Origin of the sequence: Microbacterium sp. 3J1 (genome assembly GCF_001049495.1) — a bacterium.
Lineage (GTDB): Bacteria > Actinomycetota > Actinomycetes > Actinomycetales > Microbacteriaceae > Microbacterium.
The window spans coordinates 681,412-902,540 of sequence record NZ_CDWI01000011.1 but is presented as its reverse complement, the minus strand read 5'-3'; the positions used below and the strand labels follow the sequence as shown (position 1 = coordinate 902,540).

Here is a 221,129-nt window from a genome sequence, read left to right as displayed (position 1 = left end):
TCTCCGTACGTGCGCCCGTCCTTCGCCACCATCTGGGCGACCAACCGCCAGACGACGACGAAGGCGACGGAGATGAACAGCACCACCCAGACCAGCCACTCGTCCACGAAGAACGCGAGGGAGACGAGCAGCGCCGCCGCGATCAGCTGCGGCGCGATGTCGATGCGCCGACCGGAGGTCCGGAGCGCCAGCGCGAGCTCGTAGACCCCCAGCAGGGCGGCTGCCAGAGCGAACGGCACGAAGAGGACCTTGATGAAGAGCAGAGACGCCAGGAGTGCGCCGCCGAACGCCAGGCCGATCAGGATGGCGAGGACGAGGTCGCGCCCGGTGCGCTCCTTGATCCGCTCGTTCGCCTGATCCAGCTGGTCGCGAGCGTAGGAGACGTGGCTGCCGAGCTCGTCACGGGCCGCGCGCCACTGCTCGCGGATCGCGTAGTGGTCGGCCGTGTCCATGCCGGAGCCGCTCACATCCGCGGGGTCCACAGGGAGTGGTGGTCGCGGTGGGACGCTCGAGCCGTCGAACTCGGCGAAGGCGCCGTCGACCACGGGGATGCCGCCGGCCGGGGTCGACGAGTCGCGCGCCTCTCGGCGCGTCTGCGGCTTGTCGGTGCCTGCACCGGTGGGATCGTCGGACATGCCGCCTACACCTCGAGGAGTTCGGCCTCTTTGCGCTTGAGTGCGTCGTCGATCAGGTCGACGTGCTGGCGCGTGAGGGCGTCGAGTTCCTTCTCACCCCGGGCGATCTCGTCTTCGCCGAGTTCGCTCTTCAGAGCATCGAGCTCGTCCTTGGCCTTGCGCCGGATGCCACGGACGTGCACCTTCGCGTCCTCTGCCTTCGTCTTGACGAGCTTGACGTACTCCTTGCGGCGCTCGGCCGTGAGCTCCGGCATCGTCACGCGCACGAGGTTGCCGTCGTTCGTCGGGTTCGCACCGAGGTTCGGCATGTCGCGCACGGCCTGCTCGATCGCCTTCAGCGCCGACTTGTCGTACGGCGTGATGATCAGCGTCCGTGCTTCCTGGTTGGCGAGCGAGGCGAGCTGGGCCAGGGGCGTGGGGGTGCCGTAGTAGTCGACCAGGACCTTCTGGAAGAGCTGCGGGTTGGCACGACCGGTGCGCACCGTGGAGAAGTCCTCCTTGGCAGCCTCGACCGCACGGGCCATGCGAGAGGTGGTTTCAGCGAGGACGTCCGCGATCACGGTGACTCCTATCGTCGGGGTGTGGTGAGATTCTATCGGTCCGGGCCTTGGTGCCCGGTGAGGCGCTCAGGCGGTGACGAGAGTTCCGATGGGCTCGCCCAGCAGTGCTCGGGTGACGTTTCCGACCGGCTCCATGCCGAAGACACGCATATCCATGTTGTTGTCCATGCACAGGCTGAAGGCCGTGGAGTCGACGACTTTGAGCCCGCGCTGCAGAGCGTCACGGTAGGTGACCCGATCGATGCGCTCCGCATCGGCGTGCTTGTTGGGATCGGCTGTGTAGATGGCGTCGACGCCGTTCTTGGCGACGAGCACCTCCTGCGCCCCGATCTCCAGCGCACGCTGCGCGGCCACGGTGTCGGTGGAGAAGTACGGCAGTCCCGCGCCCGCGCCGAAGATGACGACTCGGCCCTTCTCCATGTGGCGCTCAGCGCGCAGGGGGATGTACGGCTCGGCGACCTGGGTCATCGAGATCGCGGACTGGACGCGGGTGGGGGCGCCGGCCTGCTCGAGGAAGTCCTGCAGGGCGAGAGCGTTCATCACCGTGCCGAGCATGCCCATGTAGTCAGCGCGTCCACGATCCATGCCGCGCTGACTCAGCTCGGCTCCGCGGAAGAAGTTGCCACCGCCGACCACGATCGCGATCTCGACCCGGTCGACAGCCGCAGCGATGTCTCGCGCGATCTGACTGACGACATCGGGGTTGACGCCGAGCTGGCCGGCGCCGAACGCCTCACCGGAGAGCTTGAGAAGGACGCGTCGGCGTCCTGTGCGTTCGGTCATGGGTGGGTGTCCTCTCGTCCCGATTCAAGATAATGCCTCATGGGCATGAAGAAGGGGTTCGGATCACTCGGATCCGAACCCCTTCGACACTGCTACGCGCCGACCTTGAAGCGCGCGAAGTCCGTCACGGTGATACCGGCGTCCTTCGCCACCTGGGCGACCGAGAGCTTGCTGTCCTTCGCGTAATCCTGCTCGAGCAGTGCGACCTGCTTGATGAACGCGGACACGCGGCCCTCGACGATCTTGGGCAGAGCCGCTTCCGGCTTGCCCTCGTTGCGGGAGATCTCGGTGACGATCTCGCGCTCCTTCTCGACGGCGTCGGCCGGAACGTCCTCGCGGGACAGGTACGACGGGTTCGCGAACGAGATGTGCTGCGCGATGCTGCGAGCGGTCTCCGCGTCGTCACCCGTGTAGGCGACGACGACACCGATCTGCGGCGGCAGGTCCTTGCTCGTGCGGTGGAGGTAGACCTCGACCTTGTCGCCCGCGATGGTGCGCACGCGACGGAGCTCGACCTTCTCGCCGATGATCGCGGCCTCTTCCGAGATGACCTGCTCGACGCTCTTGTCGCCGGCTGCGGCGGCGAGACCGGCCTCGACCGAGTCCGCCTTGACGGCGGAGACGGCGTCGGCGACCTTGTCGGCCAGCGCGATGAAGCGCTCGTTCTTCGCGACGAAGTCGGTCTCGCAGGCGAGCTCGATGAGCGTCACGGCGCCGTCCTGCTCGCGAGCGACGACGAGGCCCTCGCTGGTCGAACGGTCAGCACGCTTCGCGTTGCCCTTCGCACCCTTGAGACGCAGGATCTCGGTGGCCTTCTCGACGTCTCCGTCAGCCTCCTCGAGCGCCTTCTTGGTGTCGACCATTCCCGTGCCGAGCTGCTCACGCAGCGCCTTGAGGTCGGCGATGGTGAAGTTGGCCATGTGTGGTGGCTCCTTGCTTCGTGATGTGTGTGGTGGTCGCGGAATTACTTGGCGTCTGCCTCAGCAGGGGCCTCGGCGGCCTCTTCTGCGGGCGCCTCGGCGGCGTCGTCGGCCGGAGCCTCGACTGCAGCGGCGTCGTCGGCCGGAGCCTCGGTCGCGTCCTCAGCCGGAGCCTCGGCAGCGTCCTCAGCCGGAGCCTCGGCAGCCGCGGCGTCGTCGGTCGGAGCCTCGAGCAGCTCGCGCTCCCAGTCGGCGAGGGGCTCTGCGTCGCCGGTCTCGGGGTTGTGCTTCTGCTGCAGACCCTCGGCCGCGGCGTCCGCGATGATGCGCGTGAGCAGCGAGACCGAGCGGATGGCGTCGTCGTTGCCGGGGATCGGGTACTGGAAGTCATCCGGGTCGGCGTTGGTGTCGAGGATGCCGATCACGGGGATGCCGAGCTTCTTGGCCTCGTCGATCGCCAGGTGCTCGCGCTTGGCGTCGACGACCCAGAGGGCGGACGGCGTCTTGGTCAGGTTGCGGATACCGCCGAGCGACTTGTGCAGCTTGTCGAGCTCGCGCTTCTTGAGCAGGAGCTCCTTCTTGGTGAAGCCCGAAGCGGCGGGGTTCTCGTAGTCGAGCTCCTCGAGCTCCTTCATGCGAGCCAGACGCTTCGCGATGGTGGAGAAGTTGGTGAGGAGTCCACCGAGCCAGCGCTGGTTCACGAAGGGCTGGCCGACACGGGTCGCCTGCTCGGCGAGGATCTCCTGGGCCTGCTTCTTGGTGCCCACGAAGAGGATGGTGCCGCCGTGCGCGACGGTCTCCTTGACGAAGTCGTAGGCCTTGTCGATGTAGCCGAGCGACTGCTGGAGGTCGATGATGTGGATGCCGCTGCGCTCGGTGAGGATGAAGCGCTTGACCTTCGGGTTCCACCGACGGGTCTGGTGTCCGAAGTGCACGCCGCTGTCGAGCAGCTGGCGGATGGTGACCACAGCCATGGTCGTCTCCTTGTTCTGGCACGAGATCGCGCCGTTGAGGTTGTCGAATCGATCGGATTGATCGAACTCCCTGGTGCCCGGCGCACACCCGCCTGCTTCGCAGCAGGACCTGTGGGTGCGGATGCCACGACCGAAGTCGCTCTGGGCACGCGTAGTCACCCCGAGATCGAGGTGCTCGTCCAGCATACAGGATCCGCAGGCACCGACCTCCCCTGCACAGTCGCGGGTAGCCACGTGTTGTTCCAGGTACTCGCGTCTACGGCTCCCCCGCGCATCTGCGAAGCGTCTCGCCGCAGAGCATTGCATGATGAGCACCCGCACCCGCCCTGCCCGCGAGTCCCCTGCGCTGACCTTCCTGTCGGTCCTCATCGTGGCGGGCTGTGTGCTCGGAGGACCGACCGCCGCGTCCGGCGGGGTTTCGAAGACGGACCCGGTGTTCTCGCGGTGGTCGTGGCCGGTGTCCGACCCGCACACGATCACGACTCCGTTTCGTGCACCGGCCCACGAATACGGCGCCGGCCATCGAGGCATCGACGTGGACGCGCCGGTCGGTGCGCTCGTCAGCGCCCCGGCCGCCGGCACCGTCGCCTACCGCGGCACTGTCGTCGACCGCCCGTTGTTGACGATCGACCACGGCGGAGGATACGTCTCGACGTTCGAACCGCTCGTCTCCGCACTCGCTCCCGGTGACACGGTCTCAGTGGGCGAGGCGATCGGAACGGTCGCATTCGGCGGCCATACTGCGCCGGGGTCGCTTCATATCGGTGTGCGCCTGGACGGGAGCTACATCAATCCCTCGCTCCTGTTCGGAGAGGTTCCGCGAGCGGTGCTCCTGCCCTGCTGCGATCCGCTCTGATCCGCAGCGGTGACAGCGGGCTCGGTCACGGATCCCACGCGATCGATTCATCTCACGCCCGTGGATGGGCGAGCCGGTAGGTGGCCGCGAGCCGCTCGGCCGATACGTGCGTGTAGATCTGGGTCGTGCCGAGGCTGGCGTGCCCGAGGATCTCCTGTACCGCTCGAAGGTCTGCACCGCCGTCGAGGAGGTGCGTGGCCGCCGTGTGCCGCAGAGCGTGCGGTCCCACCGTCTCGGTCCCGAGCACCGGAGCGAGTACATCGGCGACGAGGGCGTAGACGGCACGCGGCCCGACGCGGCCACCGCGAACCCCGAGGAACAGCGCTGCGGAGGGATCGGCGGCGCGCAGGACCAGCGCGGGGCGGCCCCGAGTGAGATACGCCCCCAGCCCGTCACCGGCAGGGCGCCCGAAGGGCACGACCCGTTCCTTTGCGCCCTTGCCCATGACACGGGCGGTGTGCCGGTCGAGATCGAGGTCGTCGACATCGAGCCCGCACAGCTCCGAGACGCGGATCCCCGCGCCGTAGAGCAGTTCGAGCATCGCGTGGTCGCGCAACGCGATCGGGTCGCCGGCCGCGGCGGCTTCTCGTTGGTGATCGAGCAGCTGGATCATCGCGTCGCGTGAGGCCACCGTCGGCAGAGAGCGCCCGCGGCGAGGGGCCACGAGCCTCAAGCTCGGGTCCTGGGGGATCAGCCCTTCCTCCACCGCCCAGGCGAAGAAGGACCGCGCGGCGGCGGCGCGGCGCGCGAGCGTCGCCCGCGCGTCTCCCCGCTGTGTCGCGCGCCAGAGCCAGTCCCGGAGCGTCTCCAGGGTGACCTGATCCAGCGCGAGGCCCGGGGCGGCGTCGGACAGGTCGCGAAGGTCGGAGCGATAGGCGCGCACCGTTGCAGGCGAGAGTCGGCGCACGCGATCCAGGTGATCGGTGAACGACTGAGCGGCTGCCGCGAGTTCCATGCGTCCAGCATGCCTCCGGGCGGACGGGCGGAGGGTCAGCCTCGCCGTTCAGCTGACCCGACCTTCCTCCACCCGCCCTCTTCGCGTCGCGCGACACCGTCGAGCTCGAGGAGCCCGAGGAGGGCGCTCACTCGATCGGGATCGAGACCGGAGCGCCTGGTCAGCTCGAGAAGCGGCATCGGGACGCGGCTGCTCATCGCGTCCAGAAGACGTCCCTGCTCCGGATCGACGGGTGCCTCGCGCCGAGGCCCCTCTGCGGCCCCGGCGTCCCACAGCTCCCGGATCTCCGCTGCCGTCGTCACGCACCGCGCATCGTACTCTCGCAGCAGTCGATGGCATCCGGCGGAAGCCGCAGAAGTGACCGGGCCGGGGACCGCTCCGAGCGGTCGACCGAGAGCCGCCGCGTGCCCGGCCGTGTTGAGCGAGCCGCTACGCCAGCCCGCTTCGACGACCACGGTCGCATGACTCGTCGCAGCGATGAGTCGATTGCGCGACAGAAAGCGCCATTTCGTCGGAGCGGTGCCGCACGGCACCTCGCTCACCACTGCGCCGGTCTCGACGATGCTGCGCAGCAACTGCTGGTGTCCTTGTGGATACGCGCGATCGACCCCGCCGGCGAGGAACGCGATGGTGGACCCGCCGACGCCCAGCGCGGCACGATGCGCAGCGCCGTCGATGCCCTAGGCGCCGCCCGACACGACCACGGCACCGCTGGCCGCGAGGTCGCCCGCGAACTCGGCGGCGAGCAGCTCTCCGTATCCGCTGGCCGCCCGGGCGCCCACCATCGCCACTCGGGGTCCTCGGCGCAGCAGCGCGACATCTCCTCTCACCCAGAGAACCAGCGGGCGGTGGGCGCCCAGGTCGTCGAGCTGCTCCGGCCAGGAGGCGTCGCCCGGCAGGATGAGCCGCGCGCCGACGTGCTGGGCCCCGGTGACCGCAGCACGGACCGCGAGTGGATCTGCTCTCGCTCTCCACCGACGCATCCCCTCCCTGAGGGCGCGCCGATCGGCGGTGAGAGCGGGCAGCGTCGAGCCTGGGCGCAACGCGAATCGCAGTGCTTCGGCAGCACCGAGCTCGGCGATCAGCACTCCGGCGACTCCGTCTCCCGGCTCGGTGATCACGGACCACGCCACCCGCGCCAGGTCCTCGTCGGTGATCTCGCTCCGGCCGACCCCCGCCAGTGCGGCTGTGAGTCCCTCGTCGCCGGAGAGTGCGCCCATCATGATGCGAACCCCTTCTTCAGGAACAGTGCGCGTCCGATCTCCTCGCGCCCCGGCCGGTCGATACCTGCGAGGTCGGCCATCGTCCATGCGAGGCGCAGAACGCGGTCGTAGCCGCGGAGGGTCAGAGCGCCTCTCTCGAGCGCTCGGTCGAGGGGCGCACGGGCGTCCGCTGCCACACGCATGTCGGTCTGTCGCAGTCGTGCGCCGGGTATCTCCCCGTTGCGCCGCCACGGACTCCCCCGCCATCGTGCCGCGGCGCGCTCTCTCGCCTCGCGCACACGTTCGCGCGCCGCGTCGCTCGTCACTCCCGAGCGCCCGCCGGACGTCGCGCGAGACGCGGAGACCCTCGAGACGTGCAGCTCGATGTCGATCCGGTCGCGAAGCGGCCCTGACAGTCGCGTCGCGTAGCGACGAATCGCGAGAGACGGGCACACGCACTCCGCGCCGCGTACTCCGTTGTTGCCACAGGGGCAGGGATTCATCGCGAGGATGAGCTGGAAACGCGCGGGGTATCTGGCGGTGAACCCGGTGCGGCTGATCTCGATCAGGCCCGATTCGAGGGGCTGCCTGAGAGCGTCGAGGGCGACCCGCGAGAACTCGGCGGACTCGTCGAGGAAGAGCACGCCGCGGTGGGCGCGCACGATCGCTCCGGGTCTCGCGACTCGCGAGCCACCGCCGACGAGCGCAGACACGGATGCGCTGTGGTGCGGGGTCTCCATCGGGGGAACGCGATCGAGCGCTCGGACGGACTCCCCCGTCAGCGAGCGGATGGACGCGACTTCGAGGGCTTCCTCGTCGGTGAGGGGCGGAAGTATGCCGGGCAGTCGGCGAGCCAGCATCGTCTTCCCTGCTCCCGGAGGCCCGCTGAGGAGCATGTGATGCCCGCCGGCCGCAGCGACGATCAGAGCTTCGACGGCTTCGTCCTGGCCCACCACGTCGGCGAGGTCGAGCTCCTCCGGCCGGTCCAGGGCGACGGCGGGCGCGGCGACAGGATCCGTGTCCACGACCTCCACGTCCGCGCCGTGCCACGCGGCCACCTGGGCCAGCGTCGTCGCGGCCCGCACGTCGACGCCCGGCACGAGCCGCGCTTCGGCCTCGTTCGCGTGCGGCACGATCACGGTGTCGAAACCGGCCCTGGCCGCTGCGAAGACCGAGGGCAGGACGCCCGCCACCGGTCTCACCCGTCCGTCGAGCCCGAGTTCCCCCACGTGCACGGTGCGCGCGATCGACCGTCGCGCCAGCGCACCACCTGCGGCCAGGGCGGACACCGCGATGCTCAGGTCGAACGCCGACCCGTGCTTGGGGAGAGCGGCCGGCGACAGATTGACGGTGAGTCGCCGCCGAGGCAGGTCCAGTCCACTGTTCTGGCAGGCGTTGTGCACGCGCTGCACCGCCTCGCCCAGCGACTTGTCGGGCAGGCCGATGATCTTGAACTCCGGGGTCTGATTCGACAGGTCTGCTTCGACCTCGACCATGTGGCCGTCGACACCCGTCAGCGCTACGGCCCAGGTGCGCGCCGTCTTCACGACAGATCCTCGAGGTGCTCGATCTCGGCGACCGCGGGGTCGGGCCCGGTGATCCCGATCGCCTCGACTCTGATGTCGCGCCCGCGCACCTCGTCGGGATGGACGGCCGCCCAGGCGAAGGCGAGCTGCCAGAGCCGGCGGAGCTTTCGGGCGTCCACTGCCTCGAACGGGTGCCCGTAGGCGGAGGAACGGCGCGTCTTGACCTCCACCACCGCCAGATGCGCACCTGTCGACGCGATGATGTCGATCTCACCCTGAGGGCATCGCCAATTTCGCTCGATGATGTCGTATCCGCGCCCCGTCAGATACTCGACCGCACGGGACTCACCTGCCCTGCCGAAGTCGTCTTTCGCTGCCATGCAGACAGACTGTCCGCCGATGGCGAGCCGCCGCTTCGCGCTGCCCTCAGAATCCCAGGAGAACGGGAAACGACCTCCACGGACGACGCCGTGGAGGGGAAGTCACTCGCCGTCGAGCGAGAGTTCCTGCGGCAGCTCGAACTCGCGCCGCTGCAGCTCTTCGATGTTCACGTCCTTGAACGTCAGGACCCGCACGGCCTTCACGAAGCGGTCTGCGCGGTAGATGTCCCACACCCAGACGTCGCTCATGGATATCTCGAAGTAGAAGTCGTGCTCGGTGTCCCGCCGCACGACGTTGACCTCATTCGCGAGATAGAACCGGCGCTCGGTCTCGACGACGTACTGGAATTGCGCGACGACGTCGCGGTACTCACGGAACAGCGCGAGCTCGAGCTCGCGGTCGTAGTCGTCGAAGGCTTCCTCATCCATGATGACTCCATCCTAGAGTCGGACGGCGGACCACCGACGCACAGACCACTCAGAACAGGGTCGGCGCATCCGAGATCGCCCACGAGGACCGGTGGTGCGAAGAGAGTCCGAGCGCGCGGATCGCATCCCGGTGCTCGACGCTGGCGTAGCCCTTGTTACGGTTCCACTGATACGCCGAGTGCCCTTCGTGGAGCTCCACCATATGGGTGTCGCGAGCCACCTTGGCGATCACCGACGCGGCGGAGACCGAGGCGCAGTCGCGGTCGGCCTTGATGACCGAGCGAACGCGCAGCGGCACGGGATGCACGACCGAGACATAATCGTGGTTGCCGTCCAGGAGGACGACGGCGTTCGCGAGATCGGCACCCTGGTCGACGACGCTCTGCACAGCGCGGGAAGCGGCGAGGCCAAGAGCGCGCATGATACCGATATCGTCGATCTCCGCTGCGCTCGCCCAGCCGACGCCCGAGGCCTGCACCCACGCGGCTGCTCGCGCTGCCACGTCCGGCCGTCGCTTCTCGGTCACCAGCTTCGAGTCGCGGAGACCCTCCGGGACACGGCGGCGCGCCCCTGCAGCGTCCATGACCGTCGCCCCGACGGCCACGGGACCCGCGAGAGCCCCTCTACCGACCTCATCGAGCGAGATGATCAGCTCGCACTCTGTGAGGAGCTTGCGCTCCAGCGTCAGTCGTGGTGCGACGACGGTCATTCCGGCTCCGGGACGCCGTTGAAGCTGTCGTGGTGACCGTCGATCGTACCCATGCGGTCGAACGGCCAGGTGGTGAAGAACGCCTTGCCCACGACGTTGTCGAGCGGCACGAAACCGCCCGTCGGCAGGTCCTGGTGCGCCCGCGAGTCGCGGGAACGGTCACGGTTGTCGCCGAGAAGCCACAGAGACCCCTCGGGGACGACGACGTCGAAGGGCTCGTTGGAGGCGGCCGTATCACCGTCGGGAAGATCGAGGTAGTCGAGCTCGTCGATCGGAGCACCGTTGATCGTGATCTGGCCGAGCGCATTGCAGCAGACGACATGGTCCCCGGGGAGGCCGATCACTCGTTTGACCAGATGGTCCTGAGAATCGGAGGCCGAGATGCCCACGAGGTTGAGCACCCAGTCGACGGCCTCGACGAGGGGCGGCTGCGCAGGCGTCTGGGGTTGTCCTTCAAGCCATCCGCCCGGGTCCTTGAACACCACGACGTCGCCGCGCTCGTAGCTCGTCCAACGCGGCGTGAGCTCGTCCACGAGGATGCGATCGTTCACCATCAGCGTCCGCTCCATCGACGCGGAGGGGATGTAGAACGAGCGGACGATGAACGTCTTGACCACGAACGACACGAGAGCCGCGATGACGATGATGATGAGCACGTCACGGAGGAAGATCAGAAGACCGCGACGACGCCTCGACGTCGGCGTGGAGGCAGGCGCTGAGTCAGTCGTCATCAAGGTTCCTTCGCAGTCTCGCACCGCTGTGAGACGGCACTAACAAGGGTCGCATACCCCGGGGAAAACACAGCACCCCGGGACATCGTGTCCCGGGGTGCTGTGGAGAATCGCGCGTCAGTTGTCGCGCTTCTCCTTGATCTTCGCCTTCTTGCCACGGAGCTGGCGCAGGTAGTAGAGCTTGGCGCGACGCACGTCACCGCGGGTGACGACCTCGATGTGGTCGATCACCGGGGAGTGCACCGGGAAGGTACGCTCGACGCCCACCTGGAAGCTGATCTTGCGGACGGTGAAGGTCTCACGGACCCCGTCGCCCTGGCGGCCGATGACGACGCCCTTGAAGACCTGGATACGGGAGCGGGTGCCCTCGGTGATGTTCACGTGAACGTTGACCGTGTCACCGGGGTGGAAGACGGGAACGTCGGAACGGAGCGAAGCCGCGTCTACGGCGTCGAGGATCTGCATGATCGTCTCTCTCTGCAGCCGCCACAGGTCGGATGCATGATTTCAGGAAGGAACAAGAAAGGGTCGTGCTGAACGGCGCCGAAGCGTCCGCGGGCTCCCCTGAGGCAGAGCCGGTAACGGCACAAACAACCATTCTGCCACGGATGTCCTCCTCAGCCAAAACGGGGCGGCGACCCGTCTCAGTCCTCCGACTCGCGCTCCCGCACGACGATGACCTCGTGCGGTCGCGACTCGGGAGCGGCTTCGTCCACACGCGGAACGGACGCCCAGGAGATCGTCTCCCGCAACCGGGCGCCGCTGCCCCTGGCCTCGCTCCACAGCTGCCAGAGCTGGAGCCAGACGAGTCCGATGCCGGCGACGATCGCCCCCGTGAGCAGCCACCCGAAGGCTCCGTCGATGAAGCATCCGACGGCGATGGTGAGGCCATGCCAGACCGCGAATCCCGCGACGTCCCACCAGGACACCGCACGTTCCGCTCGTACGGACGGTCGCGACCGCGTCAGCAGCGTCAGCAGGAGCTGGCCGACGAACACCGACGGTACGGCGATGAACAGCACCCAGAGGATCGCCCAACCGCCCTGGAACACGCCCCAGCCGACGAGCAGCCACAGCGGCAGGATGAACGCCGCCGGGAGAAGCCAGCGGAAGAATGCCTGACGCAACCACATGTCTGAATCGTACGACGCCTGGTGCGCGCGCTCCCCCTGTGTTCGCTGTGAGCACGCGGCGACCCGAGACCGACATATCGGGGAGAATGGATCCGACGAGAGGACACCCGATGATCGAACTGCGCACCCCCGCCGAGATCGACGAGATGCGCGCCGCAGGGCGGTTCGTGGCGGAGACGCTGGCGACCCTGCGGGACGAGACCAAGGTCGGCACCAACCTGTTGGCCATCGACCGTCGCGCGCACGACATGATCCGCAAGGCCGGGGCCGAGTCGTGCTACATCGACTACCACCCCTCCTTCGGTGCGAGTCCGTTCGGCAAGGTCATCTGCACCTCGATCAACGACGCGGTCCTCCATGGCCTCCCGCACGACTACACCCTGCGCGACGGCGACCTCGTCTCCCTGGACTTCGCGGTCTCCGTCGACGGGTGGGTCGCTGATTCGGCGGTCTCCTTCGTCGTCGGCACCCCGCGCGACGAGGATCTGCGCCTCATCGACACGACCGAGCGGGCGCTCGATGCGGCGATCGCCGCCGCGGTGGTCGGCAACCGGATCGGCGACATCTCCGCCGCGATCGCCGCGATCTCCCACGGCGAGGGGTACTCGATCAACACCGACTTCGGCGGACACGGCGTCGGCCGCATCATGCACGGCGACCCGCACGTACCCAACGACGGCCGCCCCGGCCGCGGGTTCCCTCTTCGTGAAGGGCTGGTGTTCGCACTCGAGCCCTGGCTCCTGGCGACGACGGACGAGCTCGTCACCGATCCCGACGGGTGGACTCTCCGCAGCGTCGACGGCTCGCGGGGCGCTCATTCGGAGCACACGGTGGCCGTGACAGCCGACGGCCCGATCGTGCTGACGGATCGGTCCTTCCTCGGCGTTCGCTGAGCCGCGAGGGCGGCCGCGAGGTCAGCGTCACGCCGAGCCGTCGGGACGCTCCCACGACGCGATGGGCCCAGGGATCACATGGAAGAGCGGGTGTGGTTGCGGGGTGACCACAGACGACCAATGGGCGAGGACGTCCGGACTCCGCATGGCGAGCTTCGCCGTCAGGTGCGTCCATTCCCAGGCCACCTGTCCGTTCGTGACGGGAAGGATGTCGGTCGCACGCGCATCCGATCGATCGATCCTCGACCGGTCGAACCGATAGCCTCGCTGGTCCGCTTCGTCCGCCACGGCCGCGAGATAGGCGCCGAGCGCCTCCAGGGGGTCGGGAGCGGCCGTGAACCGCTCCAGCTGGGGATGCTTCCGATACCCGCGAGTTCGTCCTGCGAGCACGGCCTGCGCGAGCAGCGTCTCACGCCAGCACGCCACGAGCCCCTGGCGGTCGAGATATCTCGGGTGCAGCGACCAGATCCTCATGCGCGACGGTAGACGAACACGTCGGTGACGATCGGCAGCTCCAGGTCCTCCGACCCGTGCGTCTCCGGGTGCTCATCGAGGATGTGAACGATCTGAGCGAGCATCTCGGCCCGCGTATCGGGATCAGCGACGAGGAAGGTGCTCACGGTCGCCCATCGACGCAGATAGTCGGATCTGCTGATCCTCTCGGTCCAGTGCACCTCTTGCCGAGCCACCGGTTCGAACCCGGGGAGGTCTGCGGCTGCCGCACTGGTCGTCCCGTCGGCATCGGAGACGGCGGGATGGGCGACACGGTGCGCGGCGCGGTCCCAGGCGCACGAGGGGTTCGAGCGGTTCCAGATCAGCCCCAGCCTCCCGTTCTCCACCAGCACACGGCGGATCTCGGTGCAGGCCTCGTCACGCTCGAACCAGTGGAAGGCCTGTGCGACCGACACGACGCTCATCGAGGAGTCGGGCACGGGAATCCGCTCGGCGCTGCCGAGATGCGCGGCGACGGCGGGCAGCTTCGCTCGGAGCACGTCGAGCATGGCTCCGGACGGCTCGACAGCGACCACCTCGGCCGCCCGACCGAGGAGCAGAGCGGTGAACTTGCCCGTGCCGGCGCCGAGATCGAGCGCACTCGCGACCCTGTCCGGAACCAGCAGGTCCGCTGCCTCCGCGGGGAAGCCCGGTCGATAGCGGTCGTAGTCCGCGCCGGTCCTCTCGAACGACCTCGCGAGCACTCCATCCACCATGCTGCGACGCTATCAGTCCGTGGCGGGGCGGCGACGTCACGGCTATGCCAGTCTGAATGCATGATTCCGCAGGATCGCCACGTGCCGGAGCACCTGTTCCTCGTCCGGCACGCACAGACGACGTGGGATCTCGAGCACCGTCTTCACGGCAGGATGGATTCTCCGGTCACGGACGAAGGGGTGGTCCAAGCGCAGCGGATGGCGGCGCGACTAGCCGGCCGCGGCATCGCATCGGTCTGCTCGAGTCCGCTGGGCCGTTCCCTCCGTACGGCCGAGATCATCGCGGAACGGATCGGAGCAGATCTCGTAGAAGTGCCCGACCTCGCCGAAGTCGACCACGGAGAGATGGCAGGACTGACCAGGGCCGAGATCGACGAGCTCTTTCCCACGGCCCGTCAGCAACGCGCAGAGAATCGCTACGGGTGGGCCTTCCCCCGAGGAGAGAGCTATGCGCAAGCACGAGGGCGTGCGCGACGCGCTCTCTCGACCTGCGGGTGGGCGTCGCGCGGAATCCCTGTGCTCGTCAGCCACGAGATGCTGGGACGGATGCTGCGGGCCGAACTCCGCGGCCTCGACGTCAGCACCGCCCTGTCGTTGCGGCACCCGCACGATGTCGTGTTCGAGATCGAGCACGGTGCGGAGACGATCCTCTAGAGCGCTGTCTCCTCGGGCAGGAGATCGGGCCGACGACGCCGCGTGCGCTCGATCTGCTGCTCGCGCCGCCACGCGGCGATCGCTGCGTGATTCCCGCTCAGCAGGACGGGGGGCACGGGTTGATCGCGCCAGTTCGACGGCTTCGTGTACGACGGGTACTCGAGGAGGCCGTCTTCGTGGGATTCCTCGACCAGACTCTCGGGGTTGCCTACGACACCGGGGATGAGACGTCCGATCGCCTCGATCATCGCCATGGTGGCGACCTCTCCCCCGTTCAGTACGTAGTCGCCCAGGCTGATCAGTCGGACCTCGCCGATGGACGCCGCATACTCGAACACACGCTCGTCGATCCCCTCGTACCGGCCGCAGCCGAACACGATGTGCTCACGGGTACTGAGATCGCGGGCGGTCGCCTGGGTGAAGACCTCGCCCGCGGGCGACGGGAAGATGATGGTCGGACGCTGGCCGGTCGCCTCCACCGTCGACGTGGCGACATCGTCCAGCGCCTCGCCCCACGGCTCCGGCTTCATCACCATGCCGGCGCCGCCGCCATACGGTGTGTCGTCGACGGTGCGATGACGATCGTGTGTCCAGTCTCGGAGGTCGCGCACACGCAGGTCGAGGATGCCGGAGTGCTGCGCCTTGCCGAGCAGCGACAGCGTCAGACCGTCGAAGTACGACGGGAAGATGGATATGACGTCGATGCGCACGGAGGAACCGTAGCAGCGGTCACGCGGACGCGTCGGAGTCCGAGGACTCGTCGGCGTCGGTCGCTTCCGACAGGTCTTCGAACAGTCCCGGAGGCGGTGTCACGATGACGCGGCCCGCCTTCACATCCACCAGCGGCACGATCGCCTCGACGAACGGGACCATGACGTCGTCCCCACCCGATGCGGGCTTCACGATGAGCAGGTCCTGCGCGGGGAAGTGCTCGATCCGCGCCACCTTGCCGACGACGACGTCGTCACGGACGACGTCGAGTCCGACGAGCTGGTGGTCGAACCACGCGTTCTCCTCGACCTCTTCATCGTCCTGATCGATCCAGAGGATCGCCCGGACGAGGCTCTCCGCGCCCTCACGGTCGTCCACGTCCTTGAGGAACACGACCGGATTGCCGTTCATCACCCGGTACTCGCGGACGACCACGGTCTTGCCATGCCACGGAGATGCCTCAGGCACCTGCAACGTGAACTCGGCACCCGGGACGAAGCGTCGCTCCGGGTTGTCGGTGTACAGCTCCAGCTTGAGCGCGCCTTTCAGGCCGTGCGCCTTGACGAGACGCCCCACCCGCAGCTGGTTCTTGCCCTGATTGCGGTCTTTCGCCACCACGTCAGTCGTCCGCGACATCGACGCGTACTCGACGCCCATCGGCCAGGGCGCCGATGAGCGTACGCAGTGCCTTCGCGGTGCGGCCGCCGCGCCCGATCACGCGACCACGGTCGTCGGGGTGCACGCGCACCTCGAGGAGATCGCCTCGCGGCGAGGTGGAAGCGTTGATACGGACATCCTCAGGGTGATCGACGATCCCCTTGACGATGTGTTCGAGCGCGGCGGCGAGCACGGCGGATTACTCCGAGTCGGCGGCGGGAGCCTCAGCGGCCTCCGCGTCGGCGTCGGCAGCGGCGGGAGCCTCTGCCTTCTTCTCGGCCTTCGGCTTGACGACGGACTTCTTGGACGCGTCGATCTCGAAGGCCGGCTTGGGCTCTGCGACCTTGAGGGTGGACTTCGCGTCCTTGTCGCCCTTGAACTTGCCCCAGTCGCCCGTGATCTTCAGCAGCGCGGCGACCTGCTCGGTCGGCTGCGCGCCGACGGAGAGCCAGTACTGAGCGCGCTCGGAGTCGACCTCGATGAACGAGGGCTCTTCGGTGGGGTGGTACTTGCCGATCTCTTCGATGACACGACCGTCGCGCTTGGTGCGCGAGTCGGCGACGACGATGCGGTAGTAAGGCGCGCGGATCTTGCCCAGGCGCTTGAGACGAATCTTGACAGCCACGATTCTCCTGAATTGTGTGGAAGGAAACGAACCGATCGCCTGGAGAGTGGGGTGCACACCCGGCGGAAGCTCAAATGAGGAGGACGAGTGCTGGATAGAGGGTCGAGCACCACGTCCGACCCTCTATTCTGCCAGATGCGACGACCACAAGCGAAACGCGGCGACACGACGGTGATCGTGTCGCGCGGGCGGCATGTCAGACTGTGCTCGTGAAGCTCGAGTTCGCCCCCTCCGCCCGCTCCACCGTCGGCCTCGAATGGGAGATCATGCTCGCCGACCCGGTCAGCGGCGATCTCGTCGGTCGTGCGCCCGAACTCCTCGCCGCCCTGGAGGCGGAGAGCGAGGACGAGCGCCATACGGTCACCGGCGAGCTGCTCACCAACACGATCGAGGTCACGAGCGGGATCGGCGATTCCGTGGGACACGCCGTCGACGACATCGCGCACGCGATCGCCGCCGTGCGAGCGGCCACGGATCCGGCGGGGATCGAGTTGCTCTCGGCGGGCAGCCACCCGTTCGCGCAGTGGTACGACCAGGAGGTCACCGACAAGACGCGCTACCACACCCTGATCGAGCGCACCCAGTGGTGGGGGCGGAACATGATGATCTGGGGCATCCACGTCCATATCGGCGTGGAGGATCAGCGCAAGGTCATGCCGATCATCAATGCGCTCGCGTCCTACCTCCCTCATCTGCAGGCTCTCTCGGCCTCGAGCCCGTTCTGGGCCGGCGAGCGTACGGGATACGCCTCCAACCGGGCTCTCGTGTTCCAGCAGCTTCCCACCGCGGGCCTGCCCTGGCCCCTCCGCGACTGGTCGGACTACGAGTCCTATCTGGAGGACATGGTGCGGACCGGTGTGATGGCGGACGCCACCGAAGTGCGCTGGGACATCCGCCCCGCTCCTCGCTGGGGCACGATCGAGATCCGCGCCTGCGACGGCCTCTCCACGCTTCCCGAGCTCGCGGCCGTCGCCGCCCTCGTCCAGGTGCTCGTGGAGCACCTGTCCCGGCAGCTGGACGAAGGCCGCACCCTCGCCGAGCTTCCGGCGTGGTTCCACCGCGAGAACAAGTGGCGCGCCGCGCGCTACGGGCTCGATGCACGGGTGATCATCGATGCCGCAGGCACACAGCTCCCCGTTCGGGACCACCTGGCCGAGGTGATCGACGAGCTCGCCCCCGTCGCCGTCGAGCTCGGCTGCGTGCGCGAGTTCGGCAGCATCGAGACGATCCTCGCCGACGGCGCCAGCTACGAACGACAGCTGACGATCGCCAACGCCACGGGCGGCGACCTCGCCGCCGTCGTCCAGCATCTGATCCGCGAGTTCCGCTCCGGACCCGAGGCGTCGACCGAGGAGCCCTGAGGTCAGTCCTCGACCAGCTGCCGCGCGAGACCCTCGTCGAGCACGACATCGGTGATCAGGTCCGCGGCGATCGCGGCGCGGAGGCTCGCGAGCTTCGGGATGCCCGAGACCACGCAGACCCTCCGTGGCACGCGTCGGAGCCGGTCGAGACCCGGCCCTGTGGCCCTGGCATTGACCCGGATGTCCTTCCATGAGCCGTCCGCCCGGAAGAAGACGGTGGCCACATCGCCGATCGCGTGGTCCTCGCGCAGGCTCCGGTAGTCGTCCCGGCCCAGATAACCGCCGACGTAGACGCGACTGGGCACCTCGGCCGCCGGGGACCCGAGGCTGAACACGGCGATGTCCATCTTCGACTGGAGGTCGAGGACTCGGCGCGTGCTCCGCTCCCGCCACATCGCCTCACGCGTGGACGGATCGTCGAAGAACGCCGGCACCGGGAACTGCTGCACCTGAGCGCCGAAGGCACTTCCGAAGCGCTGGAGGATGTCGCTCGAGTACTCGACTCCGCTGGTCTGCGTGTTGCCCGCCCCGTTGAGCTGGACGAACGTGGTGTTGTGCGTCTCCTTCTGCGTCAGCCCCCGGCTGACCGCGCTGATGGTGGATCCCCACGCGACGCCGACGATCATGTTCGAGTCCACGAACTGCGACAGGAGACGACCCGCGGTCAGCGCGACACGCTCGAGACGCTCGACCTCGCTGACGATCTCCGGGATGGGCACAACGTGGGCGACGACCCGATGCCGGTCGCGGATCCGTTGCTCCAGCATCCCCAGTCGCTCCAGCGGCGAGTTGATCCGGATGTCGACGAGCCCGCTCTCGCGCGCGAAGCTCAGCAGGCGCGACACCGACGAGCGCGATGTCTTCAGCTCCTGCGCGATGACCTCCATCGTCTTGTCCTGCATGTAGTAGAGCTGTGCGGCGGTGAGCGCGGCGATCAGCTTCGCGTCGTGTGATCCTGCATCCGACTGGGCCATGACGACCTCCTCGCTCTTGATCCTTGCACATATGTGCAACGAGCTTGCGCACGGCGGGCGTGGGGGTCGATGCTGGGGGCAAGCAACAGGGAAGGGTCGAAGATGATCGAGTCGACACACTCATCACCGGAGCGCGCAGAGGTCCGCACGGTCCGTGAATCCGGACGCACGAGCGTTCTCATCATCGGTGCAGGTATCAACGGCATCTCCGCGTTCCGTGACCTCGCCCTGCAGGGCGTCGACGTCCTGCTCGTCGAGCGAGGCGACTTCGCCTCCGGCGCGTCCGCCGCGTCGAGCCACATGATCCACGGCGGGATCCGCTACCTCGAGAACGGCGAGTTCCGACTCGTCCGCGAATCCGTCGAGGAACGGAACGGCCTGCTCAAGATCGCGCCCCACTACGTCAAGCCGCTGCAGACGACGATCCCGATCTACTCGACGTTCTCGGGCATCCTGTCGGCGCCCCTGAGGTTCCTCACGCACAAGAGCGGCAAGCCCCAGGAGCGAGGCGCATTCCTGATCAAGGTCGGGCTCACGATCTACGACACGTTCTCGCGCGACGGCGGTTCGGTGCCGCGGCACCGGTTCCTCGGCAGGAAGCGCTCGCTCGCTGAACTGCCCTCGCTCGACCCGAAGATCAAGTACACCGCCACGTACTACGACGCGTCCATGCACGACCCCGAGCGTCTCGCGCTCGACGTCCTGCAGGACGGACGCGCCGCGCACCCGGGTGCAGTGGCGCTCAACTACGTCGAGGCCATCGCCCGCGACGGCGAGAAAGTCGTCCTGCGCGACCGCGAGAGCGGCACCGAGTTCCCCGTCGCCGCCGACGTGGTCGTCAACGCCTCGGGTCCGTGGACGGATCTGACCAACGACGCTCTCGGCACCGACACCCGCTTCATGGGCGGCACCAAGGGATCGCACATCGTCCTGGACCACCCGGAGCTCCTCGAGGCCACCCGCGGCCGCGAGATCTTCTTCGAGCACTCGGACGGCCGCATCGTGCTGATCTACCCGCTCAAGGGACGCGTCCTCGTAGGAACGACCGACATCGACGCGGATCCCCGCGAGGTGCCCGTGTGCACGGATGAGGAGATCGACTACTTCTTCGAACTCATCCACCACGTCTTCCCGGGCATCGATGTGTCCCGGGAGCAGATCGTCTTCAACTTCTCGGGCATCCGGCCTCTGCCCCGTCATGAGGACACGGCTCCCGGATTCGTCTCGCGTGACTACCGCATCGAGGTGGACGAGAAGGGCGCAGCCCCGCTCGTCAGCCTCGTCGGGGGCAAGTGGACGACCTTCCGCGCTCTCGGGGAATCGCTCTCGGACGTCGTGCTCGGGCTCCTCGGACGCACCCGCACCGTATCGACCGCGGGTCGCGCGATCGGCGGCGGCCGCGACTTCCCGCGCACCGAGAAGGCTCGTCGGATCTGGATCCAGGAGAACCTCCCCGGAGCGGGCGATCGCGCGAACCCGCTGCTGGCCCGGTACGGCACCCGCGCGGCGCAGGTCTGGGAGTACATCGAGCAGGGTCCCGACGCTCCCCTCGCCGGCGGCGACCTCTCGACTCGCGAGCTCGAATGGATCGTCTCCAACGAGATGGTCGCGCGTCTGCAGGACGTCGTCCTGCGTCGCACGAGCATCGCCTTCACGGGCGGCGCGGACGCGAATGTGCTCGAAGAGCTTGCGGATGCACTCGCTCCCCTGCTCCACTGGGACCGCGCACGTCACGACGCCGAACTCGAGCAGACGCGCGCACTGTTGAACGAACGACACGGACTCCAGATCCCGTCCCGCACCCGCGGCTGACGGGGACGACGAGCGCCGCCCTCCTCGCGGCGTATTTCATAGGGTGGCAGGGCAGAGGGGCCCCGCCACATGAGAAAGGTCAATGAAGACATGACTGAAGTGAATCTCGGTCTCTACTTCCTCTCGGAGTTCGTCGGCACCGCGTTGCTGATCCTCCTCGGATGTGGTGTCGTCGCCAACGTCGCCCTCGCGAAGAACAAGGGCTTCGGCGGCGGCTTCCTGATGGTCAACTGGGGATGGGGTCTCGCGGTCTTCGTGGGTGTCCTCGCCTCCGCCTACTCCGGCGCGATCCTCAACCCGGCGGTCGGCATCGGACTCCTGGTCGGGGGGAAGATCGACTTCTCGCAGTTCGCCGTGGCGACCGGCGCAGAGCTCCTCGGAGCTATCGTCGGTGCGATCCTCACCTGGCTGGCGTACAAGCAGCACTTCGACGAGGAGCCGGACCCCGCGAACAAGCTCGGCGTCTTCTCGACCGGCCCGGCCATCCGCTCCTACGGCTGGAACCTCGTCACCGAGGTCATCGGCACGTTCGTCCTCGTCTTCGCGGTGTTCGCGTTCGCCGACTACGGAGTCGCCGACATCGGCGTCCCCGGAGGCCTCGGACCGCTCAGCGCGCTTCCGGTCGCTCTCGTCGTCGTCGGCATCGGCGCGTCCCTCGGTGGACCGACCGGATACGCGATCAACCCTGCCCGTGACCTCGGTCCGCGCATCGCCCACGCGATCCTGCCCATCAAGGGCAAGGGTTCCAGCGACTGGTCCTACTCATGGGTTCCAGTGGTCGGTCCGCTGATCGGTGGCGTCCTCGCCGCCGTCGCCGCGCCCGCTCTGCTCGGCCTCGCCTGACCCGACACCTGACTTCAAAGGAGAAACACCATGGCTGACTACATCCTCGCCATCGATCAGGGAACCACATCCAGCCGCGCGATCATCTTCGACAAGAAGGGCAGCATCATCGCGACGGGCCAGAAGGAGCACGAGCAGATCCTGCCGAAGGCCGGCTGGGTCGAGCACGACGCCTCCGAGATCTGGCGCAATGTCCAGGAGGTCATCGGCCTCGCTCTGAGCCGTGCCGACCTCACCCGTCACGACATCGCCGCGGTCGGGATCACCAACCAACGCGAGACCGCCGTGGTCTGGGACAAGACCACCGGAAAGCCCGTCTACAACGCGATCGTGTGGCAGGACACCCGCACCCAGGAGATCGTCGACCGCCTCGCCGCGGACGGAGGCGTCGAGCGGTTCAAGCCCATCGTGGGTCTGCCGTTGGCGACGTACTTCTCGGGCACGAAGATCGCCTGGATCCTGGAGAACGTCGACGGCGCGCGCGAGAAGGCGGAGGCGGGCGACCTCGTCTTCGGCACCACCGACAGCTGGGTGCTCTGGAACCTCACGGGTGGCACGGACGGCGGCGTGCACGCGACCGACGTCACGAACGCCTCCCGGACGCTCTTCATGGATCTCGAGACGCTCGAGTGGCGCGACGACATCCTCGAGGTGTTCGGCGTGCCGCGCTCGATGATGCCCGAGATCCGCTCCTCGTCGGAGGTGTACGGCGCAGCCGAGAGCTCCTCGCTGCTGCGTGAGACCCCGATCGCCGGCATCCTCGGCGACCAGCAGGCCGCCACGTTCGGACAGGCCGCCTTCCAGACCGGAGAGAGCAAGAACACCTACGGCACGGGCTGCTTCCTCATCTTCAACACGGGCGAGGAGATCGTCCACTCGAAGAACGGGCTGCTCACGACGGTCGGCTACAAGCTCGGCGACCAGCCGACGCACTACGCCCTGGAGGGATCCATCGCGGTCACGGGATCGCTCATCCAGTGGCTCCGCGACCAGCTCGGCATCATCTCCTCGGCCCCGGAGGTCGAGGAGCTGGCGGAGAAGGTCGATGACAACGGCGGCGTCTACATCGTGCCGGCGTTCTCGGGACTGTTCGCTCCGTACTGGCGTGCGGACGCCCGCGGCGCCATCGTCGGCCTCACCCGCTACGCGAACAAGAACCACATCGCTCGCGCAGCGCTCGAAGCAGTGGCGTTCCAGACGCGCGACGTCCTCGATGCGGTGAACGCCGACGCGGGTGTGGATCTGACCGAGCTCAAGGTCGACGGCGGAATGGTCGCCAACGACGCGCTCATGCAGTTCCAGGCGGACGTCCTCGGTGTGCCCGTCGTGCGGCCTGTGGTCGCAGAGACGACGGCGCTCGGCGCCGCGTACGCCGCCGGCCTTGCCGTGGGCTTCTGGAGCGGTCTCGACGACCTCTCCTCCAACTGGCAGGAGGACCGTCGCTGGGAGCCGTCGATGGACGGGGACGAGCGCGACCGCCAGCTGCGTCTGTGGCGCAAGGCCGTCACCAAGTCGATGGACTGGGTCGACGAAGACGTGAAGTGATCTCAGCGCGCTGAGCAGACGGGCCCGGAGGACTTCCCCTCCGGGCCCGTCTCGCGTCTCAGCGGGGCCCTCTCATCGCTCGACGCCGTCGAGGGCTGCGACGCGCGGCTGGCGGGCGAAGGGCAGGGGCGGTTCAGCCCTTGCCGAACAGCTTCTGGATCTCCGCGAGGTCGGCTTCGCTCGGCGCTGCGGACCCGCCGAGACCGAACCCCGAACCGGTCGGGTTCGCCGCAGGAGCGAGGCCGGCGTTCTCGGCCGCCCGCTTGGCGGGATTGCCCGAACGCGAACCGCCCGACGACTTGCCCTTCTTGCCGCGCTTCGACGACGCACCGGGCTTGCCGAGTCCTGGCATGGCGCCCATTCCCGGGATGTTCGGAGTACCGCCGCGTGCGACGGTCTTCATCATCTTGGCCGCCTGGTCGAAGCGCTGCACGAGCTGGTTCACGTCTGTGACGGTCATACCCGATCCCCGGGCGATGCGCAGACGACGTGAGCCGTTCAGCACCTTCGGGTTGCGCCGCTCTCCCGGGGTCATCGAGCGGATGATCGCCTCTGTGCGGTCGATCTCGCGCTCATCGAAGTCCTCGAGCTGCTGCTTCATCTGGCCCATGCCGGGCAGCATGCCCAGCATCTTCTTCATCGAGCCCATCTTCTTCATCTGCTGAAGCTGATCGAGGAAGTCCTCGAGAGTGAACTGCTCGGTGGCCAGCTTCTCGGCCATCTTCATGGCTTCTTCCTCGTCGAAGGCCTGCTGGGCCTGCTCGATGAGGGTGAGGATGTCGCCGAGGTCGAGGATGCGGCTCGCCATGCGGTCGGGGTGGAACGGCTCGAGATCCTCGAGGCGCTCGCCCGTCGAGGCGAAGATGATGGGGCGACCGGTCACGGAGGCCACCGAGAGCGCAGCACCGCCGCGCGCATCGCCGTCGAGCTTCGAGAGCACGACGCCGGTGAAGTCGACGCCCTCCTGGAACGCCTTCGCCGTGTTCACGGCATCCTGGCCGATCATCGCGTCGATGACGAAGAGGACCTCGTCAGGATCGACTGCCTTGCGGATGTCGGCGGCCTGCTTCATGAGCTCGGCATCCACGCCGAGACGACCGGCGGTGTCGATGATGACCACGTCGTGCTGCTGCCGGCGGGCGTGCTCGACGCCGTCTCGCGAGACCTTCACGGGGTCGCCGACACCGTTGCCCGGCTCCGGCGCGTAGATCGTGGCGCCCGCCTGCTCGGCGACGACCTGGAGCTGATTGACGGCGTTGGGACGCTGGAGATCGGCGGCGACCAGCAGCGGCGTGTGTCCCTCGCCTTCCAGCTGCTTCGCGAGCTTGCCTGCGAACGTGGTCTTTCCCGAGCCCTGGAGGCCTGCGAGCATGATGACCGTCGGAGCGGTCTTGGCGAACCGCAGGCGCCGTTGCTCTCCGCCGAGGATCGCGACCAGCTCCTCGTTGACGATCTGCACGACCTGCTGGGCCGGGTTCAGCGCCTTGTTGACCTCGTCGCCGAGCGCCCGCTCGCGCACCTTCGCGGTGAACTCCTTGACGACGGACAGGGCGACATCGGCGTCGAGGAGCGCCCGGCGGATTTCGCGGACCGTCCCGTCGACGTCCGCCGCGGTGAGCTTTCCCTTCGTGCGAAGGTTGCGGAAGGTCTCGGTGAGCCGATCGGAGAGCGTGCCAAAGGTAGCCATGGTGCTACCGATTCTATCCGAGCAGGACCGTGGTGCTCAGCCCCGCCACGGAAGATCGTGGATCATGCCGAGCGCGTCGCTCAGCACGGCATCCGGCGTCTCCCTGCCCGCACCCTGTTCGGCCCAGACGCGAAGGGTGGAGAGCACTGCCGCCGCGTGCGCGGACCCCAGGATGTCCGCTCTGATCGCGTCCACGCCCGAAGCCGTCGCCGACGCGGCCACCGCGGACGCGAGCCTGACGTGTCGGAGTCCGGTGTCCCTGACCATCTCATCCTGCAGCCCCATCGCCCCGGCGTTGCGCAGAGCGAGCGCGAGTGGATCCGGATCGAAGCCCTCGACGATGCGCAGGAGGATGTCGCGTATGTCGCTGCCCTGCGCATCGGCCCCGAGCGCGGCGAGCGACTCGATCGCCTGCCCTATCCGCTCGTCGAGGCCCGACCACAGCACGTCGCTCTTCGACGTGAAGTAGTTGAAGAAGCTCGACCGGCTGACTCCCGCGCGGCGGGTGATGTCGGCGACCGACGTGGCGTCGTATCCCTGCTCGAGGAAGAGCTCGCACGCCGCCTCGGCGAGGGTCTCGCGGGAGGAGGCCTTCGGGCGCCCCGCCCGGTTCGTGCTGCTCATGCCCCCACGGTACCGCGCGGCGCCGTTCCGGCGCGGGCGCTCGCAGGAGGAGTATTGTTGGACCCAATCCATCTATCAGCGAAGGCGGTACGGAGATGCTCGACATCCTCACCCCCGGTCTCGCGCCGGACTTTGTCCCGTACACGGTCGGCTGGGATCTGCAGCGTCGCATCCATGCCGACATCGTCGACGGCACGCGTCCCGACACCCTCATCCTTCTGGAGCACGAGGCCGTCTACACAGCGGGCAAGCGCACCGAGAGCCATGAGCGCCCGCAGGACGGCACCCCCGTGATCGACGTCGATCGCGGCGGCAAGATCACCTGGCATGGCCCGGGGCAGCTCGTCGGGTACCCCATCGTGAGGCTCCCGGAGCCCATGGACGTGGTCGCGCACGTCCGGCGTCTCGAACGGATCCTCATCGACGTCCTGCGTCCTTTCGGAGTCGACGGATACCGGGTCGAGGGCCGCAGCGGCGTCTGGGTCCGCCGACCGCTCTCCGAGGACAAGATCGCTGCGATCGGGGTCCGCGTGCAGCAGGGAGTCACGATGCACGGCTTCGCCGTCAACTGCGACAACGGCCTGGCCGGATTCCGCGGCATCATCCCGTGCGGAATCACCGATGCCGGTGTCACGACGGTCAGCGAGGTGGTCGGGGCGGACGTCTCCCCCGCCGACATCCACGACGCCGTGTCCGACGCCTTCCTCTCCGACTATTCCGACGCCGACCACGCAGGAGCACTCGCATGACCGCTGCACCCGAGGGCCGAAAGCTCCTCCGCCTCGAGATCCGCAACGCCGAGACGCCGATCGAACGGAAACCGGAGTGGATCCGGACGAAGGCGAAGATGGGTCCGGAGTACACCGCGCTCCAGACACTCGTGAAGAGCGAGGACCTGCATACGGTCTGCCAAGAGGCAGGCTGCCCCAACATCTTCGAATGCTGGGAGGACAAAGAGGCGACGTTCCTGATCGGCGGCTCGCAGTGCACGCGCCGCTGCGATTTCTGCCAGATCGACACGGGGAAGCCCGACGCATACGACACGGATGAGCCGCGCCGCGTCGCCGAGAGCGTCCAGCGGATGGGGCTGCGGTACGCCACCGTGACGAGTGTCGCGAGAGACGACCTGCCCGACACCGGAGCCTGGCTCAACGCCGAGACGGTGCGCAGGATCCACGATCTCAACCCGAACACGGGAGTGGAGCTGCTCGCGAACGAGCACAACGCGGATCCTCAGTTCCTGGGGCAGATCTTCGACGCTCGTCCGGAGGTCTTCGCGCACAACGTGGAGACCGTGCCCCGCATCTTCAAGCGCATCCGTCCTGCCTTCCGCTACGAGCGGTCCCTGGATGTCATCACGCAGGCCCACGACGCGGGTCTCATCACCAAGTCGAATCTCATCCTCGGCATGGGAGAGGAACCGGAGGAGGTGGTGCAGGCACTCGAGGATCTGCACGGCGCCGGGTGCGACATCATCACGATCACCCAGTACCTGCGTCCGTCACCGAGGCATCTTCCCGTGGCGCGCTGGGTGAAGCCGGCGGAGTTCGTCGAGTTCAAGGAGGAGGCAGAGCGGATCGGCTTCCTCGGCGTCCTCGCTGGACCTCTCGTGCGCTCGTCGTACCGCGCCGGACGGCTGTGGGCGCAGTCGATGGTGTCGAAGGGGCGCGAGATCCCCTCTCACCTGGCGCACATCGCCGACAGCGCCGACCTCGGATTCGCGCAGGCGGTCTGACCGCTGCGCGCGAGAGGAGCGGCTCAGTCCGCGCTCATGACGGATTGGACGCTGCCGTCCGACCCGAGGTTCACGAGGAGGACGTCATCGGTCGTGTCCGCGTCGAGCGCGTACTCGAGCACGGCGAAAGGCTCCGATCCTCCGTGCTCGTCGGCGAGGATCGTCATGCTCATGAGCCGCAGCGATCGGATGATGTCGACCGCCGCGTCGCCGCTCACGTCCACCAGGACCTCTTCGAGCTCGTCGCCGTACGCCTCCTGCTGTTGCAGGATGTACTCGGTCACCTCGCTCGTGCGATCGTCGACTTCCGACAGCATGCCCCGACGCGCAGTGGCATCGACGCTCTCGAGGCCCGCGATGAGGGATGCGGCGATGTCCAGCGCGTCTGCGGAGACGTCGTCCTGGTCGGGCGCGGTGAGATCGACCGTGACGCTCTGGTCACCCAGCTCCACGGTCTCCGACCAGAAGATCGAGCCGTCGGGTCCTGAGGACAGGAGTCCGAAGTAGTCGTGTTCGATCGCCATAACGCTATGAAACCAGCCTCCTGCTCGCGGCGGTAGCCCCGTCTCAGCCGACCAGCGACTGGACGAAGACGTGGGGGGTGAAACCGGTCAGGTCGTCGATGCCCTCACCCTGTCCGAGGAGCTTGACGGGGATTCCGGTGCGTTCCTGCACTGCGAGCACGAAACCGCCCTTCGCCGACCCGTCGAGCTTCGTGAGCACCAGTCCCGTCACACCGGCGTGCTGCAGGAAGGCCTCGGCCTGCATGACGCCGTTCTGCCCCGTCGTGGCGTCGAGCACGAGCAGGACCTCGCTGATCGGCGCCTGCTTCTCGATGACGCGGCGGATCTTGGAGAGCTCATCCATCAGGCCGCCCTTGGTGTGCAGGCGCCCCGCGGTGTCGATGATGGCGATCTCGATGCCCTCGCGCTGGGCGTACTCGATGGTCTGGTAGGCGACGGATGCCGGATCCTGACCCTCCTGCTGCGGACGCACGATCGCCGCTCCGCCGCGTTGGGCCCAGGTCGCGAGTTGGTCGACTGCGGCTGCGCGGAACGTGTCCGCCGCGCCCACGACGACGCTGCGCTGATACCCGCGCAGGAACTTCGTGAACTTGCCGATCGTGGTGGTCTTGCCCACTCCGTTGACGCCGACGACGAGAACGACCGCCGGCCGCTCCGTGAGCTTCAGCGTGGTGTCGAACTTGGCGAAGTGCTCCTCGAGGGTCTCCCGCAGCATGCGGTGCAGATCCTTCGGGTCGGTCGTGCGGAAGCGCTCGACCTTGGCGCGGAGCTCCTCGACGACGCGCTCGCTGATGTCCGGACCGAAGTCGGCGGTGATGAGCGCCGTCTCCAGATCCTCCCAGGTGGTCTCGTCGATGGTGGGCTTGACGAACATCCCGCGCAGCGCACGGGTGAGGGACCAGGACTTCTCCGCCATGACTCCAGCCTAGGGCCAGCATCCTCGAGGACCGGTGATCGTGACCTACGCTCTGAGCACAACTCGGCTCAGCCGGCGGCCGCCGCGGCACGATCGCCGACGCGCTGCCCGACCACCGCAGAGACGCCGTCCTGGCGCATCGAGACGCCGTACAGAGCGTCCGCGATCTCCATCGTGCGCTTCTGATGCGTGATCACGAGCAGTTGCGAACTCTCGCGCAACTGCTCGAACACGGTCAGGAGGCGGCCGAGGTTGGCATCGTCGAGCGCTGCCTCGACCTCGTCGAGGATGTAGAACGGGCTCGGCCGCGCCTTGAAGATCGCGACCAGCAGCGCGACGGCCGCCAGCGAGCGCTCCCCTCCGGAGAGCAGCGACAGTCGTTCGATCTTCTTGCCGACGGGCCGCACCGAGACCTCGATGCCCGTGGTGAGCATGTTGTCCGGGTCGGTGAGCGAGATGCTCCCGGACCCGCCGGGGAACAGGAGCGGGAAGACCTCGCCGAAGGCCTCCTTGGTGTCTTCGAAGGCGCTGGCGAAGATCGTCTGCATGCGTTCGTCGAGGTCGGCGATGATCGTCAGGAGATCCTGGCGTGTCTGCGTGAGGTCCGTCAGCTGCTCGGTGAGAAAGGCATGACGCTGCTCGAGCGCGGCGAACTCCTCGAGCGCGAGCGGGTTCACACGACCCAGTTGCGCCAGCTTGCGCTCGGCGTCCGTGAGCCGGCGCTGCTGGATGCGCCGATCGAACGGGATGGCGGTGTCGTCCACCAGCTCGTCGTCGGGCGCCTCGGACAGCGGATCGCGCGGAACGAGCTGGTCAGGTCCATATTCCGCAACGAGAATATCTTCATCGAGTGCGAGCTCTGACGCCACGCGCTCGAGCAGGCTGTGCAGATGGAGCTTCTTCTCGTGGATCTGGAGCTCGAGCCCGTGGACGCTCTCGGTGAGACCCGCGAGCCTCTCGCGCAGCGACGTCTCCTGCGCACGCAGAGCGGTGAGCTCCTCGTTCTGCGCAGATCGCGCGGCCTCCGCCTCGGCGAGAGCCATCCGTGCCTCCGTGACGGAGCGATCGAGGGAGTCGAGGATGCGCGGGAGCTCCTCGGCCACCCCGGCCGCCGCCTCGCGCTGAGCTCGCCTGATGACCGCACGTCGCGCGGCTTCGGCGGCGGCGTCCCGCTCCTGCTCCCGCTGCCGCTCGAGAGCAGCGACCCGTGCCTGGGCGGCACGGACGCGCTCGCGGAGGGTCTCGATCTCGAGGCGAGCGCGCACCTCGCCCTCCCGGGCGAGCTCGAGCGACTCCAGCAGTCCGTCGCGCGCGGAGGCGTCGAGGACGGGTCGCGGGGCGGACACCGCCGCGTCCAAGGCTGCCTTCGCGGACTCCGCCTTCGCCTCGGCATCCTCCACCGCCGCCTGCGCCTGCGCGAGCCCGGTCTCGAGTCGTTGGCACTCCGCCACGGCCGATTCGTGGGTCACGGTGATGCGGTTGACCTGCTCCGCATGAGTGGCGAGGGCGGCATCGTGCTCGCGCAGCGCTCGCAAGGCGTCCTTCGCCTGCCGCCTCGTCGTCTCCACGGCCTCGTTCGCGTCCTCCCGCGCCTCGCGCAGCGAGTCCACGATCACCTGGACCTCGGCGAGTCGCTCGGTGGCCGCATCGCGCTCCGCCGCGAGCTCGAGGCGCGAGCGCTCACCCCCGGATCCGGTCCGCAGCGTCTGCGCCGTGACGACGTCGCCGGCACCGGTGACGATCGTCGTGGTCGTGTCGCCGGCGGCGTCGAGTGCTCCTCGAGCAGCCCGGGCCTCGTCGAGACCGTCGGCGATGAGGACGTGCGACAGGATGCCCATCACGCCGTCCGGCGCTGTGACGGTCTCGGTCGCGGGTGTGACACCGGGAAGGACGGGAAGCTCGACACTCGGACGCCGCGCGTCGGCGACGACGAAGTCGACGACGCCCCTGCGATGGTCTGCTGCCTCCTTCGCCAGCGCGAACGCGTCGGACGCCGCGTCGACGAGGACTCCCTCGGCGAGCGGACCGAGGACGGCGGCGATGGCGGCCTCGAAACCGGCCCTGACCTGCACCGCATCGCCGACGAGCCCGCGGATGCCGTGGCCTCCGGTCCTGACGATCTCCGCCGCTCCCCCGGAGACTGCGAGCGCGCTGCTGAGCGCGGCCGCCTTGGCGGTCAGCGCATCGACCTCACGCTCCGCCGCATGCAGTCGCTCGCGCAGCGTCTCGCGCTCGGCTTCGGCGGCCGTCGCGGCCCGCTGAGCGCTGTCGTATGCGGCGGAGTGCTCGGCGGCCGTCCCTTCGGGGGCCTCCGCCTCGTCGATTCTCTCCAGCGCCTCCGCCGCTTCGCGACGGCGTGCGTTCGCCGCCTCGAGGGCGTTCTCCTGTCGGAGCACCGCGCCGCGGACGGCGGCCAGGGCGGATGCTGCGGCTTCGGCGGTTCCGCGCAGCGAGGACACGCGCATGTCGTATTCCGAGACGAGGGCGCTCTGCTCCGCGATGTCGACATCGAGGGTGTCGAGCTCCGCGCGTGCGTGGACGACCTCGCGGCTCGCGACCGTCGCGGCATCCTGTGCATCTCCGAGACCGGCGGAGATCTCGGTGATCTCGTCCTTCGCCTCGTCGATCGTGCTCTGGGTGACGGTCACCGCGGTGACCGCAGCATCGTCCTCCTCGGAGCCGAGCAGAGCGAGGCGCTGGTTGGCGAGCGTATAGAGCCCCCGCATGCGCTCCTGCGCCTGCTCGAGGCCGAACGCGACACCGCGCGCCTGGTCCACGGCGACGGAGTTCTGATCCTGTTCGAGGCGCGCGATGGCGGAACGAACCACCTCGGCCTGGTCCGACAGCACCAGCCGCTCCGTGTGCCGCTCCTGCTCCGTGCGCGTGTGGTCGGCAAGCGCCGTCCGCAGGGCCACGACGTCGTCGGCGAAGATGCGCGCCTTGGCATCGCGGACCACCGCAGCGATCGTCTGAGCCTCGCGCGCGATCTCCGCCTGCCTGCCGAGCGGCTTGAGCTGACGTCGGATCTCCCCGGCCAGATCGCTCAGGCGGGTGAGGTTCGTCTCCATCGCATCGAGCTTGCGGAGGGTCTTCTCCTTACGACGCCGATGCTTGAGGATGCCGGCCGCCTCCTCGACGAACCCACGTCGATCCTCCGGCGAGGCCTGGAGAACCGTGTCCAGACGCCCCTGCCCGACGATGACGTGCATCTCCCGCCCGAGCCCCGAGTCGCTGAGGAGCTCCTGCAGGTCGAGCAGGCGGCAGTTCTCGCCGTTGATGGCGTATTCGCTCGAACCGTTGCGGAACAGCGTCCTGCTGATCGTCACCTCGGCGTACTCGATCGGCAGGGCGCCGTCGCTGTTGTCGATGGTGAGCTGGACCTCGGCGCGCCCCAGGGGTCCGCGTGTCGACGTGCCGGCGAAGATGACATCCTCCATCTTGCCGCCGCGCAGCGTCTTCGCCCCCTGCTCCCCCATGACCCACGCGAGCGCGTCGACGACGTTCGACTTGCCGGAGCCGTTCGGCCCGACGATGCATGTCACACCCGGCTCGAAGACGAAACTGGTGGGCTGCGCGAAGGACTTGAACCCCTTGAGGGTCAGGCTCTTCAGATGCATGCGCGCGCCGCGCTTCCGGGGTGAATCACGCCCATACGCTACCGGAATCCCGCGTCAGGACCGGCATCCCGCGCGGGCCTCGAGAGAACCCGTCCGGCGTGCGACACGCCGAGCCGAACACCGGATGCTTGACGGACACGCCCGGGCTTCGCTACCGTAACCTCCGGATCGCCACACGAAAGGAGGTTACCGATGATGATCACTCAGAACGCACAGGCCACTGGCCTCGCCGCGCCATTCGCGCCGCGCCTTGCGTATTCGGTAACCGCCGGCGTCCGTCTCAGCGCGCTCGCATAGCGCCGCAGCCCGAGGACTCCGCCCTGTGAGGGCGCTCCTCCTCTGCGCCCTCTCGCGCCCCACCCTCTGATCCCTTCGGATCACGGATCTCCGTCGACCCCGGCGACTCGTCCACTCGTGACGCTCCGGGTTCGCCTCACTTCCGCTGCTCGTCCGGCGCCGTTCTGCGCCGTGCGACGGCTCGCTCCCGCACACCCTCACCGAAGGACACATCGTGAACACCACGTTGCACCACCACACCGTCCACCCTCCGGATACCGAGGACCCCACGGTCCTGCACATCCCCGCACCCGACGACCTGCGCCGCCTCGCCCTCGCCGATCGTCTCTCCCTCCGCATCGGCCTCTGGCTGCTCCAGAGGGCACAGCGTCCACGAAACGCGCGCCGCCTCGCTGCGGCCCCGATCGACCCGCTGTTCCTGGACCGTCTCCACGGCCCGAGCGACCCGAACCTGGCTCTGCTCACCCTCGACCTGCATCGCCAGCTGCGCTGACCCGGAGGCCATCGATGAGCATCCCCCTCACCACCGATGCCACGCTGCATCCGCTCGTGCTTCCCGCACGGGCGGATGCAGCCGACGCGGGCGAGTTCCGAGAACTCGCCCGCGTGCGCAACGCCGTCTACCGAGAACTCACCGGCCGCGCCGAGCAGGACCTCACTCCCGAAGCCCTTCTCCCGCTTCTCCGTTCGCGGAAAGAGCGCACCACCGTCGTCTGGGCCGTGCGGGTCGACGAAGAGATCGTCGGCCGTGCCGTCGTCGACATCCCGCTCGAGGACGGCTCACGGGTCGCCATCGCCTCGATCGAGATCCATCCCCACGTGTGGGGACGTGGAATCGGCTCGGCGATCCTGCCGCACATCGAGGCCGTCGTTCGCGACCACGGGCGGACGGTGATCCAGAACTGGACCGAGCAGCAGGCGGGCGATGGTGCGCGCCTGGAGGCGCGCACCGGGTACGGGAGCGTCCCCGACGATCACGTCGCACGTTTCCTCCGACGCCACGGCTTCACCCTGGAGCAGGTGTACCGCGTGAGCCGGCTCCCGGCGACGGACGAGAGCGTGCGACGCGCGCAGACGCTGCTCGACGACGCACGCACGTTCTCCGCGGACTACCGCGTGCTGCAGTGGATGATCCCGACACCTGCAGAGCACCTCGAGGGGTATGCGTGGCTGAAATCCCGCATGTCGACCGACGCACCGTCCGCAGACCTCGAGACCGATGAGGAGTTCTGGGATCCGCAGCGCGTGATCGATGCCGAGGCGCGGATCTCGGAGATGGGCCAGACGATGCAGGTGACAGTCGCGCATCACGTCGGCACCGGCGAGCTGGCCGCATTCACTGAACTCGGCATCGGCCCGGATCCGACCGCGACGACGCATCAGCACGACACCCTCGTGCTCAGGGAGCATCGTGGCCACCGGCTGGGCCAGCTCGTCAAGTGCGCCGCTCTCCTCGCCTGGAGGGAGGCGAACCCCGGATCACCGGAACTGATCACCTACAACGCCGAGGAGAACCGGCCCATGCTCTCCATCAACGAAGCGATGGGATTCGAACCCATCGCATACGAAGGCGCTTGGAAGAAGGAGCTGAGATGACCACCACCACCCTGACGATCTCACCGCTGAGAGTCCCGGCATCGCTGACCGACGACGACGGCGCTGAGTTCCGCGCCTACGGCGAGCTCAACCGCCTCATCTGCGATGAGGCGGTCGGCCTGCCGGAGATCGCCCCCGATGCCGCGCAGATGCTCGCCTCCTGGCAAGACGCGACCGACACCCTGCACACGGGGTTCGTCGCCCGTGAGCGCGGCGAGATCGTGGGCATGATCACCATCGACTATGCGCAGGAGGCGGACGCGCAGGCCGCGGAGATCGACCTCCTCGTACCGGAGCGCCATTGGGGAACCGGTGTCGAGGACGCGTTGCTCGACCTCGCGGAGAGCGAGGCACGGGCACATGGACGCTCCCTCATCCAGACCTGGACTCTGCACCGACCCGTTTCGTCCGGCGAGATGATCACGCCGCGGACCGGCTGGGGACGCATTCCCACGACTCCGCTGGCGGACGCGATCGCCGCGAGGGGCTACGTCTTCGAGCAGGTGGAGCGCAACAGCGAGTTCGACCTGCGCGCCGACCCCGCGCCACTGCGCGCCCTGCTCGCCGAGGCCGACGCAGCCGCAGGCGCCGACTACCGCCTTCTGCACTGGATGGCTCCGACGCCACGGGAGTTCCAGGACGGATATGCCGCGATCCTCGCTCGGCTGTCGACCGACGCGCCCAGCGGGGACATGGAGTTCGTCGCCGAGCACTGGGACGCCGACCGCGTCGTGCGACGGGAGAGGCGGCTCACCGGAGCCGGTCAGGCCCTGTCCGTGACGGCGGCGCAGCACCTGCCGAGTGGAGACCTCGTGGCGTACAACGAGCTGCTCATCGGCGCCGACCGCACCCGGACGACGCACCAGCTCGGCACGCTCGTCGCGCGTGACCATCGTGGCCATCGCCTGGGCGCGCTCGTGAAGGCCGCGAACCTGCTGCGCTGGCGCGATCTCATGCCACTCTCCCCTGCGGTCTCGACCTTCAACGCCGAGGAGAACCGTCCGATGCTCTCGATCAACGAGACGATCGGGTTCCGACCGGTGTCGTACGCCGGCGCGTGGCAGAAGCGGCTCTGAGGGTCACCCGCCCGATGCCGCCCGGCGGATGCCTGAGCATCCGCCGGGCCGATGCACGCGGCGGAGCGGGGATGACGAGGAGTGGGTCGAGGGGTCAGCGTCGACGCTGACAGCGAGGGCAGTAGTGGCTCGAGCGGTTCATGAAGGCCTCCCGCCGGATGGGTCCGCCACACCGCGGGCACGGCTGACCGCCGCGACCGTACGCGTTCAGCGAGTGCGCGAAATACCCCGCCTGACCGTTCACGTTCACGTACTGCGCATCGAAGCTGGTGCCACCCTCGGCCAGAGCTCGTGCGAGGACGGTGCGGATCTCGGCGAGAAGTCGCCCGGCGGCAGGGGCGGACAGTCTGTTCGCGGGCGTCTCGGGGTGGATGCGAGCCGCCCAGAGAGACTCGTCGGCGTAGATGTTGCCGACTCCGCTGATCACCTGCTGATCGAGCAGGACCCGCTTGATCGCGCTGCCCCGGCGGCGGAGGGCTGCGAAGAAGGACACATCGTCGAAGTGCGGGTCGACGGGGTCTCGCGCGATGTGGACGACCTGGGTGGGGATCGCCGTCGGCCCGTCGAGCACGAGTCCGACGACGGCGAGCGAGCCGAACGTGCGCTGATCGGCGAACACGATCGCAAGCTGGCCGTGCGAGGGATGCTCGATGTGGAGGCGGATGCGCTCGTGACGCTCGGCGGCCGCATCGGGAGGTCGCAGCAGCATCTGCCCGCTCATGCCGAGGTGAGCGATGAGCGCGGAGTCGCCGGTGTCGAGAGGGAGCCACAGGAACTTGCCGCGACGCGCTGCACCCGAGAAGGTCCGCCCCTCGAGGCGCCCGACGAAGTCCGCCGCCCCCGCGACGTGGCGGGTGAGTGCGCGCTCGTCGAAGACGCTCACTCCAGTGATGAGGGATCCGACCGCGGCGGGGGCCAGTCCTGCGCGGACGACCTCGACCTCGGGGAGCTCAGGCACGCTCGTTGATCAGGCGCCAGGCGCTGAGCGCCGCCGCCATCTCTGCGGTCTTCTTGCTGCTTCCGTTGCCGATCATCGTCACGTCGCCGACGACGACGGTCGCGGTGAAGCGGCGGTCGTGATCCGGCCCGCTCGCCTCCACGGAGTACTGCGGGGGTGTCGAACCCACACGGGCCGCGAGCTCCTGCAGGCTCGTCTTCGGATCCATCGCCGCGCCGTACCTCTCGGGGTCGGCCAGCAGAGGCTTCGTGAGTCGGAGCACCAGCTCCGTGGCCGCCTCAGGACCCGCCGACAGGTAGGTGGCGCCGATGACGGCCTCCATGGTGTCCGCGAGGATCGAATCCTTGTCCCGCCCGCCGGTCTGCTCCTCGCCTCGGCCCAGCAGCAGGTGACTGCCGAGGTCGATGCCGCGCGCGACCTCGGCGAGAGCCACGGTCGAGACGACGCTCGCGCGCCGCTTCGCCAGCTCGCCCTCGTCGAGATCCGGATGGGTGGTGAACAGCATGACCGTCACCGCCTGGCCGAGCACGGAGTCGCCGAGGAACTCCAGGCGCTCGTTGTGCGGGATGCCGCCGTGTTCGTAGGCGTAGGAACGGTGGGTGAGAGCCAACTCCAGAAGCTCCGCGTCGATATCGACGCGGAGCTTGGCTGGGAGAGGTCTCGTCCCCCGAGGGACCTCAGTCACGATGACTCGCGACTCAGACGTCTGCGACCTTGCGGCCCTTGTACTCGAGGAAGAGCTCGGTGCCCTGCGAGTCGGTGACGACCTTCGCCTGGTGAGGGCGGCTGTAGACGACCTTGCCGTTCTCGACGGTCTTGACGAGGGCAGGAGCTTCCGCCTTCCACTGCGCGCGGCGCGAGCGGGTGTTGGAACGGGATACCTTGCGCTTCGGGGGGTTACCAGCCATGACTAGCTCTCTTCTTTCTCGGCGGCGCGGCTCTCTGCCCCACCGTCCTGGTCTGTGATCTGCTGGAGCGCGCTCCACCGAGGATCGATGGGAGCGGCCTGCTCCGTTCCGGTGCTCTCGGTCAGCCTCTCGCCCGTCTTCGGGTCGAGCCCGGGGCAATCCGGCTGACACACCGGCTGAAAAGGAAGCGACAGTACGGCCGCATCCCTGACAAGAGTTTCAAGATCCACGTGGTCGTCTTGAACCTCGAAGTCAGTTTCTTCCTCACCAGGATACGCGAAAAGCTCCTGGAACTCGACTTCGACGGGCCGAGCGATGTCGATCAGGCATCTTCCGCACACGCCGGAGTACTCCGCATCGGCTGTTCCGGACACGAGAATGCCCTCGTGCACGGACTCGAGACGGACATCGACATCGAGGGTCGACCCTGCCTCGAACGTCACGATTCCCTCTCCCCAGGACTCGGCGAGAGTGACGGGGAAGACATGCTCGCGCATCTCTCCCGGCTTGCGGACGATGTCGCGGACGGGGAGGACGAAAGGACCATTCAGTCGGGAACGCACCAGACGATTCTATCCGCTCGAGAGGCTCTGGAGCTGGTTCCGACCTGAGTGCGGGCAGCCCGCGCGACCCACGCCGGGCCTCAGATCCCGCGTGACCCCGTGTCGAGGAATGCCGCCACGGCGGGCGGCACGAAGGGCGATACGTCGCCGCCGAGGCCCGCCACCTGACGCACCAGCGAGCTCGATACCAGCGCGTGGGAGGGGTCGGGCAGAAGGAACACGGTCTCGATGTCGGCGAGGTGCCTGTTGACGATCGCCATCGGCGTCTCGTACGCGACGTCGATCTGCGAGCGGATTCCCTTCACCAGGACGCCCGCCCCCACGTCACGCGCATAGTCGACGAGCAGCCCCATGCTCCAGGATCCGACGACGACGTTGCCGTCGACACCGTCCTCGGCGATCGACTGCTCGAGGAGCGCCATGCGCTGCGCGATCGGCAGCATCGCCTCCTTGCCGGGGTTGTGCACGACGAGCACGTGAAGCTCGTCGTACAGCCTGGCCGCCCGACGGATCACGTCGAGGTGACCCAGGGTCGGCGGATCGAAAGAACCCGGGACGACGGCGATCCGACTGCTCATGGCACCAGCCTAAAGCACACCGCGCAGCACTCAGTTCTTCGCGAGTGCAGCGCGATCCTCGTCGCTGACCCGTCGCTCGATCGCCGAACGGAGGCCGGGATTCGACCGCAGCAGCGGGTCGGCGGACAGTATGGCCTCGGCGAGCTCCCGCGCCCTCACGATGAGGTGCGAGTCCTTGACGACGCGGAGGAGCTTCAACGACGAGCGGACTCCGGCCTGGGCGGCGCCGAGCACGTCGCCTTCGCCGCGAAGATCGAGATCGACCTCCGCGAGGGCGAACCCGTCGAGCGTCGCAGCGACCGCCTCCACGCGCTCGCGCGCGACCGAACCCGCTTCGGCCTCGGTGACGAGCAGGCAGAGACCGGGCACGCCACCCCGGCCGACGCGACCTCGCAGCTGATGGAGCTGCGACACGCCGAACCGGTCGGCGTCGAGCACGATCATCGTCGACGCGTTGGGCACGTCGACGCCGACCTCGATGACGGTGGTGGCCAGCAGCAGGTCGATGTCCCCGCGGGCGAAGGATTGCATCACGGCATCCTTCTCATCCGACGGCATCCGCCCGTGCAGCACGGCGCGTCGCAGACCTCCCAGCGTCGGATGCGTCGCGAGAGCCTCGTCGAGCTGCACCACGCCCCAGCGGGGGCCGGAGGCGCCGTCCGGCTGCAGTGCGAGCTGCTCCCCCGCCTCAGCCGTCTTCTTCGTCGTATCGATCGCGGCGCACACCGCGAACACCTGTCTCCCCTGCGCGATCTCCTCCCCGGCTCGCTCCCACACCCTGTTGAACCAGCCGGGATGCTCGGCGAGCGGGGCGACGAACGACTCGATGCCCGCCCGACCCTTCGGCATGGTGCGAATGACGGACGTGTCGAGATCGCCGAACACCGTCATCGCGACCGTGCGCGGGATGGGGGTGGCCGTGAGCACGAGTGCGTGCGGGCTCGAGCCCTTGGCGCGGAGCGCTTCGCGCTGCTCGACCCCGAACCGGTGCTGCTCATCGACGACGACGAGGCCGAGATCGGCGAACGTGGTCTTCTCGCCGAGCAGGGCGTGCGTACCGACGACGATCAGCGACTGCCCGGATGCCACCCGCAGAGCGGCCTTGCGGCGCTCGGCGGCAGGGAGCTGCCCGGTGAGCAGAGTGGGCATCACGAGGGGCGCCAGCTGGGGGCCGAGCATCTTGGTGATCGAGCGCAGATGCTGGCCCGCCAGCACCTCGGTCGGCGCGATGAGCGCAGCCTGCCCACCCGACTCGGCCACCTGCAGCATGGCGCGGAGCGCCACCAGCGTCTTGCCGGATCCGACCTCTCCCTGCACGAGACGGTTCATCGGCCACGCCGCGACGAGGTCGGCCGCGACCTGCTCCCCCACCGTCTCCTGGTCCGGCGTGAGCGAGTACGGCAGCGCCGCGTCGAACCGTTCGAGCAGCCCGCCCGGAGACGCCGGGCGAGCAGTCGCCGACAGCGCGCGCACCGCGTCGCGCTGCTGCAGCAGCGCCGTCTGCAGGGTCAGCGCCTCGTGCATCCGCAACGTGCGGACCGCCGGATCTATGTCGTTGCGCGTCTTCGGTCGGTGGATCTGCTCCAGCGCCTCTCGGGCCGTCAGCAGTTCTTCCCGCGTGCGCACCTCGTCGGACAGCGGTTCCGGCACCGCGGACAGCCCGTCGAGCACGCGACCGACGAACTTCGCGATCTGCCACGTCTGCAGGCTCGCCGTCGCCGGGTAGATCGGGATGAGCACGGCCGCCCGAGCATCCGCGCGTCGGCGCGCGGCGTCCTCGTCATCGAAGAGCTCGTATTCCGGATGCGAGAACTGGGTCACTCCGTTGAACTCGCCGACCTTGCCCGAGAAGACCCCTCTCCGTCCGACGGCGAGCTCCTCGGTGCGCCACTTGGCGGCGCCCAGGTTCTTCGCGAAGAACGTGAGCGACATCTTGCCGATGCCGTCTCCGATGATCACCTCGGCCATCGCGCCCCGACGGTTGCGCATCGCCCTCGCGCTCGAGGACAGCACCTCGGCGACGATCGTCACGGTCTCGCCGACCGGCAGTTCCCGAATGGGTGTGAGCTCGCCGGGATCCGCGTACCGGCGCGGGTAGTGCGAGAGCAGATCGCCCACGATCTTCATCCCGAAGGCGCGGTCGAGGGTCTTCGCCGGCGTCGCACCGAGTGCCTCCTCGAGCGGCGAATCCAGCGTGAGCGACATGTTCCGAGTCTAGAAGGCGCCGCGGACACCGAGCAGCGGGGGCTGCTGTCGTATCGTGAACGGGTGACGAGGATCATCGCCGGCAAGGCGCGAGGAGCGCGGTTGGACGTACCGCATTCAGGGACCAGACCGACCAGCGACCGGGTGCGGGAGTCATTGTTCGGAGCCTTGGAGTCGTCGGACGCGATCCTCGGCGCACGGGTGCTCGATCTGTACGCGGGGTCCGGTGCCCTCGGCCTCGAGTCGCTCAGCCGTGGTGCCGCGGCAGCCGACCTCGTCGAGCAGGGTCGAAGTGCAGCGGCGGTCGTGCGGAAGAACGCGGCCGTCGTCGCCAAGGCCGGTGGGCTGAGTCCTGCACGAGTGCACGAGAGCACCGTGCGATCGTTCCTGCAGCGGGCGACCGGACCATACGACCTCGTGTTCTCCGACCCTCCGTACGACCTGTCCGACGATGCGATGACGGCCGACCTCGTCGCCCTCGCGCCGCTGCTCGCTCCCACGGCGCTCGTCGTCATCGAGCGGGCGAAGCGGTCGACGCCACCCGACCTCGCCGCCGCCGGGTTGGGGCTGATCCGGGAGAAGACCTACGGCGACACCACGCTGTGGTGGGCGGAACCGGCAGCCCCGGCAGCCTGACGCACGCCTCAGCCCGAGGCGGAATCCCAGTCGCGGTACGGATCCCATCCGGTCACATCCGCCGCGACGGCGTCGACGAGCACAGGGTCCGTCGAGCGCTCCTGCACGCGTCCGATCACCCGGAAGCCCGGGGCGAGGAGCCCCGGAGGGAACGTCGCGAGAAGCGCGTGGTCCTCGCCGCCGGCAAGCGCGCGTCGCGGTTCCGCACCCAGGGCTGCGCTGTCGAGCGCGAGGGTGACCCCCGAAGCATCCGCCAGTCGTGCGGCGTCGATGGCCAAGCCGTCGGAGATGTCCATCATCGCGGTCGCCCCGGCGGTGGCGGCGAAGGGGCCGAGGCCGATCGGCGGTGAGGGGCGCAGCTGCGCGGTCAGCGCGGCCCTCTCCCCCTCCGCGAGCAGCGCGGGATCCACCGCGACCGGCGCGTCCCCGTCACGGAAACGCCCGAAGAGTATCGCGAGTCCCCGCGCCGCGTGGCCGAGTTCTCCGGCGACCGCGACGACGTCGCCCGGACGCGCTCCGCCCCGAGTCACCGGTGTTCGTCCCTCGAGGTCGCCCAGCGCCGTGACGGCGACGGTGAGCACGTCAGAGACCGTGAGGTCTCCGCCCACGACCGCGCAGCCGGGGGCCAACGCGGCGCATGCGTCGCGGAAGCCGTCGGCGAGCCGCTCGATGAAGGAGAGGCGCAGGTCGCGCGGAACCGCCAGCGCGACGAGGAGCGCGGTCGGTCTGGCGCCCATGGCGGCGACGTCGGCGAGATTCACCGCCGCGGCCTTCCAGCCCAGGTCGTATCCGCTCGACCACGCGAGCCGGAAGTCCGGGCCGTGGACGAGCGTGTCCGTCGTGGCGACGACGGTTCCGGAGGGGGCGGCGATCACCGCGGCGTCGTCTCCCGGCCCGATCACCGTGTGGCTGGCGGGCGTGGTGCGCATCAGGATCGCCCGCAGGATCTCGCCCTCGGAGAGGTCACCGAGGGTCGGATCATCGTCGACGGGTCGGGAGGGCATGCTGTCAAAGGTAGCCTGGATGCATGCCCCGAACTCGCCGCCTCGCCATCGCCGCGGGCGTGCTGGCCGTGGTCGCCGCCCTCGCCGGCTGCTCGACCACCGTCCACCTCGAGCCCGCCGCCGACGCGAACGACCCGGCCTGCGCCGAGGTGTCCGTGCTCCTCCCCGACGCCGTCGGTGACCTCGATCGGGTGTGGACGGATGCGCAGGCCACCGGCGCATGGGGCGACCCCACCGTCGTACTGCGATGCGGCGTCGAGCCCCCCGCACCGTCCACCGAGGTGTGCACGACCATCGGCAACGTCGACTGGCTCGTCCTCGATCAGGAGGAGGATCGGCAGCGCCTCGTGACGTACGGCCGGGAGCCGGCGATCGAGGTGATCATCCGTCGCGGCGAGGAGATCGACTTCCGCACGGTCGTCGAGAGCCTCACGACCAGCATCCGAGCCGGGATGCAGCCCGCGACCGCGAGCTGCACCGACCGCGTGCCTGCCGAGGACTCGGAGAGCTCGTCGGACCAGGGCTGAGGGAACCGCGCAGACTCCGTCGGCTGCGCGGCCCCCGCCTCGGCACCGATCAGCGCCGAAGACCCGCCTCGATCAGCTCGGAGATCAGGTCGCCATAGCTGAGACCCGACGCGACCCAGCACTTGGGGAACATCGAGATCGGCGTGAACCCCGGCATCGTGTTGAGCTCGTTGACGACGATCCGGCCCGCCGGGGTGAGGAACATGTCCACGCGGGCGAGACCACGCCCGTCGACCGCCTCGAAGGCGCGGATGCCGGCCTCCTGGATCGCCGCGATCTCGGCATCCGACAGCTCGGCCGGGCACACGACGTCGACACCGTCACCGCCGAGGTACTTGCCCTCGAAGTCGTAGAACCCCCGCGAGGTGAGCACGATCTCGCCCGGGAGAGACGCCCGCACGCCGTCCGCGTTCTCGAGCACCGCCACCTCGATCTCGCGACCGGTGATGCCGGTCTCGATCAGGGCCTTGTCGTCCTCCGCGAACGCGATCGCGAGTGCCGCATCGAGCGCGTCGATGGACTCGACCTTGGACACGCCGACGCTGGAGCCGGCCCGAGCGGGCTTCACGAACAACGGCAGAGCGAGCGCCGCGGCTGCCACGCGGACCGCGGCGGGGTCCTGTGCCCACTGGCGCGCTCGCACCGTCACCCACGGTGCGACGTCGATCCCCGCCGCCTGCAGGGCGATCTTCATGAAGTGCTTGTCCATGCACAACGCGGAGTCCAGGACGCCACCGCCGGCATAAGGGAGCTCGAGGGTGTCGAAGTACCCCTGGATCGTGCCGTCCTCGCCGTGCGGGCCGTGCAGGATGGGGAGCACGACGTCGATCTCTCCGAGACCCTCCGTCGTCCCGTCGGACCGCACGACGCGGAGGGTGCGGTCGCCACCGGGCTCCGGCCACAGCACACGGGTGCCGTTGTCGGCGACCTCGGGCAGATGTGCCGCGTCGAGCGGGAACTTCGCGGGGTCGTCGTCCTCGAGGACGAACGCGCCCTCGCGGGTGATCCCGACCGGGATCACGTCGTAGCGACCGCGATCAATCGCGCCCAGCACCCCGCCCGCCGTTGCGGAACTGATCGAATGCTCGCTGGAGCGCCCGCCGAAGAGCACCACCACCGTCTGCTTGTCCATGGTTGGTCCTCTCACCCTGGGGGGTGTCGTCGTCCGTCGTCAGGTGGGGTGCGATGTCTCGCGGGTCCATCTTCCCGTCGAGCACCATCTTCACCTGCTCGACGATGGGCATGTACACCTCGGACTCGCGGGCGAGCTGCAGCACCGGCGCGACGGACGCGAGTCCCTCCGCCGTCTGCTGCATCTGCTTCACGACGTCCTGGAAGCTGTAGCCCTGGCCGAGCAGGCGCCCGGCCGTGTTGTTGCGGCTCAGCGGCGACTGGCATGTGGCGATCAGGTCACCGAGTCCTGCCAGTCCCTGCAGCGTCTCGGGATGGGCGCCGTTGGCAACCGCGAAGTCGGTCATCTCCACGAGGCCGCGGGTGATGATCGAGGCCTTCGTGTTCTCTCCGTAGCCGACGCCGTCGACGATCCCGATCGCCACGGCGATGAGGTTCTTCAGGACGCCGCCGAACTCGGTGCCGATCACGTCGGTGTTGACGAAGGTGCGGAAGTAGTCGTTGCGCGCGGCGCGTGCGACCTCCTCGGCGGTCTCCCGGCTCCGCGACGAGATGACGGCGGCGGTGGGCTGCTCACGGGCGATCTCGAGCGCGAGATTCGGTCCGGATGCCACGGCGATGCGATCGGGGTCGCACCGCAGCTCCTGCTCGATCACCTGGCTCATGCGCAGGCCGGATGTGCGCTCGACACCCTTCATCAGGCTGACGATCTTCGCGTCGCTGTCGGCGAGCAGCGGCCGGAGGGCCTTGAGATTCTCCCGCAGAGACTGGCTGGGTACCGAGAGGTAGACCTGGTCGACGTCGCGCATCGCGATCGCCAGCTCGTGGGTCGCCGTCATCGTCCGCGGCAGATTGATGCCCGGGAGGTATCGGGAGTTGCGCTTCGCCTCGTGGATCTCGTGGGCGAGCTCCGCGCGGCGCGCCCACATGGTGACCTGCGCACCCCCGTCTGCGAGGATCTTCCCGAAAGTGGTCCCCCAGCTTCCGGCTCCGACGACCGCGACGCGAGGGCCGGCGGCTGCCGTCCGTTTAGGAGTCAAGGCGACCCGTCTCCTTCTGTCCGTGCGACGAGGGGTTCCAGCGTTCTGCGGGTGCCTTCTCGTCGCGCAGGTCTTCGAGCAGCGCGGTGATCGCGTTCATGAGCCGGTCCGTCGCCTCGTTCAACGCCGACGCCTCCGATGCACGGGCGCGGAGGTCCGAGACGTCGACGGGGTCGCCGATCACGACCTCGACCCGCTTGCGCAGCGGCCAGAGGCTCAGCCCCTTCTGGTAGCGGCCCATGATCTCCTGGGTGCCCCAGTGGGCCATCGGGATCAGCGGGATGCCGTCGGCCAGCGCGAGCCGCACGGCGCCGGACTTGCCTCGCATCGGCCACATGTCCGGGTCGCGCGTGAGCGTGCCCTCGGGATAGACGATGACGCCACGACCGTGCTCGACGAGCTCCTCCGACTGCTTCAGCGTCTGCTTCGCGGCGGCCGCCGACGACGACCGGGCGACCGGCACCATGCCCGTCGCCCGCAGGATCGCCCCGAGCACGGGCAGGCGGAACAGGCTCTCCTTCGCCATGAACCGCGGCGCTCGTCCGGTCCGCCACACCGCGACGGCGACGATCAGCGGATCGAACTCCGAGTAGTGATTGGGGGCCAGCACGAACGCGCCGTCACGGGGCAGCTTCTCGCCGCCCGAGATGCGGATCTTCGCCAGCAGCGAGATCAGGGGCACGGCGATCGCAGCGAGCGGCCAGAACAGGCTCGGCCGCGTGGTCTCCGGAGACCGGGAACCCATCGCCGTCACCCGAGGACGTCGAAGTCGGCGCCGACGGCGTCGAGCTTGGCGAGGAACTTCTCGTATCCGCGGCTGAGGATGTCGACGCCCGAGACCTTCGACTCCCCCTCCGCCGTCAGAGCGGCGATGACGTGACTGTAACCGCCGCGCAGGTCGGGCACGACGATGTCCGCACCGTGCAGAGGCGTCGGACCGGTGATGACGGCTGCCTGCTCGAGGTCCCGGCGGGGAACGCGTCGCGGGCCGTCCTGCAGACCGCGCGGGTGCACGACGATGTCGGCGCCCATCTTGACCAGAGCCTCGGTGAAGCCCATGCGGTTCTCGTACACGGTCTCGTGGACCACCGAGCGTCCGTGCGCCTGGGTCAGCGCCACGACGAGCGGCTGCTGCCAGTCGGTCATGAATCCCGGGTGCACGTCGGTCTCCACGACGACGGGCTTGAGCTCGCCCTCGCGGCGGAAGAGGATGCCGTCCTCCTGGATGTCGAACCAGCCACCGGCCTTGCGGAAGACGTTGAGGAACGTGAGCATCTCCTGCTGCTTCGCTCCGCCGACGAAGATCTCGCCGTCCGTCGCGAGCGCGGCCGAGGCCCAGGAAGCGGCCTCGTTGCGGTCGAAGATCGAACGGTGGTCGTATCCCCGGAGCTTCTCGACGCCCTCGATCAGGATGACCCGGTTCGGCTCGTAGGAGATGATCGCGCCCATCTTCTGCAGCACCGCGATGAGATCCATGATCTCCGGCTCGATGGCGGCGTTGCGGAGCTCGGTCGTCCCCTCGGCCCGCACCGCGGTGAGCAGGACCTGCTCGGTGGCTCCGACGCTCGGGTACGGCAGGTGGATCTTCGCTCCGTGCAGGCGGGCGCCGCCCGTGGAGAGCCGGATGCCGCTGGGCAGCTTCTCGACGATCGCGCCGAACTTGCGCAGCGCGTCGAGGTGGAAGTCGATCGGGCGGTCGCCGATACGGCATCCGCCGAGGTCGGGGATGAACGCCTGCCCGAGTCGGTGCAGCAGAGGACCGCAGAAGAGGATCGGGATGCGGGAGGCGCCCGCGTGCGCGTCGATCTCCTCGAAGTGCGCCGACTCGACCCCGCTGGGGTCGAACACGAGGGAGCCGGGTTCGTCGCCCGAGGCGACCTGCACGCCGTGGACCTCCAGGAGCGATCGCACCACGGCGACGTCGCTGAGATCCGGCACGTCGCGGAGGGTGCTGGCGGTCTCGCCGAGAAGCGTCGCCACCATCGCCTTGGTCGCGAGGTTCTTCGCTCCCTTGACGTCCACCCGCCCGCGAAGCGGGCGTCCACCGCGAATGGCGAGGACGTCTCCGGTGAGAGGGGGAACTCCGTCCGGAAGAGCGTCGCGCACAGGTGTCGTCATTCGGGCCTCACTTCATTCAACGGAATTCGGGGCGGGTCGCCCTCTGCTCCCCCGCCCCACCGTTCACTGAACGGGAAGGGTTCGGGGCCGCCACGACTCGCGACGGGCCTCGAACTGCGCGATCTTGTCTTCATTGCGCAGCGTGAGCCCGATGTCATCGAGCCCTTCGAGGAGCCGCCATCTAGTGTAATCGTCGATACCGATGTCGGCCTGGACGTCAGCGATCGAGGCGGTTCGCGCTTCGAGGTCCACCGTGATCCGCGCCCCGGGTTCCCGGTCGATCGCGGCCCAGATCCGCTCGAGGTCCTCTTCAGAGATCGTCGCGGCGAGGAGTCCCTGCTTGCCCGAGTTCCCTCGGAAGATGTCGGCGAAGCGCGGGCTGAGGACGACCTTGAAGCCGAAGTCGCGCAGCGCCCAGACGGCGTGCTCGCGGCTCGATCCGGTGCCGAAGTCCGGTCCGGCGACGAGCACGGACGCGCCCTGGAAGGCCTCCTGGTTGAGGACGAAGTCGGGCTGCTGCCGCCAGCCGTGGAACAGCGCGTCCTCGAAGCCCGTCTTCGTGACGCGCTTGAGGAACACCGCGGGGATGATCTGGTCCGTGTCGACGTTGGAGCGCTTGAGGGGCGCGGCGATGCCCGTGTGGGTGATGAACTTCTCCATGGTCAGACCTCCGCCATCTCGTTCAGGTCGCTCGGGCTCGAGAGCGTGCCGCGGATCGCGGTCGCCGCGGCGACGAGCGGCGAGACGAGGTGCGTCCGCCCGCCCTTGCCCTGGCGTCCCTCGAAGTTGCGGTTGGAGGTCGAGGCGCAGCGCTCCCCCGGCGCGAGCTGATCGGGGTTCATCCCGAGGCACATCGAGCATCCGGCGAAGCGCCACTCCGCCCCGAAATCCTTGATGACCCGGTCGAGGCCCTCGGCCTCAGCCTCGAGCCGCACCCGAGCCGAGCCGGGGACGACCATGACCCGCACGCCCTCCGCCTTCTTCTTGCCTTTGATGATCGAGGCGAACGCGCGCAGGTCCTCGATACGGCTGTTCGTGCAGGAGCCCATGAACACGGCGTCGACCGGCACCTCCTTGAGCGGGGTGCCCGGGGCGAGGTCCATGTACTCGAGCGCCCGCTCGGCGGCCGCGCGTTCGTTCGGGTCCGCGATCTCGGCCGGGTCCGGCACGGATGCCGAGAGCGAGCTGCCCTGTCCCGGGTTGGTCCCCCAGGTCACGAACGGCTCCAGCTGGTCGGCGTCGATGAACACCTCGGCGTCGAACACCGCACCGTCGTCGGTGGGCAGCGTGCGCCAGTAGGCGACCGCGTCGTCCCAGTCCTGGCCCTTCGGAGCGTGAGGACGCCCCTCGAGATAGGCGAACGTCGTCTCGTCCGGCGCCACCATGCCGGCACGCGCGCCGGCCTCGATCGACATGTTGCAGATCGTCATGCGGCCTTCCATCGACAGCGCTCTGATCGCGCTGCCGCGGTATTCCAGCACGTAGCCCTGCCCCCCGCCGGTGCCGATCTTGGCGATGACGGCAAGGATGATGTCCTTCGCGGTGACGCCGGCGCGCAGCGTGCCCTCGACGGTGATGGCCATCGTCTTGAACGGCTTGAGCGGCAGGGTCTGCGTGGCCATGACGTGCTCGACCTCGCTGGTGCCGATGCCGAACGCCATCGCGCCGAAGGCACCGTGGGTCGAGGTGTGCGAGTCGCCGCACACGACCGTGATGCCGGGCATGGTGAGGCCGAGCTGCGGTCCGACGACGTGGACGATGCCCTGCTCGGCGTCGCCGAGCGAGTGCAGCCGCACGCCGAAGTCCGCGGCGTTGCGGCGGAGGGTCTCGATCTGGGTGCGGCTCGTCAGGTCGGCGATCGGCTTGTCGATCTCCCACGTCGGCGTGTTGTGGTCCTCGGTCGCGATGGTGAGGTCGAGGCGACGCAGCGGCCGGTTCTCGGCCCGCAGACCGTCGAACGCCTGGGGGCTCGTCACCTCGTGCACCAGGTGGAGGTCGATGTAGAGCAGGTCGGGCTCGCCGTTCTCGCCCTTGACCACGAGGTGGTCGTCCCAGACCTTCTCTGCCAGGGTCCTGCTGCGTGCGGACGCAGAGTCTGCTGCGGGGGTGTTCATTGCGTTTCTCCTGAGGATGGCGGTTCGGCCCACGATGGACTCCGCGACGAGGAGGGGCTCAGAACGAGGTCTCGTCGCGGCCGCTAAGAAGGAGCACGGTCCGCATGACGTCAGGTTACCATCGCTTCCGCGGTCGGAGTCGCGGCGTGACACTCTTCTGTGACCCGAGCTCCGAGAGGCATCCAGATGACCGTCGACACCACCGGCTTCGCCACCAGGGCCGTGCACGCCGCCCGGAACCAAGGCGCCGCATCCTCTCGAGCGACACCGATCTACCTGACGGCCGGCTTCGAGTTCGACGACTTCGACCACGCCGCCGGACATTTCGGCACAGGCGCGGGCTTCGGGTACACGCGCACCGGCAATCCGACGGTGCACGCCGTCGAGCGCCAGCTCGCGGCACTCGAGTCGGGTGCGGACGCCGTGCTCGTGGCGAGCGGTCAGGCGGCCGTCGTCACCGCGCTCCTCACTGTCGCGGGCGCCGGCGACCACATCGTCTCGTCCACGCACATCTACGAGGGCAGCCGCGGCCTGTTCCTCGACAACCTCGCACGTCTCGGCATCGAGACGACGTTCGTCGACGACATCGGCGACGTCGACGCCTGGCGCGCCGCCATCCGTCCCAACACCCGCGCCCTCTTCGCCGAGTCGATCGCGAACGCGCGCAACGACATCCTCGACATCGCGGCGATCGGTGCGGTCGCCGATTCCTCAGCCATCCCGCTCATCGTCGACAACACACTGGCCACGCCGTTCCTGGTGCGGCCGCTCGAGCACGGAGCGGCGATCGTCGTCCATTCCGCGTCGAAGTTCCTCGCGGGTCACGGATCCGTGCTCGGAGGCGTCATCGTCGACGACGGCCGCTTCGACCCCATACGCGCCGGACACAACGCCCCGCACCTCGTGCTGCCCGGCCGAGGCGGGGTCGCGAGCGTCGCCGCGCGCCACGGTGGTCGTGCCCGCATCGCCTACGCGCGGGAATCCGTTGCACCCCGCTTCGGAGCGTCGCCCTCCCCGCTCAACGCCTTCCTCATCGGACAGGGCGCCGAGACGCTGGGCCTTCGCGTCGAGCGTCAGTCCCGCAACGCCCTCGCGGTCGCTCGCTGGCTCGCCGCCCACGACGCGGTCGAGAGCGTGGACTACGTCGGGCTCGAGACGCACCCCGACCACTCCCTCGCGACGAGGTACCTGCACGGCGGATACGGCTCGATCTTCACATTCACCCTGCGAGGTGGGATCGAGGCGGCCAGGCACTTCGTCGAGAGCGTCTCGGTGTTCACCCACATGACGCACATCGGCGACGTGCGGTCTCTCGTCCTGCATCCCGGCACGACCAGCCACGCGCATCGCACCGATGAGGAGCGCGACATCCTCGGAGTCTCGCCGGGGACCCTCCGCCTGTCGATCGGCATCGAAGACGTCGCCGATCTCATCGCCGACCTCGCTCGGGTGCTCGAGCCCGTGCGGGAGGCCGTCGCGTGACCGGGCTCCAGCATTTCGGATGGTTCCTCGCTCGCGGATTCGGACCCCAGGGCTGGGGCTACCCGTCGCTGGACTGGGACTACGACTGGACGAGGCCCGACATCTATCAGGAGGCGGCGCGCACGCTCGAACAGGCCGGCTTCGACCTGGTCATCATCGAGGACGCGCCCTCGCTCGGGTCCGCGGAGACCATCGACCTCAGGGTGCGCCACGCCTTCGGCGGGCCCAAGCACGACCCGCTGCTGCTGGCGCCCTACATGTTCCAGGCGACACGGCACCTGGGGGTCGTCCCGACGGTGAACCCCGCCGCGTACCTCCCCTACACCGCGGCGCGGCAGTTCTCATCTCTCCAGCATCTCAGCGGGCACCGGCTCGGCCTGAACGTCGTGACCGACACCGGGAGCGCCCGCCACTTCTCGGCCGAGCCGCAGCTGGGGCACGACGCCGCCTATGACCGGGCGGAGGAGTGGCTCGACGGCATCCGCTCGCTGTGGCGCAGCTGGGAGGACGGAGCGCTCGTCGCGGACCGCTCGACGGGAGTGTATGCCGACGGCTCCCGGCTCCGGGCCGTCCGACACCGCGGGGAGCACTTCGCGTTCGACGGTCCTCTCAATGCGATCCCCTTCGACGACGGCGAACCCGCGATCGTCTCCCCCGGCGGCTCCGGCCGCGGTCTGGGATTCGCCGGGGCGAACTCGGACGTGCAGCTCGCGCTCGCCCCGCTCGACGAGCAGTCGGTCCGCGGCTACCGCGCGCGGATCCACGACGCGGCCGTCGCGGCCGGACGATCCGCGCAGGACATCAAGATCCTGTTCGCGATCCAGCCCGTCATCACCGCGTCCGCTGAGGAGGCAGACCGCATCGTGGCGGCATCCGCAGACCCCGACGATGCGGTGCTCGTACAGATCGCACGCAAGCAGTCCAGCGACCTCGAGACCGACCTCACCGCCCTGGACCTCGACAGGCCCCTCGATCCGTCGATCTTCGGGACCCACGTCTCACGGGGCAGCATCCAGCGGCTGATCGGAGACCGCGGAGAGGGCGCACCGCTGCGAGCCCATCTCACCGCGCTCGCCCGCGCCGGTCGATTCACGGATCGCACGGGCTTCGTCGGCACCGCCGAGGAGTTCGCGGACCTCATCGAGGAGCTCGGGGACTGGGGCAACGACGGCGTGCTGCTGTGGGGCGATTTCCACCCCGTGACGCTGCACCGCACCCTGGACGAACTCGTGCCCGTCCTCCGACGCCGCGGCATCCTGCGCCGCGAGTACGCCGACGGCGGTCTCCAGGCGAACCTCCGGGCCTTCTGACCGATCCCTGCGGACCGGCTACCACCCCAGCGAGCCCGGCACGCCCTTGAACGGTCCGACGACGGAGGACGTGACCCACCCGCCGTAGAAGCCGCCGGGTTGCGGGAAGACGACCTCGCCGCCGACGGTGCACTCGTCCATCGGCCCCGCGTAGACCGCGACCCGGTCGTCGAGCTCTTCGAAACCCGCCGACGGCTGCGGGTAGTTCCACGCCGCACCGGCGGCTACGAGGCCACCGCCGCGCACGTCGAGATAGCGCGCGGCCCCTTTGAACTCGCAGAAGGAGGAGCCGGAGGCCTCCGTGAGCGCACCCGCGACGAAATCGGCCATCGGCAGGTAGTAGACGGGCGGATGACTGGTCTCGAGAACGCGCAGCGCGTCGCGCGTGTCGGCGATCAGCTCACCGCCGAGACGGATCGTGACGCGTTCCGGCACCCGCTCGACCCGGGGCGGCCGCGGATAGTCCCATACCGACTCCTGACCGGGGGCGGGAGCAAGAGGTCGAGGTCTGCGCATCTGTTCACTGTACGTCGCGCGGTGTTGACTGGGGGCATGGCCGTTCAACCGATGTTCCCCCTCGGGTCGGTGCTCTTCCCGTACACGCCTCTGCCGCTGCGCGTGTTCGAGCCGCGCTACCTCACGATGATCGGGCATCTGCTCGACGAGGACGACCCGGAGTTCGGCGTCGTGCTCATCGAGCGCGGTCATGAGGTCGGCGGCGGCGACCGACGCAGCCGCGCCGGCACGATGGCCCGGCTGTTGACCGTCTCGGCGGGTGCCGAGGTGCTCCATGCCGTGGCGGTCGGGACGGGGCGCTTCACCGTCGACCGGTGGATGGACGACGCCCCGTTCCCCCGCGCCGAGGTCACCCCGCTTCCCGAGCTCACCTGGAACGACGCGCTCGCTCCGCTGCGGACGGAGGCAGAGGCCATCGTGCGGCGCGTGCTCGCCCGCACCGAGACCGGCTGGGATGCCGACACCGAGCTCTCGGACGACCCGGTGGCCGCAGCATGGCAGCTCGCCGCCATCGCGCCCCTGGGCGAGTACGACCGGTATACGCTGCTGCAGTCGACGACGATCGGAGCGCTGCTCGGTCAGGTCATCGACCTCACGCTCGGAGCCGAGCAGCTCTGGTCAGCCGGGTAGGCGCCGGGTCGGCCTCCCCGGCCTCACTCCACGATCGCGGCGCGCTTCTCGGCCCGTCGCTCCCGCGACGACGCGATGAGGCTGGCCACGGTGGCCACCGTCATCGAGACCAGGATCACGGCGAGCGAGACGAGGTTGTCGATGTCGGGCACCCACTCGACGTGCTCGCCGCCGTTGATGAACGGCAGCTCGTTCTCGTGCAGTGCGTGCAGGATCAGCTTGACGCCGATGAACCCGAGGATGACCGCGATGCCGTAATGCAGGTAGCGGAGGCGGTCGAGCAGGTCGCCGAGGAGGAAGTACAGCTGTCGCAGACCCATCAGAGCGAAGATGTTCGCCGCGAAGACCAGGAAGCCGTTCGTGGTGATCTCGAAGATGGCGGGGATGGAGTCGATCGCGAAGATGAGGTCCGTGACGCCGATCGTGATGAACACGATGACCATCGGGGTCCACATGCGCTTGCCGTCGACCGTCGTGCGGATCTTCGATCCGTCGTAGTCCTCGCTGATGTCGATCCGACGGCGCAGGAGACGGACGACGAAGTTCTCCCTCTTGACCTCGCCCTCGTGATCGCCCTCCGGCATCGCCTGGCGGATCGCCGTCCAGATGAGGAACGCGCCGAAGATGTAGAAGATGGGCGAGAAGTGCTCGATGATCGTCACGCCGACGAGGATGAACGCGCCGCGCAGGATGAGCGCGATGATGATGCCGACCATCAGGACCTGCTGCTGCAGGCGCCGCGGCACGGCGAACTGCGCCATGATCAGCACGAAGACGAACAGATTGTCGATCGACAGGCTGTACTCGAGCGCCCAGCCGGTGATGAAGTCCCCCGCATTCCGCCAGCCCGCGACGTTGCCCAGCAGCACCGCGAAGAGCAGAGCGAGCGCCACGTAGAACACGACCCACAGGGTCGACTCCCTGGTCGAGGGGATGTGCGGGCGAAGGCGGATGAGAAGCAGGTCGCCGATCAGGATGATCGTGAGGACGATCATCGAGGTGATCTCGAACCAGACGGGGATGTCCAAGGGCGCTCAGGGCCTTTCGGGAGGATGGGTATGAAAAGTACCGAAAGTCTCTCCCACGCACAGAGTGCGTCGCACGACCGGAGCAGCGATGACGGTGCTCGTGATGACGGTGGATGCGCTTGCGGGATACTCCCTCTCGCGTGACCCATGCTAGCGGAGCATGAACGGTATGTCGGCGGGTCTGCACCGATTCTGAGACGATGGGGCGTCGTCCGACACTTCCTGGTGAGAGACACCGAACGGAATCGGGATGCCCGTGCAGACGAGTGATCAGAGATGGGCGGCACAGGCCGCGGCAGGTGACGAGAGCGCCTTCCGCGAGCTGTACCGCCTCCACGTGCGGCCGGTCTACTGGATCGCCCACGGCATCCTCGGCTCCCCTGCGGATGCCGAGGACGTGGCCCAGGAGACCTTCGTGACCGCGTGGCGCAAGCTTCCGGATCTCGAGCTGCGGGGCGAGTCGATCCTGCCGTGGCTGGCCACCATCTGCCGCTTCCAGGCGGCGAATCGACTGCGACAGCGCAGGAGGGATCAGGCGCACACCGCCGAGGCGGTCGACGACAGCGTGCCCTCGACGGTCAGCGTCGAGGAGCAGGTGATCACGGCCGCGTTGGCGGAGCGCATCGCCGTCGAGGTCGGCACGATGAGCGATCTCGATCGAGCGATCTTCCGGCTGTGCGCGGCGGAGGGCTACGCCTATCAGGCTGCCGCCGAGGAGCTCGGGGTGAGCCACGCCATCGTCCGGAACCGTCTCTCCCGAGTCCGCACCCGACTGCGCGGTGCCGTGAAGGAAGCGAGCGACGCATGAGCGACGACACCACGAACACCGACCTGCCCCCCTTGTCCGACGCCCGTGTGAGGCGGATCGAGGACGCCGTGTTCGCAGAGATCGTGAAGGGACGGCCCCAGGCCACAGCGCCCTCCGTCCGTGCGCGCTCGCGACGCCGGAACTGGCTCACCGGAGCGGGCATCGCGGCCGCATTCGTCGCGGGCGTGCTCATCACTCCCCCGATCCTCACCTCCGTCGGAGGATCGGGGAGCAGCAGCACCGCGGACGGCGCATACACCGTGACGCAGGAGAGCGGTCCGGAGTCCGCGGTCGGCTCTGCGGATCGCAGCCTCCCCGGATCGGTATCGGATGAGGCGGAGATGTCGACCGTCGTCCCTGGCGCCGCCGAGGACGTGAACCGCGAGATCATCGCGAACGCCAACGCCACGGTCGAAGTGGACGACATCTCTGCGGCCGCCGACGCTGTCGCAGCTCTCGCTGAGTCCCGCGGCGGCTACGTCGAGAGCACGGAGGTCGGCAAGAGCGTCGCCGTGGACGGCGCCTCCGCACCGATGCCCGCGGACCCGGGCTACGGGTGGATCAGCATCCGCGTGCCCTCTGCGGATCTGACCGCGGTGATCGACGCGCTCTCCGACACCGGGGACGTCGTCTCATCCTCAGTGACGAAGCAGGATGTGACGTCGACGGCGATCGACCTCCGGGCGCGGGTCGATGCCACGCGCGCCTCGGTTCAGCGGCTCACGGAGCTCATGTCCCAGTCTGGGACGGTCGCCGAGCTCATCGAAGCCGAAGTGGCCCTGACGGACCGTCAGGCCCAGCTGGAGTCGTACGAGCAACAGCTCACGGCTCTCGAGGATCAGGTGTCGATGTCGAGTCTGCAGGTGCAGCTCACACGCACCGCCGAGCCGACCACCGCAGATCCGGCGGGCTTCGGCGACGGACTCCTCGCGGGGTGGAACGGGCTGGTGGTCTCGCTCAACGCGGTCGTCATCGCAGCCGGCTTCCTGCTGCCATGGCTCGCGCTCGCCGGCGTGGTCGTCCTCGTGGTCTGGCTCATCCGCCGTGCGCGTCGTACCCGTCGCGCGGTCGCAGAGCCGCGCTCCGAGGAGTGACGTTCGCCCCCGTCACCCTCCGTCCGCGGAGCAGCGCCCGCCGCTGCTCCGTGGAATATGGAGCAGTGCAGAAATGAAGAAAGCCCTCCGGCGTGCCGGAGGGCTTTCTTGGTGTTGTGTGACCCCAGCGGGATTCGAACCCGCGTTACCGCCGTGAGAGGGCGGCGTACTAGGCCGCTATACGATGGGGCCGTCTGGCGGAGGATTCCTCCGCGCGACAACTGTTCAAGTATGCCACGGCGATTCTCACCTCGCCAAATCGACGCCGGAGCCATACGATTCCCGGGCGTGGCGCGCCGTGACGGGCGTTTGCCTCCCGGGCGATGAGGGAGTTGACTCATGCCATGCGCGTCACGAAATTCGAACATGCCGCCCTCCGCATCGAACAGGGTGCCGACGTCCTCCTCGTCGATCCTGGTTCCTTCACCTCTCCCCTGAGCGACCTCAGCGCCCTCGTCGGTGTGGTCATCACCCACGAGCATCCCGATCACTGGACCCCCGAGCATCTCGACCGCATCCTGCGCGCCGCGCCTGGCACCCCGATCTACGCGCCCTCCGGCGTCGCGCGAGCGGCCGACGGCTACGACATCACGGTCGTCGCCCCCGGCGATGTCCTCGAGGTCGGCGCCTTCACGCTGCGATTCTTCGGCGGCACGCATGAGGTCATCCACTCCTCCCTCCCGGTGGTCGAGAACGTGGGCGTGCTCGTGAACGACGCGTTCTACTATCCCGGTGACTCCTACGCGATCCCCGAGGGCATCGACGTAGGCACCCTCGCGGCTCCGCTCGGAGCTCCGTGGCTGAAGATCGGGGAAGCGATGGACTACGTGCTCGCCGTGAAGCCCCGACGAGCGTTCGGCACGCACGACATGACGCTGTCGGTCGCCGGGAAGACCATGCACCGTCAGCGCCTGCAGTGGGCGACCGAGCAGGACGGCGGGGAGTTCTTCACGCTCGAGCCCGGCGATTCCCTCGACGTCTGATCGTGAGCCCACGCAGGCTGCTGCCCGAACCGACCGCTCGCCTTCGCTTCCGCGAGATGATCGACGGCGACCTCGACCGCATGTCCGAGATGCTCGGCGATCCCACCGTGATGGCTTTCTACCCCGCACCGAAGACACGCGGCGAGAGCGCCGATTGGATCGACCGTGCTCGTCGCAGCTACGAGGAGCACGGGCACGGCCTCTGGATCGTCGAGACCCAGGAGGGCGACTTCGTGGGCGATTGCGGGATCACCTGGCAGTCGTCGAACGGTCGTCCCGTCCTCGAGGTCGGCTACCACGTGCGCACGGATCTGCAGGGGCGAGGCTATGCCACGGAGGCCGCCACCGCATGCGTCGCCCTGGTGCGCCGTGAGCTCGCCCCGACGCTGCTCACGGCGATCATCCACCCCGACAACACGGCGTCGCGGAGGGTGGCCGAGAACCTCGGCATGACGCACATCGACGATGACCGTGCGCACCCCTGGATCGTGCGCACGGTCATGGGCATGCAGCTCGCCTAGGACCCCGTCGCACGGACGCGGAGATCACGTGCGAGGTGGTCGCGCTGTTCGATCACGATTCGGCGCAGCGCGGCGGGGGCATCCTCGTGCCCGTCGAGCCACGCATCCACCTGGTCGAGCGACTCCGCCGCGGGGAACAGCCCTACCACGAGGCGCTGCGCCAGCTCGATGCTCCGAGTGCGCCAGACGCCCTCGATACGCTCGAAGTACTCCCCGTCGTACTGGGCCACGAGATCTCGTCGCCCGCCCGCGCGGAACCCGGCGATCTCGGCGTCGAGGTGATCGTTGCTCAGCGACTCGTCGGTCCACGCCGCGTCCCACGCCGCTGCGCGCACGGCGGCCTCGGGCCGGGACGCGAGAGAGCGTCGCGCAGCCGTCCGCCCGGTTCCGGTGTCGTCGCGCTCCAGTTCGCTCGCGACCGCCGCGGCATCGGCGTGACCGGTGGTCGCGAGCGCGGTGAGCAGCTGCCAGCGCAGGTCGGGATCGACGGTCAGCCCGGCGGGTACCGCGCCGTCGAGCAGGGCCCGCAGCTCCTCGTGACGCTCGTCGTCGAACGCCGACGCCGTAGCGAGCGCGCGAGCCCACGACAGCTGCGCGTCGCTGCCCGCCTGAGCGGTCTGCAGCGCCTGCCACGTCGCCTCCACCCATTCGCGGTGCTCCTGCGCACGCATCTCCTCGGGCATGAAGTGCCGGATGGCGAAGAGTGCGTTCGCCTGCACCCCCGTGAGCAATCCGATGTTGGGCTCGTGCGGGGCATGCGCGCGGACGATCGCGGTGTATCGAGCCGCCGCGAGCTCTCCGTCACGAGTCGCGTTCCAGAGCGCGGACCAGACGACGGCCCTTGCGAGGGGGTCTTCGATGGATGACAGGGACTCCTCGACGGTCGCGAGAGAGCGCCCGTCCAGGCGCACCTTGGCGTAGGTGAGATCGTCGTCGTTGAGCAGAACCAGATCGGCCTCGGCGAGCTCGATCGACGTGCGCTCGTCGTGCACGTCGAGCTCGACGCGGTCGCGCCGCACGATCCGCCCCTCGGTCCTGTCGTACAGACCGATGCGGAGGCGGTGCGGCCGAGGCTCGCTCTGCACGAGGGTCGCCGTGCCATCCGCGTCCCGCTCGAGCCGAAGCGTCGACACACCGGTCGTCTGCAGCCACGCCTGAGACCACTCGGTCATGTCCCGTCCGGACACGGCGCTGAGCTGCACGAGGAAGTCGTCGAGCGTCGTGTTGCCGAACGCGTGCGCCGCGAAGTACCTGCGCGCGCCCTCGAAGAACGCGTCATCGCCGACGAACGCCACGAGCTGCTTCAGCACCGCCGCACCCTTCGCGTACGTGATGCCGTCGAAGTTCAGCTTCGCGGCCTCCAGGTCGGTGATGTCGGCGACGATCGGATGCGTGGTCGGCAGCTGGTCCTGCTGATACGCCCAGGCCTTGCGGCTGGCGGCGAACTTCACCCAGGCGTCATGGAAGCGCGTCGCCACGGCTGAGGCGTGCGCTCCCATGTAGTCGGCGAAGGACTCCTTGAGCCAGAGATCGTCCCACCACTTCATGGTGACGAGGTCCCCGAACCACATGTGCGCCATCTCGTGGAGAATCGTGTTCGCGCGCGCGGCCCGCTGCGCCTCGGTCGCGGCACCGCGCGAGAGGTACGACTCGGTGAACGTCACGAGCCCGGGATTCTCCATCGCGCCGAGGTTGTACTCGGGCACGAAGATCTGGTCGTACTTGCCCCAGGGATACGGGTGGGCGAACGCGTCGGTGAAGAAGTCGAGCCCCTGTCGGGTGATCTCGAGGATCTCTTCGGCTTCGAGGTACTGCGCGAGCGAGCGGCGTGCCAGCAGTCCCAGCTGGAGGCGCTGGTCGTCGCGCTGCCACTCGCCGTCGACGCGCGCGTACGGCCCCGCGGCGACCGCCGTGATGTAGCTGGAGATCGGCAGGGTGGGCCGGAACGTCACGCGCTGAACACCGACACCGACGTCCACCGAGGCCGCGGCCTGGTTCGAGAGGACCTCCCAGCCGGCGGGCGCGTCGACCACGAAGGTGTACGGCGACTTGATGTCAGGCTGCTCGAAGCACGCCATCACCCGCCGGGAGTCCGCGGGCTCGTACTGCGTGTACAGGTAGGTGAGGTCGTCGGCGGGGTCATGGAACCGATGCATCCCCTCGCCCGACCGGCTGTACGCCCCCATCGCCTCGACGCGCACGACGTTCTGCGCCGAGAGTCCGGAGAGCGTGATCCTGGCTCCGTCCCAGACCACGGCCTGCTCGGCCCCGTTGACGACGACGCGGTCGACGGACTCTCCGATGAAGTCCAGCCACGTCGAGGTCTCGGTGGACGCGAAGTCCAGCGTCGTGACGGTCGAGAATCCCGACCGCGCGCGCTCCGGCGCCCCGGTCAGGTCGAGTTCGACCGTGATGCTGCGCACCGAGACCGCGGCGGATCGTGTGGCGGTCTCGCCGCGGGTGAGGTTGGCTGTGTGCATGCCACCATCCTGTCATCGAGTGGCTGTCGGGTTCGATGGCGTCGGTCACCACCGCCCGGCTCCAGCCGGAGGAACTATCTGCCCAGGAGCTTTCTGATCGCCGTCTCCGGAGAGACGCTGAGGTCGAGCATCCGACCGCGCGCATAGAGACGGAACACCCGCGGATCGATGTAGCTGTTGCGCGCCACGGCGATCGTGTTGCCGAGAGCGGATGCCGTGGCCTGGACGGCCAGGCGCTCGGCGCGTCGCCGCTCGTTCGCGGTCTCGAGTCGTCCGATCCGCGCCAGCGCGTCGGCGGCGAGGATCGTCCCGTGCAGGGTGCGGAAGTCCTTGGCCGTGAATGCTGATCCCGCCACCTTTCGCAGGTAGTCGTTGACCTCTCCGGACGTCAGACGCACCCGGCGACGGCCCTTGCGGTAGGCCAGGAGGGGCGCGCGGGGAGCGCCGACGGCGAACTCCGACAGCGCATCGGCGAGCGGCCCGTCCGTGATCTCGATGGACGCGAGCTGGCGGCTCTTCGCCGGGAAGCTCAGCGCGACGGTGCTTCCGTCGACGCGCACGTCGCGCCGGCGGAGGGTGCTGAGCCCGCGACTGCCGTGTTTGACGAGGTAGCGCTCGGAGCCGATCCGCAGCGCCGCGTCGTCGAGCAGCCGGAAGGCCACGGCGAGAGCCCGCTCCCGCGTCAGCCCGGGCTGGTTGATCGCACGGGTGACCTGTGCGCGCGCCGACGGGAGGGCCGCGGCGAGCTTGAGAGCGCGCGCGAACTTGCGCTGGTCACGCCCGGCTCGCCACAGCGGGTGGTAGAGGTACTGGCGCCGGCCGGCACCGTCTGTGCCCACAGCCTGGATATGCGCGAGCGGTTCGGCGGCGATCCACACGTCAGTCCAGGCAGGTGGGATCGCCAGATCGCGGATGCGCTCGCGATCGGCCTCACCGGCCGGCTGATCCGCGGCGTCCAGGTAGCGGAATCCCGACCCCGAGCGGACTCTCCGGAACCCCGGCTCCTCCCCCGGAACGACTCGTGTCAGTGCCATCCGCTTCCTCTCCCTGCCGACCATCACCGCGTGCCGACGGGAACAGCCTGCGCAGATGCGGCCGAGCGGAGAAGGGCATGGCGCCGAGCGGAAGCAACCTGCTATGCAGGGGCGCACGGGGCCTGTCGTCGCGACCTCGCATCGTCCGTGAACGACGAAAGCCCGCGGATATCCGCGGGCTTCTCATCGTGCTGGGGTACCTGGACTCGAACCAAGAACAACGGAACCAGAAACCGCCGTGTTGCCAATTACACCATACCCCAAGGGCGAAACCGGAGTTCCGCACCGAGAGTCAAGCTTACCCGAGCGGCGACAGGAATACCAAAACGGCCGACAGCCGCTCGCCGCCCGGGCGCGCCTTCACCTCGTCAGGAACTCCGACAGCGCGCGAAGGCGGCGCAGCGACTCGTCCTTGCCCAGCAGTTCCATCGACTCGAACAGCGGCGGCGAGATGCGGCGGCCGGTGATCGCGACACGCGGAGGCCCGTAGGCGACGCGCGGCTTCAGCTCGAGCTTCTCCACGAGCGCCGCTGCCAGCGCCTCCTGCACCTTCTCGGGCGTGAAGTCCTTCACCGGCTCCAGTGCCGCGACGCAGGCGTCGAGCACCTGCGCGGCATTCGCAGGCAGGCCCTTGAGCGCATCGGCGTCGTACGAGACCTCATCGGTGAACAGGAAGCCCACCATTCCGGGGACCTCGCCCAGCATCTGCACACGCTCCTGCACGAGAGGCGCCACCCGGAACGCCAGCACGAGCTGGTCGTGAGAGGGCTCGTCGAAGAGCCCGGCCGCGGCGAGGTACGGGATCGTGCGCTCGGCGAAGTCCTTCTCCCCCAGCATGCGGATGTGGTCGCCGTTGATCGACTCGGCCTTCTTCTGGTCGAAACGCGCCGGGTTCGGGTTGACGTTCACGATGTCGAACGCCTCGGTGAACTCCTCGAGCGAGAACACATCGCGATCCGGCCCGATCGACCAGCCGAGCAGGGCCAGATAGTTGAGCAGTCCCTCGTGGATGAACCCGCGTTCGCGATGCAGGAAGAGGTCCGCCTGCGGATCGCGCTTGGAGAGCTTCTTGGTGCCCGTCTCGCCGAGCACGAGGGGCATGTGCGCGAAACGCGGGACGAACGTCGTGACGCCGGCATCGATGAGCGCCGCGTAGAGGGCCAGCTGACGAGCCGTCGACGGCATGAGGTCCTCGCCTCGGAGCACGTGCGTGATGCCCATCAGGGCGTCGTCGACGGGGTTGACGAAGGTGTACAGCGGGATGCCGTTCGGCCGCACCACGACGAAGTCCGGGAAGGACCCAGCCGGGAACGTGACCTCGCCGCGGATGAGGTCGACGTACGTCAGGTCCTCATCCGGCACGCGCAGACGCAGAGCCGGCTCACGGCCCTCGGCCCGGAAGGCGGCCTTCTGCTCGTCAGTGAGCGTGCGGTCGAAGTTGTCGTATCCGAGCTGCTTCGCTCGGCCTGCGGCCTCATTGCGGGCGTCGATCTCCTCTGCCGTCGAGAAGCTCTCGTAGAGCGCCCCTGTGGCCATGAGCTTCTCGATCACGCCGCGATAGATGTCGTGGCGCTCGGACTGACGGTACGGCGCGTGCGGGCCGCCGACCTCGACACCCTCATCCCAGTCGATCTTCAACCAGGTGAGCGCGTCGACGAGCTGGCGGAAGCTCTCCTCGCTGTCGCGAGCGGCGTCGGTGTCTTCGATGCGGAACACCATCTTCCCGCCGGTGTGGCGGGCGTACGCCCAGTTGAACAGAGCGGTTCGGACCATGCCGACGTGCGGCAGACCGGTCGGCGAGGGGCAGAAGCGGACGCGGACGTCGGCACCACTGGCAGTCGTGGTGAGGGGGTGAGGAGTAGCCATAGCCCTTTGATTCTACGGCGCGGCCGGGCTCGCCCCCGCGCGGCCGCGGGAGGCCAGCGGCGACAGCGCGACGATCGCGACGACGATGACGGATGCCGCGATACCGAGGCCTGCGTACTGGAAGTTCGACAGGATCACACCGGCGAGTACCGCGCCCGCCGCAGCGGAGAGGCTCATGAGCGAGTCGCTGCGGCCCTGTCGACGCGTCCGCAGTTCGGGGGCGCTCGATTCGGTGAGCAGGGCGGCTCCGGCGACCGTCGCTGCGCTCCAGCCCAGTCCGAGCAGGATCAACGCGACGATCACTCCCCACTCCTTGTCGTTGGCGAACACGGCGAACGCGAGCGCTCCGCCGAGCAGCAGCTGTCCCAGCAGCACGACCCGCAGGCGCCCCCAACGGTCGGCCAGGATGCCGAAGACCGGCGACAGCGCGTACATCCCGCCGACGTGGAGAGCGATCGTGATGCCCACGAGCGCCGAGACATCGGCCGGGGTCGGCGCCATGCCCTCGCTGCCGTGCGCCATGTGCGCGAGATGCACGGGCGTCATCGCCATCACCGACGCCATCACGACGTGCGAGCCGGCGACGGCGAAGATGGCGTACCGCGCCACGAGCGGACGATCGACGATCGCCTTCCCTGTCGCCGCCGCAGCCGCCGTCGCGAGCAGCTGGGCCGCGAGCAGGGGATCCGGTCGCAGGGCGACGAGGTAGAGGATGAGCGCCGCGCACTGCGCCACGAAGGAGAACGCATAAGACCCGGTCTGCGGCGGCATGCCGATCGCCGCACCGACGATCTCGCCGGGTCCGAGCAGCAGCGGGCCGGCGACTCCGCCGATCGTCGTCGCCCACACGACGATCGACAGATCACGACCCCGGTGCTGTGCAGCAGCGAGATCGGTCGCGGCGAAACGGGACTGCAGGTTCCCGGCGTTCCCGGCGCCGATCATGAGGATCCCCGCCAACAGCAACGGGAACACTCTGAGCGATGCCGCGAGGATCACCACCGCGATGCCCACGAGGGCGAACAGGTTGCCGAGGGTGAGCGCCCGGCGTCGACCCACCTTCGCCGCGAGGCGGGCGAGCGGGATCGCGCACAGCGCCGCACCGAGGGTGACGGATGCCGTCGCGAGCCCCGAGAGCGCATCGCTGCCGGAGAGATCGGCTGCGAGCAGCGCACCGAGCGACACCGTGGCGCCGAAGGCGATCCCGCCGAGCACCTGGCCGAGGGACAGCACGAGCACCGTCCGACGCTGCACGGCAGCCTGTTGGGCGGCCGTGAGCGCGACGACGGTCATGAGGCGCGTGGTGCGTCGCCCACGGAGTTGCGCAGGATCCCCAGGCCGGTGATCTCCACCTCGACCGTGTCTCCGGCGCCGAACTCACCGACACCGGCCGGGGTGCCGGTGAGGATCACATCGCCGGGCAGCAGCGTGAACACCGCAGACGCGTACGCGATGATGTCGGCCACCGAGTGGATCATGTCCGTCAGCGGGGCCTTCTGGCGCACCTCTCCGTTGACCCGGGTCTCGAGCGTCGCGGTCGCGGGGTCGAAATCGGTGTTGATCGTCGGGCCGAGGGGGCAGAACGTGTCGAACCCCTTCGCACGAGCCCACTGCCCGTCCTTGCGCTGGAGGTCGCGCGCCGTGACGTCGTTGGCGATCGTGTATCCGAGGACGTGGTCGAGGGCACGCTCGGCCGTCACATTCTTCGCGACCTTCCCGATCACGACGGCGAGCTCGCCCTCGTGCTCGGTGCGCTCCGAGATCGCCGGGCGCACGATGGCGTCTCCCGGACCGATCACGGAGGTGTTGGGCTTGAGGAACAGCAGCGGCTCCTCGGGTGCCTCACCGCCCATCTCGGCGGCGTGGTCGTGATAGTTCTTGCCCACGCAGACGATCTTCGAGCGAGGGATGACGGGAGCCAGGATCACCGCATCCGCGATCGGCACCCGATCGCCCGTCGTCTCGTACCCCGCGAAGAGCGGGTCTCCCACGAGGACGACGAGGTCGGTGTCATCGACGATCCCGAAGAGGATGGCGTCATCATGGCTGAATCGGGCGATCTTCATGGTTCCCAGCCTAGCCAGCGGCACCGACGACGAGACCCCGCTTCGCCGACGGGGCGGAGCGGGGTCTCGGAGTCGAAGCAGTCAGGCGTCGAGTCGCACGAGCCAGCCGTGCCTGTCCTCCCGGCGTCCGTACTGGATGTCCGTGAGCTCCTCGCGCAGCGACAGGGCGAGCTCGCCGAGCGGCTGCGGCTCATCGAAGCCGTCGCCCACGAGAGCGCCGATCGGAGTCACGACCGCTGCCGTCCCGCACGCGAAGACCTCGACGATGTCGCCGGAGGCCACGCCGTCGCGCCACTCGTCGATCGAGATCGGTCGCTTCTCCACCGCGTAGCCACGGTCCTCGGCGAGCTGCAGCAGGGAGTCGCGGGTGATGCCCTCGAGGATGCTGTCGGACTGGGGCGTGACGACGCGTCCGTCCTTGAACACGAAGACGACGTTCATGCCTCCCAGCTCTTCGACGTCGCGGTTCTCATTGAGGAACACGACCTGGTCGCAGCCCTTCGCGCTCGCCAGGGCCTGCGGCAGCAGGCTCGACGCATAGTTGCCACCCGTCTTCGCCTTGCCGGTGCCTCCGCGACCGGCACGGGAGTGCTCCTCCGACAGCCAGATGCGCACGGGCTTCACGCCACCGGTGAAGTAGGCCCCCGCCGGGCTGGCGATCACGTAGTAGGCGACCTTCTGCGCGGCGCGGACGCCGAGGAAGGCCTCCTTCGCGAACATGAAGGGACGCAGGTAGAGGCTCTGGTCGGCACCGGAGGGCACCCATCGCCCGTCCACCGCGATGAGCTCGCGCAGGGACTGGATGAAGTACTCGGTCGGCAGCTCGGGGAGGGCCAGGCGGCGGGCGCTCTCCTGCATCCGCGCCGCGTTGCGGTCGGGACGGAAGGTGTGCACGGATCCGTCTTCGTGGCGGTAGGCCTTGATCCCTTCGAAGATCTCCTGCGCGTAGTGCAGGACGGAGGCCGCCGGGTCGAGCGGGATCGGACCGTAGGGCTGCACGCGGGGTCGGTGCCACCCGCCCTTGACGGACCAGCAGATGTCGACCATGTGATCCGTGAAGACGACGCCGAATCCCGGGTTCTCATGCACCTCGGCGACTCGCGCAGGAGTGGCCGCGTTGAGGTTCCTGGTCACGGCGAACTCCAGCGGAGCCACGGTGGCCTGGGCGTCGATGGTCGTCATCTGTCTTCCGTTCGTTGTGGTGTGGGCGCATCCTCGCGCCGTTTTCAGCCTACGCCTGTCGCTCAGACGCGTGCAGCGATCGCGGAGCCGATCTCCGCCGTGGTGCGGGCGGTGGAACGAGCCGCGATGTCGGCCTCGACCGCCGCGCTCACCCGCGCGGCCTCCTCCGTCAGACCGAGGTGATCGAGCAGCAGGGCGACAGAGAGGATGGCCGCGGTCGGGTCGGCCTTCTGCTGACCCGCGATGTCCGGAGCAGACCCGTGCACGGGCTCGAACATCGAGGGGAACGCGCCGTCCGGGTTGATGTTGCCCGAGGCGGCGAGGCCGATCCCGCCCGTGACCGCGCCGGCGAGATCGGTGAGGATGTCCCCGAAGAGGTTGTCGGTGACGATCACGTCGAAGCGCGCGGGATCCGTCACGAGGAAGATCGTGGCGGCGTCCACGTGCAGGTAGTCGACCTCCACGTCCGGGTGGTCGGCAGCGACCTCGTTCACGATGCGCTGCCAGATCGCTCCGGCGTGGACGAGCACGTTGGTCTTGTGCACCAGCGTGAGCTTCCGGCGGCGGCGCTCGGCGAGGTCGAAGGCGTAGCGGACGACGCGCTCGACGCCGAAGGCGGTGTTGACCGAGGTCTCGTTGGCGATCTCCTGCGGGGTGCCCTGTCGGATCGACCCGCCGTTGCCGACGTACGGCCCCTCGGTGCCCTCACGCACCACGACGAAGTCGATCTCCCCCGGGCTCGCGAGGGGGCCGGGGGCGCCGACGAAGAGCTTCGACGGGCGCAGGTTGACGTAGTGGTCGAGAGTGAAGCGCAGCTTCAGCAGGAGACCGCGCTCGATGTTGGCGTTCTTGAGGCGGACGTCCCCGGGGGTGCCGCCCACGGCGCCGAGGAGGATCGCGTGGTTCTGCGCGATCGCCTTCAGGTCGTCGTCGGTGAGCGTGTCGCCGGTCTCGAGGTAGCGGGCAGCGCCGAGCGAGAACCGGGTCTTGTCGAAGGTCACGTCGCTCTCGGCGGTGACCGCGTCGAGGACCTTCTCCGCCTCGGCGACGACCTCGGGACCGATGCCGTCACCGGGGATGACGGCCAGCTTCACGACACGCGACATGACACTCCTTGCATCGGGATGAACCGGCCGACGCTCAGACGGACGCCGAACCGGCCGGTTCTCCCAGCGTACTGGTCAGTGCGAGGGGGCCTTGCGCAGTGTGACGGCCGCGATCGCACCGGCCAGGACGACCAGTGCGGCACCGATGAGCGAGGTCACCATGACACCCGATCCGAACGCGGCCGACGCTGCATCCCACAGCGCGTCACCCAGCTGCGCCGGGAGGTCCTGAGCAGCGGTGTAGGCCCCGGCGAGCGTCTCTCTCGCGGCACGCGCAGCCTCTGCGGGGATGTCCGTCGGTATCACCAGCGCGCCACGGTAGAACGCGGTGATGAGACCACCGAGGACGGCGGTGCCCAGCACGGCTCCGAGCTCGTAGGCGGTCTCGGACACGGCACTGGCAGCCCCTGCCTTCTCCGCCGGAGCGCTCGAGAGGATCAGCTCGTTCGAGATCGTCTCGGCGGCACCGATGCCGATGCCCAGCACCACGAAGGCGATGATCAACGGGGCGACGCCGTGGTCGGCGGTCGTGAAGGCCACGAGCAGGTATCCCGCCACGGAGAACGCGAGTCCCGCCGGCACCAGCACATGCGGACGGACGCGCCGGGAGATCGGCACCACGGAGAGCCCGGCCACGATCATCGCGGCCATGCCAGGCACGAGTGCCGCGCCCGCGGCCATCGGTGAGAGACCGAGGACCAGCTGGAGGTGCTGGGACACGAAGTAGAGGAAGCCGACGAGCGCGACGACGCTCAGCAGATTGACGAGGATCGCACCGGAGAACGACCCGCGGCGGAACAGAGCCATGTCGAGCATGGGGACGTCGGCACGAAGCTGACGGCGCACGAAGAGGTAGCCCATCGTGACTCCGAGCAGCGCCCACATCCCCGCGGTGAGGCTCGGACCGTCGACCGCCAGCGACTTGATCGCGTACACGACGGGGATCATCGCGGCCATCGACAGCACGATGCTCACGAGGTCGATCCGGCCCGGCGCGGGGTCGCGGCTCTCCGGGACCAGAAGCGGCGCGGCGATGAGGAGCGGGATGAGCACGGGCACGGCGATCAGGAAGACCGAGCCCCAGTCGAAATGCTCGAGCAGGAAGCCGCCGACGATCGGTCCGAGAGCCGATCCGGCCGAGAAGGCGGAGGCCCAGACGGCGATGGCGAGCCTTCGTTGGTCGCGGTTCGTGAAGATCGAGCGCAGCAGGGAGAGTGTCGACGGCATCAGCATCGCGCCGAAGAACCCGAGCAGCGCTCGGGCCGCGATCAGCAGACCCGCCGTCGGGGCGAACGCCGCAAGAGCCGATACCGCGGCGAAGCCCGTGGCGCCGATCAGCAGCATCCGCCGGCGGCCGAAGCGGTCGCCGAGGGTTCCCATGGTGACGAGGAGGCCGGCGAGCACGAGGGGGTAGACGTCGATGATCCACAGCTGCTCGGCGCCGGTGGGCGCGAGCGCGATGGAGATCTCGGGCAGTGCGAAGCTCAGCACCGTATTGTCCACCGACACCAGGAGCACCGGCAGCATCAGGACGACGAGCGCCGCCCAGCCGCGGGCTCCGACACGGGGAGCATCCGTCTCTGTCGTCGGGATCGACGCAGTACGGGTCATGGAACACCTCTCAGGATCACGACGGCCTCGTTACTAAACCGTCCAGATGGTATAGTAACAGAACCGTCACAGGGTCGCGATACTGTGAAGCGCGACGAACAGAGGATTCCCGATGCCCCGACCTCCCCTGGCCCGCGAACGCGTTCTCGACGCGTTCGAAGAGATCGTCATCGAAGACGGTGAACGCGCGGCCACGCTCGACGCGACGGCCAAGGCCGCCGGCGTCTCGAAGGGCGGGCTGCTGTACCACTTCGGCTCGAAGGAGGAGCTCGCGGCAGGTCTGATCGAGCGTCTCGATGCGCTCACCACACTCGACCTCGAGCGTATGACGACGGCCGAGGAAGGGCCGGTGGCGTACTACATACGCACCTCGGTGATGGAGGACGACGCGCTCGACCGCGCCCTCATCGCCGCCACTCGGCTGGCCCAGGGCGGGTCGGCACCCGCCGCCGACGCGCTGCGCCGCAATCGGGATCGCTGGGAGGACACCATCCGTCCTCACGTGCGGGATGCCGCGAGCCTCGACCTCGTGATGCTGCTGAGCGACGGCCTGTACTTCAACAACTCCCTGGATGTGCACGGCCCTGAGCGTCTGGTCCCGAGAAGCGACGAGCTGTCCGACCTGATCGCGCTCGTACTCCGCGCCACGGCGCCCTGACGCGCCACGGAACGACGAAGCGGGAGGGGCGACCTCACGGTCGCTCCTCCCGCTCTCGTGTCGGGGTCTCCCCCGATCAGATCTCGGTGATCTCGATCTGACGGAAGAGGTCGGCGTCGATCTCGCTGCGGAGGTCGTCGAGCAGCTCGTCCGGTACCGGCGAATCCAGCGTGAGCACGCTGAGCGCCTGGTCGCCCGCGCCGAGGCGCGAGATCTGCATGCCTGCGATGTTGATGCCGGCCTCGCCGAACTTCTGACCGTAGACCGCGACGATGCCGGGCCGATCGGTGTAGAGCATCACGACGTGGTGCTTCTCGATCGGCAGCTCGAGCGCATGGTCGTTGATGGCGACCAGCTTCTCGGACTGCTTCGGACCGGTGAGGGTGCCGGACACCGAGAGCTGCGAGCCGTCGGACAGCGCGCCGCTCAGGGTGATGACGTTGCGGTACTCGTCGCTCGCGTCGTCCTTGAGCAGGCGCACCGCGATGCCGCGCTGGTCCGCGAGCAGCGGGGCGTTGACGTACGAGACCGTCTCGCTGACGATGTTCGTGAAGACCCCCTTGAGGGCCGCGAGCTTCAGCACGCTGACGTCGTAGTCGTTCAACTCGCCGTGCACCTCGACGTCGAGGCTCGTGAGAGGCGACGTCGCGAGGGCAGCGAAGATCTGACCGAGCTTCTCGACGAGCGAGATCCCGGGACGCACGTACGGGTCGATGACTCCCCCGGCGACGTTGACCGCGTCGGGAACCAGGTCGCCACCGAGGGCGAGGCGGACCGAGCGAGCGACCGACACCCCGGCCTTCTCCTGAGCCTCGTCGGTGCTCGCGCCCAGGTGGGGCGTGACGACGACGTTCGGCAGGTCGAGCAGCGGACGTGCGGTGCCGCCCTCTGCCGGAGGCTCCGAGGTGAAGACGTCGAGCCCCGCACCGGCGATCTCACCGGCGACGAGCGCGGCGTGCAGGGCTTCCTCGTCGATCAGCCCGCCACGGGCGACGTTGACGACGAATGCGGTCGGCTTCATGGCCGCGAACTGCTCGGCGCCGATCATGCCGGTCGTCTCGGGCGTCTTCGGCATGTGGATGGTGAGGAAGTCCGACTCGGCGACGAGCTCGTCGAGCGAGAGGAGCTGCACTCCGAGCTGCTGCGCTCGTGCCGAGGTGACGTAGGGGTCGTAGGCGACGACGCGCATGTCGAATGCGGCGAGGCGTGCGGCGACGAGTGCACCGATGCGGCCGAGGCCGACGATGCCGACTGTCTTCTCGAAGAGCTCTGCGCCCGTGAACGAGCTGCGCTTCCACTGACCGGCGGCCAGCGATGCGTGGGCCGCGGGGATGCGACGGGCGAGGCTGAGGATGTGACCGACGGTGAGCTCGGCCGCCGACACGATGTTCGACGTCGGCGCGTTCACCACCATGACACCGGCCGACGTCGCGGCCTTGATGTCGACGTTGTCGAGACCGACGCCGGCACGAGCGACGACCTTGAGCTTCGGCGCGTGGGTCAGCGCCTCTTCATCGATCCGAGTCGCCGACCGGATGAGCACGGCGTCCGCGTCCGCGAGTGAGGCGAACAGTGCCTCGCGGTCGGTTCCGTCGACGTTGCGGACGTCGAAATCGGGGCCGAGGGCCTCGATCGTGGCGGGAGAGAGAACTTCGGCGATGAGCACGACGGGCTTCGGCACAGGGATCCTTCGGGGCAGCGCGACAGGGGGCCGATGCGCCGCACACCGTGGGGGCGCGATCACCTCAACTGTACCCGAGGGCGCCCGCTGCTCCGTGCCGTGTGACGTCGCCGATCACGCCGAGGGGACGACCAGATCGGCCATGTTGAGGATGCTGTAGCCGATCAGGCTGAGCCAGAAGACCGCCACGACCCCGAGTCCGGCGAGCAGCACGAGCGCCAGCTCACCGACGCCGCGGCGGAGACCGATCGCCGTGGCGAAGACGAAGACGAGAGCGGGGAAGACCACGCCGAAGAGCAGGGTCACCCACCCCAGTCCGGTGAGACCGCTCTGCGCCATCGAGACGAGATGCGCGACGGCGTTCCACACCGCGTACGCGTAGAAGAGACCGGCGAGCCCCAGAATGAGGCCGCGCAGCCAGCGGGGCGACCGCACGCCTTCGACGGATGCCGCTGCGCGGGTCATACTCCGACCACCCCCACGGTCACGAAGGGCCAGGGCACGAGCAGAACGACTCCGAGGAACAGCAGACCGATGCGCACCCAGCTCGCTCTGCCTCGAGTGAGGACCCAGACGGCGAGGAACCACAGGGCAGGCGCCGCCACCGCGAGCACGAACCACGGGACGTACATGGCGTCGGCCACGATGAGGTTGGCGAGAGGCTTGAGCCGCAGACCCCCGGCCACCCACCCCGCGCTGTACAGCAGGAAGATGCCGCCGACGACACCGGCGACCAGCAGCATCGCGGCGCTGAGCGGCGCGCGCTCGTCAAGTTCCGCATCCCCATCCGCATCGAGAGCCTCGGTCTCCGCCTCCTCGCTCTCCTGGCGGTCGAGATCCCCGCCGTCGGCCGGCGGCGGCACGGTGACCGGCGGCGCTGTCCGAGGCACCTTCTCCGGCTCGGGGCGGTGCGGCGGAGCATCCTCATCGCCGTCCCAGTTCAGGGCGTCGGAATCGGGAGTCATGTCTCCAGCGTAGGACACGGCGTCCATTAGGCTCGGGGCATCCGGGCCGCTGGGGCCTGCGCCGGGAGGGGACGAACGTCGTGCTGGAGCCGAGGAAGAACGCGGAGCGCAGCGCTCCGGACGACGCGACGGTCGATCCCGCTGCGGGCTGGACGCCGACGCCTGCCGCGAAGTCGAAGGCGAGGACGTTCCGCTGGATCGCCGCAGTGCTGTGGGTCGTCGCCATCGCTGCCGAGGCGGTCGGGATCTTCTGGCTTCTGCGCCAGCGGGAGTACGTCGGCGAGGACGGTACGCTCGTGCGCGATCCCGACACCGGCCTTCTCCAGGAGCAGGGCGTCACTGCGCAGTTCCCGCAGTGGGCCTTCCTGACACTCCTCGGACTCCTCATGCTCATCGCCGTCCTGTCGATCACGGGCTCGGTGCTGTGGAAGAAGGCGAATCGCCTCGACCCCGCCCGCAGATCCGAGCCGACCCGCTTCTTCGTGCAGAATCAGCTCGGCGCGATCATCGCCGTGGTGGCCTTCCTGCCGCTGATCATCCTGGTCTTCCTGAACAAGGACATGGACAAGGGGCAGAAGGCGACGGCGGGCGTCGTCGGCGTCGTTCTCGCAGCCCTCGCGGTCGCGCTGGGGATCGATTTCGACCCGCCGTCCGTCGAGCAGTACACCGCCGATCAGTCGGCGGTGATCCAGTTGCTCGGCAAGGACGAGGTCGTCTGGGTAGACGGCGGCGCCGTCTACCACGTGTGCGAGGACGTGTCGGACATCCAGACGGGCAGCGAGAAGCGCTTCGGCACCACCGCCGAAGCAGTGGAGGCCGGCAAGATCCGGCTGACCCTGAAGTTCGCCTCGGAGCTCACCGCCTGCGGTCTCACTGTGCCCGACAACGCGGACGAGATCGAGGAGGCTCTGCGCGCGATCCAGGGTGGGCAGATCGACACCCCGCTTCCCGCCCCGGAGTGGGCAGACCCGACCGACGCCCCCATCGTGGTGGAGGACGCCACGGCGGAGTGACAGGCGGACGAACGAGAAGAGGGGCCCGATGCGATCGCATCGGGCCCCTCTTCTCTCGTCACTGGGATCAGCGCGCGGCGCTGCCGTCGACGTAGTCCTCGTCCTGCTGCTTCCAGGCGAAGAGAGCGCGGAGCTCCTTGCCGGTCGCCTCGATGGGGTGCGTCTCCTCCTTGGCGCGGAGCGCGAGGAACTCCTCGGCACCGTTGTCCTGGTCCTCGATGAAGCGCTTCGCGAAGGCACCCGACTGGATGTCGGCGAGCACGCCCTGCATGCTCTCCTTGACGCGCTCGTCGATGACGCGCGGGCCCGAGACGTAGTCGCCGAACTCGGCCGTGTCGGAGATCGACCAGCGCTGCTTGGCGATGCCGCCCTCCCACATGAGGTCGACGATGAGCTTCAGCTCGTGCAGGACCTCGAAGTACGCGATCTGCGGCTGGTAACCCGCCTCGGTGAGCGTCTCGAAGCCGGCCTGCACGAGGTGGCTGACGCCGCCGCAGAGCACGGCCTGCTCGCCGAACAGGTCGGTCTCGGTCTCCTCGGTGAAGGTCGTCTTGATGACGCCGGCGCGGGTGCCGCCGATCGCCTTGGCGTACGACAGCGCGGTAGCCCAGGCGTTGCCCGATGCATCCTGCTCGACCGCGATGATGTCCGGGATGCCGCGACCTGCGACGAACTCGCGACGCACGGTGTGGCCCGGGGCCTTGGGCGCGACGAGGATGACGTCCACACCCTCGGGAGCGTCGATGTACCCGAAGCGGATGTTGAAGCCGTGCGCGAAGGCGAGGGTCTTGCCTGCGGTCAGCTTCGGGGCGATCGACTCGCTGTAGATCGTGCGCTGGTGCTGGTCCGGCGCCAGGATCATGATGAGGTCGGCCCACTCGGTCGCGTCCGCGACGGTCTTGACGGGGAAGCCGGCCTCTTCGGCCTTGGCCGCCGACTTCGAGCCCTCCTTGAGGGCGATCGCGACCTCGACGCCCGAGTCGCGAAGGTTCTGCGCGTGCGCGTGGCCCTGCGAGCCGTAGCCGACGATGGCGACCTTCTTGCCCTGGATGATGGACAGATCGGCGTCTGCGTCGTAGAAGATCTCGGTGCTCACTGGTTTCTCTCCTTGATTGTGATTCGTGGAAGTCTGTAAGGGTTCTGGAACGCGTCAGCCGCGCAGGACGCGCTCGGTGATGCTCTTGCCGCCGCGTCCGATCGCGAGGAGGCCGGACTGGGCGATCTCCTTGATGCCGAACGGCTCGAGAGCGCGCAGCAGGGCCTCGATCTTGCCTCGATCGCCGGTGACCTCGACCACCAGCGCGTCCGAGGCGTAGTCGACGACGGATGCGCGGAAGAGGTTGACCACCTCGATGACGTTCGAGCGGGTCGAGTTGTCGGTGCGCACCTTGATCAGCATGTGCTCGCGCTGCACGGAGGTCGAGAAGTCGAGCTCGACGATCTTGATGACGTTGATCAGCTTGTTGAGCTGCTTCGTCACCTGCTCGAGAGGTAGGTCGTCGAGGTCGACGACGACGGTGATCCGCGAGATGCCGGGCACCTCGGTGACGCCCACCGCCAGCGAGTCGATGTTGAATCCTCGGCGGGCGAACAGGCCGGCGACGCGGGTCAGGAGCCCGGGGGTGTTCTCCACGAGGAGGCTCAGCACGTGAGTCGACATGGTCAGTCCTCCTCGTCGAATGCGGGCGCGTGGTCGCGGGCGTACTGGACGTAGCTGTTGCTGACGCCCTGCGGCACCATCGGCCACACCATGGAGTCCGCGCTGACCACGAAGTCGATGACGACGGGGCGGTCGTTCGTCTCGAGGGCGAGCGTGATCGCCGCGTCCACCTCCTCCTCCTTCTCCACGCGGATCGCCAGGCAGCCGTATGCCTCCGCGAGCTTCACGAAGTCGGGGATGCGGACAGTGCCGTGACCGGTGTTCAGGTCGGTGTTCGAGTGGCGGCCGTCGTAGAACAGCGTCTGCCACTGGCGCACCATGCCCAGCGACGAGTTGTTGATGATCGCGACCTTGATCGGGATGTTGTTGATCGTGCAGGTCGCGAGCTCCTGATTGGTCATCTGGAAGCACCCGTCGCCGTCGATCGCCCAGACGGCGCGGTCGGGCTCGGCGACCTTGGCACCCATCGCCGCGGGCACCGAGTACCCCATCGTGCCGGCGCCGCCCGAGTTCAGCCATGCGTTCGGTCGCTCGTACTTGATGAACTGCGCGGCCCACATCTGATGCTGTCCGACACCCGAGGCGAAGATGCCCTCGGGGCCGGTGAGCTCGCCGATGCGCTGGATCACGTACTGCGGAGCGAGCAGGCCGTCGGTCGTCGGCGCGTAGCCGAGCGGAAACTCCGTGCGCAGACCGTCGAGGTACGACCACCACTCCTCGATGTCGGGCGTCGTGGCGCTGGCCGCGGTGCGGAAGGCCGACTCCAGATCGACCAGCACGTCGCGCACGTCGCCCACGATCGGCACGTCGGCCGTGCGGATCTTCGAGATCTCGGCGGGGTCGATGTCGACGTGCACGACCTTCGCGTGCGGCGCGAACAGAGCGGCCTTGCCGGTGACGCGGTCGTCGAACCGCGCGCCGAGCGACACGATGAGGTCTGCCTCCTGCAGCGCCAGGACCGCGGGGACGGTGCCGTGCATCCCGGGCATGCCGAGGTGCTGCTGGTGCGAATCGGGGAAGGCGCCTCGCGCCATGAGCGTCGTCACGACAGGAGCGTTGGTCGTCTCTGCGAGGGCGAGCAGCTCCGCCGAAGCCCGACCGCGGATCACGCCGCCGCCGACGTAGAGCACCGGCTTCTTGGCTTCGGCGAGCAGGGCCGCTGCGGCCTGGATCTGCTTGCCGTGCGCCTTGGTCACCGGGCGATAGCCGGGGAGGTCGATCTTCGCCGGCCACACGAAGGGTGCGATCTGCTGCTGCGCATCCTTCGTGATGTCGACGAGCACCGGGCCGGGGCGGCCCGTCGATGCGATCTCGTACGCCGCTGCCAGCGCCCCCGGGATCTCCGACGCGTCCTTCACGAGGAACGAGTGCTTGGTCACGGGCATCGTGATGCCGACGATGTCGGCCTCCTGGAACGCATCCGTTCCCATCAGCGTCGAGAACACCTGACCGGTGATCGCGAGCAGCGGCACGGAATCCATGTACGCATCGGCGATCGCGGTGACGAGGTTCGTCGCGCCGGGGCCCGACGTCGCGATGCAGACGCCGACCTTGCCCGACGAGGATGCGTACCCTTCGGCGGCGTGTCCTGCGCCCTGCTCATGCCTCACCAGGATGTGGCGGAGCTCGGACGCGTCCATGAGCGGGTCGTAGACCGGGAGGATGGCGCCGCCGGGCAGACCGAAGACGTCCTTGACGCCGAGGAGCTCGAGCGTGCGGACCACGGCCTCGGCTCCGGAGATCTCCGGTGCGGCGGACTTGGGGGCGGGCGGCCTCGGCACAGCCGAGACGGTGTCAGCAGTCATGACACTCCTTCTGATGGTCTGTTGGCGACGTCGGAGGCCGGGGGCCGGGGGCCGGGGGCCGACGCGGATCAGCCGGTCGTCGCGCCCTCTGCGGCGGACCGCACGAGACGCGAGTACTTGGCAAGAACGCCACGGGTATAGCGCGGGGGTAGCGGCTCCCAGCCGGAACGGCGGGAGGCGAGCTCCGCCTCGTCGACGAGTAGGTCGAGAGAGCGAGCTGCGATATCGACCCGTATCAGATCACCATCGCGCACGAAGGCGATAGGACCTGCGTCCACCGCTTCGGGTGCTATGTGGCCGATGCACAGGCCGGTTGTGCCGCCTGAGAATCGTCCGTCCGTCAAGAGTAGTACATCTTTTCCGAGCCCCGCGCCCTTGATGGCCGCGGTGATCGCCAGCATCTCGCGCATACCGGGTCCGCCCTTCGGGCCCTCGTAGCGGATGACGATGACGGTGCCCGCCTCGATCTCGCCGTTGGCCACGGCGTCCATGGCGGCGCGCTCCCGCTCGAACACTCGCGCCGACCCCTCGAACACCGCGGCATCGAAGCCTGCCGTCTTGACGACGGCGCCCTCGGGAGCGAGCGACCCGTGCAGGATCGTCAGGCCGCCCGTGGCGTGGATCGGGTTGTCGAACGTGTGGATGACCTCGCCGTCGATGGGCTGCGGGTCGAGCTCCGCGAGGTTCTCGGCGAGCGTCTTTCCCGTCACGGTGAGCGCGTCGCCGTGCAGCAGTCCCTCGTCGAGCATCGCCTTCATGATCACCGGGATGCCACCGTGGCGGTCGACGTCGTTCATGACGTACTTGCCGAACGGCTTCATGTCGGCGACATGAGGGACCTTGTCTCCGATGCGGTTGAAGTCGTGCAGGCTCAGCTCGACCTCGGCCTCACGGGCGATCGCGAGCAGGTGCAGCACGACGTTCGTCGAGCCGCCGAGTGCCATCGCGAGGGCGATCGCGTTCTCGAACGCCTCCTTGGTGAGGATGTCGCGGGTCGTGATGCCCTGGCGGAGCAGGTTCACCACGGCCTCGCCGGAGCGGTGGGCGAAGTAGTCACGGCGGCGGTCGGCCGCGGGCGGTGCTGCGGAACCCGGGAGGCTGAGACCCAGAGCTTCGGCGACCGACGCCATCGTGTTCGCGGTGTACATGCCACCGCAGGCGCCCTCACCGGGCGCGATCGCGCACTCGATGCGCTTGAGGTCCTCTTCGCTCATGAGACCGGCGCGGCAGGCGCCGACGGCCTCGAACGAGTCGATGATCGTGACGTCCTTCTCGGTGCCGTCCGACAGCTTGACCCAGCCGGGCGCGATGGAACCGGCGTAGAGGAAGACGCTCGACAGGTCGAGACGCGCGCTCGCCATGAGCATGCCGGGGATCGACTTGTCGCAGCCCGCCAGGAGCACCGAGCCGTCGAGGCGCTCGGCCATCATCACGGTCTCGACCGAGTCGGCGATGACCTCGCGCGACACGAGCGAGAAGTGCATGCCCTCGTGCCCCATCGAGATGCCGTCGGAGACGGAGATGGTGCCGAACTGCAGCGGGTAGCCGCCGCCCGAGTGCACGCCCTCCTTCGCGCCCTGCGCGAGACGGTCGAGGCTCAGGTTGCAGGGTGTGATCTCGTTCCAGCTGGAAGCGATGCCGATCTGGGGCTTGTCCCAGTCCGCGTCGCCCATGCCGACGGCACGGAGCATGCCGCGTGAGGTGGTCGCCTCGATGCCGTCGGTGACGACGCGACTGCGGGGCTTGATGTCGATGGGCGCGCTGCGGGAGGGATCATGCGAGGACATGACGAGAGTCTATTCCCGACGCGAGGCCCTCTCGTCCGCCACGGCCTCCAGAAGCCGGGCCATCTCTTGTGGGTTCTCCACACGCAGCGCGGCCGCGGTCTCCCCCGGGCCCACGCGGACCCCCAGGTCGTCCCCGGTGAGCACCCGCATCGCGTCCTCGTCGGTGACGTCGTCGCCGGCGAACAGGATCCCTGTGGCGGCGAAGTGATCGCGCAGGGCCGACATGGCGGCATCCTTGCCTTCGGACCTGGACGAGAACTCCAGCACGCGATGCCCCGAGCGGCGGCGCCAATGCGGGAATCGCTCGGCGACGAGCGCGTCGATCTCGGCGAACACCGCGCGCTCCACCTCCGCCGTCGCGGTCCGCGTGTGCACGCCCATGCCGAAGGTCTTCGGCTCGAACTCCGCGCCGTCATAGCGATCGATGATCGGCCGGGCCGCCGCCCACAGCGCCTCCCGCTCGGCGTCGTCGGTGTCGGGCCCGGTCGCGGCGGCATCGCCGATCCCCGGGTACCAGTACTGTGCCCCGTGCGAACCCGCCAGCGCGATCAGCGAATCGTCGGTGTGCTCGGTGATCACGCGCAGATCGTGCATGCTGCGTCCGGAGACGTAGGCGACCACGGTGTCGCGCAGCGCGGCGAGTCGCGCGACCTGCTCGGCGACCTCGGGGAGCGCGCGGGCAGCCATGGGGTCGGGCACGAGAGGTGACGCGGTGCCGTCGAAGTCGAGTGCGACGACGAGACGAGGCGTGGCAGCGATCGCGCTCAGCGCGGCATCCGCTGTTCCGGGGGTCCAGGTGCGTGTCACAGAAATCTCCGATCCGAAGGGCTTCGCGGCCGGTGGCGTTGCAGGGATCACGGTCGGCGGACGTCCGAGAGCGCCTGCAGGAACGACGCGGACCAGGCGCTCACGTCGTTCTCGAGGACGCGTCTGCGAAGCGCCCTCATCCGCCTGGACTGCTCGGCAGGAGGCATCTCGATGGCCCTCATGATCGCGTCCTTCAATCCCGCGATGTCGTGCGGGTTCACGAGAACGGCCTGGCGCAGCTCGTCCGCAGCGCCCGTGAACTCGCTGAGCACCAGGACGCCGTGGTTGTCCGCCCGCGTCGCGACATATTCCTTCGCCACGAGGTTCATCCCGTCGCGGAGGGCGGTCACGAGCATGACGTCCGCCGCGAGGTACAGCGCGACCATCTCCTCGCGGGGGTATCCCTGGTGCAGGTAGCGGATCGCCGTGTGCCCCATCGTGTCGTGGTCGCCGTTGATCCGCCCGACCGCGAGCTCGATCTCATCGCGGAGGTGCACGTAGGCGTCCACGCGCTCACGACTCGGGCTCGCGACCTGCACGAGGGTGACGTCCTCGACGCCGATGCGTCCGTCCTCGAGCAGCTCTCCGTACGCCTTCACACGGTGGTTGATGCCCTTCGTGTAGTCGAGGCGGTCGACGCCGAGCAGGATCTTCTTCGGGTTGCCGAGGCTCGCCCTGATCTCTGCGGCCCGTGCCCGGATCTCCGGACTCGCCGCGAGCTCCTTATAAGGCGTGGTGTCGATCGAGATCGGGAAGGCGCGGGCCACCGCCGTCCGCCTGCCTCCGTCGTCGGTCGGCACGGTGACGGAAGAACCCTTCACCTCGTACCGCAGCCGGCGGCGTACGGCGGTGAGGAAGTACGTCGCGTCCTGAGCGCGCTGGAAGCCGATCACGTCGGCGCCGAGCAGGCCCTTGATCACCTGGTCGCGCCAGGGAAGCTGGGCATAGAGCCCGTGCGGCGGGAACGGGATGTGGTGGAAGTATCCGATCGTGACGTCCGGTCGGAGCTCCCGGATCATCTGCGGGACGAGCTGGAGCTGATAATCGTGCACCCACACCGTGCCGTCCTGGGCGGCGACGGACGCCGCGGCCTCGGCGAAGCGGCGGTTGACACGGACGTACGCGTCCCACCACTCGCGGTGGTACTGCGGAGGCGCGATCACGTCGTGGTACAGCGGCCAGATCGTGTCGTTCGCGAATCCCTCGTAGTAATCCGCGATCTCCTCCGCGCTCAACGGCACGGGGACGAGGTCGATGCCGTTGATCTCGAACGGGTCGAGTGCGACGTCCGGCTGCCCCGCCCATCCCACCCATGCTCCGTGGGCGCTGCGCATCATGGGTTCGAGCGCGGCGACGAGTCCGCCGGGCGAGGTGCGCCAGACCTCTTCGCCGTTGGGCCCTTCGACTCGGTCGACCGGGAGTCGGTTGGCGACGACGACGAAATCTGCGGCTGGCATGGGTGGCGCTCCTGACGGTGCTGTGGGGATTCTCCTCAGGCTACAGAAGCCTCAGACCGAGGCTACGCGACGGGGGCGCGCACTCAGCCGCCAGTTGACAAGCCCAGCGGCGAACGCTACCGCCGCCGCGACGATCGGAAGCATCAGCGCCGTCCCTGTGCTCGCGTTCTCCGCGAGCTCGCCGGCGACGGCGGCACCGAGCGACTGGCCCACGACGATGCCGGAGCCCAGCATCGTCATGACCGTCGCCGAGCGGCCGAGAGGGCTCCGCGCCGCGCCGAAGCTGTACTGGGTGACGAGGGTCGGGCCGATTCCGATGCCCATGATCGCCAGGGCGACCATCATCATCGCGGGAGTGTCGACGAGGAGCAGCAGCAGCGATCCGGCGAGGAGGACGCCGGAGAAGACGAGCCAGCGCGCACGCAGCGAGAAGCGCACCGGGAGCCAGGCCACACCGAGCGCCAGGATGGCCGACCCTACGCCCATGACGCCGTAGAGGAGCCCGGCCTGCTCCGATGCCCCGCGGTCCGCCATGAAGGACGTGAGAGACGTGAGCATCGTGCCGAAGAACATCCCGACGCCGAGGATGCCGACGACCACGACGAGGAGCCGCGCCTGGAAGAGCTCCGAGACCGCGGACGGAGCCCGACCGTCACCGTCGCGGTGCGCGGAGACGACCCGAGCGCTCGGATGCAGGGCGAAGGCTCCGACGAACACCACGGTGAGCACGGCAGCGCCCACCAGCGGGGCCCAGGGGGCCAGCGCGGACGCGAGGATGCCGACGATGAAGGGTCCGAAGACGAACACGGTCTCGTCTGCCGCGGATTCGTACGCCATCGTGCCCGAGACGGTGCGCGCGCGCACGGCCTCCGGCATGCGGTCGGCGATCATCGTGACGAGCCGGGATCGCGACATAGGCGCGACCTGGGGAGCCGTCGCGCCGATCCCGAACGCGGCAAGCAGCACGAGGACGTCGGCCGCCCCTCCGTAGACCACGAGCGTGAACAGGATGAGCGTCGTCCCGTTCGCGAGGGCGAGGATGAGCAGGACCACGCGCTGGCCGAACCGGTCGGCCGCGGCGCCGAGCAGAGGTCCGAAGCAGGCGGTGCCGAGCCCGACCGCCGCTGAGGTGAGGCCGCCGAGCGCGAGGGAGCCCCGTGCGGAGACGACAACGGTGAGGACGCCGACGACCATCATCGCGAACGGAAGTCGCGCGATGAAGGCGATCACGAAGTAGGGAAGGCCGGCGATGCGGAGCAGACCGGGCTGGTCCGTCGACGGCGAGGAGGACTGGATCTGAGATTCTGCGTGTGTCATGGCTCTCGCGCGTCAGCCGACGCGGGTCGGGTGCCGCCGCTGTCCGCCGGAGAGCCGGCGGCCGGTAGATACACGGGTGTGCGGCCGCGGCGAACCGCGGCTCCCCCATGATAGCGCCGGTGTCCGAGAGCCACCTTTCAGGATCCGCACCGGTTGTCAAGGCGGGGCACCGCGCCGTCGACGCCGGGTAGCGTGAGGGCCATGAACTACCTCTTCGGCACCGGACTCATCGGCGCGATCACGGCGGGACGCACGCTTCTGCGTGGGTCTCGAGACGAGCCGCTCACGTGGCGGGCGATCCTCTCGTGGGCGAGCTGGGGCATCACGCTCGCCCTGGCCGTCGGCGCGATCGTCGACACACGCCGCCTCAAGCAGGGCAAGCCCATCGCCCACGACTCCCCCGTCTACGCGAAGCAGCAGAAGGAGCAGGAGAAGGACGCGAAGCAGCTCAACAAGGAGCTCAAGCGCAAGAAGCGGTGAGGTCAGCGGGTGAGGATGAGCGCCTCGCCCTGACCACCGCCACCGCAGAGGCCGACGGCGCCGACTCCGCGCCCCCGTCGTGACAGTTCATGCGCGAGGTGGACGACGAGACGTGCCCCTGAGGCGCCGATCGGATGACCGATGGCGATACCGCCGCCGTGGACGTTCACGATCTCGGCGTCGAGACCGAGTTCGGTCTGCGAGCGGGCCACGACGGCCCCGAAGGCCTCGTTGATCTCTACGAGATCGAGATCAGCGGGCGTGATGCCCTGCTTCGCGCAGGCGCGTTCGATGGCACGGGCGGGTTGCGCCTGCAGGGAGTTGTCCGGTCCCGCGGTCTGCCCGCTGGCGCCCACCGTCACGAGCACGGCCCATCCCTCGGCCCGGGCCGTGGCACGGGTCGTGACGACGACCGCCGACGCCCCGTCCGATATCTGCGAGGAGTTGCCCGCCGTGATCGAGCCGCCCTCGGCGAAGGCGGCTCGGAGTCCGGCCAGCGATTCCACCGTGGTGTCCGGGCGGATGCCCTCGTCCGCGTCGACCACGACCGGCTCGCCCCGCCGCTGCGGCACCGTGACGGCGACGATCTCATCGTCGAAGACGCCGGAGGCCCGCCCCGCGGCCGCGCGCTGGTGCGACAGGGCCGCCACCGCGTCCTGGGCCTCCCGCGTCAGCTCGAAGCGCGCGTTGTGCCTTTCGGTGGACGCCCCCATGCTCTCGCGGTCGTAGGCGTCGGTGAGCCCGTCGTAGGCCATGTGGTCGAGGACCTCGACGCTGCCGTACGTCCACCCGTCGCGCGAGCCCATGAGCAGATGCGGTGCCCGGGTCATCGACTCCATGCCCCCGGCGACCACGACCGACGCATCGCCCGTGCGGATCATGCGTGCCGCGTCGATGACCGCCGTCAGCCCGGACAGGCAGACCTTGTTCACGGAGTGTGCGGGGACGTCCCAGCCGATCCCCGCGCCGATCGCCGCCTGCCGCGCCGCGTTCTGTCCGGAGCCGGCGGCGAGAACCTGCCCGAGGATCACCGCGTCCACCGCGCCCGGATCGATCGACGCCTGCTCCAGCGCTCCACGTATGGCGAAGGAGCCGAGCTGCGGCGCCGTGAAGCTCGCGAGCTGACCCTTGAGTCTGCCCTGCGGCGTGCGGGCGGCGGCGACGATGACGATGTCCTGGTCGGTCTCGTGGTGGCTCATCTCGGCATCCTCATTCATTTCGGTCCTTCAGGGATTCATGGATGATCAGGGGCGGTTGTGTGGCGTCCACGACCTGCTGGACGCTCACGCCGGGTGCGGTCTCCACGAGCACCAGCCCGTCCTCCGTGACGTCGAGCACGGCGATGTCCGTGATGATCCTGTCGACGACCGCACGACCCGTCAGGGGCAGCGAGCACTGGTCGACGATCTTGGCGCTGCCGTCCTTCGCCACATGCTCCATGAGCACGATCACGCGGGCTGCGCCGTGCACCAGGTCCATCGCTCCGCCGGGCCCCTTGACCATCTTGCCCGGGATCATCCAGTTGGCCAGATCACCGGTGGCCGACACCTGCATGGCTCCGAGGATCGCCGCGTCGATCTTGCCTCCGCGGATCATGCCGAAGCTCGTGGCGGAGTCGAAGAAGGCAGCGCCGGGGAGGACCGTCACCGTTTCCTTGCCGGCGTTGATGAGGTCGGGGTCGACGGCGTCCTCGCGCGGGTAGGGACCCACGCCGAGGATGCCGTTCTCCGACTGCAGCACGACCGTCACACCGTGCGGGACGTGATTCGGCACGAGTGTCGGCAATCCAATCCCGAGGTTCACGTACGAGCCGTCCTGCAGCTCGGCGGCGGCGCGCGCCGCCATCTCGTCTCTCGTGAGCGCCACGTCAGGCTCCTTCCGCGGCGACGGTGCGCCGCTCGATCCGTTTGGGGATGTCTGCACCCACCTCGACGATCCGGTGCACGAAGACGCCGGGCAGGTGCACCCGGTCGGGGTCGAGCTCGCCAGGCTCCACGAGTTGCTCGACCTGTGCGATGCAGACGCGTCCCGCCATGGCCGCGAGTGGATTGAAGTTCCTCGCCGCCTTGTTGAAGATCAGGTTGCCGTGCCGATCCCCCACGAGCGCGTGCACCATGGCGTAGTCGGTCGTGATCGCCTCCTCGAGGACGTACTCCCGCGGCGTCCCGTCGACGTCGAAGGTCCGCACGTCCTTGACGGGGGAAGCGACCGCGATCGTGCCGTCCTCGGCGTATCGGCGCGGGAGGCCGCCCTCCGCCACCTGCGTGCCGACTCCCGTCTGTGTGAAGAACGCCGCGATCCCCGATCCGCCGGCACGGAGCTTCTCGGCGAGCGTGCCCTGCGGGGTGAGCTCGAGCTCGAGCTCGCCGGAGAGGAACTGTCGCTCGAACTCCTTGTTCTCCCCCACGTATGAAGATGTCATCTTGCGGATGCGGTGCGCGGCCAGCAGGATCCCGAGCCCCCAGTCGTCGACGCCGCAGTTGTTGCTCACGACGCTGAGGTCGCTCGTCCCCTGCGCGAGCAGCGCTTCTATGAGGGCGATCGGGTTGCCGGACAGCCCGAACCCGCCCACGGCCAGGGACGATCCGTCCGAGATGTCGGCCACGGCCTCAGCCGCCGATGCCCACTGTTTGTCGATCACGTGTGCTCCTTCGAAGACGTGCGCTCTCCCAGCATCCGTCATCACCCGTCACTTCACGAAGACGGTGCTTGCGATGTGGTCCCCGCTCCCCGTAGCGTCCACATCATGGACAACCAGTCTCGATCCGTGCCCGGTGCGCAGGCCATCGCGCGCGCCGCTGCTCTTCTTCGTCTGGTGAGCGCGAGCGGCGCGCAGGGCGCCACCGTACAGGATCTGACCCGATCATCCGGGCTGACGCGGTCCACCGTCCACAGACTGCTCTCTGCTCTCCGGGTCGAGGGCCTGGTGGATCGCGACGAGCAGAGCGCGCGATGGACTCCGGGCCCTGAGCTCTTCCTCATGGGGTCCGTGGCGGCGGCTCGATACGACGTCACCACGCTCGCTCGGGACATCGTGCGGTCTCTCGCGGTCACGACGGAGGAGAGCGCGTTCCTCTCGGTGCGCAGAGCGGACGAGACCGTCTGCCTGCTGCGCGAGGAGGGGGCGTTCCCGATCCGATCCTTCGTCCTCAGCGAGGGCGTGCGGTTCCCTCTCGGCGTCGCCAGCGCGGGACTCGCCATCCTCTCGTTCCTTCCTGACCACGATGTGGATGCGTATCTCGCCCGACACCCCGAGCTGCCGCAGGACTGGGGGCGCTCGCATGCCGAGCCGTCGCTCCGCACGCGCATCGCCGAGACGAAGGCGCGTGGCTACGCCGTCAATCCCGGGCTCATCGTGGAAGGGAGCTGGGGCCTCGGCGCGGCGGTGTTCGATCGCGCGGGACGACCCGAATGGGCACTGAGCCTGACCGGTGTCGGCTTCCGCTTCGGCCCCGACCGCATCGCCGATCTCGGCCGCACGCTGCTTGCGCATGCGCATCAGCTCTCTGCACGGATCGCCGCGACCCGACGCTGACCGATCGTTCATATTCATACCACCGGGTATATACTTGGTGATATGAATCGTCAGGATGTCATCCCGTCGCTCGTGCTCTCCGGGTACGCGCTCGGCCGTATCGCCGCACAGGACGCCGGAAACGACGCTCCCGCCGCCCAATGGCGGGTGCTCAGCCTGCTCGAGCAGACCGGGCCGAAGCGCGTGGGCGAGCTGGCCTCGGCCGCCCGCACCACTCAGCCCGGCATGACCAGGCTCATCGGTCACCTCGAGCGGGACGGTCTGGTCCAGCGCTCCCCCGTACCCGAGGATTCGCGCGCCATCGCGGTGGACATCACCGACGCCGGCGCCGCTGCTCTCACGGCGTGGCGCTCCGAGTTCCGAGACACGCTCGCGCCGCGCTTCGTCGACGTGGACGACGACGACTGGCGCATCCTCACTCGCGCCGCGGAGATCCTCGCCGCGCACACCACGAACGACCCGACAGGAGAAACACGGTGAACACCCCCGCCCCCTCAGTGTGGAAGCAGCCCGCACAGGTCTGGGCCGTCGCCTTCGCGTGCGTCGTCGCATTCATGGGCATCGGCCTGGTCGACCCGATCCTCCCCGCCATCGCGGAGTCACTGCAGGCCAGCCCGTTCGAGACCGAGCTGCTCTTCACGAGCTACCTCGCGGTCACCGGCCTCGCCATGCTCGTCACGAGCTGGATCTCCAGCCGCATCGGCGCCAAGCGGACGCTGCTGATCGGTCTGGCACTCATCGTCGTCTTCGCCCTGCTCTGCGCCCTGAGCGGCAGCGTCGACGCGGTCATCGGTTTCCGTGCCGGGTGGGGCCTGGGCAACGCGCTGTTCATCTCCACGGCGCTGGCCACCATCGTCGGTGCGGCGTCGGGCGGCAGCGCAGCGGCGATCGTTCTCTACGAGGCCGCGTTGGGACTCGGGATCGCGATCGGCCCGCTTCTCGGCGGCATCCTCGGGGAGCAGAGCTGGCGCGCCCCGTTCTTCGGCGTGGTCGTGCTCATGGCGATCGCGTTCCTCGCCGTCCTCCTCCTGCTCCGCGGCCCGGAAGAGACGCGCACCCCTGTGCCCTTCTCCGCCCCGTTCAAGGCCCTCGGCCGTCCGGCGCTCGCGGTCCTCGCCATCGCCGCGCTCTTCTACAACATCGGCTTCTTCATCCTGCTCGCCTTCTCGCCGTTCCCGCTCGGCTTCGGCGCCATGGGCATCGGCTTCACGTTCTTCGGGTGGGGCGTCGCTCTCGCCGTCACGAGCGTCTGGGTCGCGCCGTTCCTCATGCGCAGGATGCCACGGACGCGCGTGATCCTCGTCGTGCTGCCTCTGCTCGCCGTCGACCTCGTGGTCGCAGGACTCGTCGTCTCCTCCGCCGCAGCGCTCGTGGCGTGCATCGTCATCGGCGGTCTGCTGCTCGGCATCATGAACACCGTCCTCACGGAGGCCGTGATGGAGGCCACGGATCTCCCCCGTTCCGTCGCCTCTTCTGCATACTCCTCCGTGCGCTTCCTCGGCGGAGCGATGGCGCCGCCGCTCGCCGCGGCCCTCTGGCACGCTTTCGATGCCACGGTGCCGTACCTCGTCGCAGCGGTAGCGGTCCTCCTGTCGGCGCTCACGGTCCTCCTCGGGCGAGGGGTCCTGGCCCACATCGACGACGAGCCGGAGGATGCGGCCGCCGAAGACGCTCAGGCGATCCTGCTCGGGGACGCGGCGTGACCGGACGTGCCGCCTGACGGAACGCATCCCGGCTTCGATACGGTGGGCGGATGGACGCCCTTCCCGAACGCAGCCGGATCGTCGAGCAGCACCTTCGCGCGGCGGGGATCCATACGGAGATCCGGGTCCTCCCCGACTCGGCGCGCACAGCCCCCGAAGCCGCAGCCGCGATCGGATGCGATGTGACGGCCATCGCGAACAGCCTCGTCTTCCTCGCCGACGACTCCCCGGTGCTGGTGCTCACGAGCGGCGGGCACCGCGCCGACCTCGATGCCGTGGCCAGACAGATCGGCGCGCGCATCGTCGTCATGGCGCCGGCAGCGGTCGTCCGCGCAGCGACCGGACAGGCGATCGGCGGCGTGGCTCCCGTCGGGCATCCCGCGCCGCTCCCCACCTACATCGACGAGGCGCTGGAGACCCACGCCGAGATCTGGGCAGCGGCGGGACATCCGCACACCGTCATGCCGCTGACCTTCTCGTCTCTCCGCGGTCTCACCGGCGGTCGGGTCATCGCCGTGGTCTGACCCTCACTTCACGGTGACCGTGATCTCCGCGCGCTGGCGATCCTCCGCATCATCCGGGGCCTCGCCGCGGAACTGATACTCGAACTGGATCACGGTGGTGCCCTGCCCTGCCGGTGGGAATCTGTAGGACACCTCGCTCGGCGCGCCGGCCTCGCCGTCCTGCCCCAGATAGCGCGAGCGCTCCTCCCCCGGTCCGAGGACCTCGGGGTCGGGCTCCCGGGTGATCACCCAGGCGTCGCCGACCGTCGGATTGATCGTGCCGAAGTCGACCACGAGTGCCTCCCCGGGGGTGAGGGAGACCGACGATGTCGTGTGATCGACGCGCTGCTCGGCGGCGGCGGCGCAACCGCTCAAGCACAGGCCGAGGAGGGCCACCGCACCCGCGACGTACAGTCTCAACCCATCCCGCATCGCCGTCCCCCTCGCGTTGGCAACACGCTAGCGCACACGTGCGGAGCGGGGAATGCCTCCTGGATGCAGAAAAGCCCCGAGGACTGGCGAGAGTCATCGAGGCTGTTCCGTGCACCCCCTCGGACTTGAACCGAGAACCCACTGATTAAGAGTCAGTTGCTCTGCCGATTGAGCTAGAGGTGCGTGGCCCGGGAATCCCCCGGCCGAGGAATTACATTACCAGCCGACAGCCGCGAGTGGAAATCGGGGCGACTTCTTCCATCCGTCCGCGCGTGTCGCCGTGAGTCGGCGCTCACGGGCGCGCGCCGCGGGGCGGTTATCCTGAGAGGGTGACCGCCTCCCCCAGCGCCGCCTCCCCTCGCGACGACGACCATTCGCGCGACCTCGAACTCGCCCTCCGGCTGGCCGACCTGGCCGATGCGCAGTCGCTGCCGCGGTTCGACAGTTCCGACCTGCAGATCTCCACCAAGCCCGACCGCTCGCACGTCACCGACGCCGATCTCGCCACCGAACGCGCCATCCGCGAGCTGCTGGCGGCCGAGCGTCCGGACGACGGCATCTTCGGTGAGGAGTTCGGCGCGGAGGGAAGCACCGAACGGCAGTGGATCATCGACCCGATCGACGGCACCGCGAACTTCCTCCGGGGCGTGCCGCTGTGGGGCACCATGATCGCGCTCGCGATCGACGGCGTCCCTCAGGTCGGCGTGGTGAGCATGCCCGCCCTCGGGAGACGCTGGTGGGCATCGGCAGGAGCCGGTGCGTGGACGGCGACGGATGCCGGGCCGCGGCGTCTCCGGACGTCTGCGGTCTCCTCGTTGGACGATGCGAGCGTGAGCTTCCAGAGCATCGCGCAGTGGGCACGCTCCGGCCACCTCGAGCAGCTGCTGACCCTCGCGGACCGCGTCTGGCGTGACCGGGCCTACGGCGACGTCTACGCGTACATGCTGCTCGCCGAGGGGCGCATCGACATGGTGGCCGAGTTCGACGTCAAGGAGTACGACGTCGCCGCGGCCGTGCCCATCGTCCGCGAAGCCGGCGGCCGGATGACCGGTTTCAGTGGCCAAGAGACGATCTCCGACCGTTCGACACTCGCCACCAACGGCATCCTCCACGACGCCTTCCTCGAGCTCCTGCACGACTGACACCCAGACGAAGGCCAGCGATGACCCTCCGCACCACCACAGCCGCCGCCGGCGCGCTCATGCTCGCCCTCGTACTCGCCTCCTGCGCAGGTGCCCCGGACGAATCGGCATCCCCCACGCCCGACGCTCCCCGGCCGACGCCGACGATCACGGCGACGCCGATCGAGACCGCGGCACCGGCTACGTCGCAGACCGAACCCACCTGCGACACGATCGTCTCCGCAGGTACGGTGAAGGCGCTGACCGACGAGGGATGGACCTTCGAGGAGCAGCCGTTTGTCATCGGCGACGTGACCCTCGAACAAGGTCTGCTGTGCTTCTGGGCGGACTACACCGTCGCCTCCGACCACGGCCAGCTGTACGGGTGGTCTGAGATCAGTGCGGAGGACGCGACGCAGGCACAGAGCTCGCTCCTCGGTGAGGGCTGGACGCGCGAGGACGGTCCCGACGGGATCTACATCACCGAGAATCCGCAGTTCGCGATGGGCACCGACGAGGACGGCTATGGCATGACCTACCTGTTCGGCGATGGCTGGGTGAAGTTCGCCGACACCCGTCAGGGGCTCATCCTCATCGAATGGACGAGCTGATCGGCCCACGATGCGTCGCGGCTCTCGCCCACGTCGCGGTGTAGTGTCGCTCGCATGAGCGGGGACACCACTCTCGAGGGCATCGCCGCGGAGCTGTACACCGCGCCCCTCGGCGAGTTCGTCGCCGCGCGGAATGCCCGCGCCAAGGAGACATCCGACGCGGAACTCGCCGCGAGCATCCGCGCTCTGCGCAAGCCCTCGGTCGCAGCGTGGGTGGTGAATGTGTTCGCGCGGGAGCGCGCCTCTCAGCTCGGCGAGGCGCTGCACCTGGCTGAGGAGCTCAGAGAGGCGCAGGCGGACCTCGATGCTCGAGCTCTGGCACAGCTCGGCCGCGATCGCCGTGCCCTCACGCGCAGGCTCGCCTCCGCCGCGGCGGAGCTGGCGAAAGCCCGCGGCGAGACCGTCACGGCGTCGACTCTCGAGGCGGTGACGCAGACCATCGCCGCCGCCTTCTTCGACCAGACGGCCGCGGCCGCCGTCGCATCCGGACGTCTGGTACGAGAGCTTGAGCCCGCGGGGACGTTCTCCGACATCGCCGACACCCTGGTCGCAGGCGGAGCACCGGATGCCGCGCCGGCCCCCGCACAGCCGGCGGACGAGGTGGCGGCGCGCAGACGACGCCGAGAGGCCGAACGCGCCCTGCGCGACGCCGAAGCGGCGCACGATCGCGCGACGCGGGATGTCACGAGCGCCGAGCGCTCCGCGACAGAGTCGCGTACGCGCATCCGAGAGCTCGAGACACGCGCCGCAGAGCTCGAGGCCGAGCTCGCGGGAGTGCGCCGGGACACGGAGCGCGCGCGAGCTGACGCGGAGCAGGCGGACAACCGACGTACGGACGCGACAAAGACCCTCGGCGAGACGGAGAAGGCTGTCCAGAAGGCGCAGCAGGCACTGGATGCTCTGCCGTCACGGCGCTGACCTCGGCCCCGCAGAACTCGCCTTCGGTCGGCACCTTACCGGTGAGGGTGCCCTCGGACTGACCTCGAGACAGGCGATGGCACCGTCACCCGAACGGCGTCGAGGACGGTGTCGTGCGGGACGACTACCTGCACGCCTCCACGGTCATCCTTATCACGCGACGCGGGTGAGTGCTTCAGTGGGACCCGGATGAGACGTTCTTCGCGTCGCTGTGCTTCTTCACGAGGAAGATGGCGAGGACCGCGAACGCGACGTACACGAAGTTGAACAGTCCCGCGATGGAGACGAGACCGTCCGGGTGTCCGACAGTGTGTCCGTGCCCGTCGACGCCGCTGATGACGAGCATCGTGGTCGGGTCGGTGGAGGCGTGCAGGAGGATCGCCCAGATCAGACGACCGGTGACCACCATCGAGAGGTACATCAGCACACCGAACCCGAAGGTGTAGACGACCGTGAAGATGACGGCCGCTCCCCCCTCGCCCGTGATGGCGTTGCCGGAGTGCAGGATCGCGAAGAGGAACGCAGACAGCACCATCACCGCGCGCTGACCGTATCCGCCGCGGCGAAGCATCGTGACCACCGCGCCACGGGTCAGCAGCTCTTCTGCGAACCCGATGCAGAGGCCGAGGAACAGGATCGTCAGAACCTGCGTGATCGTCCACTGCGACCATTCCGTGCCGAACAGTCGCATGGCGTTCGGGATGAGCACCAGCACGACCGCCACCCACATCCACGGCCGTGCCGAGCGCGGCTGCCGCGCGAAGGAGTCACCGAGCCATCCGACCGACCGCATGAACAGCACCAGCAGAAGACCCGCCAGAAGGATCGGGAGCGCCATCGCGACGAAGATGCTCTGCGGCGTCCCGAACAGGTCCGACGTGTCGATCGAACTGGCGAAGACGGTACTCGTGATGAGAGCGATCCCCTGGTAGACGAGCCAGTAGACGACGACGAGGAGCACCGCCTTCCACCAGGTGCCCTGGTTCCAGAAGCGAATCCATCCGGACTCCGTGCGGGCGGTGGTCGTCGACATGCGATGCCTCCCCTGGTGCCCATCGGGCTCCTCGTGACCAACATACCGGCGGCGACGGTGCCGACGTGACGACGGTGCAGAAAAAGCTCACACACACGCAAAGGCCCGCCTCCCTCGTGATTATAGGGAGGCGGGCCTCTTTGCTTGTGACAGCGACCTGGTGGAGCTGGGGGGAATCGAACTATGCCTCGACCCGCATCAGAACGTCGCGGCCGCGGAATAACGCGGCGAAAGCGTTGGTAAGTGACGGCGGCTTCCGGCGCCTGGTGGGCGGAGGCGTGGGCAAAATGTGGGCACGCGCCCAGGTCACGCCGCCAGCCGCGTCCGCCGCTCCCGGACCTCTGCACGCCATTGCGCCCGCTCGCGCACGAGGCGCGCGGTGATCGGCTGAGCGGCGATCCCGTCGACGGACTCGGCCGCGCGTATCAGCAGCACGGCGTACCGGATCGGCGTGATGCCAAGCTCGCGGCGGATCAGCTCGTCACGAGCGGGCGAATGTGTCGGATGGGCGGCTTCAAAGGCGAGGAGTCGTTCAGGCGTCACGGTTCCGATCCTGCCGTGAACCACCGACACCGACTCCTCGACGTCAGCGCGCTCACGTAGAATCGATTCCTCTCGGCCGGAGGAAGGAACATACCGGCCATGACCAGACTCTCCCGCGAGACGATGCTCACCATCCATCTCGACGCGATCTGCTCCCGCAACCGGTACACGAAGAATCCGGAACCGGTGATCGCCGAGTTATACGCCGCGGCCGGCGACCGAGTCGACATTCTCACCGAGTCGGTAGGGACGTGGGTCGGGTTCTTCGAGGACGACTACACGCGCGTCCTGTGCACCGCGCTGCGTGAGCTCCCCGGACTCGACCCGTGGCTCGCTCTCGGCGCGCACCGGCGATCGCTGAAAGATCACTCGACGCCGCCGCTCGGCATCCGTCACCGCTCGTAAGCTGGGGCCATGCTCGTCGCCATGATCCGCCCCCGTGAGACCGCCACCGCCGACGTCATCGGGACGACACTCGAGGACGTGGCCGAGCAACTCGCCGCGCAGCGGCAACCCGGCTTCGATCTTGTGTCGTCCCCGGTCCGGATGCTGAAGGGTGAGGCGAAGATGGAAGCAACTGGCACGTTTCGCCGCGTCGACGGGATCCGCGAGATAGAAGCCGACGACATGGCCGCGCTTGAGGCGAGGGTGCCTGACGGCTGGCAGGTGCTCTCCGTGCGATCGGCTTAGAACGCGCCGAACTCGCGGCGGATCGCGGCGAGCACCTCGCCGTACGTTTCGCGGATGTGAGAGGTGAACGGAACGTACTGCACGCCCTCAACGTTGGAGAGCATCTCGACGTCGTCCTCCTTCACGATGATCGCGCGCGAGAATCCGAGACGCCCCTGGAACAGCCCAGCCTCGTGAACGACGTTCTGCCGCGCGCGGAACCGGGGCTTCTCTCCCTCGATAGCGACCTGCTCATCTTCCTTGCTCATCACGAGGATCGCGAAGGTCGACTCTGCGAGCATGTCCTCGAGAATGTCGCGGATACTGTGCCCGGCTCGACTCCCCGTCTCGTAGGCAATGACCTCAAGCCCGTGCTGCTGATTCAGATGATGCAGGAGGTCGTGCCATGCCGTGCTCGCCCCCCCGTGCCCGATGAAGATCCGTGGTCTGACTGTCGGAGGCTCGGGAACCGCCGGCGGCTCCTTCCGCAGAGTTGCGGCGGCTTCTCCGAAGATCGAGTGCACACGCTCGATGTACGCCCGCTCGTGAGCCTCCACCTGGACCTTGGCATACTCGGGATATTGGTTGAGTCTGAGGAACACAGATCCGTCTCCCGCAAGCGGCGGCGCTGAGTCGACCCATACAGTCGCGCCCTCGAAGATAGGGTCACCGCCAGCCTTCGTCAGATCCGCGAGGAACTCGTCGATCGAATCGAATGTCCACTCCTCGTCGTAGCGAGCGACAGACATCATGTTGAAGGTGAGTACTGGCTCCGTGAACTGCGTCGAACCGACCGCCTTCAGCTCCGCGCGGCCAATGTCTTGCATCTCGCTCACCGCCCGCTTGATGGTGGCGGAATCAAAATGCACGTATCGGTAGTTGGCGGTCTTTCTCTTCACGCCCTGAGCATAGTGGCCTCATGATCGGAGCAAATGGAATTGCATGCGCGGCGGGCGTTGGCTCAGCGGAGGACACTCTCTACCCGAGCGACCGCTGACACGCGAAAGACCCCCACCCGCCCTGGGCGAGTGGGGGTCCGTGGCGGTGCGGGGGAAGTCAGGCTGCGAGTCCGTAGACGGTGATGTCGTCGAACCGAGGGCCGCCGGTCGGATTTGATCCGTAGAAGCCGACCTTGGTGGTCGGCGCCGGGGCGGTCAGGTTCGGGTGCTCGATGATGAGGACACCGTTCACGAGCGCCCGGACCACGGTGCCGACGGTCACGATCTCAAGCACGTCTCCGGCCTGCGGGGCGGTGTTCAGGGTCTGCAGATTCGTGTTCACTCCGGCGGAGCGTCGGCCGAAGACGTATGACGTCGCGGTGGCGACGAGGTACAGGCCGTTGCTGCCGTCGCCGACCCAGGCGGCGATGCCGCCGACGCCCGCGCTCGTCGGGACGGCACCCAGTGTCGAGCGCACGCGCACGTCGTTCGCGCCGCTGTCGACAGAGCAGAACCCTGTGGTTCCCGCGATCTGGTGCGCGCGCCCGTCCGTGATGCCCCAGGTCGCCGAGGTCGTCGTCTGCAGCAACCACGGCTGCCCGGACTCTGCGTTCCCGAGTGTCGTGGCGTTCCCGCGCGTGAACGTGTCGGAGACGAGCACCTTCGGCGGGACGATGCCGAGGATGGAGGCGAGGTAGTCCCCCATGAATCGTCCGAGTCGGGCGTTCCCCGCGTCGTTCGGGTGTAGGCCGTCGAGGGTCAGCGCGGCCAGGGTGCGCTCGCTGAACCCCGAGTCGGCGTACCAATCGCAGATCGGCAGCCCGTACATCGTGGCGATGTCTCGGACGGCCTGGGCGTAGTCGCGGAGCTTGTGCCCGGCGGTGTTCGTCGACTCGTCCGTGTAGCCGGCGTTGTTCCGCTTGAGCGGCGTGCACAGCACGATCCGCGCCCGCGGATTCTGAGCGAGGACGTGGTCGATCGCAGTCCGGTACGCGCCGAAGAACGTGTTGCGATCGAGCGGTGTCGTCGCCCACGTGCCGAGCGTCCCCAGGGGCACGTTCAGGCGGAAGTCGTTCGTGCCCGCCGCGATCGTCACCAGCCCGTACGCGGCGTGATCGTTGTTGGCGAGGACCGTGGTCACCGTGCCCGCGCCGTTCGCGGTGCCGTCCGCCATCGACCGTCCGGAGACGCCGCGGTTCACGTACGCGGCGAGGGTGAGACGGGCGGTGACGTACGGCTGGTAGCCGCCGACTTGCGTGATCGAGTCGCCGTACGACACCGCCATGACGCCCTGCGTGAGGACCGAGGATAGCGCCGAGGCCACGGCCGCGGGCGCGTACTCCTCCACCTTGAGCGCCGCGGCTGCGGCGAGGGTCGGGTCCGCCCCGATGATCTCAGCTGCGACGCCCTGGAAGCGCGCATCGACCGCGGCGCCGGCCGCGGAGCCAGGCGCGCTAATTACCCCGGCTGTGGTCACGTCGGACGCGAGCTGCGGCTTCCCTATCGGCATCATCGGCATGTCAGTTACCTCCTGTTTGGCCGTACATCATCCCGGTGTCTGCGTCGTAGTAGAGACCGGGCATGTCCGGATCGGGTGGGCCGAAGCCGAAGGGGACGAGCGACTCGGGTGTGACGCCGGGCATCTCGCCGATGCTGCCGCCGCCGACGACCGCCGTGAACTCCCACGCCTCGGTCCCGTGCCAGATCTTGACGAGGTCGTCGGCGAGCTCGTACCGGCCGACCTCGATGACGTAGAGGACGTTCGGCGTGCGGGTTGCGGCCGCGGTGAGCTCTGCGGACGGGGTGAGATTCATCGAGAACGTGTCCCCGGTGAGGGCGACGGCCACGCGCACATCGGACACCAGCCCGTCTGGTCCGAAGGCCGAGACCTTCGGGCGGACGGTCATCTCGGGGAGCCACCCGTCCAGGTCGCCGAGACCGATGTCGGTCAAGGTGCCGGTGTAGGTGAACGTCGCCATTAGTCGATCTGACGGTCTCGGCGCAGCGGGTAGCGCTCCTGAGTGGCGAGATCCGCGACCTGCTCGACGTCGACACCGACGGTTTCTTCCGGCAGCCGCCAACTTCCGTCGTCCACTTGAGCGAGCACGACGGTGGGAGTCGGGTCGTTCGGGAGGGTGGCGAGGATCAGGCGCAGCAGCGAGGTGAATGCGGCGATGATCGCGGCCTGCAAGACCGTCGACCAAGCGACGTCGGCGAGGAGCGTTGCTCCGAGGAAGCCAGCGGCGAGGGCCTGCGCGAAGGTCTTCACGACGCGCTCGACGGCAGCGAGCCACCACGGCAGGTTGACGCCCTCCGTCTCCGGGAGACCCGCCAGCGAGGTCGCGAGCGATGCGAGGAAGCCCAGCAGAGCCGCGGATGCCGCGGTAAGCCACGCGATGTCTGCAATGAGCGCGCCACCGACGTACGGCAGCCCGATCGCGATAGCGGTGTACAGGGCGCGCAGGCCTGCGCTGCGCCACCAGGCGCGGTTCGTGAGAAGGGAGAGATGCATGACGGTGACCTCCTAGGTCTTCTTGGGCTTGAGGGTGTCTTCCAGGTCGTCCGGAAGGGTGTCGGGTGCTATGCCGCTTGAGCGGAGGCGGAATGCGAGCATCCCGGCGTATCCCTGCCAGGCGATGCGCAGCGTCCGTTCGTTGTCGGCCCGCGCCTGCTCAGCGTTCGCGCGTTCCACGGCGGCGTCGCGCTGGCCGATGATGTCGTTCTTGCGGTTCGACTCCCGTGTGGAGACGCCGCGGCGAACCTTCGAGACGATGTCGGCGATCTCTCGGGCGAACGCCCCAAGGCCGCCGGCGCCGAGGACGGCGACGATGATGGTGACGAGGCTGGCCTTCTCCACGCCTACTCCTCTCGGGGAGCGACGTTGCCCGTTCGCCTCCGTAGTGCCTCAGCCATGCGGTCGGCGAAGCCATGCACGTTCGGATCGGTGCCGAAGATCTGCAGCTCGATGTAGCGGCGGAACATCTGGATCGTCGCGTACAGCATGAACGCGGCTGCGACGCCCGCGGTCACCGACTGGAATAGCGTCCCGCCGAGCACGACGAAGTAGATCGCGGCGCCGAAGATCGCCGCGACGAGCGCCGGTGGTTCGAGCACCCAGATCCTGGAGATGCGGCCCACCATGCCGAGGCCGCCTCCGATGAGAAGGAAGGCCGCCCACATGGGCACGAGCCAGTCCGCGGCGGACAACTCGCGCTGCACGCTATCAGGCGTGAAGAACAAGGCGTAGCCGCCGCCGATCACGATGATCGAGTAGGCGATGATGTCGATGATCCGGATGATCGCCTCGAGGAAGATCCGCTTCTCCTTGGGTACCGGGTGGCGGTCCATCAGCTCACCATGCGCTTCGCGGCGTCGTCATTCACGGCCTTCGCGATCGGTCCCGCCAGTGCCGCGCCGACCTTTGGATCCGCGAGCGCAGTCGCGAGAGTCGCGGCGTCGAGACTGATCCTCACGGTGTCACCAGGGATCGCGGAGACCGCCGTCACGAGCTTGTCGAGCTTGCCGTCGAGCTGGTTGAGGCGCTCGTGGATCGTGGCTCCCTTGCCGTCCGGGCCGTCGATGCGGGAGTGGTAGATCAGCCACCGCGACATCGCGTTCCGGAAGGGGAACCATCCGCCGGCGCCCGTCTTGGCATCCGTGGACTCGTCAGTCGGGTTGACCAGCTTCGCGAGCTTGCCGAGAGAATCGAGCGCGCCGTTGAGGCGCTCGAAGATGGTGGGGCCCTTCTCCCACGTGCCCTCGTTGCCGCCGTCGCGGGAGCGGTACTTGAAGAACTCCCACAGGTAGGCGATGAACGTTTCCTTGTCCATGACGATCTCGATTCCCCCGCCACCGGAGGCGGGACTCGCGTTGGCGCGACGCATGAAGTCGCGAGGGTTGATCGGGTTCCCGAGACGGAACTCGTGTGTCTCGAAGTGGCAGTGCACGCCGGTTGAGTTGCCGGTCGTGCCCATCCGTCCGACCGGCTGACGCGCGGTGACCCGGTCGCCCGTGCGGACGTAGAGGCGCGCGTGGTGCATGAGGCGGAAGACGTCGCCGACGTGGAAGGCGGTCGGGCCGTCGGCGCGGATCCGCACCTCATTACCTGCGCCGCCGTTGTAACCGGCGAAGGTGACCGTCCCGTCGACCGGTGAACAGACGTCCGCCCAGCCGACGAGGTCGATGCCGTTGTGCGGCTGGACGATCCCGGTCACCGGGTTCTTCCGCGCGGCGTTGAACTCAGAGGTCGGAGTCGGCATCGACAGGGAGCCGTTCGGCCAGAAGACCGGCATCACGCACCCCCGGTCAGCTCGGCGTACGACGGAAGGGTGACGATCTCCCCGTCGAGGAGCTCGACGGCGTCGTACGTTTCGCCCTGGCGCGCCTCCCAGTCCGACCAATCGGCGGCGCTGAGGTGCTCCGGCGCGGGGTACCAGACCTCGCACCACGGCCGCTCGCCCTCGGCTTCGAGGCCGGAGAGGAACGCGCGGATCTCGTCCATCGCGGCATCCGGGTCGATGACTCGGCATCGCCGGGTAGGCAGGGGGGAAGTCATGCGGATCTCCTGTTGCACTCGTGCCACAGTGTGGCTACAGTTTGGGTCTGGCAGAGACACCGATCCGCCGGGTCCGGGTAGCAGACGAGATCTGGGAACCCGCAGACGCCGCAGCGAAGGCCAACGGCGAGACCATCTCCGTCGTGATCCGCCGAGCCCTCATCCAGTACGCCAAGGAGAACCAGTCATGATCGCTCGCATCACCGCCGCTGTCGCCGGTCTGGCGCTGCTCGGCGCTCTCACCCTGGCGGGCTGCAGCGGGGCAACGGACACGACGTCAGACGGGCAGCAGTCAACCGAGACGGCCGCGCCGCTCACCGCCGAGACGGCAGAGCCGGAACCCGAGGGTGCTGTCAGTCCAGACGCTCAGTACCTGACCGACGTGCGCACGGCGCTGACGAACGGACGCGAGACCACGATCCCGAACGCGACAGACGAACAGCTTGTTCAGGCGGGTCAGGACGCATGCGAGCAGCTTGCCGCCGGCACCCCCGAAGCAGACGTGCGCGTCGTTGACGGCGAGCAACTCGATGAGCAGATGGGGGACTACCGGGAGAGCATGATCATCGTGGCAATCGCCAGCAAGCACCTCTGCTAGGTTCCGTCAGATCGCCGGAGGTAGCCGCTGCCGTTGATGATCAGCGCCCCGGCGTAGAGACCCGTTCCGGATATCTGCGGGATGGTGCTGAGGTCGAACTGGACGGTTCCGAGAAGATCGATGTCGCCGGATCCTGCCGGGTTGATCGTGATTCCCGACGCTCCGACGATGATCGACGAGGATCCCTTCCGGATCGACGCTGTCGAACCGGCGTTGACCACAGCGTCGCCCGCGGTCATCTTCACGCCGCCGACGCTCGTGTCGGCTTCGACGGCACCGCCAGTGCCGAATGACATCTTGCCCTCTTCGAGCGTGGCCGGCGATGACCCGCCGTTCACTGTGATCTTTCCCGTGGCGCCGTCAATGACGATGTCGTTCCCGTTGACGGAGATTCTGCCGGTGGCGCCGTCGATGACGATCGCGCTTCCATTGACCGCGATCTTCCCGTCCTGAATGCGGACGTTGCCGACGACGATCGCGCCGCCGGACTCGACATCGATGGTGCCACCGCCGCGGACGCGCATGCTGCCGAGGAGGTCGATGAGACTGAGCACTTCGAGGAGGCCGAGGCCGTGGATGCGGACTCGGCCGAGGACGGAGAGGAGGCCGTTGACGAGCGCGGACCCCTGGACGATCAGCCCTTCCTCGGATGCGACCCGCAGAGAACCGCGGGTGATGGCGGCGTTCTGGAGCGGGGTTGCTGTCTCGAGTCGCCGGACGCGACGGATCAATGACTTCAGCGCGGCGGCGACATCACCGAGGTTGTCAAGCATCCTGCACCTCCGGCGTCACTACGTGTCCGAGCGCGTCGCCAGAAAGCGCGATCACGCGCTTTCTGTACGACCCGTCGGGGATCCACTTATCCCCACGCACGTCGAGGTTCAGCACTCGACCGGGGAGGAGGTTGGGAAGCGGCACCTTGGTCGTGTCCACCGTGAACGACCATTCCTCGATCGGGTCGGCAGACTCCGCCACGTATGCGTTCGCGATCTGCTGCAGCTGCGCCGCATCCCGCTCGTCCTTCGCGGACCGCGAGGCGTCACGCACTGGGATCGTGAACCCGGGAACACCCGCCCAGGCGGTCACCATGTCCTCGTCCATGCCGTTGCCGAACACGATCGCGCCCGTCAGTCGACGCGACGCATCACGCGCGATGCTCAGCTTCGATATGGGCGACTTAGGCGAGGTCACGGGCAGGTCGAACGCTCCGCTCGTGATTTTCGGCGCGACCCGAACCTGCCACCGGAGGACGTTCTGCGCATTCAGTGTCGGATGGAAGTCGATCTCGACGCCGCGCTCCTCGACCGCGTTGAGGCAGTCCTCGATCGTCATACCCTGGTAGTTGCGCCAGTCGGCACTGAAGTCGCCGGGACCGTCCGGCGGAAGGTCGAGCGGGAACTCCCACAGTGGACCCCACTGCATCGCACGCTGGAGGATCGCCCGGACCGCACCCTCGTTCGACCGGTTCACGATCGTCAGGTTGCCCAGCGGATAGGCGTTCACTCCGTGCAGGAGGCGATCTTTCATGATCGACCGGATGTCGACCGATCGCACCTTGAGCGCCCCGTTCGAGCGTGCGTAGTCTGAGCGCTGGATGATGCCCGCATACGCCGCTCCGGTGTCGTCAGCGACGACGACCGTGTTGCGGGTGTCCTCGAAGACGTCCCGGTTCTGGCTGGGCGACAGCGGCCAACCGGCGGCGTTCAGCAGGAACGTGTGCTGCGCGTTACTCCCACCTGTCAGACGTCGGGTCCATGGTCCGGCGGATGGCGTCAGCCGGCACCGGTGGGCGCCGGTGAACGTGCTATGGATCTGCAGCCGCATCTTCGCTCACCTCCTAGGTGTGTGTGTCGCGCACCGCGCCCGAGAACCGGGATGCCGTCCCCGAGAATCCGTGGATCACGCCGGTCGGCCCGGGCGGGATCGTCCAGGTCTCGGCCCGCGATACCCCGTCGACGAGCACCGCGCCGTTGCGCCGCACCCAACCCGTCGAGAGGTCGATGACGTCGGTCGATCCGGCGGGGAGGGCAGTGCTCACCGCGAACTGTCGCGAGCCCGCGGAGATCGAGTAGGCGGGTTGCGGGCCGACGACAGTGAAGACCGGCGATGCTGGAGCGTTGCCAGCATGCGCAGCTGGCACTCCGGCCGCGAAGGTTCGGAGCTTGCCGTATCGCCAGGGGTCCGCGGCGCGGAGCTTGAGAGACCAGTCGGCGTAGCGGGTACTCCCCCGGCGCGCGAAGGTCGACTGACCGTAGACGCGGACGAGTGCGTGCAGGGTGCGACCGTACTCGCTCACCACGAGTCGCCCCGACTTGCCATCCGCGAGGATGGCAGCGAACCGCGACTCGAGGTCCGCGAGGTCGTTCAGGGCAGTCACGCGGGCCCAACCGGACATTGTGATCAGGCGGGCTCCGCGGTACACGGGCATGTCGAACTCGCCGTCCGCAGCTGGCCGTTCGATGGTTTCCCCTCGCACGGCGGTCGGGCTGCTCCACCCGTCCATGCGTACGAGCGCGAAGCCGTCGACGGGGCGCGTTCCGAAGAACGACACCCCGTCGATGCGGGCGACTGTCTGATCCGAGATCATTCGGCCCCCCTGACCATGTCGTTGAGATCTGCCATCGCGGCGCGGACGAGCGCGTCTTCGTCGATGCCTGCGGGCATCACGAACGTGGCTTCGACGGCCACTCCTCGCCGCCCTTGAGCTGCGACCGATGTCGGCGCGAGAACGCCGCCGTCAGCCATGGGCATCACACCGGGCATCCGGCGCAGCCCCTCCATGAGCAGCGCCCACGAGCGCGCGGACCCGTCGAGCGGGGCGAACAGCTCCGGCACGTCGGACCGGTCGCCGACGACCCGCCAGGTGTTCGGCGGGACCATCTGCGCGAGCGGCGCCATCGGCGTGAGCCCGCCCTGGGCCATGAACTCCAGGACCGACCCGCTGGCCTGCGCCGTCACTGTGCGGCCACCGGTGACGGTGGGGATCACGAACGACGAGCCGTCTGCGATCACCTTGATGCGGAGGTTCCGCTGCTGGTTGGTCTCGATGAAGTTGTTCACCTTGGCCTGCGCGGTCTCCGTGTTCGCATCGATCGTCGTCTGGACGAGCTCGGGGACGGCGCCGTAGGTCGCGATCAGATCGCGTGCCTCCTGGTCGGTGTACCCCATCTGGGTCAGCTGCGCGACGAGCGCCTCCGTTGTCGCGTTGTACCGATCTGTGAGATTTTGCTGAGACTCCCCCGCTGCGGCCGCTGCTTCGAGCTCGTTCTGCAGCGCCTCGACCGCCGTCCGCGTCTGAGACTCCATCTGCGACGTCGACGCCGAGGTGCCGTCGGCCGCCGTGCCGATCTGGGCGACGGCCTCCGCGGTGCGCACGGCGGCGTCGTTGACGAAGCCGAGCTGCACGAGCGGGTCGGTGAACTCGTTGAACTGCCCGCGCATCTCCTCCAGTCGCTGCACGGCGTCATCCGTCGTGGACTCGAATCCGCGCATACTCTCGGCGAGGTCATCGAGTTCCTTGGGGCGCTCCTCGGCGCCGTTGAAGAAGTCGATGAGGCCGGCGAGTCCGTCGGTCATCTCGGCGAGAGGTCCGGAAACGAACGAGCCGAAGGACTCCGTCGCGGAGATCCCGAAGTCGATCGCACCGTTCACGAGGTCCTGGAAGAACTGCAAGATCGGGCCGCGGTTCTGCGACACCCAGGTTGCGAAGTCGCCGAGAGGTTCGGCGAACACGGACGCGAGCGCGCCCTTGATGCCGTCTGCGGCGACCTCGATGTTCCGCTGTGCTTGCTCGATTCTTGACGCGTCGTTGCCCGCGAGGGTGTCGAACATGCGCTGCGCGGATCCGGTCACGCCGTCGAGCTGCTCGACGGCGGTGGACAGATCCATCGCGAACAGCGACTGGCCGAGGTCCTCGGCTTGGGTGCCGAAGAGCCCGACGGCCGCCGCGTTCCGCAGCACAGGGTCTTCCGTCTCGCGGAGCTTGGTGAGGACCTCGGCGAGTCCGTCTCGCGCTTCCTGCCCACCGCGGGCGATCTTCGCCGTCATCTCCTCGGCGTTGAGCCCGAGGGCCTCGAACGCGTCCGCGGATCCCTCGGACGCGTCGGTCGCGCGGATCTGGAACTCCTTGAGAGCGTCTGCGGCGAGGTCGCTGTTGCGCGCCCCGGCCTTCATGCTCTGCGACACCAGACCCAGGGCTTCCTCGCCGGAGAGCCCGAGGCGCTGGAACAGCGAGGGGTATTCGGTGAGGGTGTCGAGCAGGTCCTCGTTGCGGTTCAGTCCGTTGCGGGCACCGGCGGCGATGAGGTCGTACGCCTCCTGTGCGCTGCGCGCGAGGCCTGTGCTGAGCAGCTGCGCGACCGCCTGAGCGGTCGGGCGGACGTCCTCCTCGAGGACGTCCGAGATGCCGGCGAGTCCCTGCACGACCAGCTGGGCGTCGCGGGTGGTGGCGGACGGGTCGAGGATTCCGAACTGCAGGGAGAGGCGAGTCGCGTCCATGTTGGACTCGATCGAGTCGCCGAAGTTGTTCGCGTACGCCTCCCCCGATGCGCGGCCGAGGCGGAGCGCGTCGGCCTCGCTGATGCCGGTGAGGCCTTGCAATCGGTCGGTGTTCTTCTCGACGGCGAGCCCATCCTCGATCGCGCCAGTGATGGCCTTGCCGATCGCGTACCCACCGAGGATGATTCCACCGGCGATCGGGATCGCGGAGAGGGCGTCGATGAGCGTGTCTTCGATGTCGCCACCGACGACGTCGCCGACCTTCTGCCCCGCGCCGCGGGTGGCGGCGTCGAGCCCCTGGGTGAGCGAACGCCCGCCCTCATCTCCAGCTTCCTCGGTGCGCCGCTTGAACAGCGACAGGAAGCGCTTCAGCCCCGTCTCGGCGGGCTCCTCGTCCACCTCCACGTCGACGGCGGTACGGGCCCTCTTCAGCCCGTCCAGCATCCGCTCGATGCGCTGGATCGACGCCTCGGCGCGCTTCACGTCGGCCGTAACGTCGAGGCCACCCTCCGCCTGGACGTGCAGGTCCTCGAGACGGTTGACTGCCCGCTCGAGGTTCTTCTCTGCACGGGTGACGTCGGCGTCGAGCTTGAGCACGGCACGCTCAGAGACGAGCTTCTTCGCCGCGGTTTCGACGCGGTCCATCCCGTCGAGCGCGGCCTTGGGATCGGCGCCGACCTTGATCGGGTTCGACTCGATCTTCTTGCCGATCGCGAGGACCTGCTTCTCCGCCTTCGCGACGCGGTCCGTGTTCGCGGTGAACAGCAGCTCCAGGTCAGCGATCGTCAGCTTCGGCATCGTTCCCCTTTCGGAGGGCTGCTCGCAGCCGGGGGCTGGTGTCGAGGAGCGAGAAGATCAGGGTGCGGACGCCGGGCCAGGGCCGGGCGCGGACGGCCGGATCGTAGAGATCGACGCCGCGCTCCATGAGCTCGGCGACGACGATGCGCCAGTGGAGCACGAGCGCGAGCCACGACCCGTCGATGTCGGAGGGCTTCGCTGTCGACGGCGGAGCGGAGGGCTCGGGGGCGAGGTTGGCTGGCGGCCGCCGATAGTCGGAGTACCAGCCGTCCGGCCCGAGCACCGCACCGGGCGCCGCGTAGGGCGCCCAGTCCTCCGCCGTCTCTAGTCTTTTGGGGCCGGCTCCTCGGCTTCCGCCCGCTCGGACTCCTCGCGCCCCCACAGGAGCACAGCGAGTCCGTCTGCGTAGTCCTTGCCCCGGGTCCAGAAGAACACCGAGTAGTAGGCCATGCGGTCGATGGTCGTAGGGTGCACGCCGTCGGCGACCATCTGTGCGTACGTCGCCTCGCCGAGGGCGGGGTGCTCGTCCGGTGAGATGGTGTCGAGCACGGCCTGCACCTGGTCGGGAATGGGGCCGTCGACGATGCCGAGCTTGACCTCGCCACGGACGGCACAGGCGATCAGCTTGCCCATGTCGTCCACGCTGGGCGGCGGGATGATGTACTCCCGGTCGCCCAGCGGAATGACGAGGTCCGGCACCGCCCACGACGCGAAGTCGGAAGCGGTAGGCACGTCAGGCGCCGCGTTCGAACGTGTACGGCGTCGACGCGCCGCCTGCGGTCGTGACGACCACCGGCACGGCGCCGGCGTCACCAGCGGGGAGGACCGCGATGATCGAGGCACCGTTGATCACCTCGAACTCCGATACGACGTCGCCGTCGATCGTGATCGCGGTCGCGTCGAGCAGGCCGCTGCCGGTGATGGTGATGAGGCCACCAGTGACCTCGCCAGCCGGGCTGATCGTGGTGATCAGCGGAGCTGTGAGACCCCACCCGGGGAACGGGTTGACGATGGGCTCGAACTCGCCCTTGCCGGTGAGGGTGACCGACTTCACCTCGATCCCCGAGTTGTCGGTGTTCGATCGGGTGATCTCCACCGTGACCAGCGCGCGACCGGCGTCGTTCGGGTTCGGGGTGCCGACCTCGGGCTTGTGGTACCAGCGCACGTCGAGGACGGCGCCTTCACCCTTGGCCTTCGATGCGGCGACGAGCGCCTCCAGCTCGGGCAGGTAGAGGCCCGTGTTGACGTTGCGGTTGCCCTGGATGGTGAACGAGGTCGCGAAGCCGCGGCCGGTCACCTCCTCGTTGGGGCTGCCCATGTCGTCGTACGTCTGCACGTCGGTGTTCACCGGCGGGTGGGTCGGCTGCCAGGCGCTGATGCGTCGGAACGGCTGCCACACGGGCGCGCCGGGCGTGCCGAGGTTGCAGTCGATGCCGTATTCGAAAGACTTCCCGAGGACGGTGCCGGCGGGAAGAGGGACGCGGTTGCTCATGATGAGGCCTCCAGGTTGTCGAGAGTGATGAGGTAGTTCTCGGTGCGCTCTTCGCGACCGGTCTTGTCTGCACCGAGCTGCGAGAACGAGGTGCGGATGATGCTGGCGATGCCGTCTCCGCGGAGACGGTTGTCCAGCACGATGAAGAGAACATCGGCGAGCCGGTCGGCGTCGGCGATGTCGTCGCGGCGGCCACGTACGTGGAGCTGCACGCGGCGTCGGGACAGATGAGGTTCGTCAGCGGGGCTGTAGACTCGCACGCCGATTGCCCGGTCTGGTGTGTCGAGGACGCGGCCGTAGAAGATCGCGACCTCGGACGATTGGTAGGCGGGACCGTGCGGCCGCCATTCGAACGTCGGCACCCGTCCAAGGATCTCGGCCAGCCGAGTTGTGAGCTCGACGTCGAGGGTCAGGTTCGCGGGTGCGTCAGCCATCGAGGGCCTCCTCTACCGCCGCCGCGACGATCTCGGCGATGTCGGTCTCGTCAGCTGCGATCTCGAGGAACTTCGCTCCCCCGCCGTCGTCGTGGTCCCAGTCGAGATGCTCGTGCTGGAAGACCGCGTGCGGGGCGGTGTAGCGAACCGCGACGCTGAGGTCGTCGACGACGACGCGACCTGAGCGGCGGAGGTCGCCATCGTCCTTCGGCGCGAGTTGATTCGAGCGCTTGAGGATCTTGCGGGCGGCTTCCTTCATAGCGTCCTGCGCGGCGGCTTCAACCATCGACAGGACGGGATTGAGCTCTCGCACCATGTCGGCCTACTCCAGCCAGAGGATCTGGTGGGAGGGCAGCGGCGGCGGGTTCTCATCACGGCCGACGCGCAGCACTCGTGCTGTGCGCTCGGCGGATCCGCCCGGCCACACCGTGACCAGGGAGCCAACCGACACATTCGACTCGAGAGGCACCGTCACCCGCGACGACGAGACGACCTCCTGGCCGTCGTCATCGCGGACGAGCTGCTGCACGTCGATCGTCTCGGAGCGCAATCGCCGCTTGGCTCCGAGCCCGGCGCCCATGCCGGCGCCGGCTGTGCGGTCCTGGACATCGACGACATCCGGGAAGAAGAAGTCTCCGGGGAAGCTCATGTGTACTCCCCCTCGGGCCAGACGCGCGCCAGAGGCCGCGCTTTCGGGAAGTGGCCCCGCGGTAGCCCGGAAGCGCTATCCGCGCCGCAGAGCGACTGCAGGGACACGCGCGCGTCCTCGCTGAACGCGGCGTCGATCTCCCGCCACGTCATTGCGGTGCCGTTGCGGCTGAACGACTTCGCTCGCTCGTACCCGGCGGCGGGCAGAGCGGCGATCACGCCCTTGAGGATCGCGATCGCATCCTTGCCGGTGTCGTCCTCCGCGTCGAGGGTGTCGAGGCAGGGAGCGATGATGCGAGCCCGCACCAGCACACGCCGGCCGAGATCCTCGTCCGAGCTGATGTCCTCGTGTGTGATCGGCATCATCGCTCCCCTCAATCAGGACTGCTTCGCAGCAGTCGTCTTCGCGGCCGGAGCCTTGGCGGCCTCGGCCTTCTTGGCATCCGCCTGCGCCGTCTCGAACACCGCCTTGTCGGCCTCGAGCTGCTTGGCCGCCTCCGCGACCTCGTGCGCCTTGTCGACGACCGCCTGGCGCGCTTCCGCGAGCTCGGCGTCCTTCGCCTCTTCGGCGTCCTTCACCGCGGCGTCGATGTCGGCCTGCGTCAGAACCTCGATCGGCTCCTCCTCCACGACCTCGGGGGCGTCGTCGATCAGGCCCTGCGTGCGGGCGTGCTCGATACCTTCCTCGGTGATCGCGTCGGAGTCGAAGACCGCCCCCTCGTAGAGGTACTGCTCGCGGCCGTCACGGGTGGGCAGGACGGCGACTGCGGCCGTCACGATGAGCGCGCTCATCACAGGCCCGTGTTCGTCAGGGCGACACCGGCCAGCGGCTCGGTGACGACGGGGACGGTGACGCGACGAGCGCGCAGGGTGTAGCCCTCGGGCTTCTCCTCGCGGATCGTCTTCGCCTCGACGCCGAACGCCTCGGTGCGCACGTAGCCCGGACCGCCGAGATCCTCGTCGGCCATGCCGCCGAGCTGCTCGCGGTCGACCAGGAGCGGGTTCGCGCCCTGGAAGTGCGGCGTGGTCGCCCAGGTGAGGCCGAGCGCGTCGACGGGCAGGTTGCCCTGGATCGCCGTGGCACCCGACTCGCGCGGGAGCGACTTGTCGTCGATCAGCATGCCGATGACCTTCGCGTACTGCGCCGGGCGCAGGACGACCGTGTCGAGGTCGATGCCGAAGCCGAGCGCCGCACGCTCCGCCTGGATCGTCATGAGCGCCTCGACCGCGCTGCCTGCGGTCGTCCACGTCTCGAGCGACGCGAAGGTGCTCGTCACGCGGGAGGCGATGACGGCCATCGCGACGCGGTCGACGTGGCGAACGACCGTGTTGACGAGGCGGGTGATGCCGCGGTTGACGTAGGCGATGCCCTGGCGGGCGATCTTCTCGTCGCTGACCACGGAGTCGAGGCCCCACTTCACGGTGCGAGCCGAAACGACCTCGCCCGACTCGAGGACCACGGTCGGGTACTCGCCGAGGGGCGAGATCGCTTCCGGGTCCTCGCCGGCGAAGATCTGCTCGCCGGTCTCGTAGAACACGCCGCCGCCCTGCGCCGAGAAGCGGCCCGAGAGCAGGAAGTCCGCGATGAACTTCTGGTCGGCGAGCTCGGCGACGCGGTGCGCGATGACGGTCGGGTTGGACAGGAGCAGGTGCAGCTCCGCGGTGGTGAGAGTCCCCTCGGGGTGCTTCACCGGGTAGGTGTAGGACACGTCATCTCCCTCAGATGAACAGGACGTCGATGACGTCGTTGTCGGCGGCAGCGGCCTCGAGGGCGATGCCGATGGCGTTGGTGCCGGCGCCGATGGTCGCGATCTTCCCGGCCGCGGCCGAGACCACGCGCGCGCCGACGGCGATCGCGCCGGATGCCGTGAGCCGGTGCACGCCGCCGGAGCGAGCGAACACAGTCACGCGAGAGCCGACGGCGGCGTCCTCCGCGGCGACGCCGAGGACCTTGGCGGAGTCGGCGCCCGAGGGGACGATCGCGTTCGCGGTCGACACCTCGACGAGGCGTCCGCCGACGACCGGCGTGGCGCCGACGGTCAGCGGCACCTGCGCGCCGGGGTTGAACTTGGGCAGGTAGTCAGCCATCTCAGGCCTCCTTCTTGGTCGTGCCCCAGCCGGCCTTCGCGGCGAGACGCTGGTTGTCGGTGACGGCCTCCGACTCGCTGTGACCGATCTCGGCCACGGGGATGGTGCCCTTCGGGAACGACGCGAGAGCCGCCACCGTGCCGGCCTCGTCCTTCCCGAGCAGAGCGAGGAAGTGCTCACGCGACGCGGGGGCGATGCGGCCCTCGTTGATCGCGTTCTGCACGATGCCCTCGCGGCGCTGAGTCTGCTGCGTCGCGTGGGCGGTCGCGCCGAGCGCGGCCTGTCGCTGCAGCTCGGCGAAGGCGCCGGCCTCGACGACGACCGAGCCATCGGCGACGGGGGCGGCGGCCGGAGTCGCCTCGGCCGCCGGGGCGGCCGCCTCGTCGGGTTCTGCGCGCTCGGCGAGAGACTCGTCAAGCGCGGCCAGGAGCTGCTCATCCGTGAGGGCGGTCTCGGTCACACCGAGCCGCTCGCGGAGGCCAGCCGTCAGATCTTCGTAAGCCACGAGATCGTCCTTTCGGTTGGGGTCACCCGGCTCGGTTGAGCTCGGGAGTTCAGGGAGCGTGGCCTGCGGCGAGCGATCGCCTCGAGGCCGCGCGAACATGGACATGTCGAAGCGCGCGCGGGCGACGGGTGCAGCGTCGGCTCCTTCGATCCGATCGGCGAGCCCGGATTCGAGCGCCTCCTCGGCGGTCATGAACCGGTCCTTCGGCATCTCAGCGAGCCAGTACTCGATGCTCTTGCCGGACTTCTCCGCGTAGATCGACGCGATGTTCCGGTCGAGCCGTTCGAGGTCTTCAGCGGCAGCGCGCATCACCTCGGCGTCGCCGGAGGCATACCCGATCGCGTTGTGGATGTAGACCTCGGAATTGCGCGACATCACCATCTCGTCGCAGCCTGCCGCGACGAACGACGCGGCGGATGCGGCGATGCCCTCGACGACGGCGACGGTGCGCGCGGGATGCGATCGCAGCGCGTTCAGGATCGCGAGCCCGTCCCATACCTCCCCGCCGGGCGAGTTGATCAGCAGGCGGATCTCCGTGATGCCGTCAGGCAGCGCGTCGATCGCGGCGTTGAACTCGCCGGCCGACACACCCCAGTCGCCACCCCATGCGTCGATGACGTCGTAGAGCCGGAGCGTCGCGACACCGTTCGCCACGACGGGAGTCGGGATCTCGGCGCGTGCGGTGAGTGCCGCAGCCGGCGGCCGGTTCGGCTTGAAGGGGTTCATGCGGCTTCCTCCTCGGGAACGATGGGAACCGGGTCTGGCTCCTGGTCGGGCGCGGCGTCCGGGTCGATGTCGGCGCCGGAGCGGCGCACGAGCTCTCGGATCTCTCGGCGGGTGAGCACCTTGTCGACGCCGAGGTACGCCTTCTGCAGCGTCTCCGCGGCGAAGCGCGCCTGCTCGGCGTCGGTCGCGGTGGCGATCGTGGTGACGAGCTCGTCGGTACCACTGGGCGTCACGGCCGGGCCATCAGGGTCGGGGATGATCTCGGCGAGCCGAGCGGGGAGACGGAGCAGCTCGCGGATGTGACCCTCGAGCGCTTCGTCCGGGGTGATGACCTTCGCGTCGACGAGAGCACGGATCGCATCCGCGGTGACCGGATTCTCTGCGCCGATCTTGGAGACGACGAGCCGCGGTGCCGGTTCGTCCGGTCCCCAGTTCAGATCGACGTAGTCCTCGATCACGTGCTGCTGAGTGACGTCGACGAACTCCGCGGCGACCGCGTTGAGCGAGTTCGTGAAGATCGACTCGAGCGTGTCACCGAGAGCGTAGGACCCCGTCGAGTCGTCGCCGCCGAGGTTGAGGACGTGAGCGAGCACGGCACGGGCGATCTGCTCGTCGAAGTACTGCAGCGGTCGGTTCGTGTCCGGGAGCTTGCCTGTGAGGGCGAGCAGCTCGAGCTTCGCGCCGTGCGGGATCGACGCACCGGAGTCGTCTCCCGCACGGAAGTCCTGCGCGATCTGCAGGCCGGCGTCCTTCTCGGACTCGACCCACGCCTTGTGCGCATCCGGATCCGCGCCGGTGGGAACGGGCGCGCTCGTGTAGACCGGCACGCCGAGACCGTTGCGCTCGATCGACATCGTCTGCACGCGCAGCACACGATCCTTCAGCACGCACATCTTGTACGCCGAGCGCAGCAGCGACTGACCGATCCAGTTCGCACCCTCGCGCTCGTTCACGTGCACGACGAGATGGTTGATCGGGATCTTCACCGCGCTCCGCTGGCCCGACAGGAGTCCGTGCTGCGTGATCGCTTCGAGCCCGCCGTCGGGTGCGACGATGAACTGCGAAATCGTGCGCGGCGGTCGCCATGCCAGCTTCTTAAGCCGCAGCAGTCCGAATGCGTCCGGCTCGTAGACCTGCTCGAAGACCGAGTGGCCGTAGACGAGCGAGAGCAGCGAGAGGCGCAGGTACTCCCGGAAGGACAGCCGGCCACGCGTGCGATGCGGCGGGATCGGGTCCTTGCCCTTGATCGTGAGACCGAGGTCGGCTGCGATGCGCTCTACGACCTCGTCGCGAGCGTTGCCCTGCTCGAGCTGGTAGCGCGCAGAGAGGATCGGCAACATCATCGCGCGAAGCACCGAGACGACCTGCGGCTCCTCCCGCCGCATCTTGTCGTACGCCTCGATCGAGAGCGGCCACACCAGCTGCGCGTTCGTCTCGTGCGCCTGTCCAGCGAGCGCCGCCCACGTCGGGAGCGAGGTCGTCTGGTAGCCGATTTCTTTAGCCACGCCGGGCCTCCTTTCAGAACTGCAGGGTGCGGAGGCTCTCGCCCCGTGCCCGGATGTCATCACCGCCTCGAGCGCGCTGCAGCGTCGTCGCCTTCGGAGGCGGAGGCGGGATCACGACCGGCGGGGCGGGCTCGAGTACTTCGAGCCCGTAGAGCGCCTCGGTCATCGCGACGAGTCCCGCGATGTCGATCGGCTGCGACTTGTGCCGCGACCAGGCGAGGTTCTCCGCGTACTGGGTGACGACGCCGCCCTCGATCGCGAGATCGATGGGAGGCTGCTCGAGGACGACGAGGCGGCGATCGCGGACGCGATCGCGCATCCGGCCTGTCGCCATGGCGAACGCTCCTCCGTCGAGCGCGTGAACCTGGATGCCTAGCGCCTTCAGCGGTTCGATGAACTCCACCGCCGCGGTGCCCCGCGCCTGGATCACGACCTCGTTGTGGCCGGAGGCTTCGGCGAGCTCGGCCATGTAGTCGGGCACCCAGAGCATGCCGGCGCGGCGAGCGTGCACCGTGGTGAACGGGCGTCCGTCAGCGGTCATGACGGCCGCAGCGATCCAGGTGGTGGAGCGGTCAGGTGTCGAGGTGTCGATCGCCCAGACGGTGCGGGCCCCGCGCGGGATCTCGATGTCAGCGACGCGAGTGTGCCGCGGCCTCCACTCCTTCGGCGAGATGAACGAATGCACCTTCGACGTGACCCACTGGCAGAGCACCTCGGTGCGGTAGCTCGCCTCGAGCATGTCCCGGGAATCCTGGAGGCACATCTCGACAGTGATCTCGCCGTGCCCGATGCTCGGGTTCGCCTGCAGGATCGCGTCGACGTCGTCGAGCGCGCACCCGTCAGGAGCCGACCATTCAAACAGCGCCGAGGTGGATGCGGCGATCTCGCCGTTCGCGTAGGCCTCGAGCTCGTCGAGCCCGCGCGCCAGCCACTCCTCGATCTCGACGAGCAGGTTCGCGCGCAGCTTGCGGAGGACGACCGAGCGCACGTCACCGGCGTTCGAGATCCCCCAGAGCTGCGAGTTGAAGATGGCCTTCGTGGTCTGCGCGACCGAGTCCCACGCGTCGAACGTCTGCTGCTCGCGCATCTCGTCCATGAGAACGCGGGCCGCAGCCTTGCCGCGGCCGCCCTTCCGAGACGCAGCGCGGACCTCGTAGTGCGCTCCGTTGCGGAGGTAGATGCCGGGCTGCCCGTTCTTCCGCTGGACCTTCTGCACCAGGGCGGCGAGAGCCGGCACGTGCCCGTCGTTCTCGAGGTCGCACCAGCGGCCGGTGAGGTTCCACACGTCCTGCGCGGTGTCGAGGTTCTGCGCCGTGCCGAGCACCTTGAAACGGAACGGCGGCAACCGCTCCTCGAAGCGGTCGGAATCGACGAACAGCCACCAGGCGGCGAGCACCGCAGCGAGCAGACTCTTCCCGTTCTGGCGCGCCACGAGCACGATGACACGACGGAAACGGAAGGTTCCATCGACGTTCAGCTCGAGCGCGTGGATCAGCAACCACTTCTGCCACGGGTACAGCGCGATGCCCAGGAACACGAGCGCGAACTCGATCACCTCGAAGCCGAGCGACGTCTCCTCGGTCAGCGGCCGCAGCGGGCGCGTCCACAGCCGCGGCTCCTCCGAGCCGACGAGGCCGGTGAAGTCAGCTTCCTCCGCCTCCGCGACGCCGCTGCTTGAAGTCACCAAGGTCAACGGGACCCCCCTTCGGCGCATCCGTGTCGGCCGGCGCATCCGGCGCGGGCAGGGATGCCTGCAGAGCAGCTCGCGCAGCCGGCGTCGCGCCGAGCTCGCGCAACCCGTTCCACAGGTGCGGCAGCAGGTACAGGGCCTTCGTCGCCTCGAGCGAGGTGCCATTCGCGACCGCGTGATCGATCTGACGAGCGACCTGCCGACATGACGCGACGAGCGCCTCGTCGGCGTCCTGCAGATCGAGCGCGCCGAGCGACTTCTCCAGCGCGTCGGTGATCGCGTTCTTGATGCGCGTCGGTTCACCGATCAGGCGCCGGCGATCCTCCGCGATCCTCTGCACACGGTCGAACGCGGCGACATCGCCGCCGAGAGCCTTCGGCCAGTAGACCCGGTGAAGGGTCTCCAGCCGCTCAAGGTCGATGATGCGCGACGCGGTCTGATCGAGCGCGATCGTCGACGCGTCGATCGCCTTCTGGACGATGCGCTGCGCGGTGGCCGCGTTCTTCACGCCGACCTTCGGCGCGATCTCCTCGTACGTCGCTCCGGCCTTGAAGAGCGTGAGCGCGATCTTCCACTGCTCACGCTCGGTCATGCGTCGACCGTGGTGAAGTCGACCGGCTGACCGTCACGAACGGGGACGATGCCGGTGTGCTCCTGGAAGCGCCGACAGATGACGTCGGCGTAGGCAGGGTCCAGCTCGACGAGGAACGCCTTCCTGCCGAGCCGGTGCGCGGCGATCAGCGTGGAACCGGAACCGCCAAACCCATCAGCGACCCAGGCACCGGGCGCGCACGAGTTGACGAGCATCCGCTCGACGAGCTCAACGGGCTTCATCGTCGGGTGCTCAGCCGAGCGCGACGGACGGCGGACGTCGAACACGGTCGCCGAACGGTTGTCGCCGTGCCAGTGCGGGCCGCCGCGGCCGAGGCGACCTTCGCCACCCGGCGCGAAGCCGTAGGCGATCGGATCATGGTCGCGCTCGACGTCGATCTCGCCGGCGAGGATCGGCTCCGACTGGTAGTGGTAGTCGGCGCGCGACAGGACGAACCGGTCCTTCACCCACATCAGGGTCTGGCGGTAGCGGATGCCGAGGTGCTCCATCGCCGTCTGCAGCGGCACGCGCAGCGCGTCAGCGTGAGCGACGTAGACCGGAGCGCCCGGGCGGGCCATCTGCACGGCCACCTCGAGGAACGCGATCGACACGGCGATCGCTGCGGCGGGCCCGTCGTTCTGGATCGTCATGCCGGTCCCGCCCACGTAGTCGACCCCGTACGGTGGGTCCGTCCAGATGCAATCCCACAGGACGCCCGCGGGCATCGCCGCGCGCACCGCTTCGAGGTCGCCGGACGAGCCGACCAGGAGCCGGTGAGGTCCCAGCATCCACACGTCGCCGGCGCGAGAGATCGCAGAGTCGGCATCCGGCAGCGCCGGCACGTCGTCAGGATCGGTCAGCGACACCGGCGTCGACAGCTGCGCGAGCAGCTCGTCGAGATCCGACGCCGCGTACCCGGTCCCGGCGAGGTCGCCGGCGGCACTCATCGCGGCCACGAGGTCGACCTCGTCATAGGCACCGAGGTCCGCGAGCCGGTTGTCGGCGAGCACGATGCGGTGCGCGGTCGCGTCGTCGACGTCGACGGTCGTCGCCTGCACGGTCGCCCATCCGAGCGAGCACGCCGCGAGGTAGGTGTGGTTGCCCGCGAGGATCTCGTTCGCGCGTCCGGTGTGCGTGCCGACGTTCACGACGATCGGCCGATACTGGCCATGCGACGCGAGAGACTCCGCGATCGCCCGAACGTCGCCGCGCCGCGGGTTCCGATGGAACACCTGCAGCTCCGCGACGTCGAAGGAGGTGACCTCGAGGCGAGTCACGGTCGAATCGGCCATGCGGATGCCTCACTTCCTGCGCGTGCGCGCGATGGGGGTGCCCAAAAATGCCCGGGGAGAGAGGACCACTCCCCCGGGCTGTGGTCCGCCCCCGGCCGGGATGCTGGATTTTCCGAGGGGTGGGGGTCTCACGCCTGCCAATCGGTGGCGGTGCAGACGCTGAGCAGGCGTGGGGAGGTTCGGAGGCCGAGCAGCCGGGTCAGGACCTCGACGGTCTCATCGATGCCGTACTCGACGCCGGCGTGTCCGCCGCCCTGACGTCGCAGCTGGTCGACGGAGATGATGCGCTGGTCGCGCGGTCGGAGGTCGTACTCGCGGCGCAAGTGGTCGGCCATCTGCGCCGAGGGAACGATGAGTACGCGGGTGACGCCGTCGGGCGCCGCGAGCAGCCAGCGCATGGAGAGGTGCGTCTTGCCGGTCTGGCGCTCGTCGACGAGGACGTGGTGCGGGCCGTCGGTGATGTCGGCACGTTCGAACTGGCGGCGGTCTGCCCGGGACTCCTCGAGTGCGGCGCGGTGCTCGGGCGACGGGTCGATGTCGAGGGGCGAGCCGATCATGCGGTGCGGGAGGGTCATGGGATCTCCGTTCGTCATAGCCACCAGGGCGGCATCTGTTCGCCGAGGTCGAGGGCTGGTGCGCCGGCGCCGCGTTGCTGGTTGCAGAGGGTGTGCGAGTGGCGGAAGTTGTCGGGGTCGGATTGCAGCTCGGGGTGCGTGGAGACGGGGTGGAGGTGGTCGAGGTTGTGCGAGTCGGGGGTGCTGCCTTGGGCGGCGGTGTAGTCGATGGGTTGGTGGCAGAGCCAGCAGTCGGCTTCGGGGTCGCCGGCGGCGTCTAGTCGTTGGCCTTCTTCGAAGAAGGCTTGGCGGAGCTCGTGGTCGCGGCGGGTGTTGGTGCGCTGGCTGCTCACGTCGGGGTGCCTCCTGGTGGTCGGGCAGGGCGCAGTTTGGGTGGCTGAGCAGGTTGGTCGTGCCGTGCGCGCGTATAGCCAGGTCACTTAGTTACTAATCAAAGAGCTGTGGCGATTCAGATAACTGCGCCCTACTGCGCCCTGTGGTGGGTAGTTCGGCGGAATGACGGGGAAGTTTGAGGGTCCGGTTGGCTTTTTCAACTGCGCCCTAACTGCGCCCTGGTGGTGGAACTGCGCCCTCCGCTCGGGCGGGCAGGGCGGGGTTTCAGGGCGCGGTTTGCGGTGGGGTGTTCGAGGGGCGCCGGCGGGTGTGGCTGGCGCCCCTCGTGCGGTGCAGGTACTCCTCGCCCGAAGAGTCAGCGGGCGGTTCCGAAGAGGGAGTCCTTCGCGACCAATGGCGGGGCTCGCGTTGACACCGGTCGGGGGCCTCGACCGGGAGGAGCAGGCGCGCGCCACCGACAACGCTTCTGCGCCGCTGGGGTGCTCGGACTCCCGGTCGAGGGATCAGAGGGCGACGGTATCGCCGTGGGTGGTGGTGGCCGTGCGGCCGTCGATGGTGCTGATGACGCTCTCGCGCGGTCGGCCGTCGTGGTTGTAGCGGAGGATGTCGCCGACGCGGGCGGTGGCGGCGTCGCCGGCGGTGTGGGTGCGCGGGGTCGTTTCGTCGATCCAGTCGGCGGCCGCGCGGGCTTCGTCGGCGAGCTCGGCGGCGTCGGGGTAGGTCTGGGCGGCGAGGGTGTCGGCGAGCTGCAGGAGGCCGGCGCGGTCGCGTTGGTCGCGGAGGTGGGTGATGTTGCGGCGGTTGACGGCGGTGGTGCCGTGTCCGGGCTCGCGGATAGAGTCCACGTAGCCCTCCAATCGATCTCGAGTCGATGAGGGGTTAGGTCCCGGCGTGTGTTGGTAGCGCGCGTCGGGGCCGTTTTGGTCGGTGACGTCGAAGGCCCCGTGAGCGGTCTGCTCCGGGGCCCTCAACGTTAGTGATCGGTGTGGCGTCCTGCGTCCGACACCTGTACAACCATCAATGTAGGGGTGGCAAACGGAGCCGTGTCAACATTCTGATTCGCGATCGGCGTGTCGGCATCCGCAGCCGCACGGAGCGCTCATCCCTTCGAGGTCGAAGTTGAGTTCGCCCATGCAGGATCCGTGGAGGTTGAAGCAGCATTCGACGCACCTCACGACACCGTCCGCGGCGAGCAGCCGCACCACCAGGTCGGTGGTGACCTCAAGGGCTTCGGCGATGCGGACCGGCTCCCAGCCGTAGCGGTCGAAGACCAGTTGCGCGTAGCGCGCCTGGCTGACTCTCGACTTGCGCGCTTCGCGTCGGATCGCCTCTGCGATTTGATTCGCACCGTCGGATCCATGGTTAGGCTGTAAACCGCTCATCGCTGCCTCCTCAGGCTGGTGGGTGATGGAGCGGCTCCCGTGATTGGCGTCTCGGAGCCGCTCCTTTTTGTATCAGCAGCCACCGTCACCGGTGGCGAAATCAAGAATCCACTGATGGCGATGTGTACGCAACGTCCCCTGTGGATAAGAGTGTGGAGAGCGCGCGGAGAAACGCCGGTATGGGTGTTCGGACTCCTGTGGAAAAGGTTCTTCACAGGATGTGGAGAACGAACAACATCCGCGTAGTTCCGCGGCCTGGGGGCTCTCCACTGGTGTGGATAGAAAGAAGCTTCAACCGGTGCTCGAAGGATGCGACCCGAAATGGGCGTGTGTAGAAGCTCGGGAAAGTCAAAACGGGGTTATCCCCGCTCCGTCGACGATGGGGTCGCGGTGCTTGGAGATGTAGAAGTCGGGTCCTCGCGGTCACGGATCTTGGCGCGGATCCGGTTCTGCCAAACAGGGTCGTTGTCCATGCGCTCGACCCACCAGGCGATGAGGGTGTCCTCGTCGACGACGCGGACCATCTGGCCGCCGCGGAGCTCCCAGCTCATGGGCATGCCCTGGAGTTTCCAGTAGCGGATGGTGCGGCGGGCTCGGCGGACGCGGTGGGCTGCTTCGCGGTAGCTGAGCATCGTCATGGGCGGGGCTCCTGGTCGGTGATGATGAAGCCGCGCGCGCGCAGCAGGCGCTCCTGCCACTCGTGCAGCTCGGCGCCGGCCACGACGAGGAAGCCTCGCGGGACGGTGATCGGGCAGGTGGTGATGCAAGGAACGCCGGCGGCGTCGCGCGCGTCGATCATCGGCGGTACCAGCGGATCTCGAGCACCGGGGCATCCTCGGGGGTCGGTTCGTCGTCGGCGAGGACGATCGCGGTGAGGTGCTGGCGGATGCCGGCCCACTTGCCTCGCTCCTGGAGCCGGCGGGTCTGGACGAGGTAGCGGCGGCCGGTCTGGGTCATGACGACGTGTCCGACGTCGAGTGGGTGGCGGGAGTCGACGTAGAGCTTCACGAGCGCGCCGGCCGGAGCACCCATCAGCGGCGCCGGTCGTCGAGCAGCAGGATGAGCACGCCGACGCCGAGGAGGGCGGTGAGTGCGAGCTGGATGAGTTCGATCATCGGTCGGCCGCTCCTGAGTCGCCGGCGCCGCCTCGCGGCCCGATCGTCGGTGGTATGGGACGGCGGCGGCCGCGAAGCCAGGCACGCGCGAGCCGCTCCTTCTCGCGCTGCGCCCGGCGCTCCTCCCGACGTCCCGGACGGTCGCATTCGCGACGGTGAGCGCGGGTGTAGATGAGGTCGTGGGCGATGCCGCAGCGAGCGCACGGCGGCAGCGTCGGCCTCGGGGGTGTCCTCGTCATCGGTTCTGCTCCTTCCGGATGATGGTGATGCGGTCGGCGTAGGGTGCTCGGACGCCGGTGCCGCCCGGGTACGGGTCGTGGGCGAGGGCGCCGTCGACGTCCCAGACGAGGACGGCGTGCGACCAGTCGCCGCGGGTGCTGCGGCCGGAGAGGATGACGCGGTCGGGTGCGTCGCTGTTGAGCGGGTAGATCGGCGTCCAGGGGTCGGGGACGTCCCATGCGGCGAGTGTCCATCCGGGGCGCACTTTGCCGACCCACTCGATCGAGGCGCGCCACCACTGGGGGCCGAGCGTCGGCCAGAGTCCGTCGTCGACGTCGGGGTGCAGCGCGACGAAGTGCGGGACGTCGGCGATCGGCACCTCGAACAGCGAGGCGAGGCAGGCGCGCCAGCAGTCGCCGGGGATGGCGGCGTTGTCGCCTGCGGCCCATGCGCGGGTGGAGCTTACGTCGGTGTGCTCCTGCAGCTGCTCGCGGAGCGAGGTCGCGACGGTCATGACGTGGCCACCAGTCGAGCGACGGGCTCCGAGTAGCACGAGGGCGGGCATCCGTACGGCGTGCATGACGAGTGCCGCGGGTCGATGTACTGGCCGAGCCAGTCGCCGGAGACGAAGAAGTCGGTGCGGCGGAGGCCGAGCATGCCGGTGTACGGGATCGGTTCGTCGAGTGCGCGCGGGTTCGCGAGCACCAGGTGGTGGCCGGCGCGCTCTGCCCATTCGGAGCAGACGAGCCAGTCGCCGTCGCGCTGCTGCTTGATGCACGAGTCCACGGGGTGGGAGTCGACCAGGTCGACGACGCCGATGATCATGCCGGCGTGGTCGTGCCAGGGCTGCGGCTCCTGGTGCACGCCCTCGTGGCGGTTCATGATGCCGGCGAGCAGGGGCGAGCTCCAGTCGTCGGCGTAAGCCTTCGCGGCATGGATGAGCAGCGGGCCTCGGTAGTCGCCGACGACGTTCGTCGTGCGGTTCTCGACGGTCTTGCCGGCGTGGATGATGGCCCAGGCCCAGGGGTTGCGGACGGTGATCATCCGGGCCTCGTCGCTCATTGGTCCGCTCCCACCAGCGCCCACGGCGACACTCGGCGCTCGACCAGGTGGCGAGTGAGCCGGTATCCGCGCGGAGCCTTCGCCATGCGCTCGATCGCCTGCTCTGCGGCCTCGCGAGATGCCATCGGCGAGTCGACGTCCCCACGGATGCCGTACTCGATCTCGCACTCGCGCTGGAGGATCTCGACGAGCGCCCGGATCGTATCGGCATAGTCGACGAGGTCGTGGGCGTGCACGCCGTAGGTGTGGCCGTCGTTGACCTGCACGCCTTTCGATGCGAGGGCGAGGGCGTGGTCGATCAGCGCTTCCCGTTCGGTGGTGAGGGTCGGTTCAGTCATGACTCTGTCCTTTCGGTGGGTGCGGCCGGGGCCGCGGGTGTGTAGTTGGTGCGGCAGATGACGCAGACCTTGGAGAGCAGCGCCTGGCCGCCGGGGCCGTCGATCCAGTCGACGATCACGCCGTTCTCGCCGCAGCGGGTGCAGAGCTCGGCCGGGGTGCGGCGGGCGGTGTGGGTGTCGAGGCGGTGGCGGGCGCGGCGGATGAGTCGGAAGAGCTGCTCCTCGAGCTCGTCGAGGTCGGGCCAGGACTGGATCTCGTGCACGACGTCGGAGAGCCACGCGTTGGCGGCGAACGCCCACTCGCGGGCGAGTTCGACGTCGTCGGGAAGTCCTGCCGGCATGGTGGGTGCTTCGAGGCCGAGGCGGGATGATGCGACGACGAGGTAGCCGCGGAGCGCGTCCCACACGGCGCGGGCGTTGCGGGACTCGGGGCCGTCGACGAGCGGGATGTTGTCGTAGAAGCCGCCTCCGGTGACGCGCTCCTTGAGCTGCGAGGCCTGCACGCCGCGGACGGCGAGGGCGATCGTGCCGGTGGTCTCGACGACGGCGGGCAGCTGGTCGACGTGCCAGAGGAAGCGGTCGACCCACTCGCGGTACGCGGCGTCGGGGTCGATCGCGTCGAGCGGGATGGTGGTCATCGTGCCTTCCTTGCCGCCTCGTACGCTGCGGACGCCTCCCGGCATGGGTCGCAGCGGCAGCCGAGGTTCACGTAGCCGTTGTGGGTGCCGTGGCGCGGGTCGCTGGTGTTGGCAGCGAACGCAGCGCGCCGGGCGGTGCGGCGCTGCTCGAGTTCGGCCGGTGTGTACTTCGACGCGCGCGGGCGCTTCTGCAGCGCTGGTGGTGCGACAATCTGCTCTGCGACTCGGCCGAGCAGGTCGCCGACGTCAGCGAGCCCGCGCCGGTGAGCCTGCTGCAGAAGTGCGCGGTAGGTGGTGGGACGTAGCCACGCCTTCACGGGGACGATGCGTTCCTCGGTCATCGTTCACCTCGAGCGGTCTGTTCAGCGCGGTAGGTGGCAGCTTCGTCGGCGGCCGCGGTGATCTCGGCCGCGAACTCGCGGGCTTCCTCGATCGAGAACGGGAGGCCGGGTGAGATGGCGATCGCCACGTTGCCGTGGTCGTCTGCTTCGGCCATCGCGAGGGCGATCTCGCAGACGTGCGGGCGGGTGATGGTCATGGTGATCTCCTCAGAACGGTGGCTGGTCGGGGTAGACGATCTCGTCGGGTGCGAGGTCGATGGCGGGCGCATCCCAGACGCGGCCGCAGGAGTGCTCGGGAACCGTGAAGCCCGGTACCGGTTCGCGCGGCCACCACCGGGAGCGGCCGCTGGTGATCGTGTGGCCAGCGCGCTCCTGGATCTGCCAGAGCCGGATGCCGGTGATGATGCACGCGACGATGTGGTCGGGCTTGAGCTGCACGGCGTCGAGGCGGGGTGTGCCGACGAGCACGCCGAGCTCGAAGTCCTCTCGCACCTCGAGTACTCGGCGGTTGCAGCGCGGGCAGTTGATGAACAGCGGGGCCTTGGTCTTCATCGCTGGTCCCACCTGGTCTCGCGCGGGTCGTCGCCCTCGTCCTCTACCTCGGGCGCGTAGAGCATCACGTTCGTGTAGAAGCGGCGGCCGTTGGACTTCGCGGTGCCGATGTCGAACCGTTGCTTCAGCGACCGGCCGAACGCGGTGGTCGTGACGGCGTCCTCGTGCTGCTCCCGGCACCAGGCGTCGTACGCCTTGCGGAGCTCGCTCATCTCGACGCGTGCGGTGTCGCCGCCGCCGACGCGGCAGCGGTCCTCGACGAACCGGCCGAGCTGGTCCTCTTCGGCGCGGTAGGCGTCGGTCGCCGCGTAGACGACGTCGGGTGTGCGGAGTCCATCGGCGGCGTAGTCGACCGCGCCCTGGATGATCCAGGCGAGGATGCCGGGGCCCTCCTCGTCGACGAGCCGCGTCTGCAGGTTGTCGATCTTCTCGGCGTCGGGCACGGAGTGCGTGAACGGGATCAGCCGCAGCCGCCGCCACACCGAGTCGCCACCGGTCTCGACCTTCGGCTGGCTGTTGCCGAGCAGGAGGAACGTGTGCGACGGGGCGAAGTCGAAGAAGTCCTTCCCCATGAATCGGGCGGTGATCGTGTCGCCGCCGGTGAGGGCCTTCATCTTCGCCTCGTCGAACTTGGTGTCCTCGTTGATCTCGGACGTGATGACGAGCCGGCGGCCCTGCAGCATCGCGAGCTCGGTCGGGTGTTTGGTCGGGCCGACGACGAGGAAGCCCTGCGGGGCGGATGTCGCGTAGTCGCCGGCGATCGCCGAGAGGACCTCGGCGAACACGCCCTTGCCGTTGCCACCGGATCCGTGCGCGAACGGGAGGACGTGCTCGATGACCTCGCCGATGAACATCAGCCCGGCGAGGCGCTGCATGTACCGCTCGAGCGGCGCGTTCGATTGGAACGTGGTCTGCAGGAACCTGTCCCACAGCGGGGTCTTCATCGTCGCGTCGGGGGTGACCGCGGTCTGCTTCGAGTGGAACAGTGCCGGCGTCGGGGCGGCGATCGCGCCGGAGCGCAGGTCGACGACGCCGCCCGGAGTGTTCAGCTGCCACGGGTGGCGGTCGAACTGGGATGCGGCGATGCGCATGGGCGGCGCCGAGCGGGCGAGGCGGACGGCGTCGGCGATCGCGCGGGCACGCATCGACTTCAGCCGCCACGCCTTCAGGTGTGCGTTGTCGGTCGGGATGCGGCGGATGACGTCGCGGGCCGCTTCGATCGCGGGCCCGTCGTCGGGGTGCCACGCCCACCGGGTGCCTTCCCAGGTCACCCACTTGCCGGCATCCGGGACGTAGCGCAGCTCGCCCGAGTACTCGGCGACGAGCAAGCGGGCGTTGCCGTCGTCGGTGAGGTCCGCACTGTCCGACCCGATCGTCGCGGCCGGAGCCGTCGCGGCTGCTGTCGCGCCGACGGCGGCGATCTGCGTGCCGGTCGACGTCGTGCGCGTCGCCGGGGTGAGCTCGCGCGGGGCACGGAAGCCGTGGCCGGCGTCGGCGAGCGCCTTCGCCGCCGCCGCGTGATCACCGCGGTGGTTGAGCAGGGTGTACGCGCCGAACTTCGTGTACGGCACCTCGGGCTCGAACTCCGTCGACGACGTGAACACGAACAGGCGATCGCGGTCGCCAGCGTGGCCGGTCGTCGCGCTGATGCCGTCGTTCTTGCCGGGCCGGCGCCAGTACTTCGTCGCGCCGCGGGAGAACACGTGCACCCAGCCGACGAGGATCTCGGACCAGTCGGTCTTCGCTTCGAAGTCGTCACCCGGGGTAATGTCGCCGGCGGCCGCGTGGAACGTCGTCGACCACTTCGCGTCGACCGGTCCCCCGCTGGTGACAGTCTCCTCGGGCGGCATCGTGTCGAGCGCGGCGTGCACGACGGCGTGCAGCTGGTCGCGCTCCTCGCGGGTGATCGTCGGCATCGCGGTCGGCCCGCCGACGAGACGCAGCCACGGCCGCCCGGTGGGGTGCACGGCACCGGCAGACGGAGCCAGCACGACGAACCCACCGGTGCCGCGCGTCTCGGCCAGCGTCTCCCGGTACGGCGGCTCGGCCTTCGGTCGTTGGGCGACCTTCTGGTTGCCGGGGACTGCGCCGCCCTCGACCCGGTACATGAGGTGCAAGCCGCCCGAGGGCGACTGCTCCGACCAGCCGGCGACGAGGCGGTCGTAGAGGGGGCGGAGGCCGGTGCCGTCGAGCAGCTCCAGCACGTCGCCCATCATGGGCATGGCGACGCCCTCGACTTCGAGCAGCTCGACGTCGCCGAAGCCGGTGACGAGGCCGACGCCCTGCTCCAGGTCGTTGTCGAACCAGGCGCGCAGCTGCGGCTCGTCGGCGGCCGCGGCCGAGTACTCCTTCCACGCGATCCGGGGTCGCTTCGTGCCGTCGGCAGCGACGGGCACGACGGACAGCCCGGCCGCGTGCAGCTCGAGTGCGGTGGCGAGAAGGGTGGTCACGCGGCGTTCTCCTTACGAGCGTGGGCGAGCCACCAGGCGAGCGGTGCGACGCGCAGCCCGAGCGTCGCTCCGACGTTCACCTCGAGGCGGGCGCCGCCAGACGCCTCCCACCCGCCGAGCAGCGCGACGCCGTCGCAGCGGATCAGCTGAGCGAGCCCGGCCCGCAGCCACCCGTGGTAGTCGTCCGGCGTCGGGTTGTCGTTCGTCGACGGGTCCTCGACGTCGAAACCGGCCTCGCGGAGCAGCGCGGCCGCGGCACGGAACGCCGGGTAGTTGAAGTTGGGCAGGCCGGTCATGGGGCCAGCGACGTAGATCAGCATGAGCAGGCTCCGGAGGTGGCGCGGACGGTGAAGCAGACGGGGCAGACGTCGCCCGGGTCGAAGTCGAACTTCGTGCGCGGGCACGAGGCGTGCCTCCAGAGCTCGAAGTGGTTCGGGCGGGTGATGCGGTCGCCGCCCTCGTACTGGCCGCCGCAGTCCGAGCAGGTGCCTTGGTGGCGTGCGATGACGATGATCGGGTGATCCGTGTTGTTGGTGCTCATGTGCCCGGGCGCGGAGTCGAACCGTGCCTGCGACCATCCGGGCGCTTCGTTCAGAAGGGGGTGTTGTCGTACGTCGCGATCGCCTGGGGCGACGCGTTGATCGCGGTCGCGATCGTCGCCTCGGGGATGCCGGCCGCGCGGAGCTGGTTCAGCTGCGCAACCTGATCGCTGGTGAGCCCGCCGGCGTGCTGCTGAGGTGCGGCGGATGCCGCCCACGGCTCCTGTGCGGGCTGCTGCTGGACGGGCTGAGGCGTCGACGGGACCTGAGCGGGCGCCTGCTGCTGCTGCGGGACGAACGCCTGCTGCGGCACGAACGCGGGTGCCTGCTGCTGCACCGGCGGCACGTAGGCGTTCGCGGCGGGCTGCGGCGGCATCGTCTGCTGCTGAACGGGTGCCGCGACCGCGGGCTGCTGCGCCACGAACGCCGACGTCGGCGCCGTGTACCGCGCCTGGTAGAGCTTCGCCGGGTTGGCCGGGTTCTTCGACGCCGGGTCGTTCCCGACGTACGTCACGGTCAGCACGCCGCCCGGTGCGATGTCCGTCGCGTTGGCAGCGCGGATCGCCTCACCGATCGCCTTCTTCATGTTCTTCGACGCGACATAGAGCGTGCGCTCGCCGTCGTCGTTCGGGTCGAGGCGCTGCTCGGTCTGCAGGTCGACGAGGATCTGCATCTTCGGGTCGCCGTTGGGCCAGAAGTCCGGCTCCTGCGTGCCGTACTTCGTCTGCTGCCGCTCACGCGGTACCGACTTCACGGTGCCCTGGATGCTGGCGCCGATGGTGTCGAACTTGACACCCTTGCTGCTGGATTCGAAAAGGGACATGTCTTCTCCTTGGTTGGTTTTCTCAGCGGTCGAACAGGTTGATAACCGGTGCGAGCGCCGCTGGCTGCGGCGTCGCGGGAACCGGCCGAGGGGCCGGCGGGAATGCGGGAATGCAGGACGGGTGGATCGTGTGACCATCGGCCACCACGGACGGTGCGAGCGGAAGCCCGCAGTCGTCGCAGAGGAGCGCGATCGGACGAGGCTCTGGCACCGGCGGCGCGAAGGCCGGCAGCGCGCGCACCGGGGCGGGAGTGACCGGCTCGGGGACGACGTGCAGCTCGCCGATGTCGAACAGCGACGCACCCGCGGCACGGTCCTGAGCACGCTTCTCCGCGCGGCACCAGGTGCACCACTGGTCATCGCAGAGCGGCGATGCGGCGAGCGCAGCGTCGATCCCGACGACGGTCAGCATGGTGTGCAGCCGGTTCGTGCGGAGCAGTGCCTCGGCCGCGATGTGGCCGTTGTACGGCTCGCTCCAGAAGTAGGCGCTGGAGAGCTCACCATCACGAGGGAGGAACGCGATCGCCACGGCGCGGCACGGTCCCCAACCCCCGTCGTCGGTGAAGCCCTTGCCGTAGAGGTGAGCCTGCACGCGGTACTGCTCGCTGGGACCGTGAAGCCGGTACTTCGAGAGCTGCTTCGGGCCGACGACCTTGTGGTCGATGACGGTGCCGGTGGGCACGTGGTACAGGTCGGAGTGCCCGGTGATGGGCTGCCCGCCGATCGTCCCGACGGTCACCTCCCACTCGGTGATCCACTCCGTGCGATCGACCTCTCCCCCGCCACGGTTCGCCGCATCGAACCACCGCTCGAGCTGGTCGTGCATCGCGGTCCCGACAGCGGGCTTCCACGCGGGACCACGGTCAGGCTCACCGTCGCCGTTCAGCTTGTGGAGGATCCAGCGATCGCACGGCCGACCCATCTCGGACGGGCCGATGCGCTTCTGCAGCGACCGCGGATGCCGCGTGATCCCGTCCTTGATCACGTTGAGGTAGAGGTCTTCGACGGAGGTCATGCCGCACCTGCCTGCTTGCGCTCGTCGATGATCTGGACCCACTTCGCGGCGACGGCTGCGACCTGGATCAGCTCCTCCCGGACGCGCTCGTCATCGTCTTCCGCGAGGACCTCGAACACTTCCTCGAGCAGCACGGCCGCCATCGTCGACTCGCGGCGCTCGGCCAGCCGGTCGACGGTGGACTGGAGCATGTCTCGCAGCTCGCCGAACGAGTAGCCGAGCAGACTTCCGTCGAGACCGGTGCCGTTGGGGACGTTCTTCGGTGCGCCCCACTTCGCGTCCTGCGCGCCGCGCTCGCGACCAATCTCCGTCAGGATGCCGCCGACGCTCATGCGCGTGCCGCCTCGAGTGCGATCGGCCCGGCGGCCGCGGTGCGGGAGAGCTGCTCGCGCACCTGGATCTCAGCGAGGCGCTTACTGCGCGCCTGGACCTTCGCCGTGACCTCGATGCCCTCGGCAGAGAACACTGAGATCGTGAACGAGCGCACCCGCCCCGGGATGCCGAGTGCGTCGCAGAGCCGGTCGTAGTCCTTGCACAGCCCGAGGCGGTCGGCCATCCGGCCGGCGTCCTCGAACACCCAGGCGACGCGCGGATCCTCAGGGGCGATGCCACCCTCGGGGATCTGCCCGATCAATCGCGGCACGGGCCGGACGGCATCGGCGCCGACGACGAACACGCGACCGCCCCCAGCGTGGCGGACGTTCAGCATGCCGCTGCTCCGGATGCTCGTGATCTCCAGCTCGGCGCCGGCGTCGTATGACACGCGCCCGTACCCCTGGTACAGCGCGCCCGAGCCGCTGCGCTTTGCGACGACGTACTCGCCCCTCGCGTATGTGGCCATGGTCCCCGTCCTTTCTTCGGTGTTGGGTTGGTGCCGCCCCGGGACTCGAACCCGGGTGTATGCCGTTGCGGCGGTGCGCGGTCAGGCCGCGCGGTACTTGCGCTCGAGGTCGGCGCGACGGATCGATGCCGTCTTGCCGACGCGGTGCGGATGGGCGTCGTTGCGAAGGATCCGGTACGCGGCCGGCGACGAGAGCGACGGTGCGCTGAGCAGCTGGATCACGCGGGTCAGGCGAGTGCCGTCCCGCTTCACCGAGATCTGCTCGAGCTTGTCGCCGGCCTTCGCAGTGGTGAACGTGCCGACGGTCACTTGATCACCACCGACTTCGCGCCGCGCACCTGGTGCTCCTCGAGCACGTTCGGCGCGAACTGCTTCTTCACCGCGACGTTGTCGACCGCGGTCGTCACCTTGTAGAGCTGCGGGTACTGCGACGGCGGGTACTGCTCCTCGATCCATGCCGTGTCCAGGCGGGAGTACTCGCGAACTTGGACCTTTGTGCCGGCGATGTCGTGCGTGCCGACCTCGCCGCCGAGCAGCTCGAGCAGCTGACTGTCGATGGCCTGGATCTCACCGGCGATGTACTCGGCGTCGGCCTTCAGCACGGCTCGACGGGCGACGAGGCGCTCCTTGATCTCGAGAGACTTCGGGACGCGTGCGTCGATCGGTGTGATGGGTGCGGGGTTGCTCATGGTCATGCCTTCCTGGTCCAGAACTTGGGGTCGTTGTCGGGGTTGAGGCCGTGGCCGGCGTCATCGGGCGGGAACTCGGCGACCATCGCGTCGAACGAGTCGAAGATCGCGAGGCCCGGGTAGTTGCGAGTGATCAGCCGGCGTCGGCCGAACGAGATCTCGGACGGGATGTGCAGCGCGACGATCCGGGCCTTCGAGGCGCGGAACCCGCGAGAGCCGATGATGGTCTCGCCATAGGCTTCGATGACGCCCATCACGCGGCCGGACTCGTAGTAGTCGTTCGAGCCCTCGTAGTACCCGTAGAAGCCGTGGGCGCACTCGGCGATCGAGTGAGCCGAGCGGGCGGACTCGCGCACCTGCGGGCGGTCGTCGAGGTCGTAGAGCATGAACGGGTTCCCCCGCTCCATGCACTTCGCGACGTTCTCTCCCGGCGTCCAGACCGACCTGTAAGCGACGCCGAGCAGACGGCCGAGCTTGTCGACCTCGAACGACCGCGTGCCCGTGACGACACCAGGCGCGAACTCCGCCTGCTTGCCGTCGAACTCGCCGGCGGGACGAGGCTTCGGTGGCCCCTCGGGAGGGGCGACGTAGGTGCCGGAGACTTGGATCGCGCCGGAGCCGCCTTGCAGCATCTGCGCCACCATCGACTCGATCGCCTGCCGGGACGACGGCACCATCCCGCCGCGCGCGAACGGGTTGCTCATGCCGGCACCGGTTCCTGGGGCGCCTCGACGGGCGCGGGCTCCGGCACCGTCGCCGGCGCTTCGACCGGCTCCAGCTCGATGTGCTTCAGGGGCTTTCCGATATCGCCCATTGCTCTTCCTTTCGTGGTGGTTCTGGATCAGATGAATGACGAACATGACGACTGCCGCGCCCCCGACGACCGCCATGGATACCCACTGGCCGAACAGCGCGAAGCTGATGGCGATGAGGCCCCAGACGACGGCGAGAGCCAGCGACATGTCGGCGAATCGAGAGCGAGACATCAGTCGTCCTGGTCCTCTGCGGTCGCCTCGTCGACGACCTCGGCGTCGACGACGTCGTCGCTGGTGAAGCCCTGCTCGAACTCCTGGACGAGCAGCGTCGCGAGCTCGCCGATCTCGCCGCCGAGCTGCGCGACCGGGTAGTCGCCGGGCACGAGTTCGCCGTAGTCCTCGCGCGGCAAGGCGCTGCGGGTGAGGACGAGCGCGCCGGATGCCGCGTGCAGCTCGATCGAGAACTTGCTGCCGTCCTGGTCGATGAGGCGCACGTAGTACTCGCCGCCGCCTGAGGTCAGCTCGAGCGGCTGAGCGAGGACGGGCGGCTCCTCGGTGTCAGGCAGGTCCAGTGGCTGCTTGATGTGCTGGACACGGGCATCGTGCAGCTGCCGGATGATCTCGCGCACGGCATCGGCGTCGTCAGAGTCCGTAGCGATCTCGACGTGCACGAGCTCGATCTTCGGCACGCGCTCGAAGTGCTCGTTCTGGGTGATCTCCTTCGTGCGCACGAGCGCGACGATCGGAATGTACTTCTGGCTCGTGTAGACCTCCAGCAGATGCCGGGTGTTCGACTCGAGGCCGTTGTCGTCGTACTCCTTGGGGAGTGCGGGGGCGAGCTTGACCATGGTGGTGAGTTCCTCTCAGTGGGTCGGTGTCGTGGAGCGGATCGGCCAGGCGAGGCGCGCGAACGCTTCCTCCTGGCCGGGGAGGTAGGTGGGCGTCTCGTCGCCGGCCCAGCGGGCGCCGGCCCACATGAGGGCGATCGCGTCGGCGACGTTGTCGTCCGGGATCTGGGCCTCGGGGAACGCAGCACGGGTGACCGCGACCACGTCGTCCTTCGTCCCGCGCCCGTTGCCGGTGGCGAGCTTCGCGCGCTGCGACGGGGCAACCTCGACCACAGGCCCGCGGGCGAGCAGCTGGTCGACGAGGAACCAGTAGAGAGCGATGCGCTCGTTCTGCGCGCCGAACTGCTGGCGCGAATGCGGCACCTCGATCACGCTCACATCGACACGCGCCGGGATCGGGGCGAGGATGCCCTCGACCGCGCGACGGATCCGGTTGCGGCGAGAGAGCAGGCTCTTGCCGAGGTTCGGCGACATCACTCGGCGGGTGGTGATCTCGGAGCCGTTGGCGATCGCCACACCGGTGCAGGTGAGCGACGGGTCCAGGCCGACAGCGATCATGCGTACATCACCACCAGGCCGACGAGCAGTTCGACGATCACGCCAGCGCCGAGCGCTCCGGTGCCGATGACGAGCCACCGGGGTGCGGGACGCTGCGTCGAGTACTCCATCGGCTCGTCGTGCACGACAGCAAGCCGACGAGCGCGCAGCGGGCGACGTCGCAGCGTGGCCGGGCGGCGCACCTGCAGGCGGTTCATGCTGCGGCCTTCGCGTCGGCGACGGCGGTGGCTGCTGCGTCATCGATGACGCCCTGCTCGACCTCGCTGAGCTCGTAGCCCCACGAGGCGAGCAGTTGCAGGTACGTCGCGGACGCCTTCGACCAGCTGGCCTTCGTCGCGATCTCTTCCTCATGGCGGGCGATGATCAGTGCGAGCGCCGCGCGCCATCCGTTGATCGGCTTCTCGGCCGCCCAGTCGGCGATGGTCTTCTCGGTGCCCCAGTCGTTGTCGGCGGCGGGGCGCTGCAAGAGCGCGAGCGCGGGTCGGGCCCCGGACTGCCAGGTGCGCTGGTGACGCTGCGCGAAGTCGTGGACGGCGAGCAGCTCCCATCCGGCGGGGGCGGTGCGGCGTGCGAGCAGCTGCTCGCGCACCCACTCCAGGCGGACCTCGGTCGCGGTCGGCCAGGCGGCGGTGCGCTGCTTCTCGATCTCCTTGCGGGCGCGCTCGGCTGCGGTGAGCTTGACGGGGGTTGCGCGGTTCGCGTCGCGGTGGCCGTGCTTCGATGGGTCGGTGCACAGGTAGTGAACCTCGACGGCGTTGCCGTACCCGCGAACGCCGACGAATGCGGCATGGCCGGCGCACGTCTTGTGGTTGACGGTGGTGACCTTCTTGCCGGTGGTCGCGTCGACCAGGTCGCCGAGATACCGGTGCTTGTTTTTCTCGGTCGCGTTGTACTCGCCGAGCGAGGGCTTGGAAGCGATCAGGACACCGTCGGCCTGCACCTTCTCAGTGAGGCGGGCGACCTCGGCGGCGGCCTTGCGTTCGGCGACGATCTGCCGCACCGCGTAGTCCTTGTTGTAGCCCTGCCGGGCGACGCGCTCGATCTCTTCCTCGGTCAGCTCGGCCTCGGCCATCTGCGCAGCGATCCCGAGAGTGATGCCCTCGCGGCCAACCGCGGCCGTGGCGGCCTTTGACTTCGAGGTGGTGACGACGGCGGCGATTGCGTCCTTGCTCGCGCCGGTGCGCTTCGAGATCTCCGCGGCCGGCATCTTGAAGTCGAGGGCGAGCTGCGCGATCGCCGCGACGTGGTCGGGCATGGTGAGCCCGGCGCGGTCCTCGTTGACGACGATCTGCTCGACGATGCGCGCGGCCTCGTCGGCGGTCGGCGGCTGCACGAACACGGGCACGTCGGCGAGTTCGACGTCGACGGCGGCGAGGGTGCGCATCTGGCCGTCGACGACCTCGAGGCCGTCGGTGGTCTCTTGGGCGAGGATCGGCACGAGGACGCCGTGCTCACGGATGGAGGCGACGAACTCCGGGCGGAGGGTGACCTCCTTGCGGACGTTGGGCCCGACGAGCAAGGTCTTCGGATCGACGCGGACGACAGTGGTGCTTGACATGGTGACTCCTGATGAATGGATGAGTGAGAGGTGCGGATGCCGCGCGGTGGTCTAGTCCCAGAAGCTCCTGGTGAACGCGCCGGCGGCCCACGCGAACACCGCGGCGAAGATGGTGGCGAGGACGAGAAGCCCGTTGGCGACGCCGGCGAAGCAGGCCAGCACCACGCAGAGGATGGTGAGGTTCAGCGCCGCCATGCCGATGACGATCCGGGCGGAGCCGGTGGCCGGAGCTGCCGCCCCAGCGGAGCCCCGGTCCACCTCCGCCCGCTCCCCAGTGGGCTCTCCGGATCCCCACGATCCGGAAGTCATGACTGATCCCGCGTCTTCACGAACGCCGCCTCGACCCAGGCGACGACGTCGACCTCGCGGTAGAGGGTGACGTGACCGCGGTCGCCGGTCGGCTTGCTGTAGCGCGGGCCCTTCCCCGACGCGCGGAGGTCCTTGAGGTTCGCGACCGTCATCCCGGGGACGAGCTCGCAGACCTGCTCGGGCGAAAGGTAGCGCGGGGTCTCGGTGACCGGCCGGGGCTTGATCGGGGTGACGTTGCTCACGAGTACACCGCCTCTCGGGGGTCGAGGGTCTCGACGTCGGTCATGCTCGGATAGGTCGGACCGCCAGCTGCAACGACCTGACGGTCGTGCTCGGCCGCTTCCGCGTCTGCGTCAGCGTTCGACCAGTAGGCGTGCGTGCCGTCCTCATCGCTGAGCGGCTCGTGCGGTGCGCGACCGCAGATGAAGCACGACGACGGCGCGAGGTGCGACGCGGTCACGACGCCACCTCGGCAGGCTGAGGGGCCGTCGCCCGCTCCCAGAGCACCGGAAGTCCGATGCCCAAGAAGCGTGCGGCGAGGACCATCTCGACGGCGTTGAACGGCTTCGCGCCGCTCAGCCGACGGCCGATGGTGTGCTGAGAAGTGCCGATCGCGAGAGCGAGTTCCGCGGCGGTGCGACGCTGCCGAGCGAGTTCGCCGCGGACTTCATCGGCGAAGCGTCGAGCGGTGTTCGCATCCTCGGGAGTAGATGCATGAAGTTCCATGCAGTTAACGTCGCATGGATGTTCATGCACTGTCAACCTCGTCATGCAGCTTGTGCAAAATTCATGCAGTCTGCCATGATGGGCTCATGACCGAAACCGAGTTCGCCGAGCGCTTCGCAGCTGCTCTCGTGTCCGAGATCAAGGCGGAGATGGGACGCCAGTCGCTCTCGTCGCGCGCGCTCGGGCGCCTCATCGGCAAGTCGTCGCAGTACATGTCCGACCGCCTCGACGGCGGCAACACGAAGACCGGCCGCCGCGTCATCCTCAACGTCTGGGATATCTCGGCAATCGCGAAAGCGCTCGGTGTCTCCGAGGTCGAGCTGATGCAGCGCGCGGAGAATGTCGCACGTCACCAGCAGGATTACGACTTGGTCGCCAATGAGTCGATCGACGAGTTCCCCGCCGGCCACGACGCGGACTTCGACAACGCATAACCATGCCCACCGAGGGGGTACCGCATGGACGTATGGAACCTCGCAGCTGATCTCGGCCTCACGGTCAGAGAGCGCCGCGGCATACACCGGAGCGGGTACGCGCCGGGCAACAACCACATCGACCTGACGCCCGGGATGCGCGGCCGCATCCTCCGCGGCGTCATGTGCCACGAGATCGGGCACCACGTACTCGGGCACCTGCCCACCGACTTCGGCCTCATCCGGAAGCGGCAAGAGGCAGCCGCGAACATCTGGGCCGCGCAGACGCTCATCACGCCCGAGGCCTATGCCGAGGCCGAGCGCCACCGCGACGGCCACGTGACGTCGATGGCGATCGACCTCAACGTGCCCGACGAGCTCGTGGTCGTCTACCGCAGTACGCTCCTGCGCACGGACACCGCCGTCTATGTCGACCCGAGGATGGGCGCCGGCCAATTCGCTCACCGCGTCGAGGTCGCCTGACCATGGCCGGATCGATCACGCCGTACGACACCGCGCAGGGACGCCGCTACCGGGTGCGCTACCGGAAGCCGGACAAGTCGCAGACCGACAAGCGCGGCTTCCGCACGAAGAAAGACGCTGAGCTGTTCCTCGCCTCGGTCACTGTGTCGAAGGCGACCGGCGAGTACTTCGACCCGAAGGACTCGCGCGTCGACGTCGGCGCGCTCGGCGACGCCTGGCTGCTCACCAAGAAGGGCCTGAAGCCCTCGTCGTACCACTCGCTCGAGACGTCGTGGAACGTCCACGTGAAGCCGCGATGGGGTGCGACCCCGGTCGGCGACATCAAGCCGTCGGCCGTCGAGTCCTGGATCTCAGAGATGAGCGCCGGCACGGCCGTCACCGATCGGCAGCGCGTCCGGCGCAACACGACCGGGCCGCGGTCGGCGACCGTGGTGCTGCGGGCGCTCGGAGTACTCGCCGGGATCCTTGACGTCGCCGTCCGCGATCGCCGGATCTCGAAGAACCCCGCACGGGGCGCGCGGAACCTGCCGAAGAAGATCTCGCAGAAGGAACGCCGGTACCTCACGGATGCCGAGGTCGTCCGGCTCGCGGCCGCGACGCACGACCACACGCTGGCGACGCTCACCCTCGTGCTCGCGTACTGCGGGCTGCGATGGAGCGAGGCGATCGGGCTGCGCGTCTCCGACATCAACATGCTGCGCCGGCGCGTGCACGTGAACCGTGCCGCGGTCGAGGTCGACGGCGTGATCGAGGTCGGCGCCCCGAAGTCCTGGGAGAAGCGCACCGTCCCATTCCCGGCCTTCCTCGCGGCCGCGCTCGAGCGACAGTGCGCCGGCAAGTCGAAGGGCGATCTCGTGTTCGGCGACGCGAGCGGCAACTTCCTCCGCCGGGCGAAGACGAGCGAGGGCGCCGGCTCCTGGTTCTCACGCGCCACCGACGAGGCGAGGATCGAGCGGCTCACCCCACACGACCTACGCCACACGGCCGCGTCGCTCGCGATCAGCTCGGGCGCACACGTCAAGGCGGTGCAGCGGATGCTCGGCCACAAGTCCGCAGCCATGACCCTCGACACCTACGCCGACCTCTTCGACGACGACCTCGACGACGTCGCGAACCGGCTCGACGAGCGCGCGACAGCAGCAGATGTGGGCAAAGTGTGGGCAGGGCTCGCCGCCTGACGAGTTATCCACAACGCAAAAAAGGCCCGCCTCCCTAGTGATTACTAGGGAGGCGGGCCTCTTTGCTTGTGACAGCGACCTGGTGGAGCTGGGGGGAATCGAACCCCCGTCCAACGCTGAGTCTCCACGCCTTCTCCGGGCGCAGTCTGTGAAGACGTTCTACTCGGCTCCGACCTTTGTCACAGACACCTAAGTCGACGAGCCCAGCCTGGCAAGAGTCCCATGTGACGTCCAGACGCCGTCACACAGCAAGATTCCTAGATGACGCCAGGATCCGTACCGGAATCACGTACGGCCTGACGGACTATCGGGCTCGCTTAGGCAGCGAGGGCGAAGTCGTTGCGCTTGGTTTCGGCAACTATGTTTTTGCAGAGAGCGTTTACGAGATAACTCTGCATCCTCGGCCCGCTTCTCGTGGATTCACAGGCGCTGTCGAAACCGATCAGCCCCGTGGTCCTTCTCTCGAAGGAGCCGCTGTCACTCTGTGGAATTACCATCTCGGGAACCGGAGCGCCCGAGCATCTCAGACTACAACGTCCTCGGCGCCGACGCCATTCCCGCGATGTCCTGACGCTGGCGTAGAGTCGCGGCATGAGCGAAGTCACCGTCACCGTACGCGGCGAGCACGAGGCCCGCATCACCCCCGAACGCGCGACCGTCCGTGTGTCCGTCCGCGCCGACGGACCCGAGCGCGCGGCGGTGGTCGAGCTGACGATGCGGCTCGCCGAGCCGGTACGAGAGAGCATCGCCGACCGCAGGGCCGGTGGCTCGGTCGTCGATTGGTCGAGCAAGCGGCTCTCGGTGCGCGCCGAGCGCCCGTGGAACAACGAGGGCAAGCGACTCGCCCCCGTGTACTATGCCGGCATCGATCTGAGCGCGACCTTCACCGACGTGTCCGATCTGTCGATGTGGGTCTCCGACATCTCGTCGTGGGACGGCGTCGAGGTCGGGTGGGTCGACTGGCACCTCACGCCCGAGACCACCGCGCGTGTGGAACGCGACGTCGCCGCGCAGGCCGTCTCGGTGGCCGTCGCGCGCGCTCAGGCGTACGCGGCCGCCCTCGGGCTCCACGAGGTGACCCCCGTCGAGATCGCCGACGTCGGACTCATCGCCCCCGCGCCGAACCAGGCTTTCGCGGGGATGACGAAATCTCGGGGCGCGATGCTCGCTGCCTCGCCCACCTCTGACGCCGCGATGGAGTACGAGCCGGAGGAGATCGTCATCTCCGCGACCGTCGAGGCGCGCTTCGTCGCCCGCTGAGCGTCAGTTCGCCGCGGCGAACGGAGCGAGATCGGCCGCGAGCCTCTCGGACACACGGGCATGCACCAGGGTGCCGTCCTCGCGATGCTCGACCGACAACAGCATCCCGGTCTCATGGATGGCGGCCACCAGGTCTCCCCGGTCATACGGAACCACCGCGTGCACCTCGACCGCGGGCTTCGGAAGGGCCTCTTCGATCGCTGCCCGCAGCTCCTCGACGCCCTCACCCGATCGCGATGACACGAAATGGGCCGACGGCTCGAGGCCGCGGAGTACGAGGCGCTCATCGGGATCGATGAGGTCTGCCTTGTTGAAGACGACCAGCTCGGGCATGTCCCGCACACCCACATCGCCCATGACGTCTCGCACCGTCTGCAGCTGACCGGCCGGATCGGGGTGGGATCCGTCGACGACGTGAAGCACGACGTCGGCGTCGCCGACCTCCTCGAGAGTGGACCGGAACGCCTCGACCAGCTGATGCGGCAGATTGCGTACGAAGCCGACGGTGTCGGTGAGGGTGTAGACGCGTCCGTCAGCCGTCTCGGACCGCCGCACGGTGGCGTCGAGCGTCGCGAACAGGGCATTCTCGACGAGCACCCCGGCGCTGGTCAGCGCGTTGAGCAGGCTCGACTTGCCCGCATTGGTGTAGCCGGCGATCGCGACCGACGGGATGGTGTTCCGCCGGCGCTCCGCACGCTTCGCCTCGCGCGCCGGACCGAAGTCACGGATCTGCCGGCGCAACAGCGCCATCTTCGTACGGATGCGGCGACGGTCGAGCTCGATCTTGGTCTCACCAGGACCACGCGAGCCCATGCCCGCGCCTCCGGCGCCGACCTGCCCACCGGCCTGACGGCTCATCGAGTCACCCCAGCCACGCAACCGCGGGAGGAGGTATTCGAGCTGAGCCAGTTCGACCTGGGCCTTGCCCTCGCGGCTCTTCGCGTGCTGGCTGAAGATGTCGAGGATGACCGTGGTGCGGTCGATGACCTTCACCTTGACGACGTCCTCGAGTGCGCGCCGCTGGCTGGGCGCAAGCTCGGTGTCGGCGATGACGGTGTCGGCTCCGGTCGCAGCGACGATGTCCTTCAGCTCCTGGGCCTTGCCCCGGCCGATGTATGTGGCCGCGTCCGGGTGAGGGCGGCGCTGGAGCACGCCGTCGAGAACCACCGCTCCTGCCGTCTCAGCCAAAGCAGCGAGCTCGCGCAGCGAGTTCTCTGCGTCCTCCTGCGCCCCCTGGGGATAGACGCCCACGAGCACCACGTTCTCCAGCCGCAGCTGCCGGTACTCGACTTCGGTGACGTCTTCGAGCTCGGTCGACAGACCACCCACCCTGCGAAGGGCGTGGCGATCTTCGAGATCCCATTGCTCTCCATCGGACGACGCGTGCGTGGCGGTGGACTCGTCCTGCAGCGCCTGGGCTGCCCCGAACACGCGCGGCTCCGTGCGCTTCTCGGAATTCGCGAGCACGCGCTCGACAGCCTCGTCGTCGGTGGAGTGTGTGGTGGTTTCCGTCATCCGGTCCTTGTCTCTGGGTTTGTTGCGAGCCTTAACCTTACCCGCGGTGTCCGCTACGCTCGCGGTATGGGGTCAGACCACTACTTCACTGCGGCCCCGGCGAGTCCTGAGAATCTGCGTTCGATTCGTGTGTCGCTCGCAGGCCGTGAGCTGGAAGTCACCACCGCGGGTGGCGTCTTCAGCCCGGATCGGTTGGATGCCGGAACCGCCGTCCTTCTCTCGAACATGCCTCCCGTACCGCCGGGAGGCAACCTTCTCGACCTCGGAAGCGGGTGGGGACCCATCACGCTGTCGATGGCCCTCGCTGCTCCGCATGCGACCGTCTGGGCGGTCGATGTCAACGAGAGGGCGCTCGACCTCGTGCGCAGGAATGCCGCCGCACTTGGCCTCACCAATGTCAACGCATCGCTGCCCGATGATGTTCCCGCGGATGTGACCTTCCGGACGATCCGGTCCAATCCGCCGATCCGCGTGGGCAAGAACGAGCTGCACGGCCTTCTGGAGAAGTGGATTCCCCGGCTGGACGACCGCAGCGACGCCTGGCTCGTCGTGCAGCGCAACCTCGGTGCGGACTCGCTGCAGCGCTGGATCGGCGCGACGTTCCACCCCGGTTTCAGCGTGTATCGGACGGCGACGGCCAAGGGGTACCGTGTGCTCAAGGTCCGCAAGCACGGAACACCCCCGACCGAGCCGATCTCGCTGGCCGTCCCCTCGGAGTGACCGAGGGCGCGGCCGTCGTCAGATGAGCTCGACGTCGCCGCTGAAGACCAGCTGAGCGGGACCGGACAGAGCGACGTGCTCTCCGTCTTCGGCCGCGAACATGCGCACACCGAGCGTGCCGCCTGGTACCTCGACGCGCCAGTGGGAGGGCGCCTTCTCCCCCGCCCAATACCGCACAGCGAGTGCCGTCGCTGCGACTCCTGTGCCACAGCTCAGAGTCTCGCCGACGCCACGCTCGGAGACCCGCATGCGGACGTGACCGATGCCGTCGCGCACCAGCGGCTCGCCGGGCACGACGAACTCCACATTCGCGCCGGCTGGGAGCATCGGCTCCAGGTCGGGAGCGCGGTGCAGCTCGACGGATGCCAGCTCCGCATCCGAGGCCAACGCGACGACGACGTGCGGATTGCCGACATCGATGCCGAGTCCTGGCCGGGTCACGGGGAGTCCGTCGGCCCGAACCAGCGGATCGTCGCCGGACAGCTTCCAGAGGCCGAGATCCACCTGGTAGCCGGTCTCACTGCGCGTGACGTCCCGAACGCCGGCTCGTGTTCCGATGGGCAGCGTCGAGCCGTGCTCGATGGTCGCCAGCCCGGACCGCACGAGGTAGTGGGCGAAGACGCGGATGCCGTTCCCGCACATCTCGGCGATCGAACCGTCGGCGTTCCGGTAGTCCATGAACCACTCGGCATCCGGTTCTTCGTCGAGGGCTGCTCGGCCCTCCGGGATCGCTGACGACCGCACGACCCTGAGGATTCCGTCTGCTCCGATGCCGAAGTGGCGATCGCAGAGGACCGCGACCTGTTCGGCAGTCAGCTCGAGCGTGCCGTCGGGGTCGGCGATGATGATGAAGTCGTTGCCGGTGCCGTGCCCCTTGGTGAATGCGACCATCAACCCAGTCTAGGGAGAGCGTCTACGCGCCGGCGACGGCGCGCGTGCCCACGACGCGATAGCGACCGCACATGAAGCTGCCGTTGCGCGCCACATCGAGCAGCTCGAGGTCGAGGGAGCGCGGGAGCAACGGCGCCCCCGACCCGAGGGTGACGGGCGCGTACTGCACCCACACCTCGTCGAGAAGCCCGGCATCGGCGAACTGTCCGGCGAGGTCGCCGCCGCCCACGACCCAGAGGTCGCGGCCGTCGGCAGCCTCGATCATGGCTGCGTGCACCGATGTGACGTCGCCCTCGGCTCTCCGGATGTCCGCCCCTTCGGGAACCGTGAGCGCTCGGTGAGTGAAGACCCACGTCGGCTGCGTGTAGCCCCACTGTCCCTCGTCGTGCTGCATGACCCAGTCGTAGGTCGAGGATCCCATGGCCAGTGCGCCGATCCTCTTCTCGAATTCGGGGTAGGCCATGGGACCGTCTTGATCGACGTCCTGTTTCAGGAGCCAGTCGAGAGAGTGCTCCGACGTCGCGATGAAGCCGTCCAGGCTCGATGCCGTGTAGAAGTGGGTCGTCATGTCTCCAGCGTCTCACCACCTGCCGACATTGCGGAGGTGAGATCTCGACGGTCAGTGCTGCCGAGCCTCAGTCGGCGACAAGCGCCTCGACGTGGACCGGGGGCTCATGCCAGGTCAGATCCGCGTAGCGCTTGAACCAGGACACCTGGCGACGGGCGTACCTGCGGGTGAGCGCCTGCGTCTCGGCGATCGCCTCGCCGCGGGTGAGGCGGCCTTCGATCTGAGCCAGCGCCTGCGCGTAACCGATGGCACGACTCGAGGTCGCTCCGAGCTCCCGTCCCTGAGCGCCGAGCCCTTCGACCTCCTCCACGAGGCCGGCATCCCACATCCGCACGACTCGCTCGTCGAGGCGGCGGACGAGCTCGTCCCGTGGCACATGGAGGCCGATCACACGGGTGTCGGGATGCCAGAGCACGGGCTTGTCGGGCAACGCTGCGCCATGGGTCCGCTGCCCCTGTTCGAGCACCTCCAGCGCCCTGATGACCCTTCGTCCGTTCTTCGGGTCGACCCGATCTGCGGTAGCCGGGTCCATCACCCGCAAGCGTGCGAGCAGAGGTCCGGTGCCGTGCGCGTCCAGTTCACGTTCCAGCCGCTCGCGGATCTCCGGATCCCTCGGCGGGAACGCGAAGTCGTACACGACGCTGGAGACGTACAGGCCGGAGCCCCCCACGAGGATGGCGTCTCCGCCGCGGTGCTGGATGTCCGCGACCGCCGCGCGCGCCAGGGGCTGGTACCACGCGACGGCGGCTTCTTGGTCTACATCGCGGACGTCGAGCAGATGGTGCGGTACGCCTCTGCGATCTGCCGGCGCGAGCTTCGCCGTGCCGATGTCCATACCGCGATACAGCTGCATGGCGTCCGCGTTCACGATCTCGGTCGGATTGCCGCGCGCCCGCAGCGCCTCGGCGAGATCGAGAGCGAGGTCGCTCTTACCTGTACCCGTCGCGCCGACGATCGCCCACAGGCGCGGCGCCGACGGCGAGGAGACGGCGTTCTCTTCGGTCACACGCCGACACGCAGGGTGGGCAGCCCCAGCGAGACCGCGCGAGGTGCACCGTCACCCGAGGGAGCGGGAACGGCGCACGAATCGGACTGCGAGCGATCCCACGCGTCGCCTCCCCTGGTGCGCCGGATACGCAGCGGCATAGCCGTCGGATCGTCGGCGAGCAGATGGAACGGCGCCGCGTGCGTGATCGTCACGGTGACGGCGTCGCCGGGGCGCGGTACCGCAGAACCCGGTGTCACCTCGAAGTGGACGAGCCGGTTGTCCTCCGCACGACCGGTCAGTCGGTGGGTCGCCGCGTCCTTCTTGCCCTCGCCTGTGGAGACGAGCACCTCGATCTCGCGGCCGACCTGCTTCTGGTTCTCCTCCAACGAGATGCGCTCCTGCAGTGCGAGAAGACGGTTGTAGCGCTCCTGGACGATCGCTTTCGGGACCTGGTCCTCCATGGTCGCCGCCGGGGTGCCCTCGCGGATCGAGTACTGGAACGTGAACGCACTGGCGAACCGCGCCTGTTCGACCACCCGCATCGTGTCTTCGAAGTCCTCGTCGGTCTCCCCCGGGAAGCCGACGATGATGTCGGTTGTGATCGCGGCGTTCGGAATGCGTTCGCGCACGCGATCCAGGATGCCGAGGAAGCGCTCGCTCCGATAGGAGCGACGCATCGCCTTCAGGATCCGGTCGCTCCCGGACTGCAGAGGCATGTGCAGCTGCGGCATCACGCTCGCCGTCTCGGCCATCGCGTCGATCACGTCGTCGGTGAACGCTGCCGGGTGCGGACTCGTGAAACGGATGCGTTCGAGACCCTCGATCTCCCCCACCGCCCGCAGAAGCTTGCCGAAGGCCTGTCGATCACCGAACTCGACACCGTAGGAATTGACGTTCTGCCCCAGCAGGGTGACTTCGATCGCGCCGTCCTCGACGAGCAGGCGGATCTCGTTGAGGATGTCGCCAGGGCGGCGATCCTTCTCCTTGCCGCGCAGGCTGGGCACGATGCAGAACGTGCAGGTGTTGTTGCAGCCGACCGAGATCGAGACCCAGCCGCTGTGCGCCGAGTCCCGTTTGGTCGGCAGCGTCGACGGGAAGACCTCGAGCGACTCCAGGATCTCCAGCTCGGCCTCGCCGTTGTGGCGTGCCCGCTCGAGGAGTCCGGGGAGCGACCCCATGTTGTGGGTGCCGAAGACGACATCCACCCAGGGTGCCTTGTCGAGCACCGCCTGCTTGTCCATCTGTGCGAGGCAGCCCCCCACGGCGATCTGCATCCCGCCTTTGCGCCTCTTGACCGCCGCGAGCTGGCCGAGGGTGCCGTAGAGCTTGCCCGCCGCATTGTCGCGCACGGCGCAGGTGTTGATGATGACCACATCGGCCTCGGCGCCCTCGTCGGCACGGATGTAGCCCGCGCTCTCCAACGACCCCGAAAGGCGCTCGGAGTCGTGGACGTTCATCTGGCACCCGAAGGTGCGCACCTCGTAGGAGCGCTGGCGCCCGTCGAGGTCGGTTGCTGCCGACGACGATGTGATGATCGTCGGTTCACTGCGCGGGATAGTCATGATTGATCCATTGTACGAGCGCGCTTCCGCGTCATCTGCTGCGCGAAGCGGTGTCGGGCGTCCATCCCGCGGGCCGACGATCGCAGCCGCCGCGAGGATTCTCGCGTCGGGTGTCAGTCCGAGTCGACGAAGCGGACTCCGGACGACGGCCGCCCGAAGGACGCCTCTGCGAGTGCGGTCTTCGCCGCCGTCATGGCGACGGATCCGTTGTACCCCCGTCGTGACAGCTGTCCGACCAGCCGGCGGAGAGCCGCGTCGTGCTCCAGGCGTGCGAGCCCCCGCGCCTTGGTCCGCGCGTACTCGAGCGCCCGCTCCGCGTCATCGTCCGGCAACTCGTCGAGCGCCGCATCGATCACCTCGCGAGGGATGCCTCGCTGCGCGAGTGCTCGCGAGAGCGCGACTCTGCCCTGCCCCTTGCGTTCGACCCCGGAGGTCACGAGCTGCCCCGCGAGAACCACGTCATCGAGATAGCCCCGCCGGCAGAAGTCGTCGAGGATGTCGTCGATCGCGCTCGCGTCGAGCCTGTCCGCGTCTTTACCGAATCCTTTGAGCACCAGCCGCGCCTCGGACATCGAGAGCGATCTCGTCCGAAGCTTCCGCACGAGCAGCTCCTCCGCCTCCGTCCTCAGGCGCGCAGGGTCAGGCCCCTGCACGTCGGATGCAGCAGGGTCTTCGGACACCAGCGCCCTCAGTCGAGGTGCGGTCTTCGCAGCTGCTCCACGGGCCGGGTGACGATCACTCGGTCCGAGCGAGTCGACGGGTGCTGTGGAACGAGGGATCCTGCCCGAGACATCACCGCTCCAGGTCGATCGCCATGCCGCGGCATCGTCGGCCGACCGCGAGTCTGCGTCGGGAGATGAGACCCGCTCGATCGAGGGGTCCGGTTCTTCGGAGGCCGCAGCAGCATCCGCAGAGGCGCCGTCTCTGTTCGGAGCCTCACCGTCGGCGCGAGCGACTCGCTTCGCACCGCGGCCGAAGAGAGGGATGACGGGGGCGAGGTCGTCGGACTCGCCCCCACCATCACGCACGGCACGCTCCCGCCGGGGAGCGTTCTCCTACAGTCATGATCACGCCGGGCGACGCTCGGCGAGCTCGTCGGCCGGAGCCTCCGACGCACCGCCGATGCCCAGCTTCTGCTTGATCTGCGTCTCGATCGCGAGCGCGATGTCAGGGTTCTTGATGAGGAACGAACGTGCGTTCTCCTTGCCCTGACCCAGCTGGTCGCCGTCGTAGGTGTACCAGGAGCCGGACTTCTTGACGATGCCGTGGTCCACACCGAAGTCGATGAGGCTGCCCTCACGGGAGATGCCGACCCCGTACAGGATGTCGAACTCCGCCTGCTTGAAGGGCGGGGCCATCTTGTTCTTCACGACCTTGACGCGAGTGCGGTTACCGACCGCATCGGTACCGTCCTTCAGCGTCTCGATGCGTCGGATGTCCATGCGCACGGATGCGTAGAACTTCAGGGCCTTTCCACCCGCCGTGGTCTCCGGAGAGCCGAAGAACACACCGATCTTCTCGCGCAGCTGGTTGATGAAGATCATGGTGGTGTTCGTCTGGTTGAGTCCACCGGTGAGCTTTCGCAGCGCCTGCGACATCAGTCGCGCCTGCAGACCCACGTGAGAGTCACCCATCTCGCCCTCGATCTCGGCGCGCGGCACGAGAGCGGCCACGGAGTCGATCACGATCAGGTCGATGGCTCCGGACCGGACGAGCATGTCGGCGATCTCGAGGGCCTGCTCACCCGTGTCGGGCTGCGAGACCAGCAGAGCGTCGATGTCGACACCCAGCTTCGCCGCGTAGTCGGGGTCGAGCGCGTGCTCTGCGTCGATGAAGGCAGCGATTCCGCCGGCGCGCTGCGCATTGGCGATGGCGTGGAGGGTGAGAGTGGTCTTACCCGAGGACTCGGGACCGTAGATCTCGACGATGCGACCACGCGGAAGGCCTCCGACGCCGAGCGCGACATCGAGGGCGATGGAGCCGGTCGGGATGACGGCGACAGGTGCGCGCTCATCACTGCCCAGCCGCATGACCGAGCCCTTTCCGAACTGACGATCGATCTGGGCGAGTGCGGTCTCGAGGGACTTCTCGCGGTCTGCGGGAGATGGCATGTCGTGCTCCTATGTTGCTCGCGTGGTGCCGCCTGTAGGCTGTCGCGGTCATCCCGGATGGGAGGAACTCTCCGACAAGGCGTATGGCTCTTCGGCCTGCTATCACCGTAGAAGCGACCACCGACATTGCGTCATGAGCGCTGGAAAACGGGGAGAACGAGATTCCCGAACCACTTGTGCAGAACACTACGCCGATATCGAACACATCTTCGACGACACGCCGAGATCGCAACCCCGACGTCCGCATTCGTCGAACACAGCGGAGGATCAGCGCGCGCGCGGCTCCAGCCGACCGGCGCCATGGCGGCGCTCCACCGGGACGTCAGCCTCGACGCACAGCGCGGCCCAGATGTCGCGTGGCGGCACTCCCGCGTCCAATGCCTCGCCAGCAGTGCGGTCGCCGATCTGCGGGAGGACGAGGTCGCTCACGAGGGACGAGGCCCTTCCCCCGAACTCCGCGTCGACCGCACGGAGGAACTCGCTGCGTCGCATGGGTGAGAAGGAGACGCCGCGGGTCAGTGCAGCGAGAGCTCAGGCTCGACCGATGCGACCAGATCGTCCGGAACGACGTCCGGGAAGACCTGGATGCCCTCGAGGACCGAGATACGGTCGCCGACCTCGCGCATGATCGTCGAGATGGGCACATCGAGAGCGTCGGCAACGGATGCGAGGATCTCACTCGACGCTTCCTTCTGACCGCGCTCGACCTCGCTGAGATATCCGAGGGCGACGGAGGCCTTGCTCGCGACCTGGCGGAGCGTTCGCCCCTTCTGCAGGCGGAAGTCCCTCAGTACATCGCCGATTTCCTGCCGTACGAGAATCATCGGAACCTCCTCCCAGATCGCTTCACCGAGGTCTCCCCCGATGAGATCGCCAGTCTAGTCCAACCGACCTTCACAGAACCTACCTTCGCACGCTGTGGTTTCGGTGTGAGCACAAAGGACTAAACCGCGACGTACGGGACACTATTCCCTCGTCATCCGAAGAAGGAGATCGAGCGCCGCGGCCACGGCCTGTGCCCGCACCTCATCGCGGCCGCCCGCGAAGAGATGAGCCTCGCTCACCGCCTCATCGGGAGTGACCACCGCGACGTGGACGGTGCCGACCGGCTGACCGTCCGGAGAATCGGGACCGGCGATCCCGGTCGTCGAGACGCCGACATCCGCCGCGAGCTCCGCGGCACCGACCGCGGCGCGCACCCCGTCGGCCATCTGCAGAGCCACGTCCGCATGCACCGGGCCGTGGCGGGCGAGCAGCTCGTCGTCGACACCGAGCAGGGTGTGTTTGACCGGCGTCGCGTAGGCCACCACGCCCCCGAGCAGCACGACAGAGGCGCCGGGCACCGAGACGATCTCGGCCGTCACGGCACCACCGGTCAACGACTCGGCGACCCCCAGGGTCCAGCCGCGCCCACGAAGCCCCCGCAGAGCCTCCTCGGCGACGCTCACGTCGCCTGCCGAGAACCCCGGACCTGGGCGACGATGTAGTCGATACCACTCGCCACGGTGAGGATCAGGACGATGATCATGAGCACGGCAGTGACCACGACCCAGGGACCGAGCCCGATGAACACGTGCAGCGGCAGCAGCGCCCATCCGAGAGCCACGCCTTGGGCGGCGGTCTTGATCTTGCCCATCCACGCCGCAGCGACGACGTGCTGCTTCACGACCATGAAGCGGTGGATGGTGATGCCCCATTCGCGCACCAGGATGACGATCACGACCCACCACTGGAGCTCGCCCAGAATGGCGAGTCCGATGAAGCCCGCTCCCGTCAGGAGCTTGTCGGCGATCGGATCCCAGAGCTTGCCGAAATCGCTGACGATGTCGTATTTACGAGCGAGGTAGCCATCGACCCAGTCAGTGGAGATCGCGACGACGAACAGGATGCCGGCGATCCAGCGAACGGTGACGTCGGTGAGTCCGAAGGTGCCCCCGAGGAGCAGAAGGACGAAGAAGATGACGGCGAGAGGGATGCGCGCGACCGTGATCGCGTTGGGGAGCTGCCGAGGGATCGTCATCAGTCGCGCCCCGTGAGGCCCCAGGCGTCTTCGTCGCCTTCAGCCTCGACGACCGGAAGGCCCTCGAACTGCGCCTCGGTCGGATCGAACGGCGCCCCACCGGCGGCCGCCGCGGACGGCGCCGCCGACGGCGCGGGCGCGGCGGGCGCGGGCGGTGCGTCCTCGCCGCGCAGCTTCGCCATGACCTGGGGCAGCTGCTCGGCGGTGGCCAGCACGTCGCGGGCCTTCGACCCCTCCGAGGGGCCGACGATCTCGCGGGACTCGAGCAGATCCATGAGCCTCCCGGCCTTGGCGAATCCGACACGCAGCTTCCGCTGGAGCATCGACGTGGATCCGAACTGCGACGACACGATCAGCTCGGCAGCCGCGAGCAGGAGTTCGAGGTCGTCGCCGATGTCCTCGTCGACCTCCTTCTTCTTGCTCGGCTCCATCGCCTCTTGCACGTCGGAGCGGTACTCGGGCCGCGCCTGACGCGTGACGTGCTTGACGACCGCATCGATCTCCTTCTCGTCGACCCAGGCGCCCTGCAGACGGAACGGCTTCGAGGACCCCATCGGCGAGAACAGCGCGTCGCCCTGACCGATCAGCTTGTCGGCGCCGGGGCTGTCGAGGATGACCCGGCTGTCGGTGACGCTGGTGACCGCGAAGGCCAGACGTGAGGGGACGTTCGCCTTGATGAGGCCGGTGACGACGTCGACGCTCGGACGCTGCGTCGCGAGGACGAGGTGGATGCCCGAGGCTCGAGCCAGCTGCGTGATGCGCACGATCGAGTCCTCGACGTCGCGCGGGGCGACCATCATGAGGTCGGCGAGCTCGTCGACGACCACGAGCAGATAGGGATACGGCTTCAGCACACGTTCACTGCCCACCGGCACCTCGACCTCGCCGGCACGGACGGCACGGTTGAAGTCGTCGATGTGACGGAAACCGAAGGATGCGAGATCGTCGTACCGCATATCCATCTCCTTCACGACCCACTGCAGCGCCTCGGCGGCCTTCTTGGGGTTCGTGATGATGGGGGTGATGAGGTGCGGTACCCCGGCGTAGCTGGTGAGCTCGACACGCTTCGGGTCGATGAGCACCATGCGCACGTCCGTCGGTCGCGCGCGCATGAGCAGGCTCGTGATCATGCTGTTGACGAAGCTGGATTTACCCGATCCGGTCGAACCGGCGACGAGCAGATGAGGCATCTTCGCGAGGTTCGCCGTGACGAAGTTGCCGCCGACGTCCTTGCCCACGCCGATCGTCAGGGGGTGCGTGCTCTTGTGCGCGGCCTGCGAACGGAGCACGTCGCCCAGTGCGACCGTCTCGCGATCGGTGTTCGGGATCTCGATGCCGATCGCACTCTTCCCGGGGATGGGCGACAGGATGCGCACGTCGTTCGACGCGACCGCGTACGCGAAGTTGTTGCTCAGCTGGAGGATCTTCTCGACCTTGACGCCGTGACCGACCTCGACCTCGTACTGCGTGACCGTCGGTCCGCGCGAGAACCCGGTGACCTTCGCGTCGACGTTGAACTGTGAGAGCACGCTCGTGATCTGCTCGACGATGCGATCGTTCGCCTCGGAGCGCGCGACGGACGGCGGCCCCTCGGCGAGCACGCCGGGCGAGGGCAGGATGTACGGCGCCACCGGTGCCTGCGGGCCCCGGTCCCCCGGGCCTTCGGTGCCGAAGCCGTCGAGCCCTGGGAGTTCGGGCATCTCACCCGTGTCGGACTCGTCGTCGAGGAGAGCGGTCGTCTGCTGCTCAGCCAGGGAATCGGTCACCGACCGCACGTCCGACAGGACCTCCGTCGCAGCGTCGTACGGATCGGCGACGGTGACCGCCTGGTCGTAGGCCGGCGTGGTGTCGGTCGTCGTGAGCAGCGCGGTGATGTCGTCCGAGCCGAGGGTGCCCTCGTCGGGGTCCTCCTCGCGGCCCGTCTTGTTACGGCGCCACCACGGGAGCACATCCGGGTCGTCCACCTTGTCGGCGTCGTCGACGGCGGCGGCATCCGCAGCGGGCTTCTCGACACGCTGCGCGTCGAACATCCAGGCGTACAGATCGCCCAGTCGCTCACCGATGCGATTCGGCGGCGTCTTCGTGAGGATGAGGACGCTGAGTCCTGCGAGAAGCCCGAGCACGATGTACGCGGGGATCGGGGTGAGATAGCTGAGCGGCTGGCCGAGCAGCCATCCGAAGAGCCCTCCGGCGGCGCTCAGCGCGACCATGCCCTCCCTCGGCTGTGGCAGTCCGCCGGCGATGTGGAGGATGCCCGCGAGCGTGACGGAGAACAGGCCGAAGCCGATGCCGATGCGTCCGTTGTCGTGCACCGAGGACGGATGGCGGAACAGCCAGCCGGCGAGGATGAGCAGCAGGACCGGGAAGATGAACGCGCCCCGGCCGATGACCAGCCCGAACGTGTAGGCGCTGATCTGCGTGGCCACGTCGTTGCCGATGAAGAACCACTCGTTGACCGCTCCGGCGACCGCCAGCAGCACGAGCAGGAACGGGAATCCGTCGCGCCGGTCGTCCTTCTCGAGGCTTTCGGGACCGAACGCACGGAACAATCCGCCGACTCCGTGGGCGAGGCCCGTCCAGGCGCGGACCGCGACGGGCGGCTTGTCGAGCTCGTCGATGTACTTCTTCGGCGCAGCCTGGGACTTCGGAGCGGCCTGCCTCTTCGGGCGAGGCGTGGCGCTCTCGGACGCGCGCGCTGACTTCGTGGTGCTCCTGGCCATGCTCTCACGTTACGGCCAGCAGCCGACATCACCCCGCAATGACGCGGCATTCCGGGGTGATCGCCCTCGATCGGGCCGACGGGATCAGGCCTCGATGACCAGCGGCACGATCATCGGCCGACGGCGGAGCTTCTGGTTGACCCATCGACCGATCGTGCGGCGCACCACCTGCGACAGCGCGTGCGTGTCGCGGACTCCGTTGCCGGATGCCTCCTTGAGCGCTGCGATGATCTTCGGTGCCACATCATCGAAGACGGCGTCGTCCTCGGCGATACCCCGCGCGTGGATCTCCGGTCCGGAGATGATGCGGCCCGTCGCGGCATCCACCACCACGATCACGGAGACGAAGCCCTCTTCGCCGAGGATCCGGCGGTCCTTGAGGTCGGCGTCGGTGATCGCGCCCACACTCGAGCCGTCGACGTAGACGAAGCCGAGGTCGAGCTGGCCGGCGATCCGCGCGACGCCGTCCTTGAGGTCGATCACGGTGCCGTTCGAGGCGATGATCGTGCGCTCCTCAGGGATTCCCGTGTCCTGGGCGAGCTTGGCGTTCGCCATCAGGTGGCGGTACTCGCCGTGCACCGGCAGGACATTGCGGGGCTTGAGGATGTTGTAGCAGTAGAGCAGCTCTCCGGCGGCGGCGTGGCCCGACACATGAACGCGGGCGTTGGCCTTGTGCACCACGTGGGCCCCCAGCTTCGTCAGCCCGTCGATCACCCGGTACACCGCGTTCTCGTTGCCGGGGATGAGGCTGGAGGCGAGGATCACGGTATCGCCTTCGCTCACCTCGATCGCGTGGTCGAGGTTCGCCATGCGGCTGAGCACGGCCATCGGCTCGCCCTGCGAACCGGTCGACATGTAGACGATCTGGTCGTCGGGCAGGTCGCGCGCCTTCTTGTAGTCGATGAGGACGCCGGCGGGCACCTTGAGATACCCGAGCTGCTCCGCGATCGTCATGTTGCGGACCATGCTGCGTCCGAGGAACGCCACGCGGCGCCCGTGCGCGTGGGCGGCGTCGATGACCTGCTGGACACGGTGGACGTGGCTCGAGAAGCTGGCGACGATGACGCGGCGCGGTGCCTTGCCGATCACCTGATCCAGCACCGGCCCGATCGAACGCTCGGTGGGCGTGAACCCCGGCACGTCGGCGTTGGTGGAGTCGACCAGGAACAGGTCCACTCCCTCCTCGCCGAGGCGCGAGAACGCGCGCAGGTCGGTGATCCGGCCATCCAGCGGCAACTGGTCCATCTTGAAGTCGCCCGTGGCGAGTGCCATGCCCGCCGGCGTGCGGATGGCGACGGCGAGAGCATCCGGGATGGAGTGGTTCACCGCGACGAACTCGAGGTCGAACGGTCCGACGCGCTCCTGCTGCCCCTCGACCACCGTGAGCGTGAACGCCTTGATCCGGTGCTCCTTGAGCTTCGCCTCGACGAGCGCCAGGGTCAGCCCGGACCCGATCAGGGGGATGTCGCTCTTGAGACGCAGGAGGTACGGCACCGCGCCGATGTGGTCCTCGTGCCCGTGGGTCAGCACGACGCCGACGATGTCGTCGAGCCGGTTCTTGATCGGCTCGAAGTCGGGGAGGATCAGGTCGACACCAGGCTGATGCTCTTCGGGGAAGAGGACGCCGCAGTCGACGATCAGGATCTTCCCGTCGAACTCGAACATGGTCATGTTGCGGCCGATCTCGCCGAGGCCGCCGACCGGGATGACGCGCAGCGTCCCCTGTTCGAGCGGGGCGGGATCTGCGAGTGGGATGGACATGCGGTCTCCTCTGTCGGACACTCCACGCGTCCGTTCGTTCATGGTGACGCGACTCAGCGCGACCGGTCTCAGCGTGTCGTGCCGTGCACCTTGGGCAGGGCACCGCCCGCGGCCGCATTGCGGTCGGGGCGGAAGTTGGAGAAGTCGGCCCCCGGCACGCCCTCGACGAGATCGAGCTCGTCCTCGATCAGGGCGGCCTCCCACTCTTCCGGGCCGACGAGGGGCAGACGCACACGAGGACTCGAGATGCGCCCGAGTCCGTGCAGGATGTATTTCGCGGCCACCGTGCCGGGCACGTGCGTCATCACGGCGCGCACGAGCGGCTCGAGGCGCCGGTGCTCAGCGGTGGCGGTCGCGAGATCGCCGCGGTTCACCGCGTCGATGATCGTACGATACGGCGTCGCCGCGATGTTCGCCGTGACGCCGATCAGCCCCGAGGCGCCGATCGCCAGGTGCGGCAGCACGTTGGCGTCATCGCCGGAGAAGTACATGAGATCGGTCTGGTTGAGCACGCGACTCACCTCGGAGAAGTCGCCCTTGGCGTCCTTCACAGCGAGGATGTTCGGGTGCTTGGCCAGGCGCAGGATCGTCTCGTACTTGATCGGCACTCCGGTGCGACCGGGAATGTCGTAGAGGATGACGGGCAGATCCGTCGCGTCTGCGACCAGGCGGAAGTGCGTGAGGATGCCGGCCTGCGTGGGCTTGTTGTAGTACGGCGTGACGATCATGATGCCGTCGGCGCCGGCCTTCTCGCTGGCCTTGTAGAGCTCGATCGCGTGGGCGGTCTCGTTGGACCCGCCGCCGGTGATGATCTTCGCCCGCCCGGCGGAGACGGACTTGCCGACCTCCACGAGCTTGAGCTTCTCGGGGTCCGTCAACGTCGAGGTCTCGCCGGTCGTTCCGGTCACGACGATTCCGTCGGCACCCGCGGTGATGACGTCATCGATATGCTTCTCGACGGCGGGCCAGTCGACTTCGCCATCGGCCGTCATCGGAGTGACGAGCGCGACGAGAACCTGTCCGAAGGGGTTGCCCGAGTGCGTCATGCACCCAGCGTATCGGGTCGGATGCCGCTCACGCAGACGCGGCCGGGCTGATGACGTTTAGGCTCGCATCCATGGCATGGATCACACGAGAATCGACGACCGTGTACGAGAACCCGTGGATATCTGTGCGAGAGGACACCGTCACCGGTCCCGGTGGCGACGGCATCTACGGCGTCGTGTCGATGAGGAACCCCGCGGTCTTCGTGATCGCACTGGACTCGGAGGACCGCGTCGGTCTCGTCGCGCTCGAGAGGTACACCACCGGAGCGTCACTCGAGGTGCCCGCCGGCGGGACCGATGGCGAGGACCCGCTCGTGGCGGCACACCGTGAGCTGCTCGAGGAGACGGGGTTCGAGGCCGAGGAGTGGACGCATCTCGGCACGATGAACGCGCTCAACGGCATCGCCGAGGCACCCGAGCATGTCTTCCTGGCACGAGGCGCTCGTCCCGCCGCGGGAGCCGACGTCCGGTCGCAGCATGAGGAGGGCATCGACGACGTGCTCTGGGTTCCGCTCCCCGAGGTCCTCGACATGATCGCGGACGGCCGGATCAGCGACGGCGAGACGATCGCCGCGGTCGCGTACGCCGGCATCAGGCTCGGCAGATTCCGCTGACCATCCCGTCGTGACTCACACCCTGCCGCGCCGTGCGATGCGCGACGTGAGCGAGCTGGGCAGAAGTCCGGCGAGCAGGACCAGAGCCTTGTAGCGGATCGAGGGCACCGACACTGCGCGGCCTCGTGCGGCGTCACGGAGACCCTCTCGGACGACGGCGGAGGCGTCGAGCCACATGAAGGCGGGAACCCCCTCCTGTCCCGGCGCCAACCCCATGCGCTCGTGGAAGCTCGTGTGGGTGAAGCCCGGGCAGACCGCGGTGACGCTGACGCCGTCGGCGGCGTACTCGGTGTTCGCCCAGCGGCTGAAACCGATCAGCCAGCTCTTGCATGCCGAATAGGTGGATCGCGAGATGAAGCCGGCGACCGACGCGACGTTGATGATGCGGCCGCCGCGGCCGCGCATCGATGACAGCGCGGCGTGCATGAGCCGCATGGATGCCTCGACGTGCAGCCGGAGGTGGCGTACCTCGTCATCGATGTCATTGTCGGCGAACTGCAGCGGCAGGCCGAACCCGGCGTTGTTGATCAGGAGGTCGATCGGATCCGAGAGGTCCCGCAGGCGAGCCGCGACGCGCTCCACCTCACCCTCGTCGGAGAGGTCTGCGGCGATGGTCTCGACCGCGACCCCGTACTCGCTGCGGATGTCGGCCGCGATCTCCGAGAGGTGCTGTTCCGAACGCGCGACGAGCACGAGGTCCGCGCGACGTCGTGCGAGCTGGCGTGCGAACTCGGCGCCGAGTCCGGCACTGGCTCCGGTGATGAGTGCGGTGGGCATCAGCGCTCGTATCCGAGGAATCGATAGCGGATGCCCGTGCGAGATGTCTGCCACTCCCCCGTGTCCACGAGGCGCCATCCTTCCGTCGACGGAGCGTAGGCGTCGCCGTCGACCTCGAGGTCGATCTCGGTCACCTCGAGCCGGTCGGCGTCGGCGATCACCTGCCGGAAGATCTCCGCTCCGCCGATGATCCAGACCTTCTCATGTCCGCGGACGGCGTCCGTGACCGTCGAGGCGCGACGAGCGCCGTCGGCGGCCCAGTCCTGTCGGCGGGTGATGACGATGTTCTCCCTGTCGGGGAGAGGGCGGAACCGCTCGGGCAACGAGTCCCACGTCTTGCGCCCCATGATGACGGGTGCGCCGAGCGTGACCTCCTTGAAATGGGAGAGATCCTCGGGCACGTACCAGGGCATGCCACCGTCGGCGCCGATCACGCCCCCGCGCGCCTCAGCCCACACGAGACCCACCCACGTCATACCGCCACCGCCGCCCTGATCGGCGCGTGGTGCTGGTAGTCCTCGACGACGAAGTCCTCGTAGCGGTAGTCGAGGATCGACTCGGGCGTGCGCGCGAAGCGCAGCGTCGGATACGGGTACGCCTCCCGCGTCAGCTGCTCGCGGACCTGATCGACGTGGTTGTCGTAGATGTGGCAGTCGCCGCCCGTCCACACGAAGTCCCCGGGCTCGAGACCGACCTGCTGCGCCACCATGAGGGTGAGCAGGGCGTAGGACGCGATGTTGAAGGGTACGCCGAGGAAGAGGTCCGCGCTCCGCTGGTAGAGCTGGCACGAGAGCCTGCCGTCTGCGACGTAGAACTGGAAGAGCGCGTGACACGGCGCGAGTGCCATGTCCGGGATGTCGGCCGGGTTCCAGGCCGAGACGATGAGGCGACGGGAGTCCGGCGACCGCCGGATCTGCTCGATGACGTCGGAGAGCTGATCGATGCTGTCCCCGTCCGGAGTCGGCCACGAGCGCCACTGCACGCCGTACACCGGACCGAGGTCACCGGACTCGTCGGCCCATTCGTCCCAGATCGTGACCCCGTTCTCCTGGAGCCAGCGGACGTTCGAGTCACCACGAAGGAACCAGAGCAGTTCGTAGGCGATGGACTTGAAATGCACGCGCTTGGTCGTCACGAGGGGGAATCCCTGGGCGAGGTCGAAGCGGATCTGCCGACCGAAGACGCTCGTGGTCCCGGTGCCGGTGCGATCCGACTTGTGCGTGCCGGTCTCCAGCACGTCACGGAGCAGGTCTTCGTACGGCGTCGGGACGGCTTCGCTCATGCCAGCAAGACTACCCGCCCACCGCCGCATCCGGCCGATCGTCATGCTCCGACACATCGACCTTCCGCCCCCACACAGCGACGTACTCTCTATCCATGTCGCCCGCTGTCGCCCTGGCCATCGCCGCCGCGCTTCTCGCGCTCACGGTCGCGATCGGGCTGCTGCTCAGAAAGCGCGACGGCCGTCGGCGCAGCGCGGGTCACCTGCGGTTCGACACGGCTGACGCCGCGGGCGCGCCGCTCGGCTCCCGGGCCACGCTGGTGCAGTTCAGCACCGAGATGTGCGCGCGCTGCCCGCAGGTGCGCCGCGTGCTCACATCGCACGCAGCGGGGATCGACGGAGTGCGACACGTCGAGATCGACCTCACGCGTCGTCCCGACCTCTCCGCCCGCTATCGAGTGATCCAGACCCCGACCACCTTCGTCGTCGATCGCGACGGGGCGGTGCGCGCGAGATTCCACGGCGTCCCGCAGCAGGATGCCCTGACCGAGGCCCTCGCCGCCGTCTGAGGCGGACCGAACGGAGCAGACATGAGCACACCCGCCGGAATCGACCCCCGTGGTCCGCGATTCGCCGCGACGATCACGTCCGTCCTGCTCCTCGCAGCCACCTTCCTCGCTCTGACCGGCATCTCGACGGCGATGTCCTACGGCTGGTTCGCCTACCAGCCGCTGGCACGGTCGGGATTCATCGTCGCCGAAGGGTCCGCCGTCGCCGCCGCATCACCGCTCCAGCGGGCCCAAGACCCCGGCTTCCTGTTCACGGTCGTGATCGCATTGCTCTTCCTGTGGAGCGTCGTCTCGCCGAGCACCGCACCCTGGGGCGTCATCTTCCGTCGGTTCGTGCGGCCGCACCTCGCCCCGCCGACGGAGCTGGAGGATCCTCGCCCGCCGCGCTTCGCTCAGGGCGTCGGACTCGTCGTGGTCGGTGTCGGCCTCGCCCTGCACCTGCTCGGTGTGCCGTGGGCCCTGCCCGTCGCGACGGCCGCCGCCTTCGTCGCCGCCTTCCTCAACGCGACGTTCGCCTTCTGCCTCGGATGCCAGATCTATCTCCTCCTGCAGCGCGCGGGCCTCCTCGGTCGTCCCGCATCCGCCGCCTGAGTACGGTTCCGCGCGAGGCACCCGCTCGCTAGGCTGGCCGCAGATGCGGTCCGCACACCGAGCGGCGCGTGGAGAACCGGAGGAATCATGACCGTCACCAGCGAAGCGACCACCACCTGGACCGGCTCCCTCGCGGAAGGGTCGGGAACCGTCGCATTCTCCTCCTCGAAGCTCGGCACCTTCCCGATCAACTGGAAGGCGCGCAGCGAGGGCAGCGACACCACGACCACGCCGGAGGAGCTGATCGCCGCGGCGCACGCCTCCTGCTTCAGCATGGCGCTCTCCCACGCGCTCTCCGAGAACGGCACGCCTCCCGAGCGCGTTAACACCAGCGCCTCCGTGACGTTCAAGCCCGGGGTCGGGATCACCGGCAGCCACCTGAACGTGAACGCGACCGTGCCGGGACTCTCGCCGGAAGCGTTCCAGGAGATCGCGGACGATGCGAAGACCGGCTGCCCGGTCTCTCAGGCCCTGGCCGGCATCGAGATCACGCTCGAAGCGACGCTCGCCTGAGATCAGCGGGCGAGACGGATCGCTTCGCGGATGCTGGCGCGAGCGTCCTTGCGGTGACCGGACGCGTCCTGGACCACACCGAGGCGGTACCGTGCACGCCAATCGTCGGGGGCGGCATCCGCGTCAGCCGCGTACCTCGCGATCAGCGCGTCGGCGTCTGACCGCGCGACGCGTCCGCTCGGGGTGAGTTCCGTCTCGACCGGGGGCATGCCGCCTTCCCCGTCGAGCTGTCGCCCCAGGCGATCCGCGGCGAACCCGAACTGCATCTCGCGAACGAGGGCCCATGCGCCGACCGGGGCCAGGACGATCAGCGCGACACCCATCCCGATCGACACCGCGGTGCCGACGGCGAAGAACATCACGGCGAGCCATACGGCCACCGCCAGGTAGACGAGCAGCGCGGCACCCATGAGAGCGACGCCGATGCGCGACATCACGAGCGGAGGCCGAGGTCGATCATGCTCTCGAGGCCGATGACGACGCCCTCGGCCCGGGCAGCGTGAGGGACGGCGAGACGGATGCCGGGCGCGTACGCCAGCGCCGGCTCCACGGTGTCGTGGGTGAAGGTCAGCGACTCGCCGGGACCGGAGAGGATGACCTCCTGCTTGGCGATCACGCCCGGCCGACGCAGCGAATGGATCGGCACACTGCCCACCTGCTGACCGCGCGCGCGCTGGTCCGCGTGCGGAGCGCTCACCGGTCCCACGTCGGCGCGCGCCGCCGCGATGAGCTCCGCCGTGCGCACGGCTGTGCCGCTCGGCGAGTCGACCTTCTTCTCATGGTGCGCCTCGACGATCTCCGCAGAGTCGAAGAAGGGAGCCGCCGCGGCCGCCAGCGCAGACCCGAGGACGGAGCCGAGGGAGAAGTTCGGGATGAAGACGGCACCGGTGCCTGCCTCCTCGACGAGCGGTCGGACAAACGCGATCCGCTCCGCCGACCAGCCCGAGGTCGCGACGAGGACGTTGATCCTGCGCTCGATCGCTGCCCGGACGACGTCGATGCTGACCTGCGGTGTCGTCGCGTCGATCACCAGGTCGGCACCGTCGAGCTCGCCGAGATCGCTGCGTGAGGTGAGCACTCGGGTGACCTCGAATCCGTCGAGGTCTCCGATCACTCCGTGGATGATGGAGCCGAGCTTCCCGGATCCGCCGACGAGTGCTACCTGCGTGGTCATGGATCCAGTCTATTTCCCGCGCAGGCCCCGCCTTGGGGCGGCTGGCCGGTCGGCGCGGGAATCAGACGGGCATCGTGTCGGGGATGCCCGTGCGCAGTTCGACGGGCAGATGCCCCGTGTCGTTGTGCGTCAGCAGAGTCCAGGGTCTCCCCTGCTTCTGCGCGATGATCGTCAGACCGCAGTGAGCCTGGTTCAGGGTCATCCATCGCCACTCGGGAGCTCCGAGGACTTCTCGGACGAACCAGGAGATCACGAAGTTGTGGGTGATGAGCACCTCATGGACATCCCCGGGTTTGCGCACCAGGAACTCGTTCATCGCGTCGGACATCTGCGCACGTCCGGCTTCGATCTCCGCCTCGGTGACCGAGCCGAAGAACGGCTCGAAGGCGGCAGGCGTCTCCTCGGTCATCCCCGTCGGCACGCAATCGAACAATAGGGCGGTCGGCTCGGGATCCACCGAGGGCAGCCGCTCCGCGATCGCGCGGGCGGTCTCGTCCGCACGCAGGAGCGGCGAGTGCCAGACGGCGTCGAGAGGCAGTCCCGAGAGGCGGTCTGCGATGAGCTCAGCCTGCCTCCGACCACGGGGCGAGAGTGGACCGTCGGTGAGACCGTGCTCGGCGTCCTGGTGTTCGCCATGCCTGACCAGATATATGTAATGCGTCACAAACTCGCTCGCTTCATCGACAGCGCTTGCCGGATCCCTTCCACCCTATGTCAGGTGGCCGGAGAAGCCGGGAGGACGCTCAGTTGCCCGCCCGGGTCAGTTCGGCGACCTGTGCGCGGGAGAGGGTCACGCCGGCACCCTGCATGAGTTCGTCGACGTGCTCCGTCGCGAACGTGTTCACGATCGGTGCCACGACGGTCCGCTGGGCGATCAGCCAGGCGATGGAGACCGCCGCGACCGGGACGTCGAGCTCGTCGGCCACCTGATCGAGTGACCGCAGGATCTTGATGCCCCGCCGATTCAGCTGCCCCCGCAGCTGCTCCCCACGCACGCCCCGCGAAGCCACCGCCCTGCTGCGGTGCCGCCCGGAGAGGAACCCGTGCTCGAGGGCATGAGACGGAGTCACCGCGAGGTTCTGCGCCCCCGCGACGAGTCGCAGGTCGCCCTCGAACGGCTGGCGACGCACGAGGTTGTACGGCGAGTCGATCACCTCGATGCGGGGATAGCCCGCTGAGGCGAGGATGCGGGCTTCGACCAGGCGCTCCGGCGCGAAGCCGAACGCCCCGACCGCTCCGATCTTGCCCGCCTCCGTGAGCCACTCGACGGTCGCCAGCGTGTCTTCGAGGTTGGTCGTGACATCGAGCGTCGCATCGAGATAGAGGACATCGATGCGATCGACGCCGAGCCTGGTCAGTGACCCTTCGACGGCGCGGACGAGGTTGACCGACCCGAGACCCGGGTTGTCTGCGTGGGCTCCGATCCGAACGCTGAGGAGCGTCCTGTCGCGCTGTCCTCGCGAGCGCAGCCACTGCCCGATGATGTGCTCGCTGCGCCCACCCGAGAAGCCGTCGGCGGTGTGGACGGCGTTGCCCCCGAACTCGACGTAGCGGTCGAGGATTCCGTGACTCGTCTCGAGATCGACGTTCCAGCCGAACTCGGCCGCACCGAGCATGAGGGGGAAGGTATCGTGGCCCGTTTCGCCCAGGGGGACGCGGATGCTCTCTCCTATGCCGGGGCCGACGATCGGGATGGGAGCGGACGGGTGCTCGGTCGTCTCGGGCGCACGCTCGTCCGAGGCTCCTGCGCCTACGCTGAACAACCGCATTTCCTCACCCCCGCGTCGATCGGTGCGTTCCGACCTGCGTCACAACTGGAATTGCACCCCCCGGTGCGTACTTCGAGGGTATGCGAGATCGCCGAACGCGCCGACCAATCCGGGGAACGGCGGGAAAACTCCGCATAACGGTTTGGTCACATCGAAGACGACGGAAGCCCGGGGCCATCACGTGGATGGACCCGGGCTCCCGGTGCAGCCGTGGCGCTTACTCGGCGGCGGAATCCTCTGCAGGAGCCTCATCGGCCGCAGCAGGAGCCTCGTCGATGACGGGCTCCAGCGACAGCTTGCCGCGGTCGTCGATCTTCGTGATCTTCACGAGGATCTTCTGGCCGACCGACAGGACGTCATCGACGTTCTCGACGCGCTTGCCACCGGCGAGCTTGCGCACCTCGGTGACGTGCAGCAGGCCGTCCTTGCCGGGGAGCAGCGAGACGAACGCTCCGAACGTCGCGATCTTCACGACGGTTCCGAGGAACTGCTCGCCGACCTCGGGGTTGGTCGGGTTGGCGATCGCGTTGACCTGAGCGCGGGCGGCCTCTGCCGAGGGGCCGTCGGTCGCGCCGATGTAGACGGTGCCGTCCTCCTCGATGGAGATCTGAGCGCCGGTCTCGTCCTGGATCGCGTTGATCGTCTTGCCCTTCGGGCCGATCAGCTCGCCGATCTTGTCGACCGGGATCTGCACGCTGATGACGCGCGGCGCGGTCGGCGCCATCTCGTCGGGGGCGTCGATCGCGGCGTTCAGGACGTTGAGGATCGTGAGGCGGGCCTCACGGGCCTGGGTCAGCGCGCCCGCGAGCACCGACGACGGGATGCCGTCGAGCTTCGTGTCGAGCTGGATCGCCGTGACGAACTCGCTGGTGCCGGCGACCTTGAAGTCCATGTCGCCGAGCGCGTCCTCGGCACCGAGGATGTCGGTGAGTGCGGCGTAGCGCGTCTCACCGTCGACCTGGTCGGAGACGAGACCCATCGCGATGCCGGCGACGGCTGCGCGCAGCGGCACACCCGCGTTCAGCAGCGACAGGGTCGATGCGCAGACGGAGCCCATCGACGTCGAGCCGTTCGAGCTCAGCGCCTCGGACACCTGGCGGATCGCATAGGGGAACTCCTCGCGGCTCGGCAGCACCGGCACGAGTGCGCGCTCGGCCAGGAAGCCGTGCCCGATCTCGCGACGCTTCGGCGACCCGACACGGCCGGTCTCACCGGTCGAGTAGGGCGGGAAGTTGTAGTGGTGCATGTAGCGCTTGCTCGTCGTGGGCGACAGCGAGTCGATCTGCTGCTCCATCTTGAGCATGTTCAGCGTGGTGACGCCCATGATCTGGGTCTCGCCGCGCTGGAAGATCGCCGAGCCGTGCACGCGCGGGATGACCTGCACCTCTGCGTCCAGCGGACGGATGTCCGCCAGGCCACGACCGTCCATGCGCACGCTCTCCGTGAGGATGCGACCGCGGACGATCTTCTTCGTGACCGACTTGTAGGCCGCGGAGAACTCGAGGGGAGCGCCCGCGGGCAGGTTGCCTGCCTCGACCGCTTCGATGAGCTGTGCCTTGACGCGGTCCTTGACGGCGTCGTCGGCGGCCTGACGCTCCTGCTTGTCGGCGATCTGGTAGACGTTCACCAGGTCGTCGTAGGAGCGCTCGGCCACGAAGTCGTAGACCTCGCTGGAGTACGGCGGGAAGACCGGGTACACACCCGGCTCCTTCGACGCGGTGGCGGCGAGCTCTGCCTGAGCCTTGACGAGCTGGGCGATGAACGGCTTGGACGCCTCGAGGCCCTGCGCGACGACTGCCTCGTCGGGCTTCGTGGCGCCGGCCTTGATCAGGTTCCAGCTGCCCTCGGTGGCCTCGGCCTCGACCATCATGATCGCGACGTCCTCGGAGCCGTCGGCCTTGGTGACGACACGGCCGGCGACGATGAGGTCGAACACGGCCTCGCTGACCTGCTCGGCCGTCGGGAACGCGACCCACTGGTCCGCGTGGTCCCCGTGACCCGGGATGAACGCGAGGCGCACACCGGCGACGGGGCCGGAGAACGGCAGACCCGAGATCTGGGTCGACGCGGAGGCCGCGTTGATCGCGAGTGCGTCGTAGAACTCACCGGGAGCGATCGAGAGGACCGTGATGACGATCTGGACCTCGTTGCGGAGACCGTCGACGAACGACGGGCGCAGCGGACGGTCGATGAGACGGCAGACGAGGATCGCCTCGGTGGAGGGGCGGCCCTCACGACGGAAGAACGAGCCGGGGATCTTGCCGGCGGCGTAGGAGCGCTCTTCGACGTCGACCGTCAGCGGGAAGAAGTCGAAGCCTTCGCGCGGGTGCTTGCCCGCGCTCGTGGCCGAGAGGAGCATGGTCTCGCCGTCGAGGTACGCGGCGACTGCGCCCTGAGCCTGCTGCGCGAGGCGGCCGGTCTCGAAGCGGATGGTGCGGGTGCCGAAGCGGCCGTTGTCGAGAACGGCCTCGGTGGCGGTGATTTCAGGACCTTCCAAGAGGTCTCTCCTTCTTTGTTTAGACTCGCGAATCCGTGTGACGCGCGAGCGTGTTCATGAAGGAGCGGATGCAGCCGGATACGGGCGCGCGGGCAATCCCGCGAATGTCACCTGCGCTGGCCACCAGTAGAAAGCCACCCGACGACCCGCCGAGGAACCCACCACAGGGGACCAGCTCTCCGCCGATCGCTCCATGAGTCGATATGAAGTTGTGCGATCGACACGCGTCGATCCCTCCCACCCTACCAGCGACCGTCCAGAAACCGCGGTGGCGCGGATGTCGGACTGCACCGGTCAGGACACCGGGACATCGCTCCGCGACGAGGAGCGACCGAGGTACACGTAGTCGTCGTGCTTGGCCACCCGCCCGTCCCCCGCAGCGCGCCCATGCAATCGCCGCCACACCCAGGGCAGCGCGTGTCGCCGCCACCAGAGACCGGCCCCGAGGGACTCGTTCTCGTGGAGGGCTGCGTCCAGCGCGCCGAGAGCGTCCGCGTCCGGAACCCCGAGGACCTCGCCTGCGCGGTACGCGAGCAGACGATGTCCGCGGCTGCTGAGGTGGACGAGGTCCTCGCCCCAGTTGGGCCGGTCGGGCAGCGTCGGGTGCATGTCGGTGTCGATGAGGATCGCTCCGGTGCGCTTCGCGACCCCGGCCAGAGCCGTGGCGAAGGCCGAGAATCGCCGCGTGTAGATGCCTGCCGCTCGCCGCCGGGGCAGGAACGGCGTCACGAGGAGAACATCGGCCCCGGTCTCGCGGAGCTTCGCGACGGCATCCTCGATCTGAGCCGCCAGCGAGCGCACGTCCGCCGATCGACCGACGAGGTCATTGGCCCCGACGAGGATCGAGACGAGGTCCGGACGGAGTTCGAGCGCTCGCGCGAGCTGCGGGCCGCAGACATCCCGCACCCGCTTCGAGCGGATGGCGAGGTTCGCGTAGTGGAGGCCGCCGCGGGCGGCGAGGAGAAGCGCGAGGCGATCGGCCCAGCCGCGGAGTGCACCGTCCGGGGCGGGATCGCACAGCCCCTCCGTGAGCGAGTCCCCCAGCGCGACGTAGCGCTGCCATCGGCGCTGCTGCACGGGAGGTGTGCGTTCGGGGCGGGTCGCGCGCCGAGCACGGAGGGCGGCGTCGACTCCTCTGAGGGTCCGTGCCTCCTCGAAGTGTCCGAGGAGCTGGTCGCACACGCTGGCCCAGCTCCGACCCTGGACCGCCTCGTGGCCCGCCTGACCGAAGGCCCGACGCTTGCGACCGTCTCCGGTGAGATCTGCGACACGCATGCGGAGATCGGCGAGGTCACCCGGCCGGTAGAGCCAGCCGTCGATCCCCATGCGCACCAGGTCCAGCGGGCCGCCCCGTCCGGTCGCCACCACGGGGACACCGCTCGCGTGGGCCTCCTGCAGCGTCTGGCCGAACGTCTCGCTCTCGCCGGGGTGCACGAACACGTCGAAGGAGGCCAGCGCCGCGGCGAGCGCGTCGCCGTCGAGGTGCCCGAGGAAGAGCGCTCCGGGAAGAGCGGCCTCGAGCTTCGCGCGGCTCGGCCCGTCGCCCACGATCACCAGCCGAGTGCCCGGGATGTCTCGCAGAGCGGCGAGATCCTCGACCTGCTTCTCGGGGGCGAGACGTCCGACGTAGCCGATCACGACCTCGGCTCCCCAGTGCGCACGAAGGGCGGCGCTGCGCCGTGAGGGGTGGAAGCGCTCGGCATCCACGCCTCTCCCCCACCGACGCACCCTGTCGACGCCGAGCGAGGCGAGCTGCTGCGCGGAATCCTCCGACGGTGCGAGCGTGAGTGTCGCCCGGCGGTGCAGCCGTGCGATGTGGGATTGGGCGATCCCGGTCGTCGCCGGGATCCGGTAGCGCTCGGTGTAGGCGGCGACGTCTGTCTGATAGGCCGCGACGGCGGCGACATCGAGCCGCTCGGCGGCGAGCGCCCCTCGCCAACCGAGCGCGAAGGGCGATGCGAGGTGCACGACGTCCGGCTCGAATCTGCGGAGGGAGGCGGCTACCCGATGCGCGGGAGAGGTCCCCACGCGGACGTTGCGGTACCCGGGCAGCGCGAGGCTGGGGATGCTCTCGACGGCCGCGCCGTGCACGTGCGCCGGGATGCCCGCGGCATCCGGGGCGATGACGTGCGCGTCGTGGCCTGTTCGTTCGAGGTGCCTGAGGATCTGCATCACCGATCCCGTCACACCGTTCATGTGCGGAAGGAAGGACTCTGTCACGATCGCGACTCTCACCCCCTCAGGATGCAGCGACGGCGTCACGAGGGAGGCGCGAATCGGTCGCGGGCACCAGAAGTTCACCGGATGCTGGAGCGCTGGTCACCGGCTATCCGTGATTTGGTTCCCGTTCACCTCCGCCGCGCACTGTGGAGGGGTGCCGACCGACCTGCTGACGGGCCCCTGGGCTCTCGCCGTCATGGGGCTGCTGGTGCTCGGAGACTCGTTCTTCGTGATCGTGCCGGGTGAGATCGCCGTCACGGCGCTCGGCGCGATCTCCTCTGCATCGGGATCTCCTCCCCTCTGGGCGGTGATCGTCTGCGCTGCCGCGGCTGCAGCGGCGGGAGACGCCGCCTGCTATCTGATCGGCCGTACGGTGGGGACCGAGCGCTGGCGCTGGATGCGGGGGCGCAAGGTGCGTCAGGCCCTCGAATGGGCACGGCGGCGACTCGACGGCGGTACCGCGACCGTGCTCTTCACCGCACGCTTCGTCCCCTTCGCCCGTCTGGCCATCAATCTGGTCGCCGGCGCTTCGGGCATCCACCCCGTCCGCTATCTCTGCCTCGTCGGACTCGCCGCTCTCGGCTGGGCCGCGTATCAGGCGTCGGTGGGAGCCATCGTGGCCGCTCTGGTCCCCGGAGGGCCGGTGGTCGCGGTCATCGTGTCGGTGGTCGTGGCCGTCGGCCTCGGGGCGGTGATCGACCTCGCCACGCGGCGAGCGCGCAGGTGAGCCTGACGCACGTCGGAGGCGTGCCCTAGGCTGGCGGGCATGAGCACCGAAGAAGGCGCCTCCTCCTCCGAGGAGATGAAGCGCAAGTTCAAGGAAGCGCTCGAGAAGAAGAACGCGCACCACCGGCAGGGCGAGGCCCATCTGGACGGCGACTCCGCCGTCCACGGTGCGCCCGCCCCGCAGACGCGGCGCGAGTTCCGACGCAAGAGCGGTTGACCGCACGGATGCGGGAGCCGGACAGCCGGCTCCCGCATCCCCTCTTCGGCCGGATCAGCGCCGGTCGGCACGCAGTCGGGCCCGCTCCTCCTTCGCGGCCATCTCGTCGACAGCCGAGTCCTTGAGTCCCTGGATGTCGACCGCCTGCTTCTCATCGGCCATCCCGTGCTCGTCGACTCCGTCCAGGAGCGACTCGTCGAACGGCAGCTCACCGCTGAGCACCTGGCCCACTCGATCACGATCGATCTGCCGCGTCCAGGTGCCGATGAGGAGGGTGGCGACGGCGTTGCCCGTGAAGTTCGTCAGCGCCCGCCCCTCGGACATGAAACGGTCGATCCCCACGATCACGCCGACACCGTCGACGAGGTCGGGTCGGTACGCCTGCAGACCCCCGGCGAGCGTGGCCAGTCCCGCACCGGTGACACCGGCCGCACCCTTGCTCGCGATGATCATGAACACCAGCAGACCGATCTGCTCGCCGATCGACATCGGCTGCCCCATCCCCGTGGCGATGAACAGCGACGCCATGGTGAGGTAGATCGCCGTGCCGTCGAGGTTGAACGAGTAGCCGGTAGGCACCGTGATGCCCACGACGGGCTTGGACACCCCGACGTGCTCCATCTTGGCGATCAACCGCGGCAGTGCGGACTCCGACGACGACGTGCCGACGATCAGGAGGTACTCCCGGGCCAGGTACTTGATGAGGCTGAAGATGTTCACGCGCGTCACCGCGTACAGGAGCACACCGAGCACGACGACGATGAACAGGATGCACGTGATGTAGAACGCGACCATCAGGACCCCGAGGCTCCAGATCGCCGCGGCGCCGGTCTTCCCCACCACGGCGGCGATCGCTCCGAACGCGCCGAGCGGAGCCAGCCACAGGATCATCCCGAGGATGCGGAAGACGAGCTTCTGCAGGTTCTTCACCGCGTCCATGATCGGCGCGCCCTTCTCGCCGAGGCCCTGCAGCGCGAAGCCCACCAGCAGCGCGACGAACAGCACCTGCAGGACGCTCTCGCCCGTGAAGGCGGAGAAGAACGTGGTGGGGATGATGCCGAGGATGAACTCCGTGGTGGTCTTCGCCTCGGTCTCGGTCGCGTCGTACGACGAGCTCGCCATGTCGAGTCCGGCACCGGGGTGGATGATGTTGCCGACGACCAGCCCGATCGCCAGAGCGAACGTGGACATCACCATGAAGTACAGAAGTGCGAGACCGCCGATCTTGCCGACGGTCGCCGCCTTGGCGATCGACCCGACGCCGACCACGATCGTGCAGAAGATGATGGGCGCGATCATCATCTTGATCAGCGACACGAAGCCCTTCCCGATCGGCTCGAGCGACTGCCCGACCTCCGGGGCGAGAAGCCCGACGGCGGCGCCGAGCACCACCGCGATGATCACGGACACGTAGAGCCACGTGTGCCGATCCCAGGCCTGCTTGCCACGCCGCCAGTGGAATCCGGGAAGTGAGAACCCCGTCGTGATGGCCATGTGTTTCCTCCTCGATCATGAACGTCGTCGTCTCATGTCCGCCGGCGTCGTCGCCGTCGGTAGGCTCACCGTCGCCGACTTCGCATCGCCGCGCCATTTGTGGTCGTATTGGTCACTACCGTGATCAGGATCCGAGGTCGAGAATGATCGGGAGGATGCGATGAGACGCGCGCGCGAGACCCGCAGCACCGCCTCGCGGGTCTTCGTGGTGCTCCTCGTCACGACCGTGCTGGTGGGGGCACTGGTGGCGGTGTTCCTCGTGATCGAGGCGCAGCGAGCGACGCACGCCGAGGCAGAACGGGCGACGTCGGTCTCCGCCGTGTCACTGGCCACCTCGCCGCTCGTCATCGACGCTCTGGAGCGCGGGGATGCAGCCGCTGCCACGCAGATCCTCGAGCCGTACGTGATGGATATCGTCGAGGCCGCCGACCTCGACTTCATCACCACCATGACGACGTCGGGCGTGCGACTCACCCACCCCGACCCCGAGCGGATCGGCGGGCGGTACCTCGGAACGATACCTTCGTCGCCCCAGACCCTCACCGAGGTCTTCACCGGGACCTTGGGGCCTTCCGTCCGCACCATCGTCCCCGTGCTCTCGTCGGACGACGCGCTGATCGGGTGGGTCTCCGCAGGTGTGACCACCGAGACGATCTCGGAGACCCTGCTGCGCCGCCTTCCGCTGACGCTCGGCATCACGTCGGGTCTCGTGGCACTGGGCACGCTGGGCGCCTGGGCCGCGCGCAGGATGACCCGACGGATCGCGGGAGATCTCCCTCCCGGTCAGGTCCGGGACGCCGTGGCGTCATACGAATCGCTGCGCACGCTCGGCGAGGCCCTTCGGGCGCAGACCCACGAGCACGGCAACCGGATGCATACGGCGGTCGCGCTGCTCGAACTGGGTCGCACGGACGAGGCCATCGAGATACTCACCGAGACGTCGCGCCAGAGCCAGTCGCTCGTCGACCAGGTGACGGCTCGACGGTCAGGAGATCCGGTCGTGGGTGCCCTTCTGCTCGGCAAGGCATCGCAGGCCAAGGAACGCGGAATCGACTGGCGGGTCCGCATCGAACCCGACACGCCGCCGTCGCCCCTCTCGCCCGTCGACAGCGTCGCCGTCGTCGGGAACCTCATCGACAACGCGATGGACGCGGCGGCGCACGCCGTGGAGAGATGGGTGGAGGTCGTCATCGAGCCGTCCGCCGAGCGGGGTATCGTGCTGCGGGTGTCCGACAGCGGAGAGGGCGTGCCGCCGGAGCTGCGGGAGCGGATCTTCACCAACGGCTTCTCCACGAAGCCCGCTGACGCTCACGGGCGCGGCGTGGGTCTCGCACTCGTCCGCTCGATCGTCATCGGCGTCGGCGGGACGGTCGAGGTCACGTCGGACCCCACCTCCTTCCGCGTGCTGCTGCCACCTGCGCGCGGGCGAGGACGATCATGATCCGCACACTCATCGTCGACGACGACGCCCTGACGCTCGAGCTCCACCGCACGTACCTCGAGCGGATCGACGGCTTCGTCGTGCGCGGCGAGTGCTCGGGGGCCCGAGCCGCACTGAATGCGGTGCTCGAGCAGCCGCGCGACGAGCCCTTCGACCTGGTGCTCCTGGACATCACGATGCCGGACGGTTCCGGCATCGACGTCCTGCGCACCCTGCGGGCACGGTCGGCGGCCGTGGACGTCATCGCCATCACCGGCGTTCGCGACGCGGACACCGTGCGGCAGATGGCGGCGCTCGGCGTCCACACCTACCTCGTGAAGCCGTTCCCCTTCGCCGTGTTCCGCGAACGCCTGACCGCGTATCGGGAGCACCGCGAGCACGCACGGGCGACCGACGGAGAGGCCACGCAAGCGGAGATCGATGCGCTTCTCGGTCGAGGGACAGGAACCATCGCCCTCCCGAAGGGCCTGTCCGCCGCCACCCTCCAGGCCGTGACCGCTGAGCTCCGCGCCGGCGCTGCCCTGTCGGCGAGCGAGGCGGCCGACCGCCTCGGTATGTCCCGTGTCTCGGCCCGCCGCTACCTGGAGCACCTCGCGGCCGAGGGGATCGTCGCCCGCGGAGCGCGATATGGGGCCCGCGGGCGACCGGAGACCGAGTACCGCTGGAACCGCCGGGCCGATCCGGATCTCTGACCTACCGCCTCCCGGACGTGATCGGCGTCGTGCTCGAATCCCTTCGGCATCCCGCTGCGCGCTCGCGTCGGGATGCCTCCGGTGTGCCGGTTCAGCGCGGAAGACGGCCCTCGTGGAGGACGCCGCTCGGGTCGACCGCGTCGCGTACCGTGCGCAGCCTCTCGACCGAGTCCGCGTCACCGCAGAGCGCGAGGGTCTGCCCCGGTCCGAGGAACGTCGGCACCGTCTGCGGCGCGAGCGCCGGTGCCACCACCCGCTCGAATCCCGCGATGCTCGCATCTCCGGGTTCGCTCGGGCCACCGGGAAAGATCGGGACGAGTGCATGCAGCAGCCACTCGGCGCCCTGGATCGAGGCGAAGCCGGGTCGCCGCGGAGCACCGAGAGCGCCGCCGAGCATCCGCATGCCGATGCCCATGATGGGCCACTGGTCCGGGTGCTCGCGGAACCGTAGGAGGTCGGAGATCAGGGCGTCGTCGAGGCGCGAGAGCGCCGCGGACGCGCCACGCCCGGGTGTCGGCTCCGTCGGCTCGTTGGACGCGGCCGCGACGGCGCCCGGCGACGTCGGTCCCGACAGTTCGCGCTGGACGGAGCCCGAGAAACGGACGCGGTCGACCAGCGCGTCGGCCGGCCCATCGACCGAGAGCACCTGCACGGTGACGAAGCTGCGGCCACGGATCTCGGGCGGCATCTCGGGCGCATCGGGCATGCGCAGGGAGTCGACGAAGACGTTCACGGACCGCGGGGCATCTTCGGCAAGATCGCGCACCGCCCGGATCACCCGTTCGGCATCGGATGCGTCGAAGGTGAGCGACGCTCCCCATACGGCGGGTGCCCGCACGAGATCGATCTCGAGCGCGGTCACGATGCCGACGACTCCTCCGGCGCCGCGCAGGGCCCACATGAGATCGGGGTCGCTCTCGTCGTCCACCCGATCATGGGTACCGTCGACGCGCAGCACCCATGCCGCCCGGAGATTGTCGGAACCGAGGCCCCCGGTGCGGCTGAACCACGAATGGCCACCGCCGAGCGTGTATCCCGCGACGCTGACGACAGGACTCGTGCCCGCGGGCGCCACCCAGCCCGATCCCTCGAGCGCCTCGACCACGGCGCCCCAGCGCACGCCGCTGCCCACCCGCGCGATGCCCGCGGCGACGTCGATCTCGAGCTCGTCGAACGCCGCCATGCGTACGATCACGGTGCCGGCGAGATCGCCGGACGCGCCGTGCCCGCTCGGCTGGACCGCGACGGGCGCTCCCGAATCGGCTGCGGCGCGCAGCAGCGTGCGGAGGTCGTCGACATCGGCAGGGAGGGCGACGCCGACCGGGCGCTGCTCGACGGCGAGGTTCCAGGGTCGCGCGGCGGACGCGAATGCATCGTCGGATGGCAGGATCAGGGTTCCGCGGAGTGTGTCTCGCGCGGTTTCGAGCACAGGGAGAAGGGCCATGACGTCACCGTACGATGCCCTACGGACATTGTCGATGGATCATGGCCCTGATATCAGGTTTCGCGGGTCTTCCCGACGAACCGCGCTCACTCCCCGGCGAGACCGCCCAGCATGTGGCCGAAGGACCGTCCTTCGCCGAGGTAGGTCGCGGGGTCGTACGGATCGACGGAGGACGACGCCTCGCGCTTCGAGATCGCCTCCGCCAGCTCCTTCGCGCCCTTCTCGACGCGCTTCGCGAGCGGTGCGACGTCGTCGCCCGCGTCACCCCAGTCGCTCGAGGCGGCGAACACTCCTGTCGACACCGCCTCGGCGTGCAGGTAGGCGAACAACGGGCGGATGGCGTAGTCGATCGCGAGCGAGTGACGAGCCGTGCCCGCGTTCGCTCCGATGAGCACCGGTGTCCCGGTGAGCGCGTCGGGGTCGAGCACGTCGATGAACGACTTGAACAGACCTGAGTAGCTCGTCGAGAAGATCGGTGTCACGGCGATGAGCGCATCGGCCGAGATGACGGTGTTGATCGCCGTCTCGAGCGCGGGCGGAGCGAACCCGGTGAGCAGGTTGTTCGTGATGTCGTGGGCGTAGTCGCGCAGCTCGATCACGTCGACGCTCGCCTCGACGCCACGGTTCGCGAGTGCCTTGAGCGTCTCGGAGGCCAGCCGGTCTGCGAGCATCCGGGTCGACGACGGGTTCGACAGCCCCGCCGAGACGACGGCGATGCGGCGCATCGTCATGTCACGCCTCCTTGCGAGCGAGGCCGAACGCCGCACCGGCGGGCGCGGGGGTGTCCTGATAGGGCGAGTCGCCCGTCAGGTTGTCGCCGCGGTTGGCGCCGGGGCGCGCCTGGCGGGTGGGACCGTCGCCGAACTCGGCCTTGACCCTGGCCGCGTGGGTGGGTGCGTCCGGAACGGATGCAAGACGATCCTTCGCGAGCTCCTTGCGCAGCACCGGGACGACCTCCGAGCCGAGGATGTCGAGCTGCTCGAGCACCGTCTTGAGCGGGAGACCGGCGTGGTCGATGAGGAACAGCTGGCGCTGGTAGTCGCCGAAGTGCTCGCGCATCGCGGCGTAGCGGTCGATCACCTGCTGGGGCGAACCCACCGTGAGCGGGGTCATCTCCGTGAAGTCCTCGAGGCTGGGGCCGTGGCCGTACACCGGAGCGTTGTCGAAGTACGGGCGGAACTGCGACACGGCATCCTGCGACTTCGCGGCCATGAAGACCTGTCCGCCGAGTCCCACGATCGCCTGCTCCGAGGTGCCGTGGCCGTAGTGCGCGTACCGCTGCCGGTAGAGCTCGATCAGACGCTGGTAGTGCTCCTTCGGCCAGAAGATGTTGTTCGCGAAGAATCCGTCGCCGTAGTACGCGGCCTGTTCTGCGATCTCCGGGGTGCGGATCGACCCGTGCCAGACGAACGGCGCGATGCCGTCGAGGGGGCGGGGCGTGGAGGTGAAGCCCTGCAGCGGGGTGCGGAACTTACCCTCCCAGTCGACGACGTCCTCGCGCCACAGCTTGTGCAGCAGCGCGTAGTTCTCGATCGCGAGCGGGAGGCCCTGGCGGATGTCCTGACCGAACCAGGGGTAGACAGGGCCGGTGTTGCCTCGGCCGAGCATGAGGTCCATGCGTCCGTCCGAGACATGCTGGAGCATCGCGTACTCCTCGGCGATGCGCACGGGGTCGTTGGTCGTGATCAGCGTGGTCGAGGTCGAGACGATCAGCCGCTCGGTCTGAGCCGCCAGTGCGGCCAGGAAGGTCGACGGGCTCGAGGACCAGAACGGCGGGTTGTGGTGCTCGCCGACCGCGAAGACGTCGAGCCCGACCTCCTCGCTGTGCTTGGCGATCGCGAGGGTCGCCTTGATCCGCTCCTGCTCGCTGGGCGTGATGCCGGTGGTGGGGTCGCGGGTGATGTCGCTGACCGACATGATGCCGAACTGCACCGGTACGCCTGACTGCTCGCTCATGATTGCTCCGTCTTCTCCGAATCGGGTGCCCTGCATCCGGTTCTATTCACTTGAATGTAATTGAGTCAACGCGGTCGGAGCAACTTTATTCCCGGGAGTAGCCTCGAAGCATGAACAGCGCCGGCGCCGACCCGACGACCCCCGCCACGGCGCCCGTCCCGAAGCCGCGTCGACGCGTGCCCTTCTGGGACAACGCCCGGTACGCGTGCATCGTGCTGGTGGTCCTGGGGCACGCGATCCAGCGTCTCATCTACGACTCCGACATCGCGCTCGCGTCGTACCTCGCTCTCTACGCCTTCCACATGCCGGCGTTCGCAATCATCTCGGGCTACTTCTCCAAGTCCGGGTCGCCCACCCGCGTCCAGATGGCGCGGGTCATCACAGACATCCTGCTGCCGTACGTCATCTTCGAGCTCTTGTGGACACTGACCAAGTGGCTCGTCGAGGGCCAGGCCGATCCGAACCTCACGAAGCCCTCGTGGACCCTGTGGTTCCTTCTGGCGCTCGGCATCTTCCGGTTGGTCCTCCCCTACCTGGCCCTGCTGCGATGGCCGCTGCTGTGGACCGTCCTCATCTCCATCGGCGTCGGCTACCTCCCGAACGTCGACAGCACCTTCTCCCTCTCGCGCACACTCGGGCTGCTGCCCTTCTTCACACTCGGCTGGTGGCTTCGCGACCGCGACATCGTCGCGCGGTTCCGTCTGCTCGAGGTCCGTCCCTGGTGGATCCGCCTGGCCGCGCTCGCCGCACTCGGGGCTGCGGGTTTCACCGCCTGGAACTGGATCGACGTGTGGAAGGCGATCGATCTGAGGCACTGGCTGTTCTATGAGGACGCCTACGCAGACCTCGGCGGCGAGCAGTGGTGGGCGGGCGGCGTGCGCGTGCTCCTCATGATTCTCGCCGTCGTGCTGAGTGCGGCGTTCTTCGCGCTCGTCCCGCGCGGCACGTTCTGGTGGACGAAATTCGGCCAGTACACGATGTACGTCTTCCTGCTGCACTCGTTCGTGCTGTACCCGTTCCGGGAGTCCGGCCTGCTGCGCGACCTCGATCCGACCTGGCTGTGGCTGCCGCTGGTGACCCTCCTGTCGGTGCTCCTCGCCCTCGCTCTCGCGACCCGGCCGGTGCGCCGCGTCTTCCGGCCGCTCGTGGAGCCGCGGCCCCGATGGCTCTTCGAAGACCCGGAGCTCGCCCGCCGAGAAGGCCACCGCAGCGACCCGACGGGTTCACGAAGACCGCGTGAGGTGCGGACGGACGGTTCGGGCAGGTGACCGACGCCGACGAGATCCGCGACGAGCTCGTGGAGGAGGTCGACCGATCGGGATTCGGGGCGCACGGCCTGCACGTGCTAGCGGGCGACTCCGTCGCCGCGCACCGATGGACGGCGGATGAGCCCGAGGAGATCCACTCGGTCGCGAAAGCCGTCAGCGTGCTGGCCGCAGGGATCGCTCAGGACGAAGGTCTGATCTCGCTCGACGCACCGGTCGTCGAATACGTGCCCGAGTTCTCGCCGGGGTCAGGCGTCGGCGAGATCACGCTGCGTCATCTGCTCTCGATGTCCAGCGGCATCGACCTGCCGTGGTCGGCGACCATGATGACGGACTGGCCTGACCTCGCTCGCGAGTTCCTCTCCCGCCCGTCTCGCGGCCGGGTGTTCCAGTACTCGAACGCGAGCACCTACACGGCGATGACCGTCCTGTCCGCCCGCATCGGAGACATCCCCGCCTACCTCGAGACGCGGCTGTTCTCACCACTGGGTCTCGGCGGCCTCGACTGGCAGCGCTGCGCGAACGGGCGGATCCTGGCCGGCGAGGGCATCTCCCTGCGCACGGAGGAGATGGCCCGCCTGGGGCGGCTCATCCGTGACCGGGGCGAATGGCGTGGCGAGCGCCTGGTATCCTCCGAGATCATCGACGCGATGCATTCGGACTGGGTCGTCGCGGGGTCCAACCCCGCGTACGACCGCTACGCGCTCTCCGGATGGAGTGGTCCCGGCCGGACGTGGCGGGTGCACGGGGCCTACGGGCAGATGATCATCTTCCATGACCGCGCCGTCGTCACCGTGAGCGCCGCCGACCACTTCGGCGCGGACGCGTTCGCGTCGTTCGTGGCGGAGGCTCTCGAACGCTGAGAGCGCCCGTCACGCGAAGAGGTCGGCTCCCACGAAGGACCCCGGGGTCGCGCCGGCGGGCACCGCCCACACGCCTGAGCCGACGTGCCGGATGTACTCGCTCAGGAGATCGGTCGAGAGTCGGCGCTGGAGGGCGATGAACTGGGCCGGGTCGCGCTGGTAGGAGAGGAAGAACAGTCCGGCGTCGAGGCGCCCGAGGGAGTTGTTGCCGTCGACGTAGTTGAATCCGCGGCGGAGGATCCGCACGCCGTCGTTCTGGTCGGGATGCGCGAGCCGCACATGGGCGTTCCGGTCGATGCTCGCCCCGGAGAAGTCCGGAGGCGTGAACTCGTCGCCTCCCGAGAGCGGTGCGCCCACTCCCTTGTCGCGCCCGACGATGGCGTCCTGCTCCGAGAGCCGCACGCGATCCCACGTCTCGATGAGCATCGCGATCTTCCGGGCGACGAGATACGAGCCACCGGTCATCCACGCGGGTTCGTCGGACGCCGACACCCACACGTGCTCGTCGAGAGCCGCCATGTCGTCGGCGAGGATGTTCGCCGTGCCGTCCTTGAACCCGAACAGGTTTCGCGGTGTGGCCTGATCCGCGGTCGTGCGCGACGTCTTGCCGAAACCGAGTTGCGACCAGCGCAGCTTGGCGCGGCCGAAGGCGATCCGACTGAGGTTGCGCACCGCGTGGACGGCGACCTGCGGGTCGTCCGCGCAGGCCTGGATGCACAGATCGCCGTGCGATGCTTCGGGAATCAGGTCGTCGCCGAGGAACGCCGGCAGTCTCTCGAGTCGCGTCGGACGGAGCGCGGCGATCCCGTAGCGATCCCCCTCCTCGTTCTCGAAGAGACTCGGACCGAATCCGAAGGTGATCGTGAGGCCCGAGGCCGGGAGTCCGATGGCTTCGCCCGTGTCGTCCGGCGGCACCTCGGGGTCGCCGCCGACGGCGCCGGTGGCGCTGACCTCGAGTCCTTGGGTGATCCGTGACGCGGCGTATGTCCAGTCCTGCAGCAGCGTGACGAGGTCGTCTCTGTCGGTGCGGGGCATCATGTCGAACGACGCGAAATGGAGATGCTCCTGCACCGGCGTGGTGACCCCCGCCTGATGGGATCCGAAGAAGTCGAAGGCGGTCTGCGTGTCGGCGGCCGCCCTCGCCCGTCCCAGTGCGACTCCCCCGGCGAGCCCCGCGCCCAAGCCCGCCGTCAGAGAGGCGACTCCCCCGCCCAGCGCGAGACCGAGCAGGCCGCGTCTGCTGAGCCCCGGGGGCGGGGGCGAGGACCCCGCCGATTCCGCGGCGGATTCGGCGGCGGCGTCGTCGATCGGGCTGTCGTTCACCTTCGAGGTCGTCTCGGTCGCGTCACTCGAGGACCGTGCCGGTGAGCTGCGACAGCGGCTCCGCCAGGGCGTTGATCAGATCGGTGAACTCGCGCTTGTCGGCATCCGTCAGTGCGGAGTATCCGACGAAGCCCTGAGCGAGCGATCCATGCGCGGCGAGAGCGTCCTCGAGGGCGGAATAGCCGCCCTCGATCTCGGCCACCAGTGCCTCGCCGTCCGCGCCCTGAGCCCCGGCGAAGTCCTGCACGAGGGAGAACGCCATCTTCGACCCCTCGACGTTCGCCGCGAAGTCGTACAGATCCGTTCCCGACCACCAGTCCTCCTCGCCGGAGATCTTGCCGGTCGCGACCTCGTCGAGAAGCGCGATAGCCCCGTTCGAGATCCCGCCGATGCCCTGGTCCTCCAGCGCCGTGGTGAAGTCATCGGAGTGCACGTAGTCGTAGAGCTCCTGCACGTCCGCGAGCAGCTGATCGCCGTAGCCGACGCGCTCCTGCGTCGTCGACGGAGCCCAATCCTGCCACGCGGGCGTCTCGCCATCGGCGTTCAGCGCGTCCTGCGCGGGGACCCAGAGGTCCTTCTCCATCCGATGGAAGCCCGTCCAGTCGAGCTCCTCGGCCACCGCGTCGACCTCGCGGTAGTCGATGCGGGGATCGAGCGTCCCCAGTGCCTCCGCGACCGGCTCGATGCGCTCGTAGAAGGCGCGGGTCTGCGGGAAGAGCGCGCGAGCGGTCGCGTCGTCGCCCGACTCGTAGGCACGCACGAAGTCTTCGACGGCAGGCATGAGCTGCCCGACCTGGTCCTTGACGAAGGCCGCATAGAGGTCGACCGCCTGCTGCTTCAGCTCGGCGTCCTCTCCGGCCACTGCGACCCGATCGCCGGTGACTGTGAACTCGGCCTTGCCCACGCCCTCGCCGATCATCCCCGGCTTGCACAGCGTGAAGTACGTGCCGGGCTGAGCCACGACCGTGAGGGTCCGCGACGCGGACGGAGCGATGTTCTCCACCTCGCCGACGATGCGGAGGCCGTCGTCCGCGAGCAGGTAGAACTCCGAGGTCTGACCGCTCTCGTTCGTCACATCGAAGGTCAGTGTGCCGCTCTGCGCGGTCGTTTCGGACACGGCGCACGCCGAATCGGTCGACGAGACGTCGAACGAGGCACCCGCTGCGACGTCGCTCTTGGCCACGCAGCCCGAGAGGACGAGAGCGGTCGCGCCGGCAGCCGCAACGGCTCCGACGATTCGTCGAGTGGTGGTCATGCTGCTCCTTGATGGGTGGGTGCGATGGCCGTGTCGCGTGCGTCGACGCGCGGCGCCGTGAGAGGTGAACGGGGTCGGCCCGCGCGGAGACCGCGGACGAAGAGGGTGCCGACGACGAGCAGATAGAGAGCCCAGGCGACGACCTGGAGCCAGGTCATCCGCGGCATGAAACCGACCGTCGCCTGCAGCACCGTGGCCCACACGCCGTCCGGTGCGATCGCCGCTGTCACGTCGAATGCCCAGCCGAACGGGAACGCGGCCCATCCGAGCGCCACGGCACCGGTGGCGTCGTCGAGGGGGGCCGCCCCGGTGAACGGACCCGGGAGGGCTCCGGCCTCCTGGAGGTCCATGACCGCGTAGGCGAGCACGCCTGCGGCGACCACGACGAGGAAGCCACTCGTACAGGTGAAGAAGCGACGGAGGTCGAGCCGCACCGCGCCGCGGGCGAGGAGCCACCCGATCACCACTGCGGCGAGCAGCCCCAGCACTGCTCCGAGCAGGGCCGACGGCGCGTCGCCGAACGACTGGACCATCGACCAGAGGAGGAGCGTGGTCTCGATGCCTTCACGGGCCACGGAGACGAAGCCGATCGCGACGAGGGCCCAGACGCCTCCCTGGGTCAGCGCCCGATCGAGACCCCCTTCGAGCGTCGCCTTCATGGTGCGGCCGGCCTTCTGCATCCAGAAGATCATCCCGGTGACCATGGCGACGGCGAGGAGCGAGAGAAGGCCGCCGATGAGCTCCTGCGCCTCGAACGTCAGGGAGTACGCGCCGAACGTGAGGAACGCGCCGATGCCGAGTGCGAGCAGGATCGCCAGCGCCACGCCGGCCCACATTCGCGGCAGCGCGTCCTGTCGGCCGAGCCTCCGGAGGTAGGCGACGAGGATGCCGACGACCAGGGCGGCTTCGAGGCCTTCGCGAAGACCGATGAGGAAGGTGGCGAGCACGGGATGGACTCTCTGCAGACGTATTGAGGTAAGGCATCCCTTACCTCAGAAAGGGTAGCACCGCGAGCGCCCGGGTTACGACGAGACCCGCGAGCGCGCACGGGCGGTAATCCGACGCAACACTCGTCGTCACTGCGCGATGTCCGACCTACTCTCGTGGCATGGCTGATCTCTCGCTCCCCATCCTCGACCTGTCCCAGCTCGACGCCGGCCCCGAGGCCGCGGCACGATTCCGCGACGAGCTGCGGGCGGCCACCCATGACGTGGGATTCTTCTATCTCACGGGCACGGGCATCTCCCCCGACCTCGAGGCGCGACTCCACCAGGCCGCGCTGGACTTCTTCGCCCTCCCCGAGGCGGACAAGCTCGCGATCGAGAACGTGAACAGTCCGCATTTCCGTGGCTACACCCGCATCGGGGGCGAGCGGACGCAGGGCGCCGTGGACTGGCGTGAGCAGATCGACATCGGCCCCGAGCGCGAGCCCGTGGAGGGCGGTCCCGCCTTCCATCGCCTGGTCGGGCCGAACCTGTGGCCTGCTGCCCAGCCGGAGCTCAAGGCGGTCGTCACCGAGTGGCACGACACGCTGACCGAGATCGCACGCAAGCTGCTGCGCGCCTGGGCGCTCACGCTCGGAGCCGAGGAGTCGTACTTCGACGAGCCGTTCCGTGACCCGTCGACCCTGATCAAGATCGTCCGCTACCCGGGCACCCATGAGCCCGAGCCCCAGCAGGGCGTCGGCGCGCACAAGGACTCCGGCGTGCTGACCCTGCTCTGGGTCGAGCCGGGCAAGGGCGGGCTCCAGGTGGAGAGGGACGGTGAATGGGTGTCGGCACCGCCCGTTCCCGGCGCGTTCGTCGTGAACATCGGCGAGCTGCTGGAGTACGCGACCGGCGGATATCTGAAGGCCACCAACCACCGGGTGATCTCACCGAAGGCACCGGAGGAGCGCATCTCGATCCCGTTCTTCTTCAACCCCGCCCTCGACCAGCAGCTGCCGCTTCTCGAGCTCCCTGCCGACCTGGCCGCAGAGGCGACCGGCATCACTGAGGACCCGAGCAATCCCATCCACGCCACCTACGGCGAGAACGCCATGAAGTCCCGGCTGCGCGCGCACCCCGACGTCGCCGCGATCCATCACCCCGACCTGGTGGCCGTGCGAGCCTGACAACGGCGGCGTCCGTGCCGGCGTCCGCGCCGCGCGACGCCGTGCACTCCCCCCGAACACACGAAGGCCGCCCCACACCGTGGGGCGGCCTTCTCAAGAATGTTCTGCGCGATTGCACGCAGGGTCGAGATGCGTTATCGACGAAGGCCGAGACGCTCGATGAGCGAGCGGTAACGGTTGATGTCGATGTCCTGCAGGTAACCCAGCAGGCGGCGGCGCTGACCGACGAGCAGGAACAGACCACGACGCGAGTGGTGGTCGTGCTTGTGCTCCTTCAGGTGCTCGGTGAGGTCCTTGATGCGCTGCGTCAGCATCGCGACCTGCACCTCGGGGGATCCGGTGTCACCGGGGTGCGTCGCGTACTCTTCGATGATCGCCTTCTTGACGTCTGCTTCCAGTGCCATAGATTCGATCCCCTCTCTGCTTGTTGCGCGGCGCCCGACGCCTGATGCGAGGGCTCTCTTTATCCGCGGCCGATCGAACGGCAACCTGTAGAGTCTACCAGGCATCCGGCCGGTCCACGGACCGCGGCCGCGACCGCGATCGCGGTCATCCGATCACCCTCGTCGCCCGACTGCAGGACGCAGAGGACCCCGAACCCTGAGGGCCCGGGGTCCTGTCGATCGGAGGCGATCAGTCCTGCTGCAGCGCACCCTGCAGGTCAAGGCTGATGGTGACGTCCTTGCCGACCAGCACTCCGCCGGTCTCGAGAGCCGCGTTCCACGTGAGGCCGAAGTCCTCGCGGTTGATCACGGTCTTCGCCGACGCGCCGGCCTTGTAGTTGCCCCAGGGGTCGGAGCCGAAGCCGCCGAAGTCGAGCTCGAAGCTCACCGGCTTCGTGATGCCGCGGATCGTCAGGTCGCCGTCGACGAACAGCTCACCGCCCTCGGCGCGGGCGCCGGTCGAGACGAAGTCCATGGTCGGGAAGTTCTCGGTGTCGAAGAAGTCGCCCGAGCGCAGGTGCGTGTCGCGCCCCTCGTCCTTGGTGTCGATGGAGGTCACGTCGACACTCGCCTCGACGCGAGCCTCGAGCGGGTTCTCAGGAGCGATCAGCGTGGCGCTCTTGACGCCGAAGGTGCCGCGCACCTTGGAGATCATCATGTGGCGCACGCTGAAGGTGACCTCGCTGTGGGACGGGTCGAGCACCCAGGTGCCGGGACGGTAGCCGGGGATGTCGATGCTGGTCATGGTTTTTCCTTGGAGACATCGGCCGCGATGTGCGGCAACGGATGAGGGGCCGCGTCCGCGGCGTCACTTCCCCCAACTTACATGCGAGCGCATGTATTCCCCTGAATACGAAACGAGAGATCGGCGCGAGACGCGAGAAGGCGCCGCACCCCTACGGGTACGGCGCCTTCTGCTCACTCGAGGCAGGTCAGCCGACGGCGACGAGGTCGATGATGAAGATCAGGGTCTTGCCTGAGAGGAAGTGCCCTCCTCCGACGGGCCCGTAGGCGAGATGCGGCGGGATCACGAGCTCACGGCGGCCACCGACCTTCATGCCGGGGATGCCGTCCTGCCAGCCCTGGATGAGGCCGCGGAGCGGGAACTGGATGGTCTCGCCGCGTCCCCACGAGGAGTCGAACTCCTCGCCGGACTCGAACTCGACACCGGCGTAGTGGACGGTGACGGTGTCGCCGGGCTTCGCCTCGGTGCCGTCACCTTCGATGATGTCGCGGATCACGAGTTCCGCGGGCGCGGGACCGGTGGGGGCGTCGAACTCAGGCTTCGTACGATCAGTCATGCTTCCATCCAACCCGAGCGCCGCCCCGCGGGTCAACGCGACGGCGCCTGCTCACAGCGAACACGACGGTGGCGCCCTCCGCAGAGGCTTTCGGCGAACCCCTTGACACCTTCGGAGACCCGGGTGCACCCTGTTTACAGACCAACTCAGCGCCCGGGAGACATGCAGGCATCGCCGCAGCACCGGGCGCTGAGTGTGTCAGCACCTCATCAGTAGGCGAGCAGCGCCGCCCTCGTCGCACGCGTGCGGGCGAGCAGCGCCTGCTCGTCTGCCGGAGCGAGCGGGTCGCGTCCCGTGATCGCCCGCTGGCGCACGGACGCGAGCATCGTCGCATCCTTGATGAACTCGCGCATCAGCGGACGGCGGTCGCCCCGCAGCTGCGAAGCCCATCGGAGACCCGTCTTGCGTCCGGCAGGAGTGGCGAGCATGGTGACCTCCTCGGGGGTGAACCACCCGGCTGCCGCGTAGTCCCCCAGACGCGCCTTCGTCAGGCGGGCTTCCTCGCGGCGCAGAGCGATGATGCCGAGGATGAAGCCGATGAACAGCGGCACCTGCAGGACGAAGTACAGCAGGAAGAAGTTGGCGAACGACGAGCCGTTCCAGAGGCCGTGCAGGACCATCGCCCCGAGCATCCCCAGGAGTCCGGCGCCGAGCGCCGTTCCCGGCGAGGCCTGCCGACGTGCCGCCAGTCCGATCGCGAGACCCGTCAGCGCGGTGAACATCGCGTGCGCGAAGGGCGACATGACGGCGCGCAGGATGAAGGTGACGGTGAGCTGCCCGCTCCCGCCCTCGATGAGGCTGATGGCGAAGTACTGGATGTTCTCGGTGAAGGCGAAGCCCGCACCCACGAGGGCGCCGTAGACGACGCCGTCAACGGGGCCGTCGAACGAGCGGCGCGCGATCAGGAAGATCAGGAAGACTCCGACGCCCTTCCAGAACTCCTCGACGATCGGCGCCTGGATGACGGCGCTCGAGACCTCTCCGCGGGGTCCGAACAGGAACGACAGCCCCAGGTCGACCAGCAGAGTGAGCCCCACGGCGGCTATCGCGCCCCAGGCGACGGCGAAGAACACCAGCGTCCGGGGCTCCGGCTCCCACCGGTCGATCATGCGCACGACGAAGAAGACGATGGCGAGCGGGACGAGCGCCAGGACGAGACCGACGATCGAGGCGAGAGGACCGAGGAAGAGACCGAAGTAGGCGACGAGCGCGAGCATCAGGAGCCCGAGGAATCCGAACAGCACCCCCAGCGCGATCCGACCACCACGACGAGCGGGCGGCAGCGCGGGGAGTCCGGGTGCCGGAGCGGGCGCCACCGGGGCCGGCGGGGAGTACGGAGTCGGCTGGGCGAGCACGGACTCGTAGCCGGGTCCCTGCGCGAACTGAGCCGGTGTGTACCCCGACCGCGCGTACTGCTGAGCCGAGTACTGCTGCGGAGCAGGCGGCCGGTACCCTGCCGGGGCCTGCTGCTGCGGGTATCCCTGAGGGTCCGGCGATCCCGCACTCGGCTGGCCCTGGTACGGCGGGGGCGTGTACGGCGATGGCTGGGACGGTCCTCCGGAACTCATAGCCAAGAGCATATGGGGAACAACCGACTTCCCTCGGGGTTGGCGACTTCCTCCAGCCGATCTCGCGCACCACCGGATAGCGTAGACACATGCGGTTCGCTCATCTGCGTCGCGCCGACTCCCCCGCTGCGAACCTCGCGGTGGTGGACGGCGCCGACGCCATCCTCGTCTCCGACCTCCTTCCCGACCCGCCTGCGACTCTGCAGCAGCTGATCGAGGGTGGCCAGCCCGCGCTCGACGCCCTTCGCACCGCGATCGCGGAGGGCGGAGCCCCGCGGCATCCGCTCTCGGGGTGGGCGTTCGCCTCGGCCGTCATCGCTCCCCCGGCCGTCCTCGCCGTCGGCCTGAACTACGCGGCGCACTCGAGCGAGCTCGGATTGAAGACCGATGCCGCGCCCACGGTGTTCACCCTCTGGCCCAACTCGCTCTCGGGGCACGAGCAGACGACGTCCTGGCCGCGGGCACTGAGCGAGGCCGTCGACTATGAGGCGGAACTGGGCGTGCTCATCGGCACCCCCGCCAAGGACGTCCGCGAAGCCGATGCCCTGTCGCACGTCTGGGGCTACACCGTGGTGAATGACATCACGGCCCGCAACGTCCAGTTCTCCGAGGCGCAGTGGTCCCGGTGCAAGTCCTTCGACGGGTTCACCCCCACCGGGCCGTTCGTCGTGACCGCCGACGAGGTCGCCGACCCGCAGGATCTGCACATCTGGGCCGTCGTCGACGGGCAGACCGTGCAGGACGCCAGCACGGATCAGATGGTGCGCTCGGTCGCCACGCTGATCGCCCACCTCTCGCAGTCGTTGACCCTGCTGCCCGGCACCCTCATCTCGACGGGCAGCCCCGGCGGTGCCGGCTATTCCCGCGACCCGCAGATCTTCCTCCGCGACCGGTCCACGGTCACCGTCGGGATCGACGGCATCGGCGAGCTGACGACGCACTGCCGGATGCTCGACTGACCCACCCCGCTCACACACCCGAGACGACAAGGGGCCCCGGCGATGATCGCCGGGGCCCCTTCTCGTCTTCGTCTCAGATCTCGATGAGGTCCTCGGGAGTGATGACGGGGATCGCCGACGTGATCGCTTCGAGACCCGAGAGACGAGCCGGCGAGAGCTGCTTCGTGACCTCGTCGCGGGACATCAGACCGGCCTCGACGACGAGATCGGCGACATTGCGGTTCGTCAGCAGTGCCGTCTTGGCCAGCGCGGCGGCCGCCGCGTAGCCGATGAACGGCGTGAGCGCCGTGATCACGCCGACCGACGCCCCGACCATCGCGCCGAGGCGGTCGCGGTTCGCGGTGATGCCGTCGACGCAGTTGACCCGCAGCGTCCACATGGCCTGGCGCATCCACGTGATCGACTGGAAGATCGAGTGGGCGATGACCGGCTCGAAGGCATTCAGCTGGAGCTGTCCTGCTTCCGCCGCCATCGTGACCGTCATGTCGGCACCCGCGACGGCGAAGGCCACCTGGTTGACGACCTCGGGGATCACCGGGTTCACCTTGCCGGGCATGATGCTCGATCCCGCCTGCATCGCGGGGAGGTTGATCTCGCCGAACCCTGCCTGGGGACCCGAGGAGAGAAGCCGCAGGTCGTTGCAGATCTTCGACAGCTTCATCGCGTTGCGCTTGAGGGTCGAGGAGAAGGACATGAACGACCCGGTGTCGCTGGTGGCCTCGACGAGATCACCTGCGGTCACGAGGTCGAGCTCGGTGATCTCGCGCAGATGCTTGAGCACGGCCGCCGCGTAGTCGACGTGCGTCGTGATGCCGGTGCCGATGGCCGTCGCACCCATGTTGATCTCGAACATCAGCGACGCGTTCTCGGTGAGGCGGGTGTGGTCGTACCCGAGCGTCGATGCGAAGCCGTGGAACTCCTGCCCCAGCGTCATGGGAACCGCATCCTGCAGCTGGGTGCGCCCGACCTTGAGAACATCGTGGAACTCGTGCGACTTGTGCAGGAACGACACTCGCAGCAGGTCGAGCTCCTCCAGCAGCGACCGCAGCGTGAGCGAGAGGCCGATCTTGACGGCAGTCGGGTAGACGTCGTTCGTCGACTGGCTGCGGTTGGTGTGGTCGATCGGCGACAGGAACGCGTAGTCGCCCTTCTCGCGTCCCGCCATCTCGAGCGCGACGTTGGTGATGACCTCGTTCGCGTTCATGTTGGTCGACGTCCCGGCACCGCCCTGGATCACCCCGACGGTGAACTGGTCGTGGAACTCGCCGTCGATGACCCGCTGGGCAGCCCGGTCGATGAGGTCCGCCCGCTCTGCATCGAGGACGCCGATCTCACGGTTGGCCCTGGCGCTCGCCTGCTTCACCATCGCGAGGGCGACCACGAGGTCGGGATACACCGAGATCGGACGCTTGGTGATCGGGAAGTTCGCGTCGGCGCGAGCGGTGTGGATACCCCAGTACGCGTCGGCGGGGATCTCCATGCTTCCGAGGGAATCGGTCTCGGTGCGGGTGGGGGCAGGCGCGGCAGAAGCCATGTCACATCCTTGTGGGTAGTGGCGAGTGTGGGAGGGCGGGGGATGCCACCATTCTACGCCCGTGCTCATTCCCCGAACGGGATGGGACCGCGAGTCATCGTTTGCGCGAGAAGGCCTCGAGCCGCTCCTCCGGGCTCAGGCGCGCCATCTTCTCCACCCACTGCGGCGAGAAGTAGTCACCGGTCGGAGCGTCGGTCACGGGCACGACGGTGTGCGTGATGGTGTCGGGGTGCACGTGGACCAGTCCGAAGGCCTGAGCGGCATCCATGCCGTTCACCTCGGAGGCGGGGCGGGCGACGTTCATCGTGTAGCACGTGGCCGACGAGACGCTCACCGGGACACCGGCGAAGGTTCCGTGGGATGAGTAGTGGAGGTGACCCGCGAGGATGCCGCGCACGTCGCTCCCCCGGACGACCTCGGCGAGCTCGTCCTGGTGCCGGAGTTCGAGGATGTCGAAGAGGGGAAGGTGGCTGGGGAGCGGCGGGTGGTGCATCGCGAGGAGTGTGCCGTGAGGCGCGGGCTCGCGGAGCTCCTCCGCGAGCCAGGCGAGCTGGCCGTCGTCGAGATCGCCGTGGTGCCAGCCGGGCACGCTGGTGTCGAGGGCGATGACGCGCAGCCCGTCGAGATCCCAGACTCCCGTGACCGGCTCCTGGGTCGGCGCCAGATCGAGAAGGCCCTCGCGAAGCGCGGGACGCTCGTCGTGATTTCCGGCGACCCAGACGACGACCGTGCCGAGCGCCGCCGCGACGGGTTCGACGGCGGCCCGCAGCCGCCGGTAGGCATCGGGCTCGCCCAGGTCGGCGAGGTCGCCCGTGACGACGATCGCCGCCGGATTCGGGTGCACTGCACGGATGGCGTCGAGCGTGCGCGCGAAGTTCGACTCGACGTCGTAACGGCCGCCGAGCCTCGCGCCCCCTGCGAGGAAATGCGGATCGCTGACGTGGATGAGGACGTGGGAGGCCGGCGCATGACGCCCGAAGGCGTGCTCCCCGGTGGGCTCGGTCATGCCCCCAGCCTAGGGTCCCGACCGCGATCGCGGACCGACCGCGACCACCTCACCTGTAGTACCGGCGATAGAGTTCCGGAATGGCCAAGAACGACACCAGACGACGGGCGATCGCCGACGCGGGGCTCCAGGTGCTGGCCGCCGAAGGCTCCCGCGGCCTCACGCATCGCGCGATCGACGTCGCCGCGCAGGTTCCTGTCGGCACCACGTCGAACTACTTCCGCAGCAGGGATGCCCTCATCGAGGGCCTCGTCGAGCGCATCGGCGAGAGACTCGCCCCCTCGGACGAAGATCTTCGACGACGGTCCACCGGCGCACCGGACAAGGCCCTCTTCGCGGACTACCTGCGCGACATCGTCCGGCGGCTGAGCGACGACCGCAATGTCACGATCGCACTCTTCGAACTGCGCCTGGAGAGCAGCCGTCGCCCGGAGGTCGCGGCGATGATGGGCGCATGGCAACGGGCGGGGTTCGACGCCGACGTCGCGTTCAACGCGTCGGCAGGGCTCCCCGGCGGGCGGCGCGAGATCGCCCTGTTCCACTACGCCGTCGACGGTCTGCTGCTCGATCGACTGACCACGCCGATCGACCCCGATCGATCGACCGACGACATCATCGACGATCTGGTCGCCGGTCTGCTGACCTGACCGGTTCGGAGTCAGTGTCCGACGACGATGACGAGGATGCCGATGACGACCGCGGCGGCGCACAGCGCGAAGCACGCGTAGGCGCCGGCCAGAGCGAGTCGCTTCTGCCCTTCGGTCAGGGGGCTCTTCCTCGCGGCCTTCGCGGCCTGCTTGGACGCGCGCTTGAGCTCCTTCTCGGAGATCACGGTGATCGCGTCGGTGAACTCGGCGGGGCTCACGACCGGCGCGTGTCCGCTGCGGACCAGCAGTCTGAGCCCGAGCGCATAGAAGGACACGACGGCGCACGCGCCGAGCAGTGCGGCCCCGAAGACCAGAAGGAATGCGCTCCAATCGATGTCGACGCTCACTTCGACTCCTCTCCGTCGGTCGAGTGGGCCGGGTCGTCGTTCCGGGCGGGCGCGTCCGCCGCAGGCCTCTCGGCGACGGCGGTGTCGACTCGCGCCTTCGACTTGGCCTTGCCCTTCTCGCGCGCTTCTGCGCGCGCCTTGGCCTCGGCCTTCGCCTGGGCCGCGCGCTGCTGACGCCGCGTGGGCGGAGGCGTGTCGGGAAGCTCGACCGCGAGTCCCGATTCCGCGACGTCGCTCATGGCGTTGGCGTGCGTCACGGCATCGCGGCGGGAACGCAGGAAGAGACCGATGATGATCGCGAGCGCGAGCACCGTGTCGATGGCGATGCCCCAGTTGCCGAGCCACGTGATGAGGAGCGCGGCCAGCGCGCCGACGGCGCCGGCGGCGGGGAGCGTCAGCAGCCAGCCGATGGCGATGCGACCGGCTGTGCGCCAGCGGACCGTCGAGCCGCGGCGCCCGAGTCCCGAGCCGATCACCGAGCCGGAGGCGACCTGGGTGGTGGACAGGGCGAACCCGAAGGCGCTCGATGCGAGGATCGTTGCTGCCGTGGAGCTCTCTGCGGAGAAGCCCTGCGCGGGCTTCACCTCGGTGAGCCCCTTGCCGAGGGTGCGGATGATGCGCCAGCCGCCGAGGTAGGTTCCGAGCGCGATGGTCACGGCACACGCCACGATGACCCACAGGTACGGATCGGCCTGATCGCTGCTCTGCCAGCCGACGGTGATGAGGGCCAAGGTGATCACACCCATGGTCTTCTGCGCGTCGTTGGTGCCGTGCGCGAGTGCCACGAGCGACGACGTGAAGATCTGACCCCAGCGGAAGCCGTCGCGACCGTCCGGCTTGCCGTCGTAGCGGCGGGTGAGCGAGTACGCGAGCTTGGTCGCGGCGAACGCGATGATGCCGGCCGTGAGCGGAGCGATCAGAGCGGGGAGGATGATCTTCGACAGCACCATGCCGAAGTCGATGCCGCCCACGCCGACGCCCACCAGCGTAGCGCCGATGAGGCCACCGAACAGCGCGTGGGAAGAGCTCGACGGGAGGCCGAGCAGCCAGGTCAGCATGTTCCAGGTGATCGCGCCGATGAGTCCGGCGAAGATCATCGGCAGGAAGACGTCTCCTTGGATCGTCTCCTCGCGGATGATGCCGTGCGAGACGGTCTTGGAGACCTCGGTGGACAGGAAGGCCCCGACGAGATTGAGGACCGCGGCCAGGAGCACGGCGGTCTTCGGCTTCAGCGCGCCTGTCGCGATGGGAGTGGCCATCGCGTTGGCCGTGTCGTGGAAGCCGTTGGTGAAGTCGAAGAAGAGTGCCAGCAGGATCACCAGCACGACGATGAGGGCTGCGGTTTCCACCGTTCGCTTTCGGTCGTTGAGGAAGAGGGAGATGTCGACGTGATCGACGTGACGAACGAAGAGTTCACCGTGGGTTTGACTTCCGTTAACCGGCCCCGTTGAATCCTCCCACCGCGTCGAGTGCCGGTCAACTCGACCTCGACTAGCGTGGGATCCGTGACTGATGCCCCGATCGCAGACCGCCGTTCGACCCTCCGCACGCACCATGGTGACTCTTTCGAGGACCCGTACGAGTGGCTCCGTGAGAAGGACTCACCCGAGGTGATCGCCCACCTCGAGGCTGAGAACGCCCACACCGAGGCGGAGCTCGACCACCTCTCCGGGCTGCGCGAGACTCTCTTCCAGGAGATCAAGGGGCGCGTGCAGGAGACCGACCTCTCGGTGCCGACCCGGCGCGGGGACTGGTGGTACTACAGCCGCACCGAGGAGGGGTCGCAGTACGGCATCCACTGCAGAACGGCCGCAACCGACGGCGACTGGACTCCCCCGGTGCTGGAGCCCGGCGTCCCCGTGCCAGGCGAGGTCGTGCTGCTCGACGGCAATGCCGAGGCCGAGGGACACGACTTCTTCTCCCTGGGCGCGTTCGACACGTCCGATGACGCGACGATGCTGTTATGGTCTACGGACTTCGAGGGCGACGAGCTGTACACCGTGCGCGTCCGCGACCTCGCCAACGGGCAGACGCTGCCGGACGAGATCCCCGACACCGGGAGCGCGTTCTTCACTCCCGACGGCACCGGGATCATCTACACGACCCGGGACGACGCCTGGCGACCGGACACGCTGTGGCTGCACCGGCTGGGGACGCCGGTCTCGGACGACGTGAAGCTGTTCCACGAACCCGACGAGAAGTTCTGGCTCGGAGCCGGGATCACCCGGAGCCGCAAGTACCTGGTGATCGCCATGGGCTCCAGTGTCACGAGCGAGGAGCACCTCGTCGATCTGTCCGGCGACCTCACCGCGACCCCTGAGGTCGTCTGGCCTCGACGCGAAGGGGTGGAGTACTCGCTCGACCACGCGGTGGTCGACGGCGAGGATCGCCTCTTCATCCTGCACAACGACGACGCGCTGGACTTCGAGCTCGTCTCCGTCGCGGCATCCGATCCGCAGGGCGAGCGTCGCGTCGTGCTCCCTCACGAAGCGGGGCGCCGACTCCTCGGGATGGACGCCTTCCGCGACTTCGCCACCATCGAGTACCGCCGCGAAGGACTGGAGCGGGTGGGCCTGCTCGACTACGCGACGGATGCCGTCGAGGACATCGTCTTCGACGAGCCGCTGTACTCGGCAGGGGTGAGCGGCAACCCCGAGTGGCACTCCCCCTTCCTCCGGCTCGGCTACACCTCGTTCGTGACGCCGGGCACGGTGTACGAGCTCGACCTCGCGACGCGGGAGCTGGTGCTGCGCAAGCAGGTGGCCGTCCTGGGCGGCTACGACGCGCAGGACTACGGACAGCGTCGCGCCTGGGCCACCGCATCCGACGGCACTCAGGTGCCCATCTCCCTCGTCTGGAAGCGGTCGTTCGGCGAACCGGGTGCCGAGCCTCGGCCCGTGCACCTCTACGGATACGGCTCGTACGAGCACTCGATCGACCCCGGCTTCTCGGTCGCGCGACTGTCGGAGCTCGACCGAGGGGTGGTCTTCGCCGTCGCGCACGTCCGCGGCGGCGGCGAGATGGGCCGGCAGTGGTACGAGGACGGGAAGCTGCTCAAGAAGCGGAACACGTTCACCGACTTCGTCGCTTGCGGCGAGTACCTCGTCGAGAGCGGCATCACCGCACCAGACCTCATGGTCGCCGAAGGCGGCAGCGCCGGAGGGCTGCTCATGGGCGCCGTCGCCAACCTCGCGCCGGAGCTCTTCGCCGGCATCCTCGCCGCGGTGCCGTTCGTCGACGCGCTCACGACGATCCTCGACCCGTCCCTCCCCCTCACCGTGATCGAGTGGGACGAGTGGGGAGACCCGCTGCACGGTGCCGAGGTGTACGAGTACATGAAGTCCTACTCGCCGTACGAGAACGTCCGCGAAGGCGTCGACTACCCGCGCATCCTCGCGGTGACCTCGCTCAACGACACGCGGGTGCTCTACGTGGAGCCGGCGAAATGGGTAGCGGCGCTCCGGGTGGCCGGCGCCTCCGACGTGCTGCTGAAGTGCGAGATGGTGGCCGGGCACGGCGGAGTCAGCGGACGCTACAACTCTTGGAAGGAGCGGGCGTTCGAACTGGCCTGGCTCCTCGACACTGTCGGACTCGCCGCGGAGTGACGGCGCGCCGCCGCACTCCTCGGTGACTCAGCCGAAGAGCGCGGCGGCCTCGTCGTACCGACTGCGGGGCACGGTGTTCAGCTCGCCGAGCGCCTCCGCGAAGGGCACCCGCACGATGTCGGTCCCCTGCATGGCGACCATCTGCCCCCAGGCGCCTTCGACGATGGCATCCGCCGCGTGCAGGCCGAGGCGGGTCGCGAGGACGCGGTCGAAGGCCGAGGGCGAACCGCCGCGCTGGATGTGCCCGAGGATCGTGGCGCGCGTCTCGATGCCCGTGATCCGCTCGATGGCCGGCGCCAGCTGGTCGCCGATGCCGCCGAGGCGCGGACGGTTGAACGCGTCCAGGCCCTTGTCGCTGTAGGCCTCGTCCATGCCCTCGAGCTTGAAGCCCTCCGACACGACCACGAGCGGCGCGCGGCCGCGGTCGTGGGCGCTGGTGACGAGCGCCGTGATCTGCTCGAGGGTCTGCGGAACCTCGGGGATGAGGATGGCATGCGCTCCCGCTGCCATGCCGGCGTGCAGGGCGATCCAGCCGACGTGACGGCCCATGACCTCTGCCACCATGCAGCGCTGGTGAGAGTCGCCGGTGGTGCGCAGCCGGTCCATCGCGTCGGTGGCGATGTTGACCGCGGTGTCGAAGCCGAACGAGTAGTCGGTGGCGCGGAGATCGTTGTCGATCGTCTTCGGCACGCCGATGACGTTGATGCCGTCCTTCGCCAGGCGGTCCGCGGCGGCCAGGGTCCCCTCGCCGCCGATCGCGATGATCCCGTCGATCTTGTGGCCGTAGAGCGTCTTGGCGATGTTCTCGGCCCCGCCGCGTGCACCCTCGTACGGGTTGGTGCGGCTGGTGCCGAGGATGGTCCCGCCGACCTTGGAGAGCCCCTTCACCTCGTGGCGGGTGAGGGGGAAGAAGTCCCCGTCCACGACGCCTCGCCATCCGTCGCGGATGCCGACGAACTCGAGGTCGTACGTGGTGGTGCCTTTGAGCACGATTCCGCGGATGACCGCGTTGAGTCCGGGGCAGTCGCCGCCGCTCGTCAGGATGCCGATCTTCATGCTTGCCTCAGACGGTTCGGTGAAAGGGGGAAAGGCGACGGTGCCTGCGATCGACACTAGCGCGCTCCCCGACAGGGCGCCATTCGAGGGGGTGAAAACCGAGGATCTTGCGGCGGTTCCGCGACGATTCGAGGGTTATACGTCCGATCGGCTCGTGAGACGAGAAATCCGCGTCAAGAACACTGGTTCTTAACGCGGATCCTCGATGCGTTCTCAGGCGGCGCCGAGAGCCTCCCGCAGCAGGTGCATGAGCGCGCCCAGCTGCACGGGCTCGGCCGCGGCCTCGTCCAGCGCCTCACCGTCGAGGGCCCGCGCCGCGAGCCCCTGCTTCTGATCGATGAGCTCCGCGATCTTCGCATCGACGGTGTGAGCGGCGATGATCCGCCACGCGGTGACAGGCTCGTCCTGTCCGATGCGGTGGACGCGATCGATCGCCTGCGTCTGCTCCGCGGCCGTCCACGACAGCTCGGCCAGCACGACGTTCGATGCCGCCTGCAGGTTCAGCCCGACGCCCGCGGCGGTCAGCGAGCACACGGCGATGCCGACCCCCGGATCGCCGTTGAAGTCGTCGATCGCCTGCTGACGTGCCGTCGTCGTCTGGTCGCCGCGGATCGACACCGACCGGATGCCGGCGGATGCGAAGTGCGCCTCCGCCTGGTCCATCACATCGATGTGCTTGGCGAAGAAGACGACCTTGCCGACCGAGCGCTGCAGCTGCGCGGCGTAGTCCGCCGCGAGATGCGCCTTCGCCTGACCGATCCGGCGCACCATCGTGAAGACGTTGTCGCCCCCGGTGCCGGCGGCCTTCGACTCCTCGAGCTCGTTCTGGGCGACGAGACGAACGATGTCGTCGTCGATCTCGCCCGCCGCGAGTCCGCGATCGCCGCGGGCATCGATGATCCGGCGGTAGCGAGCGGCGAGCCGCTCCCCCAGCTCGCGCTCGGCCTGACGGATCCCGCGGCCGAACTCGTCGTCCAACTGCACAGGCAGATCCGCGATGAGCTTGTCGGGCAGGTCGGCGGCGACGTCCTTCTTCTTGCGACGCACGATGCCCATCGAGATCACCGCGTCCCGTGCCTCGGGGTAGAACGCCTTGTCGGCCGGGGTGAATCCGGTCGCGTCGAGCTTCTCCATCAGCTCCGGTCCCGGCTTCTCGCCGGTCGTCCAGCCGAGGAACCGCCAGATCGCGTCGAAGTCCTCGACGTCGTTGATCAGCGGCGTTCCGGTGAGCGCGAGGAGGAGCGGGTTGCCGCCGGGCGTGCGCTCGCGCACGCGGTTCGCGAGCGACAGCACGTTCTGGGACCGCTGGGAGTTGAGGTTCTTGATGAAGTGCGCCTCGTCCACGACCATGCCGCGGAGTCCGATGGACGCGAGCCAGGACATGTGCCGATCGAGGATCTCGTAGTTCACGATGAACACGTCAGCGAAGGCGTCGATATCGTCGCCGTCGCCTTGGATCACGGTCGCCCGGCGCTGCGGCGTCCACCGCTCGACCTCACGCGCCCAGTTCATCTTGACGACGTTCGGCACGACGACGAGAAGCGGATAGGCGCCCGCGACGGATGCCGCGAGGACCGACTGCGCAGTCTTGCCGAGACCGGGCTCGTCGGCGAGCAGGAACCTGCGGTGACCGGCACGCACCGCCTCGAGGAAGCGCGACTGGTGCACCATCACCTCCAGCCCCTTCGGCGAGATGTGGTCGAACTCCGGAGCGGGCGGCAGCTCCATGCTCGCGGCGGACCCGCCGGCCCCCGTCTCGAACGCCTTGTACAGGGGGCCCATCAGCTCCCAGCCGTCGAGGCGACGACGTGGTGTGCTCGTGGCGCGAGGGGTGAGGTCGGGCGCGAGGAAGGGGTTCGCCAGCTGCCGCGCTTCGACGGACGGCGGAGTGACCTGACGCTCGGCGATCGCCGCGGACACGACCGGGACCTGGATCGGCGCGACGTCGGCGATGATCAGCTCCTCGGGCGCGAGCTCTGCGCCCGACTCCAGCAGCCAGTCGCGGCGCATGCGCTTCGCCACCGGCGATGTGGCCTGGTCGGCCTCCAGCAGCTGGATGAGCGAGGTGTCGCGAGCGGCCGTCTTGGCGAGGATCGTCGCGACGCCGTCGAGTCTCTTGAGCAGCTCTGCGCGCGCCGCATCGGCGATCTCGGAATCCGCCTTGACCCTGGCGCGCTCCTCGCGGACCAGGAAGGCGATCACCTGGAACTTGACCCGGTTCGTCGGGCCGAGCTTGCCCCTCTGCGATTTCGCCTCGATCTCGCGCACCTTGCGCGCGAGGATCGGGATGAGGGGTGCCTCGTCGTCGCGACGTGAGGTCTTCTTGCGCCGCGTGGCGGCGGTTGCCGTGGTCGGCATGCTCCTCCTGAGCGTGAAGGCCGAGGCATCCGTCGGATGCGCTGGCCGTTCTCGATGTCCGCGTGTGGCGTGAGCCAGGACCGTACGAACAGTGGTTCCGGTTTCCATCGATGCGCGACGTACGCGCGGACCCGACGGCAACCGTTGCCCAGTCTATGTCATCCGAATCGGCCGGTGCGGATCCGGTCACGGAGAGTTGGCGCGTCGTTCAGACGGCCCGATCTGCGAGCACTCGCTCGGCATCCGCGACATCGGCGGCCATCTGCACCTTCAGCTTCTCGATCCCTTCGAAGGCGACCATGCCGCGGAGCCGTTCGACGAACTCCACGGTCACATCGTGTCCGTAGAGATCGAGGTCGGTCTCGCCGCCGAGCACGTGGGCCTCGACCTGGCGTTCGAGCACGTCGTCGAACGTCGGGTTCGTGCCCACGGAGATCGCCGCCCGATGACGGATGCCCGTCTCGTGATCGAAGAGCCAGCCTGCGTACACGCCGTCGGCCGGCACGAACGAATCGACGGACGCCGACAGGTTGGCGGTCGGGAATCCGAGTTCGCGTCCGCGCTTGAGACCGTGCACGACCTCACCGCGGACGTCGACGTTGCGATCGAGCACCCGAGCAGCCGTCGTGACGTCGCCCGCCATCAGCAGCTCGCGGATCCAGGTCGATGAGACGCGACGCTCAGAGCCGTCGAGGAAGACGTCGTCCACGACCTCGACGTCGAAGCCGAGTCGAGGGCCGAGCTCGCGCAGCAGCTCGGGGGTGCCTGCTCCGCCTCGCCCGAAGCGGAAGTCCTCGCCGACGAGAACGGTCGACACGTGGAGAGCGCCGACGAGGATGTCGGTCACGAAGTCCTCCGCGCTGCGAGCGGCGAGTGCGGCGTCGAACGTCAACAGCAGCGTGGCGTCGAGTCCGAGCTCGCCGAGCAGTTCGAGCTTGCGTTCGACCGTGACGACGTTCTCGGGGCAGCGGTCCGGCCGCAGCACCGCCAGCGGATTCCGGTCGAAGGTGACGGCGACGGAGCGCTCCCCCGTCTCCGCCGCTTTCTCCTTGAGTCGACGGATGACGGCGCGATGCCCTGCATGCACGCCGTCGAACTTGCCGATGGCGACGACCGAGGGCCCGAAGTCCGCAGGCACGGTCTCAGGGTCGCGGAAGACGATCACGCGGTCGCTCCGGCGGTCTCGCGCGGCTGGGCCGCGGCGGCGGGACGATGCGTCCGAAGCCACCAGACCCCGAACACCGGCAGCACGAGGGGAATGAAGAGATAGCCGCGGCCGAACATGGACCAGACGGTGTCGTGCGGGAACAGATCGGGGAGGAAGAGACTGAGCGCCCCGACCACGAGGACGCCGGTGAGCTCGAAGACGATCGCGATCCACGCCACGGTGTACCACCCTCGCCGACGGGCGAGCACGAGAGCCATCGTCGCGAGCACGTAGACGACGGCGGCGAGCGCCGAGAGCGCGTAGGCCAGTGGTGCCTCATCGAACTGACGGACGATCTGGACGAAGCTGCGACCCGTCGCGGCCAACGCCATGACGGCGTAGACGATCACGAGGACACGGCCGATGCCGGTCATACGGGTGCTGGGGACGGTGGTGCTCATAGCTCCACCCATTCTAGGTCGGGCTGGACGATCAGGGATGCGCCCTGGACGCGGCTCAGGCGACCTGGACCGTCCAGATGACGTGCATCCGCCAGACCATGATCGCGACCGCGATCGCAGCCACGCCCAGGATCACGGTGCTCCATCGACTGCGCTCCATCAGCGCCCAGAGCACCGCTCCGATCGGGAGCAGCACGGCCGACACGAGGTAGACCCAGAACTCGAGCAGGTCTCCGGTGGGCGGGTTGCCGGCGAAGGGCGCGACGATCGCGACGACCACCTGCACGATCAGCAGCAGCTCGACGAGGGCGAGCGCGCCGACCGTGTAGTCGCTGGGACGACGGCCGAACAGCCCGAGTGCCACGCAGAATGCGCCGGCCGAGGCGGCCACGACGACCTGCGTGAGGGTCAACCAGAGGATCACTGCGCCACCTCGGGCATGTTCATCGTGCTCTTCAGGTCGTCGCCGCGCTTCTCCACGACGCCGACGAGCACCCCGTCCTCGTCGATGGCCGCCGCCAGCGACCCTCGCAGGCGGGTGGCCTGACCGATGAGGCGCTTGCCGTGGCGCAGGTCACGGGCATCCGCGGCCGACACCGACAGCGGGTCGAGCACCCGGGCGGCTGCGGCAGCAGGGGACAGCAATCGCGCGTCGGCGAGACCGTCGAGGTCGACCGCATCCGCCACGTCGAAATCGCCGACCCTGGTGCGGCGCAGTGCTGTCAGGTGTCCCCCGACGCCGAGATCGGCACCCAGATCGCGTGCGAGCGATCGGATGTAGGTGCCGGAGGAGCAGTCGACGACGACGTCGAGATCGAGCGTGCCGTCTCCTGCACGCCGGTCGGTCACGTCGAAGCGCGAGACGGTCACCGAGCGGGCCTTGAGCACGACCTCCTCGCCGGCGCGGACCAGATCGTAGGCCCGTCGTCCATCGACCTTGATCGCCGAGACCGAGCTGGGCACCTGTGAGATCGCGCCGGTCAGGGCGCGCACGCCTTCGGCGATGCGTTCCGGGGTGACCCCGGTCCACGATGCCTCGGTCGCCCGCGCGAGGATCTCGCCGTCCGCATCGTCGGTCCCCGTCGACTGTCCGAGCCGGATCGTCGCCTCGTAGGTCTTGTCGACGCCGACGACGTACGTGAGGAGACGAGTGGCCCCTTCGAGACCGATGACGAGCAGCCCCGTCGCCATGGGGTCCAGAGTGCCGGCGTGGCCGACCTTGCGCGTGCCGAACGCACGACGGACGCGCGCGACGACGTCGTGGCTGGTCAGTCCAGCGGGCTTGTCGACGAGGAGGATGCCGGGCGAGACCATCCCCCCAGCCTACGATGGCCGTCGGCCGGTCCTGCACCGCACGCGGCCTGCCCGCGACGTTCGCCTAGGCTGTCTGGGTGTCCCCGTCGTCGTCCGCTCCCGCGGAATCGCTGCCGCTCGGCGAGTGGTATCGGAGCGCGGCGCGCGACCTGCCCTGGCGGAGGGCGGACTTCCGGCGCGATTTCGGCGCGTGGGGCACTCTGGTCAGCGAGTTCATGCTGCAGCAGACGCCCGTGAATCGAGTGATCCCTCACCTCGACGCCTGGCTCGCCCGCTGGCCCACCCCTCGTGCCCTCGCGGCCGCCTCGCCCGCCGACGTCGTGCAGCAGTGGGCGAATCTCGGCTATCCCCGTCGCGCGCTCTGGCTCCATCGGGCTGCCAAGGAGATCACCGAGCGTCACGCGGGCGTGGTGCCCCGTGACGTGGAGGCTCTGCTGCAGCTCTCCGGCATCGGGGACTACACAGCGAGAGCGGTGGCGGTCTTCGCATACGGCGACAGACATCCCGTGGTCGACACGAACACGCGGCGGGTCATCGCACGGGCTGTCCTCGGTCAGGCTCAGCCCGGCCCGCCCTCCCGACACGACCTCGAGCGCATGGATGCGCTCCTCCCCGACTCTGATCACGAGTCCGCGGTGTTCAACGCGGCAGCGATGGAGCTGGGCGCGACGGTGTGCGTCGCGCGGGCTCCTCGCTGCGAGATCTGTCCCCTCCTCGAGACCTGCGCCTGGGTCGCCGCCGGCCGACCGGAGACCGAAGACACCCGAAGACGTCAGGCGACGTTCGAGGGCTCGGACCGACAGGCGCGCGGCGCGGTTCTCCGAACCCTGCGGAACGCGGCACCCGACTCCGTCCCCCTCGTCGGCGTGCTCCCCGATTGGCCGGACCCTCTGCAACGCGACAGAGCGATCGACTCGCTCATCGGCGACGGTCTCGCCGAGGCGGACGGCGAGCTGCTCTCCCTGCCCCGGTGAGCGGTCGCCGCTGCGCACCCTACCGGCTCACGCGTAGCGACCGATCCGATGCGCGAGCACGGTGAGCTCGACCCTCGTCTTCACCTCGAGCTTCGCGAACACCCGGCCGAGGTGGACCTCCACGGTCCGCACCGACAGGTGGAGCGTCGACGAGATCTGCCGATTGGCCGCGCCTTCCACCGCGAGCATGGCCACCTCGAGCTCGCGCGTCGTGAGGATCGGCTCCCAGATGCGCCGAGAGGCGGCGAGCGGATCCTGACCGGGCGCGGAGACACGCCGCTCCCCGGCATCCGCGCGTCGCCGCCGCTCGGACACGGCCCTCGACCAGGCATCCGCACCGCAGAGTTCGAACAGATTCTGGGCGGCCTCGAGATGTCCCGCCCCCGCGGCCGCGTCGCCGCGGATGAGCGAGCGGGCGCCGAGCATCGCCTCGACCCGACCCCGGGTGAACGGGGACCCTATCGAGCGCGTGGCGGCCTTGATCCGCGGGTACTCCGACAGCCAGTCCCGATCCGTGCAGGTCGAGATCCGCGAGCGCAGCTCCTGTGCGAGCGAGATCTCCGGCGGCTCGATGCGCCGCCCCGTCGGCGGTGCGAGTCCCGCGGCGTCCGCGACCTCCTCCAGGCCGGGCACGGACAGGGCGGGTTGTCGGGCCCCGCGGTCTCGCCACAGCCGCATGAACGACGCCGCCTCGTCGAAGGCTCCCGAGAGGTAGGCCTGGATGCCGCGGTCGACGAGCTGATCGATCCGCAGCGCCGGGGGCAGTACGGCGGTGAGAGCCCGCGAGAAGGGGCCGAGATGCCCGAGGACGGCCAGGTCGAGACGCCGGGCCATCACCACCGCGAGACCGCCGAAGGGCAGAGCCACCGGGAGCTCGAGCGACGCGCGCAGGAGCCGCGTTCGAGCGACGGCGATGTCGCCTCGCCACATGAGCAGAAGCGATTCGGTGACAGCGCGGTAGGCCGCGACGAGCGGGCTGCGCTCGAGACCCGCCACGAACGGATCGTCCGCCATGCCGATGCCGGAGTCCCCGGCGGCGAGCACGCGGAGACCGCGGTCGATGTCTCCGTTCCTGGCCGCTCTGATCGCGCGGAGCACACCTCCGGTCAGCGGGCCGGTACCCTCCGCGTCGTCGACATCGCGCTCTCCGACGATCAGCCATGCGAGTGCGACGACGGGATCCCGGAGTCCGCGCTCCACCCCGCCCCTGCTGCACGCCTCGCGCATCTCGTCGAGCCAGACGCGCATCGACTGCCGCTCGCCGCGCTCGGCACTCAGCACGGCGGCGAACGCTGACGCCCGCGCCCACCGGTACCAGTGCTCCTTCACGTCGTCCCGTGGTGCGAGCATCTCGAGGGGCACGTCGGGCACCGCGCCCTGCAGATGCGCCTGAGCGATGAAGAGACTGCTCAGACTGCGGAGGCGCCAGCCTTCCTCGGCGTCGGGGAAGAGACCCGACAGCTGGTCGACGGCCTCGACGGGATACCCCGCCGACATCGCCGCGACTCCGGCGACGACCAAGGCCTCGTCTCGGCGTCCGCCCGTCGCATGCGCAGCCGCCTCGCGGGCGAGATCCAGAGCCCGCTCGCTCAGACCGGCCGCGGAATGCTCGTATGCGATGCGGATGAGCTCCTCCGCGGTCTCGGGGACGCCGTACAGCGAGGCACGGGCCCGATGCCAGTCGGCATCGACCTTCTCGCCGCGCGCGAGGAAGATGGCATGCAGGCGGGAATGCACGGCGGCCACCGTCGATGCCGTCGTCGTCGCGCGCAGCCAGATCGATAGACGAGGGTCGGCGATCCGCACCCGCCCTGCGTGGATGAGCAGGAATTCCGCGACCGCGCACTGCGCGAGAGCATCCGCCGTGCGCCCGTCGAAATCGAGGAGCGGGTCGAGGCGGTCGTCGAGTCGCAGCGAGGCGGCGACGAGCAGTTCCCGGTCCCGCTGGTCGAGCGTGAGGTCGGCGAAGAGGACCCGCACCGATTCGATCAGGGGCAGCGGCGACGGAAGCGGCTTCAGCCCGTGCCGCTGAGAGGCGTCGAGGAGACCGGCGACTGCTCGTACGGCCTGCGGGTCGGCGGTCACCTCCGCCACGATGCGCGCCACGACGTGGGGCGCGCAGGCCAGATCATTCTCGAGCAGGGCGTCGAGGACGTCCTCCATCGTGGCCGCAGCGACCTCCGTCGCTCTGTGCGCACTCAACACGTCGATGCTGAACCCCCCAGTTCGCACGAGCATCCGCTCGTCTGCTGAGGGTAGCAAGAGGGGAGGCCGCCTTAGGCGGCCTCCCCCAGTACATCAGGATTCTGGTTCGTCGTCCTGGCGCACATATGGGTCCGCGTCGCCGGCGTGGGACGCCGAGGACGCGAGCTTCGCCACGTCCGCGTCACGCTGCTGCGCTTCACGGAGCAGAGCCGAGATGTGATCGGCGTTCTCCGGCAGTGCGTCCGGGATGAACTCCAGCGTCGGGACCAGACGCGTGCTCAGCTGACGGCCCACCTCGGTGCGCAGCATGCCCGTCGCCGAGGCGAGCGCGGCGCCGCTGGAGACGCGCTCCTCTTCCGTCCCGAGCACCGTGTAGAACACGGACGCGTGCTGCAGATCGCCGCTCACCCGGACGTCGGTGATCGTCACGAAACCGAGGCGCGGGTCGCGCAACCCCTTCTCGAGACGCTCGGCCAGGATCACGCGGATGCGGTCCGCGAGTCGTGCCTGTCGTTCACCAGCCATTGTTCACTCCCTCTACGTACCCTTCGGGCGAGGGTGCATGACGCACCCTCGCCCGAAGATATCGAACTCGATCAGCCGCGAGGCTTCTCGACCAGCTCAGTGGTCTCGATCTCGTCGCCGATCTGGATGTCGTTGAACTTGCCGAGGCCGATACCGGCCTCGTAGTCCGTCCGCACCTCGGTGACGTCGTCCTTGAATCGACGCAGCGACTCGATGGCGAGGCCATCGGCGATGACCACACCGTCGCGGATGACGCGGGCCTTGGCGTTTCGCGTGATCGTTCCCGAGCGCACGATGACACCGGCGATGTTGCCGAACTTCGAGGAGCGGAACACCTCGCGGATCTCGGCGACACCCGACTGGACCTCTTCGTACTCCGGCTTGAGCATGCCCTTGAGCGAGCTCTCGATCTCGTCGATCGCGTTGTAGATCACCGAGTAGAACCGGATGTCCACGCCTTCACGCTGAGCACGCTCGCGCGCCTTCGTGTCGGGGCGGACGTTGAAGCCCACGATGATCGCGTTGTCGATCGTCGCCAGGTTGACATCGGACTCCGTGATCGCACCGACACCGCGGTGGATGATGCGGAGCTGCACCGAGTCGTCGACCTCGATCTTGAGCAGCGACTCCTCGAGCGCCTCGACGGCACCGGAGACGTCACCCTTGATGATGAGGTTGAGCGACTCGACCTTGCCCTCTTCGAGAGCGCGGGTGAAGTCCTCGAGCGAGATGCGCTTGCGAGCCTTGGCCAGCTGGGCGTTGCGCTCGACCGCTTCACGCTTCTCGGCGATCTGACGGGCCATGCGGTCCTCTTCGGTGACGATGAAGACGTCGCCGGCACGCGGCACCGAGTTGAGACCCTGCACCTGCACCGGACGCGACGGGTAGGCCTCGAGGACCTGCTCGCCGTTCTCGTCGGCCATCGCACGCACACGGCCGTAGGCGGTGCCGGCGACGATCGCGTCACCGATGCGGAGCGTTCCGGACTGGATCAGCACCGTGGCGACCGAACCGCGACCCTTGTCGAGCTTCGCCTCGATGGCGACACCGCGAGCGGCCTTGTTCGGGTTGGCCGTGAGGTCGAGACCGGCGTCAGCCGTGAGCAGCACCGCGTCCAGGAGCTCCTGGATGCCGGTGTTCGCCCGTGCCGACACGTCGACGAACATGACGTCTCCGCCATACTCCTCGGCGACCAGACCGTACTCGGTCAGCTGCTGACGGACCTTGGCGGGGTTCGCCTCGGGCTTGTCGACCTTGTTCACCGCGACCACGATCGGCACGTTCGCCGCCTGGGCGTGGTTGAGCGCCTCGACCGTCTGCGGCATGATGCCGTCGTCGGCCGCGACCACCAGGATCGCGAGGTCGGTGACCTGCGCTCCACGGGCACGCATGGCGGTGAACGCCTCGTGACCCGGGGTGTCGATGAAGGTGATCGCACGCTCGATGCCCTCGTGCTCCGTCCACACCTGGTACGCACCGATGTGCTGGGTGATGCCGCCGGCCTCACCCTCGATGACGTTGGTCTGGCGGATGGCGTCGAGGAGTCGCGTCTTACCGTGGTCGACGTGACCCATGACGGTGACGACCGGGGGACGGATCTCGAGGTCGTCCTCGCTCTCGCTCTCCAGTTCGGCCTCGAGGTCGAGACCGAAGCCCTCGAGGAGCTCCTTGTCCTCGTCCTCGGGCGAGACCATCTGGATCTTGTAGCCGAGCTCCTCGCCGAGGACCTCGAACGTCGCCTCGTCCAGCGACTCGGTGGCCGTGGCCATCTCGCCGAGGTTGAAGAGGATCGTCACGAGGGTTCCGGGCTGGACCGTGTAACCGGTCAGCGTCTCGATCTTGTCGGCGAAGTCCGCGATCGACGCACCACGGCGCATGCGGATGATCTCCCCGTTACCGCGGGTGACGTTGACGCCACCGACGACCGGGGCGCTCCGCATCTCGAATTCCTGCCGCTTCGCACGCCGCGACTTGCGCTGCTTGCTCTTGCCGCCGCCCTTGCCGAACGCACCTGCGGTGCCTCCACCGGGACCACGGCCGCGACCGCCGCCACCACCGGGGCGACCGGCGAATCCGCCGCCGCCAGGACGAGCGCCGGGACCGGCACCGGGGCCGCCGGCACCGCCGGGACGACCGGGACCGCCGGGACGCTGCTGGAACGGCGCGCCGCCGGGACGACCGCCCTGACCGCCGCGCGGAGCGCCGGGACGGGGGGAACCGGGACGAGGAGCGCCGGGGCGCGGTGCGCCGGGGCGAGGAGCCTGCGGACGCGGGATGTTGCCGGGGGTCGGACGCTGGCCCATCCCCTGCGCGGAGGCGAAGGGGTTGTTGCCGGGACGAGGACCCGTCGGACGCTGGCCCATTCCCTGCGCAGACGAGAAGGGGTTGTTGCCGGGACGAGGCGCCCCGGGCTTGGGAGCCGAGCCGTCAGCGGGCTTCGGGGCAGAGCCGTCGGCGGGCTTCGGGGCGGGCGAGGCGGCCGGAGCGGCAGGCTCGACCGGAGCCTCGGATGCGGGTGCGGCGGGCGCGGGGGCGGGTGCCTCGGGCGCGGGTGCCGGCTTCGGACCGGGCTTCGGGCCGGGAGTCGGAGCACCCGGCTTGGCAGCACCGGGCTTCGCAGCACCGGGCTTGGCAGCACCGGGCTTGGCAGCACCGGGCTTGGCGCCGCCGGCGTTCGCTCCACCGGCAGCCGGGGCTGCGTCAGCGGAGGACTTCAGCGACGAGTCGGCCTCGATCGCCGCGCGCAGCTTGCGCGCCACCGGCGGTTCGATGGTCGAAGAGGGGCTCTTGACGAACTCCCCGAGTTCCTTGAGCTTCGCAAGTGCGATCTTGCTGTCGACGCCGAGTTCAGCGGCGATCTCGTGTACGCGTGGTTTTCCAGCCACAATTCTCCTGTCAGGGTCGGTCCACCCAGACAGGGCAGACCACTAGTCGCGGACGGGTCTCATTTCGAGCCGTTCACTTTGTTTCCATAGCCGTTCAGCCTTTGTTTCTTGGTGGGTGCTGTGCGATGTTCCGCGTGTCCAGGTCGCTGGAGACGCGCAGTGCTCGTCCGAAAGCCCGGCGCCGCAGCGCGGCATCCATGCATTCCGGTGTCGGATGCACCCACGCGCCGCGCCCCGGCAGGACGGCTCGCTCATCGATGATGAGGATGTCGTTCTGGGACACCACCCTGAGCAGAGTGGAGCGGGGAGCACGCGTGCGACAGCCGACGCACGTTCGTACGGGTTCCATCTTACACCTGTGTTCCCATCCGACTCGCGCCGGTCGCGCGAGTCGGATGTCACGAGAGGTCAGTCCAGCACGCTGTCCGGCTGGATGTCGATCTTCGCGCCGGTGAGCTTGGCGGCGAGACGGGCGTTCTGCCCTTCCTTGCCGATCGCGAGCGAGAGCTGGTAATCGGGCACGAGCGCGCGCACGGCCTTGGTGTTCGCATCGAGGATGAACGAGCTCGTGACCTTGGCGGGCGAGAGCGCGTTGGCGACGAAGGCGGCGAGCTCCGGGTCGTGGTCGACGATGTCGATCTTCTCGCCGGCGAGCTCCTCGGTGACCGCGCGCACGCGGCGGCCCATCTCCCCGATGCAGGCACCCTTCGCGTTGATCGCCGGATCATTGGCCTTGACCGCGATCTTCGTGCGATGACCGGCCTCGCGGGCGAGCGAGACGATCTCCACGAGTCCCGCCGCGATCTCGGGCACCTCGAGCGCGAACAGCTTGCGGACGAGGCCCGGGTGCGTGCGCGAGACGGTGATCTGCGGGCCCTTGAGCCCCTTCGCCACGCTCGTCACGTACACGCGGAGGCGCGAGCCGTGGGTGTACTCCTCGCCGGGGACCTGCTCCTCGGGCGGGAGGATCGCCTCGACCGCTCCCAAGTCGACGTGGATCATCCGAGGGTTCGGCCCCTGCTGGATCACACCGGCGACGATGTCGCCTTCCTTGTCCTTGAAGTCGCCGAGCACCACGTCGTCCGCGATGTCCCGCAGACGCTGGCTGATGACCTGCTTGGCGGCGAAGGCCGCGATGCGACCGAAGTCGTCGGGGGTCGCATCCTCCTCGCCCACGATCGCGCCCTCTTCGTCCTTGACGACCTGCAGCACGGCGACGTGCCCGGTCCGGCGATCGAGATCGACACGGACACCCTCGGGGGTGGCTCCGTCGGCGGAGACGTGCTTGGAGTAGGCGGTCAGGATGGCCTGCTCGATGATCGAGACCAGCTCGTCGAAGGGGATCGCCTTCTCCTTCTCGATCCCACGCAGCAGACTCAGTTCGATATCCATGACGGCTCCCTATTCAGCTCTCGTCGCACGGGTGTGCACGCACGACATCCGTACTACGATACCTTGCCCCTGGGGGAGCTGCCACGTTCGCCGGACGCGACGCAGGTCAGAGCCGATACGCCTGCACCACGGCCGGACGCGGAGCATTCGGAACATCGCCCGGCGCGTTCGAACCGTAGTCGGGGAAGAGGGAGTTCGGCGCGTCGAACGTTCCGTCCTCCCCCGGGTGCTGCACCGCGACGAAGACGAGTCCCTCTTCGTCGTGGATCACCGGACCGCAGGTCTCCGCATCGCGCGGCACGGCGAGGAACTGCTGCACGTGCCCGCGTTCCGCCCCGGTGAGAGGGACCTTGAAGAGACCGTCCGCGAGGCCGATGGTGCTCGGGGCGCCGTCGGTCGAGATCCAGAGGTCGCCCGCCGAGTCGAACGCCAGATTGTCGGGACACGAGATGGGCGACACCGACTCCTTGGGGAACCCCGCGAAGTACGCGTTGTCGAACGACGCCGGATCTCCGCACAGCAGCAGGACACTCCACCCGAAGGTCGTGCCGCTGTGACTCGACGTCTCCGTGAGTTCGAGGACATGACCGTAGCGGTTGCCGGTGACCGGGTTCGCCTCGTCGACGGCCTTGCGGCTGGAGTTGTTGGTCAGGGCGACGTACACCTTGCCCGTGGACGGACTCGGTTGGACGTCCTCGGGGCGATCCATCTTCGTCGCGCCGACGGCATCCGCAGCGAGGCGCGTATAGACCAGCACCTGCTCGGTGGTGAAGCCCGGGACCACGCTGCGGCCGTTCCGCGTGAGAGGCAGCCAGGTGCCGGTGCCGTCGAATGCGCCGTCCGCGGGCAGCGCTCCCGATCCGCTGATCTCCGACACGGGAGAATTTCCCGCGAACTTCGCCACAAAGAGGTCGCCTTCGCTCAGCAGCGCGAGGTTCTTCTTGCGGGAACCGGAGATCCTGTTCTTCGAGACGAACTTGTACAGATAGTCGTTCCGCTCGTCATCGCCCATGTACGCGACGACCCTGCCGTCGGCGGCGACGTGGACGTTCGCGCCCTCGTGCTTGAAGCGCCCCATCGCGGTGTGCTTGCGCGGCGTCGAGGTCGGATCCTGCGGATCGATCTCCACGATGTAGCCGAACCGGTTCGGTTCGTTGACGAACGCGGGATCGTGAGCGTCGAAGCGCGGGTCGTACGTCTCCCATCCCGTGGAGGTGGCGGTGGTGCTCGTGGCGCTGTACCGTCTCTGCTCGACAGTGTCCGCAGCCCAGGCGAAGTATCCGTTGAAGTTCTCCTCGCCCGAGAGGATCGTGCCCCAGGGGGTGGTTCCGCCCGCGCAGTTGCCGAGAGTGCCGTGCACCCAGCGGCCTTCAGGATCCGCCGCCGTCTTGACGAGGTCGGTGCCCGCTGCCGGGCCGGTCATCTCGAACACCGTCTCGACGGTGATGCGACGATTGCGGCGCCCGTCGACGACGTACGTCCACGGGTCGCCGACGCGGCGACGACGGATGTCGACCACGGACATGCCCTGGGCAGCCTTGTAGATGTCACCCCGTCGACGGAGCTCGGCCGCGTCGGACGTCGGCGGGAACATGATGCCCGGGTTCACGTACTCGTGGTTGTTGACCAGGACGCCGGTCTTGCCACTCGGATCGGGGACGATGTCGAGGTAGTCGCTGTTGTAGCCGAACTGTCCCGCCTGAGCCTGCGGAGACTGGGCGGCGATGTCGAATGCCGGGGTCGCCGAGAAGAGAGGGTCGCCCCAGCGGATCAGCGGCGCCCAGGTGAATCCGTCGGGAACCGTGAGTGCGTCCACATGTGCAGGAACCGGGGCGATCGCGCTGAACGCGAGCCCTGCGGTCCCTGGTCTGCCGAGTCCGACTCCGGCCGACGCCGCACCAGCCGCCGCGGGTGCGGACACCGGCGCCGTCCGGCCCGTGCCCACCGCGATCGCGACGGCGGCCGCTGCCCCCAGCCCGAACAGGGCGCGTCGTGAGAAGACCGCGGATGCGATCGAACGGAAGTCGTCGTTCGACGAGGTGTTGCATTCCGGGCCCATACACGCGTTCGCGCACTTGAGTTCACAGGTGACAGCCGAGCGCTTTCCCCGCGCGTGGTCCACCAACGGAAGCCGGTATCGAGTGTCGTCCACAGTCATCCCATCCTCGAAGACAAGTGCCGACAGCATGGTCGGCGCAGGTGACGGCGAGGTGTATGCCCGGTGAACGTCGTGCCCTAGATCGCGGGAGCGGAATCCAGGGTGTTGATGGCCTCGATCAGCCGGAAGAGGTTGCCGACCTGGCGTTGATCGAGGTGGAGCGCGAGCCTCGGGAGATGGAGGAGCTCGTCGTCCGCCACCTCGGGCGGGCGCGGCGCGGAGCGCTCGATGCGGCCGCTCGCGAGCATCCCGGCGAATCGCTCGTTCAGGTCCGCCACCTCGTCGTCCGTCGGCTCCTGGCGCAGCCGCAGGATCAAGGTCTCCCCCACCCACCGCAAGGAATCGTAGTTGCGCCAGAATCCGGCGATCTCCGCCGTGGCCGCCGCCACGGAGTCGGTGACGACCACGCGGTCGAAGTCACCGGGTGAGATGACGCCGGTGGGTGCGAGGTCTTCGTCGATGAAGCGCTTGAGTCCGTTCCAGAACGTGCCGCCCTGCTGGTCGAGGAGCACGATCGGAGTCGGTTCGGCCTTGCCCGTCTGCTGCAGAGTCAGCAGCTCGAACATCTCGTCGAGGGTCCCGAAACCGCCGGGGAGGCAGATGAAGCCGCTGGACTCCTTGATGAGCATGAGCTTGCGGGTGAAGAAGTACTTCATCGCGACGACCTGGTCGCTGCCTGCCACGAGGCTGTTGGCCTTCTCCTCGAACGGCAGCCGGATGGACACCCCGAGCGACAGCGCCGGACCGGCACCTTCCGCCGCCGCCTGCATGATGCCCGGGCCTGCACCCGTGACGACCATCCACCCGTCCGTCGCCAGCGCGGCCGCGACGTCCCGGGCCTGCAGGTAGAGGGGATCGTCCTGTCGCGTGCGCGCGGATCCGAAGACCGTGACCTTCGGCACGCCCTTGAACGGGGCGAAGAGCCGAAAGGCGTCGCGCATCTCCGCGAGAGCGGCCGAGGCGATCTTCAGATCCAGGCGGTCGGTTCCGTCCTCGCCGAGCAGGATGGCGGTGCGCAGCAGGCGCATCACCAGACGGCGATCCGTTCGGACGCCCGCCTCGTCGAGGACGGTGTTGATCTCGGCACTGAGCGCCTCGGGCAGCGGTTCCTCTGTCATGGCACCAGCGTCGCATGCCGGGCACCCGGAGCGGGCCCTCGGTGGCGCCGAGTCGCGATCACGCCGCGGCATCCGTGTCAACGCCCATGGCGTGGACGGGGCGAGCGCGCACCATGGGGGCATGACAGAGATCACAGGATCCGAAGCACTCGTCCGCGTCAAGGAGCTCGTCGAGGACATCGACTTCACGATGCTCACGACCCGTGACGACTCCGAGAACCTGGTGAGCAGGCCGATGTCGACCCGGCAGATGGATGAGGCCGGCGACATCTGGTTCTTCACCGCCGAGGACACCGAGAAGGTCGAGGAGGCGCGGCACCATCACCAGGTCGGCCTGTCGTACTGCGATGCCAAAGGCATGCGCTACGTGTCGATCGCCGGCACCGCCTCGATCGTGCATGACCGCGCGAAGATGGAGGAGCTCTACTCCCCCTCGCTCGACATCTGGTTCACGGAGGGGCTGGACACTCCGGGAATCGCACTGCTCAAGGTGACCCCGACCATCGCCGAGTTCTGGGAACCGGCGAAGGGCAAGGTGGCGCTCGCGGCGGGCGCCCTCAAGGCCCTCGTCACGCGCGACACCCCCGACGATGACACGGTGAGCCACGGGTACATCGTCTGCTGAAGACGACGCCCGTCGGTTCGGATCAGCGTCGGGGCGACAGTCGCTGCAGGACGTCCGCGACCGAGACAGTGTCCCGGCCCCCGGTGGTGCGGTCCCAGAGTTCGACCTGGCCGTCGGCGGCGCCGCGTCCGACGATCACGATCTTCGGGATGCCCACCAGTTCCGCGTCGCCGAACTTCACGCCGGGCGACACCTTCGGGCGGTCGTCGTAGAGCACGTCGAGACCCGCGGCCTCCAGCTGCGCCGACAGGTCGGCTGCGACGTCGAACGCCAGCTGGTCGCGGCCCGCGGCGACGACCTGCACGTCGAACGGCGCGACGGATGCGGGCCAGATCAGCCCCTTCTCGTCGTTGTTCAGCTCGGCGATGATCGCAAGGATGCGGGTGACGCCGATTCCGTACGATCCCATCGTCACCGTGACGAGCTTGCCGTTCTCGTCGAGGACCTTGAGCCCCAGCGCCTCGGCATACTTGCGACCGAGCTGGAAGACGTGGCCGATCTCCATGCCGCGCGCGAGCTCGACCGGTCCGGAGCCGTCGGGTGCCGGGTCACCGGCGCGGACGTTCGCGATCTCCACGATGCCGTCCGCGAAGAAGTCCCGGCCTGCCACCACCGAGTGGGCGTGCTTCTGGTCGAGATTCGCGCCCGTGATCCACGAGGTGCCCTCGCTCACGCGGGGGTCGACCAGGTAGCGGATGCCGGTGGCGGACTCCTCGCCGAGTACGGCGCCGGTGGGTGACCAGGGACCGATGTAGCCCTTCACGAGGAGGGGGTTCTTCTCGAAGTCGTCCGCGGTGGCGGTCTCGACCTCTGCGGGTGCGAAAGCGACCTCGGCGCGCTTCTCGTCGACCTCCCGGTCACCGGGGATGCCGACGACGACGAGCTCGCGGGTCCCGTCGAGGTGGGTCAGTGCGAGCACGACGTTCTTCAGCGTGTCGGCAGCCGTGTACTCGCCGTCGAGATGGGCATTGGCGTGGGCGACGAGGGTCTCGATCGTCGGCGTGTTCGGCGAATCGAAGACGACGGGGGATGCGCCGTCGTCGAACGGGACCGCGTCGGGGACGGCAGTCGTGAACGCCTCGACGTTCGCCGCATACCCACCCGCGCTGCGGACGAAGGTGTCTTCGCCGACCGGCGTGGGGTGCAGGAACTCCTCGCTCCGGGACCCGCCCATCGCGCCGGCGTCCGCCTGGACGATGACGTACTCGAGTCCGAGACGCTGGAAGATGCGCTCGTAGGCATCACGCTGTGCCTGGTAGCTCGCGTCGAGTCCGGCGTCGGATGCGTCGAACGAGTACGCGTCCTTCATCGTGAACTCGCGACCGCGGAGCAGGCCGGCGCGCGGGCGTGCCTCGTCGCGGTACTTGTCCTGGATCTGATAGATCGTGAGCGGGAGGTCCTTGTACGAGGAGTACAGGTCCTTCACGAGCAGCGTGAAGGCCTCTTCGTGCGTCGGCGCGAGCAGGTAGTCCCCACCCTTGCGGTCGTGGAGACGGAACAGGAGATCGCCGTACTCCTCCCACCGCCCCGTCGCCTCGTAGGCCTCACGGGGCATCAGCGCCGGGAAGTGAACCTCCTGCGCACCGGCCGCGGACATCTCCTCGCGGACGATCGTCTCGATCTTGGCCTTGACCCGCAGCCCGAGAGGCAGCCAGGCGAAGATGCCTGCGGCCTGCGGTCGGATGTAGCCGGCGCGGATCAGCAGCCGGTGGCTGGCGACCTCTGCGCCGGCAGGGTCTTCACGGAGTGTGCGGAGGAAGAAATTGGAGAGACGAGTGACCACGCGCCCAGTCTACTGACCGGTGGTCACCCGCCTTCACGATGCGTCTCAGTTGAGCGCGGGCAGTCCGTTCGGGATGACGCCGCCGCCGTAGAGGCTCGCCGCGAGCTCCTGCACGGCCGTCAGGGCGACGCGCTGCGGCAGCGGACCGTAGGAGATCCGGGTGACACCCAACTTCTCGTACTCCGACGCCGCGAGCGCTCCGGGGAGTCCGATCACGCTCAGCTTCCCCTCGCCCAGACCCTCGACGAGCTGACGGGTGACGCTGGCGTCGAGGATCCCCGGCACGAAGACGGCGGTCGCTCCCGCGTCCAGGAAGGCACGGCCTCGGTGGATCGCGTCGGCGACGCTCTCGGCTACGGGACGGTGACCGGCGCGGACGAAGGCGTCGGTGCGCGCGTTCAGGGCGAACGGCACTCCCTCCGCCTCCGCCGCCTTGACGATCGCCTCGACGGCCGCGACGGACTCGTCGAAGGGCTTGAGGCGGTCCTCGACGTTCGCGCCGACGACGCCTGCCCCGATCGCGAGTCGCGTGGTCTCCCCCGCATCGCCGTAGCCGTCGTCGAGGTCCGCCGTGACCGGGACGGAGACGGACGCGGCGATGCGCCCGACCATGTCGATCATGATGTCCCGCGGGATGGTGCCGTCGTCGTACCCGAACGATGCGGCGATGCCGTGTCCGGCGGTCGCGATCGCGGTGGTCTCGGGAAGCATCGCGACGGCACGCGCGGACACCACGTCCCACACGTTCACGACGCGGAGGATCTCCGGGGCTTCGTACAGTCCGATGAGGGTCTTGGCCTTTGCAGCAGTGGTCATGCCCCCACGCTAACGCCCTCTTCCGACGCGAGGGCCGGACGCCGCCGAAGACCCCGCGGACCGCGCGGTCTGCACCCCGAGCCGTGTCGGGCTCGCCCCGTAGGGTGGGGGCATGCCTCAGCGTCGATCCCATGTCGCCCCCTCCGCAGCGCAGACCGAGCTGGCTGCCGCACTCGCCGCGCTACGCGAGTCGCTCGAGGGGCCGACCGAGTTTCCCGCCGCGGTGCTCGACGAGGCGGAGGCGACGACGGTCGAGACGCCCGATCTCGATCTCCGCGAGATCCCGTTCGCGACCCTGGATCCGCTCGGCTCCCGTGACCTCGACCAGGCGTTCCACCTGGAACGCGAGGGTTCCGGTTATGCCGTCCGCTATGCGATCGCCGATGTGCCCGGCTTCGTCGCGCCGGGTGGGGCGGTGGATGCCGAGGCGCGGCGACGTGGCCAGACGCTGTACGCGGCAGACGGGAAGGTCCCTCTGCACCCGGAGGTCCTCAGCGAGGGCCGCGCCTCACTGCTGCCGGACGTCGACAGGCCGGCGCTCGTCTGGAGCTTCGCGTTGGACGCGAAGGGAGTCGTCACACGGTTCCGCCTGGAACGGGCACTCGTCCGATCCCGCGCACAGCTCGACTACGCGAGCGTCCAGGAATCCCTCGACCGTGGTGAGGAGGGCCCGGCCTCGCTCCTCCCGGAGATCGGCGCGTTGAGGGTCGAGCAGGAGGCGCTCCGCGGCGGTGCGAGCCTCAACATGCCGAATGAAGAGGTCATCCGCACGGTGGACGGCGGATACGCGATCGAGCGAGGCCATCCGCTCCCCGTCGAGGAATGGAACGCCCAGCTCTCCCTGATGACGGGGATGGCGGCCGCGTCGCTCATGCTCGAGGCCGGGATCGGAATCCTCCGCACCATGCCGCAGCCCGATGAGAGCGCCTTCGCCGCCTTCCGTCTGCAGACCGAGGCGCTCGGCCGACCGTGGACCGCTGGTCGATACGGCGACTACCTGCGAGGGCTCGACCGCGCGGACCCGATGACCCTGCCCGTGCTCGAGGCAGCGGCTTCTCTCTTCCGCGGCGCCGGATACGTGACGTTCGACGGCGCCGTGCCGTCCGACGCCGAGCAGGCGGCGATCGCGGCGCCGTATGCGCACGCCACCGCACCTCTGCGACGACTCGTCGACCGCTGGACGCTGGCGATCTGCCTCGCGATCTCCGAGGATCGACCTGTGCCGTCGTGGGCACGCGAGTCCCTGAACGACCTCCCGGGTCTGATGCAGGAGTCCGGCCAGCGGGCATCACGGCTCGACTCCGCCACCGTCAACTGCGTCGAGGCCGCGCTGCTCAGTCCGCTGGTCGGTCAGGAGGTCACGGCGACCGTCATCGAGGTACGCGGCGAACGCGCGACCGTCCAGATCGCGGATCCGGCGGTGACGGCATCGGCGCCGATCCCGGCGGGAGCTGCCCCGGGCGACGTCGTGCCGCTGCGCGTGATCCGCGCCGACATCGCCCGCGGTGAGATCGAGTTCGCCGTCTGACATACGCTGTCGGCGCGGATCACCTCGCCGTCGCCGAACGATTCGTCACCGCGAGCGACATCGATCTGCTGCCCATCGGAGACCGGCTCTTCGAACCCGAAGACAAGACGAGCGAGGCGTCGACGCACCGCGCCTGCGCTGAGAGGGCGTCAGGCCGCCGGGACGGCGGTCGTGGTCATCACCAGCAGCTGCGGATCGGTCAGGTCGAGTGAGACCGAGATCGACACGAACTCGGCGAGGGATGCGACATGTGTGCCGCCGCAGAGGATCTCCGCCGTGCCCTCAGGAAGCTCGCAGTGCCAGCTGCGCCGATCGACGATGGTCGGCCCCTCCGGGACGACACGACTCGGCGCACCGGACCCGACCCACTCCGCCAGTCGCGCATTGATCGCCACCTCGCGGTCCGCGAGCGTCGCCGCGAAGGTCTCGGTGTCGAATCCCGCTCGCCGCAGACTCTTGCCGAGCCGGTAGTCGTCGACCGAGCCGTCCTCATGGATGCGGCTCGACTGGTTGGCCCTGGCCTCGAAGTTCGGGGCGCCCAGAGCGTCGGCACCCGGGTCTTTGCGCCAGAGGTCGGCGAGTGCGAGATCGAGAGCCAGTGATGCGAGGTGGCAGGCGGTGTGGCCGCGGCTGAGGCCCGCTCGCCGGGGAACGTCCACCGACAGGTCCACGCGCGCTCCCTCGGCGAGCCATGCGGGTGCATCACCGTCGAGCGGGTGCCCGACGAGCCAGGTCCAGCCCTCGGCTCCGCGCTTCACCGGGATGTCCGCTCCGACGGCGAACACACCCTCGTCCGACACCGCGGCCATCACGGCCTCCGTGACCCGCACGGACACCCCGTCGGCCGCGATCTGGCCACTGTCGCCCGGCTGATCGGGCCAGGTGTGATCCACGGGGTGGAACGGTGTGGACTCGACGACCACGACGGTCCCGCCGCTCGGAGTGACGTCGACCCGCTGCACCGTGCTGGAGCCGGAACCGGCCCCCGAGGCGAATGTGACGGTGGTGGCGGAAGTCGATACGAGCATGCCTCCACTGTGGCACATGGCGGATGCCGGTCAGATCAGCCTGTCATCCTTCGGTCGCGGTGAGGATCGCGTCGAGGAGCCGCTCGTCCAGGAGCGAGTCGTCCATTCGTCACAGAAGCGCAACGACCGCGCGATCGGATACGCGGCGCGGTGGCGCGCCGCAGTAGCTCAGACCGTGACGACCTGCGCGGTGCCGAGGGGGGCTTCCGGACCCATGTCGGCGGCGATCCGGTTGGCCTCCTCGATCAGGGTGGCGACGATGTCCGCCTCGGGGACGGTCTTGATCACCTCGCCCTTGACGAAGATCTGCCCCTTGCCGTTGCCGGAGGCGACGCCGAGGTCGGCCTCTCGCGCCTCGCCGGGCCCGTTCACGACACAGCCCATGACGGCCACGCGGAGCGGCACGGTCATGTCCTTGAGCCCTTCGGTGACGTCCTCCGCGAGGGTGTAGACGTCGACCTGGGCGCGACCGCACGACGGGCACGAGACGATCTCGAGCTTGCGCTCCCGGAGGTTCAGCGACTGCAGGATCTGGTGGCCCACCTTGACCTCCTCGGCCGGCGGGGCGGACAGCGACACGCGGATGGTGTCGCCGATCCCCTCGCCGAGGAGGATGCCGAACGCCGTGGCGCTCTTGATCGTGCCCTGGAAGGCAGGACCGGCCTCGGTCACTCCGAGGTGCAGCGGCCAGTCTCCGCGCGCCGCCAGCTGGCGGTACGCCTTGACCATCACGATCGGGTCGTTGTGCTTCACCGAGATCTTGAAGTCATGGAAGTCGTGCTCCTCGAAGAGCGAGGCCTCCCACACGGCGCTCTCCACGAGCGCCTCGGGCGTCGCCTTGCCGTACTTCTCGAGCAGACGTCGGTCGAGGGAGCCCGCGTTCACTCCGATGCGGAGGGAGACCCCGGCATCCTTCGCGGCCTTCGCGATCTCGCCGACCTGGTCGTCGAACTTGCGGATGTTGCCGGGGTTCACGCGGACCGCCGCGCACCCGGCGTCGATCGCCTGGAAGACGTACTTCGGCTGGAAGTGGATGTCGGCGATGACCGGGATCTGGCTCTTCTTCGCGATGATGTGCAGCACGTCGGCGTCGTCCTGCGAGGGAACGGCGACGCGTACGATCTCGCACCCGGATGCGGTGAGCTCAGCGATCTGCTGCAGGGTGCCGTTGATGTCGGTGGTCTTCGTCGTCGTCATGGACTGCACGCTGACCGGCGCATCACCGCCGACGAGAACCTTGCCCACTCTGATCTGACGAGACTTGCGGCGAGGGGCGAGGACTTCGGGGATCTTCGGCATCCCGATATTCACTGCTGGCACATCCCCCAGCCTACGCCGCCAGGATGCGCGGGGGCTGGATGTCGCCCCCGCGTCACCCGCCGTTTCTCCGGGACGCCGGTGTGATAGTTTTCACCCCATGCTCGCGAACCTCACCTGGTGGCCCGCCTCCTAGGCGGTGTGTTCGCGTTCCCACGAATCCAGACCGCCTCCGGGGCGGTCTTTTCGTTGAGCCGAGCCGGAGCCACGCACAGGAGACCCCGATGACCCTCACCCGCCTCGCCGAGCTCACCGCAGATCCCACGGCGTCGTTCGTGCTCATCGCCCGCGACGGCACCGATACCGTCGAGCTGCTCACCGGCGACGTCGTCGACGTCGACCTGCTCGCGGACATTCCGCTGAGCATCGACGGTGCGCCGCGCGAGGTCTTCGCCATGGTCCCGTATCGCCAGGTGCGGGAGCGCGGATTCGTCGCGCAGGACGACGGGGCACCGCTGCGCTGCATCGTGGTGGACGAGCACATCCACGCGCCGACCCGGGATCTGCTCGACAGCCTGCCGAGCACCGCCGTGCCACTGCGCGGCGGCGGCTTCGACATCACGGACGACGACTACGCCGCCATCGTCGAGACGGTGATCTCCGACGAGATCGGACGAGGAGAGGGCGCGAACTTCGTCATCCGACGGGACTACACCGCGGAGATCGACGTCGACGACCGCACCGCGGCGCTCACCTGGTTCCGGGCGCTGCTGACGCACGAGCGCGGTGCATATTGGACGTTCGCCGTCGTGACCCCGGGTCACATCGCCGTGGGCGCGAGTCCCGAGGCGCACGTGGTCGCGAGGGGCGGCGTCGTCACGATGAATCCGATCTCGGGCACCTTCCGTCACCCGGTCGGAGGGGCGACGAAGGAGACCCTGGTCGACTTCCTCTCCTCGACCAAAGAGACCGAAGAGCTGTTCATGGTCGTCGACGAGGAGCTCAAGATGATGAGCGCCGTGTGCTCCGACGGCGGGCGCATCACCGGCCCGCACCTCAAGGAGATGTCGCGGCTGACCCACACGGAGTACATGCTCCGCGGACGCAGCCGTCTCGACCCGCGCGACATCCTGCGCGAGACCATGTTCGCGCCGACCGTGACCGGCTCCCCCATGCAGAACGCCTGCGCCGTGATCCGCCGGCACGAGCAGAAGCCCCGCGGCTACTACTCCGGCGTGGCCGCGCTGTTCACGCCGGACGGCGACGGAGGGCACGACCTCGACGCGCCCATCCTCATCCGCACCGTCTACCTCCGCGACGGTCGCCTGAACGTCCCGGTGGGAGCGACCCTCGTCCGCCACTCCGATCCTCTCGGCGAGGTCTCGGAGACCCACGGCAAGGCCGCAGGCGTGCTCGGGGCGATCGGCGCCATCCCGCGTGACGGCGCCGCAGTCACGCGCTCGGACCCCGACGCACCCGGACGGCCTCTCTCGCTCGCGGAGGACCCGGACGTCTCCGCCCTGCTGTCCTCGCGCAATGCACGACTCGCCGAGTTCTGGCTCAACCCGCAGGGCGAGGACGCGGTCGGGCCGTTCGCGGGACGTTCCGCGCTCGTCGTGGATGCGGAGGACCGCTTCACGACGATGCTCGCCCATCAGCTGCGCCACCTCGGTCTCGACGTGACGATCAGCGCCTGGAGCGACGTCGAGGAGGCGGCCGTCGACGCGGCGGACCTCGTGGTCGCGGGCCCCGGCCCCGGCGATCCGCGCGACACGAGCAGTCCGCGCATCGCGCGCATGAGAGACATCGTCACGCGCCGCCTCGAGGCCGATGCCCCGCTTCTCGCGGTCTGCCTCAGCCACCAGATCCTCGCGCACCGTCTCGGCATCGACCTGACGCCGCTCGCGTCACCGCATCAGGGCCTTCAGAAGTCGGTGCCCGTGTTCGGCGAGGACCCCTCGATCGGGTTCTACAACACCTTCACCGCCCGGGTCTCCCCCGGCGCGATCGAGGCCGGCGGAGCGCAGGTGTCGGCCGACCCCTCCAGCGGAGACGTGTACGCGCTTCGCGGTGAGCACTTCGCGTCCGTGCAGGGCCACCTCGAGTCGATCCTGTCGCGCGACGGCATCCGCACCCTGGAGCGTCTCGTCGAACACGCCCTGGCCTGACCCGGTCAGCCGCCCAGCAGCTTCACCGGGTTGAACAGGTCGGCGACGAGCAGCAGAGCGCCCATCGCGATCAGCAGCGTCGCCACGACGACCGTGAGCGGAACGAGACGCGTCGCATCGACGGGCGCCGGCGGCGGGCGGCGGAACGCCTTCGCCCATGCTCGACGGATGCCGTCCCACAGAGCGACCACCACGTGACCGCCGTCGAGCGGCAGCAACGGGATCAGGTTGAACACGAAGAGGGCGACGTTCAGTGATCCGAGGAGACCGAGGAGCACCGAGAAGCGGTTGAGGACGGGTGCGTCGGTGGCCGCGACCTCGCCTGCCAGGCGCCCCACGCCGACCACGCTCAACGGGCCGTTCGGATCACGCTCGCCGCCGGTCACGAGAGAGACCCCGACGTCCCAGAGTCGCACGGGAAGGGTGACGATCAGGGAGGCGACGCGACCGACGCTCTCGGCGGTCATCTGCGGCCCCGCACTCAGAGGCTGCGGGATGAAGGCCATCTGCGCCGCCATGCCGACGTACCCGACGGTCTTCACGACCTGCTCGCCGTCGGCGTCGAGCACCGGCTGTCCGCTGGCGTCCGTGATCGTCCGCTCGGCCGCGATAGGCGTCACCATGAGGCTCTTCTCGGCACCGTCGCGCAGCACGACCACATCGAGCGCCGTGCCTGGCGACGCCTGCACGATCGAAGTCGCCTCCGCGAACGTCGACACCGGGGCCCCATCGATCGAGACCAGCACGTCCTCCGGCTCGATCCCGGCCTCGGCGGCGGGCGTCGCGGGGTCGCCCGGCGAGCACTCGGTGGCCGTCGAATCGGCGGGGACGACGCACTCGTTCACGGAGGCGATCGTCGTGGATCCCTGCTGCACGCCGATCCCCGACACCAGCACCGTGAAGATCACGACGGCGAGGATGAGGTTCATGAACGGCCCGCCGAGCATGACCACCACCCGCTTCCAGACCGCAAGACGGTAGAACACCCGGTCCTCGGCGCCCTCTGCGATCGTCTCGTCGTTGGCGGAACGCGCGTCCTGGACGAGGGCGCGGAAGATCCCCCGCGCCGGACCGGCGTTGCGGGATGCCGGATACATGCCGGACATGGAGATGAACCCGCCCAGGGGCAGCAGCTTGACGCCGTACTCGGTCTCACCGATCCGCTTCGACCAGAGGCGTGGCCCGAAGCCGATCATGTACTGCCCCACGCGCACGCCGAACAGTTTCGCCGGCACGAGGTGGCCGATCTCGTGCAGACCGATCGACAGGCCGAGGCCGATCAGCATGAACAAGATGCCGGCCAGATAGAGCAGGATTTCCACGTGCCTACGGTACTGCCCTCCCGCTAGGAATCCGCCCGGCCCGCGACGGGCGGCACCGAGACGACCGATTAGGCTGAGAGCGTGACCTCCCGCCAGCTGCGACTTCTGCGTGCGGCAGCGGCGTCGACGGTGGCCACCCTCCTCGCGGCGGCGTCGCACACGGTCGCAGGCGGGGCGGCACCGCATCCGCTCCTCGTGCTCGCTGTCGCCTCTCTTCTGGTTCCCGTGGCCGCGGTGCTCATCGGCGTCCGCGCCTCCCGTCGGCGGGTCGCGCTCACCGTGCTCGTCAGCCAGGCGGCGTTCCACGTCGTGTTCCAGATGCTGGGTTCGCCCACCGGCATCCGGGCCGTCGACACCCACCACCATCACGTCGATCTCGCCGCCTTCGGCCCTGTCACGCAATCGGCGGCGCCCGGCGCACTCATGGTCGCGGCCCACATCGCCGCGGCGATCGTCACCACCATGCTGCTCTGGCACGGCGAGTCGATGGTGCGCGCGATCGCCGACTGGGTGCGCGCACGGCTCCTCCGCGTCTCCGCGACTCACCTCCCGGACCATGCGCGTCCCGCCTCTCTGATCTCCTCGCTCTTCCTCCCCCTCTCCGCGGGACTCGCCTCGTCGATATCCCGCAGAGGACCTCCCTCGCTCGTCTGATCGACTCACCGCCTGCACGGCGGATCTTCCACCCCGCGGACCTCCGCGCCTTCTCGCGCGCCCGCACACGAGCATTCAGGAGTATCACCATGCGTTCCCTCACCACGCCCCGCACCCTCGCCGCCGGACTCATCGGAGGCGCAGTCCTCGCCCTCGCCATCCCCGCCATGGCCAGCGCGCACGTCGGCGTCAGCCCTGACGAGCTCGTCGCGGGCGACCACGGCGTCCTCACCTTCTCGTTCGCACACGGCTGCGAGACGTCGCCGACCACCTCCTTGAAGATCACGATGCCGGAGGGGCTCGCGTCTGTCGCGCCCACTGCGGACAGCGATTGGACGATCGACATCGAGCGCGGAGACGACGGCCTCGTCAGCGCCGTGACATACACCGCAGTCACCCCCGTTCCCAACGACCTCCGCGGCGCCGTCAGCATGTCGGTCGGCCTCGACGAGGACACCCCCGACAGCCTCGCCTTCCCGGTGATCCAGACGTGCGTCGAGGGGAGCACCGAGTGGACGGAGATCGCCGAGGACGGCCAGGACCCGCACAGCCTCGACGCCCCCGCGCCGGTGGTCGAGGTCGCCGCCGCGGCCGACGGGTCGCACGGCGAGCACGGAGCCACGGCGGAGGCGACACGTGAGGAGTCGGACGCCGAGGCACCGGCGACCGACGCGCTCGGAACCGTTCTCGGCGCGAGCGGGCTCGTCGCCGGGGTCGCTGCGCTCGTCGTCTCGGTCCTCGTATACCGACGCAAGGCCTGACACCCTTCTGCGGCGCGTCTCCCAGCCGTTCTCCGCAGCCGGGAGACGCGCCGCACCAGGGACCGACGTGCGAGCCGTGAGAACATGGATGCGACATGTCGATTGAACAACAACCGAGCCTGCCTCCCGTGCTCCGCCCCGCGAACCCACCCCGGCGTGAGCTGTCCGAACTCGCCTCCCGATTCGCTCGCGACGTCCGCGGCGACGTCGACGGGGTGATCGTGTCCGGCATCACTCTCGCGACCGCCGACCTTCGCCCCGGGGAGGCCTTCGTCGCGATCCACGGCGTCAACCGCCACGGCGCCGAGTTCGCGGCTGCGGCCGCGGAGAAGGGCGCCGTCGCGATCATCACCGACGAGGCGGGGGCGGCCATCGCCGCGCCTGCGGGCCTGCCCGTCCTCATCGTCGACGATCCGCGTGGAATCCTCGGAGCGCTGAGCGCCTGGGTATACGGGACCGGTGCCGGTGCACCGCTGCCGACCCTGTTCGCCACGACGGGCACGAACGGCAAGACGAGCGTGTCGCACCTTCTCGAGGGCATCCTCGATCAGCTCGGCGTCGTGACGGGTCTCTCTTCTACGGCGGAGCGCCATATCGCCGGCGAGGTCATCGTGTCGCGGCTCACCACCCCCGAGGCGTCCGAGATGCATGCGCTGCTCGCCCTCATGCGCGAGCGCGAGGTCGAGGCCGTGGCGGTCGAGGTCAGCGCTCAGGCGCTCTCCCGTCACCGCGTCGACGGGATCCTGTTCGACGTGGCGGGGTTCACCAACCTCAGCCACGACCATCTCGACGATTACGCCGACATGGAGGAGTACTTCGAGGCCAAGCTGCCGCTCTTCCGCCC

240 protein-coding genes, 3 tRNA genes, 1 other RNA gene and 2 pseudogenes (2 of these 246 only partly in view) are annotated in these 221,129 nt (G+C 68.6%); 61 read left to right on the top strand and 185 right to left on the bottom strand.

The window, feature by feature from the left end:
• The 5 genes from BN2660_RS13390 to rpsB form a co-directional block, all read right to left on the bottom strand.
• Window positions 1–635 carry the 5' portion of a phosphatidate cytidylyltransferase gene (locus BN2660_RS13390; RefSeq protein ID WP_176697194.1) on the bottom strand. The gene continues 505 nt to the left of window position 1, outside the view, so only the first 635 of its 1,140 coding nucleotides appear in the window; the start codon lies at window positions 633–635; the stop codon falls past the left edge of the window.
• 5 nt (window positions 636–640) lie between these two features.
• The gene (gene frr / locus BN2660_RS13385; RefSeq protein WP_091232942.1) at window positions 641–1,195 is read right to left on the bottom strand and encodes a ribosome recycling factor; all 555 of its coding nucleotides are present in this window, start codon (window positions 1,193–1,195) and stop codon (window positions 641–643) included.
• Window positions 1,196–1,261: 66 nt separating this feature from the next.
• A complete protein-coding gene (pyrH, locus tag BN2660_RS13380; protein WP_067114762.1) occupies window positions 1,262–1,978 on the bottom strand; it encodes a UMP kinase in 717 nt (238 codons plus the stop codon).
• A gap of 92 nt (window positions 1,979–2,070) precedes the next feature.
• The gene (tsf, locus tag BN2660_RS13375; RefSeq protein ID WP_091232939.1) at window positions 2,071–2,898 is read right to left on the bottom strand and encodes a translation elongation factor Ts; all 828 of its coding nucleotides are present in this window, start codon (window positions 2,896–2,898) and stop codon (window positions 2,071–2,073) included.
• A 44-nt stretch (window positions 2,899–2,942) separates the two neighbouring features.
• The gene (gene rpsB / locus BN2660_RS13370; RefSeq protein WP_091233689.1) at window positions 2,943–3,872 is read right to left on the bottom strand and encodes a 30S ribosomal protein S2; all 930 of its coding nucleotides are present in this window, start codon (window positions 3,870–3,872) and stop codon (window positions 2,943–2,945) included.
• Between the two features lie 307 nt (window positions 3,873–4,179).
• Between rpsB and BN2660_RS13365 the strand changes: the two genes are divergently transcribed.
• The gene (locus BN2660_RS13365; protein WP_091233686.1) at window positions 4,180–4,728 is read left to right on the top strand and encodes a murein hydrolase activator EnvC family protein; all 549 of its coding nucleotides are present in this window, start codon (window positions 4,180–4,182) and stop codon (window positions 4,726–4,728) included.
• Between the two features lie 52 nt (window positions 4,729–4,780).
• On the opposite strand, the gene BN2660_RS13360 is transcribed toward BN2660_RS13365, so the two are convergent.
• The 10 genes and pseudogenes from BN2660_RS13360 to BN2660_RS13320 all read right to left on the bottom strand — a co-directional run bounded on the left by BN2660_RS13360 (window position 4,781) and on the right by BN2660_RS13320 (window position 11,793).
• Window positions 4,781–5,683, bottom strand: coding sequence for a tyrosine-type recombinase/integrase (locus tag BN2660_RS13360; RefSeq protein ID WP_091232937.1), 903 nt, complete (start codon window positions 5,681–5,683; stop codon window positions 4,781–4,783).
• Between the two features lie 35 nt (window positions 5,684–5,718).
• A complete protein-coding gene (locus BN2660_RS16810) occupies window positions 5,719–5,985 on the bottom strand; it encodes a DprA-like winged helix domain-containing protein (protein WP_255305187.1) in 267 nt (88 codons plus the stop codon).
• A 6-nt stretch (window positions 5,986–5,991) separates the two neighbouring features.
• Window positions 5,992–6,666, bottom strand: a pseudogene (dprA, locus tag BN2660_RS16805) (DNA-processing protein DprA); the annotation flags it as partial.
• 236 nt (window positions 6,667–6,902) lie between these two features.
• Window positions 6,903–8,432 (bottom strand): YifB family Mg chelatase-like AAA ATPase, encoded by a 1,530-nt coding sequence (locus tag BN2660_RS13350; RefSeq protein ID WP_091232934.1) that lies wholly within the window; start codon window positions 8,430–8,432, stop codon window positions 6,903–6,905.
• A complete protein-coding gene (locus tag BN2660_RS13345) occupies window positions 8,429–8,791 on the bottom strand; it encodes a YraN family protein (RefSeq protein ID WP_091232931.1) in 363 nt (120 codons plus the stop codon). The genes BN2660_RS13350 and BN2660_RS13345 overlap by 4 nt, the downstream gene beginning before the upstream one ends.
• Window positions 8,792–8,893: 102 nt before the next feature.
• A complete protein-coding gene (locus tag BN2660_RS13340; protein ID WP_091232929.1) occupies window positions 8,894–9,220 on the bottom strand; it encodes a DUF2469 family protein in 327 nt (108 codons plus the stop codon).
• 49 nt (window positions 9,221–9,269) lie between these two features.
• On the bottom strand, window positions 9,270–9,929 hold the full coding sequence (locus BN2660_RS13335) for a ribonuclease HII (RefSeq protein WP_091232926.1): 660 nt from the start codon (window positions 9,927–9,929) through the stop codon (window positions 9,270–9,272).
• Window positions 9,926–10,660: a signal peptidase I gene (gene lepB / locus BN2660_RS13330; RefSeq protein ID WP_091232923.1), complete on the bottom strand. Its 735-nt coding sequence runs from the start codon at window positions 10,658–10,660 to the stop codon at window positions 9,926–9,928. Before lepB ends, BN2660_RS13335 begins: the two co-directional genes overlap by 4 nt.
• A gap of 117 nt (window positions 10,661–10,777) precedes the next feature.
• Window positions 10,778–11,125, bottom strand: a complete 348-nt coding sequence (rplS, locus tag BN2660_RS13325) for a 50S ribosomal protein L19 (protein WP_053099097.1) — start codon at window positions 11,123–11,125, stop codon at window positions 10,778–10,780.
• Between the two features lie 179 nt (window positions 11,126–11,304).
• Entirely contained in the window at window positions 11,305–11,793 is a 489-nt protein-coding gene (locus BN2660_RS13320) for an MFS transporter permease (RefSeq protein ID WP_091232920.1), read from the bottom strand.
• A 110-nt stretch (window positions 11,794–11,903) separates the two neighbouring features.
• On the opposite strand from BN2660_RS13320, the gene map reads away from it, so the two are divergent.
• The gene (gene map, locus BN2660_RS13315; protein ID WP_091232918.1) at window positions 11,904–12,686 is read left to right on the top strand and encodes a type I methionyl aminopeptidase; all 783 of its coding nucleotides are present in this window, start codon (window positions 11,904–11,906) and stop codon (window positions 12,684–12,686) included.
• Between the two features lie 27 nt (window positions 12,687–12,713).
• On the opposite strand, the gene BN2660_RS13310 is transcribed toward map, so the two are convergent.
• Window positions 12,714–13,160, bottom strand: coding sequence for a pyrimidine dimer DNA glycosylase/endonuclease V (locus tag BN2660_RS13310; RefSeq protein ID WP_091232915.1), 447 nt, complete (start codon window positions 13,158–13,160; stop codon window positions 12,714–12,716).
• On the bottom strand, window positions 13,157–13,894 hold the full coding sequence (locus BN2660_RS13305) for a class I SAM-dependent methyltransferase (RefSeq protein WP_091232912.1): 738 nt from the start codon (window positions 13,892–13,894) through the stop codon (window positions 13,157–13,159). Before BN2660_RS13305 ends, BN2660_RS13310 begins: the two co-directional genes overlap by 4 nt.
• A 60-nt stretch (window positions 13,895–13,954) precedes the next feature.
• On the opposite strand from BN2660_RS13305, the gene BN2660_RS13300 reads away from it, so the two are divergent.
• The gene (locus BN2660_RS13300) at window positions 13,955–14,548 is read left to right on the top strand and encodes a histidine phosphatase family protein (RefSeq protein WP_255305164.1); all 594 of its coding nucleotides are present in this window, start codon (window positions 13,955–13,957) and stop codon (window positions 14,546–14,548) included.
• On the opposite strand, the gene trmD is transcribed toward BN2660_RS13300, so the two are convergent.
• The 4 genes from trmD to rpsP are packed head-to-tail and all read right to left on the bottom strand — an operon-like array spanning window position 14,545 to window position 16,541.
• Window positions 14,545–15,258 (bottom strand): tRNA (guanosine(37)-N1)-methyltransferase TrmD, encoded by a 714-nt coding sequence (gene trmD, locus BN2660_RS13295; protein ID WP_091232907.1) that lies wholly within the window; start codon window positions 15,256–15,258, stop codon window positions 14,545–14,547. The two genes, BN2660_RS13300 and trmD, sit on opposite strands and share 4 nt — an antisense overlap.
• A gap of 19 nt (window positions 15,259–15,277) precedes the next feature.
• Window positions 15,278–15,895 carry a ribosome maturation factor RimM gene (gene rimM, locus BN2660_RS13290; protein ID WP_091233683.1) on the bottom strand — a complete coding sequence of 206 codons (618 nt, stop codon included), beginning with the start codon at window positions 15,893–15,895 and terminating at the stop codon, window positions 15,278–15,280.
• A complete protein-coding gene (locus BN2660_RS13285; protein WP_091232904.1) occupies window positions 15,879–16,109 on the bottom strand; it encodes an RNA-binding protein in 231 nt (76 codons plus the stop codon). The genes rimM and BN2660_RS13285 overlap by 17 nt, the downstream gene beginning before the upstream one ends.
• A 6-nt stretch (window positions 16,110–16,115) precedes the next feature.
• Window positions 16,116–16,541 carry a 30S ribosomal protein S16 gene (rpsP, locus tag BN2660_RS13280; protein ID WP_091232901.1) on the bottom strand — a complete coding sequence of 142 codons (426 nt, stop codon included), beginning with the start codon at window positions 16,539–16,541 and terminating at the stop codon, window positions 16,116–16,118.
• 209 nt (window positions 16,542–16,750) lie between these two features.
• On the opposite strand from rpsP, the gene BN2660_RS13275 reads away from it, so the two are divergent.
• A complete protein-coding gene (locus BN2660_RS13275; protein WP_091233680.1) occupies window positions 16,751–17,902 on the top strand; it encodes a glutamate--cysteine ligase in 1,152 nt (383 codons plus the stop codon).
• Window positions 17,903–17,904: 2 nt separating this feature from the next.
• Here the strand turns inward: BN2660_RS13275 and BN2660_RS13270 are convergent, their stop codons facing one another.
• Entirely contained in the window at window positions 17,905–18,876 is a 972-nt protein-coding gene (locus tag BN2660_RS13270) for a sugar-binding transcriptional regulator (RefSeq protein WP_091232898.1), read from the bottom strand.
• Between the two features lie 102 nt (window positions 18,877–18,978).
• Here BN2660_RS13270 and BN2660_RS13265 point away from each other — a divergent pair, with 102 nt between their 5' ends.
• The 3 genes from BN2660_RS13265 to glpK all read left to right on the top strand — a co-directional run bounded on the left by BN2660_RS13265 (window position 18,979) and on the right by glpK (window position 23,076).
• Window positions 18,979–20,688, top strand: a complete 1,710-nt coding sequence (locus BN2660_RS13265; protein ID WP_091232895.1) for a glycerol-3-phosphate dehydrogenase/oxidase — start codon at window positions 18,979–18,981, stop codon at window positions 20,686–20,688.
• Window positions 20,689–20,778: 90 nt separating this feature from the next.
• The gene (locus BN2660_RS13260; RefSeq protein WP_091232891.1) at window positions 20,779–21,531 is read left to right on the top strand and encodes an MIP/aquaporin family protein; all 753 of its coding nucleotides are present in this window, start codon (window positions 20,779–20,781) and stop codon (window positions 21,529–21,531) included.
• Window positions 21,532–21,561: 30 nt separating this feature from the next.
• Complete coding sequence (glpK, locus tag BN2660_RS13255; RefSeq protein ID WP_091232887.1) at window positions 21,562–23,076, top strand: glycerol kinase GlpK; 1,515 nt, start codon at window positions 21,562–21,564, stop codon at window positions 23,074–23,076.
• 133 nt (window positions 23,077–23,209) lie between these two features.
• Here the strand turns inward: glpK and ffh are convergent, their stop codons facing one another.
• Together ffh and BN2660_RS13245 are read right to left on the bottom strand one after the other, a co-directional pair.
• The gene (ffh, locus tag BN2660_RS13250) at window positions 23,210–24,763 is read right to left on the bottom strand and encodes a signal recognition particle protein (RefSeq protein WP_091232884.1); all 1,554 of its coding nucleotides are present in this window, start codon (window positions 24,761–24,763) and stop codon (window positions 23,210–23,212) included.
• Window positions 24,764–24,799: 36 nt separating this feature from the next.
• Window positions 24,800–25,387, bottom strand: coding sequence for a TetR/AcrR family transcriptional regulator (locus BN2660_RS13245; RefSeq protein WP_091232881.1), 588 nt, complete (start codon window positions 25,385–25,387; stop codon window positions 24,800–24,802).
• 95 nt (window positions 25,388–25,482) lie between these two features.
• Between BN2660_RS13245 and lipB the strand changes: the two genes are divergently transcribed.
• Together lipB and lipA are read left to right on the top strand one after the other, a co-directional pair.
• Window positions 25,483–26,136, top strand: a complete 654-nt coding sequence (lipB, locus tag BN2660_RS13240) for a lipoyl(octanoyl) transferase LipB (RefSeq protein ID WP_091232877.1) — start codon at window positions 25,483–25,485, stop codon at window positions 26,134–26,136.
• Entirely contained in the window at window positions 26,133–27,122 is a 990-nt protein-coding gene (lipA, locus tag BN2660_RS13235; protein ID WP_091232874.1) for a lipoyl synthase, read from the top strand. The genes lipB and lipA overlap by 4 nt, the downstream gene beginning before the upstream one ends.
• Window positions 27,123–27,145: 23 nt before the next feature.
• Here lipA and BN2660_RS13230 read toward each other — a convergent pair whose 3' ends face one another.
• The 3 genes from BN2660_RS13230 to smc form a co-directional block, all read right to left on the bottom strand.
• Window positions 27,146–27,646 (bottom strand): DUF2004 domain-containing protein, encoded by a 501-nt coding sequence (locus tag BN2660_RS13230; protein WP_091232870.1) that lies wholly within the window; start codon window positions 27,644–27,646, stop codon window positions 27,146–27,148.
• Between the two features lie 43 nt (window positions 27,647–27,689).
• Window positions 27,690–28,562 carry a signal recognition particle-docking protein FtsY gene (gene ftsY, locus BN2660_RS13225; RefSeq protein WP_091232867.1) on the bottom strand — a complete coding sequence of 291 codons (873 nt, stop codon included), beginning with the start codon at window positions 28,560–28,562 and terminating at the stop codon, window positions 27,690–27,692.
• Between the two features lie 68 nt (window positions 28,563–28,630).
• The gene (gene smc / locus BN2660_RS13220) at window positions 28,631–32,179 is read right to left on the bottom strand and encodes a chromosome segregation protein SMC (protein ID WP_091232863.1); all 3,549 of its coding nucleotides are present in this window, start codon (window positions 32,177–32,179) and stop codon (window positions 28,631–28,633) included.
• A 511-nt stretch (window positions 32,180–32,690) separates the two neighbouring features.
• On the opposite strand from smc, the gene BN2660_RS13215 reads away from it, so the two are divergent.
• Genes BN2660_RS13215 through BN2660_RS13205 form a run of 3 tightly spaced genes read left to right on the top strand, consistent with a single transcriptional unit; the run spans window position 32,691 to window position 35,148 of the window.
• Window positions 32,691–32,969, top strand: coding sequence for a hypothetical protein (locus tag BN2660_RS13215; protein ID WP_091232860.1), 279 nt, complete (start codon window positions 32,691–32,693; stop codon window positions 32,967–32,969).
• Window positions 32,970–32,983: 14 nt separating this feature from the next.
• Complete coding sequence (locus BN2660_RS13210) at window positions 32,984–34,072, top strand: GNAT family N-acetyltransferase (protein WP_091232857.1); 1,089 nt, start codon at window positions 32,984–32,986, stop codon at window positions 34,070–34,072.
• Window positions 34,069–35,148 carry a GNAT family N-acetyltransferase gene (locus BN2660_RS13205; RefSeq protein WP_091232854.1) on the top strand — a complete coding sequence of 360 codons (1,080 nt, stop codon included), beginning with the start codon at window positions 34,069–34,071 and terminating at the stop codon, window positions 35,146–35,148. The genes BN2660_RS13210 and BN2660_RS13205 overlap by 4 nt, the downstream gene beginning before the upstream one ends.
• Window positions 35,149–35,242: 94 nt before the next feature.
• On the opposite strand, the gene mutM is transcribed toward BN2660_RS13205, so the two are convergent.
• The 6 genes from mutM to BN2660_RS13175 form a co-directional block, all read right to left on the bottom strand.
• Window positions 35,243–36,106 carry a bifunctional DNA-formamidopyrimidine glycosylase/DNA-(apurinic or apyrimidinic site) lyase gene (gene mutM, locus BN2660_RS13200; protein WP_091232852.1) on the bottom strand — a complete coding sequence of 288 codons (864 nt, stop codon included), beginning with the start codon at window positions 36,104–36,106 and terminating at the stop codon, window positions 35,243–35,245.
• Window positions 36,099–36,791, bottom strand: coding sequence for a ribonuclease III (rnc, locus tag BN2660_RS13195; RefSeq protein ID WP_091232849.1), 693 nt, complete (start codon window positions 36,789–36,791; stop codon window positions 36,099–36,101). Before rnc ends, mutM begins: the two co-directional genes overlap by 8 nt.
• 13 nt (window positions 36,792–36,804) lie before the next feature.
• Complete coding sequence (rpmF, locus tag BN2660_RS13190; RefSeq protein WP_050721097.1) at window positions 36,805–37,014, bottom strand: 50S ribosomal protein L32; 210 nt, start codon at window positions 37,012–37,014, stop codon at window positions 36,805–36,807.
• Between the two features lie 2 nt (window positions 37,015–37,016).
• Window positions 37,017–37,565, bottom strand: a complete 549-nt coding sequence (locus tag BN2660_RS13185; protein ID WP_255305186.1) for a YceD family protein — start codon at window positions 37,563–37,565, stop codon at window positions 37,017–37,019.
• Window positions 37,566–37,657: 92 nt separating this feature from the next.
• Window positions 37,658–38,155 carry a pantetheine-phosphate adenylyltransferase gene (gene coaD, locus BN2660_RS13180; RefSeq protein WP_091232846.1) on the bottom strand — a complete coding sequence of 166 codons (498 nt, stop codon included), beginning with the start codon at window positions 38,153–38,155 and terminating at the stop codon, window positions 37,658–37,660.
• A gap of 30 nt (window positions 38,156–38,185) precedes the next feature.
• Window positions 38,186–40,360, bottom strand: a complete 2,175-nt coding sequence (locus BN2660_RS13175) for an ATP-dependent DNA helicase RecG (RefSeq protein ID WP_091232841.1) — start codon at window positions 40,358–40,360, stop codon at window positions 38,186–38,188.
• 63 nt (window positions 40,361–40,423) lie between these two features.
• Between BN2660_RS13175 and rsmD the strand changes: the two genes are divergently transcribed.
• Entirely contained in the window at window positions 40,424–40,996 is a 573-nt protein-coding gene (gene rsmD, locus BN2660_RS13170; RefSeq protein WP_091232836.1) for a 16S rRNA (guanine(966)-N(2))-methyltransferase RsmD, read from the top strand.
• An 8-nt stretch (window positions 40,997–41,004) separates the two neighbouring features.
• Here rsmD and thiL read toward each other — a convergent pair whose 3' ends face one another.
• Complete coding sequence (thiL, locus tag BN2660_RS13165) at window positions 41,005–42,000, bottom strand: thiamine-phosphate kinase (protein ID WP_091232833.1); 996 nt, start codon at window positions 41,998–42,000, stop codon at window positions 41,005–41,007.
• A 23-nt stretch (window positions 42,001–42,023) separates the two neighbouring features.
• Here thiL and BN2660_RS13160 point away from each other — a divergent pair, with 23 nt between their 5' ends.
• Complete coding sequence (locus tag BN2660_RS13160; RefSeq protein ID WP_091232831.1) at window positions 42,024–42,527, top strand: DUF3515 family protein; 504 nt, start codon at window positions 42,024–42,026, stop codon at window positions 42,525–42,527.
• Between the two features lie 49 nt (window positions 42,528–42,576).
• On the opposite strand, the gene BN2660_RS13155 is transcribed toward BN2660_RS13160, so the two are convergent.
• The 6 genes from BN2660_RS13155 to leuC form a co-directional block, all read right to left on the bottom strand.
• Window positions 42,577–43,659, bottom strand: a complete 1,083-nt coding sequence (locus BN2660_RS13155) for a D-alanine--D-alanine ligase family protein (protein WP_091232828.1) — start codon at window positions 43,657–43,659, stop codon at window positions 42,577–42,579.
• On the bottom strand, window positions 43,565–44,698 hold the full coding sequence (locus BN2660_RS13150; RefSeq protein WP_091232825.1) for an NAD(P)H-dependent glycerol-3-phosphate dehydrogenase: 1,134 nt from the start codon (window positions 44,696–44,698) through the stop codon (window positions 43,565–43,567). The genes BN2660_RS13155 and BN2660_RS13150 overlap by 95 nt, the downstream gene beginning before the upstream one ends.
• Window positions 44,688–45,443, bottom strand: a complete 756-nt coding sequence (locus BN2660_RS13145) for a lysophospholipid acyltransferase family protein (protein WP_091233677.1) — start codon at window positions 45,441–45,443, stop codon at window positions 44,688–44,690. The genes BN2660_RS13150 and BN2660_RS13145 overlap by 11 nt, the downstream gene beginning before the upstream one ends.
• A 5-nt stretch (window positions 45,444–45,448) precedes the next feature.
• Entirely contained in the window at window positions 45,449–46,816 is a 1,368-nt protein-coding gene (murA, locus tag BN2660_RS13140; RefSeq protein ID WP_091232823.1) for a UDP-N-acetylglucosamine 1-carboxyvinyltransferase, read from the bottom strand.
• Between the two features lie 63 nt (window positions 46,817–46,879).
• Window positions 46,880–47,476 carry a 3-isopropylmalate dehydratase small subunit gene (gene leuD, locus BN2660_RS13135; RefSeq protein WP_091232820.1) on the bottom strand — a complete coding sequence of 199 codons (597 nt, stop codon included), beginning with the start codon at window positions 47,474–47,476 and terminating at the stop codon, window positions 46,880–46,882.
• A gap of 2 nt (window positions 47,477–47,478) precedes the next feature.
• Window positions 47,479–48,930 carry a 3-isopropylmalate dehydratase large subunit gene (gene leuC, locus BN2660_RS13130; RefSeq protein ID WP_091232817.1) on the bottom strand — a complete coding sequence of 484 codons (1,452 nt, stop codon included), beginning with the start codon at window positions 48,928–48,930 and terminating at the stop codon, window positions 47,479–47,481.
• A gap of 186 nt (window positions 48,931–49,116) precedes the next feature.
• Between leuC and BN2660_RS13125 the strand changes: the two genes are divergently transcribed.
• Together BN2660_RS13125 and BN2660_RS13120 are read left to right on the top strand one after the other, a co-directional pair.
• The gene (locus BN2660_RS13125) at window positions 49,117–50,412 is read left to right on the top strand and encodes an O-acetylhomoserine aminocarboxypropyltransferase/cysteine synthase family protein (protein WP_091232814.1); all 1,296 of its coding nucleotides are present in this window, start codon (window positions 49,117–49,119) and stop codon (window positions 50,410–50,412) included.
• Entirely contained in the window at window positions 50,409–51,722 is a 1,314-nt protein-coding gene (locus BN2660_RS13120; protein WP_091232810.1) for an LLM class flavin-dependent oxidoreductase, read from the top strand. Before BN2660_RS13125 ends, BN2660_RS13120 begins: the two co-directional genes overlap by 4 nt.
• 18 nt (window positions 51,723–51,740) lie before the next feature.
• On the opposite strand, the gene BN2660_RS13115 is transcribed toward BN2660_RS13120, so the two are convergent.
• On the bottom strand, window positions 51,741–52,238 hold the full coding sequence (locus BN2660_RS13115; RefSeq protein WP_091232805.1) for a DUF427 domain-containing protein: 498 nt from the start codon (window positions 52,236–52,238) through the stop codon (window positions 51,741–51,743).
• Between the two features lie 36 nt (window positions 52,239–52,274).
• On the opposite strand from BN2660_RS13115, the gene BN2660_RS13110 reads away from it, so the two are divergent.
• The gene (locus tag BN2660_RS13110; RefSeq protein ID WP_091232802.1) at window positions 52,275–52,868 is read left to right on the top strand and encodes an LON peptidase substrate-binding domain-containing protein; all 594 of its coding nucleotides are present in this window, start codon (window positions 52,275–52,277) and stop codon (window positions 52,866–52,868) included.
• A 23-nt stretch (window positions 52,869–52,891) separates the two neighbouring features.
• Here BN2660_RS13110 and BN2660_RS13105 read toward each other — a convergent pair whose 3' ends face one another.
• Window positions 52,892–53,896, bottom strand: coding sequence for a TerC/Alx family metal homeostasis membrane protein (locus tag BN2660_RS13105; RefSeq protein ID WP_091232799.1), 1,005 nt, complete (start codon window positions 53,894–53,896; stop codon window positions 52,892–52,894).
• Window positions 53,897–54,146: 250 nt separating this feature from the next.
• Between BN2660_RS13105 and BN2660_RS13100 the strand changes: the two genes are divergently transcribed.
• Both BN2660_RS13100 and BN2660_RS13095 read left to right on the top strand, forming a co-directional pair.
• Window positions 54,147–54,704: an RNA polymerase sigma factor gene (locus tag BN2660_RS13100; protein ID WP_091232796.1), complete on the top strand. Its 558-nt coding sequence runs from the start codon at window positions 54,147–54,149 to the stop codon at window positions 54,702–54,704.
• Window positions 54,701–55,798 (top strand): DUF4349 domain-containing protein, encoded by a 1,098-nt coding sequence (locus BN2660_RS13095; protein WP_091232792.1) that lies wholly within the window; start codon window positions 54,701–54,703, stop codon window positions 55,796–55,798. Before BN2660_RS13100 ends, BN2660_RS13095 begins: the two co-directional genes overlap by 4 nt.
• 119 nt (window positions 55,799–55,917) lie before the next feature.
• On the opposite strand, the gene BN2660_RS13090 is transcribed toward BN2660_RS13095, so the two are convergent.
• A tRNA-Glu gene (locus BN2660_RS13090) sits at window positions 55,918–55,990 on the bottom strand.
• Window positions 55,991–56,142: 152 nt separating this feature from the next.
• Here BN2660_RS13090 and BN2660_RS13085 point away from each other — a divergent pair.
• Both BN2660_RS13085 and BN2660_RS13080 read left to right on the top strand, forming a co-directional pair.
• On the top strand, window positions 56,143–56,781 hold the full coding sequence (locus BN2660_RS13085) for an MBL fold metallo-hydrolase (protein ID WP_091232789.1): 639 nt from the start codon (window positions 56,143–56,145) through the stop codon (window positions 56,779–56,781).
• A gap of 2 nt (window positions 56,782–56,783) precedes the next feature.
• The gene (locus tag BN2660_RS13080; RefSeq protein WP_369690555.1) at window positions 56,784–57,302 is read left to right on the top strand and encodes a GNAT family N-acetyltransferase; all 519 of its coding nucleotides are present in this window, start codon (window positions 56,784–56,786) and stop codon (window positions 57,300–57,302) included.
• On the opposite strand, the gene pepN is transcribed toward BN2660_RS13080, so the two are convergent.
• From pepN to BN2660_RS13035, 9 genes are all read right to left on the bottom strand, one after another.
• Window positions 57,299–59,782, bottom strand: coding sequence for an aminopeptidase N (gene pepN / locus BN2660_RS13075; RefSeq protein WP_091232786.1), 2,484 nt, complete (start codon window positions 59,780–59,782; stop codon window positions 57,299–57,301). The genes BN2660_RS13080 and pepN overlap by 4 nt on opposite strands.
• A 74-nt stretch (window positions 59,783–59,856) precedes the next feature.
• Window positions 59,857–60,816, bottom strand: coding sequence for a DNA topoisomerase IB (locus tag BN2660_RS13070; RefSeq protein WP_091232783.1), 960 nt, complete (start codon window positions 60,814–60,816; stop codon window positions 59,857–59,859).
• Between the two features lie 191 nt (window positions 60,817–61,007).
• Window positions 61,008–61,079: transfer RNA gene (locus BN2660_RS13065), tRNA-Gln, on the bottom strand.
• 97 nt (window positions 61,080–61,176) lie between these two features.
• Entirely contained in the window at window positions 61,177–62,682 is a 1,506-nt protein-coding gene (gltX, locus tag BN2660_RS13060; RefSeq protein WP_091232780.1) for a glutamate--tRNA ligase, read from the bottom strand.
• Between the two features lie 12 nt (window positions 62,683–62,694).
• Window positions 62,695–63,975: an MFS transporter gene (locus BN2660_RS13055; protein ID WP_091232777.1), complete on the bottom strand. Its 1,281-nt coding sequence runs from the start codon at window positions 63,973–63,975 to the stop codon at window positions 62,695–62,697.
• Window positions 63,972–64,748, bottom strand: coding sequence for a fumarylacetoacetate hydrolase family protein (locus BN2660_RS13050; protein WP_091232774.1), 777 nt, complete (start codon window positions 64,746–64,748; stop codon window positions 63,972–63,974). The genes BN2660_RS13055 and BN2660_RS13050 overlap by 4 nt, the downstream gene beginning before the upstream one ends.
• 81 nt (window positions 64,749–64,829) lie before the next feature.
• A complete protein-coding gene (locus tag BN2660_RS13045) occupies window positions 64,830–65,930 on the bottom strand; it encodes a branched-chain amino acid aminotransferase (protein ID WP_091232771.1) in 1,101 nt (366 codons plus the stop codon).
• Between the two features lie 62 nt (window positions 65,931–65,992).
• On the bottom strand, window positions 65,993–67,036 hold the full coding sequence (locus BN2660_RS13040; protein WP_091232768.1) for a 3-isopropylmalate dehydrogenase: 1,044 nt from the start codon (window positions 67,034–67,036) through the stop codon (window positions 65,993–65,995).
• Window positions 67,037–67,111: 75 nt separating this feature from the next.
• Window positions 67,112–68,647: an MFS transporter gene (locus BN2660_RS13035; RefSeq protein ID WP_091232764.1), complete on the bottom strand. Its 1,536-nt coding sequence runs from the start codon at window positions 68,645–68,647 to the stop codon at window positions 67,112–67,114.
• Between the two features lie 112 nt (window positions 68,648–68,759).
• Between BN2660_RS13035 and BN2660_RS13030 the strand changes: the two genes are divergently transcribed.
• A complete protein-coding gene (locus BN2660_RS13030) occupies window positions 68,760–69,305 on the top strand; it encodes a TetR/AcrR family transcriptional regulator (RefSeq protein WP_091232761.1) in 546 nt (181 codons plus the stop codon).
• Between the two features lie 76 nt (window positions 69,306–69,381).
• Here the strand turns inward: BN2660_RS13030 and serA are convergent, their stop codons facing one another.
• From serA to BN2660_RS13015, 3 genes are all read right to left on the bottom strand, one after another.
• Window positions 69,382–70,986 carry a phosphoglycerate dehydrogenase gene (gene serA / locus BN2660_RS13025; RefSeq protein ID WP_091232757.1) on the bottom strand — a complete coding sequence of 535 codons (1,605 nt, stop codon included), beginning with the start codon at window positions 70,984–70,986 and terminating at the stop codon, window positions 69,382–69,384.
• 114 nt (window positions 70,987–71,100) lie between these two features.
• On the bottom strand, window positions 71,101–71,451 hold the full coding sequence (locus tag BN2660_RS13020; RefSeq protein WP_091232754.1) for a hypothetical protein: 351 nt from the start codon (window positions 71,449–71,451) through the stop codon (window positions 71,101–71,103).
• Entirely contained in the window at window positions 71,448–71,951 is a 504-nt protein-coding gene (locus tag BN2660_RS13015) for a hypothetical protein (protein ID WP_255305163.1), read from the bottom strand. Before BN2660_RS13015 ends, BN2660_RS13020 begins: the two co-directional genes overlap by 4 nt.
• A gap of 80 nt (window positions 71,952–72,031) precedes the next feature.
• Between BN2660_RS13015 and BN2660_RS13010 the strand changes: the two genes are divergently transcribed.
• Window positions 72,032–72,964, top strand: coding sequence for a hypothetical protein (locus tag BN2660_RS13010; protein WP_255305162.1), 933 nt, complete (start codon window positions 72,032–72,034; stop codon window positions 72,962–72,964).
• A 67-nt stretch (window positions 72,965–73,031) separates the two neighbouring features.
• Here the strand turns inward: BN2660_RS13010 and ilvC are convergent.
• The 7 genes and pseudogenes from ilvC to BN2660_RS12975 form a co-directional block, all read right to left on the bottom strand.
• A pseudogene (gene ilvC, locus BN2660_RS13005) lies at window positions 73,032–74,102 on the bottom strand (ketol-acid reductoisomerase); the annotation flags it as partial.
• A gap of 12 nt (window positions 74,103–74,114) precedes the next feature.
• Window positions 74,115–74,624, bottom strand: coding sequence for an acetolactate synthase small subunit (gene ilvN, locus BN2660_RS13000; protein WP_091232745.1), 510 nt, complete (start codon window positions 74,622–74,624; stop codon window positions 74,115–74,117).
• A 2-nt stretch (window positions 74,625–74,626) separates the two neighbouring features.
• The gene (locus tag BN2660_RS12995; protein WP_091232742.1) at window positions 74,627–76,429 is read right to left on the bottom strand and encodes an acetolactate synthase large subunit; all 1,803 of its coding nucleotides are present in this window, start codon (window positions 76,427–76,429) and stop codon (window positions 74,627–74,629) included.
• Window positions 76,430–76,497: 68 nt separating this feature from the next.
• On the bottom strand, window positions 76,498–78,216 hold the full coding sequence (gene ilvD / locus BN2660_RS12990) for a dihydroxy-acid dehydratase (RefSeq protein ID WP_091232738.1): 1,719 nt from the start codon (window positions 78,214–78,216) through the stop codon (window positions 76,498–76,500).
• A gap of 9 nt (window positions 78,217–78,225) precedes the next feature.
• Window positions 78,226–79,023, bottom strand: a complete 798-nt coding sequence (gene otsB / locus BN2660_RS12985; protein ID WP_091232735.1) for a trehalose-phosphatase — start codon at window positions 79,021–79,023, stop codon at window positions 78,226–78,228.
• A gap of 47 nt (window positions 79,024–79,070) precedes the next feature.
• Complete coding sequence (locus BN2660_RS12980; RefSeq protein ID WP_091232734.1) at window positions 79,071–80,480, bottom strand: alpha,alpha-trehalose-phosphate synthase (UDP-forming); 1,410 nt, start codon at window positions 80,478–80,480, stop codon at window positions 79,071–79,073.
• Between the two features lie 51 nt (window positions 80,481–80,531).
• Window positions 80,532–81,797, bottom strand: coding sequence for an MFS transporter (locus tag BN2660_RS12975; RefSeq protein ID WP_091232730.1), 1,266 nt, complete (start codon window positions 81,795–81,797; stop codon window positions 80,532–80,534).
• 201 nt (window positions 81,798–81,998) lie between these two features.
• Here BN2660_RS12975 and BN2660_RS12970 point away from each other — a divergent pair, with 201 nt between their 5' ends.
• Window positions 81,999–82,277, top strand: a complete 279-nt coding sequence (locus tag BN2660_RS12970; protein WP_091232727.1) for a hypothetical protein — start codon at window positions 81,999–82,001, stop codon at window positions 82,275–82,277.
• A 2-nt stretch (window positions 82,278–82,279) separates the two neighbouring features.
• On the opposite strand, the gene BN2660_RS12965 is transcribed toward BN2660_RS12970, so the two are convergent.
• The 3 genes from BN2660_RS12965 to BN2660_RS12955 are packed head-to-tail and all read right to left on the bottom strand — an operon-like array spanning window position 82,280 to window position 84,918.
• Window positions 82,280–83,476, bottom strand: a complete 1,197-nt coding sequence (locus BN2660_RS12965; RefSeq protein WP_091232724.1) for an acetyl-CoA C-acetyltransferase — start codon at window positions 83,474–83,476, stop codon at window positions 82,280–82,282.
• Window positions 83,477–83,486: 10 nt separating this feature from the next.
• Window positions 83,487–84,143 (bottom strand): 3-oxoacid CoA-transferase subunit B, encoded by a 657-nt coding sequence (locus tag BN2660_RS12960; RefSeq protein WP_176697193.1) that lies wholly within the window; start codon window positions 84,141–84,143, stop codon window positions 83,487–83,489.
• Window position 84,144: 1 nt separating this feature from the next.
• The gene (locus tag BN2660_RS12955; protein ID WP_091232721.1) at window positions 84,145–84,918 is read right to left on the bottom strand and encodes a CoA transferase subunit A; all 774 of its coding nucleotides are present in this window, start codon (window positions 84,916–84,918) and stop codon (window positions 84,145–84,147) included.
• 105 nt (window positions 84,919–85,023) lie between these two features.
• Here BN2660_RS12955 and BN2660_RS12950 point away from each other — a divergent pair, with 105 nt between their 5' ends.
• Genes BN2660_RS12950 through BN2660_RS12935 form a run of 4 tightly spaced genes read left to right on the top strand, consistent with a single transcriptional unit; the run spans window position 85,024 to window position 88,039 of the window.
• The gene (locus BN2660_RS12950; protein WP_091232717.1) at window positions 85,024–85,812 is read left to right on the top strand and encodes an IclR family transcriptional regulator; all 789 of its coding nucleotides are present in this window, start codon (window positions 85,024–85,026) and stop codon (window positions 85,810–85,812) included.
• 42 nt (window positions 85,813–85,854) lie between these two features.
• On the top strand, window positions 85,855–86,292 hold the full coding sequence (locus tag BN2660_RS12945; protein ID WP_091232714.1) for a MarR family winged helix-turn-helix transcriptional regulator: 438 nt from the start codon (window positions 85,855–85,857) through the stop codon (window positions 86,290–86,292).
• Window positions 86,289–87,515 carry an MFS transporter gene (locus BN2660_RS12940; RefSeq protein ID WP_091232710.1) on the top strand — a complete coding sequence of 409 codons (1,227 nt, stop codon included), beginning with the start codon at window positions 86,289–86,291 and terminating at the stop codon, window positions 87,513–87,515. Before BN2660_RS12945 ends, BN2660_RS12940 begins: the two co-directional genes overlap by 4 nt.
• Window positions 87,516–87,565: 50 nt before the next feature.
• On the top strand, window positions 87,566–88,039 hold the full coding sequence (locus BN2660_RS12935) for a YbaK/EbsC family protein (RefSeq protein ID WP_091232707.1): 474 nt from the start codon (window positions 87,566–87,568) through the stop codon (window positions 88,037–88,039).
• Between the two features lie 3 nt (window positions 88,040–88,042).
• Here BN2660_RS12935 and BN2660_RS12930 read toward each other — a convergent pair whose 3' ends face one another.
• Window positions 88,043–88,450: a protease inhibitor I42 family protein gene (locus BN2660_RS12930; protein WP_141651299.1), complete on the bottom strand. Its 408-nt coding sequence runs from the start codon at window positions 88,448–88,450 to the stop codon at window positions 88,043–88,045.
• 110 nt (window positions 88,451–88,560) lie between these two features.
• Window positions 88,561–88,633: transfer RNA gene (locus BN2660_RS12925), tRNA-Lys, on the bottom strand.
• 146 nt (window positions 88,634–88,779) lie between these two features.
• Here BN2660_RS12925 and hisN point away from each other — a divergent pair.
• The 3 genes from hisN to BN2660_RS12910 are packed head-to-tail and all read left to right on the top strand — an operon-like array spanning window position 88,780 to window position 91,100.
• Window positions 88,780–89,592 carry a histidinol-phosphatase gene (hisN, locus tag BN2660_RS12920; protein ID WP_091232701.1) on the top strand — a complete coding sequence of 271 codons (813 nt, stop codon included), beginning with the start codon at window positions 88,780–88,782 and terminating at the stop codon, window positions 89,590–89,592.
• A gap of 20 nt (window positions 89,593–89,612) precedes the next feature.
• Window positions 89,613–90,182, top strand: a complete 570-nt coding sequence (locus tag BN2660_RS12915) for a hypothetical protein (RefSeq protein WP_091232698.1) — start codon at window positions 89,613–89,615, stop codon at window positions 90,180–90,182.
• Between the two features lie 54 nt (window positions 90,183–90,236).
• The gene (locus tag BN2660_RS12910) at window positions 90,237–91,100 is read left to right on the top strand and encodes a hypothetical protein (protein ID WP_091232694.1); all 864 of its coding nucleotides are present in this window, start codon (window positions 90,237–90,239) and stop codon (window positions 91,098–91,100) included.
• Window positions 91,101–91,275: 175 nt separating this feature from the next.
• Here the strand turns inward: BN2660_RS12910 and BN2660_RS12905 are convergent, their stop codons facing one another.
• Both BN2660_RS12905 and BN2660_RS16650 read right to left on the bottom strand, forming a co-directional pair.
• Window positions 91,276–92,133: a CPBP family intramembrane glutamic endopeptidase gene (locus BN2660_RS12905; protein WP_091232691.1), complete on the bottom strand. Its 858-nt coding sequence runs from the start codon at window positions 92,131–92,133 to the stop codon at window positions 91,276–91,278.
• A 306-nt stretch (window positions 92,134–92,439) separates the two neighbouring features.
• Window positions 92,440–92,676, bottom strand: coding sequence for a DUF3263 domain-containing protein (locus tag BN2660_RS16650; protein ID WP_176697192.1), 237 nt, complete (start codon window positions 92,674–92,676; stop codon window positions 92,440–92,442).
• A 99-nt stretch (window positions 92,677–92,775) separates the two neighbouring features.
• Between BN2660_RS16650 and BN2660_RS12895 the strand changes: the two genes are divergently transcribed.
• Entirely contained in the window at window positions 92,776–93,081 is a 306-nt protein-coding gene (locus BN2660_RS12895) for a hypothetical protein (protein ID WP_141651298.1), read from the top strand.
• Window positions 93,082–93,090: 9 nt separating this feature from the next.
• Entirely contained in the window at window positions 93,091–93,366 is a 276-nt protein-coding gene (locus tag BN2660_RS12890; RefSeq protein WP_091232681.1) for a hypothetical protein, read from the top strand.
• On the opposite strand, the gene BN2660_RS12885 is transcribed toward BN2660_RS12890, so the two are convergent.
• The 8 genes from BN2660_RS12885 to BN2660_RS16645 form a co-directional block, all read right to left on the bottom strand.
• Window positions 93,363–94,244 (bottom strand): TIR domain-containing protein, encoded by an 882-nt coding sequence (locus tag BN2660_RS12885; protein WP_091232677.1) that lies wholly within the window; start codon window positions 94,242–94,244, stop codon window positions 93,363–93,365. The genes BN2660_RS12890 and BN2660_RS12885 overlap by 4 nt on opposite strands.
• 157 nt (window positions 94,245–94,401) lie before the next feature.
• A complete protein-coding gene (locus BN2660_RS12880) occupies window positions 94,402–95,802 on the bottom strand; it encodes an SGNH/GDSL hydrolase family protein (RefSeq protein ID WP_091232674.1) in 1,401 nt (466 codons plus the stop codon).
• A gap of 1 nt (window position 95,803) precedes the next feature.
• Complete coding sequence (locus tag BN2660_RS12875; RefSeq protein WP_091232671.1) at window positions 95,804–96,262, bottom strand: hypothetical protein; 459 nt, start codon at window positions 96,260–96,262, stop codon at window positions 95,804–95,806.
• Window positions 96,262–96,795: a holin gene (locus BN2660_RS12870; RefSeq protein WP_091232669.1), complete on the bottom strand. Its 534-nt coding sequence runs from the start codon at window positions 96,793–96,795 to the stop codon at window positions 96,262–96,264. Before BN2660_RS12870 ends, BN2660_RS12875 begins: the two co-directional genes overlap by 1 nt.
• 12 nt (window positions 96,796–96,807) lie before the next feature.
• Window positions 96,808–97,140, bottom strand: coding sequence for a hypothetical protein (locus tag BN2660_RS12865; RefSeq protein WP_091232667.1), 333 nt, complete (start codon window positions 97,138–97,140; stop codon window positions 96,808–96,810).
• A 2-nt stretch (window positions 97,141–97,142) separates the two neighbouring features.
• Complete coding sequence (locus tag BN2660_RS12860; protein WP_091232664.1) at window positions 97,143–97,631, bottom strand: hypothetical protein; 489 nt, start codon at window positions 97,629–97,631, stop codon at window positions 97,143–97,145.
• Window positions 97,631–98,575 carry a M23 family metallopeptidase gene (locus tag BN2660_RS12855; protein ID WP_176697191.1) on the bottom strand — a complete coding sequence of 315 codons (945 nt, stop codon included), beginning with the start codon at window positions 98,573–98,575 and terminating at the stop codon, window positions 97,631–97,633. The genes BN2660_RS12860 and BN2660_RS12855 overlap by 1 nt, the downstream gene beginning before the upstream one ends.
• Window positions 98,575–98,838, bottom strand: coding sequence for a hypothetical protein (locus tag BN2660_RS16645; RefSeq protein WP_176697190.1), 264 nt, complete (start codon window positions 98,836–98,838; stop codon window positions 98,575–98,577). The genes BN2660_RS12855 and BN2660_RS16645 overlap by 1 nt, the downstream gene beginning before the upstream one ends.
• Before the next feature lie 41 nt (window positions 98,839–98,879).
• Between BN2660_RS16645 and BN2660_RS16640 the strand changes: the two genes are divergently transcribed.
• Both BN2660_RS16640 and BN2660_RS12850 read left to right on the top strand, forming a co-directional pair.
• Window positions 98,880–99,029, top strand: a complete 150-nt coding sequence (locus tag BN2660_RS16640; RefSeq protein WP_176697189.1) for a hypothetical protein — start codon at window positions 98,880–98,882, stop codon at window positions 99,027–99,029.
• Window positions 99,026–99,436, top strand: a complete 411-nt coding sequence (locus tag BN2660_RS12850; protein ID WP_091232657.1) for a DUF732 domain-containing protein — start codon at window positions 99,026–99,028, stop codon at window positions 99,434–99,436. Before BN2660_RS16640 ends, BN2660_RS12850 begins: the two co-directional genes overlap by 4 nt.
• Here BN2660_RS12850 and BN2660_RS12845 read toward each other — a convergent pair.
• The 51 genes from BN2660_RS12845 to BN2660_RS12605 form a co-directional block, all read right to left on the bottom strand.
• Window positions 99,433–100,209, bottom strand: a complete 777-nt coding sequence (locus BN2660_RS12845) for a hypothetical protein (RefSeq protein ID WP_091232654.1) — start codon at window positions 100,207–100,209, stop codon at window positions 99,433–99,435. The two genes, BN2660_RS12850 and BN2660_RS12845, sit on opposite strands and share 4 nt — an antisense overlap.
• Window positions 100,202–101,260 carry a hypothetical protein gene (locus BN2660_RS12840; protein WP_091232651.1) on the bottom strand — a complete coding sequence of 353 codons (1,059 nt, stop codon included), beginning with the start codon at window positions 101,258–101,260 and terminating at the stop codon, window positions 100,202–100,204. Before BN2660_RS12840 ends, BN2660_RS12845 begins: the two co-directional genes overlap by 8 nt.
• 13 nt (window positions 101,261–101,273) lie before the next feature.
• The gene (locus BN2660_RS12835) at window positions 101,274–102,023 is read right to left on the bottom strand and encodes a hypothetical protein (RefSeq protein WP_091232648.1); all 750 of its coding nucleotides are present in this window, start codon (window positions 102,021–102,023) and stop codon (window positions 101,274–101,276) included.
• Window positions 102,020–104,731: a phage tail tape measure protein gene (locus tag BN2660_RS12830; protein ID WP_091232645.1), complete on the bottom strand. Its 2,712-nt coding sequence runs from the start codon at window positions 104,729–104,731 to the stop codon at window positions 102,020–102,022. The genes BN2660_RS12835 and BN2660_RS12830 overlap by 4 nt, the downstream gene beginning before the upstream one ends.
• Window positions 104,709–105,014 carry a hypothetical protein gene (locus tag BN2660_RS16470; protein ID WP_141651297.1) on the bottom strand — a complete coding sequence of 102 codons (306 nt, stop codon included), beginning with the start codon at window positions 105,012–105,014 and terminating at the stop codon, window positions 104,709–104,711. Before BN2660_RS16470 ends, BN2660_RS12830 begins: the two co-directional genes overlap by 23 nt.
• A 41-nt stretch (window positions 105,015–105,055) precedes the next feature.
• The gene (locus BN2660_RS12825; protein ID WP_091232643.1) at window positions 105,056–105,463 is read right to left on the bottom strand and encodes a DUF7426 family protein; all 408 of its coding nucleotides are present in this window, start codon (window positions 105,461–105,463) and stop codon (window positions 105,056–105,058) included.
• A gap of 1 nt (window position 105,464) precedes the next feature.
• On the bottom strand, window positions 105,465–106,223 hold the full coding sequence (locus BN2660_RS12820) for a phage tail tube protein (protein WP_091232640.1): 759 nt from the start codon (window positions 106,221–106,223) through the stop codon (window positions 105,465–105,467).
• Window positions 106,220–106,657, bottom strand: a complete 438-nt coding sequence (locus BN2660_RS12815) for a phage tail terminator protein (protein ID WP_091232637.1) — start codon at window positions 106,655–106,657, stop codon at window positions 106,220–106,222. Before BN2660_RS12815 ends, BN2660_RS12820 begins: the two co-directional genes overlap by 4 nt.
• Entirely contained in the window at window positions 106,650–106,973 is a 324-nt protein-coding gene (locus BN2660_RS12810; RefSeq protein ID WP_091232634.1) for an HK97 gp10 family phage protein, read from the bottom strand. Before BN2660_RS12810 ends, BN2660_RS12815 begins: the two co-directional genes overlap by 8 nt.
• A 6-nt stretch (window positions 106,974–106,979) precedes the next feature.
• Entirely contained in the window at window positions 106,980–107,306 is a 327-nt protein-coding gene (locus tag BN2660_RS12805) for a hypothetical protein (RefSeq protein ID WP_091232631.1), read from the bottom strand.
• Entirely contained in the window at window positions 107,303–107,668 is a 366-nt protein-coding gene (locus tag BN2660_RS12800) for a hypothetical protein (protein WP_141651296.1), read from the bottom strand. Before BN2660_RS12800 ends, BN2660_RS12805 begins: the two co-directional genes overlap by 4 nt.
• A gap of 15 nt (window positions 107,669–107,683) precedes the next feature.
• On the bottom strand, window positions 107,684–108,097 hold the full coding sequence (locus tag BN2660_RS12795) for a hypothetical protein (protein ID WP_091232627.1): 414 nt from the start codon (window positions 108,095–108,097) through the stop codon (window positions 107,684–107,686).
• Complete coding sequence (locus BN2660_RS12790; RefSeq protein WP_091232623.1) at window positions 108,097–109,014, bottom strand: phage major capsid protein; 918 nt, start codon at window positions 109,012–109,014, stop codon at window positions 108,097–108,099. Before BN2660_RS12790 ends, BN2660_RS12795 begins: the two co-directional genes overlap by 1 nt.
• A gap of 10 nt (window positions 109,015–109,024) precedes the next feature.
• Window positions 109,025–109,393, bottom strand: coding sequence for a DUF2190 family protein (locus BN2660_RS12785; RefSeq protein ID WP_091232618.1), 369 nt, complete (start codon window positions 109,391–109,393; stop codon window positions 109,025–109,027).
• Window position 109,394: 1 nt separating this feature from the next.
• Window positions 109,395–110,624 carry a head maturation protease, ClpP-related gene (locus tag BN2660_RS12780; RefSeq protein ID WP_091232615.1) on the bottom strand — a complete coding sequence of 410 codons (1,230 nt, stop codon included), beginning with the start codon at window positions 110,622–110,624 and terminating at the stop codon, window positions 109,395–109,397.
• Window positions 110,621–112,129, bottom strand: coding sequence for a phage portal protein family protein (locus BN2660_RS12775; protein WP_091232611.1), 1,509 nt, complete (start codon window positions 112,127–112,129; stop codon window positions 110,621–110,623). Before BN2660_RS12775 ends, BN2660_RS12780 begins: the two co-directional genes overlap by 4 nt.
• Window positions 112,130–112,142: 13 nt before the next feature.
• Window positions 112,143–113,813 carry a terminase gene (locus BN2660_RS12770; protein ID WP_176697187.1) on the bottom strand — a complete coding sequence of 557 codons (1,671 nt, stop codon included), beginning with the start codon at window positions 113,811–113,813 and terminating at the stop codon, window positions 112,143–112,145.
• Window positions 113,773–114,411 carry a terminase small subunit gene (locus BN2660_RS12765; protein ID WP_091232601.1) on the bottom strand — a complete coding sequence of 213 codons (639 nt, stop codon included), beginning with the start codon at window positions 114,409–114,411 and terminating at the stop codon, window positions 113,773–113,775. The genes BN2660_RS12770 and BN2660_RS12765 overlap by 41 nt, the downstream gene beginning before the upstream one ends.
• Window positions 114,408–115,703 carry a DNA methyltransferase gene (locus tag BN2660_RS12760; protein ID WP_091232598.1) on the bottom strand — a complete coding sequence of 432 codons (1,296 nt, stop codon included), beginning with the start codon at window positions 115,701–115,703 and terminating at the stop codon, window positions 114,408–114,410. The genes BN2660_RS12765 and BN2660_RS12760 overlap by 4 nt, the downstream gene beginning before the upstream one ends.
• 128 nt (window positions 115,704–115,831) lie before the next feature.
• Window positions 115,832–116,278, bottom strand: a complete 447-nt coding sequence (locus BN2660_RS12755; RefSeq protein WP_091232595.1) for a hypothetical protein — start codon at window positions 116,276–116,278, stop codon at window positions 115,832–115,834.
• A 14-nt stretch (window positions 116,279–116,292) separates the two neighbouring features.
• Window positions 116,293–116,610: an HNH endonuclease gene (locus tag BN2660_RS12750; RefSeq protein ID WP_091232592.1), complete on the bottom strand. Its 318-nt coding sequence runs from the start codon at window positions 116,608–116,610 to the stop codon at window positions 116,293–116,295.
• Between the two features lie 504 nt (window positions 116,611–117,114).
• Window positions 117,115–117,456 (bottom strand): hypothetical protein, encoded by a 342-nt coding sequence (locus BN2660_RS12745; protein WP_141651295.1) that lies wholly within the window; start codon window positions 117,454–117,456, stop codon window positions 117,115–117,117.
• A 201-nt stretch (window positions 117,457–117,657) separates the two neighbouring features.
• Complete coding sequence (locus BN2660_RS16465) at window positions 117,658–117,993, bottom strand: hypothetical protein (RefSeq protein WP_141651294.1); 336 nt, start codon at window positions 117,991–117,993, stop codon at window positions 117,658–117,660.
• A 359-nt stretch (window positions 117,994–118,352) separates the two neighbouring features.
• On the bottom strand, window positions 118,353–118,631 hold the full coding sequence (locus tag BN2660_RS12735; protein ID WP_176697186.1) for a hypothetical protein: 279 nt from the start codon (window positions 118,629–118,631) through the stop codon (window positions 118,353–118,355).
• The gene (locus BN2660_RS16635) at window positions 118,628–118,792 is read right to left on the bottom strand and encodes a hypothetical protein (protein ID WP_176697185.1); all 165 of its coding nucleotides are present in this window, start codon (window positions 118,790–118,792) and stop codon (window positions 118,628–118,630) included. The genes BN2660_RS12735 and BN2660_RS16635 overlap by 4 nt, the downstream gene beginning before the upstream one ends.
• Window positions 118,789–119,025, bottom strand: a complete 237-nt coding sequence (locus tag BN2660_RS12730) for a hypothetical protein (RefSeq protein ID WP_091232584.1) — start codon at window positions 119,023–119,025, stop codon at window positions 118,789–118,791. Before BN2660_RS12730 ends, BN2660_RS16635 begins: the two co-directional genes overlap by 4 nt.
• A 318-nt stretch (window positions 119,026–119,343) precedes the next feature.
• Window positions 119,344–119,841, bottom strand: coding sequence for a hypothetical protein (locus tag BN2660_RS12725; protein WP_091232580.1), 498 nt, complete (start codon window positions 119,839–119,841; stop codon window positions 119,344–119,346).
• Entirely contained in the window at window positions 119,838–120,389 is a 552-nt protein-coding gene (locus BN2660_RS12720; protein WP_141651293.1) for an ASCH domain-containing protein, read from the bottom strand. Before BN2660_RS12720 ends, BN2660_RS12725 begins: the two co-directional genes overlap by 4 nt.
• Window positions 120,386–120,727: a hypothetical protein gene (locus tag BN2660_RS12715; RefSeq protein WP_091232573.1), complete on the bottom strand. Its 342-nt coding sequence runs from the start codon at window positions 120,725–120,727 to the stop codon at window positions 120,386–120,388. The genes BN2660_RS12720 and BN2660_RS12715 overlap by 4 nt, the downstream gene beginning before the upstream one ends.
• Window positions 120,724–121,365, bottom strand: coding sequence for a hypothetical protein (locus BN2660_RS12710; RefSeq protein WP_091232568.1), 642 nt, complete (start codon window positions 121,363–121,365; stop codon window positions 120,724–120,726). The genes BN2660_RS12715 and BN2660_RS12710 overlap by 4 nt, the downstream gene beginning before the upstream one ends.
• Complete coding sequence (locus tag BN2660_RS12705) at window positions 121,362–121,706, bottom strand: hypothetical protein (protein ID WP_091232564.1); 345 nt, start codon at window positions 121,704–121,706, stop codon at window positions 121,362–121,364. The genes BN2660_RS12710 and BN2660_RS12705 overlap by 4 nt, the downstream gene beginning before the upstream one ends.
• The gene (locus BN2660_RS12700) at window positions 121,703–121,903 is read right to left on the bottom strand and encodes a hypothetical protein (RefSeq protein WP_091232561.1); all 201 of its coding nucleotides are present in this window, start codon (window positions 121,901–121,903) and stop codon (window positions 121,703–121,705) included. The genes BN2660_RS12705 and BN2660_RS12700 overlap by 4 nt, the downstream gene beginning before the upstream one ends.
• Before the next feature lie 10 nt (window positions 121,904–121,913).
• Window positions 121,914–122,258 carry a hypothetical protein gene (locus tag BN2660_RS12695; RefSeq protein WP_091232557.1) on the bottom strand — a complete coding sequence of 115 codons (345 nt, stop codon included), beginning with the start codon at window positions 122,256–122,258 and terminating at the stop codon, window positions 121,914–121,916.
• A complete protein-coding gene (locus BN2660_RS12690) occupies window positions 122,255–124,708 on the bottom strand; it encodes a phage/plasmid primase, P4 family (RefSeq protein ID WP_091232554.1) in 2,454 nt (817 codons plus the stop codon). The genes BN2660_RS12695 and BN2660_RS12690 overlap by 4 nt, the downstream gene beginning before the upstream one ends.
• Window positions 124,705–125,028 carry a DUF4406 domain-containing protein gene (locus BN2660_RS12685; RefSeq protein ID WP_091232551.1) on the bottom strand — a complete coding sequence of 108 codons (324 nt, stop codon included), beginning with the start codon at window positions 125,026–125,028 and terminating at the stop codon, window positions 124,705–124,707. The genes BN2660_RS12690 and BN2660_RS12685 overlap by 4 nt, the downstream gene beginning before the upstream one ends.
• Window positions 125,022–125,249: a hypothetical protein gene (locus BN2660_RS12680; protein ID WP_091232548.1), complete on the bottom strand. Its 228-nt coding sequence runs from the start codon at window positions 125,247–125,249 to the stop codon at window positions 125,022–125,024. Before BN2660_RS12680 ends, BN2660_RS12685 begins: the two co-directional genes overlap by 7 nt.
• Window positions 125,250–125,299: 50 nt before the next feature.
• Window positions 125,300–126,070: an NADH-quinone oxidoreductase subunit E gene (locus BN2660_RS12675; protein WP_091232544.1), complete on the bottom strand. Its 771-nt coding sequence runs from the start codon at window positions 126,068–126,070 to the stop codon at window positions 125,300–125,302.
• A gap of 22 nt (window positions 126,071–126,092) precedes the next feature.
• Entirely contained in the window at window positions 126,093–127,085 is a 993-nt protein-coding gene (locus BN2660_RS12670; RefSeq protein WP_091232542.1) for a hypothetical protein, read from the bottom strand.
• Entirely contained in the window at window positions 127,082–127,417 is a 336-nt protein-coding gene (locus BN2660_RS12665; protein WP_091232541.1) for a hypothetical protein, read from the bottom strand. The genes BN2660_RS12670 and BN2660_RS12665 overlap by 4 nt, the downstream gene beginning before the upstream one ends.
• Window positions 127,414–127,926 carry a hypothetical protein gene (locus BN2660_RS12660; protein WP_091232538.1) on the bottom strand — a complete coding sequence of 171 codons (513 nt, stop codon included), beginning with the start codon at window positions 127,924–127,926 and terminating at the stop codon, window positions 127,414–127,416. The genes BN2660_RS12665 and BN2660_RS12660 overlap by 4 nt, the downstream gene beginning before the upstream one ends.
• 81 nt (window positions 127,927–128,007) lie before the next feature.
• Window positions 128,008–128,235, bottom strand: coding sequence for a hypothetical protein (locus BN2660_RS12655; protein ID WP_091232535.1), 228 nt, complete (start codon window positions 128,233–128,235; stop codon window positions 128,008–128,010).
• Window positions 128,232–128,615, bottom strand: a complete 384-nt coding sequence (locus BN2660_RS12650; protein WP_091232532.1) for a hypothetical protein — start codon at window positions 128,613–128,615, stop codon at window positions 128,232–128,234. Before BN2660_RS12650 ends, BN2660_RS12655 begins: the two co-directional genes overlap by 4 nt.
• 2 nt (window positions 128,616–128,617) lie before the next feature.
• Window positions 128,618–129,319: a hypothetical protein gene (locus BN2660_RS12645; protein WP_091232530.1), complete on the bottom strand. Its 702-nt coding sequence runs from the start codon at window positions 129,317–129,319 to the stop codon at window positions 128,618–128,620.
• Between the two features lie 281 nt (window positions 129,320–129,600).
• Complete coding sequence (locus tag BN2660_RS12640; protein WP_091232529.1) at window positions 129,601–130,218, bottom strand: hypothetical protein; 618 nt, start codon at window positions 130,216–130,218, stop codon at window positions 129,601–129,603.
• 15 nt (window positions 130,219–130,233) lie between these two features.
• Window positions 130,234–130,776 carry a RuvC family protein gene (locus BN2660_RS12635; RefSeq protein ID WP_091232528.1) on the bottom strand — a complete coding sequence of 181 codons (543 nt, stop codon included), beginning with the start codon at window positions 130,774–130,776 and terminating at the stop codon, window positions 130,234–130,236.
• On the bottom strand, window positions 130,773–130,973 hold the full coding sequence (locus tag BN2660_RS12630) for a hypothetical protein (protein ID WP_091232527.1): 201 nt from the start codon (window positions 130,971–130,973) through the stop codon (window positions 130,773–130,775). The genes BN2660_RS12635 and BN2660_RS12630 overlap by 4 nt, the downstream gene beginning before the upstream one ends.
• Window positions 130,970–132,334: a ParB/RepB/Spo0J family partition protein gene (locus BN2660_RS12625; RefSeq protein ID WP_091232525.1), complete on the bottom strand. Its 1,365-nt coding sequence runs from the start codon at window positions 132,332–132,334 to the stop codon at window positions 130,970–130,972. The genes BN2660_RS12630 and BN2660_RS12625 overlap by 4 nt, the downstream gene beginning before the upstream one ends.
• A 51-nt stretch (window positions 132,335–132,385) precedes the next feature.
• Window positions 132,386–132,643 carry a hypothetical protein gene (locus tag BN2660_RS12620; RefSeq protein ID WP_141651292.1) on the bottom strand — a complete coding sequence of 86 codons (258 nt, stop codon included), beginning with the start codon at window positions 132,641–132,643 and terminating at the stop codon, window positions 132,386–132,388.
• Entirely contained in the window at window positions 132,640–132,885 is a 246-nt protein-coding gene (locus BN2660_RS12615; RefSeq protein WP_091232518.1) for a helix-turn-helix transcriptional regulator, read from the bottom strand. Before BN2660_RS12615 ends, BN2660_RS12620 begins: the two co-directional genes overlap by 4 nt.
• Window positions 132,882–133,103, bottom strand: a complete 222-nt coding sequence (locus tag BN2660_RS12610) for a hypothetical protein (RefSeq protein WP_091232514.1) — start codon at window positions 133,101–133,103, stop codon at window positions 132,882–132,884. The genes BN2660_RS12615 and BN2660_RS12610 overlap by 4 nt, the downstream gene beginning before the upstream one ends.
• Window positions 133,100–133,369 carry a hypothetical protein gene (locus tag BN2660_RS12605; protein ID WP_091232510.1) on the bottom strand — a complete coding sequence of 90 codons (270 nt, stop codon included), beginning with the start codon at window positions 133,367–133,369 and terminating at the stop codon, window positions 133,100–133,102. The genes BN2660_RS12610 and BN2660_RS12605 overlap by 4 nt, the downstream gene beginning before the upstream one ends.
• 86 nt (window positions 133,370–133,455) lie before the next feature.
• Between BN2660_RS12605 and BN2660_RS12600 the strand changes: the two genes are divergently transcribed.
• Genes BN2660_RS12600 through BN2660_RS12590 form a run of 3 tightly spaced genes read left to right on the top strand, consistent with a single transcriptional unit; the run spans window position 133,456 to window position 135,443 of the window.
• Window positions 133,456–133,803 carry a hypothetical protein gene (locus BN2660_RS12600; protein WP_091232507.1) on the top strand — a complete coding sequence of 116 codons (348 nt, stop codon included), beginning with the start codon at window positions 133,456–133,458 and terminating at the stop codon, window positions 133,801–133,803.
• Window positions 133,804–133,827: 24 nt separating this feature from the next.
• The gene (locus tag BN2660_RS12595; protein WP_091232504.1) at window positions 133,828–134,265 is read left to right on the top strand and encodes an ImmA/IrrE family metallo-endopeptidase; all 438 of its coding nucleotides are present in this window, start codon (window positions 133,828–133,830) and stop codon (window positions 134,263–134,265) included.
• Window positions 134,266–134,267: 2 nt separating this feature from the next.
• Entirely contained in the window at window positions 134,268–135,443 is a 1,176-nt protein-coding gene (locus BN2660_RS12590) for a site-specific integrase (RefSeq protein ID WP_091232501.1), read from the top strand.
• A gap of 80 nt (window positions 135,444–135,523) precedes the next feature.
• Here the strand turns inward: BN2660_RS12590 and ssrA are convergent.
• Window positions 135,524–135,893: a transfer-messenger RNA gene (gene ssrA / locus BN2660_RS12585) on the bottom strand.
• Window positions 135,894–136,034: 141 nt separating this feature from the next.
• On the opposite strand from ssrA, the gene BN2660_RS12580 reads away from it, so the two are divergent.
• Complete coding sequence (locus tag BN2660_RS12580; protein WP_091232497.1) at window positions 136,035–136,703, top strand: SIMPL domain-containing protein; 669 nt, start codon at window positions 136,035–136,037, stop codon at window positions 136,701–136,703.
• Window positions 136,704–136,706: 3 nt separating this feature from the next.
• Here BN2660_RS12580 and hflX read toward each other — a convergent pair whose 3' ends face one another.
• Window positions 136,707–138,218, bottom strand: coding sequence for a GTPase HflX (hflX, locus tag BN2660_RS12575; RefSeq protein ID WP_091232494.1), 1,512 nt, complete (start codon window positions 138,216–138,218; stop codon window positions 136,707–136,709).
• 66 nt (window positions 138,219–138,284) lie between these two features.
• On the opposite strand from hflX, the gene BN2660_RS12570 reads away from it, so the two are divergent.
• Window positions 138,285–138,938 carry a class I SAM-dependent methyltransferase gene (locus BN2660_RS12570; RefSeq protein WP_091232491.1) on the top strand — a complete coding sequence of 218 codons (654 nt, stop codon included), beginning with the start codon at window positions 138,285–138,287 and terminating at the stop codon, window positions 138,936–138,938.
• Between the two features lie 18 nt (window positions 138,939–138,956).
• Here BN2660_RS12570 and dapF read toward each other — a convergent pair whose 3' ends face one another.
• The 13 genes from dapF to dapA all read right to left on the bottom strand — a co-directional run bounded on the left by dapF (window position 138,957) and on the right by dapA (window position 152,605).
• Window positions 138,957–139,829, bottom strand: coding sequence for a diaminopimelate epimerase (gene dapF, locus BN2660_RS12565; RefSeq protein ID WP_091232488.1), 873 nt, complete (start codon window positions 139,827–139,829; stop codon window positions 138,957–138,959).
• A 22-nt stretch (window positions 139,830–139,851) separates the two neighbouring features.
• Window positions 139,852–140,397: a dihydrofolate reductase family protein gene (locus BN2660_RS12560; RefSeq protein WP_091232485.1), complete on the bottom strand. Its 546-nt coding sequence runs from the start codon at window positions 140,395–140,397 to the stop codon at window positions 139,852–139,854.
• 67 nt (window positions 140,398–140,464) lie between these two features.
• Window positions 140,465–141,403 (bottom strand): tRNA (adenosine(37)-N6)-dimethylallyltransferase MiaA, encoded by a 939-nt coding sequence (gene miaA / locus BN2660_RS12555; RefSeq protein WP_091232482.1) that lies wholly within the window; start codon window positions 141,401–141,403, stop codon window positions 140,465–140,467.
• Entirely contained in the window at window positions 141,400–142,947 is a 1,548-nt protein-coding gene (gene miaB, locus BN2660_RS12550; RefSeq protein WP_091232474.1) for a tRNA (N6-isopentenyl adenosine(37)-C2)-methylthiotransferase MiaB, read from the bottom strand. The genes miaA and miaB overlap by 4 nt, the downstream gene beginning before the upstream one ends.
• 113 nt (window positions 142,948–143,060) lie before the next feature.
• Entirely contained in the window at window positions 143,061–143,975 is a 915-nt protein-coding gene (locus BN2660_RS16800) for a regulatory protein RecX (protein WP_255305158.1), read from the bottom strand.
• A gap of 39 nt (window positions 143,976–144,014) precedes the next feature.
• A complete protein-coding gene (recA, locus tag BN2660_RS12540; RefSeq protein ID WP_091232472.1) occupies window positions 144,015–145,058 on the bottom strand; it encodes a recombinase RecA in 1,044 nt (347 codons plus the stop codon).
• 267 nt (window positions 145,059–145,325) lie between these two features.
• Window positions 145,326–145,550: a DUF3046 domain-containing protein gene (locus BN2660_RS12535; RefSeq protein WP_091232469.1), complete on the bottom strand. Its 225-nt coding sequence runs from the start codon at window positions 145,548–145,550 to the stop codon at window positions 145,326–145,328.
• Between the two features lie 23 nt (window positions 145,551–145,573).
• Window positions 145,574–145,882 (bottom strand): helix-turn-helix domain-containing protein, encoded by a 309-nt coding sequence (locus BN2660_RS12530; RefSeq protein WP_067114945.1) that lies wholly within the window; start codon window positions 145,880–145,882, stop codon window positions 145,574–145,576.
• 141 nt (window positions 145,883–146,023) lie between these two features.
• Window positions 146,024–146,506, bottom strand: a complete 483-nt coding sequence (locus tag BN2660_RS12525; RefSeq protein WP_091232467.1) for a CinA family protein — start codon at window positions 146,504–146,506, stop codon at window positions 146,024–146,026.
• Window positions 146,503–147,078 carry a CDP-diacylglycerol--glycerol-3-phosphate 3-phosphatidyltransferase gene (gene pgsA, locus BN2660_RS12520; protein ID WP_091232465.1) on the bottom strand — a complete coding sequence of 192 codons (576 nt, stop codon included), beginning with the start codon at window positions 147,076–147,078 and terminating at the stop codon, window positions 146,503–146,505. The genes BN2660_RS12525 and pgsA overlap by 4 nt, the downstream gene beginning before the upstream one ends.
• A complete protein-coding gene (locus BN2660_RS12515) occupies window positions 147,078–149,798 on the bottom strand; it encodes an FtsK/SpoIIIE family DNA translocase (RefSeq protein WP_091232462.1) in 2,721 nt (906 codons plus the stop codon). Before BN2660_RS12515 ends, pgsA begins: the two co-directional genes overlap by 1 nt.
• 84 nt (window positions 149,799–149,882) lie before the next feature.
• Window positions 149,883–151,559, bottom strand: coding sequence for a ribonuclease J (locus tag BN2660_RS12510; protein ID WP_091232460.1), 1,677 nt, complete (start codon window positions 151,557–151,559; stop codon window positions 149,883–149,885).
• Between the two features lie 68 nt (window positions 151,560–151,627).
• Window positions 151,628–152,605: a 4-hydroxy-tetrahydrodipicolinate synthase gene (dapA, locus tag BN2660_RS12505; protein ID WP_091232458.1), complete on the bottom strand. Its 978-nt coding sequence runs from the start codon at window positions 152,603–152,605 to the stop codon at window positions 151,628–151,630.
• Window positions 152,606–152,676: 71 nt separating this feature from the next.
• Here dapA and BN2660_RS12500 point away from each other — a divergent pair, with 71 nt between their 5' ends.
• Window positions 152,677–153,219, top strand: a complete 543-nt coding sequence (locus tag BN2660_RS12500) for an NUDIX domain-containing protein (protein ID WP_091232455.1) — start codon at window positions 152,677–152,679, stop codon at window positions 153,217–153,219.
• Window positions 153,220–153,234: 15 nt separating this feature from the next.
• On the opposite strand, the gene BN2660_RS12495 is transcribed toward BN2660_RS12500, so the two are convergent.
• Genes BN2660_RS12495 through BN2660_RS12485 form a run of 3 tightly spaced genes read right to left on the bottom strand, consistent with a single transcriptional unit; the run spans window position 153,235 to window position 155,278 of the window.
• On the bottom strand, window positions 153,235–153,996 hold the full coding sequence (locus BN2660_RS12495) for an SDR family NAD(P)-dependent oxidoreductase (protein ID WP_091232452.1): 762 nt from the start codon (window positions 153,994–153,996) through the stop codon (window positions 153,235–153,237).
• Window positions 153,996–154,472, bottom strand: coding sequence for a dihydrofolate reductase (locus BN2660_RS12490; protein ID WP_091232449.1), 477 nt, complete (start codon window positions 154,470–154,472; stop codon window positions 153,996–153,998). The genes BN2660_RS12495 and BN2660_RS12490 overlap by 1 nt, the downstream gene beginning before the upstream one ends.
• Window positions 154,469–155,278: a thymidylate synthase gene (locus tag BN2660_RS12485; RefSeq protein WP_091232446.1), complete on the bottom strand. Its 810-nt coding sequence runs from the start codon at window positions 155,276–155,278 to the stop codon at window positions 154,469–154,471. The genes BN2660_RS12490 and BN2660_RS12485 overlap by 4 nt, the downstream gene beginning before the upstream one ends.
• A gap of 95 nt (window positions 155,279–155,373) precedes the next feature.
• Between BN2660_RS12485 and BN2660_RS12480 the strand changes: the two genes are divergently transcribed.
• From BN2660_RS12480 to BN2660_RS12470, 3 genes are all read left to right on the top strand, one after another.
• Complete coding sequence (locus BN2660_RS12480) at window positions 155,374–155,787, top strand: thioredoxin family protein (protein ID WP_091232443.1); 414 nt, start codon at window positions 155,374–155,376, stop codon at window positions 155,785–155,787.
• A 21-nt stretch (window positions 155,788–155,808) separates the two neighbouring features.
• Complete coding sequence (locus BN2660_RS12475) at window positions 155,809–156,378, top strand: DUF4395 domain-containing protein (protein ID WP_091232440.1); 570 nt, start codon at window positions 155,809–155,811, stop codon at window positions 156,376–156,378.
• 87 nt (window positions 156,379–156,465) lie between these two features.
• Window positions 156,466–156,891 carry an OsmC family peroxiredoxin gene (locus BN2660_RS12470; protein WP_091232439.1) on the top strand — a complete coding sequence of 142 codons (426 nt, stop codon included), beginning with the start codon at window positions 156,466–156,468 and terminating at the stop codon, window positions 156,889–156,891.
• A 2-nt stretch (window positions 156,892–156,893) separates the two neighbouring features.
• Here the strand turns inward: BN2660_RS12470 and BN2660_RS12465 are convergent, their stop codons facing one another.
• From BN2660_RS12465 to BN2660_RS12440, 6 genes are all read right to left on the bottom strand, one after another.
• Window positions 156,894–157,325: a hypothetical protein gene (locus BN2660_RS12465; protein ID WP_091232436.1), complete on the bottom strand. Its 432-nt coding sequence runs from the start codon at window positions 157,323–157,325 to the stop codon at window positions 156,894–156,896.
• On the bottom strand, window positions 157,325–158,065 hold the full coding sequence (gene dapB, locus BN2660_RS12460; protein ID WP_091232433.1) for a 4-hydroxy-tetrahydrodipicolinate reductase: 741 nt from the start codon (window positions 158,063–158,065) through the stop codon (window positions 157,325–157,327). The genes BN2660_RS12465 and dapB overlap by 1 nt, the downstream gene beginning before the upstream one ends.
• A 61-nt stretch (window positions 158,066–158,126) precedes the next feature.
• Window positions 158,127–158,729 carry a histidine phosphatase family protein gene (locus tag BN2660_RS12455; RefSeq protein WP_091232430.1) on the bottom strand — a complete coding sequence of 201 codons (603 nt, stop codon included), beginning with the start codon at window positions 158,727–158,729 and terminating at the stop codon, window positions 158,127–158,129.
• A gap of 79 nt (window positions 158,730–158,808) precedes the next feature.
• Window positions 158,809–159,834: an aldo/keto reductase gene (locus tag BN2660_RS12450; protein WP_091232427.1), complete on the bottom strand. Its 1,026-nt coding sequence runs from the start codon at window positions 159,832–159,834 to the stop codon at window positions 158,809–158,811.
• A gap of 217 nt (window positions 159,835–160,051) precedes the next feature.
• Entirely contained in the window at window positions 160,052–162,331 is a 2,280-nt protein-coding gene (locus tag BN2660_RS12445; protein WP_091232423.1) for a polyribonucleotide nucleotidyltransferase, read from the bottom strand.
• Window positions 162,332–162,625: 294 nt separating this feature from the next.
• Window positions 162,626–164,551, bottom strand: a complete 1,926-nt coding sequence (locus BN2660_RS12440; protein WP_255305156.1) for a GDSL-type esterase/lipase family protein — start codon at window positions 164,549–164,551, stop codon at window positions 162,626–162,628.
• 154 nt (window positions 164,552–164,705) lie between these two features.
• Between BN2660_RS12440 and BN2660_RS12435 the strand changes: the two genes are divergently transcribed.
• Window positions 164,706–165,278 (top strand): DedA family protein, encoded by a 573-nt coding sequence (locus BN2660_RS12435; RefSeq protein WP_255305155.1) that lies wholly within the window; start codon window positions 164,706–164,708, stop codon window positions 165,276–165,278.
• A 39-nt stretch (window positions 165,279–165,317) separates the two neighbouring features.
• Entirely contained in the window at window positions 165,318–165,494 is a 177-nt protein-coding gene (locus BN2660_RS16630; RefSeq protein WP_091232420.1) for a DUF5302 domain-containing protein, read from the top strand.
• A 54-nt stretch (window positions 165,495–165,548) separates the two neighbouring features.
• On the opposite strand, the gene BN2660_RS12425 is transcribed toward BN2660_RS16630, so the two are convergent.
• Window positions 165,549–166,988: a cation:dicarboxylate symporter family transporter gene (locus BN2660_RS12425; protein WP_091232418.1), complete on the bottom strand. Its 1,440-nt coding sequence runs from the start codon at window positions 166,986–166,988 to the stop codon at window positions 165,549–165,551.
• Window positions 166,989–167,148: 160 nt separating this feature from the next.
• Here BN2660_RS12425 and BN2660_RS12420 point away from each other — a divergent pair, with 160 nt between their 5' ends.
• Together BN2660_RS12420 and BN2660_RS12415 are read left to right on the top strand one after the other, a co-directional pair.
• Window positions 167,149–168,429, top strand: a complete 1,281-nt coding sequence (locus BN2660_RS12420; RefSeq protein WP_091232415.1) for a sensor histidine kinase — start codon at window positions 167,149–167,151, stop codon at window positions 168,427–168,429.
• Window positions 168,426–169,121: a response regulator gene (locus BN2660_RS12415; protein ID WP_091232413.1), complete on the top strand. Its 696-nt coding sequence runs from the start codon at window positions 168,426–168,428 to the stop codon at window positions 169,119–169,121. The genes BN2660_RS12420 and BN2660_RS12415 overlap by 4 nt, the downstream gene beginning before the upstream one ends.
• A 91-nt stretch (window positions 169,122–169,212) precedes the next feature.
• On the opposite strand, the gene BN2660_RS12410 is transcribed toward BN2660_RS12415, so the two are convergent.
• The 3 genes from BN2660_RS12410 to BN2660_RS12400 all read right to left on the bottom strand — a co-directional run bounded on the left by BN2660_RS12410 (window position 169,213) and on the right by BN2660_RS12400 (window position 172,521).
• The gene (locus BN2660_RS12410; RefSeq protein WP_091232411.1) at window positions 169,213–170,565 is read right to left on the bottom strand and encodes an FAD-binding oxidoreductase; all 1,353 of its coding nucleotides are present in this window, start codon (window positions 170,563–170,565) and stop codon (window positions 169,213–169,215) included.
• 86 nt (window positions 170,566–170,651) lie between these two features.
• Entirely contained in the window at window positions 170,652–171,296 is a 645-nt protein-coding gene (locus BN2660_RS12405) for an FMN reductase (protein ID WP_091232408.1), read from the bottom strand.
• 1 nt (window position 171,297) lies between these two features.
• Window positions 171,298–172,521 carry an LLM class flavin-dependent oxidoreductase gene (locus tag BN2660_RS12400; protein WP_091232405.1) on the bottom strand — a complete coding sequence of 408 codons (1,224 nt, stop codon included), beginning with the start codon at window positions 172,519–172,521 and terminating at the stop codon, window positions 171,298–171,300.
• A 110-nt stretch (window positions 172,522–172,631) separates the two neighbouring features.
• Between BN2660_RS12400 and BN2660_RS12395 the strand changes: the two genes are divergently transcribed.
• Together BN2660_RS12395 and BN2660_RS12390 are read left to right on the top strand one after the other, a co-directional pair.
• Window positions 172,632–173,789: an acyltransferase family protein gene (locus BN2660_RS12395; protein WP_091232403.1), complete on the top strand. Its 1,158-nt coding sequence runs from the start codon at window positions 172,632–172,634 to the stop codon at window positions 173,787–173,789.
• Window positions 173,786–174,649, top strand: a complete 864-nt coding sequence (locus BN2660_RS12390; RefSeq protein ID WP_091232401.1) for a serine hydrolase domain-containing protein — start codon at window positions 173,786–173,788, stop codon at window positions 174,647–174,649. The genes BN2660_RS12395 and BN2660_RS12390 overlap by 4 nt, the downstream gene beginning before the upstream one ends.
• Window positions 174,650–174,658: 9 nt before the next feature.
• Here BN2660_RS12390 and efeB read toward each other — a convergent pair whose 3' ends face one another.
• Genes efeB through efeU form a run of 3 tightly spaced genes read right to left on the bottom strand, consistent with a single transcriptional unit; the run spans window position 174,659 to window position 178,174 of the window.
• Window positions 174,659–175,957 carry an iron uptake transporter deferrochelatase/peroxidase subunit gene (gene efeB, locus BN2660_RS12385; protein WP_091233653.1) on the bottom strand — a complete coding sequence of 433 codons (1,299 nt, stop codon included), beginning with the start codon at window positions 175,955–175,957 and terminating at the stop codon, window positions 174,659–174,661.
• A gap of 37 nt (window positions 175,958–175,994) precedes the next feature.
• Entirely contained in the window at window positions 175,995–177,227 is a 1,233-nt protein-coding gene (gene efeO / locus BN2660_RS12380) for an iron uptake system protein EfeO (protein ID WP_091232397.1), read from the bottom strand.
• Complete coding sequence (gene efeU, locus BN2660_RS12375) at window positions 177,224–178,174, bottom strand: iron uptake transporter permease EfeU (RefSeq protein ID WP_091232395.1); 951 nt, start codon at window positions 178,172–178,174, stop codon at window positions 177,224–177,226. The genes efeO and efeU overlap by 4 nt, the downstream gene beginning before the upstream one ends.
• Window positions 178,175–178,335: 161 nt before the next feature.
• On the opposite strand from efeU, the gene BN2660_RS12370 reads away from it, so the two are divergent.
• Window positions 178,336–179,340 carry an isopenicillin N synthase family dioxygenase gene (locus tag BN2660_RS12370; protein WP_091232392.1) on the top strand — a complete coding sequence of 335 codons (1,005 nt, stop codon included), beginning with the start codon at window positions 178,336–178,338 and terminating at the stop codon, window positions 179,338–179,340.
• A gap of 134 nt (window positions 179,341–179,474) precedes the next feature.
• On the opposite strand, the gene rpsO is transcribed toward BN2660_RS12370, so the two are convergent.
• The 4 genes from rpsO to BN2660_RS12350 form a co-directional block, all read right to left on the bottom strand.
• The gene (rpsO, locus tag BN2660_RS12365) at window positions 179,475–179,744 is read right to left on the bottom strand and encodes a 30S ribosomal protein S15 (RefSeq protein ID WP_005048780.1); all 270 of its coding nucleotides are present in this window, start codon (window positions 179,742–179,744) and stop codon (window positions 179,475–179,477) included.
• 229 nt (window positions 179,745–179,973) lie between these two features.
• Window positions 179,974–180,528: a YceI family protein gene (locus BN2660_RS12360; RefSeq protein ID WP_091232389.1), complete on the bottom strand. Its 555-nt coding sequence runs from the start codon at window positions 180,526–180,528 to the stop codon at window positions 179,974–179,976.
• 187 nt (window positions 180,529–180,715) lie between these two features.
• Window positions 180,716–181,084, bottom strand: a complete 369-nt coding sequence (locus tag BN2660_RS12355; RefSeq protein ID WP_056308170.1) for an FKBP-type peptidyl-prolyl cis-trans isomerase — start codon at window positions 181,082–181,084, stop codon at window positions 180,716–180,718.
• 209 nt (window positions 181,085–181,293) lie between these two features.
• Complete coding sequence (locus BN2660_RS12350; protein ID WP_091232386.1) at window positions 181,294–182,652, bottom strand: PrsW family intramembrane metalloprotease; 1,359 nt, start codon at window positions 182,650–182,652, stop codon at window positions 181,294–181,296.
• Window positions 182,653–182,741: 89 nt separating this feature from the next.
• On the opposite strand from BN2660_RS12350, the gene BN2660_RS12345 reads away from it, so the two are divergent.
• Window positions 182,742–183,611, top strand: a complete 870-nt coding sequence (locus BN2660_RS12345) for a fumarylacetoacetate hydrolase family protein (RefSeq protein WP_091232384.1) — start codon at window positions 182,742–182,744, stop codon at window positions 183,609–183,611.
• A gap of 73 nt (window positions 183,612–183,684) precedes the next feature.
• Here BN2660_RS12345 and BN2660_RS12340 read toward each other — a convergent pair whose 3' ends face one another.
• Together BN2660_RS12340 and BN2660_RS12335 are read right to left on the bottom strand one after the other, a co-directional pair.
• A complete protein-coding gene (locus tag BN2660_RS12340; RefSeq protein ID WP_091232381.1) occupies window positions 183,685–185,145 on the bottom strand; it encodes an aspartate ammonia-lyase in 1,461 nt (486 codons plus the stop codon).
• Between the two features lie 94 nt (window positions 185,146–185,239).
• Window positions 185,240–186,151, bottom strand: a complete 912-nt coding sequence (locus BN2660_RS12335) for a phosphodiesterase (protein ID WP_091232379.1) — start codon at window positions 186,149–186,151, stop codon at window positions 185,240–185,242.
• Between the two features lie 80 nt (window positions 186,152–186,231).
• Between BN2660_RS12335 and BN2660_RS12330 the strand changes: the two genes are divergently transcribed.
• Window positions 186,232–186,798, top strand: coding sequence for a TetR/AcrR family transcriptional regulator (locus BN2660_RS12330; RefSeq protein WP_091232376.1), 567 nt, complete (start codon window positions 186,232–186,234; stop codon window positions 186,796–186,798).
• 11 nt (window positions 186,799–186,809) lie between these two features.
• Here the strand turns inward: BN2660_RS12330 and BN2660_RS12325 are convergent, their stop codons facing one another.
• Window positions 186,810–187,145 (bottom strand): peptidase, encoded by a 336-nt coding sequence (locus tag BN2660_RS12325; protein ID WP_091232372.1) that lies wholly within the window; start codon window positions 187,143–187,145, stop codon window positions 186,810–186,812.
• Window positions 187,142–188,494, bottom strand: coding sequence for an inorganic phosphate transporter (locus tag BN2660_RS12320; RefSeq protein ID WP_091232369.1), 1,353 nt, complete (start codon window positions 188,492–188,494; stop codon window positions 187,142–187,144). Before BN2660_RS12320 ends, BN2660_RS12325 begins: the two co-directional genes overlap by 4 nt.
• Window positions 188,495–188,650: 156 nt before the next feature.
• Here BN2660_RS12320 and BN2660_RS12315 point away from each other — a divergent pair, with 156 nt between their 5' ends.
• Window positions 188,651–190,750: a S9 family peptidase gene (locus tag BN2660_RS12315; protein WP_091233650.1), complete on the top strand. Its 2,100-nt coding sequence runs from the start codon at window positions 188,651–188,653 to the stop codon at window positions 190,748–190,750.
• 27 nt (window positions 190,751–190,777) lie between these two features.
• Here the strand turns inward: BN2660_RS12315 and BN2660_RS12310 are convergent, their stop codons facing one another.
• From BN2660_RS12310 to truB, 6 genes are all read right to left on the bottom strand, one after another.
• On the bottom strand, window positions 190,778–191,806 hold the full coding sequence (locus BN2660_RS12310) for an ATP-dependent 6-phosphofructokinase (protein ID WP_091232366.1): 1,029 nt from the start codon (window positions 191,804–191,806) through the stop codon (window positions 190,778–190,780).
• Window positions 191,807–192,019: 213 nt separating this feature from the next.
• A complete protein-coding gene (locus BN2660_RS12305; protein WP_091232362.1) occupies window positions 192,020–194,164 on the bottom strand; it encodes a DEAD/DEAH box helicase in 2,145 nt (714 codons plus the stop codon).
• 208 nt (window positions 194,165–194,372) lie between these two features.
• On the bottom strand, window positions 194,373–195,329 hold the full coding sequence (locus BN2660_RS12300) for a bifunctional riboflavin kinase/FAD synthetase (RefSeq protein WP_091232358.1): 957 nt from the start codon (window positions 195,327–195,329) through the stop codon (window positions 194,373–194,375).
• The gene (locus BN2660_RS12295; protein WP_255305154.1) at window positions 195,326–195,772 is read right to left on the bottom strand and encodes a hypothetical protein; all 447 of its coding nucleotides are present in this window, start codon (window positions 195,770–195,772) and stop codon (window positions 195,326–195,328) included. Before BN2660_RS12295 ends, BN2660_RS12300 begins: the two co-directional genes overlap by 4 nt.
• 55 nt (window positions 195,773–195,827) lie before the next feature.
• Window positions 195,828–196,196 (bottom strand): hypothetical protein, encoded by a 369-nt coding sequence (locus BN2660_RS12290; RefSeq protein ID WP_091232352.1) that lies wholly within the window; start codon window positions 196,194–196,196, stop codon window positions 195,828–195,830.
• The gene (truB, locus tag BN2660_RS12285) at window positions 196,193–197,086 is read right to left on the bottom strand and encodes a tRNA pseudouridine(55) synthase TruB (RefSeq protein ID WP_091232348.1); all 894 of its coding nucleotides are present in this window, start codon (window positions 197,084–197,086) and stop codon (window positions 196,193–196,195) included. Before truB ends, BN2660_RS12290 begins: the two co-directional genes overlap by 4 nt.
• Window positions 197,087–197,163: 77 nt before the next feature.
• Between truB and BN2660_RS12280 the strand changes: the two genes are divergently transcribed.
• On the top strand, window positions 197,164–198,060 hold the full coding sequence (locus BN2660_RS12280) for an HhH-GPD family protein (protein WP_091232345.1): 897 nt from the start codon (window positions 197,164–197,166) through the stop codon (window positions 198,058–198,060).
• 27 nt (window positions 198,061–198,087) lie between these two features.
• On the opposite strand, the gene BN2660_RS12275 is transcribed toward BN2660_RS12280, so the two are convergent.
• From BN2660_RS12275 to BN2660_RS12245, 7 genes are all read right to left on the bottom strand, one after another.
• Window positions 198,088–200,262, bottom strand: coding sequence for a helix-turn-helix transcriptional regulator (locus BN2660_RS12275; RefSeq protein WP_176697184.1), 2,175 nt, complete (start codon window positions 200,260–200,262; stop codon window positions 198,088–198,090).
• A 96-nt stretch (window positions 200,263–200,358) separates the two neighbouring features.
• The gene (rbfA, locus tag BN2660_RS12270) at window positions 200,359–200,790 is read right to left on the bottom strand and encodes a 30S ribosome-binding factor RbfA (RefSeq protein ID WP_091232339.1); all 432 of its coding nucleotides are present in this window, start codon (window positions 200,788–200,790) and stop codon (window positions 200,359–200,361) included.
• 71 nt (window positions 200,791–200,861) lie between these two features.
• Window positions 200,862–203,675: a translation initiation factor IF-2 gene (gene infB, locus BN2660_RS12265; RefSeq protein WP_091232336.1), complete on the bottom strand. Its 2,814-nt coding sequence runs from the start codon at window positions 203,673–203,675 to the stop codon at window positions 200,862–200,864.
• A gap of 94 nt (window positions 203,676–203,769) precedes the next feature.
• Window positions 203,770–204,024, bottom strand: coding sequence for a YlxR family protein (locus BN2660_RS12260; protein WP_091232334.1), 255 nt, complete (start codon window positions 204,022–204,024; stop codon window positions 203,770–203,772).
• 59 nt (window positions 204,025–204,083) lie between these two features.
• A complete protein-coding gene (gene nusA / locus BN2660_RS12255; RefSeq protein WP_091232331.1) occupies window positions 204,084–205,067 on the bottom strand; it encodes a transcription termination factor NusA in 984 nt (327 codons plus the stop codon).
• A 106-nt stretch (window positions 205,068–205,173) separates the two neighbouring features.
• The gene (locus tag BN2660_RS12250) at window positions 205,174–207,225 is read right to left on the bottom strand and encodes a PhoX family protein (protein WP_091232326.1); all 2,052 of its coding nucleotides are present in this window, start codon (window positions 207,223–207,225) and stop codon (window positions 205,174–205,176) included.
• A gap of 77 nt (window positions 207,226–207,302) precedes the next feature.
• A complete protein-coding gene (locus tag BN2660_RS12245) occupies window positions 207,303–208,343 on the bottom strand; it encodes an LOG family protein (protein WP_091232323.1) in 1,041 nt (346 codons plus the stop codon).
• A 121-nt stretch (window positions 208,344–208,464) separates the two neighbouring features.
• Here BN2660_RS12245 and BN2660_RS12240 point away from each other — a divergent pair, with 121 nt between their 5' ends.
• Complete coding sequence (locus BN2660_RS12240; protein WP_091232319.1) at window positions 208,465–208,968, top strand: pyridoxamine 5'-phosphate oxidase family protein; 504 nt, start codon at window positions 208,465–208,467, stop codon at window positions 208,966–208,968.
• Between the two features lie 22 nt (window positions 208,969–208,990).
• Here the strand turns inward: BN2660_RS12240 and BN2660_RS12235 are convergent, their stop codons facing one another.
• Both BN2660_RS12235 and BN2660_RS12230 read right to left on the bottom strand, forming a co-directional pair.
• Complete coding sequence (locus BN2660_RS12235) at window positions 208,991–210,751, bottom strand: proline--tRNA ligase (protein ID WP_091232315.1); 1,761 nt, start codon at window positions 210,749–210,751, stop codon at window positions 208,991–208,993.
• A 45-nt stretch (window positions 210,752–210,796) separates the two neighbouring features.
• Window positions 210,797–211,567 (bottom strand): isocitrate lyase/PEP mutase family protein, encoded by a 771-nt coding sequence (locus BN2660_RS12230; RefSeq protein WP_091232312.1) that lies wholly within the window; start codon window positions 211,565–211,567, stop codon window positions 210,797–210,799.
• A 112-nt stretch (window positions 211,568–211,679) separates the two neighbouring features.
• Between BN2660_RS12230 and BN2660_RS12225 the strand changes: the two genes are divergently transcribed.
• Entirely contained in the window at window positions 211,680–213,095 is a 1,416-nt protein-coding gene (locus tag BN2660_RS12225) for an RNB domain-containing ribonuclease (protein ID WP_091232309.1), read from the top strand.
• 149 nt (window positions 213,096–213,244) lie between these two features.
• Here the strand turns inward: BN2660_RS12225 and BN2660_RS12220 are convergent, their stop codons facing one another.
• The gene (locus BN2660_RS12220; protein ID WP_091232305.1) at window positions 213,245–214,123 is read right to left on the bottom strand and encodes an alanyl-tRNA editing protein; all 879 of its coding nucleotides are present in this window, start codon (window positions 214,121–214,123) and stop codon (window positions 213,245–213,247) included.
• 168 nt (window positions 214,124–214,291) lie between these two features.
• The gene (ispG, locus tag BN2660_RS12215; protein WP_091232302.1) at window positions 214,292–215,422 is read right to left on the bottom strand and encodes a flavodoxin-dependent (E)-4-hydroxy-3-methylbut-2-enyl-diphosphate synthase; all 1,131 of its coding nucleotides are present in this window, start codon (window positions 215,420–215,422) and stop codon (window positions 214,292–214,294) included.
• A 242-nt stretch (window positions 215,423–215,664) separates the two neighbouring features.
• On the opposite strand from ispG, the gene BN2660_RS12210 reads away from it, so the two are divergent.
• Window positions 215,665–217,548, top strand: a complete 1,884-nt coding sequence (locus BN2660_RS12210) for a chorismate-binding protein (RefSeq protein ID WP_091232299.1) — start codon at window positions 215,665–215,667, stop codon at window positions 217,546–217,548.
• Window positions 217,549–217,553: 5 nt separating this feature from the next.
• Here BN2660_RS12210 and BN2660_RS12205 read toward each other — a convergent pair whose 3' ends face one another.
• A complete protein-coding gene (locus BN2660_RS12205; protein WP_091232296.1) occupies window positions 217,554–218,870 on the bottom strand; it encodes a M50 family metallopeptidase in 1,317 nt (438 codons plus the stop codon).
• Window positions 218,871–218,951: 81 nt separating this feature from the next.
• Here BN2660_RS12205 and BN2660_RS12200 point away from each other — a divergent pair, with 81 nt between their 5' ends.
• The 3 genes from BN2660_RS12200 to BN2660_RS12190 all read left to right on the top strand — a co-directional run.
• Window positions 218,952–219,524 (top strand): hypothetical protein, encoded by a 573-nt coding sequence (locus BN2660_RS12200; RefSeq protein ID WP_091232293.1) that lies wholly within the window; start codon window positions 218,952–218,954, stop codon window positions 219,522–219,524.
• 89 nt (window positions 219,525–219,613) lie between these two features.
• On the top strand, window positions 219,614–220,285 hold the full coding sequence (locus BN2660_RS12195) for a YcnI family copper-binding membrane protein (protein ID WP_091232290.1): 672 nt from the start codon (window positions 219,614–219,616) through the stop codon (window positions 220,283–220,285).
• A gap of 95 nt (window positions 220,286–220,380) precedes the next feature.
• Window positions 220,381–221,129, top strand: partial view of a Mur ligase family protein gene (locus BN2660_RS12190; protein ID WP_176697183.1) — the 5' end (the start) only. Its footprint extends 874 nt past the window's final position; the window shows 749 of its 1,623 coding nt (coding positions 1–749); it begins with the start codon at window positions 220,381–220,383; its stop codon lies beyond the right edge, outside the window.

Coding starts and splice junctions, on each gene's coding strand:
- pyrH (WP_067114762.1), bottom strand. CDS start 1,978: ATGACCGAACGCACAGGACGCCGACGCGTCCTTCTCAAGCTCTCCGGT.
- tsf (WP_091232939.1), bottom strand. CDS start 2,898: ATGGCCAACTTCACCATCGCCGACCTCAAGGCGCTGCGTGAGCAGCTC.
- rpsB (WP_091233689.1), bottom strand. CDS start 3,872: ATGGCTGTGGTCACCATCCGCCAGCTGCTCGACAGCGGCGTGCACTTC.
- BN2660_RS13365 (WP_091233686.1), top strand. CDS start 4,180: ATGAGCACCCGCACCCGCCCTGCCCGCGAGTCCCCTGCGCTGACCTTC.
- BN2660_RS13360 (WP_091232937.1), bottom strand. CDS start 5,683: ATGGAACTCGCGGCAGCCGCTCAGTCGTTCACCGATCACCTGGATCGC.
- BN2660_RS13345 (WP_091232931.1), bottom strand. CDS start 8,791: ATGGCAGCGAAAGACGACTTCGGCAGGGCAGGTGAGTCCCGTGCGGTC.
- BN2660_RS13340 (WP_091232929.1), bottom strand. CDS start 9,220: ATGGATGAGGAAGCCTTCGACGACTACGACCGCGAGCTCGAGCTCGCG.
- BN2660_RS13335 (WP_091232926.1), bottom strand. CDS start 9,929: ATGACCGTCGTCGCACCACGACTGACGCTGGAGCGCAAGCTCCTCACA.
- lepB (WP_091232923.1), bottom strand. CDS start 10,660: ATGACGACTGACTCAGCGCCTGCCTCCACGCCGACGTCGAGGCGTCGT.
- rplS (WP_053099097.1), bottom strand. CDS start 11,125: ATGCAGATCCTCGACGCCGTAGACGCGGCTTCGCTCCGTTCCGACGTT.
- BN2660_RS13320 (WP_091232920.1), bottom strand. CDS start 11,793: ATGTGGTTGCGTCAGGCATTCTTCCGCTGGCTTCTCCCGGCGGCGTTC.
- map (WP_091232918.1), top strand. CDS start 11,904: ATGATCGAACTGCGCACCCCCGCCGAGATCGACGAGATGCGCGCCGCA.
- BN2660_RS13310 (WP_091232915.1), bottom strand. CDS start 13,160: ATGAGGATCTGGTCGCTGCACCCGAGATATCTCGACCGCCAGGGGCTC.
- BN2660_RS13305 (WP_091232912.1), bottom strand. CDS start 13,894: ATGGTGGATGGAGTGCTCGCGAGGTCGTTCGAGAGGACCGGCGCGGAC.
- BN2660_RS13300 (WP_255305164.1), top strand. CDS start 13,955: ATGATTCCGCAGGATCGCCACGTGCCGGAGCACCTGTTCCTCGTCCGG.
- rimM (WP_091233683.1), bottom strand. CDS start 15,895: ATGTCGCGGACGACTGACGTGGTGGCGAAAGACCGCAATCAGGGCAAG.
- BN2660_RS13270 (WP_091232898.1), bottom strand. CDS start 18,876: ATGGCCCAGTCGGATGCAGGATCACACGACGCGAAGCTGATCGCCGCG.
- BN2660_RS13265 (WP_091232895.1), top strand. CDS start 18,979: ATGATCGAGTCGACACACTCATCACCGGAGCGCGCAGAGGTCCGCACG.
- BN2660_RS13260 (WP_091232891.1), top strand. CDS start 20,779: ATGACTGAAGTGAATCTCGGTCTCTACTTCCTCTCGGAGTTCGTCGGC.
- glpK (WP_091232887.1), top strand. CDS start 21,562: ATGGCTGACTACATCCTCGCCATCGATCAGGGAACCACATCCAGCCGC.
- ffh (WP_091232884.1), bottom strand. CDS start 24,763: ATGGCTACCTTTGGCACGCTCTCCGATCGGCTCACCGAGACCTTCCGC.
- BN2660_RS13245 (WP_091232881.1), bottom strand. CDS start 25,387: ATGAGCAGCACGAACCGGGCGGGGCGCCCGAAGGCCTCCTCCCGCGAG.
- lipB (WP_091232877.1), top strand. CDS start 25,483: ATGCTCGACATCCTCACCCCCGGTCTCGCGCCGGACTTTGTCCCGTAC.
- lipA (WP_091232874.1), top strand. CDS start 26,133: ATGACCGCTGCACCCGAGGGCCGAAAGCTCCTCCGCCTCGAGATCCGC.
- BN2660_RS13230 (WP_091232870.1), bottom strand. CDS start 27,646: ATGGCGATCGAACACGACTACTTCGGACTCCTGTCCTCAGGACCCGAC.
- ftsY (WP_091232867.1), bottom strand. CDS start 28,562: ATGGCGGAGAAGTCCTGGTCCCTCACCCGTGCGCTGCGCGGGATGTTC.
- smc (WP_091232863.1), bottom strand. CDS start 32,179: ATGCATCTGAAGAGCCTGACCCTCAAGGGGTTCAAGTCCTTCGCGCAG.
- BN2660_RS13210 (WP_091232857.1), top strand. CDS start 32,984: ATGAGCATCCCCCTCACCACCGATGCCACGCTGCATCCGCTCGTGCTT.
- BN2660_RS13205 (WP_091232854.1), top strand. CDS start 34,069: ATGACCACCACCACCCTGACGATCTCACCGCTGAGAGTCCCGGCATCG.
- rpmF (WP_050721097.1), bottom strand. CDS start 37,014: ATGGCTGGTAACCCCCCGAAGCGCAAGGTATCCCGTTCCAACACCCGC.
- coaD (WP_091232846.1), bottom strand. CDS start 38,155: ATGAGCAGTCGGATCGCCGTCGTCCCGGGTTCTTTCGATCCGCCGACC.
- BN2660_RS13175 (WP_091232841.1), bottom strand. CDS start 40,360: ATGTCGCTCACGCTGGATTCGCCGCTCGAGGAGGCACTCGGTGCGACG.
- thiL (WP_091232833.1), bottom strand. CDS start 42,000: ATGCCCTCCCGACCCGTCGACGATGATCCGACCCTCGGTGACCTCTCC.
- BN2660_RS13160 (WP_091232831.1), top strand. CDS start 42,024: ATGCCCCGAACTCGCCGCCTCGCCATCGCCGCGGGCGTGCTGGCCGTG.
- BN2660_RS13155 (WP_091232828.1), bottom strand. CDS start 43,659: ATGGACAAGCAGACGGTGGTGGTGCTCTTCGGCGGGCGCTCCAGCGAG.
- BN2660_RS13145 (WP_091233677.1), bottom strand. CDS start 45,443: ATGGGTTCCCGGTCTCCGGAGACCACGCGGCCGAGCCTGTTCTGGCCG.
- murA (WP_091232823.1), bottom strand. CDS start 46,816: ATGACGACACCTGTGCGCGACGCTCTTCCGGACGGAGTTCCCCCTCTC.
- leuD (WP_091232820.1), bottom strand. CDS start 47,476: ATGGAGAAGTTCATCACCCACACGGGCATCGCCGCGCCCCTCAAGCGC.
- leuC (WP_091232817.1), bottom strand. CDS start 48,930: ATGAACACCCCCGCAGCAGACTCTGCGTCCGCACGCAGCAGGACCCTG.
- BN2660_RS13125 (WP_091232814.1), top strand. CDS start 49,117: ATGACCGTCGACACCACCGGCTTCGCCACCAGGGCCGTGCACGCCGCC.
- BN2660_RS13115 (WP_091232805.1), bottom strand. CDS start 52,238: ATGCGCAGACCTCGACCTCTTGCTCCCGCCCCCGGTCAGGAGTCGGTA.
- BN2660_RS13110 (WP_091232802.1), top strand. CDS start 52,275: ATGGCCGTTCAACCGATGTTCCCCCTCGGGTCGGTGCTCTTCCCGTAC.
- BN2660_RS13100 (WP_091232796.1), top strand. CDS start 54,147: ATGCCCGTGCAGACGAGTGATCAGAGATGGGCGGCACAGGCCGCGGCA.
- BN2660_RS13095 (WP_091232792.1), top strand. CDS start 54,701: ATGAGCGACGACACCACGAACACCGACCTGCCCCCCTTGTCCGACGCC.
- BN2660_RS13085 (WP_091232789.1), top strand. CDS start 56,143: ATGCGCGTCACGAAATTCGAACATGCCGCCCTCCGCATCGAACAGGGT.
- pepN (WP_091232786.1), bottom strand. CDS start 59,782: ATGCACACAGCCAACCTCACCCGCGGCGAGACCGCCACACGATCCGCC.
- BN2660_RS13070 (WP_091232783.1), bottom strand. CDS start 60,816: ATGGCACTGACACGAGTCGTTCCGGGGGAGGAGCCGGGGTTCCGGAGA.
- gltX (WP_091232780.1), bottom strand. CDS start 62,682: ATGGCTACTCCTCACCCCCTCACCACGACTGCCAGTGGTGCCGACGTC.
- BN2660_RS13055 (WP_091232777.1), bottom strand. CDS start 63,975: ATGACCGTCGTCGCGCTCACGGCCGCCCAACAGGCTGCCGTGCAGCGT.
- BN2660_RS13050 (WP_091232774.1), bottom strand. CDS start 64,748: ATGAAGATCGCCCGATTCAGCCATGATGACGCCATCCTCTTCGGGATC.
- BN2660_RS13045 (WP_091232771.1), bottom strand. CDS start 65,930: ATGACGACCATCGACGCCCAGGCCACCGTGGCTCCGCTGGAGTTCGCC.
- BN2660_RS13040 (WP_091232768.1), bottom strand. CDS start 67,036: ATGTCGCGTGTCGTGAAGCTGGCCGTCATCCCCGGTGACGGCATCGGT.
- BN2660_RS13035 (WP_091232764.1), bottom strand. CDS start 68,647: ATGACCCGTACTGCGTCGATCCCGACGACAGAGACGGATGCTCCCCGT.
- BN2660_RS13030 (WP_091232761.1), top strand. CDS start 68,760: ATGCCCCGACCTCCCCTGGCCCGCGAACGCGTTCTCGACGCGTTCGAA.
- BN2660_RS13020 (WP_091232754.1), bottom strand. CDS start 71,451: ATGACCCGCGCAGCGGCATCCGTCGAAGGCGTGCGGTCGCCCCGCTGG.
- BN2660_RS13015 (WP_255305163.1), bottom strand. CDS start 71,951: ATGACTCCCGATTCCGACGCCCTGAACTGGGACGGCGATGAGGATGCT.
- ilvN (WP_091232745.1), bottom strand. CDS start 74,624: ATGTCGACTCACGTGCTGAGCCTCCTCGTGGAGAACACCCCCGGGCTC.
- BN2660_RS12995 (WP_091232742.1), bottom strand. CDS start 76,429: ATGACTGCTGACACCGTCTCGGCTGTGCCGAGGCCGCCCGCCCCCAAG.
- ilvD (WP_091232738.1), bottom strand. CDS start 78,216: ATGTCCTCGCATGATCCCTCCCGCAGCGCGCCCATCGACATCAAGCCC.
- BN2660_RS12980 (WP_091232734.1), bottom strand. CDS start 80,480: ATGCCAGCCGCAGATTTCGTCGTCGTCGCCAACCGACTCCCGGTCGAC.
- BN2660_RS12975 (WP_091232730.1), bottom strand. CDS start 81,797: ATGACACACGCAGAATCTCAGATCCAGTCCTCCTCGCCGTCGACGGAC.
- BN2660_RS12970 (WP_091232727.1), top strand. CDS start 81,999: ATGAACTACCTCTTCGGCACCGGACTCATCGGCGCGATCACGGCGGGA.
- BN2660_RS12965 (WP_091232724.1), bottom strand. CDS start 83,476: ATGAGCCACCACGAGACCGACCAGGACATCGTCATCGTCGCCGCCGCC.
- BN2660_RS12950 (WP_091232717.1), top strand. CDS start 85,024: ATGGACAACCAGTCTCGATCCGTGCCCGGTGCGCAGGCCATCGCGCGC.
- BN2660_RS12945 (WP_091232714.1), top strand. CDS start 85,855: ATGAATCGTCAGGATGTCATCCCGTCGCTCGTGCTCTCCGGGTACGCG.
- BN2660_RS12935 (WP_091232707.1), top strand. CDS start 87,566: ATGGACGCCCTTCCCGAACGCAGCCGGATCGTCGAGCAGCACCTTCGC.
- BN2660_RS12930 (WP_141651299.1), bottom strand. CDS start 88,450: ATGCGGGATGGGTTGAGACTGTACGTCGCGGGTGCGGTGGCCCTCCTC.
- BN2660_RS12915 (WP_091232698.1), top strand. CDS start 89,613: ATGACCCTCCGCACCACCACAGCCGCCGCCGGCGCGCTCATGCTCGCC.
- BN2660_RS12910 (WP_091232694.1), top strand. CDS start 90,237: ATGAGCGGGGACACCACTCTCGAGGGCATCGCCGCGGAGCTGTACACC.
- BN2660_RS12905 (WP_091232691.1), bottom strand. CDS start 92,133: ATGTCGACGACCACCGCCCGCACGGAGTCCGGATGGATTCGCTTCTGG.
- BN2660_RS12895 (WP_141651298.1), top strand. CDS start 92,776: ATGACCAGACTCTCCCGCGAGACGATGCTCACCATCCATCTCGACGCG.
- BN2660_RS12890 (WP_091232681.1), top strand. CDS start 93,091: ATGCTCGTCGCCATGATCCGCCCCCGTGAGACCGCCACCGCCGACGTC.
- BN2660_RS12880 (WP_091232674.1), bottom strand. CDS start 95,802: ATGCCGATGATGCCGATAGGGAAGCCGCAGCTCGCGTCCGACGTGACC.
- BN2660_RS12875 (WP_091232671.1), bottom strand. CDS start 96,262: ATGGCGACGTTCACCTACACCGGCACCTTGACCGACATCGGTCTCGGC.
- BN2660_RS12870 (WP_091232669.1), bottom strand. CDS start 96,795: ATGCATCTCTCCCTTCTCACGAACCGCGCCTGGTGGCGCAGCGCAGGC.
- BN2660_RS12860 (WP_091232664.1), bottom strand. CDS start 97,631: ATGGACCGCCACCCGGTACCCAAGGAGAAGCGGATCTTCCTCGAGGCG.
- BN2660_RS12855 (WP_176697191.1), bottom strand. CDS start 98,575: ATGCCGGTCTTCTGGCCGAACGGCTCCCTGTCGATGCCGACTCCGACC.
- BN2660_RS16645 (WP_176697190.1), bottom strand. CDS start 98,838: ATGACTTCCCCCCTGCCTACCCGGCGATGCCGAGTCATCGACCCGGAT.
- BN2660_RS12850 (WP_091232657.1), top strand. CDS start 99,026: ATGATCGCTCGCATCACCGCCGCTGTCGCCGGTCTGGCGCTGCTCGGC.
- BN2660_RS12845 (WP_091232654.1), bottom strand. CDS start 100,209: ATGCTTGACAACCTCGGTGATGTCGCCGCCGCGCTGAAGTCATTGATC.
- BN2660_RS12840 (WP_091232651.1), bottom strand. CDS start 101,260: ATGCGGCTGCAGATCCATAGCACGTTCACCGGCGCCCACCGGTGCCGG.
- BN2660_RS12835 (WP_091232648.1), bottom strand. CDS start 102,023: ATGATCTCGGATCAGACAGTCGCCCGCATCGACGGGGTGTCGTTCTTC.
- BN2660_RS12830 (WP_091232645.1), bottom strand. CDS start 104,731: ATGCCGAAGCTGACGATCGCTGACCTGGAGCTGCTGTTCACCGCGAAC.
- BN2660_RS12820 (WP_091232640.1), bottom strand. CDS start 106,223: ATGAGCAACCGCGTCCCTCTTCCCGCCGGCACCGTCCTCGGGAAGTCT.
- BN2660_RS12815 (WP_091232637.1), bottom strand. CDS start 106,657: ATGGCTGACGCACCCGCGAACCTGACCCTCGACGTCGAGCTCACAACT.
- BN2660_RS12810 (WP_091232634.1), bottom strand. CDS start 106,973: ATGGTGCGAGAGCTCAATCCCGTCCTGTCGATGGTTGAAGCCGCCGCG.
- BN2660_RS12805 (WP_091232631.1), bottom strand. CDS start 107,306: ATGAGCTTCCCCGGAGACTTCTTCTTCCCGGATGTCGTCGATGTCCAG.
- BN2660_RS12800 (WP_141651296.1), bottom strand. CDS start 107,668: ATGCCGATCACACACGAGGACATCAGCTCGGACGAGGATCTCGGCCGG.
- BN2660_RS12795 (WP_091232627.1), bottom strand. CDS start 108,097: ATGAGCGCGCTCATCGTGACGGCCGCAGTCGCCGTCCTGCCCACCCGT.
- BN2660_RS12785 (WP_091232618.1), bottom strand. CDS start 109,393: ATGGCTGACTACCTGCCCAAGTTCAACCCCGGCGCGCAGGTGCCGCTG.
- BN2660_RS12780 (WP_091232615.1), bottom strand. CDS start 110,624: ATGAACCCCTTCAAGCCGAACCGGCCGCCGGCTGCGGCACTCACCGCA.
- BN2660_RS12765 (WP_091232601.1), bottom strand. CDS start 114,411: ATGACCGAGCGTGAGCAGTGGAAGATCGCGCTCACGCTCTTCAAGGCC.
- BN2660_RS12760 (WP_091232598.1), bottom strand. CDS start 115,703: ATGGCCGATTCGACCGTGACTCGCCTCGAGGTCACCTCCTTCGACGTC.
- BN2660_RS12755 (WP_091232595.1), bottom strand. CDS start 116,278: ATGACCCTCCCGCACCGCATGATCGGCTCGCCCCTCGACATCGACCCG.
- BN2660_RS16465 (WP_141651294.1), bottom strand. CDS start 117,993: ATGAGCGGTTTACAGCCTAACCATGGATCCGACGGTGCGAATCAAATC.
- BN2660_RS12735 (WP_176697186.1), bottom strand. CDS start 118,631: ATGACGATGCTCAGCTACCGCGAAGCAGCCCACCGCGTCCGCCGAGCC.
- BN2660_RS16635 (WP_176697185.1), bottom strand. CDS start 118,792: ATGATCGACGCGCGCGACGCCGCCGGCGTTCCTTGCATCACCACCTGC.
- BN2660_RS12730 (WP_091232584.1), bottom strand. CDS start 119,025: ATGGGTGCTCCGGCCGGCGCGCTCGTGAAGCTCTACGTCGACTCCCGC.
- BN2660_RS12725 (WP_091232580.1), bottom strand. CDS start 119,841: ATGACCGTCGCGACCTCGCTCCGCGAGCAGCTGCAGGAGCACACCGAC.
- BN2660_RS12720 (WP_141651293.1), bottom strand. CDS start 120,389: ATGAGCGACGAGGCCCGGATGATCACCGTCCGCAACCCCTGGGCCTGG.
- BN2660_RS12715 (WP_091232573.1), bottom strand. CDS start 120,727: ATGACTGAACCGACCCTCACCACCGAACGGGAAGCGCTGATCGACCAC.
- BN2660_RS12710 (WP_091232568.1), bottom strand. CDS start 121,365: ATGACCACCATCCCGCTCGACGCGATCGACCCCGACGCCGCGTACCGC.
- BN2660_RS12705 (WP_091232564.1), bottom strand. CDS start 121,706: ATGACCGAGGAACGCATCGTCCCCGTGAAGGCGTGGCTACGTCCCACC.
- BN2660_RS12700 (WP_091232561.1), bottom strand. CDS start 121,903: ATGACCATCACCCGCCCGCACGTCTGCGAGATCGCCCTCGCGATGGCC.
- BN2660_RS12695 (WP_091232557.1), bottom strand. CDS start 122,258: ATGAAGACCAAGGCCCCGCTGTTCATCAACTGCCCGCGCTGCAACCGC.
- BN2660_RS12685 (WP_091232551.1), bottom strand. CDS start 125,028: ATGCTGATCTACGTCGCTGGCCCCATGACCGGCCTGCCCAACTTCAAC.
- BN2660_RS12680 (WP_091232548.1), bottom strand. CDS start 125,249: ATGAGCACCAACAACACGGATCACCCGATCATCGTCATCGCACGCCAC.
- BN2660_RS12675 (WP_091232544.1), bottom strand. CDS start 126,070: ATGTCCCTTTTCGAATCCAGCAGCAAGGGTGTCAAGTTCGACACCATC.
- BN2660_RS12670 (WP_091232542.1), bottom strand. CDS start 127,085: ATGACCTCCGTCGAAGACCTCTACCTCAACGTGATCAAGGACGGGATC.
- BN2660_RS12665 (WP_091232541.1), bottom strand. CDS start 127,417: ATGAGCGTCGGCGGCATCCTGACGGAGATTGGTCGCGAGCGCGGCGCG.
- BN2660_RS12660 (WP_091232538.1), bottom strand. CDS start 127,926: ATGGCCACATACGCGAGGGGCGAGTACGTCGTCGCAAAGCGCAGCGGC.
- BN2660_RS12650 (WP_091232532.1), bottom strand. CDS start 128,615: ATGAGCAACCCCGCACCCATCACACCGATCGACGCACGCGTCCCGAAG.
- BN2660_RS12645 (WP_091232530.1), bottom strand. CDS start 129,319: ATGAGCAACCCGTTCGCGCGCGGCGGGATGGTGCCGTCGTCCCGGCAG.
- BN2660_RS12640 (WP_091232529.1), bottom strand. CDS start 130,218: ATGGTCAAGCTCGCCCCCGCACTCCCCAAGGAGTACGACGACAACGGC.
- BN2660_RS12635 (WP_091232528.1), bottom strand. CDS start 130,776: ATGATCGCTGTCGGCCTGGACCCGTCGCTCACCTGCACCGGTGTGGCG.
- BN2660_RS12630 (WP_091232527.1), bottom strand. CDS start 130,973: ATGAACCGCCTGCAGGTGCGCCGCCCGGCCACGCTGCGACGTCGCCCG.
- BN2660_RS12625 (WP_091232525.1), bottom strand. CDS start 132,334: ATGTCAAGCACCACTGTCGTCCGCGTCGATCCGAAGACCTTGCTCGTC.
- BN2660_RS12620 (WP_141651292.1), bottom strand. CDS start 132,643: ATGACTTCCGGATCGTGGGGATCCGGAGAGCCCACTGGGGAGCGGGCG.
- BN2660_RS12605 (WP_091232510.1), bottom strand. CDS start 133,369: ATGGAACTTCATGCATCTACTCCCGAGGATGCGAACACCGCTCGACGC.
- BN2660_RS12600 (WP_091232507.1), top strand. CDS start 133,456: ATGACCGAAACCGAGTTCGCCGAGCGCTTCGCAGCTGCTCTCGTGTCC.
- BN2660_RS12595 (WP_091232504.1), top strand. CDS start 133,828: ATGGACGTATGGAACCTCGCAGCTGATCTCGGCCTCACGGTCAGAGAG.
- BN2660_RS12590 (WP_091232501.1), top strand. CDS start 134,268: ATGGCCGGATCGATCACGCCGTACGACACCGCGCAGGGACGCCGCTAC.
- BN2660_RS12580 (WP_091232497.1), top strand. CDS start 136,035: ATGAGCGAAGTCACCGTCACCGTACGCGGCGAGCACGAGGCCCGCATC.
- hflX (WP_091232494.1), bottom strand. CDS start 138,218: ATGACGGAAACCACCACACACTCCACCGACGACGAGGCTGTCGAGCGC.
- BN2660_RS12570 (WP_091232491.1), top strand. CDS start 138,285: ATGGGGTCAGACCACTACTTCACTGCGGCCCCGGCGAGTCCTGAGAAT.
- dapF (WP_091232488.1), bottom strand. CDS start 139,829: ATGGTCGCATTCACCAAGGGGCACGGCACCGGCAACGACTTCATCATC.
- BN2660_RS12560 (WP_091232485.1), bottom strand. CDS start 140,397: ATGACGACCCACTTCTACACGGCATCGAGCCTGGACGGCTTCATCGCG.
- miaB (WP_091232474.1), bottom strand. CDS start 142,947: ATGACTATCCCGCGCAGTGAACCGACGATCATCACATCGTCGTCGGCA.
- recA (WP_091232472.1), bottom strand. CDS start 145,058: ATGCCATCTCCCGCAGACCGCGAGAAGTCCCTCGAGACCGCACTCGCC.
- BN2660_RS12535 (WP_091232469.1), bottom strand. CDS start 145,550: ATGCGACGCAGCGAGTTCCTCCGTGCGGTCGACGCGGAGTTCGGGGGA.
- BN2660_RS12530 (WP_067114945.1), bottom strand. CDS start 145,882: ATGATTCTCGTACGGCAGGAAATCGGCGATGTACTGAGGGACTTCCGC.
- pgsA (WP_091232465.1), bottom strand. CDS start 147,078: ATGACGATCCCTCGGCAGCTCCCCAACGCGATCACGGTCGCGCGCATC.
- BN2660_RS12515 (WP_091232462.1), bottom strand. CDS start 149,798: ATGGCCAGGAGCACCACGAAGTCAGCGCGCGCGTCCGAGAGCGCCACG.
- BN2660_RS12510 (WP_091232460.1), bottom strand. CDS start 151,559: ATGTCCATCCCACTCGCAGATCCCGCCCCGCTCGAACAGGGGACGCTG.
- dapA (WP_091232458.1), bottom strand. CDS start 152,605: ATGACGCACTCGGGCAACCCCTTCGGACAGGTTCTCGTCGCGCTCGTC.
- BN2660_RS12500 (WP_091232455.1), top strand. CDS start 152,677: ATGGCATGGATCACACGAGAATCGACGACCGTGTACGAGAACCCGTGG.
- BN2660_RS12495 (WP_091232452.1), bottom strand. CDS start 153,996: ATGCCCACCGCACTCATCACCGGAGCCAGTGCCGGACTCGGCGCCGAG.
- BN2660_RS12490 (WP_091232449.1), bottom strand. CDS start 154,472: ATGACGTGGGTGGGTCTCGTGTGGGCTGAGGCGCGCGGGGGCGTGATC.
- BN2660_RS12485 (WP_091232446.1), bottom strand. CDS start 155,278: ATGAGCGAAGCCGTCCCGACGCCGTACGAAGACCTGCTCCGTGACGTG.
- BN2660_RS12480 (WP_091232443.1), top strand. CDS start 155,374: ATGTCGCCCGCTGTCGCCCTGGCCATCGCCGCCGCGCTTCTCGCGCTC.
- BN2660_RS12475 (WP_091232440.1), top strand. CDS start 155,809: ATGAGCACACCCGCCGGAATCGACCCCCGTGGTCCGCGATTCGCCGCG.
- BN2660_RS12470 (WP_091232439.1), top strand. CDS start 156,466: ATGACCGTCACCAGCGAAGCGACCACCACCTGGACCGGCTCCCTCGCG.
- BN2660_RS12465 (WP_091232436.1), bottom strand. CDS start 157,325: ATGTCGCGCATCGGCGTCGCTCTCATGGGTGCCGCGCTGCTCGTCTAC.
- dapB (WP_091232433.1), bottom strand. CDS start 158,065: ATGACCACGCAGGTAGCACTCGTCGGCGGATCCGGGAAGCTCGGCTCC.
- BN2660_RS12450 (WP_091232427.1), bottom strand. CDS start 159,834: ATGCGGTTGTTCAGCGTAGGCGCAGGAGCCTCGGACGAGCGTGCGCCC.
- BN2660_RS16630 (WP_091232420.1), top strand. CDS start 165,318: ATGAGCACCGAAGAAGGCGCCTCCTCCTCCGAGGAGATGAAGCGCAAG.
- BN2660_RS12425 (WP_091232418.1), bottom strand. CDS start 166,988: ATGGCCATCACGACGGGGTTCTCACTTCCCGGATTCCACTGGCGGCGT.
- BN2660_RS12420 (WP_091232415.1), top strand. CDS start 167,149: ATGAGACGCGCGCGCGAGACCCGCAGCACCGCCTCGCGGGTCTTCGTG.
- BN2660_RS12415 (WP_091232413.1), top strand. CDS start 168,426: ATGATCCGCACACTCATCGTCGACGACGACGCCCTGACGCTCGAGCTC.
- BN2660_RS12410 (WP_091232411.1), bottom strand. CDS start 170,565: ATGGCCCTTCTCCCTGTGCTCGAAACCGCGCGAGACACACTCCGCGGA.
- BN2660_RS12405 (WP_091232408.1), bottom strand. CDS start 171,296: ATGACGATGCGCCGCATCGCCGTCGTCTCGGCGGGGCTGTCGAACCCG.
- BN2660_RS12400 (WP_091232405.1), bottom strand. CDS start 172,521: ATGAGCGAGCAGTCAGGCGTACCGGTGCAGTTCGGCATCATGTCGGTC.
- BN2660_RS12395 (WP_091232403.1), top strand. CDS start 172,632: ATGAACAGCGCCGGCGCCGACCCGACGACCCCCGCCACGGCGCCCGTC.
- efeO (WP_091232397.1), bottom strand. CDS start 177,227: ATGACCACCACTCGACGAATCGTCGGAGCCGTTGCGGCTGCCGGCGCG.
- BN2660_RS12370 (WP_091232392.1), top strand. CDS start 178,336: ATGGCTGATCTCTCGCTCCCCATCCTCGACCTGTCCCAGCTCGACGCC.
- rpsO (WP_005048780.1), bottom strand. CDS start 179,744: ATGGCACTGGAAGCAGACGTCAAGAAGGCGATCATCGAAGAGTACGCG.
- BN2660_RS12360 (WP_091232389.1), bottom strand. CDS start 180,528: ATGACCAGCATCGACATCCCCGGCTACCGTCCCGGCACCTGGGTGCTC.
- BN2660_RS12355 (WP_056308170.1), bottom strand. CDS start 181,084: ATGACTGATCGTACGAAGCCTGAGTTCGACGCCCCCACCGGTCCCGCG.
- BN2660_RS12350 (WP_091232386.1), bottom strand. CDS start 182,652: ATGAGTTCCGGAGGACCGTCCCAGCCATCGCCGTACACGCCCCCGCCG.
- BN2660_RS12345 (WP_091232384.1), top strand. CDS start 182,742: ATGCGGTTCGCTCATCTGCGTCGCGCCGACTCCCCCGCTGCGAACCTC.
- BN2660_RS12340 (WP_091232381.1), bottom strand. CDS start 185,145: ATGGCTTCTGCCGCGCCTGCCCCCACCCGCACCGAGACCGATTCCCTC.
- BN2660_RS12335 (WP_091232379.1), bottom strand. CDS start 186,151: ATGACCGAGCCCACCGGGGAGCACGCCTTCGGGCGTCATGCGCCGGCC.
- BN2660_RS12330 (WP_091232376.1), top strand. CDS start 186,232: ATGGCCAAGAACGACACCAGACGACGGGCGATCGCCGACGCGGGGCTC.
- BN2660_RS12310 (WP_091232366.1), bottom strand. CDS start 191,806: ATGAAGATCGGCATCCTGACGAGCGGCGGCGACTGCCCCGGACTCAAC.
- BN2660_RS12305 (WP_091232362.1), bottom strand. CDS start 194,164: ATGCCGACCACGGCAACCGCCGCCACGCGGCGCAAGAAGACCTCACGT.
- BN2660_RS12295 (WP_255305154.1), bottom strand. CDS start 195,772: ATGAGCACCACCGTCCCCAGCACCCGTATGACCGGCATCGGCCGTGTC.
- truB (WP_091232348.1), bottom strand. CDS start 197,086: ATGGTCTCGCCCGGCATCCTCCTCGTCGACAAGCCCGCTGGACTGACC.
- rbfA (WP_091232339.1), bottom strand. CDS start 200,790: ATGGCTGGTGAACGACAGGCACGACTCGCGGACCGCATCCGCGTGATC.
- BN2660_RS12260 (WP_091232334.1), bottom strand. CDS start 204,024: ATGGAACCCGTACGAACGTGCGTCGGCTGTCGCACGCGTGCTCCCCGC.
- nusA (WP_091232331.1), bottom strand. CDS start 205,067: ATGGATATCGAACTGAGTCTGCTGCGTGGGATCGAGAAGGAGAAGGCG.
- BN2660_RS12250 (WP_091232326.1), bottom strand. CDS start 207,225: ATGACTGTGGACGACACTCGATACCGGCTTCCGTTGGTGGACCACGCG.
- BN2660_RS12245 (WP_091232323.1), bottom strand. CDS start 208,343: ATGACAGAGGAACCGCTGCCCGAGGCGCTCAGTGCCGAGATCAACACC.
- BN2660_RS12240 (WP_091232319.1), top strand. CDS start 208,465: ATGACAGAGATCACAGGATCCGAAGCACTCGTCCGCGTCAAGGAGCTC.
- BN2660_RS12230 (WP_091232312.1), bottom strand. CDS start 211,567: ATGACCACTGCTGCAAAGGCCAAGACCCTCATCGGACTGTACGAAGCC.
- BN2660_RS12225 (WP_091232309.1), top strand. CDS start 211,680: ATGCCTCAGCGTCGATCCCATGTCGCCCCCTCCGCAGCGCAGACCGAG.
- BN2660_RS12220 (WP_091232305.1), bottom strand. CDS start 214,123: ATGCTCGTATCGACTTCCGCCACCACCGTCACATTCGCCTCGGGGGCC.
- ispG (WP_091232302.1), bottom strand. CDS start 215,422: ATGCCGAAGATCCCCGAAGTCCTCGCCCCTCGCCGCAAGTCTCGTCAG.
- BN2660_RS12210 (WP_091232299.1), top strand. CDS start 215,665: ATGACCCTCACCCGCCTCGCCGAGCTCACCGCAGATCCCACGGCGTCG.
- BN2660_RS12195 (WP_091232290.1), top strand. CDS start 219,614: ATGCGTTCCCTCACCACGCCCCGCACCCTCGCCGCCGGACTCATCGGA.